The following is a 197,447-nucleotide window of genomic DNA, read 5'->3' on the forward strand; positions in this document are numbered from 1 at the left end:
CTGCCGTCGTAGCGAAGCGGGTCAAGGTGGAGCGCTCTCTCGGCGAAGCCGCCCCTGCGACGACCTTGACGCGCGTAGTGGAGACGGCCACAATCACGCGGCGGGGAAGGGGGAGACCACCGCAACCCCGCCCAACAACCTCAGGGCTCTCGACCTCAGGCGCACCACATACCCACCGCAACCCCGCCCAACAACCCCAAGGAACACGACCCCAAGCGCACCACACACCCAGAGAGGCTCATGAGCCCGTGGTCCCGAGAACCCGCGAGCCCGTGGACCCGAGAGCCCACGATGGAGCCCGAAGACCCGAAAACCCGAGAGCCCGTGAGGGACTATGACAGGTGTCATCGCCCGGGCGGGGAGAACCTCATGGCGGATCGCTGACAGCGGTGACTGCACCTTCGGGCCACCTTTTGTCAGGGTGGGGGCTATGGCTTCCACTGATCCCTCCACACCCCCGGACCCTTCCGACCCGTCGTCCGGGTCGGCGTCCGGATCATCGTCCCTCCCGCCATCCGACCCGCCATCCGACTCGCCATCCGACCCGTCGTCCGGGTCGGCGTCCGGTCGGTCCTCCAAGCCCCCTCGTCGGCAGCGGTCGCCGGCCGCACCGGGACGGGTCTGGCTGGTCGCGCTCGGTATCGGCGTGGTGGTCGCGGTGCTGGCCGCGCTGTTCGCTCCGGCCCGCTCCACGCCCGCGACCGGGGTGGCCGGTGACGCGCCGCTGGCGGCGGACGTGGAGCGGATACTGGGCGACCGCATGGTCGAGGTGCAGGGACTGTCCGTGGCCCGGTTCGCCCTCGACGATCCGGACTCGGTGGAGTGGGCGGCCGCGGGAACCTCCGACGGCGCCGCACCGGTCGGACCGAACACCCCGTTCGAGACCGGGTCGGTGATGAAGGTGATCACCGGGATGCTGCTCGCCGACATGGTGGAACGGGGGGAGACCTCCCTGGACCGGACACTCGCCGACGTCTTTCCCGACGTCGACTTCGACGATCCCGAGGTCGCCGACATCACCCTCCAGGAACTGGCCACCCACCATTCGGGACTGCGGGCGACCCCCGACGGGGAGCAAGCGGCAGTCACCTTCCGCTCCATGCTCCTGATCAGTCCCTATGAGGGCGCCATCTCGCCGGTGGACGGACTCTCGCACACCGAGGCCGGACCCAGGGACCAATACGTCTACTCCAACCACGGCTTCGCGACCCTCGGGCACGCGCTGGCGGAGGAAGCGGGCGGCTCCTACCCGGACCTGGTGCGCGAACGCGTCCTCGACCCCCTGGGTATGGACGACACCGCGGTCACCGCCGAACGTCCCGAGGGCGGTGCCCTGTCGTACTACGAACCTGGTGTACGGGTCGCTCCGTGGACCAACACCGAGTACGCGCCCGCGGGGATCTCCACCTGGAGCACCGTCTCCGACCTGGTCACCCTGATCGATGCGGTCGCCGACGGGACCGCCCCTGGCTCCGAAGCCACCGACATCGTCCTGGAGGACGTGCGGATCGGCGGGGCGCCCTCGGAGGAGGAGCCCGCCACGGAGGCGGGCGGCGACACCGAACTGTCCATGGGGTTGGGTTGGCACGTCCTGGACACCCCCGAGCACGGCGAGGTCACCTTCCACAGCGGGAAGGTCTACGGGTCTTCCACCACGGTCCTGTTCGACGACGAGCGCGCCGTCGTCCTCATGGGCAACAGCTTCACCCTGCAGGAGAGCCAGTTGGCCCTGGGACTGCTCGGCGACGAACCCGGGGAACCGTTGTCGGCTCCTCCCAGCACCGGGATGTCCATGGCGCTGACCTTGCTCCCGTTGTTGCTCCCGCCGGTTCTGTTGCTCGCGCTGATGATCCGCCGTCGCACCCTGATCACTCAGCGACCGCTGGACCGCCTGCGGATCGTCTCGCTGAGCCTGGGCGCCGTGGCCTGGCTGGTCTACACCCAGCGCGGAGGTGTGTGGACCGACCTGCCCACCGAACTGTCCGCGGTCGCCGCGGGCATGGTCGCCACCGCCGTCACCGTCGGGGCGTGGCACTGGCGCCGGGCCCCGACCGAGGCGGGCCGGTTCCGGTGGTTGCACATCACGGTGTTCGTGTTCTCGGTGCTGTTCTCCCTGACGCTGCTCTCCGTCATGGGTTACGCCCTGTTCTTCGCCCATCAGTGATTCCTCAGCGGGTAGGAAGAGGACATGGGACATTCACGGGAAACACACCGCATCCCTTCGGACGGGCTCTTCCTCTACGACCGTGATTGTGGCTTCTGCCAGCGTTCCGTGGCGTTCGCACGGGACCGGGTGCGCACCCGCACCGCCTTCGCGGCCTGGCAGGACGTCGACCTCAAGGCCTTCGGGCTCACCCCGGAGCAGGCGGACGAACAGGCCTGGTTGGTCCGCTCGGACCGGAGCCTGCTCGCCGGTGGCGACGCCATCGCCGAGACCCTCCGGCACGGCCGGTTCCCCTTCCGGGCGCTGGGTCGGTTGATGGCCCTGCCCGGGGCGCGGGCGCTCACCCGGGTCGCCTACCGCGCGGTGGCGGCCAACCGATACCGTCTGCCCGGTGGCAGCGACACCTGCGCCCTGCCGCCGCCGCGCGACAGTCGCGGCGGTTGATCCCCCACCAGGAAAGAGGCCCCGCGTTGACCTCGTTGGCCCAGGCCGCCGAAGAGACCATCCCCCTCGTTCCGCTCATCATGGTGGTGCTGACCATGCTGGGCGGCGCGCTGGTGTTGGTACTGATGGGGGTCTACGGCGCGCAGCGGAAGCTCAAGCCCAACGACTTCTTCGGTGTGCGCACCAAGTTCACCCGGTCGAGTGACGCCGCCTGGTACGCGGTGCACGAGGCCTGCGCCCGTTGGTCGATCCTGGGCGGGATCGCCTTCCTGCCCGCGGCGATCCTCACCCCGTTGCTCTCCGATCCGAACGGCCAGATCGTCGCGATCCTGGTGCCCACGACCGTGGGCACGGCACTACTGCTGGTGGGTTCTTGGCGGGGGCACAAGGTCGCCCGCAGGCGTCTGGCCCGTGAAGCCTCAGGCCGCCCGTAGCTCCCGGCACACCGCCAGCAGCCGCTCGCGCAGCACCCCGCCGCGTTCGGCGAAGTCGCGCTGGTACTCCATGTACGCGGCCTTGCCCTCGGCCGTCTCGATCCGCACCGGCTCCTGCCCCCACTCCCGCAGGTCGTAGGGGGAGGCCCGCATGTCCAGCGTGCGGATCTCCCTGGACAGCTCGAAGCAGTCCACCACCAGCTCCGACGGCACCGCCGGGGTGAGTTTGTACGCCCACTTGTACAGGTCCATGTTGGCGTGCAGACAGCCCGGCTGGTCCAGGTCCGCCTGGGTCTCCCTGGTGGGCGACAGGGTGTTGAGCGGGCGCGCGGGTTCGGTGAAGAACCGGAAGGCGTCGAAGTGCGAGCACTGGATCCGGTGCGACTCCACCACCCGGTCGGTGCCCTCGTGGCCCAGCCGCAGCGGAACCTGGCCGTGGCGCACCTCGGAGGTGCGGTACGCCATCGCCCACTCGTGCAGACCGAAGCAGCCCAGGTGCGCCGGGCGCGAGGCCACCGCCGACAGCAGTCGTTCCACGAAGCCCAGCACGGGCCGGGCCGCTAGGAACGCGGGCACGTCCAGCCCCACCCCGCCGCCGTCGTGTTCGGTGTAGAAGCGCTCCGAGAGTCGCTCGCGCGCGCTCTCTCCGGCCAGGGTCGTGCCCACCCCGGGGTGCCAGCGCCGCAGCTGCGCCGGCTTGAGGTTGTAGTAGGTGAACAGGAAGTCCTCCACCGGGTGGCGTTCGCCGGCGCGGCGTCGCCGCAGGTGGTCGGCGGTGAGCGCGTCCACGCGCTCGGCGTGCCGTTCGGCGCGCCCACGCTGGTCCGCCTCGCTCAGAACGGTGTGTGCCTGCGTCGTCCCCATCACGGTTCCCAGGGTATGGTCCCCGGTGTGCAGATCCCCACCGACGAACAGATCAGGTCCCTCCACGAGAGGTACGCGCCCAGCGCCGAGGCCTTCGAGCGTGTGTACACGCACTGCCGGGTGGTGTGCGCGGTCGCCGAACAGCTCCTCGACCGCGCGCCCGCGAAGGTGAACGTCGACCTGGTCCGGGCGGGCTGCCTGCTGCACGACATCGGTGTCTACCGCCTGGTCGACGCCTCGGGTCGCATCGCCCACGACCGTTACGTGAGCCACGGGGTGCTCGGTCACGAACTCCTCGCCGCGGAGGGGCTGCCCGAGACGCTGTGCCGGTTCTGCTCCCATCACACCGGCGTGGGGGTCACCGCCGAAGACGTGCGCTCCCAGGGGTTGCCGATCCCGGTCGCCGACTACCTCGCCGAGACCCCGGAGGAGGAACTGGTGATGTACGCGGACAAGTTCCACAGCAAGACGGAACCGCCGGTCCTGCACTCCGTGTCGAGTTACTCGGCCAAGGTCCGCCGTTTCGGCGCGGACAAGGAGCTGCGGTTCAAGGCACTCGTGGAGCGCTACGGCGAACCCGACCTCGCAGAGCTCTCCGCCAGGTTCGGTCACCGCACGCTCTAGTTGGACTGCTGTACCGGCAGGTGTCGGCCCAGGTACCCCACGTACACGCGGTTGGTGGTGTCCGGACCCAGGTCGGGGAAGAAGTACAGCCGTGGGCAGATGCCGTACTCGATGTCCAGCTTGATGTGCGCGTACATCGGCACCCGCCCGGCCGAGGCCACCTCGTGGGGCACCCGGAAGAACCGCTTCTCGTTGAGCTTTCCGCGGTTACGCACGTAGTCCGACTCCTGTGAGGCCAGTCGTTTGACCGGGATCACCCGGTAGCCGTCCGGTGGATCGCGCAGGTAGGAGTGGAACCCCAGGCCGCTGCCGGGGTTGTCGAACTGGTAGCGGGCGTAGTCGTTGAGCGCGAGCAGCGCCTCCCACGCTCGGGTCACCCACAGGCCCTCCTTGCGGCTGTCGGACAGTTCGTACACCGTCTGGTCCTCCAGGGTGAAGAACAGGTGCGGCAGCACGTCGTCGTCGGTGATCCGCCCCAGCAGCTCGGCCACGCTCGTGGGCGGTGGCCGCTCGGGATCGTGCGGGGCCGGGGCGGCGGCCAACCGGAAAAGACCCTCCTCACGGACCCGTTCGCGCAGCCAACGCGCTTCGTAACGGGCGGCCCGCGCGCCCTCCCTCGCGGTGTCCAGTTCATCGGCCAGGTCCGCGGTCTCGTCGAGCAGTTGGTGGCGTTCCTCCGATAGTTCGCCGATGCGCGTGTTGAGCCGGCGCACCTCTTCACGGAGCCGCTGGAGCTGCTGTTCCTGGGCTTTGGCGGCGGCCAGTTCCGCGGTGGTCACCGAGTCATGCTCCGACTGGTGTGCGATGGCGTGCTCCGGTCCGGGGGTCGATGGGGGAACGAGGGAGGAGGGAACCCGGCGCAGGTCGTCGGTCTCCTCGCGCAGGAGGGTGTCGATCGCTCTGAGGGCTTCGGGCAGTCCGAGGGTCACGGCGTTGTCGCGTACCCGCCGGGACAGGGCGGCGCCCACCCAGTTGCGCACCCGTTCGCCGTCCCGGGCCGTGTCCAGGGTCGTGGGGCTCATCCGGGGATGACGTGACGAATCCGCCTCGTTCGTGGGATCCACCGAGGGCAGGAACGTGCGCACACCGCCGGCGGGTATGTCCAGGTCGCGGGGGAGCAGCTCGGCCATGCGGTCCAGTGCGGCGGCGTCCAGCACGTATCCGGCGCACATGCCGGTGCACCGGGACAGCGCCCCGGCCATGGAACCGCGCCAGGCGGCGACGGTCACGTCCCCGGGCGCGCCGGTGGCGACGATCGCCAGGCGTCGCAGCGGGTCGCGGATGGCCGAGTGCAGGGCGGCCATGTCGGCGTCGTCGCGTCCGCGCATGATCCTGGGGGTGGACAGCAGTGGGTGCGCGCCGTCATGGGCGTTGACCGCCTCCAGCAGCATGCGGGCCGCCTCGGGCGGCATCACCTCCAGACGGGTGGCCTCCGCCGGAAGGCCGGGCGCGGGGTCGACGGTCATGTCCAGCCACAGGTACCGCCAAGGGGACAGTTCGGGATCGACCACCACGGTGATCAGGGTGCGCCACACCCCGTCGGGTTTCTCGGACTCGGTGGTCAGCCGGAGGAAGGTGAGGCCCTCGTCGTCGTTGTCGTGCCGGGCGACCAACGCCCGAGACCGGTTGCTGAGGTCGTAGCGTCCCGAGGCATCGAAGTCCACGCGCGCTCCGGAGTTCCCGCGTTTGCTCAACCATCGGGAGAGGACGGTGGAGGCGACGGCGACGAGATCTCCGTCGTCGTCCGGGACGGCGACGAGCGTGCGGTAGACGAGCGGCAATGGCACTCCCGGGTTCCCGTCGACGGCGGTGGACCCGAGGGCCGGACCGAACGTGCTGGCAGGGCCCTCCCTCACCACTGTGTATCAAGGACCGCTCCGACGCCAGCGGGTCAGCGCAAGAACCATGCGCCAGTGTGGCCAAACCAGGGGCCCGCTTTGGCAATGGTGGACAAGGCGCGGTCGCGGTCGCGGGGTCTAGCGTCGCGGACATGACCACGCACCCGTTCTGGCTCGCCGGCACCGCGACCACCGGCGACACCGACATGACCGTCCTCAACCCCTACACCGGCGAGGCCGCGGGCACCGTCTCCGTGCCCACCCCGGGCCAGGTGCAGGAGGCCGTGGCCGCCGCGCACGCGGTCGCCGCGACCGCCGCCGCCCTGCCCGCGCACGTCAAGGCCACCGCCCTGGACCACATCGCCCGGCGTATCGGTGAGCGCGCCGAGGAGATCGCCCGGGTGATCACCGCCGAGAGCGGCAAGCCGATCAAGTGGGCCCGGGCCGAGGCCGGGCGTGCCGTGTCGGTCTTCCGCTGGGCGGCCGAGGAGACCCGTCGGGACAGCGGCGACCTCCAGAGACTGGACACCGACGCGGGGGGCACCGGCCGTCTGGCCCTGATCCGTCGCGTGCCCAAGGGCCCGATCCTGGGCATTTCCCCGTTCAACTTCCCGATCAACCTGGTCGCGCACAAGATCGCGCCCGCGATCGCGGTGGGCGCGCCCATCATCCTCAAGCCCGCACCCGCGACCCCCGTCACGGCGCTGCTGCTCGGCGAGATCATCGCCGAGACCGAGCTGCCCGGCGGCATGGTGTCGGTGCTGCCCATGCCGAACGAGTCCGCGGCCGCGCTCATCACCGACGAACGTCTGCCCGTGGTCTCCTTCACCGGTGGCGCCTTCGGTTGGGAGATCCAGCGGCGCGCCCCGCACAAGCACGTCACCCTGGAGCTGGGCGGTAACGCCGCCGCGGTGGTGTTGGACGACGCCGACCTGGACTGGGCGGCTCAGCGCGTGGCCCTGTTCGGCAACAACCAGGCCGGCCAGGTGTGCATCGGCGTGCAGAGGGTCGTGGTCACCGACTCCGTGCACGACGAGTTCGTGCGGCTTTTGGTCGACCGGGTGGAGGCGCTGGGCACCGGCGACCCCGCCGACGAGAAGACCGACGTGGGACCGATGGTCGACGAGGCCGCTGCGGAGCGGGTGACCGCGTGGGTGGCGGAGGCGGTTTCCGGTGGGGCTCGCGTGCTCACCGGCGGCACCCGCGACGGTGTGACCGTCGCGCCCACCGTCCTGGCCGACGCCCCCGCCGACGCCAAGGTGGTGCGCGAGGAGATCTTCGGTCCGGTCCTGGTGATCCAGCGGGTCGCCGACACCGACGCCGCCTTCGCCGCGGTCAACGACAGCGACTTCGGGCTCCAGGCCGGTGTGTTCACCCGGGACCTGCCCACCGCCTTCCGTGCCCACCGGGAGCTGGAGGTCGGCGGCGTGATCGTCGGCGACGTCCCCACCTTCCGCGCCGACCAGATGCCCTACGGCGGCGTCAAGGGCTCCGGCGTGGGCAAGGAGGGTGTGCGTTCGGCGATGACCGACCTCACCGACGAGCGCGTCCTGGTCCTCACCGGCATCGACCTGTAGGGGTCCGCGCACGAGAGCGGCCGGTGACCGCGGAGAAGGGATGGCGGTCACCGGCCGTGGGCGGGCGCGTTCTACAGGCCCGAGGCGTGCTCGTACAGCCGTCGGGCCTCGGCGCCCAGCCGCGGTCCGTACTGGGTGGCGCGGTCGTCGGCGTACTTGAAGCTCACCACCGAGGCGATGTTCCCCTGGCCGGTGGAGGGGTCGAAGTCGGCGAACCACGGCCCTCCACTGGAGCCCTGGGTCATGGAGCAGGGCATCCCGTTGGCGGTGGTGCCGTCGGTGTCGGGGACGGTCCGGCCCGAGCAGTAGTGCAGGTGCTTGCCGTCGTAGGGGGAGGCGGACGGGTAACCGAACGTGTACACCTGTACGCCCTGGTTCACCCGCTCCTCGGTCCAGGTGTCGAAGGACAGTCGCTGGGACCCGACCCGCTCCTGCGCGGTGGTGGAGTCGTCCTCGTTGAGCACGACCATCGCGAAGTCGTAGCTGTCGTCCGCCTCGTTCGCCCAGTTGGGGGAGACGATCATGTCGCGGGCGGTGAACTTGCCGTAGGGGGCCTCACCGTCGTCGTGGCCGGGCACGAAGGTCCAGTTGCGGGCCCACGCGCCTTTCCCGTCCTTGGCGCAGTGGCCGGCGGTCACCAGGGTGCTCTCGTTGGCGGAGTCCACGACGGAGGCCGAACACGTGAAGTCGCGCCCGTCCATGGTCAGGTACACCTTGCCGGTGGTGCGGATGACGAGCCCACCGTCGTTCCAGGGTTCACCCTCGCTGTCGGGCCGGGCGGCCTGCGGTTCCACGGCGTCGTCGGTGGGGGCGGGCGCCACGGGTTCGGTGATCCCCAAGGCGGAGTCGACCAGGGCGGTGATGGGCTGCGCCGCGGCCATGCGTTCGTTGGTCCAGTAGTCGAGGACCTCTGCGTGCTGGTCCCGGGTGCTCGCGCCGGCCTGGTGGGCGATCCCGTCCACTCGGGTGGTGGGGGAGTGGCCGGCCTGGGTGACGGCCGACGTGGGTTCGGGAAGCTTGTCGATCATCGCCAAGCCCGCGAGGGCGACGGTGGCGGCGGCCAGCGGGGCGATGACCTTGTATGCGGTGGACGAGGTCATGGCTCGATCTTTGCATACTCGCGGTAACTCTTTAGCTACTTTGAGTTTGTGTCGCGGGTTTTTCGGGAAGAAGGCCCGGACATCCTCGGGTGAGGACGTCCGGGCCGCACTGTCTTTCCGGCGCCTCCGTTAACGCGTGAAGGGGATACTCACCCGGGTGGGCTCCTCCTCGGGCGAGGTCACCTCGATCCGGTTCCCGGTCCGGCTCTCCGCGGTGTAGCGGGCGTCGCGGCTGTCCACCACGACCGCCAGCCGCTTCCCGGCCGGTACGTCCCACACCACCGAGGACAGGTCGGTCTCCACCGTCACCGGCTCACCCGGGGCGGCGTCGCGCAGTGTGTAGGGCGCGTGGCTCAACAGCGAGCCGGTGCCCCGTTCGTTGATCGCGTACAGGTACACGAACATCGACTGGTCGGCGACGGTCGGGGTGACCGTGAACGTCACCTCGGGGGTGCCGGCCACACGTGCGCCGTCGGGGTAGGCGGGGCTGGTCCACACGGCCGCCCGGTACCGGTCCACGGTGGGCAGCAGGACCCCCGTGGGCACGTCGAAGAACTGTTGGAGTGCCCCGGAGAGCAACACCGTGCCGCTTTCGGCGGTGGTGCCGACGCCGGTCCGGAAGTCGTAGTCCCAGCCGGTCTCCGGCTCCGGTTCCATCGCCCCGGAGCTCTGCCAGCGCAACCACTCCTTGCTGGGCTCGCCCAGGTAGTACTCGTCGGTGTCGGTGGTCACCGACGGCCAGTCGGCGTGCGAGGTCCACTCGCCCCCGTTGTTGGGCTTGACGCGCACCGGTTCCTCGGTGTCGATCCCGTTGTCCTCGCCCTTGAGGTGGTGGTCGAACCAGCGGCCCAGGTCCTCCCAGACCTCGTTGGGCAGACCCACCGCGCCGAACGCCTCGGGGGTGGCGTGGTCGCCGGGGGTGAGCATCAGGCGCTTGGGGCCGGAGAGCTCCTCGTAGAAGTCGGCCATGTGTCCGACGGGGAACATGCCGTCGTTCCAGCCGTGCGCGACCATCACGGCGGTCCCGTTGGCGTTGAGCTCGTCCACCCTGGTGTTCGCGGAACGGTCCGGGGCCATCTCCAGGATCGGGTCGATGTTGCCGTCGCGGTACTCGCGCTCGGCCTCCTGGAGCAGTTCACCGGGCTGACCGAGCAGGTTGCCGGCCAGGAGCAGTAGCTCGGCGGACTGCACGTCGATGGTCTCGTTGGGGTAGAGGGCGGCCTCCAGGTCGGCCCAGCCGCTCATGGAGCCGACCGCCTTGACCCGGTCGTCCTCGGCGGCGGTGAGCAGGCTGATGCCGGCGCCGTAGGAGATGCCGGCCATGCCGATGCGGTCGACGTCGGCCTCGGTGTTCTCCAGTGCCCAGTCGATGACGGCGCTGGCGTCGGCCCGGTCCTCGGGCCCCGCGACCTCGATGCCGCCGCCGGAGTCCCAGAAGCCGCGCGAGCTGTAGGCGACGACCTGGTAGCCGGACTCTTCGGCCAGCTTCTTGGCGGCTCCGACGTAGAGGATGTGCGGGGTGCCCCAGGCGGACGGCATGACCAGCAGCGGGCGGGGGCCCTCCACACCGGTGGGGGTGATGACCTTGGCCTTCAGCTCGGTGCCGTCGTGACTCACGATGGTCTCGTAGCTGATCGTGGAGCCGACGGTCTGTGCGACGGCGGGGGCGGGGGAGAGGAGCGCGGCGGCCAGGACGGACGCCACGACGACGGACAGGATCCGGGGGAGAGCGCCGCTCAGGGCGCGTCTGGACGTGGGGGTCATTTCGAAACCTCGGGGGAGGAGAGCGGGGAGGCTCCGATGGGTCGTCGCGCCGGCGCCATCGGGGGAGGGTCGGGGTTCGGTCGTGCCCGACCGTGGTCTGCGACATTGGTTACTGTGGCGTAACTTACTCACGAGTTAAGTTAAGGGATCGGCAACGCCGTGTAAAGCCCCGGTCGCTCTCCCGTCGCCCCGCGGATTGGGCGACAATGGAGGGGTGCGAGAAGAACAGCAGCGAACAGTAGTGATCCTCGGATCCACCGGTTCCATCGGAACCCAGGCCATCGACATCGTCCAGCGCAACCCGGAGCGCTTCCGAGTGGTGGGTCTGGCTGCCGGCGGCGGGCGGGTGGACCTGCTCGCCAAGCAGGCCGTGCAGCTCGGTGTCGAACGGGTGGCGGTGGCCGACGCGAGCCGTGCCGCCGAGCTCACCCGCCTGATGGCCGAACAGGGCGCCTCCGCGGAGATGCTCACCGGCGGCGAGGGCGTGGCCGCGCTGGCCGGGCACCCCTGCGATGTCGTCCTCAACGGCATCACGGGCGCCCTGGGGTTGGAGTCCACGCTCGCCGCGCTGCGCGCCGGCAGCACCCTGGCGCTGGCCAACAAGGAGTCCCTCATCATCGGTGGTCCGCTGGTGCGCGAGGTGGCCGCGCCCGGCCAGATCGTCCCGGTCGATTCCGAGCACTACGCCATCGCCCAGTGCTTCCCGTACCGGCCGGAAGGTGAACTCACCAGTCCGGCCCAGGGCCTGGTCCGCGCCGAACTGTCGGAGGTGCGGCGGCTGGTCGTCACCGCGAGCGGCGGCCCCTTCCGTGGCCGTCGGACCGAGGAACTGGCGCGGGTCACGCCGGAACAGGCGTTGAACCACCCCACCTGGAGCATGGGGCCGGTCATCACCGTCAACTCCGCGACCCTGGTCAACAAGGGGCTGGAGGTGATCGAGGCCAACCTGCTGTTCGACATCCCCTTCGACCGCATCGACGTGGTCGTCCACCCGCAGTCGATCGTGCACTCCATGGTCGAGTACGTGGACGGCACCACTTTGGCCAAGGCCAGCCCGCCCAGCATGATGATCCCCATCGCCTACGGCATGAGCGCCCCCGCACGCGTTCCCGACGCCGCCCCGGGCATGGACTGGACCAGGGCACAGAGCTGGACCTTCGAGCCACTCGACCACGACGCGTTCCCCGCGGTGCGCATCGCGGCGGAGGTCGGTGCCGCTGGCGGTACCGCTCCAGCGGTCTACAACGCGGCCAACGAGGAGGCGGTCGACGCGTTCCTGCGGGAGAACCTCGCGTTCCCGGCGATCATGGACACCGTGGCCCGGGTAGTCTCGGAACACCAGCGGACGGATCGGCCGGGTTCCACGCCCCTGACCCTGGACGACGTCTACGCCGCAGACACTTGGGCCCGAACCCGCGCTCGCGAACTGCTCGCCCGCGGCTGAGGACCGCTTCTGGCTTGAGGAGAGATACATGGTCGTGCTGTTGACCGTGGTCGGGATCATCCTGCTCGTCCTGGGACTACTGTTCTCGATCGCCTGGCACGAACTCGGTCACATGGCCACGGCCAAGATGTTCGGCATCAAGTGCACCGAGTTCATGGTCGGGTTCGGTAAGACCCTGTGGTCCACCCGCAAGGGCGAGACCGAGTACGGCATCAAGGCGGTGCCCCTGGGCGGGTTCGTGCGGATGGTCGGGATGCTCCCGCCGGCCCGCCGGACCGAGGAGCAGGGCGCCCGCAAGATGTCGCGGTGGCGGGCCATGGCCGAGGACGCCCGCGAGGCCTCCTACATGGAGCTGCCCCCCGAGGACGAGGATCGGCAGTTCTACCAGCGCTCCCCATGGAAGCGGCTGATCGTGATGTTCGCCGGCCCGGGCATGAACCTGGTGCTGGGAACGGCGCTGCTCGGCGTGCTCTTCATGGGTATCGGCGTGTACCAGGACACCAACGAGGTCGGTGTCGTCAACGAGTGCGTGGTCCCCTCGGGCGCTTCCATCACCGAGTGCACCGATGACCTGCCACGCACCCCGGCCCACGAGGCCGAGCTGCTGCCGGGCGACGTCGTCGTGTCCGTGGGCGGCGCCGACACCCCCGACTGGGCTTCGGCCAGCCGTGAGATCCGTACCTCCGACGGCCCCACCGAGTTCGGCATCGAACGTGAAGGTGAGCTGCTCACCACCGAGGTGGACATCGTCCAGAGCGAGCTGCCGGCTCGCGATGGCGCCGGCGAGATCGTCTACGAGACCGACGAGGACGGCGACAACGTCTACGACGAGAGCGGCCGCCGGATCCCGGCCGTGGAGACCGTCGGTTTCCTGGGCATCCACTTCGCCAAGGAACGAGGCACCCTCACCGCCACCGAGTCGGCCGCCGAGGTCGGCGACATGCTGGTCGGTGTCGGCCAGGCCATCGTGGCACTGCCGAGCAAGGTCCCCGAGGTGTTCGGCGCCGCCTTCCTGGGGGAGCAGCGCACCGAGGACTCCCCGGTGGGCATCGTCGGCATCTCCCGCATCGGCGGCGAGATCATGTCCCAGGGCCTGCCGGTGGTGGACACCGCCGCGATGATGCTCAGCATCCTGGCCGGCGTCAACTTCTTCCTGTTCGCCTTCAACCTGGTGCCGATCCTGCCGCTGGACGGTGGCCACATGGCCGGAGCGCTCTGGGAGTCCATCAAGAAGTGGACGGCGCGCCTGTTCAAGCGTCCGGACCCGGGGCCGGTGGATATCGCGCTGCTCACTCCGGTGGCCTATGTCGTAGTGGCGTGTTTCCTGGTCTTCAGCGTCATCCTGCTCGTGGCCGACCTGGTCAACCCGGTCCTGCTGTTCGGTTGACCCGGCCTCCGAGCGGGGGCGAACGTCGGCTCTCCTCGGCGTGAACAGGAGCTGAACCGGTGTGAGTGCCGCCACGAGAGGCCGAGCGTCGGCGCGAGGGCGGGTAACCTTGGGGAAGCGTTCCGGGAACGACGGCAACGGCCTCGGCCGACCGGGCGGAGCACCCGAACGCGGATCCGGGCGCCGCCGCGCCCTTCTTCACGAACCGCGACATCAATTGCCGCCGTCCCTTGCCGGTGGCAGACGAGGTGAATCAAGCGTGACCGTCGATCTCGGTATCCCCGTCAGTCCTCCGCGTCCCATGGCCACGCGCCGCAAGACGCGGCAGATCATGGTCGGGAACGTCCCCGTGGGCGGGGACGCCCCGGTGTCCGTGCAGTCGATGACGACAACCCGCACCTCCGACATCAACGCGACCCTGCAGCAGATCGCCGAGCTCACCGCCTCCGGCTGCCAGATCGTCCGTGTGGCCGTGCCCACCAACGACGACGCCGACGCGCTGCCGATCATCGCCAAGAAGTCGCAGATCCCGGTGATCGCGGACATCCACTTCCAACCCAAGTACGTGTTCGCGGCCATCGACGCGGGCTGCGCGGCGGTGCGCGTCAACCCGGGCAACATCAAGAAGTTCGACGACAAGGTCGCCGAGATCGCCAAGGCCGCGAGTGAGGCCGGCACCCCGATCCGCATCGGTGTCAACGCCGGATCCCTCGACAAGCGTCTGCTGGCCAAGTACGGCAAGGCCACCCCCGAAGCCCTGGTGGAGTCGGCGCTGTGGGAGTGCTCCCTGTTCGAGGAGCACGGCTTCCGTGACATCAAGATCTCGGTCAAGCACAACGACCCGGTCGTGATGGTCAACGCCTACCGTTTGCTGTCGGAGTCCTGCGACTACCCGTTGCACCTGGGTGTCACCGAGGCCGGTCCGGCCTTCCAGGGCACCATCAAGTCCTCGGTGGCCTTCGGCGCGCTGCTGTCGGAAGGCATCGGCGACACCATCCGCGTGTCCCTCTCCGCGCCGCCGGCCGAGGAGGTCAAGGTCGGCAACCAGATCCTGGAGTCGTTGGGCCTGCGTGAGCGGGGCCTGGAGATCGTGTCCTGCCCGAGCTGTGGCCGTGCCCAGGTGGACGTGTACACGCTCGCCGAGGAGGTCACCGCCGGCCTGGAGGGCATGGAGGTGCCGCTGCGCGTGGCCGTCATGGGCTGTGTCGTCAACGGTCCGGGTGAGGCGCGCGACGCCGACCTGGGTGTGGCCTCCGGCAACGGCAAGGGCCAGATCTTCGTGAAGGGCGAGGTCATCAAGACCGTCCCCGAGTCCCAGATCGTGGAGACGCTCATCGAGGAGGCCATGCGCATCGCCGAGGAGATGGGCGAGACCGGAGCCGAGGGCGAGCCCAGCGTGTCCGTCGGCTGACGTCACACCCTCCCCGAGACTTTCGAAAGGGGGAGCGCGGTCGCGTACCGCGCTCCCCCTTTCGTGTGCGCGCTGTCATCGCAGGTCATGCGGGAATGGTGACCCAGTGTCATCTTGTGTGGCATGCATCACGTCATGATGCGTTTTCTTGCTCCGGTACGCACGATCGCGACGCTCTAAACCGACAAACGCAATGAATGTGGGTCATGTTACTCAGGCAGCCCCATTAATGTTGCCTGGGGCACATTCGGGGCGCCGTTGGTTCGATACGGCGCAGACCCCGCCGTGCCCGCCCCACTGAGCATGAGGAGTCAATTCGTGGTGGACCAGAAGACATCCGCGCGGGTGAGCGCGGACGTGCCCACGCTGGGTCGGCGTCTGTCCAGACGCAAGCCGGTCGAGAAGCTGGTGGCCGAGACCGAGAGCGGGCACGGACTGCACCGCACGATGGGCTTCTGGCAGCTGTCCATGATCGGTATCGGCGCCACCCTGGGCACCGGCATCTTCGTCGTCCTCGGCGAGGCCGTCCCGATCGCCGGCCCCGCCGTCATCCTGTCGTTCGTCCTGGCCGGCGTCACCGCGCTGTTCTCCGCACTGGCCTACGCCGAGATGGCCGGGATGATCCCCGCCTCCGGCTCCGCCTACTCGTACTCCTACGCCACCATGGGCGAGTTCATGGCCTGGGTGTGCGGCTGGTGCCTCATGCTCACCTACGGGGTCTCCGTGGCCGCCGTCGGCGTCGGCTGGGGGCAGTACATCGACGAACTGCTCCAGCTGACCACCGGGCTGTCGATGCCGGGAGCATTCCTGACCGGTCCCCTCGAAGGCGGACTGATCAACCTTCCCGCCGCCATCGTAGTGCTGCTGTCGATGTTCGCCCTGCTCGCCGGGGTCCGGGAGAGCACCCGCGCCAACGCAGCCATGGTCGCCGTCAAGGTGGCCGTGCTGGTCATGTTCGTGGCCATCGCCGTCACCGCGGTGCAGGACGGCAACTTCGCCCCCTTCATGCCCATGGGCATGGCCGGTGTCTCCGCCGCGGGCGCCACCCTGTTCTTCTCCTACATCGGTTTCGACTCCGCCTCCACCGCCAGTGAGGAGGCCAAGAACCCGCAGCGTGACCTGCCCCGCGCCATCATGTTCTCGATGATCGTGGTCACCGCGATCTACTGCCTGGTGGCGTTCAGCGCCGTGGGCGCCCTGAACTGGAACGAGTTCGCCGAGGGGCGGACCTCCCTCGCGGGCATCCTCACCGTCGTCACCGGAACCCCGATCTGGGCGGTCATCTTCGCCGCCGGCGCCGTCCTGGCCCTGGCCAGCGTCGTGCTGGTGGTCCTGTACAGCCAGACCCGTATCCTCTACGCGATGTCGCGCGACGGCCTGATCCCCAAGGCCTTCTCCAAGGTCGACGCCAAGGGCACCCCGCGCGCCAACACCGTCATCACCTCGGTGCTCATCGCGTTGCTGGCCGCGTTCATCCCGCTGGGCCCGCTCGCCGACGCCACCGCCATCGGCACGCTGTTCGCCTTCGCCCTGGTCAACGTGGCCGTCCTGGTGCTGCGCCGGAACCGTCCCGACCTCAAGCGCGCCTTCCGTATGCCCGGTGCCCCGGTCACCCCGATCCTGGGCGTGCTGGCCTGCGCCTACCTCATGTTCAGCATGTCGCTGAGCGTGTGGGTCGCCTTCGGTGCCTGGTTGGCGGTTGGACTGGTGATCTACTTCGGCTACAGCATGCGCCGCTCCGCGCTGGAGACGGAGGAAACGGTCGAGACACGCGCCTGACGGGCCGGCCACGCAAGGATCCGTCGCCGAACCCTCTGAACTCGCAACAGGGCGCCGTTTCGGCGCACGGATCCGACGCACGCCTCCACCTAGAGTGGACGAGGCCCGAACACGACGCACCAGGAAGGACGGACGATGCCGGAACCACTGCGGGTGGCCCTCGACCAGGGCACCGGACGCAGCGGCGACACCGACTCCGCCCTCACCCGGCTCCGGGAGAGCGCCCGCGCCGCCGCGGCGGAGGGCGCCACCCTCCTCGTGACCCCGGAGATGTCCCTGACCGGCTACAACATCGGTGGCAGGATCCGGGAACTGGCCGAACCCGCCGACGGCCCCCTCTTCGACGCGGTGGCTCGGATCGCCACCGACGCCGGGGTGGCCGTGGTCTACGGCTTCGCCGAGCTCGTCGACGGCCGGGTCCACAACGCGGTGCGGCTAGTGGACGCCAAAGGGGTCTCCCGTGCGCTCTACCGCAAGACGCACCTGTTCGGAGACCTGGACCGGAACCTGTTCGACCCGGGCGAGGAACTCGTCGTCCAAGCCGATCTCGACGGCCACCGGCTCGGGTTCATCGTCTGCTACGACGTGGAGTTCCCCGAGATCGTGCGAGCCCACGCGATGGCCGGTACGACCCTCCTGATCGTGCCGACCGCCCTGATGGCACCCACCACCTCCGTCGCCACCCTCCTCGTCCCGGCCCGGGCCATGGAGAACCAGATCCACCTGGCCTACGTGAACCGCTGCGACGCCGAGGGCGACCTCGACTACGTCGGACTGAGCACCCTGGTCGGCCCGGACGGCGCCGATCTGTTGCGCGCCGGGTCCACCGAGGAACTCCTGGTCGGCGACGTCGACCCGACCGCCGTCGAGGCGGCGCGCGCCGAACCGTTCTATCTGCGCGATCGCCGCACCGACCTCTACGGCCGCTGAACCCGCCACACCGCCACACCACCTCACACCCCAGCCCCAGTGAAGGAGGGCCTTCATGACGTCCGCCGTGCCCACGTCCGCCGGTGCCGCCCAGCAGGGTGAGCGGCCCCTGAACATGTGCGGGCCCGACTTCCCGTTCGCCTACGACTCCTACCTGGCCCACCCCGCCGGGTTGGGTCAGGTGCCCGCCGAACACCACGGCACCGAGGTCGCCGTGATCGGCGGTGGGCTGTCCGGCATCGTCGCCGCCTACGAGCTCATGAAGATGGGCCTGAAGCCGGTGGTCTACGAGGCCGACCGACTCGGCGGTCGTCTGCGCACCGAACGCCTGCCCGGTGCCCCCGACGACGTGGTCGCCGAGATGGGCGCGATGCGGTTCCCGCCGTCCTCCACCGCGTTCTGGCACTACGCGAACCGGGTGGGCCTGAACACCAGTGCCTTCCCGAACCCGCTCTCACCGGCCACGTCGAGCACCGTCGTCGACCTCAAGGGCCGCACGCACTACGCCACCGATCTGGACGACCTGCCCGAGGTCTACCGCGAGGTCGCCCGTGCCTGGGACGAGACCCTGGAGAGCGTCGACCACACCCGCATGCAGAAGGCGATCCGCGAGCGCGACGTCGCCACCCAGAAGGAGATCTGGAACCGGCTCGTGGAGAAGCTGGACGACCAGACCTTCTACGGGTTCCTGTGCCAGTCCCCGGGTTTCTCCTCGTTCCGCAAGCGGGAGATCTTCGGTCAGGTGGGCTTCGGTACCGGCGGTTGGGACACCGACTTCCCCAACTCCATCCTGGAGATCCTGCGGGTCACCTACACCGGTGCCGACGACGACCACATGAGCATCGTCGGCGGGGTGGACCGGTTGCCGCTGCGCCTGTGGGGGGACGCCCCGGACAAGCTCGTGCACTGGGCGGAGGGCACCTCCCTGGCCTCGCTGCACGGCGACGGTCCGCTTCCGGCGGTGACGGCGCTGCGTCGCACGGCCGTCAAGGGTCGGCCGGGCGGCAACATCACCGTCACCGACGCCTCCGGCTCCACCCGCACCTACCCGACCGCGGTGTTCACCGCGCAGTCCTGGGCGCTGCTGTCCAAGGTCGACTGCGACGAGGACCTGCTGCCTATCGACCACTGGAACGCCCTCGAACGGACCCACTACATGGAGTCCTCGAAGCTGTTCGTGCCGGTGGACCGTGCGTTCTGGCGGGACAAGGACCCCGAGACCGGCCGGGACGTCATGAGCATGACGCTCACCGACCGGATGACCCGCGGCACCTACCTGCTGGAGGGCGAGGACCCGGAGGGGCCCGCCGCGATCTGCATGTCGTACACCTGGTGCGACGACTCGCTCAAGTGGCTGCCGTTGTCGGCCAACGAGCGCCTGGAGGTCATGCTGGCCTCGCTGGGCAAGATCTACCCGGGCGTGGACATCCGCTCGCACATCACCGGTGACCCCGTCACGATCTCCTGGGAGGACGAGCCCTACTTCATGGGCGCGTTCAAGGCGAACCTGCCCGGCCATTACCGGTACCAGCGTCGGCTGTTCACCCACTTCCGCCAGGACGACCTGGAGGAGCGTCACCGCGGCCTGTTCCTGGCGGGTGACGACATCTCCTGGACCGCGGGTTGGGCCGAGGGCGCGGTACAGACCGCCCTGAACGCGGTGTGGGGTGTCATGCACCACTTCGGTGGCGCCTCCGACGCCACCAACCCGGGCCCGGGCGACCTGTTCGATGAGCTCGCCCCGGTCGCCCTCCCCGAGGACTGACCCACGAAGCCACCTGACCGACAGGGCCCCGGTCCGCGTTCCCCACAACGCGGACCGGGGCCCTTTTCGGACTCGATGGCACCTGCGATAAGTTGCGGGGCGGCCGGGGCCCCCGATGCCCTCGACCGCCTACCCACCAAGATGAGGAAGTGCCCATGGTCATCAAACGTCTGCTCGCCGGTATCGGATTCGGTGGGGCCTCGGTGGAGACCTCCCTGGATTCGTCCGTGACGGTTCCGGGCGGCTCCCTCCAGGGCACCGTCGTCATCGAGGGCGGTGACGTCGAGCAGAAGGTGGAGCAACTCACCATCGGCCTCCAGGCCCGGGTCGAGACCGAGGTCGGTGACCAAGCGGTCGACAGCGCCATGGAGTTCCACCGAGTGCGCCTGGGCGAGGGCGTGGCCCTGGTTCCGGGGCAGCGCTTCGAGGTGCCCTTCGAGCTCTTCGTGCCGTGGGAGACCCCCGTCACCACCCACCGCGGCCGTCACCTGCACCACATGAACCTCGGCGTGAACACCCGCCTGCACGTGGCCAAGGCGGTCGACCCCGGGGATCTGGACCCGGTGGCCGTGCAGCCCCTTCCCGCACAGGCCGCCATCCTGGACTCGCTGTTCTCCCTCGGTTTCACCTTCAAGCACGCCGACCTGGAGCGCGGCCGCCTGGCGAGGACCCGGCAGCGGCTGCCCTTCTACCAGGAGATCGAGTTCCGCTCTCCCCGTCGCTACCGGGGTCTGAACGAACTGGAACTGTCCCTGGTCACCGACGAGCACGGCATCGACGTGGTGCTGGAACTGGACAAGAAGCCGGGGCTGCTCTTCTCCGAGGGCCGCGACACCTACCACCGCTTCAGCGTGAGCCACCACGAAGGCGCCGGGCGCGACTGGTCGGGCCACCTGAACCAGTGGATCGATTCCCTGGCCGGCAGCCGCAACCTGCTCTGACCCGACCCCTAGATCTGGTCGGCGGTGCCGGCGAGGATGGGCTGGTCGACCAGACGGGACAGCACCAGCGTGCTCTTGGTGCGCACCACGAAGGGCTCGGCGCCGATGCGCTCGATGACCTCTTCCAGGTGGTGGGTGTCGCGGGCGCGGACCTGCACCAGGGCGTCGGCCTCACCGGTGACGGTGCACGCGGAGGTGATCTCCGCGTAGCCGGTGAGGCCCTTGCGGATCTCGGTGGGGGAGGTGCGGGCACGGCAGTACAGCTCGATGAACGCCTCGGTGGTCCACCCGATCGCCTGGGGTTCGACCACGACCGTGAAGCCGCGCACGGCGCCCGACTCGATCAGCCGGTCCACCCGGCGCTTGACGGCGGAGGGGCTGAGCCCGACCGCGCCGCCGATCTCGGCGAAGCTCATACGTGCGTCCGCGCCGAGTATCGCGATGATCCGCTCATCGACACGATCAAGCCGCATTGCGCCCCTTTGTCACCATCTGAAACGACCAGGGCACATCTTACCGTCGGCGTGCCCGGGTGGGGTCCGTGTCGCTTCCCGTTGTCACGCTCGGTAACAGAGAGAATGCGGTGAATGATCAAGGCGGTGCGAGCGAGGGGTGGACGATTGCGGGTACGAACGGGTACACGATGGGTCGCCTACTGCGGTGGCGGCGCGCTCTTGGCCGCACTGACCGCACTGTCCCCCGCCCAGGCCGCCACACCCACCACACCAGAGGCACCCGCCCCCGAGACGAGTCTGAACTGGGAACCGTGCGAGGACCTCGACCCCGTCGAGGACGAGACCCTCGAATGCGCCACCCTCACCGTCCCGATGGTCCACCGGGCCGGTAGCACCGATCCCGGCGCCCTCGCCGAGACCGTCGAGATCGCGCTCTCCCGCGTGCCCGCCACCGGCACCGCCGAACACACCATACTGGTCAACCCGGGCGGCCCCGGCAGCGCCGGCCGCCAGTGGGCCTCGCGCACCCACCTGCGCATGCCCGAGGAACTCCGCGAGGTCTACGACGTGGTCGCCTTCGACCCGCGCGGCATGGGCGCCTCCACCCCCGACGTCACCTGCGACCCCGACTTCTTCGCACCGGTCCGCAAGGACACCGTCCCGGCCGACGCCGAAGAGGAACAGGCCCTGCGCGTCGACGCCGAGGCCTACGCCGACGCCTGCGCCGAGGATGCCGGCCCCCTCCTGGACCACATGCGCACCGAGGACACCGCCCACGACATGGACGCCATGCGCGTGGCCCTGGGACAGGAACAGATCGACTACCTGGGCTACTCCTACGGCAGCTACCTCGGCACCGTCTACAGTTCGCTCTACCCCGACAGCGTCCGCGCCCTCGTTCTGGACAGCGTCGTCGACCCGGACAGCCCCTGGTACGAGAGCAACCTGGCGCAGAGCCGGGCACTGGACCGCGCCGCCCACAACTTCTTCGACTGGGTGGCCCGACACGACGACACCTACGGACTGGGCACCGACGGCGACGCGGTCGCCGACGCCTACTACGACCTGCGCTCCGCACTGCGCGAGGACCCCGTCCAGGACACGGTCGGGCCCACCGAGCTGGAGGGCGCCGTCATCGTCGTCGCCTACACCGGCGGAACCTGGTCCGCGGTCGCCTCCGCCCTGTCCGCGCAGATCCGGGACGACGACCCCGCCCCTCTGGTGGAACTGCACGAGAACTACGGCGACGACGCCGACAGCGACCCCGCGTACGGTGGCTACCTCGCCGTCCAGTGCACCGACGCCGCATGGCCCGAGGACTGGGAGACCTGGAACGCCGACGCCCGGCAGGTGCACGAGGACGCGCCCTTCATGGGGTGGCACAACATCTGGTACAACGCGCCGTGCGCCACGTGGGACGGCGAGTCCGCCCCCTGGTTCCAGGTCGGCGACGGACCCGACGAACACCCGGCCTACGACGGTGACGTGCTCCTCGTGCACGCCACCGACGACGGCGCCACCTCGGTGGAGGGGGCGTACTCCCTGCGCGAGCGCCTGCCCGGTTCCTCCCTGGTCATCGAAGACGGTGGGATCACCCACGGGGTCGCCCTCACCGGCAACACCTGCGTGGACGAGGCCGTCGTCGACTACCTGCGCGAGGGAGTCCTGCCCGAACGCGGCACCGAAGGCCCCGACCTGACCTGCGACGCACGCCCCGAACCCGAACCGCGCAGCGCCCAGTCCGCGCCCCACACGCCCGTGGACCGACTGGGACCCATCGGTTTGGAGTACCCGGGCGAGTCCGAAGGAACGGTCGAATAGGCTGGAACCGGCGCGAATTCGTCTTTGGCCCGGTGACCGTTCCCGGTCACCGGGGATATGGGGGAGATGCGATGCTGCGGACCTCACCGGTTCGAATTCTGGGCGAACGCGACCGGGAGGCCGTCCGAACGCTCTTGGACACCGACCCCGTCGGTAACGTCTTCGTCGCCTCACGCCTGATGACCACCGGGATCTCCGGTGTGGGCGGCGCCGAGGTGTGGGGGCACGTCGAGAGGGGCCGACTGACGGCGCTCTGCTATTCGGGCGCCAACCTGGTCCCGGTCAACGCCGGCCCGGCCGCCATTCGCAGCTTCGCCGATCACGCCCGTTGGCGCGGTCGCCGCTGTTCCTCGATCGTCGGTCCCGTGGAGGCGGTCAGCGACTTCTGGCAGCAGGTCGAGCCCGCCTGGGGACCCGCCCGAACGATCCGTGCCAGCCAACCCGTCCTGGAGATCGACGGACCACCGGCCGTGCCCGCCGATCCGCTGGTGCGTCGTGTGCGCGTCAGCGAGATCAACACCCTGGTGCCGGCCTGTGTCGCGATGTTCACCGAGGAGGTCGGCGTCCCACCGGACGCCGGTGGCGGAGGAGCGCTCTACCGGGCCAGGGTCGAGGAACTCGTGCGCACCGGACGCGCCTTCGCCCGCATCGAGGACGGCCGGGTCGTGTTCAAGGCCGAGATCGGCGCCGTCACCCGGCACGCCTGTCAGGTACAGGGCGTGTGGGTCCACCCGGACCTGCGTGGACGAGGACATTCCAGGGCGGGCATGGCCGCCGTGGTGAACTACGCCCTCGCCGAGATCGCGCCCCGGGTGACCCTGTACGTCAACGACTTCAACGCACCGGCCCGAGCCACCTACGGCAGGGTCGGTTTCCGCCAGGTCGGCGAGGTCATGTCCGTGCTCTTCTGACCCGCGCATCCTTCCGCCACCCATCGATCCGTCCGCCCCCGAACAGATTGGGGTTTCGATGACCGGGGTCTACATCGCCTCCAGCGATGCCGAGAGCGACAAGAGGACCGTCGCGCTCGGCCTGACCGAACTACTCGCCGGGACGGTGGACACCATCGGTGTGTTCCGGCCCATCGTGGCCGAACACGGGCGTGACCCGCTGGTGGAGACCCTGCGCCGCCGGTACGAGATCACCGACCCCTACGAGGACTGCGTGGGGGTTTCCTACCGGCGCGTGCACTCCGCTCCGGAGGAGGCGATGGCGGAGATCGTCGCGTCCTACGCCAGGTTGGCCGCCCGGCGTAGCGCCGTCGTGGTCGTGGGCACGGACTACACCGACGTCGGCACACCCACCGAGTTCGCGTTCAACGCCCGGGTCGCCGCCAACCTCGGCGTCCCCGTCCTGCTGATGGTGTCGGGGGAGGGCCGGAACGCCTCCGGTGTGCGCAGCGAGATCGCCGTGGTGCAGGCCGAACTCGCCCGCGAACACGCCACCCGGATCACCACCGTCGTCGACGGGGTGGCCCCCGGCCGGGTGGCGGAACTACGCGAGCGTCTGGAGGGGATCGCCTACGTCCTGCCCGACGTTCCCGGGATCGGCGCGCCCACCGTGCGCGACCTACAGGACGCCTGCGACGGCCGGTTGCTGTTCGGCGAGGGCGCCCGGTTGACCCGCGACACCTCCGGGCTGGAGATCGCGACGATGTCCCTGCCCGGACTCCTGGACCGGTTGAGCGCCGACCGGCTCGTCCTGCTCTCCGCCGACCGCGCGGGCTCCCTCCTGCCGGCCCTGGTGGCCGCCCATTCCTCACCCGACTTCCCCTCCCTGGCCGGGGTGCTGCTCACCGGCGACACCGAGATGCCCGAACCCGTCTGGCGGCTCCTCACCGGGATGAACGTGCGCTTGCCCGTCCTCGCCACGTCCCTGGACACCTACGCCGCCGCCACCCGCCTCTCCTCGGTCAGGGGCGGCCTCACTCCGCTTCCGGACAAGAAGGTCGAGTCGGCCGTCGCGGCCTTCGGTTCCGCCTTGGACGGGCCGGAACTCCTGGCCCGGCTGCGGGTGAGCCGCAGCGAGTCCGTCACTCCGCTCATGTTCGAGCACACGCTCCTGGAACGGGCCCGAGGCGACCGCCGCCGGGTCGTCCTGCCCGAGGGCACCGACGAACGAGTGCTGCGCGCCGCCGACCTGCTTCTGCGCCGGAACGTCGTCGACCTCACCCTCTTGGGCCCCGCGCGCAAGATCAGGGCGCGGGCCGGTGAGCTGGGCGTGGATCTGACCGGGGTCGACATCATCGACCCCGAACACTCCGAGCTGCGGGAGCGCTTCGCCCGGGAGTACGCCTCGCTGCGCGCGCACAAGGGCGTCACCGTGGAGCTGGCCCGGGACACCGTCGCGGAGGTGTCCTACTTCGGCACCCTGATGGTGCACTGCGGCCTGGCCGACGGCATGGTGTCCGGCGCACGGCACACCACCGCGCAGACCATCCGGCCCTCCTTCGAGATCCTGCGGTCCGGCCTGGTCTCCAGCGTGTTCTTCATGTGCCTGGCCGACCGGGTGCTGGTCTACGGCGACTGCGCCGTGGTGCCCGACCCCACCGCCGAACAACTCGCCGAGATCGCCGCGAGCTCGGCCGACACCGCGGCCCGCTTCGGGGTCGACCCGAGGGTGGCGATGCTGTCCTACTCCACCGGTGCCTCCGGCGGCGGCGCCGACGTGGAGAAGGTGCGGGAGGCCACCGAAATGGTCCGCGAGGCCCGCCCCGACCTGGAATTGGAGGGGCCCATCCAGTACGACGCGGCGATCGACCCCGCCGTGGCACGGGCCAAACTGCCCGACAGCCGGGTCGCCGGGCACGCCACCGTGTTCGTCGTACCGGATCTCAACACCGGCAACACCCTCTACAAGGGGGTGCAGCGCAGCGCCGGCGCGGTCGCCGTCGGTCCGGTCCTGCAGGGGCTGCGCAAACCCGTCAACGATCTCTCCCGCGGGGCCACCGTGCGCGACATCGTCAACACCGTCGCCATCACCGCCGTCCAGGCGCAGGAGCCCCGTACCTGACGGATCGGTGTCAGATCGGGGAACCGGCCCGGGACTCGCCCGGGCCGGCCCGGTTACGGTGGTCGGATGCTCCGCAACCCGACCGGTCGCGCCCGTCTCGGGTTGGCCCTTCTGCTCGCCCTGCTCACGGTGTTGGGCCCGCTCAACATCGACATGTACCTTCCGGCGTTTCCGGAGATCTCCGCGGACCTGGGCGCCAACGCCTCCCAGGTCCAGCTGAGCCTCACCACCTGTCTGGTCGGGCTCGCCGTCGGCCAGGTGGTGATCGGCCCCGTCAGCGACGCCCGCGGTCGGCGCGGCCCGTTGTTGGTGTGCGTCGCCTTGTTCGTCCTGGCCTCGGCGCTGTGCGCGCTCGCGCCGAACACGGCGATGCTGGTGCTGGGCCGGTTCTTGCAGGGCTTCACGGCGAGCGCGGGCGTGGTGTTGTCGCGAGCGGTCGTACGCGACGTCTTCGACGGGCCCGCCCTCACCCGCTTCTTCGCGCTGATCATGGTGGTCGTCGCGGTGGCGCCCATGGTCGCGCCGATCCTGGGCGGCGGTGTGCTGTGGCTATCCTTCACCGACTGGCGGTCCATCTTCTGGACGCTGGCCCTGGTGGGCGTGGTGATCGTGGCGGTGGTGGCCGCGCGGCTGCCCGAGACCCTGCCGACCGAACGGCGTATCCCCGGCACCCTGCGCGGGAGCCTGAGCGCGATGGGCGCCCTGCTGCGGGACCGCCGCTACCTGGGGTTCACGCTCGTCGTCGGCCTGCTGCACGGCGGCAGCTTCGCGTACGTGGCCGGGACTCCGTTCGTCTACCAGGACCTGTACGGAGTGTCCCCGCAGGTGTTCGGGGTGCTGTTCGGGATCAACGGGATCGCGATCATCCTGGGCAGCGCCGCGGTGGGCCGCCTCGGTGAACGTTTCGGTGAACGGTCCCTGTTGTACGTCGCCGTGGTCACCGCCGTCGCGGCCACCGGTATCGTGCTGGCCGCCGCGCTCCTCCAGGGACCGTTGGCGCTGCTGGTGGTACCGATCTTCGTCTACATGACCTGCATGGGCATGGTCCTGACGGGTTCCTTCGCGCTGGCGATGGAGGGCCAGGAGAACCGGGCGGGCAGCGCCGGGTCACTGCTGGGCGCGCTGCCCATGTTCATCGGCGCGGTCGTGGCGCCGTTGGTGGGGCTGGACGAGACCACCGCCGTGCCCATGGGCGCGCTGCTGTTCGGCACCTCGGCCCTGGGCCTGCTGGTGATGGCCACCATGACCCGCCCCCGGGTCCCGAAGGTCCCGAGGGCGGGGCCAGGTGAGGCTCGGATGCCCTAACAGTCCTCTTCCAACCAGGCGGAGTTGAATCGCAGGAACGTGATGTGCTCGACGTCCCCGCGCTCGTAGAGGACACCGAACTCGTCGTTGCCCAGGGGCACGATCGTGGAGTAGGCGGCCGCGCCGCGGTCGATGGCCCTGGCCACCGGCCAGGTCTCACCGTCGTCGCAGGACATGTTGACCGTCAGGTTCTCCCGCGAGCTCTCGTGTCTGGTGTTGGTGAACAGGAGCTTGTGCGCCCGGTCCGTGCCCTCCTCGGCGTCGGCGTCGTAGCGGATCAGGCCGGCGTTGTTGGTGGGGTCGATCAGTTCGTGGTCGGGGACCGGGTCGCCGTAGGTCTCGCCGCCGTCCTCGGAGTAGGCGATCAGGCGGTAGGGGCCCTCGGGGGTGCGGCTGTTGAGCATGACGCGACCGTCGGCCAGCTCCACGGTCTTGTTCTCGTCCATGCCCGGTCCCACGGGTTCTCCGGCCTGCCAGGTCTCCCCGTGGTCGTCGCTGTAGACGCTCACGGCGTAGATCCCGTCACCGGAGTCGTAGGCGTACTGCTGGACCAGGCGACCGTCGGAGAGCTGGATGCCGGTGCCGGACGAGGCGAAGATCCCGAACCAGGAGGGGTCCTTGACGTCCTCGGTGATGCGCCGGGTCTTCCAGGTCTGTCCGCCGTCGTCGGAGTAGGAGTAGTCGGTGTGGAGGATGTCCTGGCTGTCGTTGGAGTTGCCGTCGGCGGAGTTGAAGAACCCGACCCCGTCGGGGCCGTGGGCGTGGAACATGAACAGGCGGCCGGTCTCACGGTCCAGGAGCAGGCTGGGGTCGCCCGCGCCGACGCCGTCGTCGTAGTCGAGGACCACCTGGGGTTCGGTCCAGGTGCGTCCCTTGTCGTGGCTGCGACGGACCATGAGGTCGAGGTCGCCGGGCAGGTCGGAGGCGTTGTCGTTGCGTCGGTCGTAGGCGGCGACCAGCGTGCCGTCCTCCAGCACTTCGAGGGCGGGGATGCGCCAGGTATGGGCGCCGTCTCCCGCGCTGGCCAGGTCGACGCGCTCGATGATCGGTTCGGCCGCGGTCGTGTGGGGGTCCGGGGGCGCGTCATCGGCTGCGGCGGGTGAGACCAGGGCGGCGGTGACGGCCAGGCCCACAGCCATGACGACGGGACTCGCGTGCTTTCTCATGGATGCCTCCGGTAGGGGGTGGAGGCATCGGACATCAGACGTCTAGGACGTTAAGCGTCGGGGGTGTCGTGGTCAACCCCTGTCGTGGCGGGTTTTTCGAGGAGATGGAGGATCGGGGCGTAGTGGTCGGCCACGGCCGCCACGAACTCGGAGAGGTCCCCTTGGCGCGCGGCGTCGATGATCGCCCGGTGCGCGGCGGCGGTCTCGCGGGCGTCCTCCTCCGTGGAGAGCAGCAGCGGAGCCACGACCGCCTGCACGTCCCAGAAGGCCCCGGTGAGCTGGGTGACCAGCTGGTTGTCCAGGGGCGCCAGCAGCATCAGGTGGAACGCGCGGTCCTCATCCACGAAGCTCTCGCCGCGTTCGGCGGCCTCCTCCATCCGGATGACCAGGTCCCCGAGACTCTGGTGCTGTTCCTCGTCGTACCCCTTGATGATCTCTCCGCCCAGACCCTGTTCGAGGACCTTGCGAACAGTGACCAGTTCATAGAGGGTCGCGAGGTCGTCTCCGCTGCTCAGGCGGCCACGAAAGGTCAGGCTTTCGACCAGGGAGTTGAGCGACAGCCGCCCCACGTAGGTGCCGTGTCCGTGTCGGACCTCGACTATGTCCAGGGCACTGAGGCGTTTTATGGCCTCGCGGACGCTGGAGCGGCTCGCGCCGAGCTCGGAGCACAGTTCGGTCTCGGTGGGCAGCGGGTCGCCGGGGGTCAGGCCGTTGCGAAGGATGAAGTTCTTGATCTGCTCCGTAACCTCATGACCGCGCAGAGTGTTCCGGGGGGCCGGCTTGGTCAATTCCTCGGTCAACGTATTGACCCCTTTCCTGTTTGGTGCTTAGAGTCACACCCTACAGGCATCGGACATCAGACGTCATATGCCGGTCCCCCGAGGTCTGTTCTTCCCCCCCCCCGACAAGGAGTGCTCGTGTCCCTCTTCGACCCCGGTGCCATGGAGCGCCGGAACTTTCTCCATTTGGTCGGTGCCACAGGCGCCGCCGCGGCCCTGGCCGGTTCGCTCAGCGCCTGCGGTGCTTCCTCGGGGGGAGGAGGCGGGGGCTCCTCGAATCGCATCGAGGCCGGCCTGTCCTACACGCTCTCCACCGGTTTCGACCCCATGACCGCGACCGGAGCCCTGCCCCAGGCCGCCAACCTGCACATCTTCGAGGCCTTGGTCGACCTGGACCCGGTGACCCGAGAGCCCTACGCCGCGCTCGCCGCCGACATGCCCGAACAGGTCGACGACACGACCCTGCGCGTCACCCTCCGGGAGGAGGCGGCCTTCCACAACGGGGACCCCGTCGCGGCCGAGGACGTGGTCTACAGCTTCGAGCGGGTGCTCGACCCCGAGAACAACTCGCTGATGGCACAGTTCATCTCCTTCGTCGAGGAGGTGACGGAGGTCGACGAGAGCACCGTGGAGATCGTCCTCAAGCACCCCTTCGCGCTCGCGGTCGAACGGCTCGGCATCATCAAGATCGTGCCCAAGGCTCTCGTGGAGGCTGACCAGCAGGCGTTCGACTCCGCGCCCGTCGGCTCCGGCCCCTACAAGCTGGTGTCGGCGACCGCCTCGGACAGCATCACCTTCGAGCGGTGGGAGGCCTACAACGGCCCGCGCGAGGCACTCGCCGAGGAGATGGTGTGGATGCTGCTGGACGACCCCAGCGCCCGCGTCACCGCGCTCCAGTCCGGCCGGGTCAGCGTGATCGAGGACGTGCCCTACCTCGACGCCGACGCGTTGGAGGGCACCTCGACCGTCGAGCAGGAGCAGTCGTTCGGCCTGCTGTTCCTCATGTTCCACTGCGCCGAGAAGCCCTTCGACGACAAGCGGGTCCGCCAGGCCCTGCACTACGCCATCGACCACGACAAGATCATCGAGACCGCGATGCTGGGCGGCGCGTCGGCGGCCACCGGGTTCCTGCCCGAGACGCACCCCGACTACCGGGAGGCGGCCACGGTCTACCGGCACGACCCCGACCGGGCCCGGGAACTGTTGGCGGAGGCGGGGGTCGAGGGACTGGAGATCGAACTCGTCGCCACCAACACCGGCTGGGTCAAGGACGTGGTCCCGCTCATCAAGGAGAGCTGGGACGCGGTGGGCGTGACCACCACCCTCGACATCGGTGAGTCGGGCGGTCAGTACGCCAACAAGGTCGAGAGCGGCAAGTTCCGCGCCATGGTCGCCCCCGGTGACCCGTCCGTCTTCGGCAACGACGTCGACCTGCTGCTGCGCTGGTTCTACGACGGTCAGTGGCCGACGAGCTACTACTACTGGTCCGACACCGAAGAGGCCGACCAGGTCCTCGAACTCCTCGACGAGGCCGTCCGGACCGGCGACGAGGCGGCGCGCGCCGACCTGTGGGCGGAGACGATCGACCTCATCGCCGATGAGGTGCCCCTCTACCCGATCCTGCACCGCAAGCTGACCACCGCTTGGAACGACGACGCGCTGGAAGGGTTCCGGCCGATCAACACCACCGGCTTGTCCTTCCTGGACGTCGGCCCGGCCTGACCTCGACCCCGGGGCCGGATCCACCCGATCGGATCCGGCCCCTGCCCGCTCCACGAGGAGAGAAACCCCGATGCGCGTCTTCATGCGCCTCGCCCTGCGCAGAGCACTGGTCCTACCGGTGATGCTCCTGGGCGTCTCCCTGCTGGTCTTCGTGATCCTTCAGTTCTCACCGAACGATCCCGCCTACAACGCCCTGGGCGTCGGCGCCAGCGAGGAGGCCCGTGCCGCCTACGCCGCGGAACACGGACTCGATCAGCCACTACCCGTCCGTTACATCGACTTCCTCGTGCGGGCGCTCCAGGGCGACCTGGGGATGACCGCGCCCCCGGCCACCCCGGTGGTCGACCGGATCGCGGAGTCCTTCCCGCTCACCCTGGAACTCACCATGACGGGTATGGGCGGCGCGATCGTGTTCGCCCTGGTCATGGGGCTCACCGGCGCCCTGTGGCGGGACCGCTGGCCCGACCAGGTCACCCGTGTCCTGTCCATCACCTGCGTGGCGCTCCCGCCGTTCTGGTTGGCGATCCTGCTCATCCAGCAGTTCTCTCTGGGACTCGGGCTCCTGCCCACCGGTGGCTACACCGCGCCGGTCGACTCCTTCTCCGGTTGGGTCATGACCATGACCCTGCCGACCATCGCGGTGGCGATCCCCATCGGCGCGCAGCTCTCACGGCTGGTGCGCACCTCGATGGTGGAGGAACTCGACCGCGACTACGTCCGCACCGCGACCGGGAACGGCCTGCCCCGGTGGCTGGTGCTGCGGAGCGCCCTGCGCAACGCGCTGATCACACCGTTGACGGTGCTGGGGTGGCGGTTCGGCTACGCGCTCGGTGGCGCGGTGGTCATCGAGACCATCTTCGACCTGCCCGGCATGGGCCAACTCCTGCTCACGGGGGTGACCAACGCCGACGTCGCCCTCGTTCAAGGCGCCGTACTCACGGTCGCCGTCGCCCTGTTGGTCGTCAACCTCGTGATCGACCTGCTCTACGTCGTCGTCAACCCACGGATCCGAGAGGTGTGATCACGTGCGCCCACGACTCGCGGACCGCCTGACCGGGCTCTCCAAGCCCTCCAGGAAAAGCCGCCTGTCCCTCGCCGCGAGGGTCTCCCTCGTGGTGATGCTGGCGATCTGCGTCATCGCGATCGCCGCACCCCTGTTCGTCCAGAACCCACTGGCCACGGGCGCTCCGGCCCAACCACCCGGACCCGACCACTGGTTCGGTACCGACCGGGCCGGACGCGACGTCCTCTCCCGGGTCGTGCACGGGGCGCGGTACTCCCTGCTGATCGGCATCGGGTCCACCCTGCTGGCCCTGCTCGTGGGCGGGGTGCTCGGCGGTATCGCCGCCACCTCCCACAAGATCATCGACGAGTCGATCATGCGCGTGCTGGACGTGCTCATGGCGTTCCCCGGGATCGCCCTGGCCGCCGTGCTGGTCGCGGTCTTCGGCAGTGGCATCCCCGTCCTCGTCTTCGCCATCGCGATCATCTACGTGCCCTCGCTGGCCAGGGTCGTACGCGCCAACGTCCTGACCCAGTACGGCGAGGACTACGTCGCCGCCGAACGCCTGATCGGGGCCCGCCGCCACTACGTGCTGATCAAGCACGTCGCGATCAACTGCGCGGCGCCGGTCATGGTGTTCACGACCATCCTGGTGGCCGACGCGATCGTCTACGAGGCCAGCCTGGCCTTCATCGGCGCCGGCATCCAGGACCCCTTGCCCAGCTGGGGCAACGTCATCTCCTACGGGCGTCAGCTCCTGCTGTCCGGCGGCTGGTGGGCCACCTTCTTCCCCGGCCTGGCCATCCTGCTCACGGTGCTGGCCCTGAACATCCTCTCCGAAGGACTCACCGACGCCTGGGCCGCGCCCAAGGCCGCGGTGCGCAGCGGAGGCACCGACACCGAGGCCGCCCAGGCCACCGCCGACGTCCCCGCCGAGGACGACGACCGGACGGAGGTCCTGGCCCGCCTCGCCACGGTCGTCCAGGAACGAGACGACGCGGTACCGCCGGTCGCCGAGGACGCGCCCACGCTGCTTTCCGTGCGCGACCTGCGCATCGGGTTCCCCGGAAGCCACGGCGACGTGTCCGTGGTCGACGGGCTCTCCTTCGACGTCCGCGCCGGAGAGACCCTCGGCCTGGTCGGCGAGTCCGGCTGCGGCAAGAGCCTCACCAGCCTCGCCCTGATGGGCCTCCTGCCCCGCCAGGCCCAGGTGGAGGGCAGCATCCTCTACGACGGGAAGGACCTGCTGCCCCTCTCCCCGAGGGAACGGCGCTCCTACTCCGGGCCCGAACTGGCGATGGTCTACCAGGACGCCATGTCGTCCCTGAACCCCTCGGTCCTGGTCGGCACCCAGCTGCGCCAGCTCACCCGCCGCGGTGGCGACCAGAGTCCGGCCGAACTCCTGGACCTGGTCGGGCTCAGCCCCGACCGCACCATGCGCAGCTACCCGCACGAACTCTCCGGCGGACAACGCCAACGCGTGCTCATCGCCATGGCGCTCTCCCGCAAGCCGCGGCTGCTCATCGCCGACGAGCCGACCACGGCCCTGGACGTCACCGTCCAGGCCCAGGTGGTGGAACTGCTCGGGCGCCTCAGGGACGAACTCGGCTTCGCGATGGTGCTGGTCTCGCACGACCTCGCCCTGGTCGCGGAGATGTCCCACCGTGTCGCCGTCATGTACGCGGGCCAGCTCGCCGAGATCGGGCCCGTCCGCGACCTGCTCACCCGGCCACGCCACCACTACGCGCGGGGGATGCTCGGCTCGGTCCTGTCCCTGGAGGCCGGGGCCGAACGCCTCCACCAGATCCCCGGGGTCGTGCCCGCCGCACAGGACTTCGGAGCGGGCTGCCGCTTCGCCGGACGCTGCGCCGCCGTCACCCCCGACTGCCTGACCACACCACCCGCCCTGACCGTCGACGGTCCCGGCCACGAGTACGCCTGCCTGCATCCCGCGCCGGCGTCGAAGGGGGTCCTGCTGTGACCGAACCGATCGTGGAACTCGACGGGGTGCACGTCGTCCACACCGCCCGCACCGGGGGGATGTTCCGCCGTGACCGTGTCCACGCCCTGACCGAGGCCACCGCGACCATCGCGCGAGGCGAGGTCCTGGGCATCGTCGGTGAGTCCGGCTGTGGGAAGTCGACCCTGGCCAAGGTGGCCACCGGACTACAACGTCCCACCCACGGAACCGTCCGTTTCCGTGGCGAGGACCTGTGGGCGATGCCCACCTCACGCCGCAGACGGGAGTTCGGTTCGGCGATGGGCGTGGTCTTCCAAGACCCCTCGACCGCGCTCAACCCGCGCATGTCGGTCCGCGGGATCCTGCGGGACCCGCTCGACGTCCACCGCCGAGGCACCTCCGGCGAACGTGAGGCGCGCGTCGACGAACTCATCGATCTGGTCGGCCTGCCCGGACACGTGGGCGACGCCGTCCCGGCCCAGCTGTCGGGAGGCCAACGACAGCGCGTCGCCGTGGCCCGCGCACTGGCCCTGCAACCGGACGTGGTGGTCGCCGACGAACCGACCAGTGCCCTGGACGTGTCCGTCCGCGCACAGGTGCTCAACCTGCTCGTCGACCTCAGGTCCCGCCTGGGCCTGGGCATGGTGTTCGTGTCCCACGACATCCAGACCGTCCGCCACCTCGCCGACCGGATCGCCGTGATGTACCTCGGACGGATCGTCGAGGAGGGGCCCGCCGCGCAGATCGTGGCCGAACCCCGCCACCCCTACACCCGCGCCCTGTTCTCCGCCACACCGAGCCTGATGCGGCGCTCGGAACGGATCATCCTGCGCGGGCCCGTACCCTCCGCCACCGCACCGCCCACCGGCTGTCCCTTCCGCACCCGCTGCTGGAAGGCGACCGACGCCTGCGCCGAGACGTTCCCGGCCGGCGACTCCGACAACGGACACACATGGAACTGCGTCCACCCCGAATCGAACGCGAGGAGCACCGCATGAGTCAGCGCACGCCTAAGTACACGGGCGTGGTCCCGCCGATCGTGACCCCCCTGGACACGAACGGCGAGGTCGACACCGTGTCGCTGGAGCGGCTGGTCGGCTCCCTGCTCACCGCGGGGGTGTCCGGGATCTTCGCCCTGGGCAGCTCCGGTGAGTCCGCGTACCTGACCGACGCCCAGCGCGACACCGTCCTGGACACGGTCGTCGGCGCGGTGTCGGGACGAGTCCCGGTCATGGCCGGGTGCATCGAGACCACGACCAACAGGGTCGTGGAACGGGCCGACGCCGCTGCCAAGCAGGGGGCCGACGCCCTGGTCGTGACCGCGCCCTTCTACACGCGTACGCACCCCACCGAGGTGGACCGCCACTTCCGGATGGTGCGGTCACGGACCGAACTGCCGATCCTCGCCTACGACGTCCCGGTGTCGGTGCACAGCAAGCTGTCCGCGGACGAGGTCCTCCAGCTGGCCGCCGACGGGGTGGTCGACGGGGTCAAGGACTCCAGCGGGGACGACCCGGGCCTTCGCGACCTGGTGATCGGCAGTCGGGAGATCCCCGGTTTCTCCGTGCTCACCGGGCACGAGGCCGTGGTCGACGCCATGATGCTCATGGGAGCCGACGGTGCGGTCCCCGGGCTGGGCAACGTCGACCCCGCCGGGTACGTGCGGCTGATGGCGGCCTGCCTCGCCGGCGACTGGGAGACCGCCCGACGCGAGCAGGAACGCCTGATCAGGCTGTTCCGCATCGTCCGCGCCGCCGACCCCGCCACCGCGGGTGGATCCACCGCCGGGCTCGGAGCGTTCAAGTGCGCGCTCGCCCTCCTCGGCGTCATCGACAACGCCGTGCCGGCGCCTCCGATGCGTCCCTTCACCGACGAGGAGACCTGGCGCGTGCGCGCGGTCCTGGAGGAGGTCGAGCTGCTGTGAACCGGGTCGCCGTGGCCCTGGACATCGGGGGCACCAAGACCGCGGCGGCCACGGTCACCGCCGACGGGGCCGTTCTCACCCGCGCCAAGCGCCCCACCCCGGCCGCGCGGGGGGCTCGGGCTGTGCTCGACAACGCGGTCGAGCTGGCCCGTGAAGTGGGCGTCGGCCACGAGGTCGTCGGGGTCGGTGTCGGCAGCGCCGGGGTCGTCGACCCCGACACCGGACTGGTGCGTTCGGCCACGGACGCCCTCCCGGGGTGGGCCGGCACCGACCTCCGCGGACACCTGACCACGGAACTGGGAGCACCGGTGGCCGTGGCCAACGACGTCCATGCCCACGCCCTGGGGGAGTACCTCTGGGGCGCGGCCCGGGGAGGTTCGACGGTCCTGTTGGTGGCCGTCGGCACCGGGGTCGGCGGTGCCCTGCTGTGCGAAGGACGGATCCACAGCGGGGCCCGCGCGGCCGCCGGTCACGCCGGACACGTGCCCGTGGCCGCCGCGGCCGGCCGTCACTGCCCGTGCGGCGCCGAGGGCCACGTCGAGTCGGTCGCCTCCGGTCCCGCCCTGGTCGCCGAGTACACCGAACGCGGTGGTGGCGCCGTGACGCGCCTGGAGGAGGTCGTGGCGCTGGCGGACCGTGACCCGGTGGCCCGCTCCGTACTGGTCGACGGGGCCACTGCCCTGGGGTCGGCGCTGGCCGGCCTGGCCAACGTGTTCGACCCCGACGTGATCGTGGTCGGGGGCGGCGTCGCCGGCGCGGGACCCGACTGGTGGTCGGCGCTGACCGAGGAGACCGAACGCGGCCTGGTCCCGGCGCTGCGAGGACTCCCGGTGGTCCCCGCGGCACTGGGAGCGGACGCCGCCCTTCTCGGCGCCGCCCACCTGGCGTGGCGGGAAGTGGAGAAGACGACGTGGGAGGAACGACGATGACGAACGTGCTGGAGCGACTCCGATCGGGGGTGGTGGTCTCCTGCCAGGCCTACCCGGGGGAACCCATGCGCGACCCGGACACGATGGCCCGGGTGGCGCGGTCCGCGCACGATGGTGGCGCGGTGGGGATCCGGGCCCAAGGGCTCGCCGACCTGGCCCGGATCCGGACGGCCACCGACCTGCCGCTGATCGGACTGGTCAAGGAGGGTTCGACCGGGGTCGTGATCACCCCGACCCTGGGCCTGGCGCTGGAGGTGGCGCGCGCCGGCGCCGACATCGTGGCGATCGACGCGACCGGCCGTCCGCGGCCGGACGGGAGCACCACCGCCGACATCGTCCGCGCGGTGCACGAGGAGACGGGCCGGATGGTCATGGCCGACGTCGCGACGCACGAGGAGGGCGTCGCCGCGGTGGCGGCGGGGGCGGACCTGGTGGGCACCACCCTGTCCGGCTACACCCCCACCACGACCCGTGGGGAGGGGCCCGACCTGGACCTGGTGGAGAGCCTCTCCGGAGCCTTGGACGTGCCGGTCCTGGCCGAGGGACGCGTCCACCGACCCGAACAGGTCACCGAGGCGTTGCGCCGTGGCGCCTTCGCGGTGGTCGTCGGCACGGCGATCACCCACCCGGCGACCCTGACCGGCTGGTTCGTGGCCGCCGCGCACACCTGACGGGGGCACGCGAATAAGGGGCCGGGGACGCGTCACACGTCTCCGGCCCCTCGGCGTTCCACCTAGCCGTCGGTGACCCGGCCCTCGGAGTCCATACCCAGGCGCTCCGGAGCACCCGGGAACGACAGTTCGAAGTCGGGGGTGTCCGCGATCAGCGCCCGCGTGTACTCGTGTTCGGGCGCCGACATCACCCGGCCCACCGGCCCGTACTCCACGATCACTCCCGCGTTGAGGATCGCGACCCGGTCGGCGATGTTGGACACCAGCGCGATGTTGTGCGTGACGAACAGCAGCGCCATCCCGTCGTCCTGCAACGACCGCAGGAGCTTCATGATCTCCGCCTGCACCGACACGTCCAGCGCCGACGTGATCTCGTCGCACACCAGAAGGTCCGGCCTGGTCGCCACCGCGCGGGCGATGCACACGCGCTGGCGCTCACCACCGCTGAGCTGTTCGGGGAACCGCTCCCCGTAGGAGGCGGGCAACGCGGCCCGCTCCAACGCCTCGGCCACCACCAGGTCCGGGTCGTCGGGACGACCCACCAGGTGCCGGTAGGGGCCCAGGATCTGGTCGCGTACCCGCTTGCGCGGGTTCAGCGCCTCGTACGGGTTCTGGAACACGTACTGGATGCGGCGACGCTGCTCGTCGGTACGCCGGTAGCTGCTGGTGGTCAGGGACTGACCGTCGAAGGACATCTCGCCGGAGAACTGGTGGTGCAATCCCACCACCGAACGCGACAGGGTCGTCTTGCCCGAACCCGACTCGCCCAGCAGGGCCACGCACTCACCGGCAGAGACCGACAGGTCGATCCCCTCCAGTACCTTCGCGCGTCCGTACCCGGCGGACAGCCCGGAGATCCGCAGTAGCGGTTCGTCGGCCTGCGCCGGCGGGTCCTCGTGCCCGGAGGTGCGCAGCAGCGGCACCGCCATCAGCAGTCGTCGCGTGTACTCGTGCCGGGGGTTGGAGAGCACCTCATCGGCGCGCCCGTGCTCGACCAGCTCACCGCGGTACATGACCGCGATGTCGTCGGCCAGGTCCGCGACGACCGCCATGTCGTGGCTGATGTACACACCCGCGGTCCCGTACTCGCGGGTCATCGACCGGATGGTCTCCAAGACGTGCGCCTGAGTCGTCACGTCCAGACCGGTGGTCGGCTCGTCGAGCACGATCAGGTCGGGACGCCCCACGAACGCCATCGCGATCGCCACCCGCTGCTGCTGTCCGCCGGACAGCTGGTGCGGGTAGCGACGGAGGAACGCGGGGTCGTCGGGCAGCGCCACCTCGCGCAGGACCTCGCTCACCCGCTCGGCGACCTGCTTCGGCGTCGCGTTCGCGTCGTGCAGGGCCTCGGTCAGCTGGATGCCCAGACGCAACGCCGGGTTGAGGGCCGACGCGGGCGACTGCGGGATGTAGGCCACCGCGCGGCCGCGCAACTCCCGCACCTGCCGCTCGTTCAGCGACGCCAGATCCCGTCCACCGACCCGTACCCGGCCGTCGGTGATCTCCGTGGCCCGCTTGAGGTGGTGCAGCAGCGCCAGCCCCAGCGTGGTCTTGCCGGAGCCGGACTCGCCGACCAACCCGAGGATCTCCCCCCGGTTCACGGTCACGGACGCGCCACTGATGATCTCGACGTCCGAGGGACGCCCGATCACCGTCAGGCCTTCGACCCTCAGCACGGTCTCGTCACCGGTGGGCTCGTCGGCCCCCGTCTGTTCCGGATGCTCAGTCACTTCTCGACCCCCCGATCGATACCGATCGCCGCGCGGGACAGCCCGTCGGTGATGAGGTTGGCGCCCACGGTCAGGATCGCGATCGCCGTCACGGGGAGGGCCACCGCCCACGGTTGGACGGCCATGCCCTGCCGGTTCTCGTTGATCATCAGACCCCAGTCGGCGGTGGGCGGCTGCATGCCCATGCCGAGGAAGCCCAGCACGGCCACCACGCCGATCGAGTAGGTCAGGCGCAGACCCAGTTCGACCAACAGCGGGCTGGTCACGTTCGGCAGGATCTCCACCGTCATGATCCGCCAACGCGGCAACCCGATCGCCTCGGCGGCCTTCACGTAGTCCTGTTCGATCACCTTGCGGGTGGCCTCACGGATCACCCGCGCCACACGAGGCATGTGCGACACCGCGATCACGGTGACGATCAGCCACACCTTCGGCCCGATGATCGACATCACCAGCAGCGCCGCGATGAGCTGCGGGAACGCCAGCAGCACGTCGTTGGTCCGCATGAGGACGTCGTCCACCCAGCCGCGGCGGTAACCGGCGATGATGCCGATCACCGTGCCCGCCGCCACACCGATGCCGGCCGCGGAACCGGCCAACAGCAACAGCGTCCATCCGCCCCACAGGAACCGGGTGAGCACGTCGCGGCCGCGGTTGTCACCGCCGAACAGGACACCGTCCACACCCGACTCGAACGGCTTGGCCACGAACTCGGTGGGTGTGTAGGGGGCCACGAACGGGCCCACCACGGCGATCAGCACGATGAGGCCGGTCAGGGCCACACCGATCTTGGTACGACCGAACCGCCACGCGGATCGGAACAGTCCCGGGCGCCGGACCGGCGCCTTGGGGGTGGTGCTCGTCGAAGGCGCACTCATCGGTTCGCGACCCTCACCTTCGGGTTGGCCGCCAGCCCGATCACGTCGGCGATCAGGTTGACCAGGATGTAGATCCCCGCGATGAGCAGGACCACGGCCTGGACCAGCGGCACGTCACGGTCTTCGATGGCGTCCATGAGGACCTTGCCGACGCCGGGGAAGTTGAACAGGAATTCGATGGCCACCACACCGCCGGCCAACCAGGCCAGCTGGAGGGCGACCACCTGGGCCACCGGGCCGATCGCGTTGGGTGCGGCGTGACGCCACAGCACAGTGCGTTCGGACATGCCCTTGAGACGCGCCTGCTGCACGTACTCGCTCTCCAGGACCTCGATCATCGTCGCCCGCATCATGCGGACGATCGGTGGGGCGACGGCCAACGCGAGCGTCAGCACCGGCAGCACCCACTGTTCCGGGCCGCCCTCACGGGCGTAGACCGACGGGAACAGGTCGAGACCGCCCGGGCCCAGGAGCAGGATCAGCAGGATGCCGATCACGAACTCCGGGACGGAGGCCAGGACCAAAGTGCCCATGGAGGCGGAGTGGTCGAAGCCGCGGTCCCGGCGCAGCGCGCTGAACGCGCCGACGAACAGCGCGATCGGGGTGGCGACCAGAGCGGACAGACCCATGAGGGTCATCGAGCTCTGCACGGGTGAGGCCAGGTACTCGGCGACGGGTTGCCGATTGGAGAAGGACGTGCCGAGGTCGCCCTGGACGATCCCCTGCAGCCACTGTATGTACTGCACCGCCACAGGTTCGTGCAGGTCGAGCTGGTCGCGCAGCGCCTCCAACCGCTCCGGGGTGGCGTCGCGGCCCAGGATGAGCTGGGCCGCGTCGCCGGGCAGCGCCTGCGTGGCCGCGAAGACCACGAGGGACACCGCCCAGAGCGTCAGCGCGCCGAAGAAGAGGCGGACGACGATGAGTCGGAACATGATGAGCTTTCGGTAGCGTGCCTACGGAACCCCGATGAGGAACTCGGCTACCGCTACTCCTGCTCCATCCACATGGTGTGGAAGGCGTACGAGCCCAACGGGTGACCGGAGACGGCGGGCTCCAGCCCGTGCACCCGGGTGGAGTGGGCGTCGATCAGGTTCACGAAGCCCCACACGATGTAGCCGCCCTCCTCGTACTCGATCTCCTGCGCCTTGCGGATGATCTCGTTGCGCTCGTCCTCGTCGGGGGTCTGGCGCGCCTGCGTCAGGTGTTCGAGCCACTCCTCGTGCTCGCCCCACATGGTCTCGTTGTAGGGGGCGCCCACCACGGAGCCCTGCGCGGTCTGGGTGATGTAGTTGCGGGCGCTCCAGAAGTCCTGGCCGAAGGGGTAGGGGAAACCCTCCTCCGGGTTCCAGTAATCGCTGGGGTTCACCCGGCGCAGACTCACGTTCACGCCCGCCTCGCGGGCCTGCTCCTGGAAGACCTCGGCGGCGGCGACCACGCCGGCGCTGATGTCGGAGGTGACCAGCTCGACGTCCAGGCCGTCCTCGTGACCGGCGTCGGCCAGGAGCCGCTTGGCCTCGTCGATGTCCTGCTCGCGTTGGGGGATGTCCTCGGGGTAGGAGGGGTCCATCCGCGCGTACATGTCGTTGCCGACCTGGCCGTATCCGGCGAGGGCCTGGTCGATCATCTCCTGGCGATCCACGATGAGACGGAAGGCCTGACGGACGCGTACGTCGTCGAAGGGCTCCTCCTCGATGTTCATCGTGAACGGCAGCCACATGCCGGTCTCGGACTCCATGAGTTCCAGGTTCGGGTCGCCCTCGATGATGGTGACCTGGGCCTGCGGCACCTGGCTGATGATCTCGACGCTGCCGCTGTTGAGCGCGTTGACGCGGGCGTCGTCGTCGGGGAAGTCGATGATCTCCAGTTCGTCCACGTACGGCTGTCCCTCGACGTGGAAGCCCTCGTGGCGCTCGAAGAGGCTGTACTCGCCCACGACGAACTCGGAGTACTTGAACGGTCCGGCGCCGATCGGGTTCTCCGGGTCGTAGTCGACCGGGACGACGCAGTTGTAGTACTCGGCGAGTGCCTCGGGCAGGGTCACCAGCGGTTCGTCCACGGGGATGAGGACGGTCCGCTCGTCGATGATCTCCAGCTTCTCGGGGTCGAGGCCGGGCATGTCACCCGCACCGCGCATGGGGTTGTCGGGGTCGAGGATGCGCCGCAACGAGTAGACGACCGCCTCGGCGTCGACGGGGGAGTCGTCGTGGAAGGTCAGTCCCTCCTTGAGGACCAGGGTCCACTCGGTGCCGTCGTCGTTGGCCTCCAGCGACTCGGCCAGGTACGGCTCGATGGTGCCGTCGTTGGCGAAGCGCATCAGCGCCGCGTAGAGCGCGTAGTTGCGCGCGATGTCGACGTTGTCGGTGGGGTCGTGCGCGTCGAGGGTGTCACCGGAGCCGCCGCCCGCGACACCGACCCGCAGACGACCGCCCCGCTGGGGTTCCCCTTCCGCGCCCCCACCGGAGTCGGAGTCGCCCCCGCCGCACGCGGCGAGTACGGGAGCGATGGCGGCACCCGCGGCGGAGACCTTGAGGAGACTGCGGCGACTGGTGAAACGCTGAACGGTGGTGGAGTCTTCGGGCAGGGTCGGCACGTGACACCTCGGTTGGGGATGGGGATGAAGTTCGATCGACACGGCCTCGGCACTCGGTGAGCGGGGGTGTTTCCCCGGGTGACGTGGAAATCGTCGGTCTCAAAGATCCTTGTTCGCACTACAAGGGGCGTCAAACCCGGTCGGAACCGGGGTGAACCCGAACTTTCGGTTGCTCTCGGGCGGTGAACCGGGAGGACTCCGGAACGAGGGGAAACCCATGTGGAGCGGGCGGTCCTCCGTGAAAGCGAGGCGATGTGACACGTGTGCTTTCATGTGACCCGTGAGTGCTGGTGGTGGGCCCGTGAGGCGTTCCGGCGCTCGGGGTTGTATCCCCATCGTTGTCACCGGGACGCGAAAACGTGGTGTTTAGAGGAGACTTTTCTCGCTTTGCCGGAGACGCGGTGACCCAAGGTCACCGATGCCTTGATGAGACATGGGGGCGAGGAACAGGGAGGACTCGGAGCCCGACCGGCCCGGGTCGGGTTTGCGGACCGCCCCGTAGGTCGGTTTCGGCAGGGCATTGCCAACGTGTTGCACCTCACATGGGCGCCGCTGGGGTCCGTGCTGTTTCCTTTGTCCAGATCGGGGAGGACACAGGAGGGGGTTTTGTGGCCAATCCACAGCGTCACGAACGTGGGTGTGCTGTTCTGTACCCGGTACACCCTTGTCTAAGGTGAGTGCAGGCGGCGCGACCCGCGCGCCCGACGCGGGTGATTGGAGTGACCGGATGGCTGATGCGAGGCAACTCCAGGACTACGTGCCCCCGCAGGTCCCGGACGCCGCGACGTCGGACGCGCCGGCGATCGACGGGGCCGATCTGACGGGCGGAGTCACCGACCACACCGTGTGGAGCTGCGCGGGGAACCTGACCGCGGTGCGTTCCATCCGTGCCCGCGTCCGTGAGTTCCTCTCCCGCACCGGCCACTCCGAGGGGGCTCTTGACGATGCCGAGCTCTCCGTCAGCGAACTGGCCACCAACGCCCTGCTGCACTCCCGCTCGGGTCAGAGCGGCGGAGTCATGACCCTGTTCATCCGTTCGGACGAGGGACGCCTGCGGGTGGCCGTCGCGGACCAGGGTGATCGCGAACCCGACGGTGCCGCGGACGTGCACACCCGTGAGGACGGCGACGACTTCGGCCGCGGGAAGTTCATCGTGGAGAGCTGCGCGACGCGCAGTGGTGAGTACTGGAGCGAGGCCACGCACGTCGCCTGGTTCGAGATCGACGACGAGGCGGCCTCCAGCGGCTCCTGAGCGGCTCAGCCCGCCTTGTGCGGGGCTCCGACCCGGACCGGGTCGGGCGCGCACTCCACCGTCACTCCACGCCCCTCCGGGGGCGGGCACCCCTCCCCGGCGACCACGCACGCGCCCGTCCACAGGGCGAGCGCGGCCAAGGCCATCCGGGTGGCCTCGTCCCCGCGCCGGTCCACCGCCACGATGTCGTCGGGGGTCAGGTCCAGGACCTGACGCAACTCGGCGAACCTCGCCAACAGGTCATGGTGGGTGTACAAGGTGGTCAGAATGCCGTCGCCGGTGCTCTCGTAGCCCAACAGCCCGTTGTCGAAGAGCCCGCGTGCGGGGCTGTAGCCATTGCCGTCGGGGCTGGGCAGGAGCAGCTCGTTGAAGGGCGTGGTGCCCAAGGCGGAGCCGAAGGTGATGATCTGCCGGACCCGGGACCGCTCGGCCAGTTCGAGGCCGCGCGCGGCGAGGTCCTCGCTGACCAACAACAGGCGGGCGTCGGTCTCGGCGAGCGCCGCGCACTGGGTGTCGGGATCGGACTCGGGCAGGACGGTCAGGGCACGACCCCCGACCGCCATCACCGTGTAGGAGGCCAGGAACCGGTCGGGTGAGACGGGCGCGAGGACGCCCACCACGTCACCGAGGCACAGACCGCGCCGGCTCAGCCCCGTGGCCGCTTGCTCCACCGTGGCCGCGAACGTGAGTCCGTCGGTGCGACCGAACCTGCCTCTGATCGACCCACCGAGCCCGGGACGTAGCCGCAGCCGTTCGTACAGGCCACCGGTGAGTGAACCGATCGGGTCCTCCCGACGTGGCAGATGCCTACCCGGTCGTCCGGTTCCAGAAGACAGCCCTACCCCCATACGTTCCCCCAGTCGGCCGCAGTGTCGGTGGGTTCGCTTCCCGGGCTCGTCACACCCCCTCCACGTGACGAGCCCGGAAGCGCCGTGCCGGCTACTCGTCGCGAGCAGGGCCCTCCCCAGGTCCCTTCTCGCACCGGCACGGGTGCCCACCGGTCCCGAGGGCCACCTCGGGACCGAAGGCGCGACGGGTGGCCGGCGTTCCGCCCGGCCCCCGACGGCCATTTCCGGGACGTGATCGGTCTCGGTTCCTTGGAGCCGTGAGCCTGACGTCCCATGCTGTGAAGCCTAGCGCGTTCACAGTCAAATACACATGCATCTTGCCATGCATATGCATATGTAGATTCGGGACACGGTGTTTCTACACAACCCCCGGACGGGGGCGTACGTCACCGGGAACCCGATTCCCGGATCCTCAACCCGCCCTGTGGCGCTCCACCCACGCGGTGATCTGTGTGCGTGAATGGAACCCCATCTTGCGGTTGATGTTGGCGACGTGACGTGCGGCCGTCGACGGGGTGATGAACAGGTCTCGGGCGATCTCCGGATTGCTCATACCGGTGCTCACCAGCAGGGCGATCTCCAGCTCCCGCTTGGTCAGACCGTCCTGCGGCCTGGTGACATCGGGGGAGTAGGTCGCGGTGGGGGTGCGGCGACGACCCGTCCCGGTACGACCGGACGAGCGGGTCCGCTTCTTCTCCGGGCCCTTCCCGCTGTTCCCGCCCGGGGTGCCGGAGGCGCGGGACCGCTTCTCCGGAGGACGGCGAGCCTCCGTCACCAGCCGTTCGGCCTCCAGGACCGCCTCGGCCTGACCCATGCGGTACCCCTGCTCCCACCAGGTCACCAGGTGACGGCGGCGCCGACGGACCGGTTCCACGTCCACGAACGGCCACGGGGCGCCCTGGGTGGGCAGTCCCACCCGCTCGCGCAGGGCGGTGGCCGCCCCCGCCAGCCGGCAGGCGGGTTCGCGCAGGTCGTCCTCGAACGCGGCCCGGGCGATCGACGCCAGGATCCGGGCGGCCTCGGCGCGCTGCCCGCTCTGGTGGCTGAGCAGCAGCCCCTCACTCAGGTAGTCGTAGGCCTGCCCGGGCGAACCCTGGGCGTGCGCCACCCGACCGATCCCGGCCAGGCAGCGGGCCTCCTCCGCCATCGTCCCGATCATCCGCTGGGTGTCCAGGGCCTCCCGGTAGCAACGGTCGGCGGTCATCAGGTCCCCGCCGACCTCCGCGGCGCGGGCCTGGCCGATGAGGATCACCCCCACGCCCCAGCGGTGGTCGATCCCGCGGAGCAGGGTCAACGCCGCGTTGTAGTGCTGGTCGGCGCCGAGGTGGTCACCCTGTTGGGCCACCAAGGCCGCTCGGGTGCCCAGGGCGATGGCCTCGCCCCACATGTCCCCGTTCTCACGGCACAGCTCCAGGGCCTCCTCCACCAGCACGGAGGCGCGTTCGACGCGGCGTTCGCGCACCTCCACCAAGGCCAACAGATTCAACGAGGTGCGTACGAAGACGCCGTCCCCGGTCTCACGGCACAGCCGCAGTCCCTCCTCGCCCGCGCTGCGGGCCAGGTCGTGGTCGCGCCGGACACGTGCCAACTGGGCGCGACCGACCAGGGCCCGGGCCCTGGAGGGTGCCTTTGCGGACTCCTCCAGGTCGAGCAGACGGTCCATCCAGTGGGCGCCCTCGGAGTAGTTGTGGTGACTCACCCAGTGGGCGGAAAGGCTCACGCACAACCGTAGCCCCGGTTCGGCCGCCGCCTCCAGGTGCGACCTGCGCAGCAGCGAGCGGAGCGTGTCGTATTCGGCGAGCACCCGACGCCGTCCGGAGTCCCTCTCGGCCCAGGGCATCGAGCGGCTCGACTCCAGTTTGCGGCTCAGGTCCTCCACCAGAAGCAGCATCCGTTCCAGGAGGCGGTCCTGGAAGAGGACGTCCTCGCCTTCGGCGTTCAGACGCTCCTCGGCGAACCTGCGCACGGCCTCGGGCAGCCGGTAACGCACGCGTCCCTCGAACTCGCCCGTCACCGTGGCCAGGGAACGGTTCAGCAAGGAGGTGAGCAGGTCCAGGATGGCGGACTCGGGCAGACCCTCGTCGGAGCACACCTGCTCGGCCAACTCCAGGTCCCACCCCCGGAACACCGAGAGCCGGCGCAACAGCACCCGTTCGGGTTCCGGCAGGTTCCGGTACACGTAGTCCAGTACCACGGGCAGCACCTGGCTGCGCGAGACCGCCTGCCCGGGGCCGGGCCGTAGCTCGGGGGAGGACAGGTGCGCCCGTAGCCCCTGGAGCAGTGTCGTCACACCGGACTCCGGAGCCTCCGCGCCGAGCAGCTCGATGCCGAGAGGCATGCCACCGGCCAGATCGCACAGGGCCGAGACCGCGTCCAGCTCCTCGGGGGAGGGCTCGAAGCGGGGATCGCGCGTACGCGCGCGGTCGAGGAACAACCGCACCGGTTCGGTCGTGGTCGGGTCGGGTGGTGGAGCGTTGCGCGCCACCACCGGCTGTGACATCGGCGGGACCATCCACACCGTGCCACCGGACAGCCGCACCGCCTGTTCGCTGGTGAGCATCAACGACACCGACGGGCAGGACGCCAACAGGGCGTCACCGATCTCGGTGACCTCCTCGGCCACGTGCTCGCACGAGTCCAGGACCAACAGCAGGCGCCGGTCGCGCAGTGCCTCGGTCACGGTGGTGGCCAGGGGTTGTCCCGCCTCCTCGACCACTCCTATGGCCTCGGCGATCCGCGCGTACACCTCAAGGCGGGTGCACACGTCGGTGAGATCGGCGAACCACGCCCCGTCCGGAAAGGAGACGGTGGACTGTTCGGCCACGTGGAGGGCCAGCCGTGTCTTGCCGATCCCATCGGCGCCACGGATGGTGACCGACCGGCTGGAGCCGAGCAGTCGGAGCAGATCACTCAGATCCGGTTCCCGGCCCACGAAGCTGGTGCCCGGCCGGGGGAGGTTGTGCCGCGCGGGCGCGGTCAAAGGTGCCATGGCCTTCACAATTAGGGGCTGGTCGGGGGTGTGTTCACCGCCGGGTGGCAGGGGTCACAGGGGTTTGGGTTCATCGGAGTCGGACGGTGCTGGTCCGACTTCCTGGTTTAGCGGGTGCACGCGCACTGTGCAAGTGCCGCTGCGCGTACGTCGGACGTTCAGCCAGGCTCCCGGGGAGAGGTCCAGCCGGTCAACTGCGTCCGGGACGAAATCGAGAGTTTTCTGAAGATGTTCGCGATATGCCGTGCGGCGGTGGCCTGACTGATGATCAACTCCTCGGCGATCTCACGGTTGGACAGTCCCTTCTCGGCCAGTGTGGCGATCTCGCGTTCCCGTGGGGTGAGCGATTCGGGTCCGCCTGCGCGGGCCCCCTGAGGTCGGGGAAAGGCCAGGGCACGGTCGCGGACCTGCTCCAACGGCAGGGAACGCCACGCGTTCCACGCCTGGGTGGCCTGGTCCGCGCCCACTCTACGCTCCACCGCCGAACGCAGCCGGACGGTCTCGGCCGACGGCTGTTCCAGGGAGGTGCGCAGGTCGGCGGCTACACCCGCCAGCGCCGCGGCGCGAGTGGCCTCCTCCTCGGCCAGCGCCAGCTCCGCCAAGGCCTCCATGGCCCGGGCCACCGAGATCCTGCGTCCTGAGGTGAAACTCACCTGTAGGCAGCGGGCCAGGGGAGCGCGTGCCGACAACGGGTCGCGCCAGGACAGATGCAACCGGCCCAGGTCGGCGGCGCACCGCGCCACCGCCGGGTCGGAGGGCAGTTCGCCGAAGACGTCCAAGGCCTCCGACAGTAGTTCGCGGGCGCGGTCGTGCTCCCCGGCCTCGGCCGCGATCGACCCCAGCGCGTGCAGGGATCGGGCCTCGACCCACCGGTCGCACAGGAGGCGCGCGGCGGACAGGCTCACCTCCAGGTGGGCGACGGCCTCCTCCGGGGCGCCACGACGCCGGGCCGACCGGGCCAACACCTCGCGCGCGCCGGCCTCGGTGATCGGGTCCCCGGCCACCACGGCCCACTCCAGGGCCTGGAGCGCCTGGCGTTCGGCCTCCTCCACGGAACTGGCGCGCAGGGAGAGGGTGGCCAGGGTCGTCAGGGCCGAAGCGGCCGCACCGGGCTCCCGGCAGGCCCGTGCCGACTCCAGGGCGCACATGGCCAGGGTGGACACCCGTGCGGCGGGGTCGACGTCCAGTCGCAGTTCGGCGTGGAGGGCCAGGGCGCGGGCCCTCCACGGGGGCGACTGGGTATCGGGGGACGCGGCCAGGACACACTCCAGGAGACGGCCGCCCTCGGCGGACAGGTCCCGCATCAGCCAGTGCGGACGCAGCGCCACGCACACGCGCAGGGCCTCGTCCACCCGTCCCTCGGACAGCGCCCAGCCCACCACCCGGGTGTGGTTCTCCCGGTGGTGGTCGTACTTGCGCAACCGGCCCAACCGCTCGGTCCAGTCGTTCGGTGTGCGCCCGCGTTCGGAAGCCTCCTCCAACCGGCGGACGCTGAAGTCGAGGTAACGCGACCAGCGTTCGTCGACGTCCTCGTCTTCCTCCAACTGCTCGATGGCGTAGGCGCGCACGGTCTCGGTGAGCCGGTAGTGGGCGGTGCCGTTGATCTCGGCGTCCACCACGATCAGCGACTTGTCCAGCAGGGAGAAGTGCAACGGCAGGATGTCGGTGGGTTCCACCCCTTCACCGGAACACACCTCTTCGGCCATCTCCAGGTACCAGGTGGAGAACACCGACAAGCGGTGCAGGAGCGAGCGCTCGGCGTTGGTGAGCATGCCGTGGCTCCACTCCAGCACCGCGCGCAGGGTGCGTTGGCGGGCCGGCAGGTTCTCCGTTCCGTCGCTGGTCAGCAGCTGGAAACGGTCGTCCAGCCTGCGCAGGATCTGTTGGACCGACAGCACCCGGACCCGTGCGGCGGCCAGTTCGATGGCGAGAGGCAGGCCGTCGAGCATGCGGCAGATCTCCGCGATGTAGCCGGAGTTCTCCCGGGTCATCTCGAAACCGGAGCGGGCGGCGTGCGCGCGGGTCAGGAAGAGCCGCACCGACTCGTAGCGCTGGGCGTCCCGCCGCGGGATGGGCACCGGAACGGCGGCGTAGGGGTCGGTGGGGGTGGGCCGTGAGGGCAGGGAGAGCGGCGGGACCCGCCAGATGCTCTCCTCGGGTACGTGGAGCGGCCGGCGGCTGGTCGCCAGGATCCGTACTCGGGGACAGTCGCGCAGCACGGCCTGGCACAGTTCGGCCATCGGCCCCACCGCGTGCTCACAGGTGTCCAGGAGCAGCAGCAGGTGCTGGGTGCGCAGTGCCGTGATGATGCCGTCCATCAGGGTCGTGGAATCGCCCTGGGCGGCCTGGAGGCCCGCGGCGACGGTGCGCAGCGCCTGTTCGTGGGTGGAGGCCTCGCTCAGGTCGATGAAGCGCACCCCGTCGGGGAACTGGCGCAGCACACGTTCGGCCAGGTGGAGGGCGAGTCTGGTCTTGCCGATTCCACCGGTACCGGTCAGCGTGATCATCCTGGCGGTCCCGAGCAGGCGACCCAGGTCGACGATGTCGCGTTCGCGTCCGACGAACCGGATGAACTCGCCGGCGGACAGGGGCAGGTTGTGGCGAGGAGGAGACATGGCCTCGTTTACTAGAACACCGATGTCGACCGCCTCGTGTCCGTGACGTCCACGACGCGGCCGGTTACAGTCTGGCACCGGGTGTTCGTGGCTGTCTCGTGAATGGCCGGTTCCGGCACGAGGGGTCGGAAACCGCCCACGCCGGGCCGTAATTTGCTAAGGGCCCATCGTGACCCTCGTGAATTCGGGCCGTGACGACCCCGGGGGAGGGGTGCTTCCCACCGGGGCCGAACCGCGCGGATCAGCCCTTCGGGTCCCAGACGGCCGGGTCGGCGGTGGTCTGCTCGCCCCGTTCCATGTCCTTGACCTCGTGGGCGCCGCCCTCCTCGAAGGGTGGGAACCAGACGAAGGGGACGCCCTTCTTGGACGCGTACTGGATCTGCTTGCCGACCTTGGCGGTGGAGTGGAACACCTCGGTGTTGAACCCGCGTCCACGCAGCAGTTCACCGGTGCGCAGCGCCTCGGCGCGTCGCTCGGCGTTGGGGACGACCACCATCACGTCGGTGGGGCACACCCGGCCGGCCTCGATGCGTCCCTCCGCGACGAGCTTGGCGAAGATGCGGGTCAGGCCGATGGAGATGCCCACCCCGGGCAGCTTCCGACGGATGAACTGGCCGGCGAGGTCCTCGTAGCGTCCACCCGCGCAGATGCTGCCGTACCCCGGGTCGTCGTCGAAGGAGGCCTCGTAGACGGTGCCGGTGTAGTAGTCCAGGCCACGGGCGATGGACAGGTCCGCCACCACGTCGCCCTCGGGCAGGTCGGCCAGGTCGTTCATGACGAACGCCAGTTCCTCCAGGCCCTCCTCCAGCAGCTCCGAGGTGACACCCAGTTCACGGACCCCCGCGACCACGGTGGCGCCGTCGCCCTTGACACGGGCCAGCGCCAGGCAGGGGTCGATCTGCTCCGTGGTCAGGCCCTCGGCGACCAGGATCTCCCGTACGCCCTCGTCCCCGATCTTGTGGAGTTTGTCCACGGCGCGGATGACCGCGATCGGGTCCTTGACGCCCAGACCCTCGTAGAAGCCCTGGAGCACCTTGCGGTTGTTGACGTTCAGGGTCCAGGCGGGGATGTCCAGCCCGCTGAGAACCCGGTGCACGATGCGGGGGAGCTCGGCGTCGAAGTGCAGCGGCACCGAGTCCACGTTGATGACGTCGATGTCGCACTGGGTGAACTCGCGGAACCGGCCCTCCTGCGGGCGCTCACCGCGCCAGACGCGCTGCATCTGGTAGCGCTTGAACGGGAAGGTCAGCTCGTTGAAGTGCTGGGCGACGTAGCGGGCGAAGGGCACCGTCAGGTCGAAGTGCAACCCGAGCCTGGCGTCGGAGTCGTCCTTGGCGTCGGCCTGGAGACGGTGCAGGGTGTAGACCTCCTGGGAGGTCTCGCCCTTGGCCATCAGCACGTCCAGGTTCTCCACCGAGGGGGTTTCCACGGACGCGAAGCCGAAGGACTCGAACCCGGCGCGGATATGGTCCAGCCAACGCTGCTCCACGGCCCGGACTTGTGGGGTCCACTCGGGGAAACCGCTGATGGGGGTGGGGCGGACGACGCGCTGATCGGACATGTGGGGTTCTCGGCTCCCTCGGGAGTGTTCTGTCTGCGGACTCGCTGTCCCCTGATCGACCCCGGAACGCGCGGGCACACGAGTGTGCGCTGTTCGGGGGAGGGGTGCGGAGTACATCCTACGCACTGGGCGTGGCCGAGGCATCGTGAGCGGCCGCCACCGGCCCACGTGGACGGTTGTGGGCCGGTGGGGCTCGGGAACGCCCGAACGGGGTGGTACGGCCGGTTCGACATCGAAGAGCGAGACGTCGGTGGCGGTCGTGCGCCCCAAGGCGCCGCCGGGGCCCCGTGGGTCGCGTGCTCGTGCCAGGAGTCGACGGCGACCTCACTCAGATGGGTGCCCTGCTTTCCACCGTAGATGCAGGGAGCGGTGCCGGACAGGGATCGACGCGGCCGAAAGCGGCCGAAAATGGCCGCTCACAATGTCGTAAAGTGCCCCGACCGGGGTACAGGAATGTGCTTGTCTGACTACGGTCCGTTCGCGAACCCGGACTCCCGGCCACGAGATGGACATCCGATGGCGGGGTGTCCACAGTCACGTTCGGGCCGGAACCCCCTCACCTCGGCCGTCGCCGGGGCCCTCATGGTCACTCTGCCGAAACCCCGGAATCCAGCGTCGACCGGTGTTAGGTTCCAGATGCGGATCCTCCAGTGGAGGTTCGGACCCCGGCGGATCCGCGCCCCTCCAGCCCGGGTCGCGTGAGCCAACCGTCCGTCCAGACCCGGCACTCTCGCTAGGACAAACTGTGATCCACTCAGCTAACAGCACGAACAACGTCCACGCACCCACCGAACTGTCCACCAAGATCATCATCGCCGGGGGCTTCGGAGTCGGTAAGACCACGTTCGTCGGGGCTGTCTCTGAGATCCCCCCGGTCCGTACCGAGGCGGCCGTCACCTCGGCGAGCGTCGGTGTGGACGACCTCTCGCACACCCCGGACAAGACCAGCACCACGGTCGCCATGGACTTCGGTCGTATCTCCCTCGAAACCGACCTCACCCTTTTCCTGTTCGGCACCCCCGGCCAGCAGCGCTTCTGGTTCATGTGGGACGACCTGGTCCGCGGCGCCCTCGGGTCGGTCATCCTCGCCGACACCCGCCGGCTGGAGGACACCTTCCAGGCCCTCGACTACTTCGAACGCCAGTACCGGCTCCCGTTCGTCGTGGCCGTCAACGAGTTCGACGCCGACACGAGCTACACCGCCGACGAGCTGCGCGACGCCCTGGACCTGGCCCCCGACGTTCCCGTCGTCCCGTGCGACGCCCGCGACCGCAAGTCCGTGGTCAAGGTCTTGCTGACCCTCGTCAAGCACGCCATGGCCATGGAGGCCCGCCAGCGCACCCAGCGCACCCAGAGCCAACTCGTGAACTGAGCACGCCGTCCCGTCGCTGCCCGAACGAGTCCCCTTGGGATGGTTTCGCACCATTGTTGTGCACATGCGATCACCCGAGGGGAACCAACGGGTTGTGTCCGGCGTTACCCTGGCGTGGTGTTCGGACGAATGGCGGAAAGCGTCCGCCGCCTACTGGGCAAGCCCGGTGCGGTGGACCTGCGGCCCTATACCAAGCTCCTGCCGGCGATCGAGGCCGAAGAGGAGGGTCTGCGTGAACTCAGCGATGATGAGCTGAGGGAGAAGGCCATCGAACTCGGCTACGCCGAGCTCCCCTACTCCCCGACCGATCTGGTCGACCTGTGCGCCGTAGGCCGAGAGGCCGCACGCCGTACCCTCGACGAACGGCCGTTCGACGTCCAGCTCCTCGGAGTCATGACGCTGCTCGACGGCCACGTGTCCGAGATGGCCACCGGTGAGGGCAAGACCCTCGCGGGCGCTCTCGCCGCCGCCGGGTTCGCCCTGCGCGGTAAGCGTGTCCACCTGCTCAGCGTCAACGACTACCTGGCCCGACGCGACGCCGAGTGGATGCAACCCCTCTACGGCATGCTCGGCGTCACCGTCGGCTGGATCAACGAGGACTCCGAGACGGAGGAACGCAAAGAGGCCTACGGCAGCGACGTCACCTACGCGGCCGTCAGCGAACTCGGCTTCGATGTCCTGCGCGACCGCATGGTCACCGACATCGAGGACCGGGTGGTGCCCGAACCCCACGTCGCCATCATCGACGAGGCCGACTCCGTGCTCGTCGACGAGGCGCGCGTGCCCTTGGTGCTGGCCGGCGCCGCCGAGGCCGTACCCGCCGACATCGAGATGGCCGACGTGGTGCGCGACCTCAAACCGCGCGTGCACTACGAGATCGACGGCGAGGGACGCAACGTCCAGCTCACCGACGCGGGCATCGACGAGGTCGAGAAGGCACTGGACGGCGTCGAACTGTACTCCGAGGACGACTCCTCACTCCTGCCGCAGGTCAACCTGGCCCTGCACGCGCACGTGCTGTTGCAGCGCGACGTCCACTACGTGGTGCGCGACGGCGAGGTGCGGATCATCAACGAGTCCCGCGGTCGAATCGCCCTGCTCCAGCGTTGGCCGGACGGCCTTCAGGCCGCGGTCGAGGCCAAGGAGAAGGTGGCGATCAGCGAGACCGGCGAGGTCCTGGACTCCATCACCGTCCAGGCCCTGATCATGCGCTACCCCACGCTGGCCGGCATGACGGGCACGGCGATGTCCGTCGCCGAGCAGCTGCGCGAGTTCTACGAGCTCGAAGTCGCGGTCATCCCCTCCAACAAGCCGAACGTCCGCGAGGACCAGGGCTCGCGCCTGTACGCCACGCGCGAGGAGAAGGAGGACGGCCTCATCGCGAAGGTGGAGGAGGTCCACAAGAGCGGCCGCCCCATCCTCATCGGTACCCAGGACGTCGCCGAGTCCGAGTTGCTCGCCGGCCGGCTGCGCGAGGCCGGGCTGGAGTGCGTGGTCCTCAACGCCAAGAACGACGCGGACGAGGCGTCCATCATCGCGGAGGCCGGTACCTACGGGGCCGTCACCGTCTCCACCCAGATGGCCGGCCGCGGTACCGACATCCGGCTCGGCGGCAGCGACATGTCCGACCGTGAACGGGTGGTGGAGACCGGAGGCCTGTTCGTGATGGGCTTCGGCCGCTACCCCAGCAGCCGCTTGGACGGGCAGCTCCGCGGCCGCGCCGGACGACAGGGCGACCCGGGCGACTCCATCTTCTTCGTCAGCCTGGACGACGACCTGCTCGTCAACAACGCCTCCGAGAGCACCGGCTACAAGACCACCGCCGAGGGCGAGATCACCGACGACGCGTGGCTGGGCATGGTCGACCACGCCCAGCGGGTCTCCGAGGGGCAGCTGCTGGAGGTCCACCGCAACACCTGGCGCTACAACAAGCTCATCGACGTGCAGCGCGAGGTCGTCCTGGAACACCGCGAGCTGGTCCTCAACGGGGATCAGGGCGACCGGCACATCGCCAAGGACAAGAAGGCGCGCCACGAGGAACTGGTGGAGGAGCTGGACGCCGAGCGCGTCGGCGACGCCTCCCGGCAGATCACCCTCTACCACCTGGACCGTGGCTGGACCGATCACAACGCGTTCCTGTCGGAGCTGCGGGAGGGTATCCACCTGCGCTACCTGGGCCGTCGCGACCCCTTGGACGAGTTCAACCGCGAGGCCGTCCCGGTCTTCAAGGGCTTCCTGGACGAGGCCCGGGCCCGCGCCGCCGAGAGCTTCGAAGAGCTCGAAGTGGTCGACGGTGAGCTGGACGTGGGCCAGGTCGGTGTGAAGCGTCCTTCGATGACGTGGACGTACATGGTGCACGACCACCCGTTCAGCTCGGCCTTGGAGACCCTGGTGGGTCGTCTCAAGGGCAACCGGGGATCCGACGACCAGTAGTTTTCACTCTCCACTGATCCGATGCGCGGGTCGGGACCAAGGTCCCGGCCCGCGCATTACTTTTGTCGGCTATTCTGCTCAAAACGCTGGGACGCTCCTTCAGCCCCCTGTTCAATGACGGGGAGAAGGTTAATATGGACGCGTTTTCAATGGAACCCGAGACGGTTGGGATTGCATCCACGGTGGTTCACGAGATCGGTGCGCAGGAGAAGATCAGTTACGGTCGTAACGACCGCTTCGCCGGGGGTCCCGTTGGCGGCGGGAGTTTCTGGATCGACGACCAGGGACGCCCGGTGGCCAAGATCGGTGGCCCGAGGGAGTGGCGTCCCACTCCCATGATCGATGTTCGTGTGGGCGACGTGTTCAGTGTCGGAGGCCAGGTCTGGCGGGTCGCCGAAATAGTCGACGCCGATTCTCCGAGCGCGTATCTACTGGCGACCAGGATTAGTTGATCCGCGGGTCGACTTCACGGTCGACCGCTTCTTTGTTCGTTCCCTCGCCGGAATTGCAACCCTCTGCAACCTTTTCACGGATCGTTGCGGAGGGTATTGTTTTGCGGTTTCCGGCGGGGGGATTTGTGCCCTGGCCGTTTCCGGACATATACGAGGGTCGGCACCCGCCTCCCTGCCATGGCCGGGTCCTGCGGTGACGTTCTGTCGTCGCAGGTCGTCGCGGTGTCGTCCCCTTCCCCTTTCGGTCAATCGAGACGTTCCGGTTATCGAAGAGGGGTGTTCGTGTCGCCGATGCTTCGTTAACGTCGAAGTTGCGCGGCACGCCCCCGCAGGTGGCCGGCGGGAGAGCCCTTCGCTTCGGTGGGGGTGCGGTCATCGCGTTGCCGACCAAGGTCGGTCCCAGGGGCTGTCCCCCGCCCCTGGGCCTGGCCGCTCCCCGTCGATCACCCGCTCGCACCTCACCGCCCTGGACCCCGCGCAGCCCTACGGCTCCCGATAGGTTCGGCGGTATGGCACTTCGACACATCGCTCTGTTCCGCTGGCAGGACGGCACCACCCCCGAGCAGGTCGCGCGGGTCGAGGAGGCGCTGGGCGCCCTGCCCGGCGTGATCTCCGCGCTCGACGCGTACGCCTTCGGTCCGGATCTGGGCATCGGGCCGGGCACCTTCGACTTCGCGGTGGTGGCCGACGTCGCCGACGAGTCGGCCTTCGTCGCCTACCGGGACCATCCCGAACACCAGGCCGCGCTCTCGGTGATCGGTCCGTTGCTCGCCGACCGCGCCGCCGTCCAGTTCCAGGTCTGACCAGGGGAGCATCTCATCCCAGAGTAGATCCTGTTGCAGAAATCCCATTTGGCGCTATTTCACCGGGAAATAGACCTGTTTCGAGCCTGGCTCGGGCCTTGCAGTAGAACCAGTTTCAGTATTATCCTCTGGGTGTGTCCCGCCCGGTGAGGGCGCCCCGACGGTTCGGTCGTGGGGTGTCATCGGTGGTGGGCACAGAGAAGACCGTCGCCCGTCGAAGTCGGATCGCGCCCCGACTTCGGCGGGCGACGTCCGTTGTACGGGGGTTCAGCCCAGGAGGCGGGAGATCTCGCCGAAGGTCGGGCAGGGCCAGGGGAGTCGGCAGCCCTGGCACCGGCACCCCTCGTCCCCTTCGGGGCTGTGCAGGAGGAGCAGGTCCACGCACACGCCGGCCAATGTGGTGACCTCGTTGCGCGCGTTCGCGTAGAAGGCGACGTCGTTGATGCGGGCCAGGGCGCTGTCGGAGTGGGCGTCGGGGAGCCCGACGGTATCCGGTTCCCAGGGCACGGCCCGATCGGAGCGTTCCAGTATCTCCTGCACACACCGGAGCAGGCGCGCGTGCTCGGAGGGTCGTCCCCTCCGGCTCGCTGGACTGGTGAACGGCGGCATCGCTGATCTCCCCCAACGGGTGGGTGCCCGGCGTCTCTCCCTGCGGGAAAACGCTGTGACTCAGAGTACACGCATCATCGCTCGTTGTCGCGACATGCCGGGTGTGGAACCGCCGGAAACGATCCGTTACCGAGGGGCCGCCCCCAAGGGGAGGGGCAGCCCATCGGAAGGGGGTGGGGGACCCGGACACCGCCGGGCGCACCCCGAGGGGTCAACCGCAGTTCCCTCCGCAGTTGCAGGAGCCGCCGCTCTGGCAGCCGCAACCGCAGCCGGAACCACAGCCGCACCCGGCCTGGGGCGGAGGCATGATCAGGGTGTGGGTCACGGTCCCTCCTCAAGGGCTCGGCACGGCAGTCCGTGCGCGATGGCGACGAGGGTCCTCCCCGACGCCTCGAAGCTTTCCCAAAGGTTGAACTTCCCATCGCGCGCCTTTCCCAACCCGAGGCCGGCCGCCGACCGTGCCTTGACCATGGGGTCGCGCGCGGGCGCACACCCGGCCCCACACCGCTGAACCGGGCCGACCGCCCTTCCAGGGTCAGGCGAAGAAGGTGGGTTCGGCGGCCGGTCGGCGCGTCATTCGGTACAACCAAACCTGCCCCAAGAGCATGACCGGAACGGTGGGGAGCAGCATCGACCATACGAACACCCCGGTCATGCCGGGGAGCTGCGCGACCGACAGATCCACGGACAACGCCACGATCAATCCAGGAACCGCGATGGCCACCGCGGAGGTGTGCCGGGAGAGCATCGGACCGGTCGGCCCGGTGGTCGCGGCCAAGGCCGCCACCGCCACCGCGGTCAGCAGTACGGCCGCCTCCACGCGTACGGCGGGTAGGACGCCCAGGCCCACCGCCACGGCGACCGTCAGCAGGACCGTGGCCAACGCGACCCGGGCCAGTGCGCGGGTCGCCCGGGCGGCCACGTCCGCGCTCTCCGCCTCGGTGGCGCCCACCAACCGTTCGGCGCCGAAGGCGGCCCCGCGCAGCGCGAACAACGACACCACCGCGGCGGTGCACACCACCGTGAACGGCGACAGGGTGAGCTCCCCCGCGAGCAGGCCCGCCAACGCCACGCCCCACGACGTGGCCAGCAGCCAGCTGCCCGCCACGATCGCGGTGTCGCAGGCGGATCGCCAGCCGGAGGAGTCCACTCGGGCACGGAACCACAACCCCGCGTCGCGCAGCAGCCACGCCGCGAGGAGGAGCACCAGGACCGGCCACAGGGTGGCGATCACCACGTGCTCCACATCCGGGACCATCCCCGCCATCACCCCCACGGCGGCCACCAGCCAGACCTCGGAGGCCAGGAAATAGGGGGCGATGGCGGCCACCACCTGGCGCCGCTGCTCGGGGGTGCGGGTCACGTACGGCATCAGCATGCCCAGGCCCACGTCGGACCCGGCCAGGACGAGGTAGCCCACGACGAACAGGCCGAGGAGCGACGCGGTCAGCAGTGGAGAGGCGAAGATTTCCATGAGTGTCATGAGTGTCATCCCTCGGACTCAGAACGTGTGGACGGGGGGAACGGGCTCTGCGGGTTCCACCTGGCGCCTCTCGGCGAGCGGGCCGCCCTCCGGCCCTCGCCGGGCGTAGCGGATCAGGAGCCAGTACGTCACCACGGCCAGGACACCGAAGGCGACGGTGAAGAGCGTGAACGAGACCACGGCGGCGCCGGGTGACAGGGGAGTCACCGCTTCGGCGGTCGTCAGGTGGTGCACCACCACCCAGGGTTGACGGTTGGTCTCCCGGTACACCCAGCCGCCCACGCTCGCCAGGTACGGCAGCACGGGTGCGAACAGGAGGGGCGCCAGGGACCACCGGACCCACCAGGGTGGACGCCCGCCGAACAGTCGCGGGCCGGGGGCCAACCGCAGCATCCGGCCCATGGCGCCGCGTCGCTCCGCGATCAGGGGGAACACCAGCACCATGAGTGGACCGAGGAAGAACATGAGCGCCCAGGAGGTCATCATGACGACGTCCCCCGTCGTGTTGGCGACCGAGACGAACGAGCTCTGCCCGGCCGCCTCGATCGCCTCGATCTCCTCGGCGGTGCGGGTCAGCCCGGTGGTGGGCGGGTCCCGATCGAAGTAGGAGAACTGCATGCCGCCGAAGGTCACCACCAGGAACGGCATCACGCACATCATGATCGCCGAGTAGCCGATGCCCCGACGGAAGACGCCGTCGTGGTCCCAACCGCGCATCAGGTGGTAGGCGCAGACCGCGCCCACCACGAGGGCGCCGAGGGCCAACGCCCCGGTGACGACGTGACCGAAGGCGAAGAGCGCCGCCGGGTTGGTGAGCATCGCGACCGGATCGTTCATGTGCGCGATCCCGTCCACCATCTCGAAACCCACCGGGTGGCGCAGGAACCCGTTGGACACCAACACCCACCACGCGGACGAGTACGCGGTGGCGGTGACCACCAGGAAGCAGAACAGGTGCGCCCAGCGGCCCATCCGATCCCACCCGAAGATCCACAACCCCAGGAAGGTCGACTCGACGAAGAACGCCGTCATCGTCTCGATCGCCAACGGGGCCGCGAAGCTGTAGCCGAACGCCTCCTGGAGACCGCTCCAGTTCAACGCCAGTTGGAGTTCCATCACGAGGCCGGAGAGCACGCCCATGCCGTAGTTGACCAGGTACAGGCCGCCCCAGAAGCGCACGGCGGTCATTCGGGAGCGATCACCGCGCAGCGTCGCGGACAACTGGGTGAACAGGACGTAGGGGGCAAGGCCGAGGGTCAGGGCCACGAACATGTAGTGCGTCGCGGCGGTGAGCGCGAACTGTAGTCGTGCCAGGGCGAGGGGGTCTTCGAACACGGTCGCGGCCTTCTGCTCTCGTCGGTGGGGACAGCAGAAGCATCCGTCGCGGGTCCGTTCCCGCGCATCGTCCCGGGGGCGTCACCCACTCCGCTTCCGGGGGTGTATCGGACGTCCCCCCGCTACGCCCGCGGGTGTACGGGACCTCCCCGAGCCGACCCTCAGGTCTCCCGGGGTCGGCCGGGGACGACCAGGGCGGTCTCGTAGGCCAGCACCACCAGCTGGGCGCGGTCGCGGACCCCGAGTTTGACCATGGTGCGGCTGACGTGGGTCTTGGCGGTGGCCGGGCTCAGCACCAGCTCTCGGGCGATCTCGTCGTTGGAGAGTCCTCGACCGACCAGGGCCAACACCTCACGTTCCCGGACAGTGAGTCCGTTGAGTCGGGTCGATGAGACCGGTGTCTTCGAGGGACGGCTCGCGAAGTCCGCGATCAGCCTGCGCGTGATGCCGGGTGACAGCAGCGCCTCGCCCTCGTGCACCACCCGGACCGCCTGGAGCAGGTCGCGCGGTTCGGTGTCCTTGACGAGGAAACCGCTGGCCCCGGCGCGCAACGCGTCGAAGATGTACTCGTCCAGGTCGAACGTGGTGAGGATGACCACGCGGGTCCACTCCAGCGCGGGTTCGGCGAGGATCCGCTCCGTGGCGGCCAGCCCGTCCATCCCGGGCATCCTGATGTCCATCAGGATCACGTCGGGGCGTTCGGCCCGCGCCAATCGGACGGCCTCCTCCCCGTCGGCGGCCTCCGCGACCACCTCGATGTCGTCCGCGCTGTCGAGCAGCGCCCCGAAACCGGCCCGGACCAAAGCCTGGTCATCGGCGAGCAGTACCCGGATCACCCTGTCCACCCCGTTCCTCGACGGGCCCGGTGTCGACCGGTAGTCGCACCCGCACCCGGAATCCTCCACCCTTCACCGGCCCGGCGTCCACCGATCCTCCGACGAGGGCGGCGCGTTCGCGCATTCCGGTGATCCCGTTGCCCGCGGCCGGCGGGCCCACCGTCCCACGGCCGTCGTCGGTGACCTCCAGCGACAGTTCCGCCGGCCCGTATCCGATCCGCACCACGGCCCTCTCGGCGTGCGCGTGCCGGACGACGTTGGTGAGCGCTTCCTGCAACGCCCGGTAGGCGACACCCTTGATCCCTTGGGGGAGCCGTCGTTCGTCGCCATCGGTCTCCATCAGGACCTCCAGGCCCGCGCCCCTCGCGCCCTCGACGAGGTCCGACACCCGGTCCAGGCCGGGGGTGGGCGAGCGGGGGGCCGCCTCGTCCACGGCCCGCAGCACCCCGAGCATGGCGCGCAGCTCGGTGAGGGTGTCCTTGCTGGTCTGTTTGATGGTGGTGAGCGCGTCGGCGGCCCGCTCGGGCTGGTCCTCCATCAGGTACAGGGCGGTTCCGGCCTGCACGTTGATGAGGGAGATGTTGTGGGCGACGGTGTCGTGCACGTCGCGGGCCAATCGGAGGCGTTCCTCGGAGGCACGACGCAGCAGCTCCTCCTCTCGGGTGCGGCTCGCCTCCTGTCCCCTTTCCCGGTCGGCCTTCTGGTACTCGGCGCGCCAACGCAGGACCTCGGCCACGCACAGCAGGACCAGGACCCAGGCCACGATCCCCACGGCCTCCGGGCGGAAGGTGCCGGTCAAGGCCAACTCGTAGGTGTTGATCGCCAGGAACTGGCCGATGCCCAGGAACCAACCGAAGGTCCGGTAGCCCCACCGCACCACGCTGTAGAGCATGACCGCGGTGCACAACATGACCAGGCCGTCGGGGAAACCCAACGGGTAGTAGATCGTGGCGGCCACCACCGAGACGACGGCGACCAGACAAGGGAAGGCCGTGCGCCACAGCAGCGGCAGGCAGGCCACCAGGATCAGCGCGTACCCCCAAGGCCAGGCGGGCCGGTCACCGGGGACCGGGTCGAAGGCTTCGATGACCGCGGGACTGATCACGGAAAGGGCCAGCAGGATGGCCGTGATCCATAGATCGGTGCGGGTGGGACGGGGAAGGGTTCGTGCTGCCACGACCCCGACGGTACGGCGCGCCCCTCCGGGATCGCGTCCTCCACGGGGAGGAATCTCGGGGGTCGGACCTACGTCCGGGGGAGTAGCCGCCCGGAAAAGGGGCCGGCCGCCCGGTCCCCGGATGTGACGGGGGCCGGACGGCCGGAAGACCTCCGGGTGGGGAAAGGGGGATGATTCCCGACCCGGAGGGCGCTGGGGAAAAGGCGCGCTCCGGTCAAAGCTAGAGGTTCCGGGGACCGGAGGGGGCCGGATGTCCGCTTCCGGTCATTTTCTGGAACAGATTCCTCACCGCGTGTGAGGGGGAGCGTCCTCCCCGACCCCCGGTCCGGTCCAGGACTCCGGTAGGCGCACCACCCCGGGCGTCCCCGCCGCCACGGCATCGAGCAGCCCGTCCGGCGGATCTCCCAGCGCGGGTTCGGTGCCCTCTTCCCCGGACGTGAACTCCACCCGTCCGCCGGTGAATCCGGCCCGGGTGAAGTTCATCGTCTTCGCGGCGATCCGCGCGTCGTGGAACAGGACCCGCGCGCCCGAGAACTCGGCCTTGTCGAAGTCGCTGAAGCGACCCTCGAAGCGCACATGCCGGAAGTTGACCGTGCCGCCGGTGAAGCGTGCCCCGCGAAAGGACAACCGGCTCCCGGAGACCCGCGAGTAACGGAAGTCCATCTCCCCTCCGCTGAACACGGAGCGGTCGAAGATCATCTTGCCGTCGATGAGGTGCACCCCACGGAGGGTTCCGCCGTCGAAGGCCACGTTGGACAGGTCGAAGCGGTGACCGTGCCAAGAGGAGTATTCGTCGCGCAGTCGGTCCCCGATGACCCGGATGATGCTGAACCGCACCTCTCGGAAGGCCTCGTACTCTTGGCGCGCGGTAGTGCCGACCTCGTCTCCCTCCGCCACGGGGGCGTTCGGCATGCGCAGGTAGGAGCACAACACGTTGATGCAGGTCTGGCGTAGTTCGGAGGTGGGTGCGTCGTCGGCCAGGTGCGCCAGCGCGTGCACCGCCCCGAGCCGTGCGGTCGCCTGCTCGTTGCCCAGCTCGGTGTAGGCGGCCGTGAACCGGTCGTTGAACAGTTTGACCCCGTCGCGCTCCGCGGCCCGGCGTGCCCGCAGGTTCTCCAGGTTGTTGTTGCGCTGCCGGTGGTAGGCGATCACCAGCAGCGCGATACCGCTGAGCCCGGCCATGATGGCGAACGCGCGGACCACCACGCCCTCGAAGGCGCGCAACGACAGTGTGTCCGGTCGAGCGATCTCGGGGAAGCCGAGGAACCACAGGGCACCCAGAATGAGCGCTCCGACGCACAGGGCGGTGACCGTCCAGGTCACGGCGATGTGCAGCCACAGCCGGGGTGGTCGGCCCTCCCATGTGCGGTCGGGTTCGCTCTCCTGGTCGCCCTCGACGAGGCGGGGGAAGATGGGCATGCCGATGACACTAGGAGGTTCTCGGTGCCTACGTGGGCTTATGTCCGTGTTCGGTCAGGGCGGTCAGAACAGGTCGACGGGCGGGGCGGGGGAGTCCACGGCGTCGGCGTCCTGGACCGGCGCGTACCCGGAGACGAAACGATCCAGGTCCTCGCCGGCGACCAACCGCGCCATCTCGGGGTCGCGGTGCGCCGCGCGGCCCAACTCCTCCTCGGGCAGGGGCCGGTGACCCGCCACCAGCACCAGGTTGCCGAACCTCCGTCCGCGCATCACCCCCGGCTCCGCGGACATCACCACGTGCGGCAGTACCGAACGCACCGTCGCCACCTGCGTCCGCGTGTGCTTCAACGCGTAACCGTCACCGACGTTGACCACCAGGAACCCGCCGGGACGCAGCACCCGGGCCGCCTCGGCGTAGAACTCCGCCGACGTCAACCGCGCCGGGGTCCGCGCCCCCGCGAACACGTCCGCCACCACCAGATCGGCGCTGGAGTCGTGCCGGGCCCCGATCCACTCGCGCGCGTCACCGATGCCCACCCGTAGCCGCGCGCGACGGTCCCAGGGCAGCCGGCGCCGCACCAGTTCCACCAGGGCCGCGTCCACGTCCACCGCGCGCTGGTTCGAACCCGAGCGGGTGTGCGCCACGTACCGGGCCACCGTGAGCGCGCCGGCGCCCAGGTGCAGCGTGTCGACGGCCTCGCCCGCGGGCGCCACCAGGTCGACCGCGTGCGCGATCCGCCGCACGTACGAGAAGTCCAGGTAGGTGGGGTCGGACAGGTCCACGTGCGACTGCGGGGTGCCTTCCACCAAGAGGAACCACGAGTTCGACCGGTCCGCGTCGGCGAGCAGGTCCACCCCGGGCACGGCCGAGACCTCTTCCTCGGCCTCGACCCTGTCACGCACACGTCGACCCATGTCCTCGTCCCGTTCCGCTGTGGAGATCCCTCCAAGGTAGGCGCAGCGCGGACCCCTTCGAAACCTGCGCGCGAACCCCGTCGTGGGGGCGCTAGCCTGGGTCGTCCCAACGTTTTTCCGATCATCGTGCCCGGATCCTCCGGGTGCGTTCACCGAGGAGTGGCCGTGCTACTGCGGATGTCGAACCTGTTCCTGCGCACCCTGCGCGAGGACCCGGCGGACGCCGAGGTGCCGAGCCACAAGCTGCTCGTGCGCGCCGGCTACGTCCGTCGGGCCGCCCCCGGCATCTACAGCTGGCTGCCCCTGGGCAAGATCGTCCTGGAGAACGTCTCCCGCGTGGTCCGCGAGGAGATGAACGCCATGGGCGGCCAGGAGGTCCTGCTCCCGGCCCTGCTGCCCAAGGAGTACTACGAGACCACCGGTCGCTGGGAGGAGTACGGCGACACCCTCTTCCGGCTCAAGGACCGCAAGGGCGGCGACTACCTGCTCGGCCCCACCCACGAGGAGCTCTTCACCCTCCTGGTCAAGGGCGAGTACTCCTCCTACAAGGACTTCCCGGTCGTCCTGTACCAGATCCAGGAGAAGTTCCGCGACGAAGCCCGCCCCCGCGCCGGCGTCCTGCGCGGCCGTGAGTTCCACATGAAGGACTCCTACTCCTTCGACATCGACGACGAGGGCCTCCAGGAGGCCTACGACAAGCACCGGGCCACCTACATCCGGATCTTCGATCGGCTCGGCCTGGAGTACGTCATCGTCTCGGCGACCTCCGGCGCCATGGGCGGTTCCGCCTCCGAGGAGTTCCTCGCGGTCGCGCCCACCGGTGAGGACACCTTCGTGCGCAGCACCGGGTCCGACTACGCCGCCAACGTCGAGGCCGTGAAGGTCCCCGTCCCCGAGGCGTCGCCCCTGGAAGGGCTGCCCGAGGCGAAGGTCCACCACACCCCGCGGACCGCCACCATCCAGACCCTGGTGGACTTCCTGAACGACGCCGGCCTGGGCCGCGACTTCACCGAGGCCGACACCCTCAAGAACGTCCTGGTCAAGACCCGCGTCCCCGGCGCCAAGGAATGGGAGTTGCTGGCCATCGGGGTCCCCGGCGACCGTGAGGTCGACTTCAAGCGCCTCGAAGCGGCCATGGAGCCGGCCGAGGTCGAGATCCTCGACGAAGCCGACTTCGCCGCCAACCCGTTCCTGGTCAAGGGCTACATCGGCCCCAAGTGCCTGATCGACAACAAGGTCCGCTACCTGGTCGACCCGCGCGTGGTCACCGGCACCGCCTGGGTGACCGGCGCCGACAAGGCCGACCATCACGTCATCGACCTGGTGGCCGGACGCGACTTCACCCCGGACGGCACCCTCGACGTCGCCGACGTGCGCGACGGCGACCTCTCCCCGGACGGGCAGGGCACCCTGTACACCGCCCGCGGCATCGAGATCGGCCACATCTTCCAGCTGGGCCGCAAGTACGCGGACGCCTTCCAGGTGGACGCCCTGGGACCCGATGGCAAGCCCAAGCGCATCACGATGGGTTCCTACGGCATCGGTGTCTCCCGCGCCGTGGCCTCCATCGTCGAGCAGTCCCACGACGACAAGGGCATCGTGTGGCCGCGTGAGATCGCCCCCGCCGACGTGCACGTCGTCGGCACCGGCAAGGGGGACGAGGTCGCCGAGGCGCTGCGCATCGGTCGGGAACTGGAGGCCAAGGGCCTGCGCGTGCTCGTGGACGACCGCAAGGCCGCCCCCGGCGTGAAGTTCAACGACGCCGAGCTGGTGGGCATCCCCACCACCCTCATCGTGGGCCGCGGTCTCAAGGACGGCGTGGTCGAGCTGCGCGACCGCAGGAGCGGTGAGCGTTCCGACGTTCCGATCCAGGAGATCGTCGACCGCACCGTCGCCGCCTGCGCCGAGTAGGTCATCGAAACGGAGAGGGGCTCCCGCGGAGGTACGCGGGAGCCCCTCTCGCTATGCCTACGGTCGCTCGAAGCCGGGGAAGGGGTCCGACGCGGCGCCCCAGTCCAGGGAACGCAGCGTCGCCTCCTGTAGCGCCCGCGCGGCGGTGATCCGCAGGTCGATGTCGGTGGAGGAGGTCAACCACAGGTACGCCTCCATCGTGGCGCCCTCCAGTTCCGCCGCGAACGTGTCCACGTCCTCGCCGCCGCGCCCCTCCGGGATCGGGTACGAGGCCAAGGCGGGCGGTGCCTCCAGGTCGCGTTCGACGGCGGCGTCGCGCAGCGCGTCCCGCAGCGCCTTGTGTTCCACGGCGGCGGTGGACCCGCGCTCCCGCCGTCCCTCGTCACCGGCGGCACCGCCGACGAACTCGAACCCGTACACCGCCGCGTGCTCGGCGCCCAGCGCCTCCGCGAGGGCTTCGGCCGTGGGGTCGGTCTCCTCGTTCGGGGTGGGGGTCTCGCTCACCTGACTACCTCGCCTATGTCGATGGTGGGCCCTCAGGCCTCGTCCAGCAGATGGGCGTGCGCGGCCTCAGCGGCACCGATCGCGCTCACCAACTGGGCCAACCCCGGGTCGGTCACGGCCGCCGTCTGGTCCAGGCGGGACGACGCCGCCGCGGCCTCCACCAGCCGAAGGCCCGCGGTGTCCAGAGGCGGACCGGGGTCGGTCTCCGCCTGGACGGGCCCCTCGGCGGTGTCGGGGTCCTCCGGTCCCGCGGACGGACCCACCCCCTCGGGAAGGGCCTCCAACAACGCGTCCAGGTGGGCCAGGTGGTGCTCCCGGAACCCCTCCAGCAGGTCACCGGGGCCCGCACCGTCGGCCAACGCCTGTTCGTAGCGGACCACGGTCCGTTCCTTCTCCCGGATGAGGGAGCGCAGGACGGACACGTCCGGGGTCACGTCGTAGGGATACCAGTCGGCGGTGCCGCACCCGCCCAGACCGACCACGGCGCTCGCCGCCACGACACCTGTCGCCGTGACGCCCAGCACAGCGCGGCGGCTGACGTTCCCCTGGCCCACGTGGTCTCCTCCCCCTGCTCCGCGTCCGGAGCGGTGTCGACGGCCCCGCCGTCGACCGGCGGTCGGACCCATCTTTCCACGCCGGTCGAGGCGCCGTGTCCGGGCCGACACCCCTTGGTGGAAAGGGGCTCGGGGCGCCCGATCGGGCCCGACGGTGCGCCCCGCCCGCGCGAGGCGACCTGGGGGAGGTCCGGGAGTGGATACCCTTGCACGACAACCGCCGTCGTGCGCGACGTGCGGCGCTTTCGCGTATGACGCGGAAGTGGAAGAGGACTACGTACAGAGCTGGACCGCCCCGTTCAACGGTTCACGGCCGAGCGGGCGGGATTTCGCCGTTTTGAGGGGCTGACACGCATGGGAGCGCAGGCGCGGGAAGAGCGCATCGCCGAGCTGCTGGAGCCGGTACTGGCCAAGGCCGGACTGGACCTGGAAGCCGTCGAGCTGACACCGGCGGGCAAACGCCGAGTGCTGCGCGTGATCGTGGACTCCGACGACGGGGTCGACCTGGACGTGGTCGGTGAGATGAGCCAAGGCGTCAACGAGGCGCTGGACGCCTCCGACGTCATGGGTGAAACGCCCTACGTCCTAGAGGTCACCTCGCCCGGAGTGGATCGTCCGTTGACCATGCCCCGCCACTGGCGCCGCGCTCGCGGTCGCCTGGTGAAGGTGAACCTCACCGAGGGCGGGGACCTCACCGGACGTGTGATCGAATCCGACGACCAGGGCGTGACCCTGGACGTCAAGGGTCGGACCCGCACCCTGGCCTACGACAAGATCGCCAAGGCCAAGGTCCAGGTGGAATTCCGTCGCGAAGCCGACACCGACGCGGCGGACTAGAGGGGGAGCCCCGTGGACATTGACATGAGCGTCCTTCGCAGCCTGGAGCGCGAAAAGGACATCGCCGTCGAATTGGTCGCCAAGGCGATCGAGGACGCCCTCCTGATCGCGTACCACCGCGAGGAGGGCCCGGAGAAGAAAGCACGCGTGGAACTGAATCGTTCCACCGGCCACGTCATCGTGTGGGTGACGGAGACCGACGAGGAGGGTGTGGCCGTCGGCGAGTTCGACGGAACCCCCAACGGGTTCGGTCGCATCGCCACCTCCACCGCCAAGCAGGTGATCCTGCAACGGCTGCGCGACGCCGAGGACGAACTGACCCTGGGCGAGTTCGCCGGTCGCGAGCACGACATCGTGTCGGGCATCGTCCAGCAGGGCAAGGACCCCCGCAACGTCCTGGTCGACCTCGGAAAGATCGAGGCCATCCTGCCCCCGCAGGAGCAGGTCCCCACCGAGAACTACAACCACGGAGAGCGCCTGCGCGCCTACGTGGTCCAGGTCCGTAAGGGCCTCCGCGGCCCTTCGGTGACCCTCTCGCGCACCCACCCCAACCTGGTGCGCAAGCTCTTCGAGCTGGAGGTCCCCGAGATCGCCGACAACACCGTCGAGATCGCGGCCATCGCCCGTGAGGCCGGTCACCGTACCAAGATGGCGGTCAGCTCCAATCGGGGCGGCGTCAACGCCAAGGGTGCCTGCATCGGTCCGCTGGGCAGCCGCGTCCGCAACGTCATGGCCGAACTCCACGGAGAGAAGATCGACATCGTCGACTACTCCGAGGACCCCGCCGTGTTCGTCGCCAACGCGTTGTCCCCGGCCCGGGTCAATTCCGTGGAAATCCTCGACATGGCCGCGCGTGTGGCGCGCGTCGTCGTCCCCGACTACCAGCAGTCGCTCGCCATCGGCAAGGAGGGCCAGAACGCCCGACTGGCCGCGCGTCTGACCGGGTGGCGCATCGACATCCGGTCCGACGCCGAGCCCGCGCAGCCCCTGAGCGAAGAGGCCGGCGAGCCCGCCGAGGACACCGATGACACGGCTTCGGCCGACTGAACGGGTCGCGACCATGCCTCGACACGATATGGTGGCCGAAGACGGTCCTGACCGTCCCGTGCGAACGTGCGTGGGTTGTCGGTCGCGGGCAGTCCAGTCCGACCTCGTGCGGCTGGTGGCCGAGGGCATGGCCATTACGCCCGACACCCGGGGTCGACTTCCGGGGCGCGGAGCCTATCTGCACCACGACCACCGGTGCTTCGAACTAGCGGAGCGCCGAAGGGCGTGGTCACGCGCCTTCCGGAACCGGAGCGGAGGAGGTCCCACTCGTTGGGACGTCTCACGTGTGGCGTCTCTGTTCGACGACGCCCCACGTGGCTGAGCGCGCCGCGATCCGGATAGGGTTGGAATGTCTGGGCCGACCTCGAGGTTGTAAGGACCGAGGTCGGCGTGCTGTGCCGTGTCGGCACGCATGAGCCGGCCCATTGTTGTGTAGCGATGAGGAAGCAGGTCGAGATTGCGATGAGCGCCTGATGAGTACGCAGCGATGAGTAACTCGAGCTAACGACGGTCCGGCACAAGCCCATGTCCCGGACCGAAGCTGAAGGAGAGTAGTGGCGAAGGTCCGGGTGTACGAACTCGCGAAAGAGTTCGGTGTAGAGAGCAAGGCCGTGCTGGCCAAGCTCAACGAGATGGGCGAATTCGTTCGTTCGGCGTCCTCCACGATAGAGGCCCCCGTCGTTCGACGCCTACAAGAAGCTTTCAACGATGGCTCCGACGGTGGCAAGAAGGGTGGATCGGCTGCCAAGCCGACCCCCAAGCCCTCCGCCGGTGCCCCCGCGCGCCCCACGGCTCCCAAGCCGGGGCCCGCACCCAAGCCGGGTCCGAAGCCGGCTCCGGCCGCCAAGCCCGAGGCCCCGGCTCCGGCCGCCAAGCCGACGGTTCAGGACGACAAGCCCGCGGCTCCGGCTCCGGCTCCGGCCGAGAAGCCGTCCGCCCCGGTCGACAAGCCCGCGGTCCCGACGTTCGAGGCCGCGCCCAAGCCCGGCCCGAAGCCGGGTCCCAAGGCTCCGCGTGGCGACGCGCCCAAGCCGGGTCCGAAGTCGAGCCCCGGTGGGCAGCAGGGCGGCGACGACCGGCCGCAGCGTGGCGAGCGTGGTGGCCGTGACGGCGGCCGTGCTCCGCGTCCGGGCGGTCCCCGTCCGGGCCCGCGTCCGGGCAACAACCCGTTCGCGTCCAACGCCTCCGGCATGGGTTCCAAGCCGGCCCCGCGTCCCGGTGGTGCTCAGGGCGGCCAGGGCGGCCAGGGTGGTCAGGGCGCTCCGCGTCCGGGCCCGCGTCCCGGCCCGCAGGGCGGCGACCGTGCTCCGCGTCCGGGCGGTCCCCGTCCGGGTCCGCGTCCCGGCCCGCAGGGCGGCGACCGTGCTCCGCGTCCGGGCGGCGGTGCTCCGCGCCCCGGTGGCGGTCAGGGCGCTCCGCGTCCCGGCGGTGCCGCGGGTGCTCCGCGCCCCGGTGGCGGTCAGGGCGCTCCGCGTCCCGGCGGTCCCCGTCCCAGCCCGATGAACATGCCCTCGTCCCGTCCGGCCGCACCCGCGGGTGGCGGTCGTGGTGGCGGTGGCGGTCGCCCCGGTGGCGGCGGCCGCGGCCGGGGCGGCGCTCCGGCGGGCCCGCGTCCCGGTGGCGGCGGCGGTCCGCGTCCCGGTGGTTTCGGTGGTCGTCCCGGTGGCGGCGGCCGTGGCCGCGGTGGCGGAACGGCCGGTGCGTTCGGTCGTCCGGGCGGTCGTCCCGGGCGTGCGCGCAAGTCCAAGAAGCAGCGTCGTCAGGAGTTCCACGACCTTGCGGCACCGTCCTTCGGTGGCGTCAAGATCCCGAGCGGCAACGGTCAGTCCATCCGACTGTCCCGTGGCGCTTCGCTGTCGGACTTCGGTGACAAGATCGACGTCAACCCGGCGTCGCTCGTCCAGGTCATGATGCACCTGGGTGAGATGGTCACCGCGACCCAGTCGCTGCCCGACGAGGTCCTGCACCTGCTCGGTGAAGAGCTCACCTACAAGGTCGAGGTCGTCAGCCCCGAGGACGAGGACCGCCAGCTCCTGGAGTCCTTCTCCATCGAGTTCGGTGAGAACGAGGGCGGCAACGCCGAGTTGCGTCCGCGTCCGCCGGTGGTCACCGTCATGGGTCACGTCGACCACGGTAAGACCCGACTGCTGGACACCATCCGTAAGACCAACGTCTCCAGTGGCGAGGCCGGCGGAATCACCCAGCACATCGGTGCCTACCAGGTCGCCACCGAGGTGGACGGCGAAGAGCGCAAGATCACCTTCATCGACACCCCTGGTCACGAGGCGTTCACCGCCATGCGTGCCCGTGGTGCGAAGGTCACCGACGTCGCGGTTCTGGTCGTGGCGGCCGACGACGGCGTCAAGCCGCAGACGGCCGAGGCCATCGACCACGCCAAGGCGGCCGAGGTGCCGATCGTGGTCGCGGTCAACAAGATCGACGTCGAAGGCGCCGACCCGCAGCGGGTGCGCGCTCAGATGACCGAGTACGGCCTGGTGGCCGAGGAGTTCGGTGGCGACGTCCAGTTCGTGGACATCTCCGCCCTCCGCGGCGACAACATCGACTCCCTGCTGGAGTCGATCGTGCTGACCTCCGACGCGGCTCTGGACCTCCAGGCCAACCCGGACATGTCGGCGCAGGGTCTGGCCATCGAGGCCTACCTGGACCGCGGTCGCGGTTCCATGGCCACGGTGCTGGTCCAGCGAGGCACGCTCAACGTCGGTGACTCCATCGTCTGTGGCGACGCCCACGGTCGCGTTCGCGCCATGCTCGACGAGCACGGCGAGAACGTGCAGACGGCCGAGCCGTCCCGTCCGGTCCAGGTCCTGGGTCTGACCAACGTGCCCAGCGCCGGTGACAACTTCCTGGTCGTCAAGGACGACCGCGTGGCCCGTCAGATCGCCCAGCAGCGTGAGGCGCGCGAGCGTTTCGCCCAGCAGGCGAAGTCGGCCCGTCGGGTCACCCTCGACAACTGGCAGTCCGCCATCAAGGAAGGCGAGCGCTCCGAGCTGCTGCTCCTCCTCAAGGGCGACATGTCCGGTTCGGTCGAGGCGCTCGAAGAGTCGTTGCTCAAGATCGACGCCGGTGGCGACGAGGTCAGCATCCGGATCATCGGACGCGGCGTCGGTGCCATCACGCAGAACGACATCAACCTGGCGTCGTCCGCGGACGCGATCATCGTCGGCTTCAACGTTCGGCCCGAGGGCAAGAACAGCCAGCTGGCGGACCGCATGGGCGTCGACATCCGGTACTACTCGGTCATCTACCAGGCCATCGACGAGGTCGAAGCCGCGGTCAAGGGTCTCCTCAAGCCCATCTACGAGGAGGTCCAGCTCGGCAGCGCCGAGATCCGCGAGGTCTTCAAGGTGCCGAAGATCGGTAACGTCGCCGGTTCCATCGTCCGGAGCGGCCTCATCCGCCGCAACAGCAAGGCGCGTCTCATCCGCGAGGGGGTCGTCATCTCCGACAACCTCAACGTCGATTCGCTGCGGCGCTTCAAGGACGACGCCACCGAGGTCCGCGAGGGCTTCGAGTGCGGTATCGGTGTCGGTTACAGGGACATCCGGGTCGAGGACGTCATCGAGACCTACGAGATGCAGGAGAAGCCCCGCGACTAGTCGTGCGGACTGATCCACCTGGGGCCCCGGACCGTCGTGTCCGGGGCCCCGCCTTTGCCGGCTCACACAACACCACAGGTGATCACTTGTACGTTGGGGCGTTGACTCTGGACGTGCTCCTCGGAGACGTCCACTCGCTCAAGCAGAAGCGGTCGTTGGTCCGTCCGATCATCGCCGAGCTGCGCCGGAAGTTCTCGGTGTCGGTCTCGGAGGTGGGCGAACACGACCTCTACCGTCGAGCGAAGATCGGTGTCGCGGTGGTCGCTCCCACGGCCGCCCATGCCAGGGACCAGATGGACACCTGTGAGCGTTTCGTCGCGGGCCGTCCCGAACTGGAGCTGCTGTCCGCCAGGCAGCGGCTCTTCAACGAAGAGGAAGACTGACGATGGTCGACGCAGCACGCGCGCGCAAGATCGCCGACCGGATCCAGCGCATCGTCGCCGAGATGCTGGACCGGCGGATCAAGGACCCGCGCCTGGGATTCGTCACCGTGACCGACGCCCGCATCACCGCTGACCTGCGGGACGCCACGGTGTACTACACGGTGTTCGGGTCTCCCGAGGAGAAGGCGGACAGTGCGGCCGCCTTGGAGAGCGCCAAGGGCGTGATCCGTAGTGAGGTCGGTCGACAGACCGGCATCCGACACACGCCGAGCCTGACCTTCGTCCTCGACGACGTGCAGGAGAACGCCCAGCACATCGAGGAGTTGCTGGTCAAGGCGCGTAAGTCCGACGAGGAGGTGGCTCAGCGGGCCACCGGTGCCGAGCCCGCGGGTGAGGCCGACCCGTACAAGGCCCCTCGTGAGGACGACGAGGACGAGTGACCACCGGGGCGGCGGTGACGGCCGCCGTCCCACCCCTCTTCCCCTGAAGGAGCACCATGGCCGAGAGCGGCGTCGTGGTCGTTGACAAACCCGCCGACTGGACCTCGCACGACGTGGTCGCCAAGACCCGTGGTCTGGCGCGCACCCGGCGTGTGGGGCACGCGGGCACCCTGGATCCGATGGCCACCGGGGTGCTGGTGCTGGGGATCGAGAAGGGCACCAAGCTGCTCGGTCACCTGACCCTGACCGAGAAGACCTACGAGGCGACCATCCGGTTGGGCCTGGACACCAACACCGATGACGCGGAGGGAGAGCCCGGTGTCCGCACCGACGCCTCCGCCGTCACCGAGGAGGGGGTCCGCGCGGCCGTCGCGAAGCTGACCGGTGTGATCTCGCAGGTGCCGCCGCAGGTCAGCGCGATCAAGGTGGACGGCAAGCGCGCCTACAAGTCGGCCCGCGAGGGCAAGGAGGTCGCGCTCAAGGCCCGTGAGGTCACCGTCTCCGAGTTCGAGGTGACCGACATCCGCCGTGCGGAGGACGCCGAGGGCGGATTCGTCGACGTGGACGCGGTCATCGGCTGCTCCAGTGGCACCTACATCCGCTCACTGGCTCGCGACATGGGTACCGACCTGGGTGTCGGCGGCCACCTGACCGCTCTACGGCGCACCCGCGTGGGCCCTTACGACCTTTCCCAGGCCCGCACCCTGGAGGAACTCGCCAAGGAGTTCACCCAGGTCCCGCTGTCCCAGGCGGTGGCGGCGGCGTTCCCGGTGCGCACCATGGACGAGACCGAGACCCGCGCCATCCGGTACGGCAACCGCATCGGTGAGAGTTCCCTGGGCGAGGGCCCCGTGGGCCTGTTCGCCCCGGACGGCACCGTGGTGGCGTTGGGCGAGAACCGTCCCGGCCACATGAAGCCGATCGTCGTGTTCACCCCCGCCTGACGAAGCCCGGCGTCCTCCGGCCCTTCAGATCTTGATGACGGTTGCTTCGTCCCCACAGAGTTTCCGTAGGTCGTCAGGATCCGAAGTGAGGATGGTGACCGGTCCGGGAGACGCCAACGCCGTGGCACACAGCATCGCGTCGATGGCGTGACGATGGCCGTGTAGACCTGTCTCGGCCGGCAAGCGGGTGGCATCTCTCGCTGTGTGCGGATTATTCGAAAGTTCCGCGTCGAACTTCGGGGAACGCGTGGGGCGGAACGGGTGTGGTGGGCCACACCGCCCGCGTGGCGAAGGACGCCCCGGCGACGTGGCACGCTTGAGAACGGACCACATCTCGACGAGCAAGGGGAGCCGAACGTGCGGAGATGGGACGGGTTGGGCGACATTCCCACCGACTGGGGGCGCTCCGTGGTGGCGATCGGTGTCTTCGACGGTGTGCACCGCGGCCACCAGGCCATCCTGGCCTCCGCCGTCGCCCACGGGCGCGACCTGGGGTTGCCGGTGGTCGTGGTCACCTTCGACCCCCACCCCGAACGCGTGCTGCGCGGTCGTGCCCCCTCGGTGCTCACCCCGGTGGACCGCCGGGTCGGGCTCCTGGGGGAACAGGGCGCCGACGCGGTGTGCGTGCTGCCCTTCACCAAGGAACTCTCCGCGCTGGGCCCGGAGGAGTTCGTCCGTCAGATCCTCGTCGACCGTCTCGGCGCCGCCGCCGTGGTGGTGGGGGAGGACTTCCGGTTCGGGCACCGGGCCGCCGGGGACGTCGCCGCCCTGGCTCGCTTGGGCGAGGAGTTCGGGTTCGACGCGGACGGGGTGAAGCTGGTCGCCGAGGGGGAGGCCATCACCTCCACCCGGGTCCGCGGCCTCCTCGACGAGGGTGACGTGTCCGGCGCCGCGGAGCTCTTGGGCCGTCCGCACCGGGTCGGCGGTGAGATCGTGCACGGGGCGGCCCGTGGGCGAGAGCTGCTCGGGTTCCCCACGGCCAACATGGACCTGCCGCCGGACACCGCCGTCCCCGGTGACGGCGTGTACGCCGGGTGGCTCGGCCGTCTGGAACCCGCCACCGGACACGAGTCGCGTTGGCCGGCCGCGATCTCGGTGGGCACCAATCCCACCTTCGACGGGGCCGAACGCACCGTGGAGGCCTACGCGCTGGACCGTGACGACCTGGATCTGTACGGGCTGATGATGGTCGTGGACTTCACGGCGCGTATTCGTGGGCAGGAACGGTTCGACGACATCGACGAGCTGATCGTGGCGATGCGGCGCGACGTGGACCGGTGCCGTGAGGTTCTCGCCGCCGAGTCCGAGGACACTCCCTGAGCCCCGGCGAGTCCGGGATCACGGTCGAGGTGGGCCGATCGGCCCCTGAACTGCGGTAAGCTGGAGTCGTTCACGTGTGCCCTCGTTCGGCCCGCCCTCAAGGGCGGTGGAGTCGAGGGAGCGCGGTGCACCCGCGCCATCGGCGGCGGGCCGCGCACAACACACGCGACGGTGACTGTACGTACGCGCGGTCACCGTGTCCGACCCCGTCACGTGCCGGGGTTCGCCCCGCGTACCGAATCATGAGTGAAGGAGCGTTGTGTCGATCGACACCGCCACCAAGGAAAAGATCGTTGCCGAGTACGGCATCAAAGAGGGTGACACCGGATCCCCCGAGGTCCAGATCGCGCTGCTGACGCACCGCATCACCGAGCTCACCGAGCACCTCAAGGACCACAAGCACGACCACCACAGCCGCCGTGGTCTGCTGCTGCTGGTCGGCCGTCGTCGCCGTCTGCTCAAGTACGTCGCCAAGCAGGACATCACCCGCTACCGCTCGCTGATCGAGCGCCTGGGTCTGCGCCGCTAGGTGAATCCGGAGGGAGTGGCCTCGGCCGCTCCCTCTTTGTCAGTAAGGTGTAACCGGAGTGGCGGTCGACACGACCGTCGCACCACGAACCACACCCGTGCCGTTCCCCCGGTCCGACAGGGGTCGGTCCTCGGTAGTGGCCTTCGGACCCCGTCAGCGAGACGGGCCGCGGGCTTCGATCGATGACCGGCCGGCATCACCTCCGGGGCACGACGCGGGAGAGATCATGAGCGTCGCACCTCCAGGTACGCCTGGAGACGACGCGTCCCGACTGTGCAACAGGAGGTCGCCCATGGAGGGCGTTTACTCTGCCGAAGCCGTGATCGACAACGGCAAGTTCGGCTCGCGTACCATCCGTTTCGAGACCGGCCGTCTGGCCCGTCAGGCCGCCGGCGCGTCCACGGTCTACCTGGACGACGAGACCGTCGTCCTGTCGGCCACCACCGCCTCGAAGCGCCCCAAGGAAAACCTCGACTTCTTCCCGCTGACGGTGGACGTCGAGGAGCGGATGTACGCCGCCGGCCGTATCCCCGGCTCGTTCTTCCGTCGTGAGGGTCGTCCCTCCGAGGACGCCATCCTCACCTGCCGTCTCATCGACCGGCCGCTGCGTCCGTCCTTCAAGAAGGGCCTGCGCAACGAGATCCAGATCGTCGAGACGATCCTGGCCCTGCACCCCGAGCACCTGTACGACGTCGTCGCCATCAACGCGGCCTCGATGTCCACCCAGATCTCCGGGCTGCCCTTCTCCGGTCCGATCGGCGGCGTGCGCGTCGCCCTGATCGATGGCCAGTGGGTCGGTTTCCCCACCCACTCCGAGCTGGAGAACGCCACCTTCGACATGGTCGTCGCCGGCCGTGTCCTGGAGGACGGCGACGTCGCGATCATGATGGTCGAGGCCGAGTCCACCACCCGGACGCTGAAGCTGGTCGCCGAAGGTGCCGTCGGCCCCAACGAGCAGACCATCACCGAGGGTCTCGAAGCCGCCAAGCCCTTCATCAAGGTGCTGTGCAAGGCCCAGCAGGCCGTCGCCGACCAGGCCGGCCGTGAGCAGACCGAGTTCCCGATCTTCCTCGACTACGAGGACGACGCTTACGCCGCTGTCGATGGCGCGGTCCGCGCGGACCTGGCCAAGGCGCTCACCATCGCCGACAAGCAGGAGCGCGAGGGCGAGCTCGACAAGATCAAGGCCGAGGTCGTCGAGAAGCTGGCCGAGGACTTCGAGGGTCGTGAGAAGGAGGTCGGCGCCGCCTTCCGTGGCTTGAGCAAGCAGCTCATGCGCGAGCGGGTGCTGCGCGACCAGGTTCGCATCGACGGTCGTGGCCCCAAGGACATCCGTCAGCTGAGCGCCGAGGTGGGCATCCTGCCGCGCGTGCACGGCTCGGCCCTCTTCGAGCGCGGTGAGACCCAGATCATGGGTGTCACCACGCTGAACATGCTGCGCATGGAACAGACGGTTGACACGCTCAACCCGGACAAGACCAAGCGCTACATGCACAACTACAACTTCCCGCCCTACTCCACCGGTGAGACCGGTCGGGTGGGCTCGCCCAAGCGGCGCGAGATCGGGCACGGTTCCCTGGCGGAGCGGGCCCTGCTGCCCGTGCTGCCGGCCCGCGAGGAGTTCCCGTACGCGATCCGTCAGGTCTCCGAGGCCCTCGGCTCCAACGGTTCCACCTCGATGGGTTCGGTCTGCGCCTCCACCATGTCCTTGATGGCGGCCGGCGTGCCCCTCAAGGAGATGGTCTCCGGTATCGCGATGGGTCTGATCAGCGAGGGCGACCAGTTCGTCACGCTGACCGACATCCTCGGTGCCGAGGACGCCTTCGGCGACATGGACTTCAAGGTCGCCGGTACCCGTGACCTCATCACGGCCCTGCAGCTGGACACCAAGCTCGACGGCATCCCCGCCGAGCAGCTGGCCCTGGCCCTGCAGCAGGCCCGTGGCGCTCGTCTGGCCATCCTGGACGTCATGCTGGAGGCCATCGAGAGCCCGGCCGAGATGAGCCCGAACGCTCCGCGGATCCTCACGGTCAGGGTCCCGGTCGAGAAGATCGGTGAGGTCATCGGCCCGAAGGGCAAGATGATCAACTCGATCCAGGACGACACCGGCGCGGACATCTCGATCGAGGACGACGGCACCATCTACATCGGTGCCACCGACGGCCCCTCCGCCGAGGCGGCCCGGGACACGATCAACCAGATCGCCAACCCGACCATGCCCGAGGTGGGCGACCGCTACCTGGGCACCGTCGTCAAGACGACCGCCTTCGGTGCGTTCGTGTCGCTGCTGCCCGGCAAGGACGGTCTGCTGCACATCTCGCAGATCCGTAAGCTGCACGGCGGTCAGCGGATCGAGAACCTCGACGACGTGATCAGCATCGGCGAGAAGATCCAGGTCGAGATCCGCGAGATCGACGACCGCGGCAAGCTGTCCCTGGTCCCGGTCGAGGTCGTGGAGGCCGAGGCCGCCAAGAACGACGCTCCCTCCTCCGAGGCGCCCGCCGCCAAGGACGATGACGAGTCCGACGAGGACAAGGGCGAGGACGAGGGCGCCCCGCGCCGTCGCCGTCGTCGTAGCTCGGGTGGGCGTTCCGAGAACACCTGATCGAGTTTCACCCGCCTGCGGGGCGGTCGCGTCTTCCAAGATGCGGCCGCCCCGCGGTCGTACGTATGCTCAGTTGGACGTCCCGACGCTATGAAGAGGTTGCATGAGTTCTGTCCCCACCGCCGCGGAGCAGGAGCCCGGCACGACCGTGACGCTGCTGGAGCCGGACGGCGGTTCCGGTCTGGTGAGTCGGACGGTGTTGCCCGGCGGTCTGCGCGTGGTCACCGAGAACGTTCCCGGGGGCCGTTCCGCGGCCTTCGGGATCTCCGCCACCACCGGGTCCCGTGACGAGGACTCCGCGCACGCGGGGTCGGCGCACTTCCTGGAACACCTGCTGTTCAAGGGAACCCGCACCCGTTCGCCGCTGGAGATCTCCGCGCTGCTGGACGGGGTGGGCGCCGACCACAACGCCTACACCACCAAGGAACACACCTGCTACTACGCGAAGGTGCTCGACCGTGACCTGCCGTTGGCGGTGGACGTGGTCGGTGACATGGTCGCGAACTCGGTGCTGGACGAGGGCGAGGTGGAGACCGAACGCGGCGTGATCCTCGAAGAGATCGCCATGTACGAGGACGAGCCCTCCGACCTCGTGGACGACGTCTTCGCCGAGCACTTCTTCGGTGACAGCCCACTGGGCCGCCCGATCCTGGGCACCGCCGACACCATCAACGCGTTGCCGCGCGAACGTATCGTCGAACAGTACCGCGACGCTTACGTACCGTCCGAGCTCATCGTGACGGCCGCGGGCAGCCTCGACCACGCCACGGTCGTCGAGCAGGTCCGGTCCATCTTCGCCGAGCGTCTGGCCGCCGCCGGGGACGCCCGTCCGTCGGGCCCGCGCGGTGGCGGCGGTCCGGTGCGCACCTTCGACGGCACCATCGTGCAGTCGAAGGAGACCGAACAGGCTCACATCATCCTGGGCTCGGAGGGCATCACCCGCACCGACCCGCGCTGGCACGCCCTGCGCCTGCTCAGCGCTGCCCTGGGCGGTGGCATGTCCTCGCGGCTCTTCCAGGAGGTGCGGGAGAAGCGCGGACTGGCCTACGCCGTGCACGCCTACCACATCGCCTACGCCGACACCGGCGCCTTCCAGCTCTACGCGGGTTGCCTGCCGGAGAAGGCCGACGAGGTCATCGGGGTGTGCCGCGAGGAGCTCGCCAAGGTCGCCGCCACCGGCATCACGCCGGAGGAGCTGACCCGCGCCAAGGGCCAGATCCAGGGCGCCATGGTGCTCGGCAGCGAGGGCACCAACGCGCGCATGGGGCGCCTGCTCGCCCACGAGCTGGTGCAGCCGCGCCACTTCTCCATCGACGAGGACCTGGCCCGGTACGACGCCGTCACCTTGGACGACGTCGCCGGAGTCGCCGCGGAGCTGTTCGATCGCCCGCGCGCACTCGCGGTCATCGGCCCCTACGAGAGCGACCGGGTCTTTTAAGCAGTATCCGATGGGGCGGCCCCTCTCACTGAGAGGGGCCGCCCCATCGCTGTTCCGGTGGTTCCTCAGCCCTTCCACAGGTTCTGGCCGACGAAACCGCCCTCCTCGCACCCGGGCGGAACGGCGTAGACCGCGGAACCCACCGCGCTCACCCACTCGTTGAGCAGGTCCAGTTCGTCCAACCGGCGTTGGATGGGCACGAACCGTCGCACCGGATCGGACTGGAAGCACACGAACAGCAGGCCCGACTCTCCGGACGCGGCGTCGTCGTAGTTGTAGCCCCGGCGGAACACCCGTTCCTCGGGGTCCTCGGAGCGGGCCCGACGGATGTGCGCGAAGTCCGCGATCACGGTGAGCCCGCCGGCGTCGGTGGCGGTGAAGTCGGGTTCGTCGTGCTCGTTCTCCCCGGTGAGCGGGGAACCGTCGGCCAATCGGCGTCCGATCACCGCCTCGCGGGCGGGACGGTCCAACTCGTCCCACGTGTCCAGGTGGGTGGCGATCCGGCGCAGCACCAGCGACGTGCCGCCGGTGAGCCACCCCGGGCCGTCCTCGGACCACACCAGATGGTCGAAGTCCTCCGTTCCCGGCACCGGGTTGACCGTTCCGTCCACCTGGCCCATGAGGTTGCGCATGGTGGCGCCCTCCCGTTCCGAACCGTGGGCGCGGCGGAACCCGTCCTGGACCCACCGCGTCCGCGTATGGGCGCGGGCGTCCCGGAGCAGGACCCGCGCCGCGTGCGCCACGGTCACGGGGTCGTCCGAGCACACCTGGAGTAGCAGGTCGGTCTGGCCCCATTCCGAGCGCAGCGCGTCGTGTTCGAAGTCGGGCAGATCGGTGAGCCAGGACGGCACGGCGTCGGGAGCCACGCGTTCCACCAGACCCCGGCCGAACCCGAAGGTCACCGTGAGCCGGGCGGGCGTCGCCGCCAGCTCCGGTTCGGTGTCGGCGAGCGCGCCCTCGCCCCGGCTCAATCGGGCCACGTCGTCACCGAGCAGGGACAGCAGTCGGCGTACCCCTTCGGCGTCGGTGTCGGGTGCCAGGTCCAGACCGAGGAGGCGGACGTTTGCCTGTGGCGGGGTCTCGATCCCGGCCTGGTGGGTTCCGTGGAAGGGCACGGTGTCCTCCCCGTGCGGCGGGGGAGGACCCGCCGGTTCGGGCGTGGGTGCGGTCGAACGGCCGGCGACCGCACCTCCCAAGGCCCCGACCCCGGCGGTGGCGCCGGCCAACAGCAGGCCTCGACGGCTCCACCGGCCCCCACCGGACCCGCCCGCCGAGGCGTCCTCGGCCCTTTCCCGCGGGCCGGTCATCAGTGATCCCCTCCGTGCTCCTCGTGGTCGCCCTCGTACTCCTCGTTGGCGCCCGCGTGCTCCTTGACCACCGCGGTGAACGTGGTGGTCGACCCGTCGGAAAGTTCCACGGTGACGGTGGACTCCGCGCCGGGCTCCAGGTCGGCGGTCAGCCCCATGAGCATGATGTGGTCCCCACCGGGTTCCAGTTGGAGCGTTCCGTTCGCCGGGACCGGGAACCCGCCCTCCCGTTCGCTCATGGTGGCGTCCGCGCCCTGGGTGGTGACCTCGTGCAGTTCGACGGTCTCGGCGTCTTCGTGGGAGGCGGCGACGACGGTGACCTCGGTGTCGCCTTCGTTGACCAGTGCGCCGAAGACCGCCGTCATGCCGTCCTCGATGGTGGCCGCCTTGATCCAGGGGTCGTCGAGTCCGAGGGAGCCCGCGGCGGGGGCGTTCTCGGTCTCCTCAGCGCCGCCCTCCCGGGCCTCGGCGTCGTCATCGGTACCGCCACCGCAGCCGGCGAGGGCCAGTGAGAGGGCCAGAGCGGCCCCCAGGGCACGGGTACGGGGGTGGACGGGCATGGTGGCCTCCTCGGGCGGGCCGCCGGACGCGGCCGTTCGCCAAGGGAGTCGGTCACGGCGCCCGTTCGGTTCCCGGAAGACGCGAACCGGCCCGGAACCGGCCCCGCACAGGCCGCGGGCCCCGCCGGAGATGGTCCTCCGACGGGGCCCGCCCGCATCGCACGTGCGCGGTCCGCTCTCAGCCGCGCCTGCGGCGGGAGACGTTGATCGTCCTGGCCTTGCGCTGGTTCGCGGCCCCGTGCACGACCACCTCCAGCAGCCCTTCGCCGTAGCTGGCCTCGATGTCCTCCTCGCGGACACCGTCGGGGAGGCTGATCTCCCGTCGGAACGTGCCCATGAACCGTTCCGAGGAGTAGTAGTCGACGTCGACCTCGTCACGACGGCGCTCACCGCTGATGGTGAGGACCCCGTGGTCGAAGGTGACCGCCGCGTCCTCTTCGAACACCCCCGGAACCTCGCAGCGGATCACCAGGTCCTGGCCACGGGCCAGGATGTCGGTGGGCGGGCTCCACGCGTCGGCGAATCCGCGTTCGCGGTCACCGGCCTGGCTGGTCTCGATCGACGACATGGTGTCGGAGATGCGGTTCATCTCCGTGATCATGTCGATGACCCCGTGGAAGGGGTTGTTGAACCTCTTGGCGCTCACGTGGCCTCACCTTCCCTAGGCGTGTTCTCGTCCCCGTCTTCTTCGGTCCGGCCGCGTTCGCGGTTGTCCACGCGGATGTTCCCGGAGCGTTCTCGCTGTTCGGGTGGGGGCCGGTCCTCGGCGCGCAGTCTCTTGGGCGACCCGGGTTTGGGTTCCTCGGCCAGTGACTTGAACAGGCCCCACACCATGAAGATCAGGATCACCGCGAACGGCAGACCGGTGACGACGGAGGCCGCTTGGAGCGCGTCGAGGGCACTGGCCCCGCCCAGCACCAACAAGATGAGTGTGACCGCCCCCTCGCTGATGGCCCAGAAGGCACGCTGGACCTTGAGCGGTTTGGTGGAGCCACCGTTGGTGAGCATGTCCACCACCAGCGACCCGGAGTCGGAGGAGGTGATGAAGAAGATCGCCACCACGAGGATGAGGAACAGCGACAGGATCACGGCGAATATCGGGCCCAGTGGCAACGCGTCCAGCAGGTGGTAGGCGGCATCGGACTCGTCTCCGTCCGTGAAGCCGCCATCGCCGAACAGCTCGTAGTACATGCCCGAGCCACCGAACACCCCGAACCACAGGACCGAGACCAGCACCGGGCCGAACAGCGCGCCGAGCACGAACTCACGGATGGTGCGCCCGTAGGAGATCCGGGCCAGGAAGATGCCGACGAAGGGCGCCCAGGAGATCCACCAGCCCCAGTAGAAGACGCTCCACGTGGTGGTGAAGGTCGCGGCGGTCTCATCGGCCATCGGGCTCGGGAAGGACATGCTCCAGGGGATCAGGTTGCCCAGGTATTCGCCCGCCCCGGTGACCATGGTGCTGATGATCCACAGCTTGGGTCCCACGGCGAAGATGATCGCCAGCAGGATGAAGGCCAACCACAGGTTGAGCACCGACAGCCGTCGCATGCCCTTGTCGATCCCGGAGACGACGCTGTACAGGGCGATCCCGGTGATGACGATGATGATGATCGACTGGGTGAACGAGTTGTTGGCGATGCCGAACACCTCGGACAGACCACTGTTGATCTGTAGGGTGCCCAGGCCCAGGGAGGTCGCCAGGCCGAAGATGGTGCCGAACACCGCAAGGATGTCCACCAGGTTGCCGGGCCAGCCGAAGGCCTTGTCACCCAGCAGTGGGTACAGCGCCGAAGCGGGCCGCAGCGGCAGGCCTTTGCGGAAGGCGAAGTAGCCCAGGGACATACCGAGCGCGATGTAGATCGCCCACGGGTGGAAGCTCCAGTGGAAGAAGCTGGAGGCGAGCGCCGTACTGGCCGCGTCGGCTTGGGGCACCGCCTCCCCGCCGCCCTCGGGCACGACGGGAGCCAGTGCCGAGTCACGCGGCTCGTGCATGTGGGTGACGGGCTCGGCCACACCCCAGAAGACCAGGCCGATGCCCATACCGGTGGTGAAGAGCATCGCGAACCAGGCGATGGTGCCGAACTCCGGTCGAGAGTCGTCCGGACCGAGCCGGATCCTCCCGAAGCGGCTCAGCATCAGGAAGATCGCCGCGCCCAGGAAGAAGGTGGTGGACAGGACGTAGAACCAGCCCAGCTGTGAACCGATCCAGTCGCGGGCCGCGCCCGCGGTGTCCAACAGGGGTTGGGTGAAGGCGATACCCAGAACCACGAAGACGAGGATCACGATCCCGGAGACCGCGAAGACCGGTGGGTTCGTGTGTTCTCGGATGTACCTGCGCAGGGTTGAGATGGTGGCTCCTTCCCAGCCCCGTCGGTCGGGGGTCGGGGGGGCCGGTTCCTGCTTCCGGCCATGGATGGGTCCCGTGGGATGGTAGAGGTTTTCTTCCCGGGGAGTAAAGCAACCATCACAACACGGAGAGCTCCAACAAAGGGGATCATGTCGGACATGCCGGATTCCAGGCAGGGTAGGTGAAGGAGGCCGAGGGGCGTGGGGCGGATCGGTGGGGTCAGCCCGCGCGGCGTGGGGAGCGCTGGGCGATGAGGCCTTCTAGGGTGTCGTTCGCCCTGCTCACCCAGTCCGCGATCACCTTCAGCTCGTCCACCGAGTAGTCCTCGTGCAGCGCGATCATCGCGTCGCGCATCCCGGGTGCGATCTCCGTGGCCCGTCGCTCCGCGCCTTTCACCAGCCGCACCGCGACCTTGCGCCGGTCCAGCGGGTGGGGTGTGCGTTCGACCAGGCCGTGCGCCTCCATCCGATCGATCACACCGGTCACCGAGCCCGTGGACAGGCACAGGCTGTCCGCGATCTCTCCGGGGGTCATGGAGCCGGCCACACGCAGCAGTGTGTAGCACTGGAAGTCGGTGGGGTTCATGCCCGAGCGCTCCGACATGCGGTGCAGCAACCGCACCAGCTGTACCGCCAGCTGTTGACCGTCGGTCTGCAGCGCTGTGTACAGGCCCGTGCGGGGGTCGGTCGTCTCGCCCTCGGGCTCGTGGGGTTCGCGGTGCTCCATGGTGGCCGTCTCCGTCACCGGTGCTTCCACCCTGGCGTCCTCGGCCTCTTCGGGCCCGGTGAGGCGGATTCTGGGCGGGGTGTTCATCCATCTCCCAGCGTCACGGTGATCGGGACCTCCGGTCACTGAGATCGAGTTTAGGGGGGTGCGAAGTGTTGGGTGGCCAGAGTCTACGCGATGTGTGATAGTTCGTTTTATGAGAATCAGGTAAAACGAGATAAATCGTCAATATGGCCTTCTCAAGGGAGAGTGTCATCGTCGACTTCAAGACGGAAGCACCGCGAACGGAGTGGCGACCACCGCCGACGGACCTCGGTGGGGTCCGCGTGGCCGTCGGCGACCTCCTGCGCCGGCATCTGAGCCCGCGGGTTCGCGAGGTGGATTTCCTCGACTCGGACTGCGGCCGTGAACTGGCCGAACGCATCGTCTCCTTCACCCTGGGCGGCAAACGAGTCAGGTCGACCCTGGCCTGGTGGGGCTGGCTCGCCGGAGGTGGCCCGGACCACGGGGCCGAGGCGTACGCGGCGCTCTCCGCGGCCTCCGCCTTGGAGGTGCTCCAGACCTTCGCCCTGGTCCACGACGACGTGATGGACTCCGCGCCCATCAGGCGGGGAGTCCCCTCCCTGCACGCCGCCCATGCCACCGACCACCGGTCACGTTCCTACCGGGGCGAACCGGCGCGCTACGGCGAGTCCATGGCGGTCCTGACCGGGGACCTCGCCCTGGCCTGGGCCGACGATCTGCTCCACGAGGCCCTCGACGCCCTGCCCACCAGAGGCGAGGCCCATCGTGTGTGGCGCGACATGCGCACCGAGGTGATGGTCGGCCAGTACCTCGACCTGCTTTCCCAGGCGCGCGCCGAACGTTCGGTGAGCGTCGCCCTGCGGACCGATCGGCTCAAGACCGCCTCCTACACCGTCGAGCGTCCCCTGCACCTGGGCGCCGTCATGGCGGGAGCCCCGGCCGCGATCATCGCGGCGCTGCGCGAGTACGGCGCCGACGTGGGCGTGGCCTTCCAACTCCGCGACGACCTCATGGACGTCTACGGTGATCCGTCCCGAACCGGAAAGGTGCCGGGGGAGGACCTCGCACAGGGCACGAACACGATGCTCCTCGCGTCCGGCATCGACCTGGCACGAGAACACGGGGACACCGCTGCCCTGGACCTGTTGGAAAGTGTCGGGGCCGCCCCGGTGAACACGACCGAAGTCGCACTCGTCCTCGACCGTCTGGGCGCACGCGACCTGGTGCGACGACGCTGCCGGGATCTGGTCGACCGGGGCGTGGCCCACCTCGCCCTCCTCGACCTCGACCCGGCCGTGCGCGCCGGACTGACCGGCTTCGCCGACAGCGCGGCGCGTACCTGAGCCCGAAGCCGAACACGTCCGGAAGTGGAATCTGTGAAACCTGCCCCGACCCCGAGCCGGCCTTCGGTCCACTCGCGAACCGGCCGCGCACCCGTGGTCCTCGTGGGCGCCGGACTATCCGGCCTCTCGTGCGCCCTGCACCTGCTGGGCGCCGGCCGTGACGTGGTGATCGTCGAACGAGAGGAGTACCCGGGCGGACGTGCCGGCCGCCTCGACATGGACGGCTTTCGGGTGGACACCGGACCCACCGTCCTGACCATGCCCGAACTCCTGGACGAGGCCTTCGCCGCCGTCGGGGAGAGCCTGCGCGACCGCCTCGACCTCGTACCGCTGGCCCCCGCCTACCGTGCGAACTTCGCCGACGGGGCCACCATCGACGTGCACACCGATCGCCGTCGTATGACCGCCGAGGTGGCCCGGTTCGCCGGAACACGCGAAGCCGTGGGCTACCTGCGCCTGCGCGAGTGGCTCACCCGCCTGCACGAGGTGGAGATGCGCTCGTTCATCGACACCGACTTCGACTCGCCCCTGGAGCTGCTCGGCCCCGACCTGGTCCGGCTGGCCGCACTGGGCGGTTTCGGTCGTCTGGCGTCCGCCGTCGGCCGGCACATCGAGGACGAGCGGCTGCGCCGCGTCTTCTCGTTCCAGTCCCTCTACGCCGGGGTGGCTCCCGAACGCGCCCTGGCCGCCTACGCCGTCATCGCCTACATGGACACCATCGCGGGCGTCCACTTCCCGCGAGGCGGGATGCGTGCGATCGGCGAGGCGATGGCCGGCGCCGCCGCCAAAGCGGGGGCGCGGCTGCGCTACGGCGAGTCCGTGACACGCCTGGAACGGTCGGGGGAGCGGGTCACAGCGGTGGTGACCGACCAGGGTGAGCGCCTGGCCTGCGACCAGGTCGTGCTGACCGTTGACCTGCCCGCCGCCCACCGTCTCCTGGGGCGCCGGCCCCGACGCCTGGTCCCGCACCGTTTCTCGCCCTCGGCGGTGGTGCTCCATCTGGGCATCGACCGCACGTGGGAGCACCTGTCCCACCACACCATCTCCTTCGGTCGCCAGTGGGAACGCACCTTCGCCGAGATCATCGACCAGGGCCGCACGATGAGCGATCCCTCACTGCTGGTCACCCAACCCACCCTCACCGATCCCTCCCTGGCCCCGGACGGCCACCACCTGCTCTACGTCCTGGCGCCCGCGCCCAATCTCGACGCGGGCGACATCGACTGGGATCGGGAGGGTTCGCGTTACCGGGACGAACTCATCGGAACCCTCGAAGAACGCGGGCTGACCGGGCTCGACGCCTCGATCCGCGCCGAGCGGATGGTCACCCCCGCCGACTGGGCCCGCCAGGGCATGGCCCACGGCACCCCGTTCTCCCTGGCGCACACCTTCGCCCAGACCGGCCCGTTCCGGCCCCGCAACGTCATGGCCGGTACCACCAACGCCGTCCTCGCGGGTTGTGGCACCACTCCCGGCGTGGGTCTGCCCACGGTGCTGATCTCGGGAAAACTGGCGGCCGCGCGAGTACTGGCCGCCTCGACACGACGGGGACGACGATGAGCACGGCCACCGCCGAACTGAACGCGGCCGGGATCACCTCGGAACGTCTGCGCGACGATTACCTGCGCTGCCGGGACCTGCACGCCCACCATGGCCGTACCTACTACACGGCCACCCGGGTGCTGCCGCCCGAACGCCGCCCCGGCATCCACGCGCTCTACGGGTTCGCCCGCTGGGTGGACGACATCGTCGACGAACCGGGCCCCGGGGTCACCGTCGAGGACCAACGCGCACGGCTGGACCGCGTCGACGCCGATCTGGCCCTCGTCCTGGCCGGAAGCGAACCGGAGGAACCGGTGCTGCGCGCCTTGGCGCACACCGTGGACCGCTACGAACTGCCGGCCGAGCACTTCACCACCTTCATGTCCTCCATGCGCATGGACTTGGAGGTGACCGAATACCGCGACCTCGATCACCTGCGCGAATACATGTACGGCTCGGCCGCGGTGATCGGACTCCAGGTCCTGCCGGTCCTGGGCACGGTCACGCCTCGGGACGAGGCCGCACCGCACGCCGCCGCCCTGGGTGAAGCCTTCCAACTCACCAACTTCCTGCGCGACGTGGCCGAGGACCTCAGGCGCGGACGGGTGTACCTGCCCACCGACGTCCTCGCCGGACACGGGGTCGACCGCGCCCTGCTGGAACAGTGCACCCTGGCGCGGGCCCCGGATCCGCGGGTGTGCCGGGCCATCGCCGAACTGGTGGAGGTCAACCAGGACCTGTATCGCCTGGCCGAACCCGGGGTGGGGATGCTCGAACCCGTCGCCCGCCCGTGTGTCGCCACCGCCTTCCGGCTCTATCGCGCCATCCTGGACGAGATCGATGCGGCGGACTTCGACGTGTGGAGCGTCCGCCACCGGGTGTCCGACGCCCGCAAGATGGTGGCGGCCGTGCCCGCTCTGGCCCGCTCACTGTGGGCGAGGGCCGTCCCGCGACCCCGGGACGGCGGTTCCACTCCCTGAGGAGAACGCAGATGCCCCTGCCCGACCCCGAACCCCGACGGCTCCCGCTGCGCCGTATGCCCAAAGACGCCTGGTCCCGACAGGAACCGACCTGGCGGGAGGCGTCCCCGGGTGTGATCGGTGCCGCCCTCAAGCGTGCTCTGGGCCGACCGTCCGGAAACTGGTACGTCCTGGCGGCGTCCGAGGAGGTGCGCTCCGACCGACCCTTCGGTCGGATGGTGGCCGGCACCGAACTGGTGGCCTGGCGCACCTCTGACGGGTCCGTGCACGCCGGCCCGGGGGCCTGCCCGCACCTGGGAGCGCCCCTGTGCCGGGGTGCGGTGGACCAGGGCCGCCTGGTGTGCCGCTGGCACGGGTTGTCCCTGGGCTCCGAGGGTTTCCCCGGCTGGAGCCCCTACCCCGCCCACGACGACGGAGTGTTGGTGTGGGTGCGCCTGGACCACGTGGGCGGTGAGGAACCGCTGGACGCACCCGTGGTGCCCGAACGTCCCGCGTCGGCTCGCAGCATCGCCGCGGTGGAGAGTCTGGCGGGTCGGTGCGAACCCGAGGACGTGGTCGCCAACCGGCTCGACCCCTGGCACGGTTCCTGGTTCCACCCCTACTCCTTCGTGGGATTGCGGGTCACCGAGATACCGAGCGGCCCCGATCCCGATCCGGACCGGATGGTGGTGGACGTGGGTTTCAAGGTGGCCGGTCGGTGGGGTGTGCCGGTACGCGCCGAGTTCGCCTGCCCCGAACCGCGCACGGTGGTCATGCGCGTCATCGAGGGCGAAGGGGAGGGCAGCGTGGTGGAGACCCACGCCACGCCGCTGGGCGTGGACGAACGCGGGGTGCCGCGCACCGCCGTCATCGAGGCGACGGTCGCGGCCTCCGACCGCACCGGTTTCGCGTTCGCGCGCAGGATCGCCGGTGCGGTCCGCCCCGTGATGCGCCTGACCGCCCGCCGCCTGTGGCGCGACGACCTCGCCTACGCCGAACGCCGCTACCTGCTGCGAGCCTCCGGGCGATGGCCCGGCTGACGCAGGGACCGGGCCAGGGCGCGCAACGGCGCGAACCGGCCCTGGCGGGGCACACTCCACACGGCGTGCCCCCACCGGCCCCACCGGGTGAGCAGGGCGTTGGCGGCCAGCACACCGCTGGTGGCCGCGCGTTCCATCAACGCCACCGGGAGGTCCACTCGTACGTGGTCCCCGGCCACCACCAGCCACGGGTCGGGCGTGGCCACCGTGCAACGTTCGCCGTGGCCGCCGGGTGGGAACAACGGACAGTCCTGGCGCAGTTCGTGGCGGGAGTCCACCACCCTCGCCTCACGAAGTTCGGGGTAGACCGCCAGGGCCTGTTTCCACAGCGACACCTGCTCGGCCACCGGATCGCAGCCTTGGGGCAGGGCGTAGGCGTGCAGTTCCACGACCGAACCACCGGTGCGCCGTGCCCAAGCGGCCGCCTGGTCCTCGTAACGTTCCAACACGCTGATGTTGTCCAGCGTGGGGTGCCCGGCGGTGCCCAGGAACGCCTGCCGGTGCGCGCGCACCGGTCGGTCCGTCCAGTAGCGGGAGACCAGGAACGGTGGTGCCGAAGGCAGCGCCGCCACCTGTTCCCGCCAGGTCCTGTCGCCGAGTGCGGGGGAGCGGGCCACCACCTCGCGCAGGCCGCCCGGGTCGGTGGCCAGCACCACCCCGTCGAAACGTTCACTCCGCTCCCGGCCCTGGTCGGTCCAGGACACCGTGGCCCCGCCCGGCCCTTCGGGGACGACGCCCTCCACCCGCGCTCCGTGGTGGAAGACCACCCCGGCCGCGCGCAGACGTTTGGCGAGGGGGTCCCACAGTGCCTGGGGAAAGGGTGAACGTGGCACGTCGAACACCAGTCCCTCGGAGGAGCCGAGGAAGTAGATGTGGAACATCACCGCCATCTCCGCCGCCGACAGGCGCTCGGGCTCGGCGAAGAAACTACGGCTGAACACCTCGAAGGCCAGGTGACGGGCGCTGGTCGGGAACCGGGTCACCTCCAACAGGTCACGAGCGCTCAGGTGGTCCAGGCGTTCGTACACACCCGGTACGTCCACGTCCAGTAGTTGGAGGGCGGCGGGCACGTTCACCCCGGCCAACTCCCGGACCGGGAAGCTTCGGCTGGTGGCGGTCAGTACGGCGGCGTTCCACGGCGGGGTGCTCGGAAGCCCGGAGAAACGGTCGGCCATACCCGAGGCGTGCACCAACGGGTAGTCCGTCAACGGCACCAGGGCGGAGATCTCGGGGTCGCCGTGACGTAGCAGCGTACGCAGGTTGTAGTACTGCCGGAAGAAGGCGTGGAAGCCGCGGCTCATCGTCGCCGTGGAGCCGTCGGCCAGGGTGGTCTCCCACCCGCGCAGCCGCCCACCCAGGCCTTCCTCGCGTTCGAGGACCGTCACCTCGATCCCGCGTTCGACCAGGGCGCGTGCGGTGGCGAGTCCGGCGATGCCGCCGCCCACCACCGCCACCCGGGGCGTGTGCTCCGGGCGTGGTCCCACGGGTTCGGGCGCCGGGAGCGCCTCGGCGGCGGAGTCGTGGACGTCACCGCTCACCAGGCGCCTCCCGGACGGGAACCGACGAAGGTGTGCGTGATCCCGTACTGCCAGCCCGTCAAGGGGGCGCTGGCCACCGACTCCAGCCCGATGGCCCGCATACGCGCGAGCAACTCCCGCCTGCCGTCGAACTCCAGCACACTGCGCCACAGGTAGCGGAACAGGTCCGCCCGCCCGGCCAACGCCCTGCCGGAGGGGATGATCACCCCCCAGCACACGGCCGTCCACACCGCCCGCGCGGACGGTGAATCGGCCACCGAGTACTCGTGCAGGGCCAGCCGGCCACCGGGACGCAATATCTCCAGGACCGACCTCAGCAGTGCGTCGGGGTCGGGCACGTTGCGGATCAGGTAGGCGCCGAGCACCGCGTCCGCCGGCCCGCCCAGTCGTTCGTGCGCCCAGGCGGAGGACAGTTCCTCGGCCCGGGCCCGATGGAAGACGACGTCGCCGTCCCAGGTCTTGGCCCGTGCGGCGTCGAGCATGCCCTGGGAGGCGTCCACCGCCACGATCCGGGCCTTGGGCGCGGCGGCGAGCAGCGCCGCGGTGGAGGCTCCGGTCCCACAGCCCAGATCCAGCAGACGCATCCCCTCGCCCCGGTCCGGCAACCGCAGCCGCCGCACGGACCTGCGCAGATCCCGGTGGTAACCCGGGTTGGCGCCGACCAATCGGTCGTAGGCGCCGGCCGCGTGATCGAACTCGTCGGTGACCGCTGCGGTCTTCATCCGACCCGTCGTGGTGGTCATGGCGCTCCCACGTGTGTTCGTCGGTGTTCTCGCGTTCTCCCGAGTGCCCCGGCATGCTGGGGCCATGACCGACTACGACGTGGTGATCATCGGCGGGGGAGCTGCGGGGCTCACCCTCTCCCATCGCATGGGCGCGGTCAACGAACGACGCGGGCGTCCCCTGCGCACCGCCCTGCTGGAGCCTCCGGTGGGAGAGCACACGCCGCCTCCGCGCACCTGGTGCTTCTGGGAACCGGACGGAGGTCCTTGGGACGACCTGTTGACGGCGCGGTGGCGCGACCTGACCGTGGTGGGGTCCGGCGGTACCGAGTACCGTTCCCCGGCCGATCCCTACGTGTACAAGATGTTGCGTTCGGCCGACATGGCCGCCCACGTCCGCGACCACGCCGACGAGCACCTGCGGACGCGGGCGCTGTACGTGACCGGACTGATCGACGGGCCCGAGCACGCGACGGTCCACGCCACCGGACCCGACGGTACCGAGACGACCCTGACCGCCCGCTGGGTCTTCGACTCCCGTCCTGCGGCCATGCCTCCGGGCGGGCGCACCACCCTGCTCCAGCACTTCCGGGGCTGGTTCGTGCGCCTGCCGCGCGAGACCTTCGACCCGGGGTCGGCCATCCTCATGGACCTGCGCCCGGAGCAACCCCGTACCGGCGTCGCCTTCGGCTACGTACTGCCGCTGTCCTCGCGTGAGGCGCTGGTGGAGTACACCGAATTCGGCCGCGCCGCCCTGACCACCGCGGAGTACGAGAAGGCGCTCACCGCCTACTGCGCCCAGGCCGGTCTGGGGGAGGTCGAGGTCGGCGCCACGGAACAGGGAGTCATCCCGATGACCGACGCGCCCTTTTCCACCCGGACCGGACGGCGCCTGTTCCGCATCGGCACCGCGGGCGGTGCGACCCGGCCCTCCACCGGCTACACGTTCAGCGGGGTGGCCCGACAGACCGCGGCGGTGGCCGAGGCCCTGGCCGCCGACCGGACACCGGTGCCACCGGTTCCCTACCGTTCCCGGCACCTGACCATGGACGCCATCATGCTCGCGGCGTTGGACAGCGGCCGGGTGGAGGGTGCCGACTTCTTCGAGCGGCTCTTCGCCGGTAACCGACTCGGCGAGGTGCTGGCCTTCCTGGACGGAACCTCCCGCCTGCCGAAGGAGTTGCGCATGGGTCTGACCACTCCGGTGGCGGCCATGACCCGCACCACCCTCGATCACCTGTGGCACACCCTGCGCACCCGCGTCGGCGCGTCCGGTCGGGACGCCGCAGGCGCCGACGGGTGATTCCACCGCCGTGACCTGCTGTTCCTCCCGGGAGGCGAGTGTCTTCTCGTCCGGTTGGGAGGGGTGCGTTCGGGGAATCCTGGATCACACAGCGGTGGACGTGGGACGGATCGCCCGCACCTTCCGGAGCCGCGTTCCCCTGATCGGTTCGATCCGGATCTTTCCGATTCCGGTCGGAGAAAGGGGCGGCAACATGCGACTGCACACCGAAAGACGGGCGGATCGACGACTCGATCTCGTCTACCGGATCGGTGCCGGGCTCACCGGGCTGATCCTGATCGGTTTCGGCATCGCGGGGATGATGATCAGGCTTCCGTTGTTCGACACCCAGGGCGAGGTGATCGCCGGACTGTCCACCAACGGGGCACTGAGCTTCCTCTCGATCGCCATCGGTTCGTTGTTGGTGGGCGCGATGGTGTTGGGCGGAACCTTCGCCTCCACCGTGTGCGTCGTGGTCGGTGTCGGGTTCATCGTCAGCGGCCTCGCCAACCTCTTCCTGATGAGCACCGACTTCAACATCCTGGCCTTCTCGATGCCCAACGTCATCTTCAGCTTCGTCGTGGGACTGCTGGTGATGACCTTCGGCATGTACGGCCGGTTCAGTGGCGGCCTGACCGAGGACAACCCCTACCGCATGCACCGGGAGTCCAAGCACCATGGCCGGGTGCCGGCGCCGCGTGCGGAGCACGAAGGTGCGTCGACCCGTGCCGAGGACGGTGCGCCGCGTGCTCGGGAAGGCGGTGACGACCCCGTGTACCGAGCCGGACACGAGGCCGGGCGCCGGGGCGCACCCGGCGGTGCGAGCGCGCTGAAGTCACCTGGTCGCCACCGTCGGACCGGCGAGTGAACGCCGTGGCCGAACCGGGCCGTCTGGCGCTGGTCACCGGCGCCAGCGGGTACATCGGTGGCCGACTGGTCCCCGAACTACTGGAGTCCGGGTACCGGGTGCGCTGCCTGGCCCGGAGCCCGGAGAAGCTCCGTGACCACCCCTGGCGGGAACGGGTCGAGGTGGTCCGCGGTGACGTGGTCTCGGGGGAGGGGCTCGTCGAGGCCCTGAACGGAGTCGACGTCGCCTATTACCTGGTGCACTCCATGGGCAAGGGAGGCGACTTCGAGAGCACCGACGCCCAGGGCGCCCGCACCTTCGCCCGGGCGGCGGGGGAGGCGGACGCGGGTCGGGTGGTCTACCTGGGCGGACTCGCTCCCCAGGGGCAGGAGTTGTCCGCGCACATGGCCTCCCGCAAGGAGGTCGCCGATCTGCTCCAGGCCGGGCCGGTGCCCACCGTGGTGTTGCGCGCCGCGGTGATCCTCGGTTCGGGGTCGGCGTCCTTCGAGATGCTGCGGCACCTCACCGAACGTTTGCCGGCCATGACCACGCCCCGATGGGTGCACAGCCGGGTACAGCCGATCGCCGTCCGCGACGTGCTGCGCCTGCTGGTCCTGGCCGACACGCTACCGGCCGACACCGATCGCACCTTCGACATCGGTGGACCCGAGGTGCTCGACTACACGGAGATGATCCAGCGCTTCGCCGCCGAGGCGGGTCTGGCCCGCCGGCTCGTGCTTCCGGTACCCGTCCTGTCACCCGGGCTGTCGAGTCTGTGGGTGGGGCTGATCACGCCGGTGCCGCCCGCCGTGGCGCGTCCCCTGGTGGAGTCGCTGCGCCATGACGCGGTGGTCGAACAGGACGAACTGTCCGACCTGGTGGACGACCACGAGCGGATCGGGTTCGATCGTGCGGTGGCGCTGGCCTTGCGCAGGATCGACGAGGACCGGGTGGACACCCGATGGTCATCGGCGGCTTGGCCCAGCGCCCCCTCGGACCCGTTGCCCACCGATCCCGATTGGTCCGGGGGCAGCCTGTACACCGATCGTCGTGCCCGGGTCGTGGACGCCCCGGCCGAGGACGTGTGGCGGGTGATCGAGGGGATCGGTGGGCGGCGGGGCTGGTATTCGTGGCCGCTCGCCTGGGCCGCCCGGGGCTGGATCGACCTGGCCGTCGGCGGGGTGGGGCCGCGTCGTGGTCGCCGGGACCCCCGACGCCTGCGGGTGGGGGACTCGCTGGACTCCTGGCGCGTGGAGGAGATCGTTCCTGGTCGGTTGCTGCGGTTGCGCGCGGAGATGCGGTTACCCGGCCCGGCCTGGTTGGAGCTGGGTGTGGCCCGGGTGGGAGGGCGCACGGTGTACCACCAGAGGGCGCTCTTCCATCCCCGTGGGCTACCGGGCCACCTGTACTGGTGGGCGGTGACGCCCTTCCACGGGGTGGTGTTCGGGTCGATGGCCGCCAACATCGCGGCCCGCGCCGAACACGACGCCGTCAAGTAGGACAGGCTGGGTGAAGAGGACCGGTCGAGGTGCGGTAACGTCATGTCGGAATTGCCTTGGATTCCAAGAAGATCCTTTTCCTAGGAAAACTCCTCTCGATCGCGGAAGGACACCCGACGGTGAGCACACGACTGGAACGCCCGACCCGGCGGTCACGCTGGTGGGTGGGGGCGGCGCTCCTGGTCGCCCTGGTGTGGATTCTCGGCGCGGGCCCTCTGGGGGCGTTCCTCGGCAAACTCGGCGAGGTCCAGACCAACGACCCCTCCGCCTTCCTCCCGGACGGCTCCGAGTCCACCGAGGTCGACCGCATCGCCGAGGACTTCGACCGCGCCGACACCGTCCCCGCCATCGTCGTCCTCTCCGGTGACGACGACCTCACCGAACCCCGACTCGGTGAGGTGGGCGTGCTCGCCGAACGCATCGGCGAGGAACCCTGGGCCGCCGAACAGGTCGTGGGCCCCATCCCCGGCACGGAGGACCCCTCCGTCGCCCAGCTCATCGTGCCCATCGACAACACCTACGACACCGGCGACTCCGTGGACGCACTACGGGCCCTGCTCGCGGACGAGGCCGTCGACGGGCTCGAAGCCCAGGTCACCGGTCCGGCCGGTTACGCCGCCGACCTCGTCGCGGCCTTCGGCGGCATCGACTCCACCCTGCTGCTGGTCGCCGTCGCCGCCGTCCTGGTCATCCTCATCGCGGTCTACCGATCACCGCTGCTGCCGATCCTGGTCGTCGTCGCCTCCCTGCTGGCCCTCGGCCTGTCCGGAGCCCTGGTCTATCTCGCCGCCGACATCGGCCTGGTCAGTCTGAACGGTCAGAGCCAGGGCATCCTCTTCATCCTCGTGGTGGGCGCCTGTACCGACTACGCGCTCTTGCTCGTGGCCCGCTACCGCGAGGAACTCGCCGCCCGTGAGCACGTGCCCGAGGCGGTCATGGCCGCGGTCCGCGGCGTGACCGGGCCCGTCCTGGCCTCCGGCGGCACCGTCATCCTCGGCCTCCTCTGCCTTTTGGCGGCCGACCTCAACTCCACCAGCAGCCTCGGCCCCGTGGTCGCCATCGGCATCGTCGCCGCGATGCTCTCCGCGATGACCTTCCTGCCCGCCGCCCTGGCACTGTGCGGCCGCGCCGCCTTCTGGCCCACCGCCCCGCACCACTCCCAGCACGAGGAGGGTCAGACCACGGACCGAGTCATCGAGCAGCACCCCTTCTGGGGGCGGATCACCCGCGTCGTCGCCGCCCGCCCCCGTGCCCTGTGGCTGGGCACCACCGCCCTGCTGATCGCCGCCGCCGTGTTCGCGCCCCAGTTCAGCGCCGAGGGCACCGGCCAGGACGAGGTCTTCCGCACCGAGGTCGAGGCCGTCGACGGGCAGGAAACCCTCGAACGCGGCTTCGGCACCGACTCCAGCGCCGCCCCCGCCATGGTGGTCGCCGACGCCGACCACCTCGACGAGATCATCGCCGCCGCCGAGGACACCCCCGGGGTGGAGACCGCCACGGCCATGACCGAGCCGGGTCCCCCCGGCGCCGAGGGTCCGGTCCTTCAGGAGGACGGGCGCGTCCTGGTCGAGGCCACCCTGGAAGCCGCCCCCGAGACCACCGCGGCCGTCGACACCATCCGTGACCTGCGAGAGAACGTGCGCGAGGTGCGGGGCGCCGATGCCCTGGTCGGTGGAGTCAGCGCCACCGACCTCGACACCCGCGAGACCGCCCAGCGCGACTTCACGGTCGTGGTGCCGCTGGTGCTGCTGGTCGTGTTCCTGGTGCTGATCCCGCTGCTGCGCTCCCTGGTGGCCCCACTGCTGCTCATGGCGGTCAACGTGCTCTCGTTCGCCACCGCGCTCGGCGTGGGCACCCTGGTGTTCGACCACGTCCTGAAGCTGCCCGGGGCCGACCCGGTGGTGCCGCTGTTCGCGTTCGTGTTCCTGGTCGCGCTCGGTATCGACTACAGCATCTTCCTGATGTCCCGGGCCCGGGAGGAGACCCTCGTCCATGGGCACCGGGAGGGCATCCTGCGGGCGCTCACCGTCACCGGTGGTGTGATCACCTCCGCCGGCGTGGTGCTGGCGGCGACCTTCGCGGCCCTCGCGGTGATCCCCCTGCTGTTCCTGCTCCAGTTGGCCTTCCTGGTCGCCTTCGGTGTGCTGGTCGACGCCCTGATCGTGCGTACCCTGCTCATCCCGGCGCTGTCCCTGGACGTGGGCCCGCGCCTGTGGTGGCCCGGCCGCGCCGGCCGGTCGAGAGAGAACCACTAAAGCGGGTCGCCCGCCAGTTCCCGATAGGCCCGGGCGAGCCTGCCCAAGGTCTCGGGACGGGGCAGATGCACACCGTCCACCGCCGCCACGGGGCGCACCCCCGTGGCGGCGTTGGTGATGAACGCTCCCGCCATCCGGGTGGCCGCGACCGCCGCGAGCGGGCGGGTGGAGACCGGGATGCCGAGCGTCTGAGCCGCTCGACCCACCAGCTCCATGGTCACCCCCGGCAGGCAGGGGGCCTGCGGCCACACCAGCCCCGATCCGTCCAGGAACCCGATGTTCCAGGTCGGGCCCTCCGAGAGCCGACCGTCCACTCCGACGAAGAGCGCGTCGTCGAACCCGTCCAGCTGCGCGGCGCGACGCTGCCGGATCGACCCGAACAGCGCGGTGCTCTTCACCGTCGGGCTGTCCCTGCTGTACGGACGGATGCCCAGGCGCACCGGTTCGGGTTCGGAGGTCGGCGCGGGCCGGGTGGAGACGAGGATCTGGGGAAGGGAACGGCCGGCCGGGTGGGCCAGGTCCAGGGACGGATCGTAGACGGTGACCCGCACGATCGAGGGGGAGGGGCGGGCGCGGGCCGCGCGCCGGGCGAGCTCCCGTACACGCGCGATGTCGAGATCGGTCCCGAAGAGGGCCGCGCAGTCACGGTTCAACCGTTCGATGTGCAGCGGTAGGCCGCGCACGCGCAGATCCGTGACCAGCATGGTCGTGAAGTGTCCGTAGCCCTGGAGGGCGAGGCCGGAGAGTTCTCCCGTGCTGACGGGACGTCCGTTCAGTTCCATAAGGGGCCCATTCTGGCACCTGGGACCCCGCCGAAGCGGGGAGTCGACCGGCTCAGTTCTTCGCGGTCCGCTCCATCTCGGTGAAGGCCGTGGTCAGCTGCTCCTCCGAGGTGGCCAGGTACTCCGACAGTTCCTCTGCGGCGGTCTCGGTGTCCCCGGCCGCCAACGCCAAGTGGATCCGCCGGTTCCACGGCAGGTAGGGATCGTGGAACTCCCGGGGCGCGGCCATCACGTGGAAGACCAGCCGCGTCTCGGCCAGGACCTGGCGCATGAACTCGTTGATCCGGGCGCTCTGGGCCAGTGCGCCCAACGCCTCGTGGAAGTGCATGTTGGCGCTGCCCATGCGCCACCAGTCCGCCTCGGCGCGCGCCGCCTCACCCGCTTCGACGGCCGCCCCGACCGCCCTGACGAGGGGTTCCGGTGCCCGCGCGGCGCCGCGCACGGCGGGTAGCTCCAAGGCTCGCCGGGCCTTGAACAGGTCCCGGACGTCCTCGCCATCGGGGTGGGCCACGAATACGCCCCGGTGCATGCGGTGCACCAGCAGACGCTCCCGGCTCAGCAACCGGAACGCCTCGCGCAACGTGTTCCGGGAGACCTCGTACTTGCGGCTGAGCTTCTCCTCGGACAGGCGCACGCCGGGTGCCAGTTCACCGTCGATGACGAAGGCGCGGAGCATGTCGGCGACACGTTCGGCCTGGCTGGTGGCGTGCACCATCGCGGGTGCCGGCAGCCGGTCGATGTGGTCGTCGGTCGCCGTCACACGTAGCTCCCCGCTGCTCGCCCGCGCCCGGCGGGGCGCGGTGGTGCCACCAATGTTACGCAGCGGAGTCGAGGAGTTTTTACCGGACTGCCCTTTATCGGCACCCGTCGATTGCAGTATTGTTCAACAATCCAACGATGAGGTTGGCCACATCCCAGCTCCTTCAGTCACCCACGGAGAGTTCCCCATGAGCGACCAGCCCCCGACGCCACCACCCGCTCCGGTGCGTCCCCGCTTCGGTCGCGTGGTGCTGAGCAGCAGCCTGCTCGGCGCCATGTTCCTGATGGCCACCAGCGCCATCGGTCCCGGTTTCATCACCCAGACGACCACCTTCACCGCACAACTCGGCGCGGCGTTCGCCTTCGCCATCCTGGTGTCGATCCTGGTGGACATCGCCGTTCAGCTGAACGTCTGGCGGGTCATCGGCGTCTCGAACATGCGCGCCCAGGACCTGGCCAACAAGGTCCTCCCGGGCGCCGGCTACGTGCTCGCCGTCCTCATCGTCTTCGGCGGCCTGATCTTCAACGTCGGGAACATCGCCGGTACCGGGCTCGGCCTCGACGCCATGATCGGACTCGACCCGCGCATCGGCGCGGTCGTCTCCGCCTTGATCGGCGTCGTCATCCTGGCCAGCAAGAAACTGGGCCTGGCCCTGGACCGTGTGCTGGTGGTCCTCGGCGTGCTGATGATCGCCCTCACCCTGTACGTGGCCATCGTCTCCGACCCGCCGGTCGGCGAGGCCCTGCGACAGTCCGTCATGCCCGAGGCCGCCAGCGGCGACCTCTTCCTCGCCACCATCACCATCATCGGCGGCACCGTCGGCGGTTACATCACCTACGCGGGCGCGCACCGCCTCATCGAACGGGGCAACGGCGGCCGCGAGAACATCGCCGCCATCACCCAGACCTCCGTCACCGGCATCATCGTCACCGGTGTCATGCGCGTCGTCCTGTTCCTCGCGATCCTGGGGGTCGTCGCCGGCGGGGTCGACATCATGCAGTCCGCGAACCCCTCCGCGGAGGCCTTCTACCAGGCGGCGGGCGAAGTGGGCATGCGGCTGTTCGGCATGATCATGTGGGCGGCCGCGGTCAGTTCCGTCATCGGCGCCTCCTACACCTCGATCTCCTTCGTCACGACGTTCTCGCCGTGGTTGGAGCGGCACAAGGGCAAGCTGGTCACCGCCTTCATCGGCGTCTCCCTGGTCGTCTTCCTGGTCTCCGGTCAGGCCCCGAACACGCTCCTGGTCCTCGCCGGCGCCCTCAACGGCGTCATCCTGCCGGTCGGTCTCGGGCTGCTGCTGTGGGTGGCCTGGCGCCACTCGGCGACCCTGCTCGACGGCTACCGGTACCCGCGTTGGCTGCTGGTCATCGGCGTGCTCGCCTGGGCCCTCACCGTCTACATGGCCGTGAATTCCCTGGGCGCCATCGGCGCGCTCTGGCAGTAGGACCTCCCGAATCGAGCAACAGGAACCGAAGGAGCACCGTTTTGCACATCGACCTCAACTCCGACCTCGGTGAGAGCTTCGGCCGCTGGGAACTCGGCGACGACAAGGCCCTGCTGTCCATCGTCACCAGCGCCAACGTGGCCTGTGGCTTCCACGCCGGTGACCCCTCCACCCTGCGCCGCACCACCGCCGAGGCCGCGGCCCGCGGAGTGGCCATCGGCGGCCACGTCGCCTACCGCGACCTCGCCGGGTTCGGCCGCCGCTTCATGGACGTTCCCCCCACCGAACTCACCGACGAGGTGCTCTACCAGCTCGGCGCCCTCTCGGTCTTCGCCCGCCTGAGCGGCCAGAGCCTTCGGTACGTCAAACCGCACGGGGCCCTCTACAACGCGATCGTCCACCACGAGGAACAGGCCGCCGCCGTGGTCGAGGCCGTCCGCGCCTTCGACCCCGAGCTGCCCGTGCTGGGCCTGCCCGGCTCCCGCTTCCTGGAGAAGGCGGAGCGGGCGGGCCTGCCCACCTACCGGGAGGCCTTCGCCGACCGCGCCTACACCCCCGAGGGCACCCTCGTCTCGCGCCGCGAGGCCGGCTCCGTGCTGCACGACCCCGACGCCATCGCCGCCCGCTGCCTGCGCATCGCCCGGAGCGAACCCATCACCGCGATCGACGGCACCGAGATCCTGGTCGAGGCCGACTCCCTGTGCGTGCACGGCGACAGCCCCGGCGCCGTGGAGATCGCCCGTGCCGTCGCCGAACGGTTGCGCGCGGAGGGGATCACCGTGGCCCCCTTCACCGCCGCCTGACCCGAACCACCACCATCCGGGGCCCTACACCCGCCCCGACCGGTCAGATTTGGAGCAGTCCTTGCGCGTCCTGAACTGCGCGGACACCGGGGTCCTGGTCGAGGTCGCAGACCTCGCCCAGGTCATCGCCCTGGGCACCGCCCTGGAGGCGTCCCCGCTTCCCGGCGTCACCGACGTCGTCCCCGCCGCACGCACGGTCCTGCTGCGGTTGTCGCCCGGCACCGATCCCGGCAGGGTCGCCGCCGCCGTCACCGAGATCCCCCTGGCCGTGGACATCGGTCAGGGGACGGGGGAGACCGTCACCATCCCGGTGCACTACGACGGTGAGGACCTCGCCGACATCGCCGAACTCATCGGGCTGTCCCCGCGCGAGGTCGTCCGAGCGCACACCGCCGCCACCTGGACCGTCGCCTTCTGCGGGTTCGCGCCCGGCTTCGGCTACATGGTCGGTGACGACCCCCGGTTCCGGGTGCCACGACGCGGCGAGGCGCGCACCCGGGTCCCCAAGGGATCGGTGGCGTTGGCCGGCGAGTTCACCGGCCTGTACCCGCGCAGCTCGCCCGGTGGTTGGCAGCTCTTGGGCCGCACCGACGCCGTCACCTGGGACCTGGAACGCGACCCGCCGGGGCTGCTGCGGCCCGGGGTGCGCGTGCGCTTCGAGGAGGCCGCGTGAGCTCCCTGGAGATCGTGGCCACCGGGCCCATGACCACCGTGCAGGACACCGGACGGTTCGGCCACGCCGCACTCGGGGTGGGCCGGTCGGGTGCCGCCGACGCGCGCTCCCACGCTCTGGCCAACCGCGTCCTCGCCAACCCACCGGAGGCGGCGACCCTGGAGGTCACCCTCGGGGGTCTGCGCGTGCGCGCCCGTGGCCCGGTCACCGTCACCGTGACCGGAGCCGAGACACCCGTGAAGGTCGACGGTCGGGGTGCCGCCGTCAACGAGGTCCTGCACCTGCCCGACGGAGCCGAACTCTCCCTCGGTACCCCGGCCCGGGGGCTGCGCACCTACCTCGCCGTGCGCGGAGGCATCGACGTGGCGCCCGTGCTGGGTTCGCGCAGCACCGACGTGCTCGCCGGACTCGGCCCCGACGTCCTCGAACCGGGCGACCTGCTGCCCGTCGGCCCGGTCCCCGAGGACCCACCGCTCCTGGACCACGTGCCCACCGCCCCGATCGGCGCCGAAGAGGTGCGGCTGCGGGTGCGCCTCGGTCCCCGTGAGGACTGGTTCACCGAACGGGCCCATCGCACATTGCTCGACGACGCCTACGAGGTGACCCCGCGCAGCGACCGGGTCGGCGCCCGCCTGGCCGGCCCCGTCCTGGAACGTTCGCACGAGGGCGAACTCCCCAGCGAGGGCATGGTGCCCGGCGCCTTGCAGGTGCCGCCCGACGGTGAGCCCGTCCTGTTCCTCGCCGACCACCCCGTCACCGGCGGCTACCCGGTCATCGCCGTGGTGTGTTCGGCGGACCTGCCCATCGCCGCCCAGGCCCGCCCCGGCACCCGCGTCCGCTTCGTCCCGTGGAGGTAGAACCCATGAGTTCCGAGAACCTACTGTCGCCCGCCGAAGCCCGGGAGCTGTTCCGCGGCGGACGGCGCGTGCCCACCTCCGGCTACAGCCACGGGTTCGCCCAGGCCAACCTGCTGTGCCTGCCGCGCGACCTCGCCTTCGACTTCCTGCTGTTCGCCCAGCGCAACCCGAAGTCCTGTCCGGTCCTGGACGTCACCGAACCCGGCGAGGTGTCCGCGTCGGTGTTCGACGGCGACCTGCGCACCGACCTGCCCGCCTACCGCGTGTACCGCGACGGGAAGTACGTCGAGGAACGCGCCGACGTCACCGACCTGTGGCGCGAGGACCTGGTGTCGTTCCTCATCGGGTGCAGCTTCACGTTCGAGACCCCACTGTTGGAGGCCGGAGTGCCGGTCCGGCACATCGAGGCGGGCACCAACGTCGCCATGTACGAGACGAACCGGGCCTGCCGTCCCGCCGGTCGGTTCTCCGGCCCGCTCGTGGTGTCGATGCGCCCCGTCCCCGCCGACCGGGTCGCCGACGCGGTCCGGATCACCTCCCGCTACCCGGCGGTGCACGGCGCCCCCGTACACGTGGGCGACCCGTCGGCCCTGGGCATCGCCGACCTGTCCAGGCCGGACTACGGCGACCCGGTGGAGGTCCGAGAGGGCGAGATCCCCGTCTTCTGGGCCTGTGGGGTCACCCCGCAGGCCGCGGTGATGGCCTCGGCCCCGGAGTTCGCCATCGGCCACGCCCCGGGCCACATGGCCATCACCGACGTCCGCGACTCCACCTACCAGGTCCCCTGAGAAGGCTCACGGACAGAGGAAATTGTCGTTGAACCAGGCCAGCAGCAGGATCAAGAGCACGAGTATGACGACGTTGGCAAGCCGGTCGGGCACTGTGCCTCCTTATGGGCCGGAGCCGACAAGGGACTGTTCTACCGGTCCCCGTCCGGACCCCGAGGGCTTTGGCCACCACCGGTCAACCGCACGAACCCGCCACGGTGGAGGCCTCGGCCTGGCACAATGCCCGGCCCCTCGGTCAGCCTTCCTCGCCCGAGGGGGCGTCCGGGAACGACTCCCCGGACCGGTCGCGCCCGCCGAACAGCCGCCGCTGACCCCGGGCCCCTTCGTCGGCCTCGCCCTCGGCCTTGTCCGACGGTCCCGTCCCCAACCGGCCGCCGTCCCGCCCCTGCGGTCCACGACCACGCGTGCCCCCGGTGCTGCTGGCGTAGAACGTCTTCGCCGCCCGCTGCGCGTCGTCGCCCTCCGCCTGCCGCGCCATCACCTCCAACGCCCGGGCCTGGCTCGCCATCTCATCGCCGATCCCGGTGAAGGGCCGCGCCACCTGGGCCTCCCTGATCCGCCCGACGCTGTCCCGAAGGTGCCGCGCGGCCTCTTCCCGTGAGCCCCGGCGCATCGCGTCCGAAGCACGACGCTTGGCGGTCTGCGCCTCCTGGAAGAGCTCCTCGGCGCGCACCCGTTCGTCCGCCTCGCGCCGGTCCACCCGCCAGGCCGTCCGCACCTTCACCTCCAGGGTGTCGATGTAGGACGCCAGGGTCGCCGGGTCGACGTGCGTGAGCTCCACCTTCGCCAACACCACGTTCTCGCCGTCGTCCCGCTTCCCCGCCTCCGCGAGCACCGCCGTGGACAGCCGCAGCAGCAGCCGGCGGCTCTCCCCGGAGAAGAAGTCGCCCAGCTCCACCACGAGCGCGCCGTCGTCCAACCGGCTCGCGGAGGACTCGCCCACCACCGACACCCGTTCCGCGAACTCGCCGCCCCGGATCGTCAACGACGCCGCCTGCGCGGTCTTGGCCAGCAGGTACTCCGTCTCGTCCGCGATCAGCCCGCCGGCCGTGTCGGGGTCCTCCGCGAACAACGCGCTGCCCGCACCGCCCTCGGAGACGGCACCCAACAACTCCTCGTCGTACCCGAGCCCGTAGCCCAGGGTGGTGACGGTGACCCCGTGTTCGTAGGCGTCGTGCGCCACCTCCCGCAGCAGGTCGTGGTCGGTGGTGCCCTGGTTGGCGTGCCCGTCGGAGATCAGCAGCAGGGTGGCGCCCCGGTCCTCGCTCGCGCGACGCGCCTCCTGGATCCCCCGGAACAGCCCACTGGACAGGTCCGTACCACCGTGCGCCCGCACCTGTGACAACCGGTGACGCAGGGACTCCTTGTCGGTGAGCGGCCCCGCCGGCACCTCCACCTTGGCCTGGGTGTTGAAGGACACCAGCCCGAAGTGGTCGGTGGGGTCCAACCGGTCCACGAGTCCGTGCAGGGCCTCGACCACTCCCTCGATGCGGCGGTCCTTGGTCATCGACCCGCTCCGGTCCACCACCACCTGCAGGGTGGCGGCGGGGCGCTCCTGTCCAGGGACGCGTTCGGGCGCTTCGATCTCCAGCAGGACGAGGACGGAGTCGGTGGTGTTGAGGGCGACGACGTCGAATTCCGGCCGAGCTGACATCTTCATGTGACCGCTCCAGGATTGTCGGCTGGGACCCAAGCCTAGGGAGACGGGCCGTGCGGTGAGGTGCACTCCGATGTCCGGAAGCGGCCACGGACGGTCACCACCGGCCCCACGGCCCATCGAGGGCCGCTCAGGTCCGTTCCAGCACCGACAGCCGCCCGTCGCGCATCTCCAGTACCCGCCCGGCCGCGCCCAGGTACTCGGTGTCGTGCGTGACCAGCAGGGTCGCCACCTCGAACGTCCGGGTCGCCTCCGACACCAGGTCGATGATCGCCGCGCCCCGCTCGTGGTCCAGCGCCGCCGTGGGCTCGTCCACCAACAGCGTGCTCGGCCGCCCCGACAAGGCCCGGGCGATGTTCACCCGCTGACGCTCACCACCGGACAGCTGGTGCGGCCGGCGATGCTCCTTACCGGCCAGACCCACCGCGGCGAGGGTCTCCATCGCCGACTCCCGCGCGCGGCGCAGCGATCGCGCCCGCATGTGCTCGGTGACCATCAGTTGCTCCACCACGGTCAGTGACGAAATCAGGTTCGGCTGCTGGAAGACGATGCCGACACTGTTCAGCCGTAGTTCGGTCAGCTCACGGGGGCGTAGCCCCAGCGTTTCCACACCGCCCACGACCACGCGGCCCGAGTCCGGGCGGATCAGGGTGGCGGCCACCGCCAACAGGCTCGACTTACCCGAACCCGACGGGCCGACCACGGCGGTCAGCTCACCGGGGGCCACGTCGACCGACACCCGATCCAGGGCGGTCACCACCCCGTCGCCGTCGGGGTAGGTCAGGGTCACGTTGTTCAGTTCCAGGCTCATCGGACGCCTCCCAAGGCGGTCAACGGGTCGACGGAGGTGATGCGGCGAACGGCCAGGACCGCACCGAGCATGCCCAGCACGACCATGGCGATCACCGGCCCGACCGTGGTGGTCACGGTCAGGGAGAACGGCAGCACCGAACCGGCCAGGGCCCCCAGGCCCACGCCCACGGCGCCACCGGCGGCGGTGCCCACGGCCAGCACGATCAACGCCTGGGCCAGGGCGTCGCGCAGCAGGTACCGGGTGGACCCGCCGAGCGCCTTGAGGATCGCGATGTCCCCGCTGCGCTGGATCGTCCACACGGTCAGGAACGCTCCGATCACCATCGCGGAGATCGCGTACAGGAACGCCTGCATGGTGACCAGCGAACTGTTCTCCGAGGAGAACGAACCGATCGCGCGAAGACTGTCCGACAGGCCGGCGGTGACGGTGCCGGCCTCCGAGTCGGCTTGGTCGACCGCCCCGGCCTGGGACACGTCGGTGGCCACCACGTTGGCCACCGGGGCGTCATCGCCCTCGGCGTGCCGTACCCGCGGGTCGATCTCCCGCCAGGTGTCGATGTCGGTCCACACCGCGGGGGTGTGGCTGTAGGACTCGGTGGGCGCGGTCGCGGCCACCGTCAGCTCGGACCCGCCCACGGTGACGGTGTCGCCCTCGGCGACCCCGAAGTCCTCGGCGATCTCCTCGCTGACGACCAGACCGCCGGAGCCGGCCAGGCCCTCGGGCGCCAAGCGGCCGTCGGCGGGCACACCGAACAGCGCGGCGGCGGTGCCGTTGCCGTCGTCGAACTCGACCCGGCTCTGGGTGATCCCCAGCGGCTCCGCCCATTCCACCCCCTCGGTGTCGGCCCAGGTGTCGAGCTGGGCCCGGGTGACGGTGCTGTCGGCGTAGGACTCCTCCGGGTCGCCGTCGCCGGATGTGCCGAAGGAGACGTGGGTGGCGGGCAGGTTCTTGATCGCGGACGTGGACTGGTCGGCCAGCCCGGCGGTCAGCCCCGACAACAGGACGATCAACAGGGTGATCAGCGCGACGACGGAGCCCATCAGCGCGAACCGCCCCTTGGCGAAGCGGATGTCACGAAGGGCGACGAACACGGCGGCCCTCCTTTCCGGGAGATTTCGATGTGCTTCCAGCCTCGTCGCGCGCAAGATCATCGGCATCGGGTGAACGGAGCGTCCTCGGGGGCGGCGAGGTGGAGCGAGAACTCCATCGAACGGTTGATACCGATCCACGCGCGCGCGTCGTACGCTGCGGTGATGCGTTACAGCGGAGGGTGGGCGGCCGAACCGCCCGAGGTGACGACGGTGCTGCGGGTGCTGCGTCTGCTCCTGCACGCCTGCTTCCTGTTCCTGTTGGGGGTGGCCACCGCCCGCTACCTGTTCGGTTCGCCAGGGCAGTGGACCCAGTGGACGGTGGTGTGCGGCGCGATCCTGCTGGGCGCGGTCTACTGCTCCGGCGCGATGGCCGCCCGGCACGACGTCCACCGCACCCGCTCGCTGGTGTGGCTGGCCGCCGTCACCGTGTTGTGGGCTCTCCTGGCCTGGGCCGACTCCGACTTCGTGTGGTTGGCGTTCCCCCTGTACTTCCTGCACCTGAACCTGCTGCGCGGGGTGCACTCGGTGATGGCCGTCGTGGTCATCACCGCGACCGTGGTCCTCGGACAGGCCCTGCACACCGGCGATCTCACGGCGGGGATGGTGCTGGGGCCGGTGCTCGGGGCGGTGTTCGCGGTCGCGATCGCCATCGGGTACACGGCCCTGCACCGTGAGAGCGAACGGCGCAGGGAACTCATCGAGACGCTCACCCGGACCCGCGACGAACTCGCCGAGTCCCAACGACGCACCGGGGTGTTGGACGAACGCGAACGCCTGGCCCGGGAGATCCACGACACCCTCGCCCAAGGCCTGTCCAGCATCGTCCTGCTACTGCGCTCCGCGGAGAACGCCCTGCCGGGCGACCCCGACCTGGCCACCACCCGCATCGCCGAGGCCCGCGAGAGCGCGTCCACCAACCTCGCCGAGGCGCGCGGGTTCGTACGCGACCTGGCACCGCCCTCCCTCACCGGCGCCGACCTCCCCGAGGCCCTGCACCGACTGTGCGCCAAGGTCGCCCGTACCGACGGCATCGACTGCACTCTGCGCACGGACGGCGTCCCGACCGAACTACCCTCCGGGTACGAGGTGGCGTTGCTGCGCGCGGCCCAGGCCAGCCTCGCCAACGTCTCCGCGCACGCCCGAGCCACGACCGCCGTGGTTACCCTCGGCTATCTGGGAGGAGAGGTCACCCTGGACGTGTACGACGACGGGGCGGGTTTCGTGCCCGAGGAGATCCACACCCGGGCCGACGGCAGCGGGTACGGGATCGCCGCGCTGCGCGAACGCGTGGCCGCACTGGGGGGTGGGCTGCACGTGGAGTCCGCGCCCGGCGAGGGCACCGCCATCGCCGTCCGACTGCCCTTGGCCCGTGAGACGACTCCGACAGAGGAGGGCCGGTGACCACCGACGAGGGCGCGCGGCGCCTGCGCATCCTGCTGGTGGACGACCACCCGGTCGTACGCCATGGGCTCAAGGCGATGTTCGCCGAACGTTCGGACATGGACGTGGTCGCCGAGGCCGCCGACGGGCAGAGCGCCCTCGACGTCCTCCACACCGGGACGAGCGTGGACGTCGTGCTCATGGACCTGCGCATGGGCGCCGGCATGGACGGGGTCACCGCGATCCGCGCCATCACGGCCCTGACCGGCCCGCCGCCCGTACTGGTGCTGACCACCTACGACACCGACGCGGACATCCTCGCCGCGGTGGAGGCGGGCGCCACCGGCTACATGCTCAAGGACGCCCCGCCCGACCAGCTGTGCGAGGCCGTGCACACCGCCGCGCGCGGACAGACCGCGCTCGCCCCCCACGTCGCCAACCGCCTGATGGATCGGTTGCGTTCACCGGTTCCGACGTTGAGCGGTCGCGAGCTGGAGATCCTCGGACTGTTGGCCCAGGGGTTGTCGAACCGGGCGATCTCCAAGCGGTTGTTCATCAGCGAGGCGACGGTCAAGACCCACCTGGTGCACGTGTTCGAGAAGTTGGACGTGGACAACCGGACCGCCGCCATCACCACGGCGCTGCGGCGAGGCCTCATCCGCGTGGACTGAGATCGGCGGCGGTGCCCTCCGTGGTCACCGCACCCGGGTGTGCGAGGAACGCGAGGACCGCTCCGACCGACAGTGCCAGAGCCGTGATCCCGGCGGCGACACCGGCCGTGGGCGTCGTGACCGCGGCGAGGGCGACCGGGACGGCCAGTCCGACGCTGCCGCCGAGTTGTTGGAGCGTCGTGCCGACGGCGCCGGCGACCCCCGCATGGGGGCCGGCGTGCCGGTTCATGGCACTGTTGGCGTTCGGCATCACCTGTGAGGTGCCCACGCCCATGAGCGCGAGCGCGCCGAGCGTGGCGGCGAGGCCTTCAGGGTCGAAGGCATAGACGGCTTGGCCCGCGCAGATCAGCGCGAGCCCGATACCGATCGACCTCGTCACCGGTCCGCCGTCGAACCGACGTGCGACGAACAGGCCGAGCTGAATCATCGCCGGGTAGACGAGGAACAGCGCACCGACCACCAGCGGGGCGAAGCCGTGCTCGTGCTGGAGCACGCTGCTCGCCGTCACGAACGTGGTGATCGTCGCGATACCCCACATGAACAGGGCCCCGTACGCCACGCGCCGGGTCGGATCGCGGAACAGTACGGCGGGAACGAGAGGTCTGCCCGTGCGCCGGTCGAGTACGACGAACGCTCCGATCACGAGGACCCCGGCACCTCCGAAAGCAGCCGCTCTCGCGGGATGTTCCATGGCCGTGAGCGCCTGAATGAGCAACGCGGCTCCCACCGCGAGGATGAGGCCGCGCCACCATCCCCGACCGTGCCCCGGTGCGCGGTCGACGCGGTCACCCGCGAAGACCGAGAGGACCAGGGCGACTGCGACAAAGGCGATGTTGACGTACATGCAGGCACGCCAGCCCGCCAGCTGCGTCAGGACCCCGCCGAGCAGTAGCCCGAGCGCGGTTCCACTGCCCATGATCATCCCGAAGACGCCATATGCCTTGGCGCGCCCTTCCTGGGGGAAGGAAGCCGACAGTCGCGCCATCGCCGCCGGCGTCATCATCGCGGCACCGAGGCCTTGACCCACACGCGCGGCGATGAGCAGCCAACCGACATGAGCCGCGCCGCCGACCGCTGACGCGAGGCCGAACAGGATCAGCCCGATCGTCATCACCCGCGGATACCCGACCGCCTGCGCGATTCGACCTCCCGCGATCATCAGAGATCCCGCGGTGAGGACGTACCCCGCCATCACCCACGCGATCGCCCCTGAGGACATGCTCAGGTCGGCACTCATCCCGGGAACGGCCAAGGCCAGGATCGTCGCGTCCACGCCGACCGCAAGGACGTCGCCGAACGCGTACTGGAACTCGAAGAGGAGGGCTGCTTGAAGCGCCGCGCGGACCCTGCCGACCCGCGCCGGAACCTCGTTCGGTCGACCACGCGGGGTCGCGAGCGGCTCCTACAGATCCAAGACCGGCTCACGGTCGCCCAGGATCGGCTGGTCGAGACGCTCACCCCGCAAGAACGAGAGGGGCTGATCGTGGCGTTGCAGAAGATTCTCGACAGATAGCTGACAGCGACGTCGACATGGCGGCCGGTAGAACTAGGTGCGGGTGGTCTTGCTCGGACGCAGGCCCAGACGGCTCAGCTCCAGCTCGGCCAGCCGGTCCACCGTCGCCGACTCGTCGGCCTGCCAGGCGCGGGCCGGGTCCTCGTGCACCGCCATGAGCTTGGCGGGAGAGGCCGAGGACAGTGCGCGCAGCGCCAACAGCCGGGCGCGTGCCTCGGCGGACATTCCACTCAGCCGCTTGGTCGTGGTGGCGCGGTGGATCCAACGTGCGCGAGCCGGCAGCCAGGTCGCCGCCAGGAGGAACAGCGGGAGGACGGCGACCATCATCGGCAGGGTGAACGCCAGCGAGGCCACCGACTCCTGGAAGGAGTCCCCGGCCGCGGTCAGGGACTCGCCGGTCTCGCTGAGGTTGGTGAACGGCGTGGCCAGGGCGTCCCCGGCCAGCGGCACCTGCCCGACGTTCTCGGCGGCGGTGCTCATGTGTTCGGAGAACCCCTGGCCGGTGCCCGTCATCAGCTCGCCGGGGCGTTTCAGCGACAGGAGCAGGTCGCGTAGTGACAGTGCGGCGGAGACCCACACGAACACCCAGGTCAGGGCGGCCAGATCGGAGACGAGTTGCAGACAGGCGCGGACGGGGGTGTCGGCGTACAGCTTCACGAGGGCTCCCGGGGGGTGGATGGAGGGTCGTGACCCACCTTCCCGTTACCCGTTTCGCCCCCGCCACACGCAGAACCGGCCTCGTGAGCGGCTTTTCGGTCGGGGTTCGGCTTCGGAGACGGCCATCGTCAGTGGGCTTCCCGCCGTGTGCGTGGGGGAAGCAGGAACACGAGACCGAAGGTGAGCGCCAGCGCCACGCCCATGGCGACGGTGGCCGTGCCGAACGATCCGGTGATGAACAGTGTGCCGAGCACCGCGACCCCGACGGCGGACCCCAGCTGCTGTACGGCGTTGAGGACCCCGGAGGCCGAACCCACCTCGTGGTCGTCCACGCCGGCGAGGATGAAATCGAACAGCGGTGCGATCATCAGCCCCATGCCGAGTCCGACGATGAGCACGCCGGGCACGAAACGCCAGGCGCTCTCCGCCGGTTCCGGGAGCAGGGCGAACAAGGTGACCAGGCCGACGCCGGTCACGAACAGCCCGAGGTGGAGCGTTCGGCGTCCGATCCGACGCGCGAATCGAAACCCGCAGATCGACCCGATCACGATGCCGACCGACACCGGCGCTATGGCCAATCCGGCCTCCGTCGGGGAGTAGCCGAGTTCGGTCTGGGTCAACAGGTTGAGGATCAGCGCGAACGCGGCGACGAGCCCGGAGAACATGACGGCGATGAGCAGACCGCCGGTGTAGGCGCGTTTGCGGAACAGGCTCGGTGCCACAAGGGGGGACGTGGCCCGTCGAATCCGCAGCGCGAAGACACCGAAGACGGCGAGTCCGGCGCCGAGCATGACGAACGTCCAATCCGGCCACCCCCTCTCCCCACCCTGGACGAACGGGAACACGACGAGCAGGCTGCCCGTGCCGGCGAGCAGCGTCCCGGGCAGGTCCAGGCGGGGGCGTGTCGTTGCGCGTCCTGTTTCGCGCGCCGCCGCGCCGGACGGCAGCAGGCGCACCGCCGCCACCAGGGTGAGCACGCCCACCGGGAGGGTGACGAGGAAGCTCGCCCGCCAGCCCGACCCGAACAGGTCGAGGTCGATCAGCAGGCCCGCGAGGATCGGTCCGCATACCGCGGACACCCCCATGACGGGCCCGAACATCGCCAGGGCCTTGACCAGCTCCTTCGGCGGGAACATCTCCTTGATCAGGCCGAAGCCCTGCGGGAGCATCACGGCACCGGCCAGGCCCTGCAGGACCCGACTCGCGATCAGCACCTCCTCCGAGGGCGCCGACGCGCACAGCAGGGAGGCGAGGACGAAGCCGAGCACACCGACCAGGAACATCCGCTTGCGGCCGAAGATGTCGCCGAGTCGACCGCCGGTGATCAGTCCGACGGCCATCGCGAGCGAATACCCGGCCACGAGCCACTGGACCGACGACATCCCGAGGCCGAGGTCGTCGCGGATGGTCGGCGCCGACACGGCCATGATCGACGCGTCGAGAAGGTCCATCGCCTCCGCGCCGAGGACGACGGCGAGGGCGGCCCAACGTTTCGCGTACGGCCGGCACGGCCGTGCGGGCGTGTGCACTTCGATGGACATCGGAATCCTCTCCTAGACCGGGTGGAGGGTGTCGACACGGAGCCGCCGCGGGTCGAGGACCTCGTCCAGCCAGTCGAAGACACGGGCGTAGGCCAGGCGCTGGGCACCCGCCTGACAGTGGGCTCCGGCGCCCTGCTCGGCGGTGAACCGCAGCAGGGTCTTCGGGCAGGTCAGGTGCTCGTACAGGAGCTCGGGCTGTCCTTGGAAGAAGTCGTCCTCACTGCCGGCGCACACCAGGGTGGGGCAGGCGATCTTCTCGGCGACGCCGTCGCGCAGGTGGTAGTCCAGGTAGGCGGCGGCGAACGAGCGCGGTGTGGAAGTTCCCAGGGCGTACATCCCCTGTTGAACGGCCCAGCGCGCCGTCGGGTCGGCCGCCATCGCGGCCTCCAGTGCGGCGTCGAGTTCGGGATCGTGGTCGGCGCGCAGTCGGCGTTCGGCCTCGGCGGCGTCCCCGGGCCAGAGCGAGGTCGCGACGACGCTCAGGTCGTAGACCCCGTCCAAGGCGATGAGGGCGGCGATCCGCCGGTCGAAGGCGGCGGCGCGCGGGGCGAGCAGACCACCCATGCTGTTGCCCAGGAGCGCGATCCGGTCGGGATCGACCTCGGGAAGGGACAGGGCGTGGTCCAGAACGGGGCCGACCACGTTCTCCCAGTCGGGGCGGAAGGTGAGGCCGTGGTGGTGACGGGTGCCGGGCTGGCCGGGTCCGTCGAAGGTCAGCACGGTGTAGCCGCGTTCGACAGCGGCGGCGGCACCGAAGAAGTGCATCTCCTCCACGCTGCCGTCGAAGCCGTTGAACATCACCACGGTCGGCCGCGCCGTGCCGGAGTCGTCCGCCCGGTACAGGTAACCGGGGAGCCCGGCGCCCGGGTAGGGGATCTCGATCGGCTCGATGGAAGGGGTGTGCAGCGCCGCGGCCTGACGGAAGCAGTCGACCGAGGCGTCGTAGGCGTGCGGGATGCGCGGGTCGGCGGGGTCGCCGTGCAGAAAGAATTCGGCGTTGCGGTAATAGTTCGAGGCGCGCAGGAAGGCGTCCCGAGCGCTGACGCCGTGTCCGCCGGCCAGGGAGTTCCGTCCCTCGGCGGCGACCCGGTCCGCGGTGCGCAGCCATGCGTCGTGCCAGCTGTCGTAGTCGCCGGCGGTGATGCGCCGCGCGGTCACCGCCACCTCACCGAAGTCCGCTCCGCCGTAGGTGATATGTCCCAGGGTCCGTAGCGTCTCGAACCAGAACTGGGTGTCGTCGGGGAAGAACAGGGGCTCCATGCTCACTCCTAATGCAGTCAACAGCTGCGTTTAGGGGGACGCTAGCACCACCGCGCGCACAAACGCAATGGATGACTGCGTTAGGGTGGCGGCATGGAAGAGGAGCGACAACCGGCCCGTCGGCCCGGTGGCCGCAGCGCCCGCGTCCGCGAGGCGGTGCACCACGCGGTCACCGAGCTGGTGGACGAGTTCGGATACGGCAACTTCAGCGTCGGCGACGTCGCCGCCCGCGCGGGGGTGGCCGACAGCAGCATCTATCGCCGTTGGGGCGGCCTCGACGCCCTGCTCGCGGACGTCGCGCGTACCGCGCAGTCACCGATCCCCGACACCGGGAGCCTGGAGGGCGACCTGCGCGCCTACGCGGCCAACGTCGCCCGCGACATCACCGGATCCGCCGGGCCGGCCGTCCTGCGCCTGGCCATCGCCCTGGCCGCGTCGGGGCCGGACGGCGCGCGACTGCGTGACGAGTTCTTGGACGAGCGTTACGGCCAACTACAGGCCATGCTCGATCGGAGCCGGCAACGAGGTGAACGTCCGCCCGAGGTCATGGAGGTGATCGACCACGTCCTGGCCCCGGTCTACTTCCGTGTCGTGTTCGGAGAGGAACGCATCGATCCGGCCTACACCGAGGGCCTGGTCGAACGACTGCTCAGGTGATCTTCGACCGGTCCGGGGCTGAACCGGTCACCGGTGGGCGGTGGTGTTCCGGTCGCGGACGCGCACGATCTGGCTGAGCACCGCCAGCACCGGCAGCTCCAACAAGGGGCCCACCACCAACGCCACCGCGATCAGCGGGCGGTCGGGGAACGCCGCCACCGCGATGGCCAGGGCCACCGGAGAGTTGCGCGCCACGGTCGTCATGGTGAGCGTGACCCTCTGATCGGCGGGGAGCCGGAGCAAGCGGCTCACTCCGACCGCCACCAGCGGTATGACCAGGAAGAACAGCGCCAACGGGAGCACCAGGATCGCCAGGTCGCCCAGGTGCGCCACGACCGTGCGGGCCTGCCCGGCGAACATGGCGAACACCGCCACGTACAGCAGCGGCAGGACCGACGTCGAGGCCATCGGGACCAGACGCTCGTCCCGCCACCGGTCGCCCTTCCAACGCAGGGCCGACCACCGGGCCACCACCGCCAGTACCAAAGGTACGACCAGGACCAGCAGCACCGCTTCCACCAGGGTCGCGGAGTCGACCATCGCCGCCTCGCCGCCCAACAGCAGGATGTAGACGGGCAACAGCAGTAGCTGGAGCACCAGGTTCACCGGTAGTACGGCGGACGCGACCCCCATGTGGCCCCGGGCCAGGCCGGTGAACACCAGGTACCAATCCGTGCAGGGCGTGACGAGCAGCAGGAGGAGCCCGATCCGCAGGTCGGGGGAGTCGCCCAGCAGGCCCGTCCCGAGCGCCCACGCGAACAGCGGGGTGAACACGAAGTTGAGTACGAGACTGGCGATCACCACCGTGCGCGCCCCGCGTACCTCGCGGACCTGGGCGGCGTCCACCTGGACGAACACCGCCACCAACATGAGCATCAACGCCGGCAGCACGAGGTGCCCGGTGACCTCGCCGATCGGCCACAGCAGGCCCGTGCCCAGGCCGAGGACGGCGGCGAGCGCCACGAACACACTCTGGAACTTCTCTGACGTGGACACGATCTGCTCGCCTACGGCTTTCCGAACGATGAGGTGGGTGACCTGCTCACGCTAGCCGACCCGAGCGGTCTCGCCTCGGCGGCGGTTTCGCATTCCCCGCCCTACCCGCCCCACCCCGCTCCCGAGGCTCAGCCGGTGATCTCCCCTCGCTCGATCGCCGCCTGCCTCCGCGCTTCCACGTCCGCGACCAGTAGGTCCACCATCTCCTCCGTCACACCCAATCCGAACGTGGACAGCGCCACGATCGGCATCGAGTCGGCCATGCGCAGCAACTCCTCCGGGACCGAGTCCAACTCCTCCACCCCGGCCTGAACCTCCGCCAGCACCGGCCCGCCGATCGCGTTCGCACGCCAGTCCTCGATGGTGGAACGCCTGGTCAGGGGCGGAACGAACCGGTCCCCGCCGCTCACGATCTCCGCACTCGACCGGATGTCGCGGGAGGACGCCCCCACCGAAACCGTGTAGCTCCCCTCCGCCAGCGACCAGCGGTGGTGTTCGGCGTCCCACGTGGACAGGTCGCGCCCGCTCACCGCCAACTCCACCCGCGCGCTCTCTCCGGGCTCCAACGCCACCTTCGCGAACCCGCGCAGCTCCCGCACCGGCCGGGTCGGGTACCCCTGCGCCGACCCCGTGTACAGCTGGGCGACCTCCTGTCCGGCCCGCGCACCGGTGTTGGTGACGGTGAACGCCACCGTCCACGCCTCCCCGTCGTCCCCGGAGACCTCCAGGTCGGAGTAGGCGAACGTGGTGTAGGTGAGACCGAACCCGAACGGGTAGGCCACCGGCCGTTCCAAGGTGTCGAAGTACCGATACCCCACGAACACCCCCTCCCCGTAGCGCACGTGTCCGTGCTCACCGGGGAAGTTGAGGTAGGAGGCGTGGTCGCTCAGCCGCAGCGGGATGGTCTCGGTCAGCCGCCCGGACGGGGAGACCGCCCCGGTCAGCACGTCCACCGTGGCCGCGCCACCCTCCTGGCCCAGCAGCCATCCCTCCACCACGGCGTCGGCGTCGCCTCGCCAGTCGGCCACCGACACCACACCGCCGTTGGACAGCACCACCACGACCCGTTCGCTCACGCGACGCACCCGGGCCAACAGCTCGACCTGATCGGCGGGCAGGTCGATGTCGGTGCGGTCGAAACCCTCCGACTCCAGGGCGTCCGGCAGCCCGAGGAACAGCACGGTGGTGTCGGACCCCTCCGCCAACGCCACCGCCTCGTCGGCCAGTTCCGGGGACGCCGTCCCGTCCAGGGTGAACCCGGGGGCGAACCGTACCGGGAACTCCTCCGCCACCTCGCTGAACGCCGCCAAAGCGCTGGTCAACCGGGTCGGAACCATGTGCGAGGAACCCCCGCCCTGGTAACGCGGGCTGCGGGCGAACTCGCCCACCACCGCGACCGAACGTCCCGGGGTCAAAGGCAACGCCCCGCCTTCGTTCTTCAGTAGCACCAGCGCCTCGGCCGCCGCCCCACGGGCCAACGCCTGGTGCTTCTCGTGCTCGGGGGAGCGGGAGGTGTCGGTGGCCACCCGCTCCTGCACGCGGCCCAGCCGTTCCACCACGGTGTCCAGCACCGACGCGTCCAGCTCGCCCCTGTTCACCGCGTCGACGATCCGGTCGTCGGTACCGGTGGGCGGCATCTCCAGGTCCAGGCCGGCGCGCACCGCCTCGACCCGGTCCACCACGGCGCCCCAGTCGGAGACCACGGCGCCCTGGTACCCCCACTCATCGCGCAGCAGCGTGGTGAGCAGCCACGGGTCCTGACTGGTGTACACCCCGTTGAGCCGGTTGTAGGAGCACATCACCATCGCCGGGTCGGTGGTGCGGATGACCTCCTCGAACGCCGGCAGGTAGATCTCGCGCAGGGTGCGCTCGTCCACGTCGGAGCTGGACCGCATCCGGTCGGTCTCCTGGTTGTTGGCGGCGAAGTGCTTCACGCACGCCCCCACCCCCTCGGACTGGATGCCCTCGACCAGGGCGGCGGCGATTCGCGCGGTGACGTGCGGGTCTTCGGACACGTACTCGAAGTTGCGCCCGCACAACGGCGAGCGCTTGATGTTCATGCCGGGGCCGAGCACCACGTCCACGCCCATGGCGCTCGCTTCGGTGCCCAGGGCCGTGCCGACCCGGCGCGCCAGGTCGACGTTCCAGGTGGAACCGAGGGCGACCGCCGGTGGGAAGCAGGTGGCCGGAACACTGTCACCGATGCCGAGGTGGTCGCCCTCCTCGGGCTGTTGACGGATGCCGTGCGGACCGTCGGCCAGGTGCAGGCGGCGCAGGACGCCCGGGATCGGGGTGCTGTGCCAGACACCGGATCCGGAGGTGGCGGAGGCTTTCGCGGCCAGGTCGGGTTCGGAGCGGGGCGTTTCGGTGCTCATGCGTGCCTTTCGTCAGGTGAAGGGGGGTGAGCCGACGTGGTGATCCCGAGGGTGTGCAGGAACGCGACGACCGCGGCGCGCATGTCGACGGCGCCGGGGTCCAGGAGCCACTGCACTTGGAGTCCGTCCTGGAGGGCGATGAACTGCGTGGCGGTGATCTCGGGGGTGGGCCCCGGACGACCGTCGAGGAGGGTGGCGAACGCCGAGACGAGGTGTTCGCGCAGGACGCGGTAGCGACCGAAGAAGTAGTCGTGCGCGGGGTGCGCGGGGTCGGTGGCCTCCGCCGACAGATTGACGTAGAGGGAGACCAGGCCGGGGGTGTCGGTGTTGCGCTCCACGATCCCGACGAGGTTGTCGAGGAGTTCGCGATGGCTCAGGGCCGGGTCCAGCACGAGCGGGGCATCGATCTCGTCGCGCCTGCTCAGGACGTGTATGAGTAGGGCTTCCTTGTTCGAGAAGTGGTGCAGGACCCCGGCGTGGGTGAGGCCGGCGTGGGCGCCGATGTCGCGAAGGGAGACCGCGCGGTAGCCGGAGCGGGAGAAGAGTTCGCCGGCGGCGTCGATGATGCGTTGACGCGTGCGCTCGCCCTTGGTCATGCGTTGTCGGGGGTGCTCTGTGTCCGGCACGGTTCTCCTCGCGCGTGGGGCCTGAATCGGCAGGGAAGTACGACCCCAGTGGCCGTTTTCCCTGTTCGTCCTTACGCCATCGGGATCGTCATGCGCTCGGCACAAAACCTACCGCTTGGTCAGTTTGTGGCGCAAGACACTTGAGATCTTCCGAAGGAGACTTTGAGGACCCGTTTGCGGTCACCTCATGGCGCCGCCGTCCATGGAGGGATGAGGGTGGAAAAAGCCCTCCCCGCCGACATCCAGGTCGGCGGAGAGGGCTGGGGGATGGCTCGGGCGTGCCGGCTGGACGACGGCGGTCAGAGGGCCGGCTTCTCCTGGCGCAGCAGCTCCAGCGCGGGCGCGTACATGCGGGCCTTGATGGTGCCCAGGGTGGTGGCGTCCTTGCCGGCCAGGGAACGGGCCAGCTCGATGGCGGCGGGGCGCACCTCTTCCTCGGCCACGGCGCGGTCCACGATGGCGGCCTTGGCGGCGTCCTCGCCGCCGTAGCGACGCGCGGTCACCATGGCCTCGTGCGCGGTCTGCGGGGCCAGGCGGGCCTGGATGAGCGCCGACATCGCCGGGGTGAAGGGGATGTTGATGTCGGCCTCGGGCAGGCACCAGAATCCCCGGTCGGCGCGCATCACGCGCAGGTCGTGGGCCAGGGAGAACATCGCGCCGGCGGCGAAGGTGTGCCCCTGTAGGGCCGCCACGGTGGGCATCGGCAGGGCCAGCAGGCGCCCGAACAGTTGGTGGACACCGGCGACGTACTCGTTGTAGCGGTCGCCGTTGGCCATGAGCCACTCCAGGTCCAGGCCGTTGGAGTAGAACTTGCCGGTGGCGGCGGTGACCAGGGCGCGCGGGCCCTCGGCCTGTTCGGCCTCGTCCAGGGCGGCGTCGACCGAGGCGAGCCAGTCCGGGTGGAAACGGTTCTCCCCGTCACCGATATCGAGAACGAAGACCTCGTCGTGGCGTTCGAGCGTGGGCATGGTGCGCTGCCTTCCTTCATGGGACGGGACGGTCGGTGGCCCAAATGTTACTGGCCGGTAACCACATGGGCCAGCATAGACCAGGAGAAACGACCCCGCGGAAAAACAGGTACCGCCCGTCCGCCGGATTCCCCTATCATCGGCGCCATGTCCAGTGCTTCGTGCGCGGCCGTCTGCGCCGCGGTGACGAGGACGCTCCGCTAGCGGCGGGGCGTTTCTCCACTTCCACACAGAACGTTCCTCCGCTCGGTCGTCGACCCGGAGCGGCGCTTTCGTGCTGCCCGGAACCTCTTTTCGAGCAACGGAGCACTCGGTGTCTTCAAGCATCCTTTCTTTCCGGGGCGAGTCGTCCCCGGTACGCGCGTGGCTGGTGCTGTGCTGCATGGCCATGTTGCAGTTCTTCATCGCGGTCGACGTGACCGTGGTCAACATCGCCCTTCCCTCGATCGGCGCCGACTTCGGCGTCGGCGGCCACGCCCTGACCTGGGTCGTGGTCGGATACACGATCACCGGCGGCGGGCTGCTGATGCTCGGCGGTCGGTTGGGCGACGTGCTCGGCCGGCGCCGGATCCTCGTACTGGGCACGAGCGTCTTCGGCGCCGCGTCCTTGCTGGCCGGACTCGCACCGTCCTTCGCCGTGCTGGTGATCGCGCGACTGTTGCAGGGCGTGGGCGAAGCGCTCGCGCTGCCGGCGGCGATGTCGGTGATCGTGCTCATGTTCCCCGAGGGGCCGCGCAGGTCCCGGGCGCTGAGCGTGTGGGCGGCCGTCGCCAGTTGCGGCCTCGTCCTCGGGTTCGTACTCTCCGGCGTCATCACCGAACTGCTCGGTTGGCGCTGGATCTTCCTGCTGTCCGTTCCGTTCATCCTGATGGTCCTCGTCGCGGCGATCCTGCTCGTACCGAGCGAACGCTCCACCGAGTCGACGCCCTTGGATCTGCCGGGTTCGTTGCTGCTGGTCGCGGCTCCGCTGCTGTTCGTCCTCGGCGTCGTCGAGGCGGGTGAGGCCGACGGCTCGCTGCCGTGGCTGCCACCGGTGGCGCTGGTCGGCGCGGTGGCGGCCGGAGCCCTGTTCATCAGGATCGAGCGCCGGTCACCGAACCCGCTCGTGCCGCTGCGGCTCTTCCGCAACCGACCGCGCATCCTGGCCAACGCCGCCACCGTCCTGTTGAGCGCGGCCCTGTCCACCTCGTTCCTGCTGTTCACCTTCTACCTACAGAACAGGCTGGGAATCGGCCCGTTCCAGACCGGACTGCTGATGCTGCCCTTGGCGGTGGCCCTGATCGTGGTCTCGGTGCTGGTCCCTCGGATCCTCGAACGATGGGGTGCCCGGGCCTGTGTCCTGACCGGCATCGGTTTCACCGTGGCGGCGATGGCGTTCATCGCCCTGACCGCATCCTTCGGGGCGAGTGGACCGGTGATGATCCCGGCCATGGTGCTGATCGCCGCCGGGATGGGATTCGGGATCGTCGGCCTTCAGTACGTCGCGGTGACCGGAGTGACCGAATCCGACGTCGGCATCGCCTCCGGTGTCCAACGCGCCGCCGACCAACTGGGCGGTTCGACCGGAATCACGGTCTACGTCGGCATCGGGTTCGCACCCGCCTTGGGCGGTTTCGACCCGTTCCTGGTCAGTAGCCTCCTGGCCATCGCCGGGCTGGTCGTCGCCGGGCTCGTCGCCTGGCGGATCTCCCTGCCCGCCGAAGCGGCTCGGGAACAGACCGTCTGACCCCGAGGGCTGTGCCCGGACGCGATACCGACCGGGCACAGCCGCTGGGTCACCGACCCCAGGCGTCCGCCTTCGCGGCGTCCGCGACGTACTCCTCGAAGCTGCGCGCCGGGCGCCCGAGGGCGCGCTCCACCCCGTCGGTGGTCGCCGTGTTCCGCCCGTCCAAGACCTCCCCGAACAGCGCGGCCAACCCTTGGGCCACCTCCTCGGGGATCCCCTGGGCGGCGGACGCGGCGACGAACTCCTCGACGCTCACCCGTCGATACTCCACGGGCCGGCCCATCGCCGCACCCAATACCTCGCCCACCTCCGCGAACGTGAGCGCTCGCGGACCGGTCATCTCGTACACTTCCCCGGCGTGCCCGTCCTGGGTGAGCGCCAGGGCGGCGACCTCGGCCACGTCGTCCAGGTCCACGAACGGCTCCGGGACGTCCGCCACCGGCAGGGCCAGCGTCCCCGACAGGACTGCCGGTACGAAGAAGTGCTCGGAGAAGTTCTGCGCGAAGAAGGCGCAGCGCAGCACGGTCAGTCCGGGAAAGACCATCCGGACCTGTTCTTCCGCGCGTTGGGCCTCCGGCTCGCCCCGTCCGGAAAGCAGTGCCATCCGGCGCACGCCGTGTTCGGTGGCGCGCGCGGCGAACGCGGTCACGGTCTCGGCCGCGCCGGGCAGGGCCAGGTCGGGGTGGTAGCAGAGGTAGACGGCGTCCGCCCCCGCCAGGACGGCGTCCCAGGTGTCGGGGGAGTGCCAGTCGAAGGGCGGCGTGCCGCTCTCCGCGTGCCCCGACCGGGAACCGACCCGGTGGTCGACGCCGCGTTCGGTCAGGAGTCGGGTGACGCGGCGACCGGTCATTCCGGTGCCACCGGTGACGAGGACCCGCTGTGCGGTGTTGTTCGTATCCATGTCCTCAGTACATCGGCGAAAGCCTGGACGGAACATGGTTCATCTGCTGGAATCCATAAGAGAACGTCCAGAATCAGCCGGCTCGGGAGGGCTCGATGGATCCCCTGGCGCACCTGTTCGACAGTCCCCGTGCCCGCTCCGCCTTCACCCTGCGCCTGGTCATGGGCCCGCCCTGGTCGATCGACGTCCGCGCGGGCGCCGCCTTGGACCTGATCGTGGTGACCTCGGGGACCCTGTGGCTGGACACCGGTGATGAACGGGTCGAGGCCGCCCCGGGGGACGTGCTCCTGGTCCGGGGTCCCGAGCCGTACGTGGTCTCCGACCGTCCCGAACGGGCCCCGACCATCACCATCGAACCGGGGCAGCGCTGCGTGGCCGACGACGGCACCGAACTCCACCTGAGCCTGTGTCATGGCGTCGGGACCTGGGGAAACGACTCCGACGGCGAACACGGCGCGATCATCGGTTCCTACGAGGACACCGGAGAGGTCGGCCGCCTGGCCTTGGCCGCGCTGCCTCGGCTGGCGGTGCTGCCCGCCGGTTCGGTCGACCCGATGGTCGTCTCCCTCCTCACCAGGGAGATCACCACCGCGCGGGTGGCCCAGAGCGCGCTCAACGATCGCCTCCTCGACTGCCTGCTGGTCATGGCGGTCCGCGCCTGGTTGGAGTCGCACCCGGACACCGCCCCGAACTGGCTCAGCGGTCGACGGGACACGGTCGCCGCCCGGGCCCTGGACCTGCTGCACGAACGCCCCGCCCGCCCGTGGACCCTGGACACCCTGGCCGGGGAGTGCGCTGTCTCCCGCGCCACGCTGGCGGACCGCTTCGCGCGGGCGGTGGGTGACCCGCCCATGTCCTACCTACGGACCTGGCGGCTGTCCCTGGCCTGCGACCTGCTGGTCGCCGAACCCGATCTCGGCCTGGAGGCGCTGGCCGCCCGGGTGGGGTACGGGAGCGGGTTCGCGTTCAGCGCCGCCTTCAAGAAGCACGTCGGTACGAGCCCGTCGGCCTATCGCAGGTCCAAGACCTCCGGCGCCCGGACGGTGGGAGCCCCGTAGGATGTGGCCCCGCCGCGACCCGCACCGCCCCCACCGGAAGGGAACCCGTTGAGCGACCGCACCCAGGCCTTCACCGGACTCACCGAGAACTACCGGGCCCACCGGCCGGACTACCCCTCGGAGACGCTGGACGTCCTGCGGGGCCATGTGTTCGACGGTGTCGCCGAGCCCCGGTTGCTGCTCGACGTCGGTTCCGGCACCGGAATCTCCACCCGCGCCCTGCGCGTGCTCTTCGGCGACGGCCCCAGGGTGGTGGGGGTCGAGCCCGGACGCGACATGCGCGCCACCGCCACGGCCGAAGGCGGCGGGGTCGAATACGTGGACGCCCGTGCCGAGGCGCTCCCCTTCGAGGACGCCTCCACCGCGCTGGTCCTCACCGCCCAGGCCGTCCACTGGTTCGACCGCCCCGCCTTCTTCGCCGAGGCGGTCCGACTCCTGGAACCGGGCGGGACCCTGGCGGTGCTCAGTAACGACCGTGTTCTGGACAGCGCGTTCGCCGACGATCACGAGTCCCTGCTGGAGCGGCACAGCCCCGGATACGACCGCCACTACCGTTCCTACGACCTGGTCGAAGAGTCGTCGGCCGCCGAGGGGCTGACCGGAGCCACCGAACACACCTTCGGCTGGACCCGTGAACTCACCCCCGACGGCTACCTCGGCATGGCCATGTCCTCCAGCAGGATGGCGGCCGCGGCCCGGGAGATCGGAGGGGACCGTCTGCGCACCGAACTGCGCGCCATCGCCGACCACCACTTCCCCGACGGGCGGGTCCTCATCCCCTACACCACCAGGTTGGTCCTGGCCCGCCGCGTCCGAGCCCACCGGGCCGGGTAGGTGCGGGGAAGGGAGGAAACGTGGAACTCGGGACACTGGGCTACCTGCTCGTCGCCGCCGCCATCCTGACCTGGGGATACGTCCTCTACCGTCTGGTTCGCCGCCAGGTGCGCCGGGAGAACGATCCCGACGATCCCGGTTTCGGCCCCGGTGGCCCTCTGCGCGATCTCTGAGGTTTTGCGTGAAAAGTCCCCCTCGCTGACGTTGACCAAAGACGCCTTGGGAAAGGCTCCGGGCCAAGGCCCGGCACCTCGGGCCGGGAACCGACGACGAGGGAACACACACCCATGGCGCAGCTGATCGTACTGGGGGTGGCCGACCGCGACACCGCGGAGAAGGCACTCGACATCGCCTCCGACCTGGTAAAACAGGAACTCCTCCGCCTGGAGGACGCGGCCTACGCCTACAAGGACGACAAGGGGCGCCCCCGCATCCACCAGACCGTCGACCTGACCGGGTACGGCGCGGCCGGCGGCGCCCTGTGGGGCACCCTCATCGGCATGCTCTTCCTCAACCCGCTCCTGGGCCTGGCCGTGGGCGCCGGCACGGGCGCGATCGCGGGCCGGCTCAGCGATGTGGGCATCGACGACGACGTGATCAAGCAGATCGGCTCCGAACTCCAACAGGACCGCGCCGCGGTGTTCCTGCTCGCCGACGACGCCACCATCGACCGGGTCGTCGACGCGTTCAAGCCGCTGCGCCCCACCGTCATCCAGACCAACCTGTCCAAGGACAACGAACGGGAACTCGTCGAGGCGCTCCGCTCCTGACGGTCCCGGGTCCCGAGGGCCCCGAGAGCCCTCCCACGCCGCCGACGCGGGCCGCCCGCGCCGGCGGCCGTCGGTAGACGAGGAGACAGTGATGACCGGGAACGGACACGAGGGCGAGGCGATCGAAGATGACTTCGCCGACGCCGACCGTGGACTCATCGCCAGACTGGAACCGGGACAGATCAGGAACGAGCAGGGGCGGGTGGTGTGGGACATCGACGCCTACGCCTTCCTCGACCAGGACTGCCCCGACACCGCCCACCCCGGCCTGTGGCGCCAGTCCCGCCTGTGCGCCAAACAGGGGTTGTACGAGGTCACCGAAGGGATCTACCAGGTTCGAGGCCTGGACCTGTCCAACATGACACTGGTGGAGGGGGACCAAGGCGTCCTGGTCATCGACCCCCTGATCTCCGCCGAGACGGCCAGGGCCGCACTGGAGCTGTACCGTTCCGAACGCGGAGACCGGCCGGTCAGCGGTGTCCTCTACTCCCACTCCCACGTCGACCACTTCGGCGGGGTCGGCGGTGTGACCGACGGCAACGTGCCCATCCTCGCCCCGAAGGGGTTCCTGGAGAACGCCGCCTCGGAGAACGTCTACACCGGCCCCGCGATGGCCCGCCGAGGGTTGTTCCACACCGGGGCCTACCTGACGCCCGGCCCCCGGGGGCAGATCGGGGTGGGGCTGGGACAGGCGAGCTCCACCGGCACCATCACCCTCATCGCGCCCAACCGGAACATCACCCGCACCGGGCAGGAGGAGGTCGTCGACGGGGTGCGCATCGTCTTCCAGATGACCCCCGGAACCGAAGCGCCCGCGGAGATGAACTTCTACTTCCCCGAACACCGGGCGCTGTGTATGGCGGAGAACGCCACCCACAACCTGCACAACCTCATCACCCTGCGCGGGGCTCCGGTCCGGGACGCGCGTGCCTGGGCGCGGTACCTGGACGAGGCCGTGGATCTGTTCGCGCACGAGTCCGACGTCCTGTTCGCCTCCCACCACTGGCCCACCTGGGACACCGATCGGATCATCACCTTCCTGTGCGAACAACGCGACCTCTACGCCTACCTGCACGACCAGACGATCCGGATGATGAATCTGGGGCTGGTGGGCTCGGAGATCGCCGAGCGGATCCAGATGCCACCCGCACTGGAGCGGGCCTGGCACACCCGTGGCTACTACGGGTCGGTGAGCCACAACGTCAAGGCGATCTACCAGCGGTACATGGGCTGGTTCGACGGCAACCCCGGGCACCTGTGGGAACACCCCCCGGAGGAGGCCGCCCGGCGGTACGTGGAATGTATGGGCGGCATCGACGAGGTGGTCCGCAAGGCCGACGCGTACCGGGCGGACGGCGACCTCAGGTTCGCCGCCACCCTGCTCGACCACGCGGTGTTCGCCGACCCCGAGCACGACAGGGCACGCACCGCCCTGGCCGAGGTCTACGAAGGACTGGGGTTCGGTTCGGAGAGCGGCACCTGGCGCAACTTCTATCTCCAGGGCGCGGCCGAACTGCGCCGCGGCAAGCCGGAGACGGCCATGGAGACGAGCACGGGGGTGTCCTCGGCGCTGTCGGTGGAGCAGCTCTTCACCTCCTTGGGGATCCGGGTCGACGGCCCCAAGGCGTGGGAGGAGCACTTCGTCATCGACTGGGTGTTCACCGACCTGGACACCACCCACCGGACCACTCTCTCCAACGGGGCGTTCACCATCAGGGAGAAGCCGCGTTGGGGAGAGCCGGACCTGACCGTCACCCTGAACAAGTTCCGGCTGCTGCGCTTGCTTGCGGGCAAGGGCGTGGAGGGCATGGAGTTCGCGGGCGACGAGACGCTGGTGGACAGGTTGATGGGTCTACTGGAACGACCCGACCCGCTCTTCGCCATCGTCACGCCCTGAAGCTCACGCCGTGGAGTTCGTGGCCTGGGCGGCGATGCCGTCCAGGATCATCTCCAACCCGGGGAGGACCCACTGTTCGTCGGAGATCTCGGCGTCGTCGGGGGAGGACCCCACCAGCGCGGCGACCCTCGGGTAGGCGGAGAGGTCGTCGCCGCCGAGCCGCCGACGCCACGCCTCCCCGGGATCGTCGGCTTCCGACCCGCCCAGCGCGATTCGGGCGCTGCCCTGGAGGTAGTGGGTGAGGGCCATGACCGCACGCCCGCCCTGGCGCGGGGTGAGTCCCAGCGGAGCGAGTGCGTCCAGGGCCCATTCCATGGCGGCCAGCATGTGCGGGCCCGCGGGCGGCGCCAAGGTCGCGGTGGCGGTGAGCAGCCACGGGTGCGCGGTGTACATCCGCCAGTCGTGCAGGGCGAGTAGACGCATCCGCTCGCGCCAGTCCAGGCCGTCGGCGCCGGGGTAGGAGTAGCGGGCGTGGAGGGTGTCGAGCATCTCCCGGAGCAGTTCCTCCTTGTCGAAGACGTGCCGGTACAGCGACATGGTGCCCGACCCGAGCCGCCCTGCGACTCGGCGCATGGACACCGCGTCCAGCCCCTCAGCGTCGGCGATCCCGATCGCGGCCTCGACGATGCGTTCCCTGCTCAGCGCCTTTCCGGCCACACCCACCCCCCCGGTCGATCTCGTGCGGTCATGCTAGCCCTCGCCGGCGAGCGGCTTCTTGAAGCCGACGTGGGAGGCCTCGTATCCCAGACGTTCGTAGAAACGGCGGGCGTCCTCGCGGGTGGCGTCGGAGGTCAGTTGGAGCAGGACGCAGCCGCGCTCCCTCGCCTCGCGTTCGGCCCACTCCAGTAGCTCGGTGCCCAGGCCACCTCCGCGCTCGTCGGCGTGCACCCGCACACTCTCCACCTGGGCGCGGGTGGCCGCCGTCCGGGACAGCCCCGGCAGAGTGGTCAGCTGGAGGGTGCCCACCACCCGCCCGTCCCGGCGGGCCACCGCCAGGTACTGGTGGGGGTCGGCGTCGATGACCGCGAAGGCCTTCAGATACGGGGTGAGGTCGTCGGGCGTCTCCCGGACGGAGCCGAGGGGATCGTCGGCGAGCATGGCGACGATCGCCGGGATGTCCTCGGCACGTGCGCGTTCGATGGTCGGCATGGGCCCCAAGGTACGCGGTGACACTCCCGGCCGGTGTCAATTACTGTTGACCCATGGAGAGCACCGAACGACTGGAAGAGATCGCCGGATCCATCCGAGGTGGGAACACCCTGGAGGCGCTGGAGTCGCTCGTGGAGTTGCGCTCGGAGTCCGAACGCGTCGAGGCCGTCCTGGTGCGCCGCGCTCGCAACCAGGGGCTCACCTGGGCCCGGATCGCCGAGGCGCTCGGGGTGTCCAAACAGGCCATCCACAAGAAGTACGGCGGGCGAGGCCTGCTGGGATCTCGGAAGTAGCCCGAACGGACCAGCGGGTACCGGTCAGGGGTTCGGTCGACTCGCTCATGGGACGACGCTACCCTCAGGCGCCGTCGCCCGGCAGGGTCAACCCGGTGACCAGGGCGCGGTGATCACTGCCCGGAACGTCCATGATCTCCAGGTCGTCCACCGACACCCGATCGTCCACCAGGACGTGGTCGATGGTCGCCTTCGGCAGCGTCCCGCCCACCGGCCAGGTTCCGGTGAACCCCATCCCGAGCCGGTCGGCGGCGTCGGCGTATCCCCGATCCAGGAGGCCGCGCATCTCCGCGTGGTCGAGGGTGGCGTTGAAGTCGCCGGACAGGATCCGGACGGTGTCGTCGGAGGCCGGGGGGAGGGCCCGGAGCCCGTCCCGCCAGAGCGTCATCGTGTCGGACCCCTGTGGCGGCATGGGGTGGACCGACACCACCTCCAACGGACGGGAGGTCTCGGGAACCTCCAGGGCGGCGTGCGGCATGCCCAGAGACCCGAGGTCCTGCCCGGGCTCGCCCAGGTCGGTGAGCGGATACACCGAGTGCACGCTGCCGCCGCCCGCGCCGGGAGCGGAGCGGTCCACCGTATGCGGCAGCAGGTCACCCAGTCCGGCCTCGTTCAGCCCCGCGCTCAGTTCGGGGGTGGCCTCCTGGAGGGTGAGCAGTTCGACCTCGTGTTCGCGCACCAGGTCGACGATGTGCTCCGGAGATACCTCGCCGAAGTACACGTTCAGGGTGAGCAGTCGCAGCGTGGGGCCCTCCGGAGTCATCACGCCGTCCTCGAAGGCACGCGGCAGCACGGCCGTGGCCAGCAGGACCCCGGCGATCAGGACGGCCGCCGCCGACCACCACCGACGCAACAGCAGCGCGGCCACCAGGGCGACCGGGGACGCCGACAACACCAGTGGCGCGTAGGCGAGCAACGGCACCAACGGGAAGCCGCGCTCCAGCCCCAAGGCCCTGGTCAGGGCGTACATGACGAACCCAGCCGCGACCAGAGCGACCAGGACGGTCACCCACGTTCGACGGCCGGGGGCGACCGGACTGCTTTGCGACTGTTCCACGTCACGTTCCTCAGCTCATGGGGGCACCGACACGGGATGGGACGCGTTCCGCGCCGACCACGTTCGCACCACCTAGGGTCTGAGAGAACAGCCCTGTCCTCTTCACGTTCCACGTCGCGTGCCCGAGTCGCGCGACACCACCACCTCGCAGCAAGGGGAGAAACATGCCCGTCTCCAAGGAAGTCCATCTCGTCGCCCGGCCCGTGGGCGAGCCGAAGCCGGAGGACTTCGCCGTCGTCGAGACCACCGTCGACGCGCCCGGCCCCGGTCAGATCCAGGTCCGCAACGACTGGATCTCGGTCGACCCCTACATGCGGGGTCGCATGAACGACGTCAAGTCCTACGTCCCGCCGTTCCGGCTCGGCGAGGTCATGGAAGGCGGCGCGGTCGGCACCGTCGTGGCCTCCGAGAACGCCGACGTGCCCGTCGGCGCGAGCGTCCTGCACTTCCAGGGCTGGCGCCAGTACGCGCTCATGGACGGCGCTCGCGCCAAGGTGGTCGACACCGAGGCCGCGCCCGCCCAGGCCTACCTGAGCGCGCTCGGCATGGTCGGTCTCACCGCCTACGCGGGTCTGACCGCCATCGCCGAACTCAAGGAGGGCGACGTCGTGTTCGTCTCCGGTGCGGCGGGCGCGGTCGGCAGCCTCGCCGGGCAGATCGCCAAGCAACTGGGCGCGGCCAAGGTCATCGGCTCCGCCGGCGGCCCCGAGAAGAAGCGTCGTCTGCTGGAGGAGTTCGGCTTCGACGCCGCCATCGACTACCGCGAGGGCGATCTGGAAGGGCAGCTCGCCGAGGCCGCCCCGGAGGGCATCGACGTCTACTTCGACAACGTCGGCGGCGACCACCTGCGCGCCGCCATCCAGGGGATGCGCGTCCACGGCCGCGCCGCCCTCTGCGGGGCCATCTCCAGCTACAACGCCTCCGAACCGGTCCCGGGCCCCGACAACCTCGGCCTGCTCGTCGGAAAGCGCGTCAAGCTCCAGGGCTTCCTCGTCGGTGACCACGGTGACCTGGCCCCCGAGTACTACGAGCGCGCCGCCCAGTGGCTCGCGGAGGGGAAGCTGCACAGCAAGGTGACGGTGGTCGAGGGGATCGACAACGCGGTCGACGCCTTCCTCGGCATGATGCGCGGCGCCAACACCGGCAAGATGCTGGTGCGTCTGCCGGCCTGACCTCGCTTCCCGAACGAGAGCCACCGGCCCGCCCGGGCATGGGCCGGTGGCTCTCGAACGGCGGCTCGCGTGTGTGCGAAGTCACCGTGGTCACCGCTGTCGATCCGTCGTTCATCCGATGATCGGGAAAGCCCGTCATGCTGCGAATTCCGGTGCGGGTCGGTCCGGACCGAAAGTAAACGTCCAGGGGGCTTCATGACCGTTTCCGGTCGGGACCATCGACCCCCGTACCAGGGCGAACACGCCCACCAGTGGACACTTCGGCGAGGGTAGGTACCTGTTCGACGCGGCTGCCGGGCGACACCTTTTCGGGGGTACCGCTCCTGAAGTGGCAAGGGGTCCGACAGAGGCGTACAGTCCTTTCTTGGTGCGCCGGGAAGTCAGGACGGCGAACACCTCAGCTCTCTACGCGAAACCAGATCCATGACCGTCGTCCCCCTTCGCGCCGCGCGTGTCTACCGCTCCGAGAACGCCGAGCGGTCCGTGCACGCCTGGTGCCACAAGGCCCTGAGCCAGTGGCCCGAACTCGGACCCCTTCCACCTGTGGAGACCCGCCTGGGTCCCACACAGGCCTTCCGTGGTCTGGGTGGAGCCGGAACCCCGGTTCTGGTCCTGTCGGGCATCAACTTCAACGCCGCCACCACGGTTCCCGCCGCCCGCAGGCTCGCCGCGGACCGGCCGGTGCTGTTGGTCGACCCTCCGGGGCAACCGGGCCTGAGCTGTAACAGGCGCAACGCCGGTTCCCGGATGGAGGCCTACGGTGAGTGGCTCAACGAGCTCCTGCCGCAGATCACCGACCGTCCGGTCGTGCTCCTGGGACACTCCCGGGGCGCCGCGATCGCGCTGTCCTCGACCCCGAACCCACTGGTCGCCGGACTGATGCTGCTCAACCCCGCCGGGTTGACCGCCGCCGGGGTCAGCTCGGAGTCGATGCGCGCCACCCTGCCGTGGATGCTCAATCCCAACGAGCAGACCAGCACCCGACTGATCGAGTTCCTCAGAGGACCGTCCAAGGACACCGGCTGTGAGGAACACCGTTCCGAGGCGGAGTGGCTGACGCTGGTGTCCCGCCACTGCCGCACCAACTCCATGCCGACGCCCCTGTACGGGGAGTCCTTCAGGTCCTGGGCCGGAACCCCGGTCACCGTGGCCACCGGGTCGCATGACCCGTTCTTCTCACCCGCACGGCTGCACGGACCGGCCCGCCGTTTCCTCCACACCCAGGTGCGCACCATCGAGGGCGCCGGCCACCTGTCCCTCTACGAGCAGCCAGAGAAGGTCGCCGAACTGCTCCGTGAGTTCGACGCCTGAAACCGACCGCCGACCCGCGCGTCCGGCCACCACCGGACGCGCCGGGATCGCCGCCGTGAGGGCTCAGCCCCGTGACAACTCCAGTCGTAGGTCCGACACGGTCGTGAACCGGTGCCCTCGCAGTCCCAGGTCACGCGCGGCCGTCACGTTGGTGGCGTTGTCGTCCACGAACAGGACCCCCTCAGCGGGGGCCCCGAGTCGTTCCAAGCACCATTCGAAGGCCGCGGCCTCGGGCTTGGCGTGGCCGATCCGGCAGGACAGCCCGAGCACCGGGAACAGGTCGAGCACGTGCGGGAACCGCTCCTCGAACCGTTCGGCGAGGTCCACGGGGATGTTCGACAGCAAGCCGACGGACCTGCCCGCCGCGACCAGACCCTGCACCACGTCGACGGTCTCCTCGTTGATCCGCGACCAGCTGTCCAGGTCCAGGGCGATCAGCCGCTCCACCTGTTCGGGGGTGAAGGGTGTGCCCAGGCGCTCACCGACCGCCTTCCAGTACGCGGGGCCGTCGAGGTCGCCCCGGTCGTAGGGTTGGCGCCGCGACCAGTAGGCCTCCCAGAACGGGTCGTGGTCGTGGCCGGAGAATTCCACCATCTGCTCGCGGACCTTCACCGACTGGTCCATGGCGACCACACCGAACATGTCGAACAGCACGGCGTTCACGGGCTTCCCCCCCCCCAGGATTCGAGATCGAGTACAAAGGATCTCCCTACCCGCGCCTCACCCCGCCAACCCGGGGTGAGGTTTCTTCGTGTGGTCAGGGTCGTACTCCCAGGACGGGCAGCAGGACCTCGTCGACGATCCGTTCCTCGTAGCCCTTCGGTGGGAGCTCACCGGGGTGGTCCACGGCGTACTTCAACATCAGGGACTCGCCGATGTCGGCGGTGAGGTCGTTGACCTTGGCCGGGTCGATGTGCCCGAGTGCGGCGTAGTGCTCCATCACGCGCCAGGTGAAGCGTTCGCCCTGAGGGTCGTACACCTCCGTCCACATCCGCCGGTGGAGTTCGGGACGCACCATGGCCTCGGAGTTCACCGCCAGCATCGCGGGTCCCAGGATCCGGTCGCCCATGAGCTCGCGCATGAGTCCGATCGCCGCGACCAGGTCTCCTCGTAGGTCGACGGCGCCGGCCGTGGGGTTCTCACGCGGGTAGCGCTCCCGGAGGGCCTCGATGAGTATGTCCTCCGGCGAGGTCCAGCGCCGGTAGAGCGAGGTCTTGGCGGTCTCCGCGCGACGGGCGATCCCCTCCATGGTGAGGCCGGGCAGACCGGTCTCGGCGACTTCGAGGAGTACGGCCTGGTGGATGGCGTCGAGGAGTTCCCGCCCGCGCCGGCGCGTGGTCTTGGCGGCCGGCCGCTTGTGGTCATTCATGTACGTCCGTTCATAAGAAACGCTCGCGTATCGTATGATCGTATTAGATACGTCATCGTAGCCTAGTGAGGCGCCGAGGAACGGAGTCCACCCATGAACGGCACGCCACCATCACCTGGGGCGACGGGTACCCCACCGGCCCGACGCTCCCTCGCTCCCGACCTCGCCCGCGGCTTCATGCTGCTGGTCATCGCCACCGTGCACGCCCACATGTTCCGCCAGATCGCCGGCACGGGCGAGGGCCTCGGCCAGGTGGGAACCCTGGACACCACGGTCACCGCGTTCATGACCCTGTTCGCCGAGTCTCGCGGCTACCCGATGTTCGCCGCTCTGTTCGGCTACGGGCTCGCGCAGATCTACCTGCGCCGCACCGCCGAGGGCCGCCCTTGGCCGTGGGTGCGCTCCCTCGTGCGCCGACGTGGCCGCTGGATGATCGTCATCGGCTTCCTGCACACCCTGCTCCTCTTCTACGGGGACATCATCGCGGTCTACGGGCTCATCGCCCTCCTGCTGGCGGGGGTGCTGCACCGTACCGACCGGCGCCTGCTCGCCACCGGCCTGGCCTGGGCGTCCGTGGGCGTGCTGGTGTACGCGACGTTCGAGGCCGGTCTCTCGTCCACTGACGCCCAACAGCAGGCCATGGAGGTCACCCCGCTGACGGACCTGGTCATGCGGCTCGCCATCTGGCCGGTGATGACCGTGCTCATGCTCGGAATCTCGGTCCTGCCCTTCACCGTCGGGGTCTGGGCGGCACGCCGCCGACTCATGGAGGAACCCGAACGACACCTGCGGTTCCTGCGCCGGGTCGCCCTGGTGGGCATCGTCGCCGCCGTGGTCGGCGCCCTCCCGCAGATGTTCGTCATGGTGCAGTTCTGGCAGCCCGGGCCGCTCCTGTCGATCGCCGCCAAGTGGCTGCACGTGGTGTCCGGGTACGCGGGCGGGTTCGGGTACGCCGCGCTCATCGCGCTGGTCGCCGTCGCACTCGGGGACCGTCGAGGCCCCATCGTCCGTGCGCTCGCCGCCACCGGGCAGCGTTCCATGACCTGTTACCTGCTGCAGTCCGTGGCCTGGGTCGCGCTGCTCATGCCGTACACGATGAACCTCGGTGCGGGGTTGAACGACGCTCAGGCGGTGCTGTTCGGTGCGGCGGTCTGGGCGGTCACCGTGGTAATCGCCGCCGTCATGGACCGGTTCGGGGTGCGAGGTCCCGCGGAGACCTTCCTGCGCCGGATGACCTACGGGCCCGGCGGGAAGGCCGCGCCGATCCCCTCCGAGGGTAGGGATCCGGTGCCACGGGGCTGAACCGGAGTCGCCCCGGGGCGAGGGCCATCATGGGGGCATGACCTTCTCCGACGCCGACGAACGTTTCCTGGCCACCACCACCGACCGCCTCGCCACCCTCCCCGGGGTCGAGGCGGTCGCGCTGGGCGGTTCCCGAGCCGAAGGCACCCACCGCCCCGACAGCGACTGGGACCTGGCCGTCTACTACCGGGGGCGGGACGGGCGCTTCGATCCGTCTCATCTGCGTGAACTCGGTTGGGAGGGTGAGGTCTCGGAGATCGGTGGGTGGAGCGAGGGCGTGTTCAACGGCGGGGCGTGGCTACGTGTTGAGGGCCGCGCGGTCGACGTCCACTACCGAGACCTTGACGTGGTCGAACACGAACTCGCCGAGGCCGAACGGGGCCGCTTCCGGATCGAGCCCCTCATGTTCCATCTGGTCGGCATCCCCACCTACCTGGTGGTCGCCGAACTCGCGTTGGGCAGGACCCTGACGGGGGAGCTGCCCCGCCCCGGGTATCCGGAGGAACTGCGGCGCTGCGCACCGCCGCTGTGGCGCGGGTTCGCCTCGGCCACCCTGTCCTGCGCAGAGCACAACCACGCGCCCCATGGCAGAGTCGCTCAGTGCGCGGGGTTGGTGGCGCAGGCGGCGTCCCAGGCCGCGCACGCTGTTCTGGCCGGTCGCGGAGAGTGGGTCACCAACGACAAGGCCCTGTTGTCCCGCGCGGGCCTGGAGGAGGTGGACCTGGTGGTCGCCGGTATGACCGCAGATCCTCAGGACCTGGTCGCCGGTGTCGCCGAGGTCGGCCGCATCCTGTCCATGACCCGCTGAGGCCGGAGCCCGGGTGGGCCGTCCGTGGACGGCCCACCCACATGTCGTCAGGCGGGGGAGTGCTCGTTCCACACCATGGTGATCATCCCGCTGATGGTGTCGTAACCGGCACGTTGGAAGGCACGGGCCATCGGCTCGTTGCCCAGGTCCGTCGCGGCCCGGATGTGTTCCACGCCCGCCTCCCGCAGCACACGACCACCCTCGGCGAGAAGGTCGTCGATGTATCCGTTGCCACGGTGCTCGGGAAGCACGGCGATGTAGGCGATGATCGGGTGATAGGCGTTGCGGGCCGGGATGACGAACCCGATCGGCTCGCCGTCGGGCAGCGTCGCGATCCGCCACCACGAACGCGGCGTGGTGTAGGCGGCGAACTCGTCGGCGAAGTTGGCCTCGGCGACCTCGCGTGCGGACTTCTCCCGCAGGTCGGCCTGGTCGTGGCAGTCCAGGGTGCCGTCCAGGGCCCGGACCATGAGGTCGAGGATCTCCGTGGTGTCCGCGATCTCGCGGAACCGGAGCCGGTCGTCGACCTTCGGTTCACGGGAGCCGTCGCGCCACTCGAAGCGCAGCCGCTCGGTGAGCAGTCGGCCCCCAGTCTTCTCCAGCGCGGCCATCAGGTCCTCGACCATGGACCGCTGTTCGGGTTGCTCGCGCCAGTCGGCGGCGAGGAAACGCAGGTACTCGGGCCACGCCGCGTCCTCGCCGAGGACGGTGGCGGCCGCGGTGCGCACCAGGTGCTCGGCCACGGCGACCCGATCGACGTCGGGAGCGTCCACGACATCGAACACGTCCAGCAGGAGGGGGTGGTCGTCCTGGTCACGACACCACCAGGACAGACGGCCAATGAGACGGTCGCCGTGCGTGGCCACCCACATCCACTGCGGGCGGCGACGGCCCTGGGCCATGTCCACCGGGAACTCGTCGTTGAGGGCGTACGGGAACCGGTTGAAGAGATCGAGCTCTTCGGGACCGGTGATGGTGCGGATGTTCAGTTCGTTCGGAAGAACGGTCAAGGCTTCACCTTCGTGTGGTGCGCCCGCCGTTACCCGGGTCAGTGTCGGAAGCCGACCTCGGAAGCGGACGCGGTGATCATGCGGAACATCGGGAACGCCTCCCTTCACGTTGTGGGATCGCACCGTCGTTCGGTGCGGCAGGTCAGTTATAGCGCACGCTTTTCCCGGCGGGCAAGGGGTTTTCGGGATTCGCTCCGTCGGCCCCACCGGGTGATCACCAGGGTGAGCACCCCGGCGAGGAGGCCCCAGAAGGCCGAACCCACACCGAACAGGGTGAACCCCGACGCCGTGGCCAGGAAGGTCACCACCGCGGCCTCGCGCGACTCCGTGTCGGCCGTCGCGGAGGCCAGCGAACCGCCGATGGTGCCCAGCAGCCCCAGCCCCGCGATGGCCAGGATGAGGGAGGAGGGCAGCGTGGCCAGCAGGGACGCCACGGTCGCGCCGAACACCCCGACACCCAGGTAGAACACCCCGGCCCACACCCCGGCGAGGAAGCGGCGGTCCCGGTCGGGGTGGGCCTGCGGGCCGGTGCAGATCGCCGCGGTGATCGCCGCCAGGTTCATGCCGTAACAGCCGAACGGGGCCAGGACCAGGTTGGTCGCTCCGGTCCACGCGATCACCGGAGAGACCGGCACCTGATAGCCGTCGCCGCGCAACACCGCCACCCCGGGCAGGTTCTGGGACGCCATGGTGACCACGAACAGGGGCAGGCCGACGCTCACCAGCACCTGCCAGGAGAACTCCGGCGTCACGAACACCGGGGTCGCCAGGGCGAGGTCCACCGAACCCAGGCGCAGCGACCCCTCGAAGGCGGCGACCAGGCCACCGCCGAGCAGCGCCAGCAGCACCGCGTACCGGGGCAGCCACCTCCGGCACACCAGATAGGTCGCGAACATCGCGAACACCACCGCGAAGTCGCCCTCCATGCTGCTGAACAGGCCGATCCCGAACTGGAGGAGCACACCGGCCAGCAGCCCTGCGGCCAAGGGGACCGGAATCCGGTCCATGACCCGCTCGAACCAACCGGTCACCCCGCTCAGGGTGATGAGCGCGGCGGAGAACAGGAACGCGCCCACCGCCTGGGCCATGGTCACCCCGTCCAAGCCGACCGCCAGCAACGCGGCACCCGGGGTCGACCAGGCGGTCACCACCGGAGCCCGGTACCGAAGGGACAGACCCACGCAGGTCACGGCCATGCCCACACCCAACGCCAGCATCCAGGACGCGGTCTCTCCGGGAGAGGCGCCCGCGGCCTCGGCGGCGGTGAACACGATCGCGGCGGAGCTGGTCACCCCGACCAGGACGGCGATGAGTCCGGCGGCCACGGCGGACGGAGCGAAGGCGTGCCGGACACGACGGGCGAACTTCCTCATGACGGACCATCCTGTCGTCCCATCAGCGGCGAGGGCGCGGCGCCCCCACCGAAAACCCGTTGGCCACGAGGGTCGATACCGCGAAGATGGGCCCATGCACCGTGACTTCGAGGAACTCGTCGCCGAAGCCGTCGCCGAACCCACCGAGGGCTGGGACTTCTCCTGGTTCGAGGGCCGCGCCACCGAACAGCGCCCCTCCTGGGGATACCAACGGCTCATGGGGGAGAGGATGGCGCGGGCCACCGCCGCCCTGGACGTCCAGACCGGCGGCGGTGAGGTCCTGGCGGGCATCCCACGGCACGCACCGCTCACGGTCGCCACCGAGGGCCATCCGCCCAACGTGGCCAAGGCGACCGGGCTCCTGCGCCCCAAGGGGGTCGCCGTGGTCGCGTGCCCGGACGAACCCGCGCTGCCGTTCGCCGACGCCGCGTTCGACCTGGTCGTGTGCCGGCACCCCGTCACCACCTGGTGGGCGGAGATCGCCCGGGTCCTGGCCTCCGGCGGAACCTATTTCGCCCAGCACGTGGGGCCATCGAGCGTCTTCGAACTCTCCGAGTACTTCCTGGGGCCACAGCCCCGTGAGGCCCACGACCTCCGGCATCAGGAGAACGACAGGATCGGCGCGGAGCGGGCCGGACTGGAGGTGGTGGACCTGCGCACCGAACGGCTCCGGATGGAGTTCGGCGACATCGGGGCGGTGGTGCACTTCCTGCGCAAGGTCGTGTGGATCGTGCCCGGCTTCACGGTGGAGGCCCACCGGGAACGACTCCGCGCGCTCCACGAGCGGATCGAGACCGAGGGCCCCTTCGTCGCGCACTCCTCGCGCGTCCTGGTGGAGGCACGCGAACCGGCATGAGCCCCGGACCGGTCGTTCCTCCGGAGCGGGGCTCCGTGCCGGGCGGGGAACCTCAGCCCTTCGCGACCACGTGCTGGACGACCTCGAAACCCCAGATCTCGCTGTTGGTCGCGGCCGGGCCACCGTGCCCGCCGTGCGCGTGCCCGTCCTTGTGGGCGTCGGTGGCGGCCTTGGCGTGGCCCTTCTTGAAGTCCTGACCGTTCACCCAGTTCTGGAAGTCCTCCTCCGACCGCCAGCGGGTGTACACCAGGTACTTGTCGGTGCCCTCGACCGGGCGCAGCAACTGGAACTCCTCGAAGCCCTCCTGACCCTCCACCAGGCCCGCGCGCTTGGCGAAGCGCCCCTCCAAGGTGGATCCCTCGCCCTCGGGGACGGTCAGGACGTTGAACTTGACGACACTGGTCACGCTTGCTCCTCAGGTCGGTTCGATAACCACTGAGGCCAACCTAAAGGACCACTCCGGGCTCGTCGCACCGACCCGTCCGACGAAAGGGACGCTCCCCGGGCGCGGGACCGGGGTGCGGTTTCGCGCACCCCGACCCCGGATCGCTCGTGCGCGTGGGGGGATTCGTCGTCTCACCGATTGGCGTTCTCGTGGTCGCCGGCCGCATGTTCGCCCTGTTCCACGTCCGATTATGCTCCGTCCTGCTTTCAGGACGCTTATGACCGGGCGTGTGGACTCAGCGCAGACCGTGCTTGCGGGCCACGATCCGCAGCATCACCGAACTCGGCAGCAGCCGTCGCAGCGCGAACACCAGGGGCGCGTTGCTGCCCACCGCGTACAGCGGCCGGGGCGAACGGGCCTCGATCGCTCGCACCACGGTCGCGGCCACCTTCTCCGCCGAGATGCCCTTGGCCTCGTTGGCGTTGAGCGTGTTCACCATGGTGCGGTACTCGCCCTCGAACGGGGAGCCCTCGGACACGTACTGGGTGCGGCGTTCGCTGATCCCGGTGCTGATCGAACCCGGCTCCACAGTGGTCACCCCCACCCCGAACGGGGACACCTCGCGCCGCGTGGCGTCCGAGAACCCCTTGATGGCCGCCTTCGTCGCCACGTACGAGGACCGGAACGCCAACGGGAAGCTCGCCAGCATCGACCCGACCATCACCACGCGCCCGTACCCGCGTGCGCGCATCCCCGGCAGCAGTAGCTGGGTGAGGTGGACCGCCCCGAACACGTTGAGCCGGAACACCCGCTCCACCGCTTCCATGGGAAGTTCCTCGATGGGCCCGTTCTGGCTCTCCCCGGCGTTGTTGACCAGGACGTCCACGTCACCGGCGGCCTCCGCGCACGCCGCCACGGACGCGTAGTCGGTGAGGTCCAGGGCCAGGTACTCGACCCCGACGATCGGCTCGGTGACCTTCTCCGGTGTGCGGCTGGTACCGAACACGCGGTAGCTGCGCTCGACCAGGGCGGCCGCCACGGCCGCGCCGATCCCGGAGGACGCCCCGGTGACCAGCGCCGTCCGGCGGGTGGCGGGGGAGATGGGGGAGGACATGGTGGGCCCTTCGGGTCGAGGCGGGATGGGACCTACCCCACGGTAGCCATCTTCGGATCGACCGGGGCACACGGCGGGCGCCCGCACACCCCGTGGGATGTGCGGGCGCCCGGATCCGGGAAGGCGTCCACCTCTCTTATTCGACTCTTATTCGACCGGCGGGTGGGCGTTGGTGAGCAGCTCCTGGAACTGTGCGGAGAACCAGTGGCCCGAGACCGGAGCGTCCGGCAGGGCACCGCTCATGTTGTTGCCGTTGCGCGGGTTGCCCTCATAGGTCGGGTCGCACATCCGGTCGAAGCCCTTGCCCTCGTCGTTCGGGATCTCCTCGCTGGAGCCGTCGGACTCACCCGGAGGCTTCATCCACACGTAGGCGTGGATGCCCGGCTCGGGAGCGGCGGTGGGCCGCTCACCCAGACCCGCACCGGACTGGTTGCACCAGTTACCGGACTGGATGCGCTGGTCGTAGCGGCCGCCGTCGACGTAGGCGTCGACGTCGGTCTCCGGTCCCGGTCCGGAGGGACGGTCGGGGCCGCCCCAGCCGTTACGGGAGGTGTCGATCAGCATGCCGATCTGCGAGTCGAACCCGATGGAGGCGAGTTCGTCGCGCAGGCCCTGGGAGAACGAGAGCTCGTCGCTGTAGTTGTTCCAGTCCACCCACTGCGACTCGCGCACGCTGGTGCCGTTGACCTCGTCGGTGACGGAGAAGTTGTCCTCCTCCAGAGCCGAGTAGTTGGCGGTGTTGGCGATGAAGCCGTGCACGTCGCCGGGGGAGGCCCCGTTGGCGTTGGCCGCCTCGTAGAACAGTTGGGCCGAGGCGCTGAAGTTGTCCTCCCATCCGATCCAGCCGTGGTGGCCGGCGTCCACGTAGTTGTAGACGTTCTCGATGGCGCCCAACTGTCCGAGGGCGTAACCGACCCCGTTGACGTAGTTGCCGTTCGCGAGCATCTCGTCGCACTCGGGGGTGGAGGTTTCCCGCGGGGAGATGTTGGTGACCAGGTTGGGCAGTGAGTCGATCTCGATGGTGGTGACCACGCGCAGAGAGGTGTCCTCGTAGTCGGCGAGGATCTCCGCGATCGGGTCGATGTACTCGGACTCGTAGCGGTCGATCTCGTCCGGGCCCAGCTCGCCGTTGGAGGCGAGGGCGGCACAGTCACGACCGGGCAGGTTGTAGACGACCAGCTGGAAGACCATGGGTTCGCCCGCGGCCTGTTCCACGGCCTCGTCCAGGTGGTCGCGCAGACCCATGTCGCCGGTGGTGGGGCTGTCGTTGCCCTCGATGGCGCCGATGCGGTCCATCCACACACCGGTGGGCTGGTCGGCGATGGCCTCACCACCGGGTTCGGCGGCGGCGTTGGCCGACCAGATCGGGTTCACGTAGACGTCGGCGCCGACATAGGGGTTCTCGACGCGGTCGGCGGCGGTGATCTCCTCGGCGGAGAGCACATGGGCGCCGGAAAGGACGAGGCCGAATCCGGCGGCCGCGGCCAGTCCGCCGCGGACCCAGGGGGTCCTTTTCGCGGCACGGTGTTTTGTCATCTCGATTTCTTCCTCAATGTGAGCGGGGTGAATCCATCCGGTGCGAACGAAGCGTCGAGGGGACGACGCTTCGTTCGCGATCGGCGCCGGGGTGTTCCAGGTTCCCGGGCGCTGACCTGGGTGAATGTGGGAGGGGAAGGGGGGATGAGCCGAATGGGAGAGTTGGGAGCGCTCCCAGTCAGGGATCGAAATTATGTCGTAGAGCGGTTGTGCGAAGTGAGCGAACGGGTGTTCTCGGGGGTGGTGATGAACCCGATCGCTTTCCAGAACCGTAGTCATTCAATGGTGATATGTAAATACCATATGACGCAGATATTTCTGGCGCTCGCCGCCTCCTTGCGTAATCCCAGGTGAATGGTTGATTTATGACTGTTCAGTAATAACCGGGAGTCGCCGGACGAGCACACGGTGCTGCCGAGGGTTCGGGTTCAGGTCCGATCCGCCGCACCCAGGGGACGCCACGCCACCAGAGCCAGGACGCTCACGCCCACCGCGGCGGACCAGAACGGGACCAACAGGCCGACCTGTTCGGCGACCACGCCGCCCACGAGCGCCCCCAACGCCGCACCGCCCAGGTCTGCGAGCCGGTACACCCCGCTGACTCGTCCCAACAGGGCGTCCGGGGTGGCTCGCTGGCGCGAGGTCACCGCGGCGGTGCCCCACACCATCGTGTGCACCCCGAACACCGCCATCACGGCGCCCGCCACCACCGCGTTCGTCGTCGATGCCAGGGCCGCGTACGTCAACGCCTCCACCACCAGGCCCCAGCGCAACAGCGCCGCCAGGCCCACCCTGGGTTCCAGCCACTCGAAGACACGGGAACCGACCACGCCGCCCACCGCGCCCGCCGCGAGGAACAGCCCGAACCCGAATTCGCCGAGCCCCAACCGCTCTTGGGCGTACAACACCCAGAGGGCGAAGGCGCCCACCCCGGTCAGGTTCATCACCAGGACGCAGACGCACAGCGTGCGCAGGAGGGGCCCGCGGCGCACGTGATCGAGGCCCTCTCGGACCTCGGTCCGCAGGGTGGTGCGCGGTGCTCGGCTCCGGACGCCCTCATCCGCCGGGACGGCGGCGATCCGCGCGACCAACACCACGGCGGCCAGGCAGAGGAGGGACTTCAACCCGTACGGCAGCGCCCACCCCGAGCCGAACAACAGGGCGCCCAGGGGTGGGCCGGCCAGCTGGTTGTTGACCGAGAAGGTCAAGGCCAGGCGCGCGTTGGCCCGGCCGAGCAGCGAACGGGGTACCACCGACACCAGCAGCGCGCCGTACGCGCTGTCGGCGAGGGTCTCGCTCGTCCCGACGGCGAACAGCACGACGAACAACAGCCACAACGGCGGGGCACCGAACACCAGAGCCACGGCGAACAGCGCCAGGACCGACGCACGCACCAGGTTCGCGGCGAGCAGGACCGTTCGGCGGGGGAACCGGTCGACCAGGGCGCCCGAGGTCAACGAGAACAGCAGGGCCGGCAGTAGCTGCACGGCGCTCGCGCCGGCGACCACTGTGGCGGAGCCGGTGAGGGAGGCCACCAGCAGCGGTCCCGCCGCCAGCAGGGCGCCGTCGCCCAGGTTGGTGGCGGCCGAGGACCACCAGAGACGAACGAAGTCGGGACCGAGCCGGCCGGAACCGCCGGGGGCGGCGGCGTCGGTCCGACGCGCACGGAAAGCGGACACGGGAGAACTCTCCTGAGGGCATGACGAAGGCGCCGATCGGCGCGGGGCGAGGCGGCACGAGGCCACCCGGCCCGCCTCGGCGGAGGGTTCTCGGTGGTGCGCGCGTCGGGTCACACGGACCCGCCGGCGGTGAAAGGTACTACCGAAGGACCGGCCGCGAGGCGGGGGCGGTGATCGGTCGCGCGACGGTGACGTTCATGGGGGTCCTCTCCGGAAGGGCGCGGCGGCGTCGGTGGGGGTCGGCTCGGGTGCGCACGCTACATGTCGACGGGCCCCGGAACGATCGATTTTCGTCCCGGGGCCCGTCGCAAGCTGGGAGGTCAGCGCTTGCGCTCGCAGCTCTCAAGCACCAGGGACAGTCCCGCGCCGAGCAGCCAGAGGTCCTTGGACAGGCCCAGACCCTCCTGGGTCGGGGCCAGGCTGCGGGGTTTGTGCATGCCCGGTGTGCGCAGGTATAGGCCGAGCAGACCCGCGGCGAATGCGCTCAGTCCGGCTCCGGCCAGTTTGTTGGGGACCAGGGGGAAGAGGAGGGCGGTGCCCAGGGCGATCTCCCCGGCCGACAACGCCCGGGTGAAGCTGATCGGGTCGACCTTGTCGAGGAAGGGGTAGGTGCCGACCGCCATGCCGTGCACCCCCATCGCGGTGTCCTCGTCGGCCCCGCGCTTGCTCAGCCCGGAGTTGAGGATGGAGGCGCCCGTGGCGAGGCGCAGAACCATCTGATGCGGTCTGACGGGCGACTTCATCGGAGCTCCCTGACTGGTCGACGACCCGTGATCACTATTAGTGATCAAGATGCTACGCGGATCGAGGTCCGAAAGTCGCTCCCGCGCGCCGAGTATCGGCAGGACGGGCGAGGGCGGGAGTGTCAGTTCTCGCCGGTGATCCGGTCGTGGATCCCGTCGGTGGCGGCGCCCATCGGGTCCTCGGCGATTCCACCCAGGGTCTCGGCCTGATCCTGGAACCCCTGGGCGGTCTCGGTCGCTTCTCCCATGACGCCCTCCTGGGCCTCCTGCGCCACCGTGTCCAGGCCGCTGTCCTGGGCGAACTCGCCGACGGCGCCGTCCCCCAAGCCCTCGGCGGCCGTCCCGGCCTCGTCCACGGCGCCACTCACCCCGTCCACCAACTCGCCGGCGGTGTCGCCGAACAATCCCTTGAACCACTCGAACACGTCAGCGAGCATCGTCATCGTTCCATCCCCGGGGGCGCCCCGTCCTGTTGCCGTCAACGGCAAGTGTCCTCACTCGCGGTAAGTAGACGGTAAGGGGTCGCAGGGGCGATGGGGGAGGGTGGTGCCCGAGGTCGCCACGGGTCGGGAGAACGCCCGAATCCGCGTCCCGTGTGCGGTTTCGGTCCTCCCCGAAACGCCGGACGGGCGCCTCCCGAAGTTCGCCGGAGGAGGTTGGGGTCCTGCTCCGGTGAACACGGTGGGTATTCGAATCCGGGGTGGTCAGGGTGTGTGCACTTGGTCACTGGCGCTGGACTTCTCGAACTTGCGCCTATTTAATACCATAATAGTAGGAATTCGGAACTCTTGTCCGGTTCCGTCCGCACACGTCACACTCGAAGGACTCCCATGCGCCGCGCTCTCTTCGCCGTACCCACCGCCCTGGCCCTGCTGGCGGTGAGTGCCTGCGGCGCCCCCTCCGAGAACAACACGGAGGCCGCCGAGGGCGAGGATCCCCTCGTCGTGGGCGCCACCGCCGTCCCGGCCGGCGACATCCTCCGGTTCGTCGAGTCCGAACTCGCCACCGGAGCGGGTCTCTCCCTGGAGATCCACGAATACTCCGACTACATCGCGCCCAACACCGCGCTCGCCGAGGGCCAACTCGACGTCAACCTCTACCAGCACGAGCCGTTCCTGCTGGAGTACAACGAGGGCAACGACACCGACCTCGTCGCGGTCGAGCAGATCTACCTGCCGCCGCTGGGTCTGTACTCCAAGGCCGTGGACGACATCGCCGACCTGGCCGAGGGTTCCGAGGTCGCGCTGCCCAACGATCCCACCAACGAGTTCCGGGCGCTCGAACTGCTGGAGGAAGGCGGACTCATCACCCTGGCCGAAGGCGTCGACGAGGCCACCTTCAGCCTCTCCGACATCGAGGAGAACCCGCGCGACCTGGACTTCCGTGAGGTGGAGGCCGCTCAGCTGCCCCGTTCACTGGACGACGTCGACGCCGCGATCGTCAACAACAACTACGCGCAGGAAGCCGGGCTGGACTTCGAGAACGACTCGATCCTGCTCGAAGAGTTCGACGGAAGCCCGTACGTGAACATCCTCGCCTCCCGCTCCGACAACACCGACGACCCGCGTATCGAGACGCTGGCCGAACTGTTGACCTCCCCGGAGACCGTGCGCTTCATCGAGGAGACCTACGAGGGCAGCGTCATCCCGGCCACCGCCGACTGACAATCTCCGGCGAGGAAGGCCGACAACTCTCGCAACCACGCCTCGGGCCGGTCCACGTGCGCCATGTGCCCCGCCTCTTCCAACACCACCGCCCGCGCTCCGGGCAACACCTCCGCCGCCCGCTCGGCGAAGGACGCGGGGAAGACCATGTCCTGACGCCCGTGCAGGAAGAGTATGGGCGCGCCCAGCCGCCGCAGCCGCTCGGGTCCGTTCTCCGGTCTGGGGGAGTCCAACAGTCCGGACCGCCACACGTTCGCCCACTCCGCCGACCATCGGATCCCCGACAACAGATCCAGGTAGTCGGGGATCCGGTCCGGCCGGTACACGTTGGCCCGTGCCCCTGCCACCGCCGCGGTTCTCACCGGCTCCGTGCCGGTCGCGGTCGACTCCGCCCAGGCCCGGGACTCCTCGGCGCGGCGGGCATCACGTTCGGGCCATGACCCGAAGTCGTCGTCGGTGACCGGCCACAGGGTGCTCGACGCCACCACCGTCCGACGTATCCGCTCGGGTGCGGACAGGAGCACCCGTTGGGCGATCTGTCCGCCGGTGGAGAACCCCAACAGGTCGAAGCGGTCCCAACCGAACCCGTCGGCCAGGAGCAGCAGGTCCTCGGCGGCCGACGCGAAGCTGTACCCGCCCGGGCCCAATCCGCGGGTGGAGCGCCCGCAACCACGCAGGTCGGGCAGGTACACCGGGCGTTCGAGCCCGTCCAGGGGATGTCGCAGGTAGCTGTGGTCCCAGTCCGGGCCACCATGCACCACCAGCAGTGGAACACCTTGGGCAGGACCGAGCGAAGCGCAGAACAGCCGGACCTCGGGCCGGCGCCGGACGGTGACGTATTCTCGCACGCCCCGATTCTGGCAGCCGGCCCGACTGGTCACCGGGTATCGGGGTGGACCTCATCGCCGAGCAGGTCGTTCATGTGCGCGATCTCCTCCTCCTGAGCGTCGATGATCTCCTGGGACAACTCCCGGGCCTCGGGGTCCACTCCCTCGTCGAGCTGGGTCCGGGCCATCGTGACGGCGCCCTCGTGGTGCAGGATCATGAGGTCCAGGAACAGGGCGTCGAATTCCTCCCCCTCGGCGGACTCCAACTCGGCCATCTGTTCCTCGGAGAGCATTCCGTCCATCTCGGCGTGGTCCATGCCGTGGTCGACCTCGGCGCCCCAGCCGTCCAGGAGCGTTTCCATCTGTTCGATCTCCGGCCCCTGGGCGGACCGGATCTGTTCGGCCAGGGGCCGGACCTCGTCACCGGCACGGGTGTCGGCGAGGTCGGACATCTCCACGGCCTGCTCGTGGTGCGGGATCATCATCTGCGCGAAGTGCACGTCCGCGTCGGTGTGTTCGGTGGCCTGCCCCTGGCTCTCCGAGGTGCCGGTCTCCGTCGCGGCTTCGCCGCAGGAGGTGGTGAACAGGACGGTGGTCAAGGCCACGGCCAGGGCACGGTGGTTCAGGGCACGCTTGTCGAAGGTCATCGGTTCCTCGTCTTCCGGGTTCGCTGGTACACGCGTGGCGAGCGGATAGGCCGACGGGGTCGGCGTCCGCGGGCATCTAGACGCGCAGCACCCGTAAGCGGACCGGAGAGGGATCGTCGGGAGCCGGTGGGAAGAGCGGGAACGGTCGACGCGTCGGCCCCGTGGGAGGGATCGGCCCACCCGGCCATCGGTGGAACGCGACGGTGGCCACCCCGAGCAGGGAGACGACGAAGGCCCCGACTGTCAGACAGAGCGAGGTGGGATCGAGTTCGGGCAGGTCCGAGGAGGGTTCCGCCACGGCGTTCCCCATCACGTCATGGGCGGCCGCCGGGCCCGCGGCGGCGTGGGCCTCGTGTTGGACGTGTCCCAGCGTGTGCATGGCTCCGAGTCCGAACACCAGCGCGACCAGCGCCAGGACGCGCGCCCACGCGCGTCCCGTGCCCTGCTGTCGCCGTTCGGATCTCGACATGGGCATCACCCTACCCGTACCCCACCGGGGTATGGGATCAGCGGTGTCCGCGCAGGTGTCTCAGTGCGTGGTCCAAGGCCAGGGGCGCGTGGCAGACCAGATCGGGTGCCAAACCCGTTCCCTCCCAGCCCTCCCCGCTGCGCGGGTCCCTGGGGGCTCCGGTGGAGACGAACACGCTCAGACCAGACGAGGCGGCGAAGTAGTCTCCGGGGTTGGCCGCGCCGGCGGTCCGGTGCCCCACCAGGACGGCACGTCCCAGCGTGCGCAGGGCCAGCGCGAAGCTCTCCGCGGCGGAGGCCGTGCCCGCGTCCACCAGTACGTACACCGGTACGTCCGGGCGCCGGGTGTTCTCCGGGTCCGCCGGGGTCCACGACCGCCACACCTCGCCGTCGCGCGGGTGGAAGGAGACCACCTCGACCGGGGTGTCGGGCACCAGGTGGTCGACCAGGAACTCCACCATGCTCGGCGAGCCTCCCGGGGTGCCCCGCAGGTCGAACACGACGGCCTCGGCGTCGGCCAGGGGTCGCAGCCGTTCCCGGGCGAGCCCGGTCAGCCGTCGCCCCGCCTCCGTTCCGGGGGCCAGGTGCGTGAACTCGGCGACGTCCACCACGAGCACACCCTCCCTCTCGGTGACATCGAACCCCACGTCGTCCACCCGGGCCCGTGAACGGTGGTCCCGGCGGCGGATCTCGGCGGTGGGCACCACCCGGAAGTGGCCGTCGTACGGGCGCAGCACCTCGGTGAGGGCGGCCGCCACGGCGGGTAGCGAACGTGCTCCGCCGAGGGCGAGGCCACGGAGCCCGGCCGCGGCCCGCGACGCGATCTCCGGGTGGACGTAGTTCCTCTCGACCAGGTCCGCCACCTCGTCCACCAGGGCGGGCGTGTCGACCCCCTCCGTGTCAATCCCCTCCGCGTCGGCCTCGCCGGAGTCCTGCGGTAGGAAGGGGCGCCGGTCCAGGACGTCCAGCGCGGCGGAGACGGTCCCGTTCAAGTCGGTTCCCAGCTCCCGGTTCAACCCAGAGGCGGCCTCGGCGGTGAATCGCCACCGACGTTCGACGGCGGGCAGTTGTTCCAGGCAGAACGGGCTCAGCCGCACCCGCCGTTCCCGACCGTCCTGACTGTCGGCCGGGACGAGGAGGTCGAGTCGGCGCATCTGGGCGACGGTCTGGCTGGTGGCCGAACGCGTCATGCCGGTCTCCCGGGCGAGGCCGCCCACGGACAGGGACAGGTGACGAAGAAGCGCCCTGGTCACGGGGGTGAAGGCGGCTCGGAAGGCGAGACCGTCGGCCTCGTAGGCGCGATCGACGGCTCCGTCCAGGGTGGTGACGAGCCGGCGGAGGTTGGTGCCGAGTGTGGGGGAGGTCATCCGTCAACCATGACAGGGCTGTTGCTTATGGAGAAGACCCTCGACCGAACACGAGGGGCCCGGCGGTCAGAACCTCCGGGCCCCTCATGCGCTCTTCAAGCGGTTCCTAGGGAAGGTGGACCGGCTCGCTCGCCGGGCTCTCGTGGTGCAGACGGTCCAGCGCGGTCACGTGGTACGTGGTGTCCGAACCGTCGGAGACGTCGAAGGTCGCGGCCCCGTCCTCGTCGGCGCGCACCGTGCCCAGCATGTTGCGCGGGTCCTCGATGCCGCACTCGCCCTGGTCCGGGGCGGGTTCCCCATCGAAGCCGTACACCGCGTAGTAGGCGGGAGCCTCACCCGAGCCCGACGCGATCTCCAGCGCGCCGTCGTCGGTCGTGCTCGCCTCCGGCGGCGCGGGAGCGGTCCCGCCCAGGTCCTCCTTGACCGGGATCAGCGCCGGGCTGGAGTAGTGGTCCGACACCAGGACGTCCATGGCCTCCTGGGCGTTGGTGCGCAGCGAGTTCGCGCTGAAGTACACGTCACCGTGCACCCCCGCGTGATCGCGGTTGAAGTCCAAGTGCGAGGAGAGTTCGTTCGGGTCCTCCCAAGCGCCCTCGTTGCCGACCTTGTAGGCGGCCTGCCCGATGTACAGGTGGGTGTCGGTGCTCGCGGCGACCTCCTCCCACCAGGGGACGAGCGCCGCGTAGTCGGCCACGGGAAGCCCGATCTCCCAGTAGACCTGCGGGTTGATGTAGTCGAGCCAGCCCTCGGTGACCCACTTGCGGCTGTCGGCGAACTGGTCGTCGTAGGACTGCGAACCGCTGGTCTCGGAGCCCTCGGGGTCGGTGGAGGAGTTGCGCCAGATCCCGAACGGGCTGATGCCGAACTTCACGTGCGGCTTGGTGGCGTTCACGGCCTCGCTCATCTCCCGGACCATGGTGTCGACGTTGTCGCGCCGCCAGTCCTCGATGTCGTCGAAGTCGCCGCCGTGCTCGGCGAACGTGTCCTCGTCCGGGATCTCCTCCCCCTCGGCCGGGTAGGGGTAGAAGTAGTCGTCGAAGTGCACGCCGTCGAGATCGTAGTTCTCCACCGAGTCCATCATCGCCTCGATCACGAACTCGCGCGCCTCGGGAATCCCGGGGTTGTAGTAGAGCTGACCGTTGTAGTCGAAGACCCAGTCCGGGTTCTGGCGGGCCGGGTGGTCCTCGACCAGCTGCGACGGGTCGTCGTGCATGGCGACCCGGTAGGGGTTGTACCAGGCGTGGAATTCGAGGTTGCGGGAGTGCGCTTCCTCGACCGCGTATTCCAGCGGGTCGTACCCGGGGTCGCCGCCCTGCTCGCCGGTCAGCCATTCCGACCATGGTTCGTGGGGTGAGGGCCAGAAGGCGTCGGCGGTGGGTCTGATCTGGACGAACACCGAGTTGAGCCCGTTGTCGACGGCCTCGTCGTAGAGGCCGTCCAGCTCGGCCTTCTGCTCATCGGCGCTCAGCCCTTGTTCGGAGGGCCAGTCGATGTTTTCCACGCCGGCGATCCACTCGGCGCGCATCTGGCGCTTGGGCGGCGCCTCGGGGTCGGTCTCACAGGCGTTCTGCCCCTCCGGGGCGGGTTCCGCCGCGGCCTGGGGCGCGTGCAGGAAGGCCGCGGTGAGAGCGGCGGTCAGGGCGCCGGCGAACAGTGCGGTGCGTGCTGCGGTATGGGGGATCGGAACCGTGGTTGGTCCGGTGCGCGCCGTGGGGCGGTTCCGGTGCGAGTACGCCAAGGTTGCTCCTTTGCGGCTTTCTGTCGTGCGGGCAGGGTCCGAAAGGTCCTGGTGGGTCCGTTCCGGGTGTCCCTGTGCGACGGTCAGCTCGGGCTTAGAAGAAAACCTTCATGATTTGACCCCTGAATGCAACACTCCTACGCCAGGTTGGTGCGAATGAGTTGTATGCGGCGTATGGGGTATTTGTGATGCCGATGTCGGCATTTGCCACGGTCGAAACGCGTGCTTCGGTGGGGGAACGTCCGTTCCCGATTTTTACGCCTCTTGGGTGAGCAACAGGCCGGCCCCGGTCTGCAACCCCGCGCCGATCCCTCGCAGCGACAACTCACGCAGTCGCTCGCCGTCCACCACCGTGGCGATCCCGTCGAAGTGGAATCGGGCCGGCCTGCCGCCCAGTCGCTTCCACCCCACGGACGTCACCTCCATGACCCCCTCCAACCGCTGCTCCAGCCACGCCTCGAACCCGGACTCGGGGACGGGGACGCGCTTGCCGCTCTTGCCGTCCTCGCCGCGTCGCTCCGTGGGGGCCGTGATCAGCTCCCACTCGATCCTCTCGCCCGCCTCGTGCAGGGGCATCGGGTGGAACGTGGCCGTGATCGCGCCGGGCAGCTTGCCCCAGGCCGGGGCGGTGTCGGAGCTGACCAACAACATGTCCGGGGCCAGCCGCGCCCACAGCACCCGGGCCTTGGACTCGGGGTCGGGGGCGGGGTCGACGGAGCTGCGCACGGCCTTGCCCATCACCGTCCACTCCTGCATTCCGGTGGCGCGGTAGGGGTCGAGGCGGATGTTGGTCAGGTACAAGGAGATCCGTTCCGGTTCGTCCCCGCGGGGGGACTCGTGAGGGCGGGATCGTCCGACCCCGCCACGTCGACCCTCCACTCTAGAGGTCCGACCTGGCCGGGTCGGCCCGGGACTGCGATGATCCCCGGATGGACCAAGAGCCCGGATGCGCCGAATGCGGCGGCACCGTCGCCCCCGACGGACACTGTTGGGACTGCGGCGCCGACCAGGAGGACTTCCACGCCCACGGGGAGCTCACCATCGAGGGAGGCGCGGGGGTCACCGATCGGGGGCATCGACGCCGGGTCAACGCCGACGCCCTGGCCCTGACCGAAGCGGGCCCCTGGCGGATCGGGGTCGTCTGCGACGGGGTGTCCATGTCCCCCAGACCCGAACGCGCGGCCCGGCTCGCGGCGACCGTCGGCGCGCGGGCCCTGGCCGAACGCCTGACCGCCAACGAAGTACCCGAGACCGCCTTGACCGACTCCGTCCGCATCGCGGGGAGGGCGGTCACCGCGCTGGCCGGACCCGAACCCACCGCCCCGGCCTGCACCTACGTCGCGGGCGTGGTCGGGCCCTCGGGACTGTGGGTGACGTGGATCGGCGACAGTCGCGCCCACTGGCTTCCCGAACACGGACTCGGCCTACCGCTCACTCGTGACGACACCGCCGACTCCGGGGCGATCTCCGCCTGGCTGGGCGCCGACGCCGACCTCCCCGAACCGCATACGCGCAGCCTGTGCCCGAGCGAGCCCGGGGTGCTGCTGCTGAGCACCGACGGGCTGACCCGCTACCTGTCCGACGCGGACGCCCTGCGCGACGTCATGCGGACGGTCGACCCGTTGCCCGGGGCGCGGGCCCTGGTCGACCACGCCCTGTCCGCCGGCGGACAAGACAACGTCACCGCGCTCCTCCTGCGAGTCCCCGCCCCGACGGCGCAAAACTCATTGTGAACCCGGTTCCGGTTCGGCGATAGTGCCCCGGACACGAAGATCACCCCCCCCAGGAGGTTCGAGCATGTCCACCCTTCGGGTGAGCGCCGAGCGACTCACGATCCTTGCGCACCCCAACGCCGACGCCCTGGAACTCGCCAAGGTCGGCTTGTTCCACGCCGTCGTGCCCAAAGGCGCCTACCGGACGGGTGAGTGGGCGGTCTACATCCCGGAACAGGCCATCCTGCCCGAGGACCTCATCGAGGAGCTCGGACTGACCGGCCGTCTCGCCGGTTCCAAAGCCGACCGTGTCAAGCCCCTGCGGCTGCGCGGGGAGATCTCCCAGGGCATCGTCTGCCGTCCCGCGAAGCTGGCGGGCCGGGACCTGGCCGCCGAGCACGAGGCCGGCACCGACTTCGCCGACGACCTCGGCGTGACCAAGTGGGTGCCGGAGGTGCCCACCCACATGGACGGTGAGTTCGTGGCCGCACCGGACCTCCTGCGCTGGATCGAGATCGAGAACGTCAAGCGCTATCCCGACACCTTCACCCCGGGGGAACCGGTCGTGGCCACCGAGAAGCTCCACGGCTCGGCCTGCCTGTACACGCTGGTGGTCGACACCGAGGAGGAGTTCGTGTCCTCCAAGGGGCAGGGCGGCAAGAATCTCGCTCTGGTCGCCGACGACAGGAACCTGTACTGGAGGGCGGTGCGCGCCCACGCGGTCGGTGAGGCCGCGCGTGCGCTGGCCCATCGGTTCGGCGCCCGCCGGGTGGGCGTGTTCGGTGAGGTGTTCGGCGCCGGGGTCCAAGACCTGAAGTACGGCGAGAACACCCGCACCGACCGGCCCGGCTACGCGGTGTTCGACATCGCCCTGGACGTGGACGGAAAACGGGTCTGGGTGGACGCCGCCGATCTGCGCGAGGTGCTCGCCGAGGTGGGCCTGCCCGCGGTACCCGTGCTGTACGAGGGGCCCTACGACGAGAAGGCGCTGTTCGAGGCGGCCGACGGCAAGGAGACCTGGAGCGGGAAGGCGCTCAACATCCGTGAGGGCCTGGTGGCCCGACCGGCCCGCGAACGGTTCTCCGAGGTGCTGGTGGGGCGGACGATCGCCAAGTTCGTCTCCGACGCCTATCTGACCCGCAAGGGCGGCACCGAGTACGGGTGAGGCGGCCGGGGCCGACCGCCTCACCCGTTCATGTTCAGTGACGCGTGGCGGGGGAGGGGTCGGCATCGGCATCGGCGGTGGGGGAGTCCTCGCGGTGGCGTCGCGACAGCAGGTACCCCAACCCCAGCGTGATGGCGGACCCGATCGCGGTGTACCAGGTGAAGCCCACCAGCCCCGGCTCGAACAGGAACAGCCAGGCCATCGTCGCCACGGCCACCGCGAAGGCGATGGCGGCGTCGATCTGCCTGGCCCGCCGCACCCACAACCCCAGGAAGAACGCGCCCAACAGCCCGCCGTAGGTGATGCTGGCGACGGACAACCCCAGTTCCACCACCGGGTTGTCGGTACCGGTGAACATGGCGGCCGCACCGATGAACACCAGACCCCAGCCCAGGGTGAACAGACGGCTCATGCGCAGCGCCTGCTCGCCTTCCAACCGGCGACGGGAGAACTTCTCGTACAGGTCGGCCATGGTCGAGGACGACAGCGCCGACAGCGACGATGACAGGGTGCTCATCGCGGCCGCCATGATCCCGGCCAGGAGCAGCCCCGACAATCCCGCGGGCAGTCCCTCGGCGATGAACACCGGGAACAGTTCGTCGGAGGTGCTCATCCCCAACTGCTCCACGGTGGCGCGCTCGAAGTAGGAGTACAGCGCCAACCCCACGGTGAGGAACAGCGCGAACTGGACGAACACCACCACGCCGCTGACGATCACGGCCTTCTGCGCGTCGCGCAGTGTGCGGCACCCCAGGAGCCGCTGCACGATGAGCTGGTCGGCGCCGTGGGAGGCGGTGGAGAGCAGGGCCCCGCCCAGTACCGCGGTGACCGTGGCGTAGGGGGCGGAGATCGGGTTCGAGGTGAAGTCCAGGAACCGGGTCTTGCCCTCCTCCGCCGCGACCGCCAGGAAGTTCACGTCGAGGCTGGTCGCGATGACGACCAAGGCCACCACACCACCGACGCAGTACAGCCCCATCTGGAGGACGTCCACCCAGACCACCGCGCGGATGCCGCCCACCAGGGTGTACAGGATGGTCACCACCCCCATGATCGCGACGATCGCGAAGTAGGAGACCTCCAGGCCGATCGAGTCCAGGATGATCTTCATCGGAATGGCCGCGGCGAACAAGCGCACCCCGTCGGCGAGCAACCGGGTGAAGAGGAAGGTGACCGAGGCGGTGGCCTGCATGCCCCGACCGAAGCGCAGCCCCAGGTAGGCGTAGGCGGTGGTCATCTCACCCCGGTAGTACCGGGGCAGCAGCAGGAAGGCGACCACGATCCGACCGAGCAGGTAGCCCACGGCGACCTGGAGGAAGGTGACGTCGCCCAGGTAGGCGACCCCGGGAACGCTGATCACGGTGAGCGCGCTGGTCTCGGTGGCCACCACCGAGAGGCACACTGCCCACCAGGGCAGCTCGCGGTTGCCGATGAAGTAGTCCTTGACGTCGCGTTGGCGACCGGACAGTTTCAGGCCCAACCAGGCCGAACACAGCAGGTAGACGATGATGACGACGATGTCGATGGTCTGCACCGGGCGGTTCCTCCGGAGGGTCTGCGGAACGGATACGGGTGGGCCACGGTCGTCCGGGTCAGCCCCGAGCGGCCTCGATCCGAAGACGCGCGGGTACCCGCGCGGCGGGTTCGGGAAGGCGCAGGGGCTCGGCGCCCGGTGTGAAACGGCCCGCCACGGTCGAGCGGTGGGCTCCCGTACATCCGGGGACCACCCCGGGGATCCCGTGCCAACTCAGGAAACCGATCAGCGCGAAAAGGTACGCCTCCTTGGCGTCCCCGTCCACCCCGATCGCATCGCTGAAGGTGAGCCGCGCCGGCTTCAGGTGGGCGGCCAGACACTCCACCAGTACGGGGTTTCGGGTGCCGCCACCGGAGGCGATCACCTCCGTCACCCCGTGCGGGCGCAGGGCGTCGGCGACGGTGGTCGCGGTGAGCTCGACCAGTGTGGCGAGCAGGTCCCCGTCGTCGGGGCGGCCCGCCTCGCGCAACGACTCCTCCAGGTAATCGGGGCCGAACAGCTCCAGCCCGGTGCTCTTGGGCGGGTCCAACCGGAAGTAGGGCTCGGCGAGCAGGTGGTCCAGTAGTTCCGGGTCGGGGGTGCCGGTACGTGCGAGCGCGCCGTCGACGTCCAGGTCGCGTTCTCCGTCGCTGACCAGGCGCATCGCGGCGTCGAGCAGGGCGTTGGCGGGCCCGGTGTCGAAGGCCAGGGGCGGCGCGCCCTCGCGCACCACGGTCACGTTGGCGATGCCGCCGAGGTTGAGCGCCGCGGTGGGTTCGTTCCGGTCGCCCAGCAACAGGGTGTCCATGACGGCGGCCAGCGGTGCGCCCTGGCCGCCCGCGGCGACGTCCGAGGAGCGCAGGTCGGATACCACGGGAAGCCCGGTGGCCTCGGCGATCCAGGCGGGCTGACCCATTTGGAGGGTGCCGTGCACGGTGGATCCGGTGACCCAGTGGAAGAGCGTCTGTCCGTGGGAGACGACGAGGTCGGCACGACCGCCGCAGAAGGTCCGCATGGCCTCCGTCGCCGCCGCGCCGAACTCCTGGCCGATGCGGGCGTCGACCTGGCACACCGTCTCCAGCGTGGTGGTCGCCGGTGGCAGTGCCGCGCGGATCTGCCACCGCAGGGCGGTCGAGTAGGGGCGGGTGAGGTGGCCCAGCGGGGTCAGTCGGACCAGCTCACCGTCCAGTTCGAGCCGGGCGGCGGCGACGTCGATACCGTCGGCCGAGGTACCGGAGGACACACCGATGACGATCATGCGGCTCCTACGTCGGGGGGAGTCAGGGGGGCGTTCGGTGCGAAGAACTCACCGTTGTCACCGATATACCGTCCGTCGCGGGCGCGTCAACCCTCCCCGGCCCTCTCCTGGGACTCACCCGATGAACGGCGTCACGGCGGCCACGGTGACCAGGCCGAGCAGTAGAGCCTGCACCCGGTAGTTGCGGTACCACGGGGTGCCGGCCAGCTCCTCGGACTCCTGCCGCCAGTTCGCCCGGCTCCAGGTGATGGTGTCGACCTTCTCGGCCGGTGGGGCCTCGGTGCTCAGGGAGACCGCCACGAACACCGCCACGCTCAGCAGGAGCATGAGGCCGGTCGCGTACAGGAACTGCAGGTCGAAGACGCCGAAGACCTCACCCAGGAAGAACGCCACGAGACCGAAGGGCACCACGGTCAGCGTCCATATGCCGGCGGGCACGGACGCCCGTCGCCAGAACAGCCCGCCGAGCAGGACGACGACGAGCGGCATGGTCACGTAGCCCAGGAAGGACTGGAAGTAGGCCACGATCCCGGAGAAGGTGGTGATCACCGGCGCCCACAAAGCGGCCACCACCATGAACACCCCGACCAGGGCCCGACCGATGTTCAGGAGTTGCCGCTCGGTGAACCGGTGGTTCCGGGTCTTGATGAAGTCGTTGACGACCAGGCTGGCCGCGCCGTTGAGTACCGAGTCGAGGGTGGACATCAGCGCGAAGATGAGCGCGGCCACGACCACGCCCCGGATGCCGACCGGAACGAAGTCGAACACCAACGCGGGCCAGACCATGTCGCTGTTCGGGACCTCACCCGGTTCGTAGACGCCTCGGGCGAGGACGCCGGGGAAGATCAGGAACAGCAGGACGGGGAGTTGGAGCGAACCGGCGAACAGCGCGCCCCAACGACCGTGGTCGATGTTCTTGGCGGCCAGGACCCTCTGGACGACGATGTGGTTGGTCACCCACACGTAGAACGACAGCCACAGCGCACCGGTGAAGATCCCCGGCCAGGGGAAGAAGCCGTCGTCCGGCAGTGGGGTGACGGTGAAGCCGTCCTCCGGGGCCAGTTCGGGCAGGGCCGACCAGTCGTAGCCGAACTCGGCGAAGACCAGGACGAACACCGCCGCCCCGGCCGCGAACAGCACCACGCCCTGGATCGTGTCGGTGATCATCACCGACTTCAACCCGCCGATGAGGACGTACCCGCCACCGAGCACCGCGATGATCGCGATGTGAACACCGAGCGGTACCTGCGGGAAGAGCAGGGACAGGACCAGGGAACCCGCGAACATCGCCCCGGCGCTGTCCAACAGCATGGCGGTGACGACGGTGAACCCGGAGAAGGCGTAGCGCGCCCTGCGGTCGTAGCGCCGTTCCAGGAACTCGGGCACCGTGGTGATCTTGGACTGGAGGTAGAAGGGCAGGATCAGCAGGGCGAACACCAGCAGGACGACCGTCGCCATCCACTCGAAGTTCCAGACTGAAATGCCCGTTTCGAATCCGGCGCCGGCCAACCCGAGGTACTGCGTGCCACCGAACTGGGTGGCGAAGAGCGAAAAGCCCACGACCGGCCAGACCATGGTGCGTCCGGCCAGGAAGTAGCTCTCGGTGCCCTCCTGCCTGCGCCCCACCCACAAGGCGACGGCGATGATCGCGGCCACGCTCGCCACCACGACCACGATGTCGATCGGAGCGAGTCGGAACTCCGGCACGTCGACTCCCGGGCTGTCGGTCGGTGGATGCGGCGGAGGACCCCCGCCCTCCTGTGCCGACCACATCGCCACAGGCCGAAGTCCTTGTCGAGCGTCCGCGTCGGTGTGTCGTGGAACGGTCACCACGCGTGAAGCGGGGCGGCGGGATGACCAGGCTCACAGCATCGGGTCGTGATCCGAATTGCATGTTCATTCATAAGGGTGCATGCTTATATCCATGTCCAAGGTACTCACTTCCCTTCCCGCCGGCGAGCGCGTCGGAATCGCCTTCTCCGGAGGCCTCGACACCTCTGTCGCGGTCGCGTGGATGCGCGAGAAGGGTGCCGTCCCGTGCACCTACACCGCTCACATCGGTCAGTACGACGAGCCCGACATCGAGTCGGTGCCCGGCCGCGCCAACGAATACGGGGCGGAGATCACCCGCCTGGTCGACGGTCGCGCCGCCCTGGTCGAGGAGGGGCTGGCTGCCTTGGCCTGCGGTGCCTTCCACATCCGTTCGGGTGGCCGCCCCTACTTCAACACCACGCCCCTGGGGCGTGCCGTCACCGGCACCCTGCTGGTCCGCGCCATGCTCGAAGACGGCGTGCAGATCTGGGGCGACGGCTCCACCTACAAGGGCAACGACATCGAGCGGTTCTACCGCTACGGTCTGCTCGCCAACCCGTCCCTGCGCATCTACAAGCCGTGGCTGGACGCCGACTTCGTCAACGAGCTCGGCGGTCGCAAGGAGATGTCGGAGTGGCTGGTCGAGCGCGACCTGCCCTACCGGGACAGCACCGAGAAGGCCTACTCCACCGACGCCAACATCTGGGGCGCCACCCACGAGGCCAAGTCCTTGGAGCACCTCGACACCGGCATCGAGATCGTCGACCCCATCATGGGCGTCCGTTTCTGGGACCCCGAGGTCGAGATCGCCCCCGAGGACGTCACCATCGCCTTCGACAAGGGGCGTCCGGTCACCATCAACGGCAAGGCCTTCCCCTCCGCCGTCGACCTGGTCCTGGAGGCCAACGCCATCGGTGGTCGTCACGGACTGGGCATGTCCGACCAGATCGAGAACCGCATCATCGAGGCCAAGAGCCGCGGCATCTACGAGGCCCCCGGCATGGCGCTGCTGCACGCCGCCTACGAGCGCCTCGTCAACGCCATCCACAACGAGGACACCATCGAGGCCTACCACAACGACGGTCGTCGCCTCGGTCGCCTGATGTACGAGGGCCGTTGGCTGGAGCCGCAGGCCCTGATGATCCGCGAGTCCCTCCAGCGCTGGGTGGGGACCGCCGTCACCGGTGAGGTCACCCTGCGACTGCGCCGCGGTGAGGACTACTCGATCCTCGACACCAGCGGCCCGGCGTTCAGCTACCACCCGGACAAGCTGTCCATGGAGCGCACCGAGGACTCCGCGTTCGGCCCGGGCGACCGCATCGGTCAGCTGACCATGCGCAACCTCGACATCGCCGACTCCCGCGCCAAGCTGGAGGACTACTCCCGGCTCGGCATGGTCGGCAGCGAGCACCCGACGACGATCGGTGCCGCCCAGGCGGCCTCGACCGGCCTCATCGGTGCGATGCCCGAGGGCGGCGCTGAGGTCATCGCCTCGCGCGGCTCGGTCGACGAGGACGAGTGGCTCGACCACGCCGCCATGGAGTCCGGCACCGACTAGCCTCACCCGGCACGAACGGCGTCGGCCGCCCCGAAAGTGACGGGGCGGCCGACGCCGTCTCGCGGCCCTTGACCTCAAGTCCCCTTGACGTCCTAGCGTCGTGTTCCGTCAGTGATCCCACCTGAACGGAGCAGAGCATGCGACGCACACCCGTCAACCCATGGACCTATCCCGAGGGCATGGACCAGGGGATCCTCATCGAAGGGCACCGGCGCCTGCTGTTCGTCAGCGGGCAGTGCGCGGTCGACGCGCAAGGCGCCTCTCTGTATCCGGGGGACATGCGGGCTCAGACACTGGCCGCGCTGGACAACGTCGAGGAGGTCCTGCGCGCGGCCGGAATGGGGTTGGACGCCATCGTTCGGATGAACACGCATGTCACCGAAATCGACGCCTTCCTGGCCGAGGCGGCCGAACCCATGGCCGAGCGGCTGGCCGCCTTCGACGTCCGACCGCCGGGTGTGCTCTCGGAGGTCACCAGGTTGGGGCGTGCGGATCTGCTGGTGGAGTTGGAGGCCTTCGCGGCCGACTGAGGCGGAGGGGAAGCCCGACGCAGGGTGGAAATATCCCATAACTTGACTGACTCCAGAAAACTCTGCACACTTGGAGTATGCCAACCCCTTCGGATTTCGAGCACATGCTGCGCGAGTCCGCTCTGCGGGTGACGGGCCCTCGGATAGCTGTGCTTTCCGCCGTGCACGACAACCCGCACGCGGACACGGAGTCGATCATCGACGTCGTGCGAGGAAGACTCGGCACGGTTTCCAACCAGGCCGTCTACGACGTTCTCAAGGCCCTGACCTCCTCCGGCCTGGTGCGACGCATCCAGCCCCAAGGCACGGTCTCTCGTTATGAGACACGGGTCGGAGACAACCACCACCACGTCGTGTGTCGCTCGTGCGGCGCCATCGCCGACGTCGAGTGCGCCGTCGGCCACGCGCCCTGCCTCACCGCCTCCGGCGGCCACGGTTTCGCCATCGACGAGGCCGAGGTCGTCTACTGGGGCGTGTGCGGCGAGTGCTCCTCGGTAGAGGTTTCCTGAGCATTCCCGCCGAGCGGGCGGACGTTGCCCAGGTGGGCCGAGCACACGTCCGGTTCGACGAAGGCGTCGAGTCGGTCGACGGTGACCTCGGAGTCCCACGCCTCCATCGCGCCCCGCATGAGCCCCAGGTGCAGCGAACACACCACCTCGCGGCGCTCCAGCGCCAGCTCCAGGAACGGGCAGTGCCGTAGGTCGATCCGCCGCCGGCCGCCGCCCGTGTCGGTGGGCTGCTCGGGGGTGAAGTCCAGCTCGTCGAGCATGTGCCTCAGGCGAGTGACCGCATCCGATGAGTCACCCGATCCGGTCCCCATGCCCTCCGCTTGGCGGCGCCCCCAGACGCGGCCGGCCTCGATCGCCCGCTGCCGTGGATCGGGGGTGTCGGCGAGGCTCTCGGCGAGCGCCTCGGCCAGCGCGAGGTAGTGTCGCGGACCCTTCGGGTCCATGCCCCGGACCGGCCGGTACAGGCGGGCCGGGCGCCCCGGAACTCCGCGTTCGGCGCTGATGTGCTCGACCTGACCGTTGGCGGTCAGGGTCTCCAGGTGGAACCGGACGGTGTTGGCGTGCACGCCGAGCCGCTCGGCGATCTCGGTGATCTCCATCGGCCGGCGCGTGTCCCGCAGGACCCGCAACACCTCTTCACGTCGTCCCGTCTTCGGCTCGCTCAACCCTCTTCCCTCCGCGGCCCCCGAAGGGGCAGGCTCGCGATCAACGGGCGGCCAACCCTACCGGCGCGAGTACGTAGGTCATGCCCTAGAGTTTATACAAGTCAGAGTTGTAATAAATCTCAGGCAGGAGCGGAAGATGGCATCGAAGGAAGCGAACGCCCCCGAGGCATCGGTTCTGGACGTTCGTGGAATGCGCAAGCCCGACAAGCACCCCACGATCTTCCGCACCTACGCCGACCTGCCGGTGGGTGGGGCGTTCGTACTGGTCAACGACCACGACCCGAAGCACCTGCGCGATGAGTTCGAGGACGAGTACGGGGTCGGCTACGGCTGGGACTACCTCAATCGCGAGACGCGCGACTGGCGGATCCGGATCACGAAGAAGGCGACCACGGCGCTGCCCCGCGTGCTGGTCGACACCGCCGAGACCACCGCCGACAACACCGAGGCCGACATGACCGGTGCCCTCTGGAAGCTCCAGCCGCGCGAGCGGGACCTGGACTCCCAGATCATCGAACTCCGCCCCGAGGACACGATCGAGGCGCACACCGGCCCAGACTTCGACGTGCTCGTCCACGTTCTGGCCGGTGGTGGGCGCGTGGCCACCGAACTCGACACCGTCGACCTCGAACCCGGCGCCGTGCTGTGGTTGCCCCGACGTTCCCACCGGAGCTTCACCGCCGGCCCCGAAGGGCTGCGCTACCTGAGCGTGCACCGCCGCCGTCAGGGACTCCTGTTGGCCGACTGAGGGTCCGGCGTCCGGGAAGCGGCCCGGCGGGCGATCACCGCGCAGACGAGCAGTTGGATCAGGTGGAAGATCATCAAGGGCAGGACGTACATCCCCACCTGTTCCGACGGGAACAGCAGGATGGCCATGGGAAGCCCGCTCACCTGGCTCTTCTTCGAGCCACAGAACATCAGGACGATCTGGTCGGGCCGATCCATCCGCAGCACGCGGCCCAGGCAGGTGAACAGGGTGAGCACGATCGCCAGGAGTACGCACGAGACCAGGACGACCACGAGCAGCTGCGAGGGCGGGACGACCTGCCACAGCCCCTGCGTCACGCCGACACTGAAGGCGGCGTACACCACGAGCAGCACCGAGCCCTGGTCGACCACCGACACCGCGAGGGAGTGGCCCTTCAGCCACGGCCCGATCCGTCGGTGCAGGAGCTGACCGGCGACGAAGGGCACCACGAGCTGACCGAAGATCCCGAGCAGTGACTCCGCGGTGATCTCCACCGCGGAGCCCAGCAGGAACGCGGCCAGCAGCGGGGTCAGCACCACCCCCAACACGTTGGAGATCGACGCCGAGCTCACCGCCAGCGCCACGTTGCCGCGGGCGATCGAGGTGAACGCGATGGAGGACTGCACGGTCGAGGGCAGGATGCACAGGAACAGGAAACCCGTGGCCATCACCGGACTCAGCACCGAGGACGGCAATGCCACGATCCCCAGGCCGAGCAAGGGGAAGATCAGGAACGTGCAGCCCAGCACGAGCAGCTGGAAGCCCCAACGGGAGAACCCCTGCCGGGTCTCGGCGGGGGAGAGCTTGGCCCCGTGGAGGAAGAACAGCAGACAGATCGCCACGACGGTGAGGTGGTCCAACGCGTCCGCCGCTACACCACGGGCCGGCACCAACGTCGCCACCACGGGCAACATCAGCAACAGGAGCAGGAACGGGTCGAGGACGCGGCGCAGGCGGGAGAGCATGCGTCCACTCTCCCGGCCGCGTGCTCATTCGGAAACAGGGATACCGTACTGACTGTATTCAGCTAACGTGATGACCATGGAGAGCGAGCTCGACCTGGTGCGGGTGCGCACCTTCGTCACGGTGGCCGGGGGACTCAGCTTCTCCGGGGCGGCGCGGCGGCTCGGCCTGAGCCAGTCCGCGGTGAGCCAGCACGTACGGCGCCTGGAAACGGCGATCGGACGGACGTTGCTGGAGCGTGACACCCACACCGTGCGCCTGACGGCCGCAGGAGAGGCCTTCCTGGGCTACGCCCAGCGCATCCTCGACCTGAACGACGAGGCGATCGGTGCCGTGGTCTCCTCCCAGCCACGAGGGCGAGTACGGTTCGGCGTCTCCGAGGACTTCGCCCTGACCCGCCTGCCGGACTTCCTACGCCGCTTCCGGGCGCTCCACCCGCACGTCGACCTGGAGTTCACCGTCGAACTCAGCGTGACGTTGCACCGCCGACTGCGGGCCGGGGAACTCGACGCCGTACTCGCCATGCGCCTGAACGCCACCACGGGTGTGGACGCCTTCCGGCCCCGGACGCTGTTCCACGACCCGTTGGTGTGGGTCTCGGCCCCCGACGTCCGGGTCGACACGGACGAACCGGTTCCGTTGGTGCTCTACCCCAGACCGAGCCTGACCCGCGACGCCGCGCTGGACGCCTTGATGTCCGCCGAGCGCGCACACCGTGTGGTCTGCACCTCGGGGAGCCTGAGCGGGCTCCGCGCGGCGGCCCTCGCCGGGCTCGGTGTCATGCCGTTCGCGCGCTCGCTCATCCCGGACGGCTTGGTCCACCGGGACCACGGGCTACCCGAACTGCCCGAGACGGCCTTCGTGCTGATGACCCGTGGCACCACGTTCCCGCCGGCGGTGCGGGCACTCGTGGAGGCCCTCCAGGACGACCACCGCGAACTGCGGGTGGAACGGCCGGACGAACCCTGACGGGTGTGGGGAGAGTGGCGGGGGTCAGCGCCTGCCCGCGCGAAGGTCGCGCACGGTTCCACGGACGCTGTCCTTGAAGTTCGAGGTGCGCCGGATGGCCTTGCCCTTGAACTGTTCGAAACGGCCTCGGGAGCGCATCCGGGAGTTCCCCGTCGCACGCCCGGCCAGTTCCCTGACCCTGCCGCGTACCTGGGCGGCACTACCCCTGAGTTTCTCTGACCGGCTCATGAGCCCTCCTCCTGAAGGATCGGTGGCATCGCTTGCCCGTCTCACTCGGTTACCTGCCACTTCTGCGGGATTTCATGCGGACACGACCCGGAGAAATCGACGTGGCATGGCGCACACTCGTGTTCCCGTTGGGCGCGCAGCTATTTCCCTGATTGGAGACCTGAAAGGAAAGGGATTCAATTGAACTGCACGATTATCCAAGAAAGTCTCCACATGTGGTTCAAGGATATTCTCGAAGGGTGAGAATGATTTTCGACCCGAAGGGATGGCCATGCGAGTACTCGTCACCGGGGCCACCGGAAACGTGGGCCGGAACGTGGTCCACGGACTCGCCGAACAGGGACACGAGGTCCACGCGCTCAGCCGACGGCCCGAACAGCACACCTTCCCCGAATTCCCCCGACCGGTCCGGACCCACGCGGGAGACCTCGAACGTCCGGACACCCTCGCCGCCGCTTTGGAGGGGGTCGAAGCGCTCTTCCTCTTCCCGGTCCCCGACACGGCGGAACGGGTCGTCGACCTGGCCGTCGATTCAGGGGTCCGCCGGATCGTGCTCCTGTCCTCGGGCGCGGTCACCAGTGGACACGACACCGACTTCCACCTGCCGATCGAACACACGGTGGAAGCCTCCGGCCTGGAATGGACCCACGTGCGTCCCGGCGAGTTCGCCATGAACAAGCTCGCGCTGTGGGGCCCCATGATCCGAGCCGAACGAGCCGTGTACGACCCGGCCCCCGACTTCGGCTGGTTCCCCGTGCACGAGAGGGACATCGCCGACGTCGCCGTGCTCGCACTCACCGAGGAGGGCCACACCGGGCGCGCCCACACCCTCAACGGCCCCGAGTTCCTGACCCACCGCCGCCAGGTCGAACTGATCGCCGAAGCCCTCGGCGAGGACATCCGGTTCCAGCCGGTCACCCCGGAACAGGCCCGGGAACGCTATTTGGCCCAGGGCGGGTTCGCCGCCGCCAACGCCGACTTCCTCTTGGGCTTCGAGGACTACGGCGGCGCCGAGTCCGAGTCCGAGTCCGATCCGGGCGGGCAGGAGTCCCCCGCCCCGGCCGAGTTCGGACCGATGCCCACCGCCGCCGAGGTCATCGGTCGCCCCGCTCGCACCTTCGGCCGGTGGGCTCGTGACCACGCCCCCGAGTTCCGCACCTGAGCAGGGTGCTTGCCCTGGCCTTGCCGCGAGCTCCGCGTTTCCCGAGGATTCCCTCTGATTTCACTACGTCCACATCGCGCGAAGCGGCTGGTGTGATCACGCATGCGGAGAATATGAAGCCCCGCGGTTCGTGCTTGGCCAACCTGTTGGCTGCGTCAGCGCAGGTGGCGTGTTTGGATGGTTCTTTGGGTGGGCTCGGGGATCACTCCATGAACGGGGGTGTCCAACCGGTTCCCGGCGGCTGCCCGCTCCGCCGCGTCGTCGTAGTGATTCAGGGGGAAACGGTGCGCGTCATCTTGGTCGTGCTCGGTCTGTTCGCGATGGCCGCACTGGTCCTTTGGGCGATGCTGTGGTGGCCGCTCAGCCTCGTCGAGTGGTGCTTCGTGACCCTCGCCGGTCTGGCGCTGGTGTGGGTCACCGCCGGGCTCATATGGGAGCGTCCCCGGAGACACTGAGGCCGGAGACGGACACGATCGCCCCGACATCGACGCCCCGAAGTCGATGCCCGCCCGAAACCGATGTGCCGAAACCGATGCTCCGAGACGGTTTCAGGGTGTCTCGATGAGGCCGGTGAGCACCCGGCGCACCATCCGTTCGAACAGGGTGTGCGTGTCCTGTGCCGCTTCGGTCCCAGGGCTGTCGGAGAGCGCGGCGGTGAGAAACGGATGTCGTTCCTCGGTGGCGGCGGTGACCAGGTAGGACATGGTGGCCTGTGCGGGGTCGCTCGATGAGTGTCGGCGGCGCAGTTCGGTGCGGGCGAACAGGGTCACCAGCCCGTTGAGCAGCCCGATGGTCTCCAGCCGAGTTGATCGGGACAACGACGTCGGCTCCAATGCCCGCAGTATCCGTTCCAGGTAGTCCATGCCCAGGGGGCCCACGGTGGGTTCCGTGGGCAGGTCGAGTAGCCATGGGTGACGTAGGTACACCTGCTTCTGGCGGCCGGCGAGCGTGGCCAGGTCCTCGACCGGGTCCCCGCTCGACGGGAGGTCCAGATCGATCTCGCTCGTGACGGCGTCGGCCATGAGATCGAGCAGATCACCGCGGGTGGAGATGTAGCGGTAGAGCGAGGCGGGTCCGGTTCCCAACCGCTTGGCGACCTGCCGCATGGACACCGCCGGGAGACCGCCCTCGTCCGCAAGCCGGATCGCCGCGCTGGTGAGCTCCCTCCGGCTGCGCTCCGGCGCCGGGCCCCGCGCCCCTCGCTCGGGGCGGTCCCACACGGTCTTCGGTTCCTCGGCCACAGGCCCCCCGTTTCTCCCTATTACCAGTGTCCCTATAGTAATACTGAGAACAGCGATCGCAGTATTGTAAAAGGCCGGCGGCCAGCGGCCAGCGGCCAGCGGCAAGAGACAAGGGGCAAGGACATGGATCGACCACGATGGACCCCCACCCTGTGGGCGCACAACGGCGACATACGGCTGGCTCATGACACATGGGCCGGCGCGGACGACGGCGATCCACTACTGCTCATCATGGGTCTGGGCGTCAGCCGGTACTGGTGGCCGGACGACCTGTGCCGGTCCATGGCCGAACACGGTTTCTCGGTCGCGCGCTATGACCAGCGTGACGCCGGAGAGTCGACCCACCTTCCGCCGACCAGGACCCGCCTGCCGGTCACCGCCCTGTTCGGCAGGCGAGGCGAGGCCTACACGGCCGAGGACATGGCCGACGACGCCATCGCGGTGTTGGACGAACTCGGCTGGGACTCGGCGCACGTGTTCGGCATGTCGCTCGGTGGCGCCGTCGCGCAGCGCGTCGCGGTCCGACACCCGGACCGTGTCCGCACCCTGACCTCGATGTCGGCGGTTCCCGGGGACGCGGCGGGCCTGGGCCTGTTCCGGTACATCCACCTCCCCGCGCTCGCCGGGCTCAGCCGGATGCGCTTCCCGGACACCAGGGAGGGTGCGGTGCAGGCCTCACTCGCCATCGCCCGGTTCTGCGCCGCACCCGGGCAGCCCTTCGACGAAGAAGAGGCCCGGGAGAGGGCCGAACGCCTGGCCGACACGGGTGCCCGTGACAACCGGGCGCAGAGCCGCCAGATCGGCGCCCAATGGCACGGCCCCGGGATCAGCACGATCGCGGCCCCGACCCTGGTCCTGCACGGCCAGGACGACCCACTGATCCGCCCACGCGCGGCCTCCGCCATCGCCTCCCGGATCCCGGGCGCGCACCTGGTCACCCTGCCGGGCGTCGGCCACGACATCCCCGGCCCGGTACGGCACACCGTCGCCGCGAGAATGCGCGCACTCGCGGATGACCCTGGGAAGGGGTTCGACCCCTGACGTTCGCTCAGCTCTGGTCCCGGCGGAACAGGAACAGCCCGTACCCGGCCTCGGAATCCACCCACCGGGCCCGCGGAGTGAAACCGTGGGCCCCCACTTCGTCGGCCAACCCTTGCTCATCGAACTTCACCGAGTAGCCGACGTTGAGGAACCGTCCACGCGGTAGGTGCAGGGTGAGGTCGAGCCCCGGCACGTGCACCGTCCGTTCGGCCCGCGCGTGCAGACAACCCTCCACGGTCGAGGCCTCCGCGTTGTACCACGCCTTCGGGACGAAGTCGTCTAGCACGAAGTCGGCGCCGTAGCGGTCATTGAGCCGGGTGAGGTAGTTGAGTCGGAAGTCGGCGAAGGCCGAGTGCCCGGGTGGATCGTTGTAACAGGTCTCCAGGGCCTCACGGCCCTTGTCCAGGTCGGCGGAGACGAGGAAGCTCTCACCCGGTCTCAGACAGCGCGCGATCTCTCCGATCAACCCGTCACGTTCCTCCCGTGTGGCGTTGCCGAAGCTGCTCCCCAGGAAGACGACCGCGAGCGGTTCACCGGGGTGGGTGCGCAACCATTCCAGCCCCGCCTCGTAACGCCCCCACAGGCCCGTGACCGCCAAACCGTCCAACTCCGAGCGCAACGTCGCGGCGCTGGAACGCAGCATGCTCTCGTCGACGTCGATCGGTAGATAGGTGGTCGGGCGCAGGCGCACGCAGTTCTCCAGCAGCAATCGCGTCTTCTTCGCGCTGCCACTGCCCAGTTCCGCGATCCGCCCACCACCGAGTGCCTCGGCGATCTCCGAGGCGTGCCGTTCCAGAAGGCCGCGTTCGACCCGGGTCAGGTAGTAGGTGGGCAGCTCGGTGATCTGTTCGAAGAACCGGGAGCCGACCGCGTCGTAGCCGAGCCAGGGAGGCAACCGAGGCGGTGTTCCCCGCAGGTTGTCGCGCACGACGCTGTCCTCCGGCACGACGTCGTCCGGGTCGGCGAGCCGGACGACGTCGGCCCGCGTCTCGGATTCAGGGAACGTCATGGGCTCTTCACCCCGGCCTCGGCGCGGAAGCTCGACTCACCGTGGCGCCAATGCTGGAACAGGTACTCCTCCAACCGGCCGGCCAGGAACAGACTGCTGCGGATCCCGAACACGACGTCGGCGGTCAGCTCGGGTTCGGCGCGGAGCAGTGGCGTGATCACCTCACGTCGGATGAGCTGCTCGTGCACCGCGTCGGCCTCGACGTGCTCGGCGTAGAAGTGGATGGCGGCCGGACCGCAACCCAACCTCCGCATGGCCTTGACCAGCCGGTCCGAGCCGGGAGAGGAGGTGAGCTCGACGGTGGCGAACTGCCCGATCAGCGCCGCGCGCAACCCACGGTGCAGCCCGCACAACGACATGAAGTTGACCTCGGCGAGCATCGCGGCGGGAGCGGAGTCGACATAGGCGCCGTAGACGTCGGAGAGACCGAGTTCGGCCATCATGTCGGCGAAGAGCTTCGAGTGCGTCCGCTCGGGGTCGCCCGCACCGTACTCGTCGTGCTGCACCGTCACCAGGGCGGCTTTCGGCGGACCGTCCAGGCGCGGGATGACGAAGGTCTGCGGGTCGGCCTCCTTCAGGTGGTAGAGCGACCGGTGCGCGACGTACTCTCGCAGCTGCCACAGCTCGCCGCGGCGGCGCAGGTAGTGGGAGATGCCGAAAGCGTCGAGGTGCTCGACGAGGAGCCCGTTGAGCTCGTCGTCGATGTCCGTGCCGGTGGGCACGTCCTCCCTGAGCGCGTTGAGGAAAACCCGCTCCAACTCGGCGCGGACCGTCAGCAACGCCGGGTCCCATTCACGGTCGTCGTCGACTCCGTCGAAACCACGGTAGTGAAGCTCGTAGCAGCAGTAGAGCGCCAGTTGGAGATCGTCTCCATAGGGCGCGGCACCGTCCACGGCGGGAACCTCGGTCGGGTCTCCGCGCAGTGCCGACAGGACCCCCTCCGAGATAGGGCCGCGAGGGACCGGAAGCGTCGGCGCCTTCGGCTTCGTCGTGGTCATGAGGTGTTCTCCTCCCCCTCTTCGTCGCGTACGCGACGACGGTGGCTGGTGTCGCAGAACGGGCGGCGTCCACTGCGACCGCACGCGCACAACGCGGTGACCGCCCGGTCGCTGAGCACGCGTGTTCCATCCGACATCTCCACGTCGACCGGGCCGTAGACGAGGATCGGGCCTTCGTCGGTGACGATGACTCGGCGACGGGCCTCAGCCATGGCACGCCTCGATGACCACGAGTTCCTCCTCCGTCTGGTCGGGGCCGATCAGCCCTTGGGCACGCAGCTCCGGGGCGCGCGTTCGCAGCACCGGCCCGAACGGGATGTGGGCTCGGGCCAGGACCTTCGCCACCAGCCCGGCCTTCGCGAGTCGGTCCAAGGTGGCCGGTTCGTCGGCGAGTGTGGACTGCACGAGCAGCAGCGCGCCGTCCTCGCTGAGTACCGAGGACACCCCCGAACAGATGCGATTCAGCAGGACCCGACCGTCCAGTCCCGCGTCCCAGCACCTCGCCGCCCGGTGTCGGGACGGCATCGGACCGACACCGGGCACATAGGGCGGGTTGGCGAGCACGAGGTCGAAGCGATGCGTGGCCACGGGGGCGAACAGGTCGCCGCGTCGGACCGTCGCCGAGATCCCGTGGATGCGGCTGTTGAGCCAACTCGCCACGACCGAGCGGAGGGACAGGTCGATCGAGGTGAGGCTGGTCGCCCCGGCACGGAAGGCCTCGATGCCGAGGGCCCCGGTGCCCGATCCGACATCGAGGACCGAACGGCCGGCGAGCCGGCCGCGCTGACGCAGTACCTGACGTAGTAACGAGGTGTCCTCTTGCGCCCGGTACACACCGGGAGGTCTCACCAGCAACATGGCTGTACCACTACCCGACCCGGGAAGTGGACAATCGCCACCTTCGGACACCTCGTCGCGATCGATCTCCGGTCAGACACGGTCGACCAGGATCCGTCCGTCGGCGGCGCGCTGCCCGGCCAGGCCACTGCCGTAATTGGCTTCGACCCGCGAACGTTCGGAGTCGTCGGGGGAGGAACTGGTGCAGTCCACACCGCCGGTGGAACCCGACATCAGCGAGGAGCAGGGTCCGGGCTTGGCGTCGGGCAGACCCAGGCTGTGGCCGAGTTCGTGCGCGGCGATGCGCACGGCGTCGTAGCCTTCGGCGGTGCCTTGGCGGCCCATCCAGACGGTGACCTGCCCGCCCGGACGCACCGGGCCCAGGTGGGCGCGGGGCCAGTCGTCGTCGGCGATGATCAGGATCTCCGAGTGCTGTCCGTCGGAGGCGGGTTCCAGGCGCACGTTGTCGACGCTGGAGTTCCACACGTCCACGGCCGAGGAGACGGCGGAGGTGTACTCCGCGGCACGGCTGTCGTCGTAGTACAGGACGGTCTCGTCAGCGGCCACGGCCGGTGCGGTGCCCACCAGCATCAGTGCCAGCGCGCTCAGTGCGATCAGCGGGGATGTGAGGATACGTCTCAGCACGGGGGTCTCCCTGGGGTGAAGGCGCCGATATCGTCAGTGACCCTGTGGGGTCGGGGCGATGCTATGTGTAGCGACGTATCACCACAAGGAGTGCAGAGCACCCGATTGCGGCACTGTTCGGTCTTGCCCGGTCGGTGGGCTTCTACCGAACGAGTGAGACGATGCCTCCGATCTCCAAGGCGGCCCAGACCGTTCCATCGCCGGCGACCGTGATGCCGTGGGGTTCGCTGGAAGGGGAGGGCAGATCGAACAGTTCGATGTCCCCCTCCTCCGTGACGTGGCCGATCCTGTTCGCTCCCCATTCGGTGAACCAGCACCCGCCCGCGAGGTCGGGAGCGATCGCGTGGGGGCGGGAGTCAGGTTCGGGGAGGGGGAATTCCCGGATGCGTCCGTCCGTGGTGAGGCGCCCGATCCGGCCCGCGGCGATCTCCACGAACCACAGCGCGTCATCGGCGCCCCTGGTGATACCGACCGGGCCCGCGTCGGCGGTCGGAAGCTCGTACAGGGTGACCTGACCATCGAGGGTGACGCGTCCGATGGCGTTGCCCTGGTTGAGGGTGAAGTACAGGGCGTCGTCGGGGCCGGAAACGATGAATGACGGGAACCCTCCCCGCGTGGGGAGAGGGAATTCGGTGATCTCCCCGTCCAACGTCATCCGCGCCACACGGTCGGCGTTCATCTCGGTGAACCACAGGGCCCCATCGGGACCCGTCGTGATGCCGAAGGGGCGAGCGCCAGGGGTCGGCGGTTCGAAGGATTCCGTATCCCCCGCAGCGCTGATCCGACCGATGCGGTTGTCGTGGGGACGGGTGAACCAGATTGCTTGATCCGGGCCCGTGGTGATGAGCGAGGGTGCGCATGTGGTGGAGTCGAGCGGATACAGGGTCGTGGAGCCGTCCGGCCGCCTCTGTGCGATCTGGCCGTGGTGGACGAGGGTGACCCACAGGGAGCCTTCGGCGTCGGTGGTGATGCCGTAGGGCCCGGAGCCCCGACCGCCCAGGGGGTACTCGCGCACGGAGGGGTGTTCGGATCGGCTCATGAGGGTTCTCCTGTCACACGATGGGCCGACGACGAGAAACCGGGTGCGGGCACCGCCGAAGTCGGCCCCGGCCAAGACTCCACGTCACGGATCCACCTTGAACGCTCGGTTCCGCATCGGGCCATCTTGGGTTCGGAGCGTCCTCCGCGCAACCGATTTCTCGATCGGTTCGGAAGGGCGCCTCACACCGCACCCGTCGCCGGGAGGTGGAACTTCCGGGCATACGGACGACCCGGACCATCAAGACGCTCGACCGCTGCGCCATGTACCGAGCTGAGTGAAGGGGGCCCGTGGATGCGCCCCGCGTCGAATGCGGGGCGCTCCATCGGCCTCCTCGACCACCGCGAGGGCGGTGAACACCAAGGGAAAGTGACCGTCCTTACATCGAATGAGACCCGGGCGAGGGGGTCTCGGGGCGAGGTAGGGGAGGGGAAGAAGGCACCGCGCGCCCGGCTTCCGCTGTGGAGCAGTCGATGTGGGGCGGGTGTGCTGCGCATGCGATCCGGCCCAAAGGTTGCTTCGGTTCGGTGTCTTCTTTCTTACCTGGTCAGAGCAGCTACAGGCCTGGTCAAAGTGCTTGACCGTCACATAAGTTGCACTCATGAATTTTATCGAACTGATACCGAAGAGTGTGTTTACCGCAACCACTGGCCTGGTTCTGACTGGCGGGATCCTCCTCGGGGGGCCGAGCATCGCCGCCGCCGAAGACAACAAGGACTCCGACAACCCCGATAAGGGGTGCGTGGCGCTGAGCTCCGAGGAGAGCGGCGAGGAGTACACCGAGGACGACAAGGCCGCCGCCGAAACCCTCAACGACAAGTTGAACGACGACATGGCCGGCAACATGGACGGCCACCGCGCCTCCTGCGCCCGTGCGGTCGTCGAGACCGCGAAGGAACGTGGACTCGACGAAGAGGCGGCCTCCATCGCGATGTCGACGGTCATCGTCGAGACCCACCTGGACAACCTGACCGGCGGCGACCGCGACAGCGTCGGTCTCTACCAGCAGCGCGACCACTACGGTTCCTCGGACGACCGACTCGACCCGGCCACGGCCACCGGCGCCTTCTTCGACGAGCTGGAAGCCGTTTACCCGGACGACAGCTGGGAGGACACACCGCTCGGTGACGTCGCCCAGGACGTCCAGCGCTCGGCCTACCCCGACCGGTACAGCGACCAGGTCGAGGACGCCAAGGTCCTCGTGGACCACTTCTGGTGATGGAACATCCAGCGGTCCCATGCCCGGTGAGCGGCGACGTCGGTGAGAGTCGCGGCGGGTCGACCGGTTCGGTCGAACAGGTGACCCGCCCGACCTCTCCGAGAACGAGTGCCCTCACCAGGACCGCGTGAAATAACGGGGACGAAGGTCGTCCCCCCTCTCTCTTTCGGGGCGGAGCCGGTATCGATCATCCGATAAGCCCCCGACACACCCTTGACGGGTTCTGACATCTGCTTCCACCTGCGGCGACGCAGGTGGTTGACTTTTCCCGGTGCCGTCCACCCGAGCGCGACCACCAGCGCGTATCCGCCGGCGCACCTTCGTCATGAACCCCTAAGGAGACCCATGTCCCTCGTGCGTGCCTACACGGCCACCTCGCCGAACGCGTCGCTGACGCCGGGCACCATCGAGCGCCGAGAACTCGGTCCCCAGGACGTTCTCATCGACATCGCCTACGCCGGTGTCTGCCATTCCGACCTCCACGTCGTCCGTGGCGAATGGGGCGAGGTTCCCTACCCGCTGACCGCCGGGCACGAGATCGCCGGCATGGTCGCCGAGGTCGGACCCGATGTCACCCGGTACCAGGTCGGTGACCGGGTCGGTGTGGGCTGCATGGTCGACTCCTGTCGAGAGTGCGCCCACTGCGAGGCCGGCGAAGAGCAGTACTGCCTGCGCGGCTGCACCGACACCTACGCGGGCCTCGACCGCGACGGTTCGGTGACCCAAGGCGGCTATTCGGAGCGCATCGTGGTCGATGAGCGCTTCGTGCTGCGCGTCCCCGATTCCATCCCGTTCGAGAGGGCCGCGCCGCTGCTGTGCGCGGGGATCACCACCTACTCACCGCTGCGCAGGTGGAACGCGGGCCCCGGTACGAAGGTCGCCGTGGTGGGCCTGGGCGGTCTGGGGCACATGGCGGTCAAGTTCGCCCACGCTCTCGGGGCGCAGGTGACGGTGTTCTCCCAGAACCTGAAGAAGTGGGAGGACGGCCTGAGGTTCGGCGCCACCTATTACCACGCCACCGACGACCCCGCCGTCTTCGAGCTGTCGGCCGGCACCTTCGACCTCGTCATCAACACCGTCAGCGCCTCCATCGACCTGAACTCCTACCTGAACCTCCTGGCGGTGGACGGCACGCTCGTGAACGTGGGCGCCCCGCCCGAGCCGGCTCCGGTGAGCGTGTTCGGTCTCATCAACAACCGGCGTTCCCTCTCCGGGTCCAAGATCGGCGGGATCGCCCAGACCCAAGAGATGCTGGACTTCTGCGCCGAACACGGCATCGCCCCGCAGGTCGAGGTCATCTCCGTCGACCAGGTCAACGAGGCCTGGGAGCGCGTCCTGGCCTCGGATGTGCGGTACCGGTTCGTCATCGACATCGCCACCCTGCGCCGAGACTGACCACCCGATGTCAGAGCCGGGGACCCCCGGTGATCTCCTCCGCCAAGGCGACGCCGTCACCTTCCTCTGCCGGACGCAGCAGGCCCACCGATTCGCGCAGTCCCTCCAGACCGCCCTCCTCCCGTGACCGGATCTCCACGTAGACCCCCGGCCGCCACGCCACCCGCATGAGGTCGTTCGGGGGGAGGGTCTCGTTCCGCAGGATCACGACGGAGAGGCCGGCTTCCTCGGTCTCCTCGCAGGTGCGGTGATCGACGTCGCAGCCGTCTCGGAGTACGTCCGCGGGAGCCGATCCATCGTGATCGACGGTCGCGTCGGTGGCGAAGTCGGCCCAGGTGGTGACCTCGATCCGGTCGCCTTCGGGCGTCTCGTAGTCGACCTTGAGGAATTCCTCCCGACGGTTCCAGGCCCGGACGGCGGACCATTCCTCGGACTCCACGAGGGCGACTTCGCCCGGATACTCGGAGAGAGTGCGCACCACGTCGTCGAACCTTTCCCGTTCCTCTCGCAAGTGGTTGTTCCAGTCCACCAACGCCCGCAGGAGGACCACGACGACGATGACCGCTACCGCCCATCGGAGCCGGTGGCCCCCTTCCCACATCACTGCGATCGGCACGGCCAGGGAGGTGAAGAGGGCGGCCCACAGGGCGGAGGCCAGGAACGATCCGAAGTCGGCGGAACCGAGCAGGGAGACCGTGACGATCAGTTGGAGATGGATCACGCCCACGGCCGCGACCATGAGGAACAGGATGGCGACCGGGCGAGCGAGGTCCACCCGCCGATACAGCCACAGCAAGAGCGGGAAACCGATGCCGGCCAGGGCCATCGAACCCAAGGCGAAGGCGGGGACCACCGATCCCGGGGAGTGGGAGGAGACCTCGTGGGCGGCTTCGAGCCCGGAGACCAGAACGGTCAGCGCGGGGCCGAGGAAGAGGAGGAACATGTAGGTTCCCCCGCCGACGAACAGGGCGGTGCCCGGACCACAACCGGCGGGCGGGTCGCTGTACGGAGATGCATCGGACTCGGATGCTTCGGTCTTGGGGGAGTCCACGGTGAGGCGTCCTCTCACGGAAGGGTTCTGTGCGGCGGTGCGGTGTCGTGGAGCTCGGCCGCTGAGCGGACGAGTGAGGCGACCGCCGGTGAGCGGCTGTTCGGCGGCCATGCGATCACCGTGGTGACGTTCGGCGCGTCGACGACTGGAACAGCGACGTGATCGGGCCACTGCCAGGCACGACTGGAGGCGGGGATGACGAGTAGCGTCCTGCCGAGCGCCACGAGCTGAGCGAGCTGTGACTGGGTGTGCACCTCCGGACCGGGCCCCTCCGGGTAGGACCCGTCGAGCCGGGGCCATCGAGCGATCGGTAGATTCGGCACATCGCTGACCTCCGCCAACGTGAGCCGCTCGTGTGAGGCGAGCGGATGTTCCGCGGGAAGGAGCGCGACCTGGCCCTCGACCAGGAGATCCTCGGTATCGAATCCCGCGAGATCATCGAAGGGCCGGTGCATGAGTGCCACGTCGGCGCTCCCGTCGCGGAGCAGCCCGGCCTGCTCACCGACCTCGCAAAGAAGGATCTCGACCGGTGCCGCGTCGGGTTCGCTCGCGATCGCGTCGAGGAGCCGCCGCAAGAGCGTATGAGACGCCCCTGCCTTCGTCACGAGCACGAGCGGCCGCTTCGAGTCACCGGCACGCCGCGTCCGACGCCCAACGGCCGCGACCGCGTCGAGGGCCACCCCGGCCTCGCGGAGCATCACCTTGCCGGCGTCGGTGAGCGCCACGCCACGACGGTCCCGGTCGAGGAGCAGGACACCGAGCCGCTGCTCCAACTGGCGAATCGCGCGCGAGAGCGGTGGTTGTGCGATTCCGAGCCGAACGGCCGCGCGTCCGAAGTGCAGTTCCTCGGCGACGGCGACGAAGTAGCGGAGCTCACGGGTCTCAAGATCATGCACGGACGCAGCCTACCGCCTGATACCCGGTGAGTATCAGAGCCTACTGAAGCGATCTTGGACAGCGAGCGCGCGGCTCGCGAGCATGGATCGTGTGAACGATACGAAGACCGCGCTGATCACCGGCGCGAACAAGGGAATCGGCTTTGCCATCGCACGGGGCCTCGGGGCGATCGGTTTCACGGTCGCCGTGGGCGCCCGCGACGACGTCAGGCGTAAGGAGGCTGTCGAGCGTCTGCGCGCAGCAGGCATCGACGCGTTCGGGGTCGCTCTTGACGTCACCTCTGAGGACAGCGTCGTCGGGGCGGCGGCGATTATCGAGCAGAAGACAGGACGGCTCGACGTACTCGTCAACAACGCGGGCATCTCCGGCCGAACCGACCATGGCGCGCAGGACCCGACCACGCTCGACCTCGACGTCGTCCGTGCCGTGCTGGACACCAACGTGTTCGGGGCCGTCCGGGTGACGAACGCGATGCTCCCGCTGTTGCGGCGCGCGGAGTCGCCGCGCATCGTGAACATGTCGAGCAACATGGGCTCGTTGACGCTGCGGACCGGTCCGATCCTGGCCGCCTACGCGTCATCGAAGACCATGCTCAACGGCATCACGGCTCAGTACGCTCGCCGATTCGCCGACACGAACGTCATCGTGAACGCGGGCTGCCCCGGCTACGTCGCGACGGACTTCACCGGCTTCAACGCCCCGCGGACGCCCGAGCAGGGCGCCGCGATCGCGATCCGACTCGCCACCTTGCCTGATGACGGGCCGCGCGGCGGCTTCTTCGACGATGAGGGCGTTGTCCCCTGGTGACGTGGACGGGTGAGCCGGTTCGGTGTGCTGGGCCTGATCGGTAGCGGTGTCCGTGCCGGTCGCCTCGGCAGCACCTCCGCGGCGACGAGCAGGACCGCACCTCTCTCAGAGGTACGGTCCTGCTCCTACTCGTGTGTCGTCGTGCCTATCCGTCATGCTCGGCTGCGGCGAGCGACGACCGCACGGTGCGCGGAAGCTTTTCCTCCAGGAAGCGCGCCATGGCCTCTTCCTCCCGGAGAACGAGGGTCAGCTTGCCGGCGATCGCCTCCTCACCGAGGCTGCGGGACGCCTCGATCAACGCCTTGTAGCAGGCGATCTCGAAGTGTTCGACCGCGTAGTCGGCGAGCGCGTTCTTGACCATCGTGTCCTTCGCCGGCTTGTTCGCCATGCCCTGGAGGGCTCCGAACATGTTGGCGAAGGCGTTCTTCGATCCGGAGACCTTGCCACCGAGTGACTCGACACATCCCTTGACGACCTCGGCCTGACCGCGCGTCTCCTCGATGTGCTGCTGGATCCGGGCATGCACCTCGGGATCTCCCTCGACGTCCTTGACATGCCGTTCCAGGGTCTCCTCCAACGCCTGCTCCATCGCGTAGGCGTCGTTGAGCCAATTGATCAGCTGAGTCCTGCTGCTCACAGTGCTTCCCCCATGCTCTGTGTTGCGGGCTCTGTCAAGAACTACGGCTACCCGACGCCAAAGAACGGCAAACAGCACCAAAACGATGCCTCAGCGGAAAGCCGTCTCTGTCGGATCCGGCCGCTCGAACGGTCAGTGCGAAAGCAGCTCTCCCATGAGTTCTTCGACGCGCTCGCGGATGTCGTCGCGGATGGGGCGGACGGCCGCCACACCCTGTCCGGCGGGATCGGGAAGCTCCCAGTCGAGGTAGCGCTTGCCGGGGAAGATCGGGCAGGTGTCGCCGCAACCCATGGTCACGCACACGTCGGAGGCCTCGACCGCGTCGACGGTGAGGATTTTGGGGTTCTGATCAGTGATGTCGATCCCTACCTCGGCCATGGCCTCGATCACCGCGGGGTTGAGCGTGTCCGCAGGTGCTGAGCCCGCCGAACGGACCTCGATCCGTCCCTGGGAGAGGTGGCGCAGCCAGCCGGCGGCCATCTGGGAGCGTCCGGCGTTGTGCACGCACACGAACAGGACGGAGGGCTTGGCGTTGTCGGTCATGGCGGGTCTCTACTTCGTTTCGGTGGGTCAGGCGCGGGAGATAGCATCAGTCTATGCTGATGTCAGTCGATTCTGATGTGATGAAGGTGTTGGCCGATCCGCTTCGGATACGGATCGTGTCCCTGCTCGCCCACGAGACCCTGTGCACCACCCACCTGATGGAGGAGACCGGGGCCCGCCAGACGAACCTGTCCAACCACCTGCGTCTGCTGCGCGAGGCCGGGGTGGTGGAGACCGAACCCTGCGGCCGGTTCACCTACTACCGGCTACGTCCTCAGGTCCTGGAATCCCTCTCCGAAGGGCTGGCCGGCCTGGCTGCCACCGCCCGCTCCACCGACGCCGCCCAGAACCGGAGGCCCTGCTGATGAGCAGTCCCCAGAACACCACGGCCCCCGAGTCTTCCGTGGCCGCACGGATGTCCACCTTGGACCGGTTCCTGGCGGTGTGGATTCTGTTGGCCATGGCCGTCGGATTGGGTCTGGGCCGCCTGGTTCCGGGTCTGAACGAACTCCTGGCCGCCCTGGAGATTGGCGGAATCTCCCTGCCCATCGCCCTGGGCCTGTTGGTCATGATGTATCCCGTGCTGGCCAAGGTCCGCTACGACCGCTTGGACACCGTCACCGGTGACCGGCGCCTGCTGATCTCCTCCCTGGTGATCAACTGGCTCGTCGGCCCGGCCGTGATGTTCGCGCTGGCCTGGATCTTTTTGGCGGACCTGCCCGAGTACCGCACCGGGCTGATCATCGTCGGTCTGGCCCGCTGTATCGCGATGATCATCATCTGGAACGACCTGGCCGGTGGTCATCGCGAGGCGACCGCCGTGCTGGTGGCGCTCAACTCCGTCTTCCAGGTTCTGCTGTTCGGTGTCCTGGGCTGGTTCTACCTGGACCTTCTGCCCGGATGGCTGGGCCTGGACACCGGCGGGCTGGACGTCTCGCCGTGGTTGATCGCCTTGAACGTGGTGGTCTTCCTCGGCATCCCGCTGGTGGCCGGCTTCCTCACCCGCACACTCGGTGAGAAGAAGATGGGCCGCGAGCGCTACGAGTCGAACTTCCTACCCCGGATCGGCCCGTGGGCGCTGTACGGGCTGCTGTTCACCATCGTGCTGCTCTTCGCCCTGCAAGGGGACCGCATCACCAGTCAACCGCTGGACGTGGCCCGCATCGCCGTGCCGCTGTTGGCCTACTTCGTCATCATGTGGTTCGGCACCTTCGCCTTCGCCAAGGCGATCGGGATGGACTACGACCGCACCGCCACGCTGGCCTTCACCGCGGCGGGAAACAACTTCGAGCTGGCCATCGCGGTCGCGATCGCGACCTTCGGGGTCACCTCGGGGCAAGCCCTGGCGGGGGTGGTGGGGCCGCTCATCGAGGTCCCGATCCTGGTCGCGTTGGTGTACGTGTCCCTGGCCTGGCGCAAACGCTTCCTCCCCGAACGCCGGGGTTGACCGAGGCGAAGGTCACCGGAGCCCGGACGGCCAGGCTCGCCCGGGCCACCCCGCCGAAGACGCGATCGGTCAGCGGTGTCACGTCCGCTGGGCCGGTTCGGTCGACTCGACCTCCTACGAAGAGGAACCCCCACAGCAGCCGCCGGCCCGGACGGGTTCGACCGATACGGGCGTCACCTCCTGGGCAGGAGAGAGCACCGGAACGTCGGCGATCGTCGGATCACCACAGCAACCGCTCTCCTCGACCGCGTCCTCCCGGCCTGTCTCGGCTGAGGGTTCCGCGTCACAGCAGCCGCTGTCCTGGGTGTCGCCGGGTGCGTCGAACAAGCCGGCACCGCCGCACACACCCGTCTCGGGCAGTGTCAGCTCGACCCGGGCCGCGGCCTCGTGGTCCCCTGCCAGGTGGGCGGCGATGCTGCGCACCTGCTCGAACCCGGTCAGGGCCAGGAACGTGGGCGCGCGGCCGTAGGACTTCATCCCCGCGAGGAAGAAATTCCGCTCGGGGTGGGACAGCTCGGCTACCCCGTGCGGGTAGACCGTGCCGCAGGAGTGCGCGTTGGGGTCGATCAGCGGAGCCAGCGCCATCGGCGCCTGCAAGGTGGCGTCCAAGCCCAATCGGATCTCGGAGAGGAAGGACAGTTCGGGCCGGAACCCGGTCAGTGCCACCACCTCCTCCACCGGTTCCAGAGCGCGCCTGTCGTCGTCGACCAGGACCACGGCCCCCGCGGCGGAGCGCAGCTCGGCGGTACGAAAGCCGGTCACCACCTCGATGCGGCCGGCCTCCACCGCGGACCGGGCTCGGCTCCCCAGTGCGCCGCGCTGCGCGAGTTGGTCGGCGGAGCCGCCGCCGAAGGCATCGCCCACCTGCCCGCGGCGCAGCACCCACACGATCCGGGTGCCCGGTTCTTGCTCGGCCAGGTCGGCCAGGGCCACCAGAGCGGTCAAGGCCGAATGCCCCCTGCCGACCACGGCGGTGCGACGGCCCGCGTACCGATCCCGTACGGCCGGGTCGGTGAGGTCGGGTGCGCGGTGGGAGACATGATCGGCGGCCTCGTCCTCGCCCACGGCCGGCAGGCCGTCGCCACCGACCGGGTTGGGGGTGGACCAGGTGCCCGAGGCGTCGATGACCGCACTGGCCAGGACACGCTCCTGCCCGGCGGCGGTGCGCACTCGGACGGTGAAGGGCCGCTCCTCGCGCTCCGCGTCGACCACCCGGTCACGACCCAGACGGCTGACCCCCACGACCTCGGTACCGAAACGCACGCGTTTCCCCAGAGCCTCGGCGAGCGGCACCAGGTAGGCGGCCACCCACTCCGCGCCGGTCGGGTAGACAGCGTCGTCCGGGCGTTGCCGGCCGGTCGCGGTGAGCAGCTTCTCGGCGGCAGGGTCCACCAGGTCACGCCACATCGAGAAGAGCCGCACGTGTCCCCACTCGGCCACGGCCGCTCCCGCCCCCGGACCTTTCTCCAGGACCAGGACCGGTAGTCCGCGTTCGGTCAGCTCCGCCGCTGCCGCCAGGCCCACAGGGCCCGCACCGATCACCACGACGGGGTATTCCTCGGTCATGTCCCACTCCTTCATCGACTGCCGTCTATGGAGTGAGACTTTATCGATGAGGATCTATGGACGCAACCATAGATCGTCATCGATAATGAAGACATGACCGTGACACCGCTTGAACACGACGCCGGACTGCTTCCCCGGGCGGACGCCGAAACCTACGCCGACTGGTTCGCCTGCCTGGCCGAACCCACCCGCGTTCGCCTGCTGCACGTCATCGCGACCACCCCGGGCTCCATCAGTGTGGGGGCGCTCGCCGAGACGGTGAATATCCGTCAGCCCACCGTCTCCCACCACCTGCGCAAGCTCGCCGATGTGGGTTTCGTGACCCTGACCAAGGTCGGTACCTCCACCCGGGTCGCGATCAACCCGGACTGCTGCACCGGCCTACCGCACGCCGCCGACGTCGTCATGGGTGTTCTCAACGCTCGCCCCTGCTGCCCCACCGACCTGCCCGAAGACGTCACCACCCGCCCCATGGTCGACGCCGACCTGGACACGGTCCGCGAGATCTACGCCCAGGGCATCGCCACCGGTGAGGCCACCTTCGAGACCGAGGTCCCCGAAGTCGAAGCCCTCAAGGAGAAGTGGATACCGGAACACCGCTGGGTCGCCGAGGCCGAGGACGAAGTGATCGGGTGGGCGGCCGCCGCTCCCGTATCCACCCGTGAGGCCTACGCCGGGGTGGCCGAGACCTCCGTGTACATCGCCGAGACCGCGCGTGGTCGTGGCGTGGGCAAGGCCCTGCTCTACCGCCAGGTCACCGAGGCTGACGCGGGCGGACTGTGGACGTTGCAGAACTCGATCTTCCCCGAGAACCGGGCCAGCCTGGCTCTGCACCACCAAGCGGGCTTCCGTACGGTCGGGGTCCGGGAACGCATCGCCCGGTTGCACGGACGCTGGCGCGACACCGTCCTGTTGGAACGGCGCCAAGGCGCGGGGATGGGCACGGGAGCAGCGGCCTCCTGCGGTGACGACGCGGACCGCGCAACCGTGTGAACGCGTCGCCCGACCAGACCCGAGGCGGCTTCACTCGCACACCTGTACTTACCGGACCACACCGAGCGGCTACCCCTTCGGTGCGAAGGTGGGGGTATGTGATCGTAGACGCCTGGACGAGCGGGCCATCGCCCAGTTCGAAATCCAGGACATCCCGCGCCGTCTACGGTGCTGTCCGCACAAGGCTGGTGAGATCACCCGCGCTGTCCTCATGCTTCAGCTCAGAGGTCGAGGCGATGGTCGCGATACTTCTGGATCGGCCGAGGTCACTGGTTTGGCTCCGGTGCGTCAGCCGGTACCGGGGAGCACACCAGGAGTTCCAGGGGAGACTCCAATCGCAGGTGAGGATACGGGTCCACCCGTCCTGGCCTGGGGTTTCCTTCTGGTCGGGGTGCGTGGACCATCGGATCAAAGGCTCGGATTCGTGTTGGTGATGGTCGGCCGATGAAGTGCGACGGGCTCAAGTGCTGTGGTCGGACAAGGGGGCGCGAGCCATGCGCATGTTCGGGAGCTTGCCCTGCCAGAGATGCTGCTCGCCAGTGACCTTGAAACCGTGATGTCGGTAGAAACGGATGGCCCCCTCGTTGTAGGCCGTCACCCACAGGTGCATGGGCACATCTCCGGCCCAGCCGAGAAACATCCCCATCAGCCGACCGCCGAGGCCTTCTCCTTGAGCCTTGCGAAGGAGGTACATCGGTCCGAGGTTGACCACTTCCTCTTCCCGGCGTCCGCACAGAAAGCCGACGATCTCACCTTGGCGCCGCACGACGCGGCAGAAGTATCGATCAGGCTGGTGCGCGGCACGGACGATGAACTCCTGCCACTGAGCGATTCCCTCAGATGTGGCGACAGAACCACGATGTTCGCGAATCCATGCTTCGTCGATCCCCGCTTCCTTGTTCGGATAGCTCTGCAACCAAGCGGTCAACAGCACCCGGGCGATCTCCGGTGCGTCATCCACATGAGGGCTATTGATCACGTGATCCACAGATCGAACTCCTCCCGGCTCACGCCAAGGCCCGCAGGGGCGGCCATCGCGGTTCGCGGGCAGGCACGGGAGCCCCCGACCCGAGCGAGTGAAGACACACTCGTGCCGCACCGCACGGGTTCGACGAAACGCGCGACTTCCGAGGGTCGAAGCCGTCCACCGACTTTCGTCGATGACAGCCCGTCCCCGGGCACCGAAGGGCCCTACTATCGCCACCCCCGATTTCGTCAGCGGGGTGGATCCGCCCGCGGCGCTCCCCTCACTACATTGCCTTCCAAGCGCCGACCGATGACCGGTCCCGGCCGTGGATACGAGGCCAGCGGCCCGAACAAGCAAGGAATGTGCAGTGGAAACAGCGAACATATTGACGGGTGCGGGAGCCGCCGTGGTCACGACCGGCCTCGCGCTCTCCCTGACCGGCGCGCTACCGGTCTCCTTCGCCGAGGACCGACACGAGCCCATCAAGGATCGGGCACTGGTCGCCTTCCACGACCAGGACGTGGAATGGGAAGAGTGCGAAGACTTCTACCTCACCGGTCTCGACTGCGCGACGGTGGAGGTCCCGCTCGACTACGGCGCGCCCGAGGGCGAACGGATCGACGTGGGGGTGAGCCGCCGGCCCGCCCAGGGCGACGAGAAAGAGCGACAGGGTGTCCTGTTCACCAACCCGGGCGGACCCGGTGCGACCGGGCGTATAACCGCGGACGAGATCGGCTCCACCCCGCTCGGTCAGGCCTACGACGTCATCGGCATGGATCCGCGAGGTCTGGGCGCCTCGACCTGGCTCGACTGTGAAGTCGACCCTCCCGTCCTGGACACGCACCCCACCGACGAGGAGATCGAGCAGATCTTCGACCAGCGGCGTCAGTACGCCGAGTCGTGCGACGAGGCCGAGAGCGACCAGCGGCCCCACTTCACCACCGCCAACACCGCCCGCGACATGGATGTCGTCCGCGCGGTGTTGGGGGAGGAGCGGATCGACTACATCGGCGCTTCCTACGGCACCTACCTGGGCGCGGTCTACGGAACTCTCTTCCCCGAGCGGCTCGACCGTGCCGTGCTCGACTCGGCCGTCGACCCCGACGGGGTCTGGCGCGAGAACTTCTTGGCCCAGGCCCGGGCCACGACCGACAACGTCGAGCGCTACACGGACTGGTTGGCCGATCGTGACGACGAGTTCGGTCTCGGGGCTACGCGAGAGGAGGTCGTCCGCTCGTTCGAACAGACCTCCGAGCGGCTCCGGGAGGAGCCCCGGGAAGCCGAGAACGGGATGATCTACGACGAGGACTACTTCCGCAGCCTGGTGGGCATCTCGGCCGATGACCAGGGGGCCTGGGACGAGTCGGCCCTGGTGTTCGAGGCCCTGGTCGAGGAGACCCCCCTTCCGGAGGCTCCCGAGACCCCGGGGGACCCCGACATGCCGATGCCACCGGAGGACCCGGAGGAGGCAGAGGAACAGCTGGAGCGGTTGGACGGCCCTCCCCACCTGCTCTGGGCGATCCACTGCGAGGCCGAGTGGCCCACGGATCCGGATCAGTACCGGGCTGACATGCGCGAGTTCCGGGACGCCCACGCCTTCGGCCCGGCGGCGACGCAGGCCGGACCACCGGTGTGCATGTTCGCCGAAGAGCAGCCGACCGAGCCCGCCGTCGACCTGACCCGTGAGTGGGAGACCCCGGCGCTCGTCATCGCCGGCGAGTTCGACTCGAAGACCCCCTATCAAGGCGCGGCCAACATGGCCGACCGGCTCGACAGCCCGCTGTTGACCGTCGTCGACGACGGTCGCCACGTCTTCTACGGCTCCTCCGTCTCAGACCCCGAAGGGGAACCGCTGTACCCGTGCGTGGCCGAGATGGTGGAGGCCTACCTCCTCGACGGCCAGGACCCGCAGGACACCAGCTGCCACGACCGTCCCCGACCGGGTGAGGACACGCCCTAGCCGCGACGCGGTCAACAGTCCCCGTGGCGGATGCTGCCCCGACGAGTAGCGGGCCTGAGCCTGTACCGGCCCATGTTCATGCAGAGGCCTCTTCTCGCAACGCGGTTATCAGTTGCGGGGCCTCGGAGATCTTCGAGGTCAACAATGTTCTCGATCTGCGTGCGGTCGGCGTTGGTCAGGTCCCCTAACCGCAGGTCCGTCTCCTCGATCGGATGGGAGAGATTGATTCCCCCTATGTCGGTGGGAATCCCCTGGTAGACCGCTACGGTCTCCCGTCTTCGGGGTCGGTATCCACGACCTGAGCGGTGTGGAAACCCCCGACCCGCCGTGCGGCGTCGGCCTCGCGGGCGAAGCGGGCGCGAAAGCCTTCCTCGGAGGCGAACTCGGGTCGAATGACCTTGATGAGGAGCTTGCGCCCGGACGGGGTGCGGGCAAGGTGGACCTGGCCCATACCGCCGGTGCCCAAGCGTGCGGTCAGCCGGTACTTACCCACGTGCAGGGGGTCGGTGGGGTGAAGGGGGTCCACGGTGCCGGCCCTTTTGTCAGGAGTGTGATCAGAGAGCCTGTTGGGTCGCCGTTGATGTTTCAGGAAAGGAGGGGCTCTGACACGTCGTCACCGGGGTGGATCCGAACAAGGGCCGGAGGGTTCTCTTTCCACGCCATCTGATTGTGGCGTGGGAATCGGATCCAGGCCAGCGCCCGCGCCCGGCGCCGGTCGAGTGCGAGCAGACTGCGCACGCCCGGCGCGAATGCCGCCGGCCCCTGCCGGGTAGCCGCGCGCAGTCGTCGCCAGCGCCGTGAATGCGTCCGGTGGCTGCGCTCGGTCACCCGCCGCCCCCGGGTGTTCTGCCCGTTGCGGGCCTCCTGCGGAGTGGCGTCGATCATCAACACATGCAGCTCGTACCGGCGGAGTCGGCAGAGCAGGGCGAGCAGCACGCGGATCGGGCTCCGAGTCCCGCACTCGTGCACCACTACCGGGCCGCCGCGCAACGCCGCGGCCATCCGGGCCAGGTGCAGTACGTGCACCACCCAGCGCCACAGCGGGTAGGGGATCCGACCGAGCAAGAGTCCCAGGTGGTACCGCGACTGTAGCGAGTCGATCACCCGCACCCCCTCCACGGTGAGCACGGTCCGGCCCTCGTTTCCGCGGAGTCCGAACAGCCGCCGCAGCAGGGTGCTCTTCCCGGCCCCGGGTACCCCGGCGACCAGGACCAGGGACCGCTGGGGGTAGACCACGCCGCGCACTGTCGCGTCGTTCACCGGGGGCACATACCGCGCCGGCCCTTGGAACATTTTCGGTAGCCCCTCAAAGCCGACCTTCGCGTCGGTGAGGCGCGGCCCTACCGGGGCCGCGTCACCAATGTGATGACGCTATCGGGCATCGACGACTCCGAAAAACGCAGAACACAACAGCAGGTGGTCCGGCGTGCCGGGTGCGGTTGGTGTTGATCTCGTCCCCGTATGAGTCGATGGCCCACTGTCGTGCAGCTTCGCCCGTACACGGGCCCGACTCCACTCGGTGAAACGCCGGTGCGCGGTGGGCCCGGAGGGACCGAACACCGGTGGGAGCCGGGCCCATGTACAGCCGGTGGTCGCCACGAAGATGATCGCGGCTGACACCTCACGGTCCCCGTGTCCGCGCCGCCCACCACCTTGAGGCCGGGTGGGAAGACCTCCTCGGCGCCTACGACCAGGCCACCGGTGTGATCCTTTCAGGCTGAAAGGTCAGCCACTGATTGATTCACGCTTCCAAGGAGAGGGCCTGGCCAGGACACAGGTGCACCGCTTCGCGGGCCTTCTCGACCAGCTCGCTCTTCGGTGTCTCGTCCAGCACGATGACTGTGGCGTCGTCCTCGCTCTGGTCGAACAACTCGGGCTCAGTGAGCACGCACTGTCCGGCACCGACGCACCTGTCGGTGTCCGCGATGATCTTCATGGTCCTCATCTCCTGAGGTGGTGGGTGGGGCGGCCACTACCAGGTGACCGGGAGCCGGTAGAGGCCGAAGATGTTCGCGTCGTCCTTGAACGGCAGTTCGTCGACGTCCCTCGCCAACCGCAGGGTGGGGACACGGCGGAACAGTGTGTCGAACACGATGTGGAGTTCCATTCGGGCCAGGTTCTGTCCCAGGCACTGGTGGGGTCCGAACCCGAACGCGACGTGTTGGCGCGCGCGCCGTTCGATGTCGAGCTGGTCCGGGTTCTCGAACGCCCTCGGGTCACGGTTGGCCGCATAGGAGAGTGCCAGCACACCTTCCCCGGCTTTGATGAGCTGCCCACCGATCTCGATGTCCTCTACGCACAGCCGGGCTGTCCCCGCGTCGATGATCGTGAAGTACCGAAGCATCTCCTCGACCGCGTTGAGCGTTTTGCCTGGATCGGCCCTGATCATCGCGAGCTGCTCCGGGTTGCGCAGGAACGCCACAGTCGACAGTGAGATCATGTTCGCCGTCGTCTCGTGGCCTGCCACGAGTAGTAGGAGGCCCATTCCGGCCACTGCCGTCGGCTGGTAGGTGCCGTTCGCGCGCAGCTTGACGATCTGGCGCCCGAGTAGATCGTCCGGCGGGTTCAGTTCCTTCTCCGCGACGAGGTCGGCCATGTAGCCCTGGATGGCCCCCATGGCCGCCCCCCGTTCCTCGGGCGGCGTCGACTGGTTGATCACCTTCACCGTGAGGTCCTGGAAGAACTCATGGTCGGCGTAGGGCACCCCCAGCATCTCGCAGATCACCAGGGACGGGACTGGCAGCGACAGCGATTTCACCAGGTCACCGGGTTTCGGCCCGGCCAGCAGCGCGTCGATCTGCTCGTCGACGATCTGCTGGATCCGCGGCCGCAGCGCTTCCAACCGGCGCACCGTGAACTCCCCGAGCACGGCCTTGCGCGCCGGCCCGTGCTCGGGCGCGTCCATCTCGAGCAGCATGCGCTCCGCGTCCGGCCGCCGGGACGCCGCCTCGCCCTCGACCAGCGCTGGGAAGTCCGGATGCTGCCGATGGGCGCTGAACCGCCGGTCGTTCAACACGGTTCGCACGTCTTCGTGGCGGCTGATCGCCCAGGCCCACCCCCCGTCGGGCAGGCGAACCCGTGAGACCGGCTCTTCTTCGCGGAGCTGTTCGTACGCCGGCGGCGGCGCGAACGGGCACGTACGGGCCATGGGGAACTCGTGTTTCTCGGTGGTGGTCATGACTTTTTCCTTCCACGACGTCACGGACAGGCGATAGAGATTGGACTGCGAAAGCCGTGTGTGAACGGCAGCCGACCGACTGGTGCGATCGGATTCGGCTTGAGATGTGGCGGACCGAGGAGCCGCAACGGACCACCGGGACCGACAACACCGGCGGATTCAGACTCGCCCCGTCCCCTCCTGGGCGAAGTGCGGCTCCGCCGCTGCCAGTCGTGGTACTGGGACGTCCAGCCGCCGTGCCTCGGCCAAGACGTCCCTGCAGACCGCACGCGGCTCCTCGGCGTCGGGGTCGGAGTGCGCCGCGAGACTCACGCGCGCGAGCGCGAAATGAGCGGTCAGCCAGGCGAGCGCGGGGGCCGTCAGCCAGGTGGGCGCCCGGAACAGCAGCACACCGCCCCAGTGCTGTCGCAGGTCAAGGCCGCGCGCCTGGAGGAGCGGCAGCAGCTCCCGGCCGGCCAGTAGCCCTTCGCGCAGGTCGCCCGTTGCCCCGACCAGCTTGGACAGGGAACCCACTCGCAGGCCCTGCGAGAACAGGCCGGCATCCGACACGAAATGGACCCACAGCCAGCCGCGGAAGTCAGGCCGCTCTTTGATCCGAAGCCCGGCCTGGCGAAACGCCTGGCGCACGGCCCGCTCTCGGTCGGTCGGGGGCCGGCCGAGGGTGCCGAAGACCACCGACGGCAGCAGCGCCCCACGGAGCACGCCGTCCGCGCTGAAACCGCCACCGGCCTGGGGGAAGCCCCAGGCGATCTGCTCGACAGGGAGTGCGCCGATCGCGGCCAGCGGCTCGGTCCAGAGGTTGCCGAAGACCAACACCGTGGCCTTGCCGATACGCGGGGCCAGGAAGGCCGTCGCCTCCGCGAGGCGGTGGTGCGGCACGCTGAGCACGATCAGGTCGAAGTCGTGGTCCGACTCCAGCGCCTCGCGGTAGCGCACCGGCCACTTCTCGACGACGCGTCGCCCCCACACCCGGCGCCGCGTATCGATCAGGTCGAGGTCCACCGCGTCTCCGTACGTCGCCGCGCGGCCCGGCCGGACGTAGAACTCGATGTCATGCCCGGCTTGTTCGAGGGCCCGGCCGTAGATGGTGGCGATCACGCCTCGGCCGAACATCAGGATCTTCATGGCACACCTCGTGGGGTATCATTTATGTGGAGGTAATCTCCACTTTGAAGATATGGAGATGATCTCCGTTTGTCAATGGGAGGCAACGCATGACCGCAGGCAAGCCGCTGCGCGCCGACGCCCAGCGCAACCGCGACGCCCTGCTCGTCAAGGCCCGGGAGGTCTTCGACGCGGGCGACTTCTTCGACTTGCGCTTCGACGACTTCGCCCAGCTGGCCGGGGTGGGCACCGGCACGCTGTACCGCCATTTCCCCACCAGGGAGGCGCTGGCCGAGGCGGTCTACCACAAGGAGGTCGCCACGCTGTGCGCCCGTGCCCGCGAACTACAGGCCACGCTGCCCGCGGCGGAAGCGCTGGCGACCTTCCTGCGTGCCATGGTCGACCACATAGGTGCCCACGAGGGCCTGGCCCGGACACTGGCCACGATCATGGCCAGCCGCTCGGGTGTGCTCGCCGAAGGCGGTAGGGCGTTGGAGCAGGCGGTCGCCGACCTGGTGACCGCCGCCGTCGCGGACGGCGACATCCGTGACGACCTGGGCCCCGGCGCCGTCATGATGGCATTGCACGGCATCGGCGCGGCCCACGACCGCCCCGACTGGCGGACCGAGGCCGACGATGTCATCACCCTCGTACTGGACGGGCTGCGTCGCCCGCAGTGACAAGGCGCGATACGAGGTCTCATGCCGCGGATGAAAGGCGCCGACACCGGGAGGGTCTTGGCCTGCGGATGCCGAGACCGACCTGGCAGAGGCTGTGACAGCGGACAGTCCCTACTGGCTCGGCCGCGGCGTTGGCAGCCAATCTCGCGGTGGCCGACTCCACGATGTGGTCGCGGATCATCCATGCTTGGCCGAACTTCGCGTTGATCGGTGCGTACGAACTGCTTATTCGCGTCTCCCCACGCCCTCCAGCGATTCCGGAGCGGCTCACGTCGCCGGTCGCGACCCGCGCAGACCGTCGATGATCACCGAGAGGAGGTGCGCGCGCTGGTCGGCGTCGAGACCGACGTGTTCGTGCGCCCGAGACGCTCCGACCAACAGCGCGATGACCTCTGACGCACCCACGTCCCGCCGGATGCCACCGGTGTGCTGTGCCCGGGTGAGCAGAACGCCCACAGCGTCATGCAGCTTCCGCCCGACGTCCGGATGGGTGTTCCTGATCTCTTGCACATCAGTGCCGGAGCGAGAGAGTGCCCCTGCGAACTGGTACTTCGTCGCTGAGAGCTCGATCCAGCGATGGAAGAAGATGAGGAAAGCCGCGTCCGCGTCCGCGTCCGCGTCCGCGTCCGCGTCCACGGCGTCGGCAAGCCGCTCGGCCTCCGCGGTCAGTTGCGTGAGCCGCCCGATCACGACCGCCTCGATCAGCGCCTCCTTCGTGGGGAAGTGTCGAAACACCGTTCCGATGGAGACCCCTGCCCGTCGGGCCACCTCCTCCGTGGAGGCGGCCGGGCCGAACTCGGAGAAGACGGTGTCGGCGGCCTCCAGGACTCGTTCACGGTTACGGCGTGCGTCGGCGCGCAGCGACGTCCGCTGAGGGGCGGTGGTCGCCGGGGTCTGTCGTTCCATCAGTCTCATCTCGGTCAAGCGGCTAGCCAGAGCCACTCACGTTACTACCGGGCCCCCGATGCCCTTGCTAAGTCGAGTGTCCACTCATTATATTAAGCGGAGTCCCCACTCATATTATTGCTGCAGCGAGGTGCGTCCCTGATGAGAACGATCGTGATGACCGGCGGAACATCCGGCATCGGAGAAGTGGCGGCGCGACAGGTCCTCGCTACTCCGGACACACGCCTTCTACTGGGAACACGTGGACAGGCGCCGGACGGTGCCGAATCCCTCCCGCTCGACCTGACACGGCTGGCGGACGTGCGCTCCTTCGTCGACGGGGTGAACGACCGGCTCGGTACCAGCGAGATCGATGCCCTGGTTCTCAACGCCGGTGAGAACCAGCCGAACGGCGACGGGCGCACGCCCGACGGGTTCGAGACGAGCTTCGTCGTCAACTACCTCGCCCACTACCTCCTGCTCCGGTTGCTGTTGCCCCGGCTGGCTGATGGCGCCGTGGTGTCGCTGACCACAAGTGGTACGCATGACCCGGAGGAGAACACGATGCTCCCCCCGCCCCGTCATGCCGATGCCACACTGCTGGCCCGTCCCGATCGCGATCCGGAGCGTGATGTCGAGCCGCGTGTAGCGGCTGGGAGGGCCTACTCCTCGGCGAAGCTCTGCACGATCCTGGCTGTGCGTGCGCTGGCGCTGCAGCCGGAGGTAGTGGCCAAGAATGTGACCGTCCTGGCATACGACCCGGGCCCTACGCCCGGAACCGGGCTGCTTCGCAACGCGCCTGCCGTGGCCAACGTCGCCTGGCGGGTCTTGGGCGGTCTCCTCCGTCGGATGGTGCGGCGTTACAACAGCAAAGAGGCGGGCGGTGCCCACCTGGGTGCGATCGCACTGGGGAGGGTGAACCCGCCCGCCGGGCGCTACTACGCGGCTGTTCGACGTGATGCGCTCACTTGGCTCGAACCCTCGAAACTCGCTCGCGACGACAAGGTGAGGGACGCTCTGTGGAGGGACAGCGCCTCACTGGTCGACCTCCAGCCGTGAGGAGCGCACTGGACGCGCTGGTCGACCAGGGGGTGAAGGCGCGGCGGATGTCGGGACGAGAACTCCGGTAGGGCGCTGGGGGTGCGGTGTCCGAAGCTGCGCCGCCAGGGCGGGGCGTTCAACCCCCGCCACGGGGACTGCGATTGCCAACTCGAACTACCTCGCACCAGCGAGGGAAAGCGTCGTCAGGCCCGTCGTGCCGGACTGGAGAGCCAGGAGCAGGCCTGGGAAAAACTCGACCACCTCAAAGCGCTCCTGGAGTTGGCGCAAGGGGAACCGGATCTGGAGGTTCAGATCGCGGACCTGATCCAGAACGCTCTCAAGGCCCGGACCCGGTTTCCTTCGGTGGCCGAGGTGCGTGCACGGTCGGGGGCGGGGGCCGATGCACGCTGGGCCCCCGAACCGACCCGCACTTTCCTTACCCATGTGAAGGTGCTCTCGGTCGAGCTGGGCCATTCCACCGCCCATTTCACTCAGGACACCTATCAGACGGTGTTTCGGGAAGCCGGGTCGCTTTTCGTGTCCCCCGCAACATGAGTCCAGGAGAGGTTGGCGGCCTCTACACCACCAGAGGTTCCGTCTTCGGCCCGAGCTGAGACTTCATTGAAATCAGCGCCGGCACGGACTTGACCCCGACGCGACGTCATAGTTTGAGCTTGTCCTGTGAAACGGATCATCTTCTTCTACCTGACTTCTTTCGGCACCTCGTTGATGGGCAACTCGATCACCGCGATCGCTCTGCCCCTGGTGGTGCTGTTCACCACCGGCAGCCCATTGAGCGCGGGTGTCGTGGCGATCGCCGCTGCGGTGCCCGCGGCCCTCGCGGGGCTGCTCATGGGCTCGCTCGTCGACCGGATCAACCGTCGCACCGCCGCCATCCTCTCCGACGTCATCTCGGCGGTGGCGCTGCTGATCTTGCCGATCGTCGATCTCACGATCGGGCTGAGCCTGGGCTGGTTCGTCGCCGTGGCCATTCTGAACTCGTTCGGAGACGTGCCGGGTATCACCGCACGGGAGGCGATGCTGCCGGCGATCGCCAAGGCCGCCACAACGGACCCCTCGCGACTCATCGGGCTGCGGGAGTCGCTGGCCGGGGTCTCACTGCTGCTCGGCCCGGCCATCGCAGGGATCCTGGTCTCCGCTTTCGAGCCGGTCACAGTGCTATGGATCACCTCCGGCCTGGCAGCGGCGGCGGCCCTGCTCACGGCCGCCGTCCCCAAGCGCGCGACTGTGCTGTCCCGTGATCACACGGAGTCCTCCACGACACGGCCCGCGAGATCCATGTTCTACGGCCTGGGGGTCATCGCCCGGTCGCCATTGCTGCGCGGACTGGTCCTGCTGGGAATGGCCCTGGCCATCGTGCTGGCCGCGACGCAGGGCATGGTGATCCCGGTCCACTTCGCTTTCCGAGATGAGCCCCAGTTCGTCGGCTTCGTGCTCAGCGCCCTCGCGGCCGGCCTGTTGGTCGGCGGCGGATGCTTCGCGGCTTTCGGCCATCGAATCCCGCACCGCATGTGGTTCATCGCCGGTCTCGTCCTCGTCGCGGTGGGCTTCTCCGTCATCGGTGTCCTCGGCCCGGTGTGGTCGATCTTCGCCGGGGCGGCGATCGTCGGCCTCGGTGGCGGCTCGATGAACGCCGTGATCGGACTCGCGTTCATCGAGAACGTCGACGACTCCCAACGCGGCACAGTGCTGGGAGCGCAGAACGCCATCATGACTTTGGTCCCCGCAGCGGGCATCGGTGTTGCCGCCCTGCTCATCGAGGTCAGCGGACTGTCTCTAGCGACGATCGCTCTCACGGCGCTGTGGATTCTCGCGGCCCTCGGCGCACTGCTGACCCCGCACCTTCGCCGCTTGGGTCAGGGCAAGGCCTGACGCACCGTGGAGCTCATGATCTACCGATTTGTGTCCATCACATATAAGGATATCAATTGATGCGAATGTACGTAAATTTCCGAACCGTGCTACGGGAGAACTGGAGGACGTACCTTCTTCTCAACGTGGTCGTCTACGGTACCCTCGCCGCGACGATGATCGTGACCCCTCTCATCCCCGGGATGTACGAGTGGGGGCTCAAGAACATAGAAGCCTTCCTTGAGGCGCCGGGCGCGTCCATGGTCGTCGATGCGTACGCGAGCGGCGACATTGTGACGACAACGCTGTTGACGTTCCTTGCGAACCTCCTGTTCGCTGCCCTGTTGACGACGACCCTGCCCTCGCTCGCCATCCCCTTCTTCGGTGTGGCCGCGACGGTATGGCGTGCCGTATATATCGGTATGCCGTTCGCCCCGACATCGTCTGAAGAGGCGATCGCGGTCATCGCCACTTCCCCTGTTCTCGTGATCGAGTTCCAGGCCTATGTCCTGGCGATGCTGGGGTCCGTCATCCTTTGGAAGTCGACCTTCGGTTACCGGCGGCGAGAGCTCCCGTCGGCTTGGGCTGGGTACCGAGCTGGTATCAGGGACAATATCCGCCTCTACCCGGGCATCCTGGTTGCGCTCTTCGGTATCGCGCTGATCGAGGCCATCACGTACAACCTCCTGTACTGAACGGAACACCGACCTCGGGAACCGATGCCGCGCCTTGAGAGTTCGGTGGAGGTGTGAACAGGTCGGTGAGTTGCGAAGGGAGGGGCCGACGCGGCCGTGGGGCGCCTGTGGGCGGAGGCGGGGCCTTCCGGGGGCAGGCCCCTAGGGACAAGACCCGGCAAAGTGAGCCTTTTTCATCCTGAAAATGCTGGTCACAGCCGTGTTTCGACCACTCGGAACCACCCCTGACAGCAAGAAGCCCCTGGTAGGTGGGTTAACGACCAAGAAAACCTGCCACACCAAGGGCTCCGATGCAGTTCCACCGCTCCGCTCTGCCGTTGTCACGCCGCACCCTCAACCTGACTGCCCGCACCATCCGTACCCACCACGCCCGAACCGGTTCTCGGTGGCGGAGGCTGAACCCGGCACAACGGGCCCTGTTGGTCTTGGTCCACCTGCACACAGGCGAACCGTTTTCCCAGGTAGCGGCCGGATTCGGCGTTGGTACCGCGACCGTGTGGCGGTGCGTGAGTGAGACCCAAGCACCCACCCTGGAACAGGGCCTGCGCCGCGCACGCCGCAAGGGCTGGGGGTAGGTGATCGTGGACGGCACCCTCATCGACTGTGACCGTGTGGCGGCCGACCGCCCGTTCTGCTCCGGTAAGCACCAACACCACGGCATGAACATCCAGGTGCTGTCCGCACCCGAGGGCGAACCACTGTGGCCCTCCTGGTCGCTGCCCGGCGCGGTGCACGACACCAAGGCCGCCCGGATCTGGAGGATCGTCGAGCGTATCGAGGCCGCGAGGGTGATCGGACTGGGCGACAAGGGCTACGTCGCACTCTCGAACATGGTGTTCTGTCCGTTCAAGGAGGGAAAAGGGCATGACGCCCGTATCGGGTGGTGTGGGGGTGGGGAGGCCAGGTAGGGG

The 197,447-nt window shown here is 69.3% G+C and carries 182 protein-coding genes and 1 pseudogene; 93 read left to right on the plus strand and 90 right to left on the minus strand.

Annotation, left to right across the window (positions count from 1 at the left end; genetic code table 11):
• Positions 1-640 precede the first annotated feature (640 nt).
• From BQ8420_RS15185 to BQ8420_RS15195, 3 genes are read left to right on the plus strand one after another with little or no spacing between them, the layout of a single operon-like run.
• Positions 641-2,164, plus strand: a complete 1,524-nt coding sequence (locus BQ8420_RS15185; RefSeq protein WP_235006273.1) for a serine hydrolase — start codon at positions 641-643, stop codon at positions 2,162-2,164.
• A gap of 24 nt (positions 2,165-2,188) precedes the next feature.
• Positions 2,189-2,608 carry a thiol-disulfide oxidoreductase DCC family protein gene (locus tag BQ8420_RS15190; protein WP_087099631.1) on the plus strand — a complete coding sequence of 140 codons (420 nt, stop codon included), beginning with the start codon at positions 2,189-2,191 and terminating at the stop codon, positions 2,606-2,608.
• 26 nt (positions 2,609-2,634) lie between these two features.
• Positions 2,635-3,042: an SdpI family protein gene (locus BQ8420_RS15195; RefSeq protein WP_087099633.1), complete on the plus strand. Its 408-nt coding sequence runs from the start codon at positions 2,635-2,637 to the stop codon at positions 3,040-3,042.
• Here the strand turns inward: BQ8420_RS15195 and BQ8420_RS15200 are convergent.
• Positions 3,028-3,906: a 3-methyladenine DNA glycosylase gene (locus BQ8420_RS15200; RefSeq protein WP_087099635.1), complete on the minus strand. Its 879-nt coding sequence runs from the start codon at positions 3,904-3,906 to the stop codon at positions 3,028-3,030. The two genes, BQ8420_RS15195 and BQ8420_RS15200, sit on opposite strands and share 15 nt — an antisense overlap.
• Before the next feature lie 27 nt (positions 3,907-3,933).
• Between BQ8420_RS15200 and BQ8420_RS15205 the strand changes: the two genes are divergently transcribed.
• Complete coding sequence (locus BQ8420_RS15205) at positions 3,934-4,530, plus strand: HD domain-containing protein (RefSeq protein ID WP_087099923.1); 597 nt, start codon at positions 3,934-3,936, stop codon at positions 4,528-4,530.
• Here the strand turns inward: BQ8420_RS15205 and BQ8420_RS15210 are convergent.
• Entirely contained in the window at positions 4,527-6,311 is a 1,785-nt protein-coding gene (locus BQ8420_RS15210) for a hypothetical protein (protein ID WP_087099637.1), read from the minus strand. The genes BQ8420_RS15205 and BQ8420_RS15210 overlap by 4 nt on opposite strands.
• Positions 6,312-6,520: 209 nt before the next feature.
• On the opposite strand from BQ8420_RS15210, the gene BQ8420_RS15215 reads away from it, so the two are divergent.
• Positions 6,521-7,945: an aldehyde dehydrogenase family protein gene (locus tag BQ8420_RS15215; protein ID WP_087099639.1), complete on the plus strand. Its 1,425-nt coding sequence runs from the start codon at positions 6,521-6,523 to the stop codon at positions 7,943-7,945.
• Positions 7,946-8,016: 71 nt separating this feature from the next.
• Here BQ8420_RS15215 and BQ8420_RS15220 read toward each other — a convergent pair whose 3' ends face one another.
• On the minus strand, positions 8,017-9,045 hold the full coding sequence (locus BQ8420_RS15220) for a serine protease (RefSeq protein WP_087099641.1): 1,029 nt from the start codon (positions 9,043-9,045) through the stop codon (positions 8,017-8,019).
• Positions 9,046-9,174: 129 nt separating this feature from the next.
• Entirely contained in the window at positions 9,175-10,809 is a 1,635-nt protein-coding gene (locus BQ8420_RS15225) for a CocE/NonD family hydrolase (protein WP_087099643.1), read from the minus strand.
• Positions 10,810-11,050: 241 nt separating this feature from the next.
• Here BQ8420_RS15225 and dxr point away from each other — a divergent pair, with 241 nt between their 5' ends.
• The 7 genes from dxr (at position 11,051) to BQ8420_RS15260 (ending at position 20,466) form a co-directional block, all read left to right on the plus strand.
• Positions 11,051-12,253, plus strand: a complete 1,203-nt coding sequence (gene dxr / locus BQ8420_RS15230; protein ID WP_235006276.1) for a 1-deoxy-D-xylulose-5-phosphate reductoisomerase — start codon at positions 11,051-11,053, stop codon at positions 12,251-12,253.
• Between the two features lie 28 nt (positions 12,254-12,281).
• Positions 12,282-13,640, plus strand: coding sequence for an RIP metalloprotease (locus tag BQ8420_RS15235; protein WP_087099647.1), 1,359 nt, complete (start codon positions 12,282-12,284; stop codon positions 13,638-13,640).
• Between the two features lie 259 nt (positions 13,641-13,899).
• Positions 13,900-15,051 carry a flavodoxin-dependent (E)-4-hydroxy-3-methylbut-2-enyl-diphosphate synthase gene (ispG, locus tag BQ8420_RS15240; protein ID WP_087099650.1) on the plus strand — a complete coding sequence of 384 codons (1,152 nt, stop codon included), beginning with the start codon at positions 13,900-13,902 and terminating at the stop codon, positions 15,049-15,051.
• Between the two features lie 318 nt (positions 15,052-15,369).
• Positions 15,370-16,830: an amino acid permease gene (locus BQ8420_RS15245; protein WP_087099652.1), complete on the plus strand. Its 1,461-nt coding sequence runs from the start codon at positions 15,370-15,372 to the stop codon at positions 16,828-16,830.
• Positions 16,831-16,965: 135 nt separating this feature from the next.
• Entirely contained in the window at positions 16,966-17,760 is a 795-nt protein-coding gene (locus tag BQ8420_RS15250; protein ID WP_087099654.1) for a carbon-nitrogen hydrolase family protein, read from the plus strand.
• A gap of 55 nt (positions 17,761-17,815) precedes the next feature.
• Complete coding sequence (locus tag BQ8420_RS15255) at positions 17,816-19,525, plus strand: NAD(P)/FAD-dependent oxidoreductase (RefSeq protein WP_087099656.1); 1,710 nt, start codon at positions 17,816-17,818, stop codon at positions 19,523-19,525.
• 155 nt (positions 19,526-19,680) lie between these two features.
• Positions 19,681-20,466, plus strand: a complete 786-nt coding sequence (locus tag BQ8420_RS15260; protein ID WP_087099658.1) for a sporulation protein — start codon at positions 19,681-19,683, stop codon at positions 20,464-20,466.
• A gap of 8 nt (positions 20,467-20,474) precedes the next feature.
• On the opposite strand, the gene BQ8420_RS15265 is transcribed toward BQ8420_RS15260, so the two are convergent.
• On the minus strand, positions 20,475-20,939 hold the full coding sequence (locus BQ8420_RS15265; RefSeq protein WP_087099660.1) for an Lrp/AsnC family transcriptional regulator: 465 nt from the start codon (positions 20,937-20,939) through the stop codon (positions 20,475-20,477).
• Between the two features lie 147 nt (positions 20,940-21,086).
• Here BQ8420_RS15265 and BQ8420_RS15270 point away from each other — a divergent pair, with 147 nt between their 5' ends.
• The 4 genes from BQ8420_RS15270 (at position 21,087) to BQ8420_RS15285 (ending at position 27,059) form a co-directional block, all read left to right on the plus strand.
• Entirely contained in the window at positions 21,087-22,742 is a 1,656-nt protein-coding gene (locus tag BQ8420_RS15270; protein WP_087099662.1) for an alpha/beta fold hydrolase, read from the plus strand.
• A gap of 71 nt (positions 22,743-22,813) precedes the next feature.
• Complete coding sequence (locus tag BQ8420_RS15275; RefSeq protein ID WP_087099665.1) at positions 22,814-23,653, plus strand: GNAT family N-acetyltransferase; 840 nt, start codon at positions 22,814-22,816, stop codon at positions 23,651-23,653.
• Positions 23,654-23,711: 58 nt separating this feature from the next.
• Positions 23,712-25,754 carry a phosphate acetyltransferase gene (pta, locus tag BQ8420_RS15280; RefSeq protein ID WP_087099667.1) on the plus strand — a complete coding sequence of 681 codons (2,043 nt, stop codon included), beginning with the start codon at positions 23,712-23,714 and terminating at the stop codon, positions 25,752-25,754.
• A 66-nt stretch (positions 25,755-25,820) separates the two neighbouring features.
• Positions 25,821-27,059 (plus strand): Bcr/CflA family efflux MFS transporter, encoded by a 1,239-nt coding sequence (locus BQ8420_RS15285; RefSeq protein WP_087099669.1) that lies wholly within the window; start codon positions 25,821-25,823, stop codon positions 27,057-27,059.
• Here BQ8420_RS15285 and BQ8420_RS15290 read toward each other — a convergent pair.
• Together BQ8420_RS15290 and BQ8420_RS15295 are read right to left on the minus strand one after the other, a co-directional pair.
• Positions 27,056-28,225 (minus strand): exo-alpha-sialidase, encoded by a 1,170-nt coding sequence (locus BQ8420_RS15290; RefSeq protein WP_235006233.1) that lies wholly within the window; start codon positions 28,223-28,225, stop codon positions 27,056-27,058. The genes BQ8420_RS15285 and BQ8420_RS15290 overlap by 4 nt on opposite strands.
• A 50-nt stretch (positions 28,226-28,275) precedes the next feature.
• Positions 28,276-29,025, minus strand: a complete 750-nt coding sequence (locus BQ8420_RS15295; RefSeq protein WP_087099673.1) for a FadR/GntR family transcriptional regulator — start codon at positions 29,023-29,025, stop codon at positions 28,276-28,278.
• A gap of 117 nt (positions 29,026-29,142) precedes the next feature.
• Between BQ8420_RS15295 and BQ8420_RS15300 the strand changes: the two genes are divergently transcribed.
• The 7 genes from BQ8420_RS15300 (at position 29,143) to BQ8420_RS15330 (ending at position 37,213) form a co-directional block, all read left to right on the plus strand.
• A complete protein-coding gene (locus BQ8420_RS15300; protein ID WP_235006234.1) occupies positions 29,143-30,726 on the plus strand; it encodes an ABC transporter substrate-binding protein in 1,584 nt (527 codons plus the stop codon).
• A 70-nt stretch (positions 30,727-30,796) separates the two neighbouring features.
• Positions 30,797-31,747, plus strand: coding sequence for an ABC transporter permease (locus BQ8420_RS15305; protein WP_087099675.1), 951 nt, complete (start codon positions 30,797-30,799; stop codon positions 31,745-31,747).
• Positions 31,748-31,751: 4 nt separating this feature from the next.
• The gene (locus BQ8420_RS15310) at positions 31,752-33,710 is read left to right on the plus strand and encodes a dipeptide/oligopeptide/nickel ABC transporter permease/ATP-binding protein (RefSeq protein ID WP_087099677.1); all 1,959 of its coding nucleotides are present in this window, start codon (positions 31,752-31,754) and stop codon (positions 33,708-33,710) included.
• Complete coding sequence (locus tag BQ8420_RS15315) at positions 33,707-34,687, plus strand: ABC transporter ATP-binding protein (RefSeq protein ID WP_200815950.1); 981 nt, start codon at positions 33,707-33,709, stop codon at positions 34,685-34,687. Before BQ8420_RS15310 ends, BQ8420_RS15315 begins: the two co-directional genes overlap by 4 nt.
• On the plus strand, positions 34,684-35,613 hold the full coding sequence (locus tag BQ8420_RS15320) for a dihydrodipicolinate synthase family protein (RefSeq protein WP_087099679.1): 930 nt from the start codon (positions 34,684-34,686) through the stop codon (positions 35,611-35,613). Before BQ8420_RS15315 ends, BQ8420_RS15320 begins: the two co-directional genes overlap by 4 nt.
• Positions 35,610-36,542 carry an ROK family protein gene (locus tag BQ8420_RS15325; RefSeq protein ID WP_087099681.1) on the plus strand — a complete coding sequence of 311 codons (933 nt, stop codon included), beginning with the start codon at positions 35,610-35,612 and terminating at the stop codon, positions 36,540-36,542. The genes BQ8420_RS15320 and BQ8420_RS15325 overlap by 4 nt, the downstream gene beginning before the upstream one ends.
• On the plus strand, positions 36,539-37,213 hold the full coding sequence (locus BQ8420_RS15330) for an N-acetylmannosamine-6-phosphate 2-epimerase (protein ID WP_087099683.1): 675 nt from the start codon (positions 36,539-36,541) through the stop codon (positions 37,211-37,213). Before BQ8420_RS15325 ends, BQ8420_RS15330 begins: the two co-directional genes overlap by 4 nt.
• Before the next feature lie 62 nt (positions 37,214-37,275).
• On the opposite strand, the gene BQ8420_RS15335 is transcribed toward BQ8420_RS15330, so the two are convergent.
• The 4 genes from BQ8420_RS15335 to BQ8420_RS15350 are packed head-to-tail and all read right to left on the minus strand — an operon-like array spanning position 37,276 to position 42,411.
• Positions 37,276-38,943 (minus strand): ABC transporter ATP-binding protein, encoded by a 1,668-nt coding sequence (locus BQ8420_RS15335; RefSeq protein ID WP_200815951.1) that lies wholly within the window; start codon positions 38,941-38,943, stop codon positions 37,276-37,278.
• Positions 38,940-39,821 (minus strand): ABC transporter permease, encoded by an 882-nt coding sequence (locus tag BQ8420_RS15340; protein WP_087099686.1) that lies wholly within the window; start codon positions 39,819-39,821, stop codon positions 38,940-38,942. The genes BQ8420_RS15335 and BQ8420_RS15340 overlap by 4 nt, the downstream gene beginning before the upstream one ends.
• Positions 39,818-40,753 carry an ABC transporter permease gene (locus tag BQ8420_RS15345; RefSeq protein ID WP_087099688.1) on the minus strand — a complete coding sequence of 312 codons (936 nt, stop codon included), beginning with the start codon at positions 40,751-40,753 and terminating at the stop codon, positions 39,818-39,820. Before BQ8420_RS15345 ends, BQ8420_RS15340 begins: the two co-directional genes overlap by 4 nt.
• Before the next feature lie 53 nt (positions 40,754-40,806).
• Positions 40,807-42,411: an ABC transporter substrate-binding protein gene (locus BQ8420_RS15350; protein ID WP_087099690.1), complete on the minus strand. Its 1,605-nt coding sequence runs from the start codon at positions 42,409-42,411 to the stop codon at positions 40,807-40,809.
• Between the two features lie 727 nt (positions 42,412-43,138).
• Here BQ8420_RS15350 and BQ8420_RS15355 point away from each other — a divergent pair.
• Positions 43,139-43,663: an ATP-binding protein gene (locus BQ8420_RS15355; protein WP_087099692.1), complete on the plus strand. Its 525-nt coding sequence runs from the start codon at positions 43,139-43,141 to the stop codon at positions 43,661-43,663.
• Between the two features lie 5 nt (positions 43,664-43,668).
• On the opposite strand, the gene BQ8420_RS15360 is transcribed toward BQ8420_RS15355, so the two are convergent.
• The 4 genes from BQ8420_RS15360 to hisS all read right to left on the minus strand — a co-directional run bounded on the left by BQ8420_RS15360 (position 43,669) and on the right by hisS (position 51,676).
• Complete coding sequence (locus tag BQ8420_RS15360; RefSeq protein ID WP_087099694.1) at positions 43,669-44,511, minus strand: AMP-binding protein; 843 nt, start codon at positions 44,509-44,511, stop codon at positions 43,669-43,671.
• A gap of 412 nt (positions 44,512-44,923) precedes the next feature.
• Positions 44,924-47,491 carry a LuxR C-terminal-related transcriptional regulator gene (locus BQ8420_RS15365; protein ID WP_087099696.1) on the minus strand — a complete coding sequence of 856 codons (2,568 nt, stop codon included), beginning with the start codon at positions 47,489-47,491 and terminating at the stop codon, positions 44,924-44,926.
• A gap of 167 nt (positions 47,492-47,658) precedes the next feature.
• On the minus strand, positions 47,659-50,115 hold the full coding sequence (locus tag BQ8420_RS15370; protein ID WP_087099698.1) for a LuxR C-terminal-related transcriptional regulator: 2,457 nt from the start codon (positions 50,113-50,115) through the stop codon (positions 47,659-47,661).
• 241 nt (positions 50,116-50,356) lie between these two features.
• Positions 50,357-51,676, minus strand: coding sequence for a histidine--tRNA ligase (gene hisS, locus BQ8420_RS15375; protein ID WP_087099700.1), 1,320 nt, complete (start codon positions 51,674-51,676; stop codon positions 50,357-50,359).
• A 745-nt stretch (positions 51,677-52,421) separates the two neighbouring features.
• Between hisS and BQ8420_RS15380 the strand changes: the two genes are divergently transcribed.
• The 4 genes from BQ8420_RS15380 to BQ8420_RS15395 all read left to right on the plus strand — a co-directional run bounded on the left by BQ8420_RS15380 (position 52,422) and on the right by BQ8420_RS15395 (position 56,736).
• The gene (locus tag BQ8420_RS15380; protein WP_087099702.1) at positions 52,422-53,048 is read left to right on the plus strand and encodes an ATP/GTP-binding protein; all 627 of its coding nucleotides are present in this window, start codon (positions 52,422-52,424) and stop codon (positions 53,046-53,048) included.
• A 129-nt stretch (positions 53,049-53,177) separates the two neighbouring features.
• The gene (gene secA2, locus BQ8420_RS15385) at positions 53,178-55,481 is read left to right on the plus strand and encodes an accessory Sec system translocase SecA2 (RefSeq protein ID WP_087099927.1); all 2,304 of its coding nucleotides are present in this window, start codon (positions 53,178-53,180) and stop codon (positions 55,479-55,481) included.
• Between the two features lie 182 nt (positions 55,482-55,663).
• A complete protein-coding gene (locus BQ8420_RS15390) occupies positions 55,664-55,933 on the plus strand; it encodes a DUF6406 domain-containing protein (RefSeq protein ID WP_087099928.1) in 270 nt (89 codons plus the stop codon).
• A gap of 509 nt (positions 55,934-56,442) precedes the next feature.
• Complete coding sequence (locus tag BQ8420_RS15395; protein ID WP_087099705.1) at positions 56,443-56,736, plus strand: Dabb family protein; 294 nt, start codon at positions 56,443-56,445, stop codon at positions 56,734-56,736.
• A gap of 267 nt (positions 56,737-57,003) precedes the next feature.
• On the opposite strand, the gene BQ8420_RS15400 is transcribed toward BQ8420_RS15395, so the two are convergent.
• From BQ8420_RS15400 to BQ8420_RS15430, 7 genes are all read right to left on the minus strand, one after another.
• Positions 57,004-57,276 carry a hypothetical protein gene (locus tag BQ8420_RS15400; RefSeq protein ID WP_235006236.1) on the minus strand — a complete coding sequence of 91 codons (273 nt, stop codon included), beginning with the start codon at positions 57,274-57,276 and terminating at the stop codon, positions 57,004-57,006.
• 604 nt (positions 57,277-57,880) lie between these two features.
• A complete protein-coding gene (locus BQ8420_RS15405; RefSeq protein ID WP_087099929.1) occupies positions 57,881-58,819 on the minus strand; it encodes a cytochrome d ubiquinol oxidase subunit II in 939 nt (312 codons plus the stop codon).
• A 27-nt stretch (positions 58,820-58,846) separates the two neighbouring features.
• Positions 58,847-60,163: a cytochrome ubiquinol oxidase subunit I gene (locus tag BQ8420_RS15410; protein ID WP_087099709.1), complete on the minus strand. Its 1,317-nt coding sequence runs from the start codon at positions 60,161-60,163 to the stop codon at positions 58,847-58,849.
• 161 nt (positions 60,164-60,324) lie between these two features.
• A complete protein-coding gene (locus BQ8420_RS15415; protein WP_087099930.1) occupies positions 60,325-60,999 on the minus strand; it encodes a response regulator transcription factor in 675 nt (224 codons plus the stop codon).
• Positions 60,974-62,176, minus strand: a complete 1,203-nt coding sequence (locus BQ8420_RS15420) for a sensor histidine kinase (RefSeq protein WP_235006238.1) — start codon at positions 62,174-62,176, stop codon at positions 60,974-60,976. Before BQ8420_RS15420 ends, BQ8420_RS15415 begins: the two co-directional genes overlap by 26 nt.
• A gap of 285 nt (positions 62,177-62,461) precedes the next feature.
• Positions 62,462-63,595, minus strand: coding sequence for a pentapeptide repeat-containing protein (locus BQ8420_RS15425; protein ID WP_087099713.1), 1,134 nt, complete (start codon positions 63,593-63,595; stop codon positions 62,462-62,464).
• Between the two features lie 63 nt (positions 63,596-63,658).
• A complete protein-coding gene (locus BQ8420_RS15430) occupies positions 63,659-64,510 on the minus strand; it encodes a spermidine synthase (RefSeq protein WP_087099714.1) in 852 nt (283 codons plus the stop codon).
• Between the two features lie 177 nt (positions 64,511-64,687).
• On the opposite strand from BQ8420_RS15430, the gene BQ8420_RS15435 reads away from it, so the two are divergent.
• Complete coding sequence (locus BQ8420_RS15435; protein ID WP_087099931.1) at positions 64,688-66,421, plus strand: proline--tRNA ligase; 1,734 nt, start codon at positions 64,688-64,690, stop codon at positions 66,419-66,421.
• A gap of 57 nt (positions 66,422-66,478) precedes the next feature.
• Here BQ8420_RS15435 and BQ8420_RS15440 read toward each other — a convergent pair whose 3' ends face one another.
• Together BQ8420_RS15440 and BQ8420_RS15445 are read right to left on the minus strand one after the other, a co-directional pair.
• Positions 66,479-66,925: a ferritin-like domain-containing protein gene (locus BQ8420_RS15440; RefSeq protein WP_087099716.1), complete on the minus strand. Its 447-nt coding sequence runs from the start codon at positions 66,923-66,925 to the stop codon at positions 66,479-66,481.
• Between the two features lie 32 nt (positions 66,926-66,957).
• Entirely contained in the window at positions 66,958-67,479 is a 522-nt protein-coding gene (locus tag BQ8420_RS15445; protein WP_087099718.1) for a hypothetical protein, read from the minus strand.
• Positions 67,480-67,833: 354 nt separating this feature from the next.
• On the opposite strand from BQ8420_RS15445, the gene rimP reads away from it, so the two are divergent.
• The 11 genes from rimP to BQ8420_RS15505 all read left to right on the plus strand — a co-directional run bounded on the left by rimP (position 67,834) and on the right by BQ8420_RS15505 (position 80,639).
• Complete coding sequence (rimP, locus tag BQ8420_RS15450; protein ID WP_087099720.1) at positions 67,834-68,316, plus strand: ribosome maturation factor RimP; 483 nt, start codon at positions 67,834-67,836, stop codon at positions 68,314-68,316.
• Positions 68,317-68,340: 24 nt separating this feature from the next.
• On the plus strand, positions 68,341-69,363 hold the full coding sequence (gene nusA / locus BQ8420_RS15455; RefSeq protein WP_087099722.1) for a transcription termination factor NusA: 1,023 nt from the start codon (positions 68,341-68,343) through the stop codon (positions 69,361-69,363).
• Between the two features lie 28 nt (positions 69,364-69,391).
• On the plus strand, positions 69,392-69,685 hold the full coding sequence (locus BQ8420_RS15460; RefSeq protein WP_087099724.1) for a YlxR family protein: 294 nt from the start codon (positions 69,392-69,394) through the stop codon (positions 69,683-69,685).
• Between the two features lie 232 nt (positions 69,686-69,917).
• Positions 69,918-72,980: a translation initiation factor IF-2 gene (infB, locus tag BQ8420_RS15465; protein ID WP_087099726.1), complete on the plus strand. Its 3,063-nt coding sequence runs from the start codon at positions 69,918-69,920 to the stop codon at positions 72,978-72,980.
• A gap of 86 nt (positions 72,981-73,066) precedes the next feature.
• Positions 73,067-73,363, plus strand: a complete 297-nt coding sequence (locus BQ8420_RS15470; protein ID WP_087099728.1) for a DUF503 domain-containing protein — start codon at positions 73,067-73,069, stop codon at positions 73,361-73,363.
• Positions 73,364-73,365: 2 nt separating this feature from the next.
• Positions 73,366-73,803 carry a 30S ribosome-binding factor RbfA gene (gene rbfA, locus BQ8420_RS15475; RefSeq protein ID WP_087099730.1) on the plus strand — a complete coding sequence of 146 codons (438 nt, stop codon included), beginning with the start codon at positions 73,366-73,368 and terminating at the stop codon, positions 73,801-73,803.
• A gap of 56 nt (positions 73,804-73,859) precedes the next feature.
• Positions 73,860-74,747: a tRNA pseudouridine(55) synthase TruB gene (gene truB, locus BQ8420_RS15480; protein WP_087099732.1), complete on the plus strand. Its 888-nt coding sequence runs from the start codon at positions 73,860-73,862 to the stop codon at positions 74,745-74,747.
• 357 nt (positions 74,748-75,104) lie between these two features.
• Positions 75,105-76,067: a bifunctional riboflavin kinase/FAD synthetase gene (locus BQ8420_RS15490; protein WP_087099734.1), complete on the plus strand. Its 963-nt coding sequence runs from the start codon at positions 75,105-75,107 to the stop codon at positions 76,065-76,067.
• Between the two features lie 259 nt (positions 76,068-76,326).
• Positions 76,327-76,596 carry a 30S ribosomal protein S15 gene (gene rpsO, locus BQ8420_RS15495; RefSeq protein WP_087099736.1) on the plus strand — a complete coding sequence of 90 codons (270 nt, stop codon included), beginning with the start codon at positions 76,327-76,329 and terminating at the stop codon, positions 76,594-76,596.
• Between the two features lie 292 nt (positions 76,597-76,888).
• On the plus strand, positions 76,889-79,201 hold the full coding sequence (locus BQ8420_RS15500; RefSeq protein ID WP_087099738.1) for a polyribonucleotide nucleotidyltransferase: 2,313 nt from the start codon (positions 76,889-76,891) through the stop codon (positions 79,199-79,201).
• A gap of 103 nt (positions 79,202-79,304) precedes the next feature.
• A complete protein-coding gene (locus BQ8420_RS15505) occupies positions 79,305-80,639 on the plus strand; it encodes a pitrilysin family protein (protein ID WP_087099741.1) in 1,335 nt (444 codons plus the stop codon).
• Positions 80,640-80,704: 65 nt separating this feature from the next.
• Here the strand turns inward: BQ8420_RS15505 and BQ8420_RS15510 are convergent, their stop codons facing one another.
• The 5 genes from BQ8420_RS15510 to BQ8420_RS15530 all read right to left on the minus strand — a co-directional run bounded on the left by BQ8420_RS15510 (position 80,705) and on the right by BQ8420_RS15530 (position 85,582).
• A complete protein-coding gene (locus BQ8420_RS15510; protein WP_087099743.1) occupies positions 80,705-81,946 on the minus strand; it encodes a Dyp-type peroxidase in 1,242 nt (413 codons plus the stop codon).
• A complete protein-coding gene (locus BQ8420_RS15515) occupies positions 81,946-82,506 on the minus strand; it encodes a copper chaperone PCu(A)C (RefSeq protein WP_087099744.1) in 561 nt (186 codons plus the stop codon). Before BQ8420_RS15515 ends, BQ8420_RS15510 begins: the two co-directional genes overlap by 1 nt.
• A 178-nt stretch (positions 82,507-82,684) precedes the next feature.
• On the minus strand, positions 82,685-83,152 hold the full coding sequence (locus BQ8420_RS15520) for an Hsp20/alpha crystallin family protein (RefSeq protein WP_087099746.1): 468 nt from the start codon (positions 83,150-83,152) through the stop codon (positions 82,685-82,687).
• Positions 83,149-84,792: a BCCT family transporter gene (locus tag BQ8420_RS15525; protein ID WP_235006240.1), complete on the minus strand. Its 1,644-nt coding sequence runs from the start codon at positions 84,790-84,792 to the stop codon at positions 83,149-83,151. Before BQ8420_RS15525 ends, BQ8420_RS15520 begins: the two co-directional genes overlap by 4 nt.
• 283 nt (positions 84,793-85,075) lie before the next feature.
• Entirely contained in the window at positions 85,076-85,582 is a 507-nt protein-coding gene (locus BQ8420_RS15530) for a MarR family winged helix-turn-helix transcriptional regulator (protein ID WP_235006279.1), read from the minus strand.
• A gap of 230 nt (positions 85,583-85,812) precedes the next feature.
• Here BQ8420_RS15530 and BQ8420_RS15535 point away from each other — a divergent pair, with 230 nt between their 5' ends.
• From BQ8420_RS15535 to BQ8420_RS15550, 4 genes are all read left to right on the plus strand, one after another.
• A complete protein-coding gene (locus tag BQ8420_RS15535) occupies positions 85,813-86,949 on the plus strand; it encodes a polyprenyl synthetase family protein (RefSeq protein WP_087099752.1) in 1,137 nt (378 codons plus the stop codon).
• 93 nt (positions 86,950-87,042) lie between these two features.
• Positions 87,043-88,509 carry a phytoene desaturase family protein gene (gene crtI / locus BQ8420_RS15540; RefSeq protein WP_087099754.1) on the plus strand — a complete coding sequence of 489 codons (1,467 nt, stop codon included), beginning with the start codon at positions 87,043-87,045 and terminating at the stop codon, positions 88,507-88,509.
• Positions 88,506-89,471: a phytoene/squalene synthase family protein gene (locus tag BQ8420_RS15545; protein ID WP_087099756.1), complete on the plus strand. Its 966-nt coding sequence runs from the start codon at positions 88,506-88,508 to the stop codon at positions 89,469-89,471. The genes crtI and BQ8420_RS15545 overlap by 4 nt, the downstream gene beginning before the upstream one ends.
• An 11-nt stretch (positions 89,472-89,482) precedes the next feature.
• Positions 89,483-90,490 (plus strand): DUF5914 domain-containing protein, encoded by a 1,008-nt coding sequence (locus BQ8420_RS15550; RefSeq protein WP_087099758.1) that lies wholly within the window; start codon positions 89,483-89,485, stop codon positions 90,488-90,490.
• Here BQ8420_RS15550 and BQ8420_RS15555 read toward each other — a convergent pair.
• A complete protein-coding gene (locus BQ8420_RS15555; RefSeq protein ID WP_087099760.1) occupies positions 90,454-92,028 on the minus strand; it encodes an FAD-dependent oxidoreductase in 1,575 nt (524 codons plus the stop codon). The genes BQ8420_RS15550 and BQ8420_RS15555 overlap by 37 nt on opposite strands.
• Complete coding sequence (locus BQ8420_RS15560) at positions 92,025-92,771, minus strand: class I SAM-dependent methyltransferase (protein WP_087099762.1); 747 nt, start codon at positions 92,769-92,771, stop codon at positions 92,025-92,027. The genes BQ8420_RS15555 and BQ8420_RS15560 overlap by 4 nt, the downstream gene beginning before the upstream one ends.
• Before the next feature lie 64 nt (positions 92,772-92,835).
• Here BQ8420_RS15560 and BQ8420_RS15565 point away from each other — a divergent pair, with 64 nt between their 5' ends.
• The 4 genes from BQ8420_RS15565 (at position 92,836) to BQ8420_RS15580 (ending at position 98,633) form a co-directional block, all read left to right on the plus strand.
• Positions 92,836-94,053 (plus strand): lycopene cyclase family protein, encoded by a 1,218-nt coding sequence (locus tag BQ8420_RS15565; protein ID WP_087099932.1) that lies wholly within the window; start codon positions 92,836-92,838, stop codon positions 94,051-94,053.
• A 193-nt stretch (positions 94,054-94,246) separates the two neighbouring features.
• Entirely contained in the window at positions 94,247-94,900 is a 654-nt protein-coding gene (locus BQ8420_RS15570) for a DUF4383 domain-containing protein (protein WP_087099933.1), read from the plus strand.
• 5 nt (positions 94,901-94,905) lie between these two features.
• Positions 94,906-96,378, plus strand: a complete 1,473-nt coding sequence (locus BQ8420_RS15575; protein WP_200815952.1) for an SDR family oxidoreductase — start codon at positions 94,906-94,908, stop codon at positions 96,376-96,378.
• 119 nt (positions 96,379-96,497) lie between these two features.
• Positions 96,498-98,633, plus strand: a complete 2,136-nt coding sequence (locus BQ8420_RS15580) for an MMPL family transporter (RefSeq protein WP_087099934.1) — start codon at positions 96,498-96,500, stop codon at positions 98,631-98,633.
• Here the strand turns inward: BQ8420_RS15580 and BQ8420_RS15585 are convergent.
• Positions 98,630-99,415 (minus strand): aminotransferase class IV family protein, encoded by a 786-nt coding sequence (locus BQ8420_RS15585; protein ID WP_087099766.1) that lies wholly within the window; start codon positions 99,413-99,415, stop codon positions 98,630-98,632. The genes BQ8420_RS15580 and BQ8420_RS15585 overlap by 4 nt on opposite strands.
• Before the next feature lie 52 nt (positions 99,416-99,467).
• A complete protein-coding gene (locus tag BQ8420_RS15590; protein ID WP_087099768.1) occupies positions 99,468-100,175 on the minus strand; it encodes a GntR family transcriptional regulator in 708 nt (235 codons plus the stop codon).
• Between the two features lie 187 nt (positions 100,176-100,362).
• On the opposite strand from BQ8420_RS15590, the gene BQ8420_RS15595 reads away from it, so the two are divergent.
• The 5 genes from BQ8420_RS15595 (at position 100,363) to BQ8420_RS15615 (ending at position 104,740) form a co-directional block, all read left to right on the plus strand.
• The gene (locus tag BQ8420_RS15595; RefSeq protein WP_087099770.1) at positions 100,363-101,619 is read left to right on the plus strand and encodes an NRAMP family divalent metal transporter; all 1,257 of its coding nucleotides are present in this window, start codon (positions 100,363-100,365) and stop codon (positions 101,617-101,619) included.
• A 41-nt stretch (positions 101,620-101,660) separates the two neighbouring features.
• Entirely contained in the window at positions 101,661-102,422 is a 762-nt protein-coding gene (locus BQ8420_RS15600; RefSeq protein WP_087099772.1) for a LamB/YcsF family protein, read from the plus strand.
• A 61-nt stretch (positions 102,423-102,483) separates the two neighbouring features.
• Positions 102,484-103,095: an allophanate hydrolase subunit 1 gene (locus tag BQ8420_RS15605; protein ID WP_087099774.1), complete on the plus strand. Its 612-nt coding sequence runs from the start codon at positions 102,484-102,486 to the stop codon at positions 103,093-103,095.
• A complete protein-coding gene (locus tag BQ8420_RS15610) occupies positions 103,092-103,952 on the plus strand; it encodes a biotin-dependent carboxyltransferase family protein (protein ID WP_087099776.1) in 861 nt (286 codons plus the stop codon). Before BQ8420_RS15605 ends, BQ8420_RS15610 begins: the two co-directional genes overlap by 4 nt.
• 5 nt (positions 103,953-103,957) lie before the next feature.
• Positions 103,958-104,740, plus strand: a complete 783-nt coding sequence (locus tag BQ8420_RS15615; RefSeq protein ID WP_087099778.1) for a putative hydro-lyase — start codon at positions 103,958-103,960, stop codon at positions 104,738-104,740.
• A gap of 235 nt (positions 104,741-104,975) precedes the next feature.
• Here BQ8420_RS15615 and BQ8420_RS15620 read toward each other — a convergent pair whose 3' ends face one another.
• The 3 genes from BQ8420_RS15620 to BQ8420_RS15630 form a co-directional block, all read right to left on the minus strand.
• A complete protein-coding gene (locus tag BQ8420_RS15620) occupies positions 104,976-106,400 on the minus strand; it encodes a VWA domain-containing protein (RefSeq protein WP_087099780.1) in 1,425 nt (474 codons plus the stop codon).
• 127 nt (positions 106,401-106,527) lie between these two features.
• Positions 106,528-107,208 (minus strand): ABC transporter ATP-binding protein, encoded by a 681-nt coding sequence (locus tag BQ8420_RS15625; protein WP_087099782.1) that lies wholly within the window; start codon positions 107,206-107,208, stop codon positions 106,528-106,530.
• Positions 107,205-108,302, minus strand: coding sequence for an ABC transporter permease (locus BQ8420_RS15630; RefSeq protein WP_087099784.1), 1,098 nt, complete (start codon positions 108,300-108,302; stop codon positions 107,205-107,207). The genes BQ8420_RS15625 and BQ8420_RS15630 overlap by 4 nt, the downstream gene beginning before the upstream one ends.
• 162 nt (positions 108,303-108,464) lie before the next feature.
• Here BQ8420_RS15630 and BQ8420_RS15635 point away from each other — a divergent pair, with 162 nt between their 5' ends.
• Positions 108,465-109,703, plus strand: coding sequence for a sensor histidine kinase (locus tag BQ8420_RS15635; protein WP_087099786.1), 1,239 nt, complete (start codon positions 108,465-108,467; stop codon positions 109,701-109,703).
• A complete protein-coding gene (locus BQ8420_RS15640; RefSeq protein ID WP_255404878.1) occupies positions 109,700-110,353 on the plus strand; it encodes a response regulator transcription factor in 654 nt (217 codons plus the stop codon). Before BQ8420_RS15635 ends, BQ8420_RS15640 begins: the two co-directional genes overlap by 4 nt.
• On the opposite strand, the gene BQ8420_RS15645 is transcribed toward BQ8420_RS15640, so the two are convergent.
• Positions 110,337-111,626: an MFS transporter gene (locus BQ8420_RS15645; RefSeq protein ID WP_087099788.1), complete on the minus strand. Its 1,290-nt coding sequence runs from the start codon at positions 111,624-111,626 to the stop codon at positions 110,337-110,339. The genes BQ8420_RS15640 and BQ8420_RS15645 overlap by 17 nt on opposite strands.
• A gap of 54 nt (positions 111,627-111,680) precedes the next feature.
• Here BQ8420_RS15645 and BQ8420_RS15650 point away from each other — a divergent pair, with 54 nt between their 5' ends.
• Positions 111,681-111,866, plus strand: a complete 186-nt coding sequence (locus tag BQ8420_RS15650) for a hypothetical protein (protein WP_087099790.1) — start codon at positions 111,681-111,683, stop codon at positions 111,864-111,866.
• 33 nt (positions 111,867-111,899) lie between these two features.
• Here BQ8420_RS15650 and BQ8420_RS15655 read toward each other — a convergent pair whose 3' ends face one another.
• From BQ8420_RS15655 to BQ8420_RS15665, 3 genes are all read right to left on the minus strand, one after another.
• On the minus strand, positions 111,900-112,523 hold the full coding sequence (locus BQ8420_RS15655; protein WP_087099792.1) for a hypothetical protein: 624 nt from the start codon (positions 112,521-112,523) through the stop codon (positions 111,900-111,902).
• 128 nt (positions 112,524-112,651) lie between these two features.
• Positions 112,652-114,064 (minus strand): MFS transporter, encoded by a 1,413-nt coding sequence (locus BQ8420_RS15660; protein WP_087099794.1) that lies wholly within the window; start codon positions 114,062-114,064, stop codon positions 112,652-112,654.
• Between the two features lie 12 nt (positions 114,065-114,076).
• Complete coding sequence (locus tag BQ8420_RS15665) at positions 114,077-115,324, minus strand: alpha/beta fold hydrolase (RefSeq protein ID WP_087099797.1); 1,248 nt, start codon at positions 115,322-115,324, stop codon at positions 114,077-114,079.
• A 93-nt stretch (positions 115,325-115,417) separates the two neighbouring features.
• Here BQ8420_RS15665 and BQ8420_RS15670 point away from each other — a divergent pair, with 93 nt between their 5' ends.
• Positions 115,418-115,981, plus strand: a complete 564-nt coding sequence (locus BQ8420_RS15670) for a TetR/AcrR family transcriptional regulator (protein WP_087099799.1) — start codon at positions 115,418-115,420, stop codon at positions 115,979-115,981.
• A gap of 27 nt (positions 115,982-116,008) precedes the next feature.
• On the opposite strand, the gene BQ8420_RS15675 is transcribed toward BQ8420_RS15670, so the two are convergent.
• The 4 genes from BQ8420_RS15675 to BQ8420_RS15690 form a co-directional block, all read right to left on the minus strand.
• The gene (locus BQ8420_RS15675) at positions 116,009-116,977 is read right to left on the minus strand and encodes an arsenic resistance protein (RefSeq protein WP_087099801.1); all 969 of its coding nucleotides are present in this window, start codon (positions 116,975-116,977) and stop codon (positions 116,009-116,011) included.
• A gap of 128 nt (positions 116,978-117,105) precedes the next feature.
• A complete protein-coding gene (locus BQ8420_RS15680) occupies positions 117,106-119,352 on the minus strand; it encodes a glycoside hydrolase family 3 C-terminal domain-containing protein (protein WP_087099804.1) in 2,247 nt (748 codons plus the stop codon).
• The gene (locus tag BQ8420_RS15685; RefSeq protein ID WP_235006242.1) at positions 119,349-119,978 is read right to left on the minus strand and encodes a TetR/AcrR family transcriptional regulator; all 630 of its coding nucleotides are present in this window, start codon (positions 119,976-119,978) and stop codon (positions 119,349-119,351) included. The genes BQ8420_RS15680 and BQ8420_RS15685 overlap by 4 nt, the downstream gene beginning before the upstream one ends.
• Positions 119,979-120,277: 299 nt before the next feature.
• Positions 120,278-120,946, minus strand: coding sequence for an enoyl-CoA hydratase-related protein (locus BQ8420_RS15690; RefSeq protein ID WP_087099808.1), 669 nt, complete (start codon positions 120,944-120,946; stop codon positions 120,278-120,280).
• A gap of 313 nt (positions 120,947-121,259) precedes the next feature.
• On the opposite strand from BQ8420_RS15690, the gene BQ8420_RS15695 reads away from it, so the two are divergent.
• Positions 121,260-122,672 carry an MFS transporter gene (locus tag BQ8420_RS15695; protein ID WP_235006244.1) on the plus strand — a complete coding sequence of 471 codons (1,413 nt, stop codon included), beginning with the start codon at positions 121,260-121,262 and terminating at the stop codon, positions 122,670-122,672.
• A 49-nt stretch (positions 122,673-122,721) separates the two neighbouring features.
• On the opposite strand, the gene BQ8420_RS15700 is transcribed toward BQ8420_RS15695, so the two are convergent.
• A complete protein-coding gene (locus tag BQ8420_RS15700) occupies positions 122,722-123,573 on the minus strand; it encodes an NAD-dependent epimerase/dehydratase family protein (RefSeq protein WP_143847309.1) in 852 nt (283 codons plus the stop codon).
• 95 nt (positions 123,574-123,668) lie between these two features.
• On the opposite strand from BQ8420_RS15700, the gene BQ8420_RS15705 reads away from it, so the two are divergent.
• The 5 genes from BQ8420_RS15705 (at position 123,669) to BQ8420_RS15720 (ending at position 128,132) form a co-directional block, all read left to right on the plus strand.
• Positions 123,669-124,631, plus strand: coding sequence for an AraC family transcriptional regulator (locus tag BQ8420_RS15705; protein ID WP_087099815.1), 963 nt, complete (start codon positions 123,669-123,671; stop codon positions 124,629-124,631).
• Positions 124,632-124,679: 48 nt separating this feature from the next.
• Positions 124,680-125,465: a class I SAM-dependent methyltransferase gene (locus tag BQ8420_RS15710; protein ID WP_087099817.1), complete on the plus strand. Its 786-nt coding sequence runs from the start codon at positions 124,680-124,682 to the stop codon at positions 125,463-125,465.
• Positions 125,466-125,485: 20 nt separating this feature from the next.
• A complete protein-coding gene (locus BQ8420_RS32320) occupies positions 125,486-125,638 on the plus strand; it encodes a hypothetical protein (RefSeq protein ID WP_200815953.1) in 153 nt (50 codons plus the stop codon).
• Between the two features lie 114 nt (positions 125,639-125,752).
• Positions 125,753-126,235, plus strand: coding sequence for a DUF1269 domain-containing protein (locus tag BQ8420_RS15715; RefSeq protein WP_087099819.1), 483 nt, complete (start codon positions 125,753-125,755; stop codon positions 126,233-126,235).
• 91 nt (positions 126,236-126,326) lie between these two features.
• Entirely contained in the window at positions 126,327-128,132 is a 1,806-nt protein-coding gene (locus BQ8420_RS15720) for an alkyl/aryl-sulfatase (protein ID WP_087099821.1), read from the plus strand.
• Between the two features lie 3 nt (positions 128,133-128,135).
• Here the strand turns inward: BQ8420_RS15720 and BQ8420_RS15725 are convergent, their stop codons facing one another.
• Both BQ8420_RS15725 and BQ8420_RS15730 read right to left on the minus strand, forming a co-directional pair.
• Positions 128,136-128,789 (minus strand): TetR/AcrR family transcriptional regulator, encoded by a 654-nt coding sequence (locus BQ8420_RS15725; RefSeq protein WP_235006246.1) that lies wholly within the window; start codon positions 128,787-128,789, stop codon positions 128,136-128,138.
• 33 nt (positions 128,790-128,822) lie between these two features.
• Complete coding sequence (locus BQ8420_RS15730; protein ID WP_087099824.1) at positions 128,823-129,281, minus strand: GNAT family N-acetyltransferase; 459 nt, start codon at positions 129,279-129,281, stop codon at positions 128,823-128,825.
• Positions 129,282-129,334: 53 nt separating this feature from the next.
• Between BQ8420_RS15730 and BQ8420_RS15735 the strand changes: the two genes are divergently transcribed.
• Positions 129,335-129,574, plus strand: coding sequence for a helix-turn-helix domain-containing protein (locus tag BQ8420_RS15735; RefSeq protein ID WP_143847312.1), 240 nt, complete (start codon positions 129,335-129,337; stop codon positions 129,572-129,574).
• 64 nt (positions 129,575-129,638) lie between these two features.
• Here the strand turns inward: BQ8420_RS15735 and BQ8420_RS15740 are convergent, their stop codons facing one another.
• Entirely contained in the window at positions 129,639-130,631 is a 993-nt protein-coding gene (locus BQ8420_RS15740) for an endonuclease/exonuclease/phosphatase family protein (protein ID WP_235006248.1), read from the minus strand.
• Between the two features lie 164 nt (positions 130,632-130,795).
• Here BQ8420_RS15740 and BQ8420_RS15745 point away from each other — a divergent pair, with 164 nt between their 5' ends.
• Both BQ8420_RS15745 and BQ8420_RS15750 read left to right on the plus strand, forming a co-directional pair.
• A complete protein-coding gene (locus tag BQ8420_RS15745) occupies positions 130,796-131,803 on the plus strand; it encodes an NADP-dependent oxidoreductase (RefSeq protein ID WP_087099826.1) in 1,008 nt (335 codons plus the stop codon).
• Between the two features lie 423 nt (positions 131,804-132,226).
• Positions 132,227-133,114, plus strand: a complete 888-nt coding sequence (locus tag BQ8420_RS15750; protein ID WP_087099828.1) for an alpha/beta fold hydrolase — start codon at positions 132,227-132,229, stop codon at positions 133,112-133,114.
• Positions 133,115-133,177: 63 nt separating this feature from the next.
• Here BQ8420_RS15750 and BQ8420_RS15755 read toward each other — a convergent pair whose 3' ends face one another.
• Positions 133,178-133,777, minus strand: a complete 600-nt coding sequence (locus BQ8420_RS15755; RefSeq protein ID WP_087099830.1) for an HAD family phosphatase — start codon at positions 133,775-133,777, stop codon at positions 133,178-133,180.
• Positions 133,778-133,871: 94 nt separating this feature from the next.
• The gene (locus BQ8420_RS15760) at positions 133,872-134,483 is read right to left on the minus strand and encodes a TetR/AcrR family transcriptional regulator (RefSeq protein WP_087099832.1); all 612 of its coding nucleotides are present in this window, start codon (positions 134,481-134,483) and stop codon (positions 133,872-133,874) included.
• Positions 134,484-134,576: 93 nt separating this feature from the next.
• On the opposite strand from BQ8420_RS15760, the gene BQ8420_RS15765 reads away from it, so the two are divergent.
• Together BQ8420_RS15765 and BQ8420_RS15770 are read left to right on the plus strand one after the other, a co-directional pair.
• Positions 134,577-135,785, plus strand: a complete 1,209-nt coding sequence (locus BQ8420_RS15765; RefSeq protein ID WP_235006250.1) for a DUF418 domain-containing protein — start codon at positions 134,577-134,579, stop codon at positions 135,783-135,785.
• A gap of 37 nt (positions 135,786-135,822) precedes the next feature.
• Positions 135,823-136,593: a nucleotidyltransferase domain-containing protein gene (locus BQ8420_RS15770; protein ID WP_087099834.1), complete on the plus strand. Its 771-nt coding sequence runs from the start codon at positions 135,823-135,825 to the stop codon at positions 136,591-136,593.
• 47 nt (positions 136,594-136,640) lie between these two features.
• Here BQ8420_RS15770 and BQ8420_RS15775 read toward each other — a convergent pair whose 3' ends face one another.
• Together BQ8420_RS15775 and BQ8420_RS15780 are read right to left on the minus strand one after the other, a co-directional pair.
• Entirely contained in the window at positions 136,641-137,603 is a 963-nt protein-coding gene (locus BQ8420_RS15775) for a GNAT family N-acetyltransferase (protein ID WP_087099836.1), read from the minus strand.
• A 146-nt stretch (positions 137,604-137,749) separates the two neighbouring features.
• The gene (locus tag BQ8420_RS15780; RefSeq protein WP_087099839.1) at positions 137,750-138,976 is read right to left on the minus strand and encodes a benzoate/H(+) symporter BenE family transporter; all 1,227 of its coding nucleotides are present in this window, start codon (positions 138,974-138,976) and stop codon (positions 137,750-137,752) included.
• Positions 138,977-139,070: 94 nt separating this feature from the next.
• On the opposite strand from BQ8420_RS15780, the gene BQ8420_RS15785 reads away from it, so the two are divergent.
• The gene (locus tag BQ8420_RS15785; RefSeq protein WP_087099841.1) at positions 139,071-139,832 is read left to right on the plus strand and encodes a class I SAM-dependent methyltransferase; all 762 of its coding nucleotides are present in this window, start codon (positions 139,071-139,073) and stop codon (positions 139,830-139,832) included.
• Between the two features lie 52 nt (positions 139,833-139,884).
• On the opposite strand, the gene BQ8420_RS15790 is transcribed toward BQ8420_RS15785, so the two are convergent.
• The 6 genes from BQ8420_RS15790 to BQ8420_RS15815 form a co-directional block, all read right to left on the minus strand.
• The gene (locus tag BQ8420_RS15790; protein WP_087099843.1) at positions 139,885-140,238 is read right to left on the minus strand and encodes an antibiotic biosynthesis monooxygenase; all 354 of its coding nucleotides are present in this window, start codon (positions 140,236-140,238) and stop codon (positions 139,885-139,887) included.
• Between the two features lie 274 nt (positions 140,239-140,512).
• Positions 140,513-141,331, minus strand: coding sequence for an SDR family oxidoreductase (locus BQ8420_RS15795; RefSeq protein ID WP_087099845.1), 819 nt, complete (start codon positions 141,329-141,331; stop codon positions 140,513-140,515).
• 147 nt (positions 141,332-141,478) lie between these two features.
• A complete protein-coding gene (locus tag BQ8420_RS15800; protein WP_087099847.1) occupies positions 141,479-142,867 on the minus strand; it encodes a glycoside hydrolase family 6 protein in 1,389 nt (462 codons plus the stop codon).
• A 428-nt stretch (positions 142,868-143,295) separates the two neighbouring features.
• On the minus strand, positions 143,296-144,546 hold the full coding sequence (locus tag BQ8420_RS15805) for an MFS transporter (protein WP_087099849.1): 1,251 nt from the start codon (positions 144,544-144,546) through the stop codon (positions 143,296-143,298).
• 320 nt (positions 144,547-144,866) lie between these two features.
• Complete coding sequence (locus tag BQ8420_RS15810; RefSeq protein WP_087099851.1) at positions 144,867-145,289, minus strand: hypothetical protein; 423 nt, start codon at positions 145,287-145,289, stop codon at positions 144,867-144,869.
• Between the two features lie 122 nt (positions 145,290-145,411).
• A complete protein-coding gene (locus BQ8420_RS15815) occupies positions 145,412-145,732 on the minus strand; it encodes a hypothetical protein (protein WP_235006252.1) in 321 nt (106 codons plus the stop codon).
• 387 nt (positions 145,733-146,119) lie between these two features.
• On the opposite strand from BQ8420_RS15815, the gene BQ8420_RS15820 reads away from it, so the two are divergent.
• A complete protein-coding gene (locus BQ8420_RS15820; RefSeq protein ID WP_087099856.1) occupies positions 146,120-146,953 on the plus strand; it encodes a MetQ/NlpA family ABC transporter substrate-binding protein in 834 nt (277 codons plus the stop codon).
• Here the strand turns inward: BQ8420_RS15820 and BQ8420_RS15825 are convergent.
• The 6 genes from BQ8420_RS15825 to BQ8420_RS15850 form a co-directional block, all read right to left on the minus strand.
• Positions 146,917-147,801: an alpha/beta fold hydrolase gene (locus tag BQ8420_RS15825; RefSeq protein ID WP_087099939.1), complete on the minus strand. Its 885-nt coding sequence runs from the start codon at positions 147,799-147,801 to the stop codon at positions 146,917-146,919. The genes BQ8420_RS15820 and BQ8420_RS15825 overlap by 37 nt on opposite strands.
• Before the next feature lie 29 nt (positions 147,802-147,830).
• Positions 147,831-148,427 (minus strand): DUF305 domain-containing protein, encoded by a 597-nt coding sequence (locus tag BQ8420_RS15830; RefSeq protein ID WP_087099858.1) that lies wholly within the window; start codon positions 148,425-148,427, stop codon positions 147,831-147,833.
• 76 nt (positions 148,428-148,503) lie between these two features.
• Positions 148,504-148,896 (minus strand): hypothetical protein, encoded by a 393-nt coding sequence (locus BQ8420_RS15835; RefSeq protein WP_087099860.1) that lies wholly within the window; start codon positions 148,894-148,896, stop codon positions 148,504-148,506.
• Between the two features lie 37 nt (positions 148,897-148,933).
• On the minus strand, positions 148,934-150,262 hold the full coding sequence (locus BQ8420_RS15840; RefSeq protein WP_087099863.1) for a S41 family peptidase: 1,329 nt from the start codon (positions 150,260-150,262) through the stop codon (positions 148,934-148,936).
• Positions 150,263-150,368: 106 nt separating this feature from the next.
• Positions 150,369-152,000 carry a family 10 glycosylhydrolase gene (locus BQ8420_RS15845; RefSeq protein WP_087099864.1) on the minus strand — a complete coding sequence of 544 codons (1,632 nt, stop codon included), beginning with the start codon at positions 151,998-152,000 and terminating at the stop codon, positions 150,369-150,371.
• A 255-nt stretch (positions 152,001-152,255) separates the two neighbouring features.
• The gene (locus BQ8420_RS15850; protein WP_087099940.1) at positions 152,256-152,801 is read right to left on the minus strand and encodes a type I-E CRISPR-associated protein Cas6/Cse3/CasE; all 546 of its coding nucleotides are present in this window, start codon (positions 152,799-152,801) and stop codon (positions 152,256-152,258) included.
• Between the two features lie 128 nt (positions 152,802-152,929).
• Here BQ8420_RS15850 and BQ8420_RS15855 point away from each other — a divergent pair, with 128 nt between their 5' ends.
• Entirely contained in the window at positions 152,930-153,733 is an 804-nt protein-coding gene (locus BQ8420_RS15855) for a PP2C family serine/threonine-protein phosphatase (protein WP_087099866.1), read from the plus strand.
• A 64-nt stretch (positions 153,734-153,797) separates the two neighbouring features.
• Positions 153,798-154,877, plus strand: coding sequence for an RNA ligase (ATP) (locus BQ8420_RS15860; protein ID WP_087099868.1), 1,080 nt, complete (start codon positions 153,798-153,800; stop codon positions 154,875-154,877).
• A 34-nt stretch (positions 154,878-154,911) separates the two neighbouring features.
• On the opposite strand, the gene BQ8420_RS15865 is transcribed toward BQ8420_RS15860, so the two are convergent.
• From BQ8420_RS15865 to BQ8420_RS15875, 3 genes are all read right to left on the minus strand, one after another.
• On the minus strand, positions 154,912-156,408 hold the full coding sequence (locus BQ8420_RS15865; protein ID WP_087099870.1) for a sodium:solute symporter: 1,497 nt from the start codon (positions 156,406-156,408) through the stop codon (positions 154,912-154,914).
• A gap of 58 nt (positions 156,409-156,466) precedes the next feature.
• The gene (locus BQ8420_RS15870; protein WP_087099872.1) at positions 156,467-157,645 is read right to left on the minus strand and encodes an anhydro-N-acetylmuramic acid kinase; all 1,179 of its coding nucleotides are present in this window, start codon (positions 157,643-157,645) and stop codon (positions 156,467-156,469) included.
• 114 nt (positions 157,646-157,759) lie between these two features.
• Positions 157,760-159,352: a sodium/solute symporter gene (locus tag BQ8420_RS15875; RefSeq protein WP_087099874.1), complete on the minus strand. Its 1,593-nt coding sequence runs from the start codon at positions 159,350-159,352 to the stop codon at positions 157,760-157,762.
• A gap of 217 nt (positions 159,353-159,569) precedes the next feature.
• Here BQ8420_RS15875 and argG point away from each other — a divergent pair, with 217 nt between their 5' ends.
• The 3 genes from argG to BQ8420_RS15890 all read left to right on the plus strand — a co-directional run bounded on the left by argG (position 159,570) and on the right by BQ8420_RS15890 (position 162,054).
• Positions 159,570-161,015, plus strand: coding sequence for an argininosuccinate synthase (gene argG, locus BQ8420_RS15880; RefSeq protein WP_087099876.1), 1,446 nt, complete (start codon positions 159,570-159,572; stop codon positions 161,013-161,015).
• Between the two features lie 137 nt (positions 161,016-161,152).
• Positions 161,153-161,545, plus strand: a complete 393-nt coding sequence (locus BQ8420_RS15885; RefSeq protein ID WP_087099878.1) for a RidA family protein — start codon at positions 161,153-161,155, stop codon at positions 161,543-161,545.
• 77 nt (positions 161,546-161,622) lie between these two features.
• The gene (locus tag BQ8420_RS15890; protein WP_087099880.1) at positions 161,623-162,054 is read left to right on the plus strand and encodes a Fur family transcriptional regulator; all 432 of its coding nucleotides are present in this window, start codon (positions 161,623-161,625) and stop codon (positions 162,052-162,054) included.
• Here BQ8420_RS15890 and BQ8420_RS15895 read toward each other — a convergent pair.
• Positions 162,009-162,719: a metalloregulator ArsR/SmtB family transcription factor gene (locus BQ8420_RS15895; RefSeq protein ID WP_235006253.1), complete on the minus strand. Its 711-nt coding sequence runs from the start codon at positions 162,717-162,719 to the stop codon at positions 162,009-162,011. The genes BQ8420_RS15890 and BQ8420_RS15895 overlap by 46 nt on opposite strands.
• 136 nt (positions 162,720-162,855) lie before the next feature.
• Here BQ8420_RS15895 and BQ8420_RS15900 point away from each other — a divergent pair, with 136 nt between their 5' ends.
• Positions 162,856-163,467, plus strand: coding sequence for a DUF2249 domain-containing protein (locus tag BQ8420_RS15900; protein WP_087099882.1), 612 nt, complete (start codon positions 162,856-162,858; stop codon positions 163,465-163,467).
• Here BQ8420_RS15900 and BQ8420_RS15905 read toward each other — a convergent pair.
• Positions 163,443-164,432, minus strand: coding sequence for a bile acid:sodium symporter family protein (locus BQ8420_RS15905; protein ID WP_087099884.1), 990 nt, complete (start codon positions 164,430-164,432; stop codon positions 163,443-163,445). The two genes, BQ8420_RS15900 and BQ8420_RS15905, sit on opposite strands and share 25 nt — an antisense overlap.
• Before the next feature lie 76 nt (positions 164,433-164,508).
• On the opposite strand from BQ8420_RS15905, the gene BQ8420_RS15910 reads away from it, so the two are divergent.
• Complete coding sequence (locus tag BQ8420_RS15910; protein ID WP_235006259.1) at positions 164,509-165,399, plus strand: LysR substrate-binding domain-containing protein; 891 nt, start codon at positions 164,509-164,511, stop codon at positions 165,397-165,399.
• A gap of 24 nt (positions 165,400-165,423) precedes the next feature.
• Here BQ8420_RS15910 and BQ8420_RS15915 read toward each other — a convergent pair whose 3' ends face one another.
• Positions 165,424-165,627 carry a CsbD family protein gene (locus BQ8420_RS15915; RefSeq protein WP_087099888.1) on the minus strand — a complete coding sequence of 68 codons (204 nt, stop codon included), beginning with the start codon at positions 165,625-165,627 and terminating at the stop codon, positions 165,424-165,426.
• Positions 165,628-165,898: 271 nt separating this feature from the next.
• On the opposite strand from BQ8420_RS15915, the gene BQ8420_RS15920 reads away from it, so the two are divergent.
• Positions 165,899-166,789: an NAD(P)H-binding protein gene (locus tag BQ8420_RS15920; RefSeq protein ID WP_087099942.1), complete on the plus strand. Its 891-nt coding sequence runs from the start codon at positions 165,899-165,901 to the stop codon at positions 166,787-166,789.
• Positions 166,790-167,073: 284 nt separating this feature from the next.
• On the plus strand, positions 167,074-167,244 hold the full coding sequence (locus tag BQ8420_RS31955; protein WP_160049326.1) for a hypothetical protein: 171 nt from the start codon (positions 167,074-167,076) through the stop codon (positions 167,242-167,244).
• 93 nt (positions 167,245-167,337) lie between these two features.
• Here BQ8420_RS31955 and BQ8420_RS15930 read toward each other — a convergent pair whose 3' ends face one another.
• Positions 167,338-168,030, minus strand: coding sequence for a TetR/AcrR family transcriptional regulator (locus tag BQ8420_RS15930; protein ID WP_087099892.1), 693 nt, complete (start codon positions 168,028-168,030; stop codon positions 167,338-167,340).
• Between the two features lie 123 nt (positions 168,031-168,153).
• On the opposite strand from BQ8420_RS15930, the gene BQ8420_RS15935 reads away from it, so the two are divergent.
• On the plus strand, positions 168,154-169,071 hold the full coding sequence (locus BQ8420_RS15935; RefSeq protein WP_087099894.1) for an alpha/beta fold hydrolase: 918 nt from the start codon (positions 168,154-168,156) through the stop codon (positions 169,069-169,071).
• Between the two features lie 7 nt (positions 169,072-169,078).
• Here the strand turns inward: BQ8420_RS15935 and BQ8420_RS15940 are convergent, their stop codons facing one another.
• The 6 genes from BQ8420_RS15940 to BQ8420_RS15965 form a co-directional block, all read right to left on the minus strand.
• Positions 169,079-170,080, minus strand: a complete 1,002-nt coding sequence (locus BQ8420_RS15940) for an L-histidine N(alpha)-methyltransferase (protein ID WP_087099896.1) — start codon at positions 170,078-170,080, stop codon at positions 169,079-169,081.
• Complete coding sequence (locus BQ8420_RS15945; RefSeq protein ID WP_087099898.1) at positions 170,077-171,078, minus strand: iron-containing redox enzyme family protein; 1,002 nt, start codon at positions 171,076-171,078, stop codon at positions 170,077-170,079. The genes BQ8420_RS15940 and BQ8420_RS15945 overlap by 4 nt, the downstream gene beginning before the upstream one ends.
• Positions 171,075-171,290: a CDGSH iron-sulfur domain-containing protein gene (locus BQ8420_RS15950; protein WP_087099900.1), complete on the minus strand. Its 216-nt coding sequence runs from the start codon at positions 171,288-171,290 to the stop codon at positions 171,075-171,077. The genes BQ8420_RS15945 and BQ8420_RS15950 overlap by 4 nt, the downstream gene beginning before the upstream one ends.
• A complete protein-coding gene (locus tag BQ8420_RS15955; RefSeq protein WP_200815954.1) occupies positions 171,283-171,936 on the minus strand; it encodes a HemK2/MTQ2 family protein methyltransferase in 654 nt (217 codons plus the stop codon). The genes BQ8420_RS15950 and BQ8420_RS15955 overlap by 8 nt, the downstream gene beginning before the upstream one ends.
• A gap of 72 nt (positions 171,937-172,008) precedes the next feature.
• Positions 172,009-172,560, minus strand: a complete 552-nt coding sequence (locus BQ8420_RS15960) for a snapalysin family zinc-dependent metalloprotease (RefSeq protein WP_087099901.1) — start codon at positions 172,558-172,560, stop codon at positions 172,009-172,011.
• 142 nt (positions 172,561-172,702) lie between these two features.
• On the minus strand, positions 172,703-173,599 hold the full coding sequence (locus BQ8420_RS15965; protein WP_087099902.1) for a virginiamycin B lyase: 897 nt from the start codon (positions 173,597-173,599) through the stop codon (positions 172,703-172,705).
• A 601-nt stretch (positions 173,600-174,200) separates the two neighbouring features.
• Between BQ8420_RS15965 and BQ8420_RS15970 the strand changes: the two genes are divergently transcribed.
• The gene (locus BQ8420_RS15970; protein WP_087099903.1) at positions 174,201-174,818 is read left to right on the plus strand and encodes a hypothetical protein; all 618 of its coding nucleotides are present in this window, start codon (positions 174,201-174,203) and stop codon (positions 174,816-174,818) included.
• A gap of 345 nt (positions 174,819-175,163) precedes the next feature.
• Positions 175,164-176,213, plus strand: coding sequence for an NAD(P)-dependent alcohol dehydrogenase (locus BQ8420_RS15975; RefSeq protein WP_087099904.1), 1,050 nt, complete (start codon positions 175,164-175,166; stop codon positions 176,211-176,213).
• A 10-nt stretch (positions 176,214-176,223) separates the two neighbouring features.
• On the opposite strand, the gene BQ8420_RS15980 is transcribed toward BQ8420_RS15975, so the two are convergent.
• Both BQ8420_RS15980 and BQ8420_RS15985 read right to left on the minus strand, forming a co-directional pair.
• Positions 176,224-177,282: a hypothetical protein gene (locus BQ8420_RS15980; RefSeq protein WP_235006261.1), complete on the minus strand. Its 1,059-nt coding sequence runs from the start codon at positions 177,280-177,282 to the stop codon at positions 176,224-176,226.
• Positions 177,279-178,160, minus strand: coding sequence for a LysR family transcriptional regulator (locus tag BQ8420_RS15985; RefSeq protein WP_087099906.1), 882 nt, complete (start codon positions 178,158-178,160; stop codon positions 177,279-177,281). The genes BQ8420_RS15980 and BQ8420_RS15985 overlap by 4 nt, the downstream gene beginning before the upstream one ends.
• A gap of 82 nt (positions 178,161-178,242) precedes the next feature.
• Between BQ8420_RS15985 and BQ8420_RS15990 the strand changes: the two genes are divergently transcribed.
• The gene (locus tag BQ8420_RS15990; protein WP_087099907.1) at positions 178,243-178,968 is read left to right on the plus strand and encodes an SDR family oxidoreductase; all 726 of its coding nucleotides are present in this window, start codon (positions 178,243-178,245) and stop codon (positions 178,966-178,968) included.
• A gap of 145 nt (positions 178,969-179,113) precedes the next feature.
• Here the strand turns inward: BQ8420_RS15990 and BQ8420_RS15995 are convergent, their stop codons facing one another.
• Entirely contained in the window at positions 179,114-179,605 is a 492-nt protein-coding gene (locus BQ8420_RS15995; RefSeq protein ID WP_087099908.1) for a ferritin-like domain-containing protein, read from the minus strand.
• A 132-nt stretch (positions 179,606-179,737) separates the two neighbouring features.
• The gene (locus BQ8420_RS16000) at positions 179,738-180,148 is read right to left on the minus strand and encodes an arsenate reductase ArsC (RefSeq protein WP_087099909.1); all 411 of its coding nucleotides are present in this window, start codon (positions 180,146-180,148) and stop codon (positions 179,738-179,740) included.
• Positions 180,149-180,228: 80 nt separating this feature from the next.
• Here BQ8420_RS16000 and BQ8420_RS16005 point away from each other — a divergent pair, with 80 nt between their 5' ends.
• Both BQ8420_RS16005 and arsB read left to right on the plus strand, forming a co-directional pair.
• Entirely contained in the window at positions 180,229-180,513 is a 285-nt protein-coding gene (locus tag BQ8420_RS16005; RefSeq protein ID WP_087099910.1) for a helix-turn-helix transcriptional regulator, read from the plus strand.
• Positions 180,513-181,595, plus strand: a complete 1,083-nt coding sequence (gene arsB, locus BQ8420_RS16010) for an ACR3 family arsenite efflux transporter (protein WP_087099911.1) — start codon at positions 180,513-180,515, stop codon at positions 181,593-181,595. Before BQ8420_RS16005 ends, arsB begins: the two co-directional genes overlap by 1 nt.
• 114 nt (positions 181,596-181,709) lie before the next feature.
• Here the strand turns inward: arsB and BQ8420_RS16015 are convergent, their stop codons facing one another.
• Complete coding sequence (locus tag BQ8420_RS16015) at positions 181,710-183,176, minus strand: FAD-dependent oxidoreductase (protein WP_143847314.1); 1,467 nt, start codon at positions 183,174-183,176, stop codon at positions 181,710-181,712.
• A gap of 78 nt (positions 183,177-183,254) precedes the next feature.
• Between BQ8420_RS16015 and BQ8420_RS16020 the strand changes: the two genes are divergently transcribed.
• Positions 183,255-184,154 (plus strand): metalloregulator ArsR/SmtB family transcription factor, encoded by a 900-nt coding sequence (locus tag BQ8420_RS16020; protein ID WP_087099913.1) that lies wholly within the window; start codon positions 183,255-183,257, stop codon positions 184,152-184,154.
• 460 nt (positions 184,155-184,614) lie between these two features.
• Here the strand turns inward: BQ8420_RS16020 and BQ8420_RS31960 are convergent, their stop codons facing one another.
• Positions 184,615-185,142 carry a GNAT family N-acetyltransferase gene (locus tag BQ8420_RS31960; RefSeq protein WP_160049327.1) on the minus strand — a complete coding sequence of 176 codons (528 nt, stop codon included), beginning with the start codon at positions 185,140-185,142 and terminating at the stop codon, positions 184,615-184,617.
• Positions 185,143-185,527: 385 nt separating this feature from the next.
• Between BQ8420_RS31960 and BQ8420_RS16030 the strand changes: the two genes are divergently transcribed.
• Positions 185,528-187,081 (plus strand): alpha/beta fold hydrolase, encoded by a 1,554-nt coding sequence (locus BQ8420_RS16030; protein WP_160049328.1) that lies wholly within the window; start codon positions 185,528-185,530, stop codon positions 187,079-187,081.
• A 262-nt stretch (positions 187,082-187,343) separates the two neighbouring features.
• Here BQ8420_RS16030 and BQ8420_RS16035 read toward each other — a convergent pair whose 3' ends face one another.
• From BQ8420_RS16035 to BQ8420_RS16060, 6 genes and pseudogenes are all read right to left on the minus strand, one after another.
• The gene (locus BQ8420_RS16035; RefSeq protein WP_235006263.1) at positions 187,344-187,607 is read right to left on the minus strand and encodes a hypothetical protein; all 264 of its coding nucleotides are present in this window, start codon (positions 187,605-187,607) and stop codon (positions 187,344-187,346) included.
• Between the two features lie 59 nt (positions 187,608-187,666).
• Positions 187,667-188,374 carry an AAA family ATPase gene (locus BQ8420_RS16040; RefSeq protein WP_235006265.1) on the minus strand — a complete coding sequence of 236 codons (708 nt, stop codon included), beginning with the start codon at positions 188,372-188,374 and terminating at the stop codon, positions 187,667-187,669.
• Between the two features lie 189 nt (positions 188,375-188,563).
• Positions 188,564-188,749 (minus strand): annotated as a pseudogene (locus BQ8420_RS16045) (transposase); the annotation flags it as partial.
• A 73-nt stretch (positions 188,750-188,822) separates the two neighbouring features.
• A complete protein-coding gene (locus BQ8420_RS16050) occupies positions 188,823-189,017 on the minus strand; it encodes a ferredoxin (protein WP_087099915.1) in 195 nt (64 codons plus the stop codon).
• A gap of 36 nt (positions 189,018-189,053) precedes the next feature.
• Positions 189,054-190,259 (minus strand): cytochrome P450, encoded by a 1,206-nt coding sequence (locus BQ8420_RS16055; protein WP_087099916.1) that lies wholly within the window; start codon positions 190,257-190,259, stop codon positions 189,054-189,056.
• A 159-nt stretch (positions 190,260-190,418) separates the two neighbouring features.
• A complete protein-coding gene (locus BQ8420_RS16060) occupies positions 190,419-191,372 on the minus strand; it encodes a 2-dehydropantoate 2-reductase N-terminal domain-containing protein (protein WP_235006267.1) in 954 nt (317 codons plus the stop codon).
• 101 nt (positions 191,373-191,473) lie between these two features.
• On the opposite strand from BQ8420_RS16060, the gene BQ8420_RS16065 reads away from it, so the two are divergent.
• Entirely contained in the window at positions 191,474-192,043 is a 570-nt protein-coding gene (locus BQ8420_RS16065) for a TetR/AcrR family transcriptional regulator (protein ID WP_087099918.1), read from the plus strand.
• 267 nt (positions 192,044-192,310) lie between these two features.
• Here the strand turns inward: BQ8420_RS16065 and BQ8420_RS16070 are convergent, their stop codons facing one another.
• On the minus strand, positions 192,311-192,949 hold the full coding sequence (locus BQ8420_RS16070; protein ID WP_087099919.1) for a TetR/AcrR family transcriptional regulator: 639 nt from the start codon (positions 192,947-192,949) through the stop codon (positions 192,311-192,313).
• Between the two features lie 141 nt (positions 192,950-193,090).
• Here BQ8420_RS16070 and BQ8420_RS16075 point away from each other — a divergent pair, with 141 nt between their 5' ends.
• From BQ8420_RS16075 to BQ8420_RS32755, 5 genes are all read left to right on the plus strand, one after another.
• Entirely contained in the window at positions 193,091-193,987 is an 897-nt protein-coding gene (locus BQ8420_RS16075) for an SDR family NAD(P)-dependent oxidoreductase (protein ID WP_087099920.1), read from the plus strand.
• Between the two features lie 663 nt (positions 193,988-194,650).
• Positions 194,651-195,862, plus strand: coding sequence for an MFS transporter (locus BQ8420_RS16085; protein ID WP_087099921.1), 1,212 nt, complete (start codon positions 194,651-194,653; stop codon positions 195,860-195,862).
• Positions 195,863-195,921: 59 nt separating this feature from the next.
• Positions 195,922-196,536, plus strand: a complete 615-nt coding sequence (locus BQ8420_RS16090; RefSeq protein WP_087099922.1) for a hypothetical protein — start codon at positions 195,922-195,924, stop codon at positions 196,534-196,536.
• Between the two features lie 290 nt (positions 196,537-196,826).
• On the plus strand, positions 196,827-197,111 hold the full coding sequence (locus tag BQ8420_RS32750; RefSeq protein WP_235006269.1) for a transposase family protein: 285 nt from the start codon (positions 196,827-196,829) through the stop codon (positions 197,109-197,111).
• A gap of 6 nt (positions 197,112-197,117) precedes the next feature.
• A complete protein-coding gene (locus tag BQ8420_RS32755; RefSeq protein ID WP_235006271.1) occupies positions 197,118-197,444 on the plus strand; it encodes a transposase family protein in 327 nt (108 codons plus the stop codon).
• The last annotated feature ends 3 nt before the right edge of the window (positions 197,445-197,447 follow it).

Origin of the sequence: Nocardiopsis sp. JB363 (genome assembly GCF_900143625.1) — a bacterium.
Classification (GTDB): Bacteria; Actinomycetota; Actinomycetes; order Streptosporangiales; family Streptosporangiaceae; genus Nocardiopsis.

Bases quoted from the DNA above. Each gene is read 5' to 3' on its own strand.
- BQ8420_RS15190 (WP_087099631.1), top strand. From the start codon at position 2,189: ATGGGACATTCACGGGAAACACACCGCATCCCTTCGGACGGGCTCTTC.
- BQ8420_RS15200 (WP_087099635.1), bottom strand. From the start codon at position 3,906: ATGGGGACGACGCAGGCACACACCGTTCTGAGCGAGGCGGACCAGCGT.
- BQ8420_RS15215 (WP_087099639.1), top strand. From the start codon at position 6,521: ATGACCACGCACCCGTTCTGGCTCGCCGGCACCGCGACCACCGGCGAC.
- BQ8420_RS15220 (WP_087099641.1), bottom strand. From the start codon at position 9,045: ATGACCTCGTCCACCGCATACAAGGTCATCGCCCCGCTGGCCGCCGCC.
- BQ8420_RS15225 (WP_087099643.1), bottom strand. From the start codon at position 10,809: ATGACCCCCACGTCCAGACGCGCCCTGAGCGGCGCTCTCCCCCGGATC.
- BQ8420_RS15235 (WP_087099647.1), top strand. From the start codon at position 12,282: ATGGTCGTGCTGTTGACCGTGGTCGGGATCATCCTGCTCGTCCTGGGA.
- BQ8420_RS15250 (WP_087099654.1), top strand. From the start codon at position 16,966: ATGCCGGAACCACTGCGGGTGGCCCTCGACCAGGGCACCGGACGCAGC.
- BQ8420_RS15255 (WP_087099656.1), top strand. From the start codon at position 17,816: ATGACGTCCGCCGTGCCCACGTCCGCCGGTGCCGCCCAGCAGGGTGAG.
- BQ8420_RS15260 (WP_087099658.1), top strand. From the start codon at position 19,681: ATGGTCATCAAACGTCTGCTCGCCGGTATCGGATTCGGTGGGGCCTCG.
- BQ8420_RS15265 (WP_087099660.1), bottom strand. From the start codon at position 20,939: ATGCGGCTTGATCGTGTCGATGAGCGGATCATCGCGATACTCGGCGCG.
- BQ8420_RS15275 (WP_087099665.1), top strand. From the start codon at position 22,814: ATGCTGCGGACCTCACCGGTTCGAATTCTGGGCGAACGCGACCGGGAG.
- pta (WP_087099667.1), top strand. From the start codon at position 23,712: ATGACCGGGGTCTACATCGCCTCCAGCGATGCCGAGAGCGACAAGAGG.
- BQ8420_RS15285 (WP_087099669.1), top strand. From the start codon at position 25,821: ATGCTCCGCAACCCGACCGGTCGCGCCCGTCTCGGGTTGGCCCTTCTG.
- BQ8420_RS15290 (WP_235006233.1), bottom strand. From the start codon at position 28,225: ATGAGAAAGCACGCGAGTCCCGTCGTCATGGCTGTGGGCCTGGCCGTC.
- BQ8420_RS15305 (WP_087099675.1), top strand. From the start codon at position 30,797: ATGCGCGTCTTCATGCGCCTCGCCCTGCGCAGAGCACTGGTCCTACCG.
- BQ8420_RS15320 (WP_087099679.1), top strand. From the start codon at position 34,684: ATGAGTCAGCGCACGCCTAAGTACACGGGCGTGGTCCCGCCGATCGTG.
- BQ8420_RS15330 (WP_087099683.1), top strand. From the start codon at position 36,539: ATGACGAACGTGCTGGAGCGACTCCGATCGGGGGTGGTGGTCTCCTGC.
- BQ8420_RS15340 (WP_087099686.1), bottom strand. From the start codon at position 39,821: ATGAGTGCGCCTTCGACGAGCACCACCCCCAAGGCGCCGGTCCGGCGC.
- BQ8420_RS15345 (WP_087099688.1), bottom strand. From the start codon at position 40,753: ATGTTCCGACTCATCGTCGTCCGCCTCTTCTTCGGCGCGCTGACGCTC.
- BQ8420_RS15355 (WP_087099692.1), top strand. From the start codon at position 43,139: ATGGCTGATGCGAGGCAACTCCAGGACTACGTGCCCCCGCAGGTCCCG.
- BQ8420_RS15360 (WP_087099694.1), bottom strand. From the start codon at position 44,511: ATGGGGGTAGGGCTGTCTTCTGGAACCGGACGACCGGGTAGGCATCTG.
- BQ8420_RS15370 (WP_087099698.1), bottom strand. From the start codon at position 50,115: ATGTCTCCTCCTCGCCACAACCTGCCCCTGTCCGCCGGCGAGTTCATC.
- hisS (WP_087099700.1), bottom strand. From the start codon at position 51,676: ATGTCCGATCAGCGCGTCGTCCGCCCCACCCCCATCAGCGGTTTCCCC.
- secA2 (WP_087099927.1), top strand. From the start codon at position 53,178: ATGGCGGAAAGCGTCCGCCGCCTACTGGGCAAGCCCGGTGCGGTGGAC.
- BQ8420_RS15395 (WP_087099705.1), top strand. From the start codon at position 56,443: ATGGCACTTCGACACATCGCTCTGTTCCGCTGGCAGGACGGCACCACC.
- BQ8420_RS15405 (WP_087099929.1), bottom strand. From the start codon at position 58,819: ATGGAAATCTTCGCCTCTCCACTGCTGACCGCGTCGCTCCTCGGCCTG.
- BQ8420_RS15425 (WP_087099713.1), bottom strand. From the start codon at position 63,595: ATGCCCATCTTCCCCCGCCTCGTCGAGGGCGACCAGGAGAGCGAACCC.
- BQ8420_RS15430 (WP_087099714.1), bottom strand. From the start codon at position 64,510: ATGGGTCGACGTGTGCGTGACAGGGTCGAGGCCGAGGAAGAGGTCTCG.
- BQ8420_RS15435 (WP_087099931.1), top strand. From the start codon at position 64,688: ATGTCGAACCTGTTCCTGCGCACCCTGCGCGAGGACCCGGCGGACGCC.
- rimP (WP_087099720.1), top strand. From the start codon at position 67,834: ATGGGAGCGCAGGCGCGGGAAGAGCGCATCGCCGAGCTGCTGGAGCCG.
- nusA (WP_087099722.1), top strand. From the start codon at position 68,341: ATGAGCGTCCTTCGCAGCCTGGAGCGCGAAAAGGACATCGCCGTCGAA.
- BQ8420_RS15460 (WP_087099724.1), top strand. From the start codon at position 69,392: ATGGTGGCCGAAGACGGTCCTGACCGTCCCGTGCGAACGTGCGTGGGT.
- rbfA (WP_087099730.1), top strand. From the start codon at position 73,366: ATGGTCGACGCAGCACGCGCGCGCAAGATCGCCGACCGGATCCAGCGC.
- truB (WP_087099732.1), top strand. From the start codon at position 73,860: ATGGCCGAGAGCGGCGTCGTGGTCGTTGACAAACCCGCCGACTGGACC.
- BQ8420_RS15500 (WP_087099738.1), top strand. From the start codon at position 76,889: ATGGAGGGCGTTTACTCTGCCGAAGCCGTGATCGACAACGGCAAGTTC.
- BQ8420_RS15505 (WP_087099741.1), top strand. From the start codon at position 79,305: ATGAGTTCTGTCCCCACCGCCGCGGAGCAGGAGCCCGGCACGACCGTG.
- BQ8420_RS15510 (WP_087099743.1), bottom strand. From the start codon at position 81,946: ATGACCGGCCCGCGGGAAAGGGCCGAGGACGCCTCGGCGGGCGGGTCC.
- BQ8420_RS15515 (WP_087099744.1), bottom strand. From the start codon at position 82,506: ATGCCCGTCCACCCCCGTACCCGTGCCCTGGGGGCCGCTCTGGCCCTC.
- BQ8420_RS15530 (WP_235006279.1), bottom strand. From the start codon at position 85,582: ATGGAGCACCGCGAACCCCACGAGCCCGAGGGCGAGACGACCGACCCC.
- BQ8420_RS15535 (WP_087099752.1), top strand. From the start codon at position 85,813: ATGGCCTTCTCAAGGGAGAGTGTCATCGTCGACTTCAAGACGGAAGCA.
- BQ8420_RS15545 (WP_087099756.1), top strand. From the start codon at position 88,506: ATGAGCACGGCCACCGCCGAACTGAACGCGGCCGGGATCACCTCGGAA.
- BQ8420_RS15550 (WP_087099758.1), top strand. From the start codon at position 89,483: ATGCCCCTGCCCGACCCCGAACCCCGACGGCTCCCGCTGCGCCGTATG.
- BQ8420_RS15560 (WP_087099762.1), bottom strand. From the start codon at position 92,771: ATGACCACCACGACGGGTCGGATGAAGACCGCAGCGGTCACCGACGAG.
- BQ8420_RS15565 (WP_087099932.1), top strand. From the start codon at position 92,836: ATGACCGACTACGACGTGGTGATCATCGGCGGGGGAGCTGCGGGGCTC.
- BQ8420_RS15570 (WP_087099933.1), top strand. From the start codon at position 94,247: ATGCGACTGCACACCGAAAGACGGGCGGATCGACGACTCGATCTCGTC.
- BQ8420_RS15585 (WP_087099766.1), bottom strand. From the start codon at position 99,415: ATGGAACTGAACGGACGTCCCGTCAGCACGGGAGAACTCTCCGGCCTC.
- BQ8420_RS15595 (WP_087099770.1), top strand. From the start codon at position 100,363: ATGAGCGACCAGCCCCCGACGCCACCACCCGCTCCGGTGCGTCCCCGC.
- BQ8420_RS15615 (WP_087099778.1), top strand. From the start codon at position 103,958: ATGAGTTCCGAGAACCTACTGTCGCCCGCCGAAGCCCGGGAGCTGTTC.
- BQ8420_RS15620 (WP_087099780.1), bottom strand. From the start codon at position 106,400: ATGAAGATGTCAGCTCGGCCGGAATTCGACGTCGTCGCCCTCAACACC.
- BQ8420_RS15625 (WP_087099782.1), bottom strand. From the start codon at position 107,208: ATGAGCCTGGAACTGAACAACGTGACCCTGACCTACCCCGACGGCGAC.
- BQ8420_RS15635 (WP_087099786.1), top strand. From the start codon at position 108,465: ATGCGTTACAGCGGAGGGTGGGCGGCCGAACCGCCCGAGGTGACGACG.
- BQ8420_RS15660 (WP_087099794.1), bottom strand. From the start codon at position 114,064: ATGTCCATCGAAGTGCACACGCCCGCACGGCCGTGCCGGCCGTACGCG.
- BQ8420_RS15665 (WP_087099797.1), bottom strand. From the start codon at position 115,324: ATGGAGCCCCTGTTCTTCCCCGACGACACCCAGTTCTGGTTCGAGACG.
- BQ8420_RS15670 (WP_087099799.1), top strand. From the start codon at position 115,418: ATGGAAGAGGAGCGACAACCGGCCCGTCGGCCCGGTGGCCGCAGCGCC.
- BQ8420_RS15680 (WP_087099804.1), bottom strand. From the start codon at position 119,352: ATGAGCACCGAAACGCCCCGCTCCGAACCCGACCTGGCCGCGAAAGCC.
- BQ8420_RS15690 (WP_087099808.1), bottom strand. From the start codon at position 120,946: ATGCCCACGCTCGAACGCCACGACGAGGTCTTCGTTCTCGATATCGGT.
- BQ8420_RS15700 (WP_143847309.1), bottom strand. From the start codon at position 123,573: ATGGATACGAACAACACCGCACAGCGGGTCCTCGTCACCGGTGGCACC.
- BQ8420_RS15705 (WP_087099815.1), top strand. From the start codon at position 123,669: ATGGATCCCCTGGCGCACCTGTTCGACAGTCCCCGTGCCCGCTCCGCC.
- BQ8420_RS15715 (WP_087099819.1), top strand. From the start codon at position 125,753: ATGGCGCAGCTGATCGTACTGGGGGTGGCCGACCGCGACACCGCGGAG.
- BQ8420_RS15720 (WP_087099821.1), top strand. From the start codon at position 126,327: ATGACCGGGAACGGACACGAGGGCGAGGCGATCGAAGATGACTTCGCC.
- BQ8420_RS15730 (WP_087099824.1), bottom strand. From the start codon at position 129,281: ATGCCGACCATCGAACGCGCACGTGCCGAGGACATCCCGGCGATCGTC.
- BQ8420_RS15735 (WP_143847312.1), top strand. From the start codon at position 129,335: ATGGAGAGCACCGAACGACTGGAAGAGATCGCCGGATCCATCCGAGGT.
- BQ8420_RS15745 (WP_087099826.1), top strand. From the start codon at position 130,796: ATGCCCGTCTCCAAGGAAGTCCATCTCGTCGCCCGGCCCGTGGGCGAG.
- BQ8420_RS15750 (WP_087099828.1), top strand. From the start codon at position 132,227: ATGACCGTCGTCCCCCTTCGCGCCGCGCGTGTCTACCGCTCCGAGAAC.
- BQ8420_RS15760 (WP_087099832.1), bottom strand. From the start codon at position 134,483: ATGAATGACCACAAGCGGCCGGCCGCCAAGACCACGCGCCGGCGCGGG.
- BQ8420_RS15765 (WP_235006250.1), top strand. From the start codon at position 134,577: ATGAACGGCACGCCACCATCACCTGGGGCGACGGGTACCCCACCGGCC.
- BQ8420_RS15770 (WP_087099834.1), top strand. From the start codon at position 135,823: ATGACCTTCTCCGACGCCGACGAACGTTTCCTGGCCACCACCACCGAC.
- BQ8420_RS15780 (WP_087099839.1), bottom strand. From the start codon at position 138,976: ATGAGGAAGTTCGCCCGTCGTGTCCGGCACGCCTTCGCTCCGTCCGCC.
- BQ8420_RS15785 (WP_087099841.1), top strand. From the start codon at position 139,071: ATGCACCGTGACTTCGAGGAACTCGTCGCCGAAGCCGTCGCCGAACCC.
- BQ8420_RS15795 (WP_087099845.1), bottom strand. From the start codon at position 141,331: ATGTCCTCCCCCATCTCCCCCGCCACCCGCCGGACGGCGCTGGTCACC.
- BQ8420_RS15800 (WP_087099847.1), bottom strand. From the start codon at position 142,867: ATGACAAAACACCGTGCCGCGAAAAGGACCCCCTGGGTCCGCGGCGGA.
- BQ8420_RS15810 (WP_087099851.1), bottom strand. From the start codon at position 145,289: ATGAAGTCGCCCGTCAGACCGCATCAGATGGTTCTGCGCCTCGCCACG.
- BQ8420_RS15815 (WP_235006252.1), bottom strand. From the start codon at position 145,732: ATGACGATGCTCGCTGACGTGTTCGAGTGGTTCAAGGGATTGTTCGGC.
- BQ8420_RS15820 (WP_087099856.1), top strand. From the start codon at position 146,120: ATGCGCCGCGCTCTCTTCGCCGTACCCACCGCCCTGGCCCTGCTGGCG.
- BQ8420_RS15830 (WP_087099858.1), bottom strand. From the start codon at position 148,427: ATGACCTTCGACAAGCGTGCCCTGAACCACCGTGCCCTGGCCGTGGCC.
- BQ8420_RS15835 (WP_087099860.1), bottom strand. From the start codon at position 148,896: ATGTCGAGATCCGAACGGCGACAGCAGGGCACGGGACGCGCGTGGGCG.
- BQ8420_RS15840 (WP_087099863.1), bottom strand. From the start codon at position 150,262: ATGACCTCCCCCACACTCGGCACCAACCTCCGCCGGCTCGTCACCACC.
- BQ8420_RS15855 (WP_087099866.1), top strand. From the start codon at position 152,930: ATGGACCAAGAGCCCGGATGCGCCGAATGCGGCGGCACCGTCGCCCCC.
- BQ8420_RS15860 (WP_087099868.1), top strand. From the start codon at position 153,798: ATGTCCACCCTTCGGGTGAGCGCCGAGCGACTCACGATCCTTGCGCAC.
- BQ8420_RS15870 (WP_087099872.1), bottom strand. From the start codon at position 157,645: ATGATCGTCATCGGTGTGTCCTCCGGTACCTCGGCCGACGGTATCGAC.
- argG (WP_087099876.1), top strand. From the start codon at position 159,570: ATGTCCAAGGTACTCACTTCCCTTCCCGCCGGCGAGCGCGTCGGAATC.
- BQ8420_RS15885 (WP_087099878.1), top strand. From the start codon at position 161,153: ATGCGACGCACACCCGTCAACCCATGGACCTATCCCGAGGGCATGGAC.
- BQ8420_RS15890 (WP_087099880.1), top strand. From the start codon at position 161,623: ATGCCAACCCCTTCGGATTTCGAGCACATGCTGCGCGAGTCCGCTCTG.
- BQ8420_RS15900 (WP_087099882.1), top strand. From the start codon at position 162,856: ATGGCATCGAAGGAAGCGAACGCCCCCGAGGCATCGGTTCTGGACGTT.
- BQ8420_RS15905 (WP_087099884.1), bottom strand. From the start codon at position 164,432: ATGCTCTCCCGCCTGCGCCGCGTCCTCGACCCGTTCCTGCTCCTGTTG.
- BQ8420_RS15910 (WP_235006259.1), top strand. From the start codon at position 164,509: ATGGAGAGCGAGCTCGACCTGGTGCGGGTGCGCACCTTCGTCACGGTG.
- BQ8420_RS15915 (WP_087099888.1), bottom strand. From the start codon at position 165,627: ATGAGCCGGTCAGAGAAACTCAGGGGTAGTGCCGCCCAGGTACGCGGC.
- BQ8420_RS15920 (WP_087099942.1), top strand. From the start codon at position 165,899: ATGCGAGTACTCGTCACCGGGGCCACCGGAAACGTGGGCCGGAACGTG.
- BQ8420_RS15935 (WP_087099894.1), top strand. From the start codon at position 168,154: ATGGATCGACCACGATGGACCCCCACCCTGTGGGCGCACAACGGCGAC.
- BQ8420_RS15940 (WP_087099896.1), bottom strand. From the start codon at position 170,080: ATGACGTTCCCTGAATCCGAGACGCGGGCCGACGTCGTCCGGCTCGCC.
- BQ8420_RS15945 (WP_087099898.1), bottom strand. From the start codon at position 171,078: ATGACCACGACGAAGCCGAAGGCGCCGACGCTTCCGGTCCCTCGCGGC.
- BQ8420_RS15950 (WP_087099900.1), bottom strand. From the start codon at position 171,290: ATGGCTGAGGCCCGTCGCCGAGTCATCGTCACCGACGAAGGCCCGATC.
- BQ8420_RS15955 (WP_200815954.1), bottom strand. From the start codon at position 171,936: ATGTTGCTGGTGAGACCTCCCGGTGTGTACCGGGCGCAAGAGGACACC.
- BQ8420_RS15965 (WP_087099902.1), bottom strand. From the start codon at position 173,599: ATGAGCCGATCCGAACACCCCTCCGTGCGCGAGTACCCCCTGGGCGGT.
- BQ8420_RS15970 (WP_087099903.1), top strand. From the start codon at position 174,201: ATGAATTTTATCGAACTGATACCGAAGAGTGTGTTTACCGCAACCACT.
- BQ8420_RS15975 (WP_087099904.1), top strand. From the start codon at position 175,164: ATGTCCCTCGTGCGTGCCTACACGGCCACCTCGCCGAACGCGTCGCTG.
- BQ8420_RS15990 (WP_087099907.1), top strand. From the start codon at position 178,243: ATGGATCGTGTGAACGATACGAAGACCGCGCTGATCACCGGCGCGAAC.
- BQ8420_RS16000 (WP_087099909.1), bottom strand. From the start codon at position 180,148: ATGACCGACAACGCCAAGCCCTCCGTCCTGTTCGTGTGCGTGCACAAC.
- BQ8420_RS16005 (WP_087099910.1), top strand. From the start codon at position 180,229: ATGAAGGTGTTGGCCGATCCGCTTCGGATACGGATCGTGTCCCTGCTC.
- arsB (WP_087099911.1), top strand. From the start codon at position 180,513: ATGAGCAGTCCCCAGAACACCACGGCCCCCGAGTCTTCCGTGGCCGCA.
- BQ8420_RS16015 (WP_143847314.1), bottom strand. From the start codon at position 183,176: ATGAAGGAGTGGGACATGACCGAGGAATACCCCGTCGTGGTGATCGGT.
- BQ8420_RS16020 (WP_087099913.1), top strand. From the start codon at position 183,255: ATGACCGTGACACCGCTTGAACACGACGCCGGACTGCTTCCCCGGGCG.
- BQ8420_RS16040 (WP_235006265.1), bottom strand. From the start codon at position 188,374: ATGTTCCAAGGGCCGGCGCGGTATGTGCCCCCGGTGAACGACGCGACA.
- BQ8420_RS16050 (WP_087099915.1), bottom strand. From the start codon at position 189,017: ATGAAGATCATCGCGGACACCGACAGGTGCGTCGGTGCCGGACAGTGC.
- BQ8420_RS16055 (WP_087099916.1), bottom strand. From the start codon at position 190,259: ATGACCACCACCGAGAAACACGAGTTCCCCATGGCCCGTACGTGCCCG.
- BQ8420_RS16060 (WP_235006267.1), bottom strand. From the start codon at position 191,372: ATGTTCGGCCGAGGCGTGATCGCCACCATCTACGGCCGGGCCCTCGAA.
- BQ8420_RS16065 (WP_087099918.1), top strand. From the start codon at position 191,474: ATGACCGCAGGCAAGCCGCTGCGCGCCGACGCCCAGCGCAACCGCGAC.
- BQ8420_RS16070 (WP_087099919.1), bottom strand. From the start codon at position 192,949: ATGGAACGACAGACCCCGGCGACCACCGCCCCTCAGCGGACGTCGCTG.
- BQ8420_RS16075 (WP_087099920.1), top strand. From the start codon at position 193,091: ATGAGAACGATCGTGATGACCGGCGGAACATCCGGCATCGGAGAAGTG.
- BQ8420_RS16090 (WP_087099922.1), top strand. From the start codon at position 195,922: ATGCGAATGTACGTAAATTTCCGAACCGTGCTACGGGAGAACTGGAGG.
- BQ8420_RS32750 (WP_235006269.1), top strand. From the start codon at position 196,827: ATGCAGTTCCACCGCTCCGCTCTGCCGTTGTCACGCCGCACCCTCAAC.